This window comes from Pseudoalteromonas sp. NS-SX12 (genome assembly GCF_057367955.1).
On the sequence record NZ_CM170634.1, the window covers coordinates 576713 to 807398 of the forward strand.

Sequence of the window (230686 nt, forward strand, 5' to 3'; positions counted from 1 at the left end):
ATTGAGGTCTGCATACCCTTTGATGGTTAAATCTGCAGGCACACCATTTAGCTCAGTATCTTTGGTGTACGCCACGCCCTTGTCAATCTGCATACTGCCTTGCATGCTGTTGTAGAAAAACCCTTTGGCAAATACATCTCTAAAATCCAGCTTTAGCTTCCGTACTAACGAATCTAGGCTTAACAATGAAAATACGCGTGCTCCGCCATCGCTAATATCGGTAATATAGCCATCGCCTAAACGCCATTTTAAATCGCCAGAAAGCGACTGCGTATTAAACTGATAAGGCGTACCATACCAGTACAAATCAATATCGATTTCGGCGTTAGATTCTTTAATTGAGCTGGTGAGGTCGAATTCGTCGGTTAGCTCTCCGATATCCTTACTTACTAGTTTACCGCTTAAGTTAGTTTTTTGCTTTTGCCAGCTGCCTTCACCGATAAATAAGTGCTTACCTTTATCGACAGTCAACTTACTGATCAGCAAACCGTTGTCAGCCGGATCTAAATCAAGCGCAAGCTTATCTAACTGATAGCTATCCACTTTACAATCAGCACAGTTAAATCGAATCGCCGGTAAATGGGTTAACCATTCATTGTCTTGTGGGCTACCAAAGTCATCAATTGGCTTTAAACCAACACTAGGCTGTGGCTCTGTTTCTTCAGGTTTAAAGTTAAGCCGTAAATAATCCGCTTCAATAAACACAGGTCGCTGAGCAAGAATACGTGGAATACTCACTTCTGCGCGTACTTCTTTACCATTAATTTTCAGCTGGGTAGACTGCGCTAATGCGCTGAGATTAATCTCAAGATCATTAAATTCAATTTCCGATAGTGTCGCATAATCGATATTAGCATTTACCTCTTTTAACTTAGGAAATACTTGATTATCCGAAGTCGACTCAGTTGGTGTAGCAACCAAGTGATCAATAAACGGGATCCATTCCACGATATCGGCTTTTGCAAGGGCTACCGTCACATCGAAACCACTGGCGTTAATACCAAGGTCATTTTCACCGACGATCAAGTGTGCATTACTTACCTTACCTAAGCGATTATCAACAATACTATTAAAATAGAGTTGCTGATTAATATTTGCGGTGATCAAGTTCGAGATTTCATCGCCTCTTACATTTAAGGTAAGTGGCCATACTTGATCACGCTTTTTACTGTATGGCGTTGGTAATGCAGTACTTAAACCAATTAAATCTGACGATGCACTGGCAGTATAATTAAATCCTTGTGGCTTTAGTTGCATATTAAACGCAATATCAAACGGCACAGCACCACTCATGTAACCACTCATAATGCCTTGCGTATGCTTAACAATGTCACTCACTTGCCAGCTGGCATCACCTGTCACTGACAGGTCGTAGTTTTCGCCTTGTTGCTTGCCTTGCAAATTAAACTTAAACGGCATATCAAGCCAACTAGCTGTCGCATTGTTTAGCTGAATATCGCTATTGTTAAAGGTTAAAGTACCGGTAACCTTATCGAAAGGAATACCCGGCTTTGCAATAAAAATCGGGGTATTTTTAAGGTCAACAGAACCGCTAACGCTCACTTCGCCTTTACTTAACGGTACTTGAATGCGTGTTTTACCAAGTACCTTACCCTGCCCTTGCACGGTTTCAAGTACCGTACCAATAGAGTCTTTTAGTGGTGTGGCTGCAAAGAAAGGCTGTAATTCTTGTGCTTTTTGCTGTGTTTCAATATCAACATTTAGCGTGCTTGCGTGTGATAAGTCGTCAATACTAACAACAACGCCGTTACCTAACTGCAATCCAGCAAGTACACCTTGCTGCGACACAATGTCCATGCGTTCATTTGAAAAAATTAAATCAGCTTCAAGGTTAGTAATATCTGGCCACGATTGATTAAAGTTAAATGTTGCGTCGGTCACTTTAGCGTCAACTAAAAAGCGGCCGTTGTGCTCTTGATATGGGAAGTCACTTAACTTACCTTGCCACAACACTTTTGCCACATCTATTTTACCGCCTCGCAGTGAACGATTGAGGTAATCAATTGTGCCCTGCGGCATATAACCGCGTGGAAAATAATGACGCGCTTTAAGTACTTCTGGCCCCTGCATCTCTGCATATAAACTAAGTTCGCTTTGCTCAAATAAATTAAGTGAAAACTCTGCGGCGAAGGTCAGCTCATCATTATCTAACCAAATAGTGTCACTTTCGAGTCTCCAGCCTTGCGCTTGTTTAAGAAAATCAAGGTTAATGGTTAATTGCTTGTATGGAATAGCACGCGTAAACAGCTCGCCTGTCATGATGTAATCTTCATTACCTTGAACTGACAACTTAGCTGCTGACTGATCACCTACCAGCGTAAGCGATAAGTTTTGCACCCCAGGAATGCCGTTATAGTGCTGCCATGACAAATCGCGCACTGAGGTAGTAAAGAAATAATCTTCTGAGTTGTGATATTGCACATAAAGGTCTGAAACTGAGCCTTTTAGCAATAGCTGTTCAACAATTTTAGTTTGCTCAAATGGGAGCAAAGGCGCTACATCACTTAATAATGCCAGTGGAAAGTCACGCCATTGCGTCGTAATACGGCCATTGTTGTAGTCAATTTTACCACCAAAGCTTGGCCATTGATTTTGATTAGCACCAATATCAAGTTCAGACGTTTCAAATCGCCAACCATCGTTGTACGGTCGCACTCTTAACGTACCTGCATTGATTTGTAACGACTCTCTTTCGCTTTCTTGTTGCCAGCTAATCTCGCTTGGTTGCCAATCTAGTTGAATGTTTTCAACTTTAAACTCTTTAAATCGCGCCCATGCTTTAAAGTTAATATCGCTTTTAACTTGGGTAACCTCATCCGAAAGCACATCGCGCAACCAACTGCTCGCATTTAGCTGCTTACTTTCAACAAATAAAGAACCAAAAGATTCAGAGAAATGTTCACCGTATAAATCGAGAATAATCTCTAATCGATTATCAGAAATACCCGGCAAGGTGATGTAACCTACGCCTTGATGCTGATTGTTACGGTTTTGCCAAGTTACACGCTCAATCGCAATAACGCGCTTTTCATTGCGCTTGGTGTTAACTAAAAATTGGCTATTTTCTACAGCAAAGTGACCACTTTGCGCTAAAAATAAGGTTTCGAGTACATCGATTAAGTTAGCACCGTCGGTACTTTCATCACTGCTTGGGAAAGGCTGGGTTAAATCAACTTTGGCGTTAAGCCCTGACAACACAAAATAGTTTGATACTAACCTGCGCTGCAGCACAGATTGCCACACATTAACATGCAAACGCGATTGTTCAACATAGAGTCCAAGAGCTAGTGGCTGGTTTTTGCCGAACGATACCTGATTAAGTACCAATGCGGGGCCTGTGTGCTCCCAACCAGCAGAAATAGAACCAATAGCGATATTAGTGCCAACTTGTTCGGTAATCAGTGCTTCAATTTCAGCTTTGTAATCATTGGCATAGGGCAGGCTATATTTTAGCAACGACACAAGCACAGCGACCAGCACAAGGCTGATCGCGAATATTTGCCAAACTTTACGTAAACACCAAAAACAGGTGTGCCTTACTTTTTGCACTACATCATCACCACATCAAACTGCTCTTGATTATACAAGCTTTCCGTTTGAATACTGACTTGTTTCTTAATAAAAAGTTCAAGTTCAGCTAAGTTGTGATACTCATCATTTATCAGTGCCTCGCTTACAGCTGGCGAAGCGTAAACAACAAATTTAGTCGCATCGTAAGCACGATTAACACGCACAATTTCACGTAAAATTTCATAGCAAACAGTTTCAACTGTTTTAAGTGCGCCTCGCCCTTTACACACTGGGCACTCGCCACACAGAATATGCTCTAAACTCTCTCGCGTACGCTTACGCGTCATTTCTACTAAGCCTAGCGCCGAAAAACCGTTGATATTGGTTTTGGCACGATCTGGCGCCATAGCAACTTCTAAGCAATGAAGCACACGACGTTTATGCTCGGCACTGGCCATATCAATAAAGTCGATAATGATAATGCCGCCTAAATTACGCAAACGTAGCTGACGAGCAATCGCTTGAGTTGCTTCAATATTAGTATTAAAGATGGTTTCTTCAAGGTTGCGATGGCCAACAAACGCACCGGTGTTAACATCCACCGTTGTCATTGCTTCGGTTTGGTCAAATATTAAGTAACCACCCGATTTAAGCTCAACCTTACGTTCAAGAGCTCGTTGAATTTCATGTTCAACGCTAAACAAATCAAAAATTGGGCGTTCACCTGGGTAATATTCCAATGCTTTGGCAAGCTCTGGTACAAACTCTTCGGTAAACGCAGTGAGCTGCTGATACGTGAGCTTTGAATCAACACGAATACGCTCCATATCTTCACCGACATAATCACGCAGTGTGCGAAAAGCAAGAGTTAAGTCTTCGTGAAGAATCGACTCTTTACGCGTTTTTTTGCGTTTTTTTGCTATTTTGTGCCACAGTTTTTTTAAGAATTTAGCATCGTGCTCTAATTCAGCTTCGGTTGCGCCTTCAGCTGCAGTGCGCACAATAAAGCCACCTTCCTGATCATGAAATGGCGCAACGATCTTTTTTAAGCGCTCGCGCTCTTCTTCACTTTCAATACGCTGCGATACACCAACATGGGTGGCATCTGGCATAAATACTAAATAACGCGATGGAATAGTGATATCTGTTGTTAAGCGCGCACCTTTAGTGCCAAGTGGATCTTTGACCACTTGCACCATAATAAACTGTCCCTGCCTCACTAGTTCACGAATATCCTGAACTTTTTTGATTGGCTGATCATCCACACCTTCGGCAATGGAGGTGCTATTTACAATATCGGATGCGTGTAAAAACGCGGCTTTTTCAAGGCCAATATCAACAAACGCAGCTTGCATACCCGGCAACACACGGCTCACTTTGCCAAGGTAAATATTGCCGACAATACCAAGATTGCCTTCACGCTCTAGCTGCACTTCTTGCAGCACGCCGTTTTCAATTAATGCAACGCGACTTTCACTAGGTGTGACGTTAATTAATAACTCTGAGCTCATGCAAATTCCTTTAAAAATTGCGCTAATAATTGCTCGGTTTCATACAGTGGCAATCCCATAACAGCAAAGTAACTGCCATTAAGCTTAGTAACAAATCTACCTGCCCCGCCTTGAATACCGTAGCTTCCTGCTTTATCAAATGGCTCGTTTGTTGCGCAATAATCGTTAATTTCTTGTTGTGACAACTGTTTAAATGTAACGTCAGTAACGACTAACTGCGACATTACCCCTTGCTGATTAGCAAACGCGATGGCGGTCATCACTTGATGGGTTTGACCTGACAATGACGAAAGGGTTGCAATTGCATCCGCCAAATCCGCAGGCTTTCCTAATACCTTGTCGTTTAATACCACGACAGTGTCAGAACCCAGTACAGGGTAATTATGAGCAGCTATTTCAACACCCGCTAACGCTTTTTCTTCAGCAAGGCGACAAACAAACTGTTCAGCTGACTCGCCCGTTTGTTGTGTTTCATCAATATCTGTTGCGAACTGCTCAAACTCAACATTCAGTTGAGCAAGCAATTGTTTGCGTCTGGGAGAAGCAGACGCTAAATAAATTTTAGTCAAAATTAGCGTATCCTAAAGTGACGTCGATATTTTCTTAGCAGTAAAAACAACCATGGCCACGCCAATGCGCCCGTTAATACCGGCCATAAATATTGTGGTAAAAAATAAATATCGAGTAAAAAGTGATTCAGCCAAAACACCAAAAGATAATAAAGCGCTAAAAACAACGCCACTAACATCGCTTGCTGCCAAACACTAAAATTACGAATTTTCTGGTAATTACTCGCCGTAATATAAATCACAATTGAGTAAGTAAGTGATCGCACACCAAGTGGAGATCCAAGCGCTAAGTCAATAATCAGGCCGGCCATCCACGCAAAGCCTATGTTTACCCTATGGGGTAAGGCGATAGACCAATACATAATTACCAACAACACTAAGTCAGGGCGATACATTTCAAATGCAATTGGCAATGGCATTAATGCAAGTACTAAAGAGACAAATACCGAGAGTAAAATAAATCCTAAATGCCTAGTCATTGGCTACCTCGTTACGCCAAAGCAAAATCAGCAAACGAATGCGGTCGAGCTCGGCAATTGGACTGGCATAGACTTCAGAAAAAGGCCTACCCTCGTTACGATTAATACTCGTGACAGTGGCAACCGGATAACCTTCAGGAAACACGCCGCCCAAACCCGAACTTACCAGCACATCGCCAATACGAATATCCATGCTATGCGGCACATGAGATAGTTTAAGCTGATCAATTTTACCAATACCTTCCACCACAGTACGCACATTATTGCGCAATACACGCACAGGCGTAGCATGTTGTGTATCAGTGATTAATAACACTCGACTCGTTGTGCTGCCAACCTGAGTTACTTGACCAACAATGCCTTTGTCATCAATCACTGCAAGGCTTTCTTTTACATCATCAAGTAAACCGCGATTAATTAACACCTGATGGCTGTATGGGTTGGAATGAACTGATAAAACTTGGGCAACCAGCTTACGTTCTTCAAGCTTATTTGAAGAACCGAGCAAAGCTCTTAGCTTTTGGTTTTCGAGCTGTAAGAACTCATATTGCTGCAATTTTTGATTTTGCACCAATTGCGCTTCGCGCAGGGCATCGTTCTCAACCATTAAACGCTGGTGAGAAGAAAGGTTTTTACTGCCTTCGCGGAACATTTCATAAGGGAGGTTTGCAAGGTAAAACAAAGGGCTAACTATGGTGTTTAAGCTAGCCCTTACTTTGGAACCGCCATCCGTGTAGCGATCGCCGATAATCAGCACCACACTCAATACGATGGCAATTACCAAACGTAATTGCAACGAGGTATTTCTACCAAAAATTAAATTCATTGCGCCCTCAAAGAGCAGTAAAACAAGTGTATTTAGCTACTTAATCGTAGCTAAATACATCACCACCATGCATATCAATCATTTCAAGTGCTTTACCACCGCCACGCGCTACGCAGGTTAATGGATCTTCCGCAACAACAACCGGAATGCCCGTCTCTTCCATTAATAAACGGTCAAGATCTTTTAGCAATGCACCACCACCGGTTAATACCATACCGTGTGCTGAAATATCGGAAGCCAGCTCAGGCGGTGATTGCTCTAACGCAACCATTACCGCACTTACAATACCTTGTAACGGTTCTTGCAGTGCTTCTAGAATTTCACTTGAATTTAGCGTGAATGAGCGCGGCACACCTTCAGCAAGATTGCGACCACGTACTTCAATTTCTTTTACTTCTTCGCCATTAAATGCAGAACCAATTTCATGTTTAATGCGCTCAGCAGTTGCTTCACCAATTAAACTACCGAAATTACGACGTACATAGTTAATAATTGCTTCATCGAACTTATCACCACCAATACGAACTGATGATGAGTAAACAATACCATTTAAAGAGATAATAGCGACTTCAGTTGTACCACCACCAATATCAACAACCATTGAACCAGTTGCTTCAGATACCGGTAAACCAGCACCAATCGCAGCGGCCATTGGTTCTTCAATTAGGTAAACTTCGCGCGCACCTGCACCCATTGCTGATTCACGAATCGCACGTTTTTCAACTTGTGTTGCACCACACGGTACACACACTAAAACACGTGGACTTGGACGTAAGAAGTTATTGTTGTGCACTTGTTTAATAAAGTGCTGTAACATTTTTTCGGTTACGTAAAAGTCGGCAATAACGCCGTCTTTCATTGGGCGAATTGCTTTGATATTACCAGGTGTACGGCCAAGCATTTGTTTTGCTTCTTGACCTACTGATGCAACACTTTTAGGGCCACCTGGTTTGTCGTGGCGAATTGCCACAACCGATGGTTCATTTAAAACAATGCCCTGATCTTTCACATAGATAAGTGTATTGGCAGTTCCGAGATCGATTGATAAATCGTTAGAAAAAAGACCACGTAATTTTTTAAACATGGAACTGGGGTATCCTTGTAACGTATGAGGCTCAGTTTTATTTTTAATCGAATAACTAAACGCTCAAATAATAAATATAAAGTGTCTAGCGCTCGCGCACTAGACGAAAACCGATGTAATTAGCACGAAAATCCGTTGCTAAAATTAGGCGTGTCGACGCACGCGCTAAGGTAGGTGCAAAATTCCATGCACCGCCACGAATCGCAACATCAGAACGACCAGCCGTTTTTTGGGTCCACTCCCACACATTACCAACGGTGTCATAAACGCCAAAACGGTTAGCGCTAAACGACCCTACAGGTGCTGGGCTCTGATTTGACCACTCACTACCACACCAACCACAATTAGCTAAGTTATTGCCAATATCATTACCCCAAGGGTAATCGGTTTTAGTGCCGGCACGCGCCGCATATTCCCATTCCACCTCAGTTGGCAGGCGATATTCGTTGCCTGTTTTTTCACTTAACCAATCAGCATACGCTTTAGCATCTGAGTAAGTTAAGCACACAACTGGAAAATTATCTTTTTGCTCATAGCCTGGGTTTTGCCAATTAAGCGACGCTTCCCATACTGGTTCACCATTTAAATAGTAAGCACAGCCTTGGCCACTTTCTGCTTCTGTTTTATAAGCAGTATCGGCAACAAATTCGTTGTATTCGCCTACTGTTACTTCTTTCTCGTTCATCGCGTACGAATCACTCAGAATCTTTTTAACAATAGGTTGCTCGTTTGCTAAACCGTTACCGGTTAAATCACCCATTTCAAACTCGCCTGCTGGGATCACAATCATGCCAGCTGAATTTGCAATCGTGCTGCGAGTTGAAAGGCTTGGTGTAGTCGTTGTTTGGCGAGTGCGCGTTTGATTATAGTTAGACTGAGTAATCGTCTCTTTTCTTAAATTTGCGCGTAGTGTTTGCGAGCGTTTTAAATTAATATTTCGCGTATAGGTTTGATAACCTTGTTTGCGAATTTCAATGTCATAGCTACCTGATGGCAATGACACATCTAAACGAGTTGAGCCGTAGCTTACACCATTAATAAACACTTCATCATCGCGCACGTTAGAGCGCAATGTGAGCTGGAACAATCGCTCCTTTTTTGGCGTATTTACCTCTACCGTATCACGGTTAGTTACCATGCTTGCTGATGAGGGCGCGCTTTTATTATCTTTAAAACGCACTACTGGTTCATCATAGCTTGCACTTATAACTGGCTGATAAACATTAGGAATTGCTGAACCATAATCAGAACAGAAGCTGTTATCTAGATTAAGCAAGTTACATAAACGGCTGGCGTTTACTTCGCCGCGCATGGTTACGCTTAGGTTGGTATTATAATTACCTTGCCCGCTAAATGAGCTGTTAACCACATGACTGCTTAATACTTGAACCTGTGCACCTGACATATTGCGTTTTGGTTCAACCACTCTCTGCTCGGTAATATTGGCAAAAATTTGATCCATAAAGCGTTTTGTGGCTTTTTGTAAACCTTGTGATTGACCACGTTGCTCACACGCCGCCAGCGTTTCTGTGCGCTTACAGTTTACTGTGTGATTCACTTCAACAGTGCCTTCACGGGTAAACTCATTACGTAAACGCTCAACACGTGCGGTATTTTTTTGCTGCTTTAAGCTTTCGAGGGTGTTAACTAAGGTATGTTTTGAAACGCGGATTGCTTCAATATCTTTGCGATGAGATGAAATCGCTACAAGCTGTAGGTCTATATCATCTTTATTTTGCTTTAGATCCGCAATCGCTTTTTGGTAGCGCGTTTGCGCCGCACTAATATCCAATGTTGGGTCTTCAATTAAACGGCGATACAAATCATTCATCGCGTCTAATGATTGGTTGCGTTCTTTCTCTAGCGAAATAGAACGTGAACGAAGTAATTCCAATTGCTCTTGCAATTGTTTTTCTTGTTTTAGATGTTTATCTAAAACACCAGATAACTCTTTGAATTCAGACTGCTTAATATCTATTTCAGCTTGAATGCTTGATACTGTATTAGTGTCTTGTCCATGCGCTTGCCAAGTAAATAGGCTAAGCGAGATCACCAATGACAAAGGTGCTAGTCGCATATAATTATTCCCAAAACGGCCGATTTTTGGTTTTCTTGTTTTCGTTTTTATCGTAAGGGCACTTGCCCTAATGCTTTATGCTATTTTTTTGTCATGCAAAACACAAGCTTTGTCTTACCTTAAATGGCAAATTTTCAATTAAATAGTAAAACTAAAGGTTGTTGTTGTTTGTTAAATAATTCAGCCGAGCAATTGAACCACTTTAAATAAGGCGAAAATAATGAAATTTAGTTATCCAAAGAAAGTTGTTTTGTACGCAAGAAAGAAGCGGCTTTAATCAGAGTCCAAAGGACCTAAAAGTATATTGCACTCCAGCATTTCATGCACTTGAAACAAAAATAGCGTTGCAACGCTCAAAAGATGTTAGTTTTCTCGCCAGTAAATTACGCGGTCATTTCCTCTAAAACGGCCAAACTGTAGCACGGCATTAGGATTATCGTTGACATCGTTATAGTTGCCATCGTTATTCCAATCAAACTGTAACCACTTTTCTGGGCTTACGTAATCAACATTATAAGTACGTTGCTCGGTTGGCGTTGGCGCAGTCAAAAATAACTCTCGACCCGATTTATAGATACCTGCGGCAAAACTATCACTCAAATCATCTTCAAGCGGTTGATTATCTTCAATCACTAAATTAGCAAAGTTATATGCGCTACAAGAATCTGACGTATTAACTACAAAGTTAGTACCATCCCAATATTCAACTTTCATTGGAATTTGTAGCGGTTCATATTCACTGCCATAGTTATTGCTAAGTGTTAACCGACCGTAGCGCATTTCCATCGGCGAAATAATTTCAACACCGCCAATTACATTAGTGTTAATAGCGCGACTATCGGCTGTACCAGCAAGTTGATTAGCATTTTGATTTAAATCGTTGAGTACTTTGCCATCCGAGTCGGTTAAACGCACTAATGGAATCACTTGCGTCATTGGAATTGACGGCGCACTATCACGCTCTAACGTGGCATTGTTTACATTTACCACATACAAACCTTGCTGCCAGTCGACACCGTCATCGGCACTCAAACTGTAACGCGGCGCAAGTTGTGTTGCCGATTTATAATTTGCAGCATCATCATTTTCAATTAAGTTTTCAATGCTCGCTTTGGCAAAATTCAACGTACTAGTTGCATGATAAGTGTAATTGTATAAGCGGTTACCTAATACATCTTGCGCTGTAATGGTGTAACTTAATTCATCAAACGGCTGGCTGTAATAGGTAAAGCTATTGCAAGCACTTGTCAGTGTTTGCTCTGTCATTTCAAATTGCGCAGGAATAAAGCGTCCTACATTGGCTTTACTGCCAGAGATAGCTCCACCATCACTATGGTTCAAGTAATTACTGCTCGAAAGGTTAGCAAGTAGCTCAATAATCCCAACTTCATTAAATTTTGCATCAGTGATCGTCGCGACACCCGAGACAAAACCATTAGCCGGCACAGCATTAGGCGATAATACACCGTCAATACCCCCTTGCGGCGCCTGTAAGTTATGCGTTAACGCAACTGTTCCTGTGATATCAGCACTTCGAAAATTACGCGTTATCGCCCCATTGGCATTGTGAGCCTCGACTTGAATATTGAAATCTTCCGACGCCATTTTAAATACAGAATCTTCCGCATCAAACGCGTTCGGATCGCCGGCTACAATGACGTTAAACCTTTCAGGACGCACCACATAATTATTACTGGTGTCGGTTAAACTCGCTCCATTAGGTGCTGATGCAAGTGCCGACAAACTAATTCTACCGGCATCAAGATAATTTAACGCCAAATTCGCTTTATAGTTATTAGTTGGATCAAAATTAACGGTTACAGGTGTGTTGTTTGTTACTGGCGTATTATTTACAGTAAACGCCATCGATGACGGGTTACTTGGTTGTACAAAATTGTTGGTAAAGTTAACTGTTTGTGGGCCACTAAAAATGTTTTCACACGCGCCTGTATTATCGTTTTTTCTTACCGCCATTAATTCCGCGCTATATGGCACACCAGATATTTGATCGCTAATGGCACTGATTTTAAATCCCGTATCCACAAATTGGGTATAACAATTAGCAAGCGACACTTCGTTTGCACCGACAAAACATCTAAACCCTGAACTTGGATTCGTTACGTTAGTGTTTAACGCGTAATTAATGGTACTTGCTTGCGTATTATTTAAGCTAATATTTGCTCGACCATTTACCGTAAATGGGTTATTTGGCGACCAACTTAACGAGCCACCACCTGAGGTGGAAAGCGATACAGTAGCTGGGTTTGGATAATAACTACTGCAAGTATCGTCAGCACATGCCTCAATTGTCATGGTTTCAGCTTCGCATGTTAACCCTGTATTATCACTTAGCGTAAGGCGATAATGGTCAACACTCGGCGCATTGTCACACGTACGTACCGTATTCATATCACTTAAAATTTCAGACTGTTGTAACGCACGTGAATAAATTCTTACTTCATCAAGCTTACCTTTAAAATAACGATCGCTGCGAATACCGCCACACTGTGTTGAAGTATTCGTGCCTACATCAACGCCAATAAAAAACTTACACGGTGAATCAGCTAATCCGTCGCTGTAGCTACGCGAGGCATCAGCAATTCCATTAATGTACATAATTTGCGAACCAGATCTGTAAACAACGGCAACATGGGTCCATTGGTTAAGCGGTATAGTTCTTGAGCTGGTAAATGAACGAGATTGCCTAGATGCATTTTGCCACCACCAAAACAATCGATTATTTGAATCTAAATGGAATTCAAAATGCTCATCTTTAGATACTAAACTTCGTAGGCCACCGCGATTTTCGGTGGGATAAACCCACGTACTTACGGTTAGTTCTTGATAATTAAAATCACCACTGTCATCAACTGATGCGTAGTTGGTTCCATCAAATTCCGCATATTCACATGTACTTTGGCTGCCTATGGTGTTTGCCGGGCCAGGCGAGCTTATTGAAAATGTGGGACTGCCCGAAGGGGTTAAATCATGGGGATCAGTTAAATTGGCGTCTAAAAAATCACCATCAAGCTGCCACCAACCATTGGCGTCACAATATTGTTCGCGCGCAGCTCCATCCCAGCCTAAGCCTTGATTTTGATTTTGATAGATAGTTTGAATTTGTGTACTACTAATCGCTTTATCAAAAATTAATAGCTCATCAACCTGACCACGCAAACGCTGGTTTACATCAAACCCACCACCTAAATTATCTTGTTCTTGCCCTAACATTAAGCGATTAATATCAAGCGCACGATCACTGTGATTTGATACACACCCCATCTGCTGACCATTAACAAAAAAGCACGAAGTTGCACCATCTCGTCGCCAAACAACATGCCGCCACGTATTATCAGAAAAATCATTAATGTTTATTCGTGACCCTGGGTTTTGTCTAATCCAAGGTTCAAACAGTTGGCTGCTAGGGTGCCACCAAATTAATTCATTTGCATTGTTGTTGTCACGTGCGCCAGAAAAAAGCACCTGACTTCCAGTAAAGCTGCTCTTTAACCACGCTGAAATAGTAAATTCCGTGCCACTTATCAAGTTTGCATTAAGGTCTATGCGCGCATTCGTAACGCTGCTATCAAAGTTAGCCGCATTGCAAATTTTTCCCTCGCTAGGTTGAAGGTTAAACGGCGTACCATGTTGATTATTTATTGATTCAACAACCTGATTATTAACCCCGCTCAACCATGAGAACTCATCAAACCGAAACTCAGCAATCGGTGATGCGTCGGGTTCAACAGCATTTGCATCACAGATCCCCGCAAAGTTATTTACGATGCTTGGGGCAGCATAACGTACTTCAGCACCATCACGAATAATGCCATACGTGCCTGCGGTAAATGCCCCGTTAAATTGCACTCCAAGATCAAGGTCAATGTAACTCGGGGAATAAAGATAGCCTCCAAACGAAATCCCCCGCGCGGTGGCAATACTTCCCTCAACATAAATAATCAAATCATCAGGATTCTCTACCTGAATACTCGATGCTATTTGTAACGACCCTTTCACAACTATTTTTGTAGGTGAGGTTACCACTAAATTCCACCCAAATAGTTGCAACGATCCTGCAAAGTAATAATCACCCGAGAGCCTACCGTCATTTGGAATACGTGTTTTTGGGTTTGTTAAATTTGGTTCTTGGATTGTTTCGGCATTTGTTCCAGATTGGGCGCACTTTGTGCCACATGCATCTGGATTATTATCAGATAAATTTGTCGTCACAATCACATTATTGCTTTGGCCCGAGACCCGGCCTCCTGAATCGATATAGGCAGTACCATTATTAAATGTTGCAATACCCGATGGAAAAACATCCTTACAGGCAGGAAGGTTTGCCCAAGCAAAGTTAGGTAGAAACACCAAAAGATAAACTAAGCTAATTAAGTGTTTTTGCTTCAACATTGATACTTCTCTGCGTTGTCCACTGGCCAGAATCACAACTTACTGTACTGGTTATCCGATACACAGTCACCGTAGAGGTTGGAGAATTTGCATCCGCCACATTATTTACCGAGCTACATGACAGCTCTACAAATTGGCAATTTTCCATATACTTAGTTGCACTAAAATGGTTTGGCGGCACATCAGCATTACATACGCCGTTTGGCGCATTCAGCGGAAACAACTGTGTGAGTTTCCATTCAACACCACTTTGCGCTGACAAAAACGCTTTAGAGCCATAGTACTCTACCGCATTTGATTGCGCGCCCCCTTCAATAACACGGGTAAGCGCTAATCCAAGTGCCAACAATACAATAGCAACAAATAACGATGTAATTAATAAACTGCCTTGCTGTTTAAGCCTTAACGTCATACATTTCTCTAGGGCACGTTTGGAATATGCACTTCATGGTTAAATACCAAGGATTCAGAACTATTAAATCCCATCGCCAGCCTTATATTAACAATAGCATTTCGCGTTAAGCTTGCGTCATTAAACTCAAAAGCTAAGTGCTCTGAAATGTATTTTGCTAATAGCTGGCCCTTCACTCCATCAAGCACATGCAAAAGCGAAGGCGTTGGCTGATTCACTTCAAAATCATAACCTTGATAATAATATAAACTATCACCTTCAACACAAAAGCTAATTGGGCTGTTATTCAATACGAACAATCGCTGCGTTGGTGAAGCAACTGCAAAGCCATTATCAAATGACCAACGCTGTGTTTTATTTGTCTCTTCTTCAACCGGGTCTGCCGATAACAAGCGAACGCGGTTATTACTCAAATCATAAATATCGGCAGGGCTTTGTGGATACAAGGTGACCCGATCATTTTCAAACGCTTTATCTTCATTATTAAACGCCACAACAATTAAATCACCTGCACTTGAGGTATCAAGCGGTGGGTTATTGACATAAATACTGCTGGCTTTAAACGGGGTAAACTCTAAACACTGAAACGCTTGACCTGAAACATTACCAGCTTGAACTCGAATCGAATTAGGTGTTGCTTGGCGTAACTCTTTACTTAACCGCAGTAAGGCAAAACGCGCTTGTGCTACCACTTCATCACGCTCTGTACCCGTTGCATAAATTTGTGCACCAAACTTTATAAACTGCATCGTGCTAATGCTTACAATACCGATAATAACAATCACAATTATCAGCTCTACCAAGCTAAAACCTGTTCGTCTAGCGCGGTTCATTAGTAATTACCTTTGTAGGCAGAAAAACCATATACATCGCCTGTTGGCGCTGTCACAGTTACCGTGATTAGTTTTAAGGTATAAAAATCGCCTGATGTATCGGCCACACCATCAGCATCATCATCGTAAACCACAGTAACCGACAGGCTAAAGCCAGGATATAGATCTTCAACTGGTTGGCCTAAGCTATTTTGTAAATCTGCGGCTTGGTAATTGCCAATAAAGTCATCTACATCGTTAAGTTTGTTACGAATACATTTTCCGTTAATATCTTTTTCTTCGGGGTCATCACAACCCAAATCACTTGGCAAAGTACATAAACTTGATGCTATACCACATTGCGTATAAGGAGGACTGCGTCGTGATTTCTCGTCAAATGAACGCCCCAAAATTTCGTTCATCATCGCCTGGCCTAGTTCATTGGCTTTAACTTGAATTACGGGATCGGCACTTTGCTTTGCCTGTGGTGCTAACAGACCGGTTACTATGGTAAGCACAATCGCCATTAACACTATGCCAAAAATCACTTCAACTAGGGTAAAGCCCTTAAGCCTATTCACATGCATAAATGCCACCTTGAGCAGAAATGCAAATATCCGCCTCGCCAAAATCGATTTTACAATTTGCGGCGCAATTTAAATTTGGTCTACCAAAATCATCAAACTCGACCTCACTAAAACTGGCATTATTTGAATCAAGGGTTTGAATACGTGTTGCTGTGCTAGTAGTTGGAATATTGACAACAAGATAGGCAAAATCGAGCGCTAAATTAGCGCAATTATTGGTCATTGCAGGTGCGATTTGAGCGCTACTAAAGCACACTTTGTGGGATAAGGTATTATTAGTATTTTGCATTGCGCGAAGTTGTATAGTGCGCAATACAGTAAGGGTTCTGTCGCGGAACTCGAAGCTATCAAAACTTTCGTTTGTAAAAAATTTAGGCACCACGGTTACCGCCAAGGTGCCTAAAATTACCAAGGTTATAATTAGCTCGACAAGACTAAAACCTTGTTGTTTCATTTAATATAGTTAACAGCCTGTTGTATCAACAAATGTTTTAGCTGCAACATATGTTGTACCATCAAGCTCAGCTTCAACATATGTCACCGCACAAAACTCAGTAGCACCACCTGGAGCGGCTGGATTTGGTGTACCATTGGCATAAAAGTACGCTACTGGCGTACCATCGGTAACTCCTGTAATGCTTGATGCCGTACCTGTTGAAAAATTAAAATCAGAATCACTATTACCGGCCACATCAACACTAACATCCATTGCTACAACAATACCGTTTGCAGATGCTTCTGGGTAACCATATTCAGTATTAATCGTCTCACCAGTATCTGCTTGAATATTTTGAGCCGTCAGCTTTTGCTCACCTGCAATCACAGATTTACCGTAAACGATTGAGCTTGCACTGTCTGCTGCACCTGCAACACCTTGAATAGTCGAAGCATTAGCATCGCCTTGTAAATCTAAAAATTTAGGTGCAGCTGTTACTGCTAAAATACCTAAAATTACAATAACGATAATTAATTCGACTAATGTAAAACCTGTTTGCTTTTTCATATTACTTACCTCTTTAAAGCCTATAATTAGTTACCAAAAACTCGCACTACGCCAGTTGCTGGAGAGTATTCAATACCACGTAAATTAGTGTCTAACGCGTTACCAGGTAAGGCTGTTAAGTCTAACGCACTAACCAAGTAATATAGGCAAGTATCACTTGCACCATCAACCGAGCCATTATTAACAAAACGCACTAAATACGTATTTTCTTCAACTGTCGCAGCGGCCGCAGATGTTGTACTTGACGGCGCACTTTGCAGTACAGAATTAAATACTGCTTGGCATTTTGCTGTATTTAACGCAGTTACTTCAGTTGAACCTGCAACTTCATTATTTGCAGCGTCTACACCTGATGTTGGGTAGCCAATATCAGGGTCAATACCGACACGCGTTGTATCATAATCAATAAAGTTGATGGTGGTGTTATTGTCAGGACGACCTAACACTTCCCATTGACCACGTACTAGGCCAACTGCAGCGGCTAAACCACCAGCAACGCCTTCAACCGTTGAGCGCTCCGCTTCTTCTTGAATATCAATAAAGCGCGGCAATGCCGTCACGGCCAATAAGCCTAAAATTATCACTACAATAATCATTTCGATTAATGTAAAACCTGTGTTCTTTGCTAGATTTTTCTTCATTTGACGCCTCGACGACTTAATTGTAACCAAAGTTTACATTTATGCTCTAACTATTGCTCACTATGCCATTTAAGAACATGTACTTAAATAGTAAAACTGAATTTTTATAGTATTTACAGCCAATTATTTGACCGTGATCTAATATTTCTACACTGTTAACATCCGATAACGCAATCGACTGTAAGTTTTCGAACAAGCCATCACATTGCGCTTTGGGTGATGTAACTACGTGGGTTACAAATCCATTACGGTTAACACGAGCTTTTAACACCCCTTCGCTACTTAGCGATGACTGTGCGACCAACGACATTTCAACTTCGCTTTGCTTATCTCGCATCCATTGATGCCTAATATGATTGATGCTAGTTACAAACTCATCTTTAGATTTTTTTGCAACAACTTGTTCTACCTCATCATATAAGCCTAGCATTTTTCCTGCCAACACCCAGTAAAGCAGACAAAAAACAATCAGTATGATAATAAAGCGATATAACCCTGTGCTAGATTCCTGCGTATCTGCCACATTTATCGTCCTTTAATTGCCGACATCATATCCCACATTGGCGTAAAGATACCTAAGGCTAAAACAAGCACCATACCGGCCACAATTGAAATTAAAATTGGCTCAATTTTGGCGGTTAAACTCTTTAAATCAAAATCCACTTCACGCTCGTAAAATTCCGCGGCTTCTTGCAATAATTCTTCGACTCGCCCGGTTTCTTCACCTACAGCAACCATTTGCAATACCAATTGAGTAAACAGTTCGCTGTTTTTCGATGCACGCAGTAAACTTTCACCTTTTTCAATACTGCGTCGCATATCAATTACTTTCTCTTCCATAAAGGCATTATCAATCGCTTCTGCGACAAGTGAAAGGCCTGTCGTCATAGGCACGCCTGCGCGCAAAATCATAGCGAATGAACGGCTATAGCGCGCCAGTAATGAGCGCTCGATAATACCGCCCACAATGGGAATTCTAAGCTTTACTCTGTCCCATTTCAGCCTACCTACAGATGTTTTTAGATAACTTCTAACGCCTATAAAAGCACCTAAAATACCAAGTAAAAGCACATGCCAATACGTTACAAAAAAGTTAGATGTGCCAATTAAAATTCGCGTCATTAATGGCAGCTCAGCATTAAACTTGGCAAACATCTCAGCAAAGGTTGGAATAACGAAAATATTTAGAATAAACATCGCAATTGCCAACGCAATAACCACAAACGTTGGATAGCGCATAGCTGCTTTAATGCGTTTACGAGTTTCGTGCTCTTGTTCAAAATACGTCGCAAGTTGCAAAAATGCATCTTCTAACTTACCCGTGCTTTCACCCACTACCACTATCGATACCATTAAACGGTTAAATATCTTTTTGTGACTGGCAAATGCCGCAGATAAATTGCGACCTTGTTCAAGTTGCTTTGCGACATCGAGTAAGGCATCGCGAAAAACGGGGTGTGTAGTGGTTTCAGCAAGCCCAACAATTGCCCGAATAATCGGAATACCCGCTTTCATTAACGAGTACATTTGCCTTGAAAAAACAATCAACTCATCAAGGGTTACTTTAGGCTGGAAAAACGCCATTATCGGCGAGTTTTCACCCTCTTTTTCACCAGTGCTAGGTTTAATAGACAGCGGTATTAACCCACGTCTCAATAGTACATCTGCAGCCGCATTATCATCATGCGCCTCAAGCTCACCGTTAACCGGTTTGCCCTGTTTATCTTTTGCTTGATAGGCAAAAAACGGCATCAGTTTAACCTACTAACTCAGGCAAACTTTCAGCCACTCTAAACACCTCTTCAAGTGAGGTAATGCCTTGGCTTGCATAATCCAATGCCATCACTGATAAAGGTTCAAACTCTGGGTTTGCGCGTGCCGCTTCTGAGAATGCTTGTGTATCAGCTAAACGCAGTGCATCCATCATAGGTTCGTTCATTTCGAGTAATTCGAACACACCAATCCGGCCACGATAGCCAGTTTGGTTACAACTGTTACAGCCTTTGCCTAACTTAAACTGAGCACCGCTAAAGCGAGGATTGATATGATTTACCCAAGCAAGTTCTTGTGCATCAGGCGTGTAATCGCTAGCACATTTATCACATACACGACGCACAAGGCGCTGCGCTAAAATCGCACGCAAAGAGCTTGCTACCAAATAGCTCGGCGCTCCCATATCGATTAAACGCATGGCGCTGGTAATCGCATCATTGGTGTGCAATGTTGATAACACTAAGTGACCGGTTAACGCACCGCGCAAACCGATTTCAACCGTTTCTTGGTCACGCATCTCACCTACCATCAAAATATCAGGGTCTTGACGAAGTGTGGTACGTAATACAGATGCAAAACTTAGCCCAATTTTACTGTTTACCTGAACTTGGTTAATGCGTGGTAATCGATATTCCACAGGATCTTCAACGGTAATGATTTTTTTGCTTGATTGGTTTAACTCACTTAATGCACCGTAAAGTGTTGTGGTTTTACCCGAGCCCGTTGGTCCTGTAACCAAAATCATGCCGTGCGGTCGCTTTAGCGCAGTACGCATTTTATTGAGCACTTTTAAAGGCATACCGGTTTCATCTAACGTTAATAGGCCCGCCGACTGATCGAGCAAACGCATTACCACTGACTCACCATGCTGCACCGGCATGGTTGAAACACGCACATCAATATTGTGACCCTTGATGGTGATATTAAAGCGACCATCTTGCGGTAAACGCTTCTCTGAAATATCAAGGCCCGACATTAACTTAAGGCGCAGCACCAATGCCGCTGAAATAGCCACTTGATCAAGGGTGTTTTCATGCAAAATGCCATCTATGCGCTGACGAATGCGTAAAATGCCTTCATCAGGTTCAATATGAATATCCGACGCACGCATTTGCACCGCATCTTCAAAAATCGACTGCAGTAATTTTACAACCGTGGCATCTGAGGTGTTTTCGTCTAGCGCATTAAGCTCAAACTCTTCGGTCTCTTGATACTCTTCTTGCAGCTGTGATGCAAAGCTTTCTATGTCTTGGGTACGGCGATATAAATTATCGAATGCATTAAGAATTTGCTGCTCTTGTGCAACAACGATTTCAATTTGTTTTGGCGCAATAATAGGTGCCAGCTGATCTAAACTCGATAAATCAGCCGGATCGCTCATAGCAATTTGAATAGACTCACCAAGGTCTGCTAAAGCCAGCGCTCTAAAACGACGAGCGTAAACTTCAGGGATCAGTTTAACCACTTTTGGATCGAGCTTTTCATTGTCTAAGTTTACAAACGCAACATTAAGTTGCTGCGCTAAAAAACGCAGTAACTGAGTTTCTTCAATCACTTGCTGCTCAATCAATGTAGCACCGAGCTTTCGCCCCGTTATTTTTTGTGCTTGAAGCGCATCGTTGAGTTGTTGTTCCGAGATGATATGTTCATGAACCAACAAATCACCTAATCGCATTTTTAACCTAGGACGCATCGAGTCGACCTCTTATAAACTGTAAACGCTCAACAGCATAACGCTGTGATGCAGGCGACAAATTGCCAATTTGCGTCGCTGTTGTGTAATATTGCATCGCATTTTGCCACTGTTGTAAAAATTCAGCGGAACGCGCCATTGCTAACCACCACTTACCTTGCTCAGGCTGCGATAGCGTTAATTTTTTAAAACTGCGCAAAGCCACTTCGTGTTGCTTTAACTGCTGAGCAGCTAAGCCTTTTAATATCCAAAAATCGTTATCACCTTGGCTTTCGTAGCGCTGCGGCAATACACTCAGTACTTCGTTATATTGTTTGTTATCCGCGTAAATGCGCGCCAGTAGAGTGCGCCACTCCATACTGTCGGGTTTTAAACTTAAACCTTGCTCAAGTACATTACTGGCTTTCACAGTTTCTTGACGGCCATAAAACGCTGCGGCCAATAAGCTACGACACTCAATATGTTCATTAAGTACCGCAATACATTGCTCTAACGCGGCAATTGCCTCACTCACCAAACCAAATGTGAAGGCTTTTTTTCCGGCTTGAAAATGTTCACTTGCCTGTTGCGTTGCTGTTATCTTAGTAACTTGCTTCATCGTCGCTTGACGTTCAGATGGCTGCGCTTTTTCACGCTCTACAAGCTGAACGGGTGGTGTTTCCTCTTCAGCAGGCACCACTTTTTGTGACGCTACGCGGGGAGCTTGTGTGGCAGTTGTATCATTACCCATCTCGATAGTTTGCGTTACTTGCTCTGCTTGCGGTAATGATTGAGCTGTTAGCGATTTAGATTGCTCAGCTACTTGCTCATTTCTTTGTTGATTTGCTTGTTCATTTTCCTGTTCAAGCATGCGATTTGGCGTTTCGCTTATAGGCTCACTTACAGCTGGTTTTTCGTTGCTAGCAGTAACCATTGGAATACTTTCAGCAGCATTTGGCGATTTTACAAAAAAATGCTGAACCAGATCTTTTTTATAAACCACATAACCAACGAGCGACAATGCCACCACAGCTAACACTGGAATTGCTAACTTATGCAGCTTTTCGCCGATATCTGAAATTGGAGTTACATTTACGGTTTGTTCTCGCTCTGCGCTCGATGCGGCTTCGGTTTGTCTTTGCTCTAACCCCTTGAGCGTTTTATTCAGTACACTCATAGTTGTTCCTTAACAATTAACCATGTCGCCGTACCTATTACTAACAACAAAGCTAAGTACATTGGCCAAATACGTGAGCGGCTTAAGCGGCAATCTTCTGTGTCTTGTGCGGCACTGTACACATAACCTACTTTGGCTTTTTGTGTACCCTCACCATAGCCTTGAATAAGCACTTTATGACTTAACAAATTAACCAAACGTGGAATACCGCGACTCGCTTTTGCAATAAGCAAACACACTTTATTAGAAAAAAGCTCCTTCGCCTGCTCGGCTCCCGCAACTTCTAAGCGATGTCGAATATAATAAGCCACTTCAGCATTGGTCATAGCGCGTAAGGTATATGAAAAGCTAATACGCTGTCGTAACTGACGCACTTTTTGATTCGCTAAACGGCTATCGAGCTCAGGCTGGCCAAATAACACAACCTGAATCAATTTGCGTGTTTCGGTTTCTAAATTAGTAAATAGCCGCACCGCTTCCAACGCATCCCAACTTAAGCACTGCGCTTCATCAATAATCAAAACAACGCGTTTGCCTTGATGATTTAATGCTAACAGCTGGTCTTGAATTTTCTGGCTAAGCGATTGCTGATCTAAATCGCTGCTAATATCAATTTGTAATTCGTTGGCAATCGCATAACGCAGCTCATCAGGGCTTAAATACGAATTGGCGATATACGCTACTATGGTTGAATCATCAAAGCTGTTGAGCAACTTTCGACATAACAATGTTTTTCCGGTACCTACTTCACCCGTAACTTTAATAAAGCCCTCACCCATATTGAGTGCGGTAATCAGTACATCCATGGCTTCATTGTGAGGAGCTAACGCGCAATAAAACTGCGTATTAGGCGTTAGCGAAAACGGTAACTCGGTCAAACCGAAGTGCGATAAATACATTACTTACCGTACCAAGAATTCAACAATTTAAGGCTACGTTGCTGCTGTTGTTGCCATGTATCCGCCATCACCACGGTTGGGCGAATAAGAATGACAAGCTCTTTTTTATTTTGCACGCGACGCACGCTTTTGAATAGATTTCCTAAAATCGGCATATCGCCTAAAACTGGCGTTTTCGATTCTTGATCTGTGGTTAAAGTTTGCATTAGGCCACCAATAATCACTATTTCGCCACTGCCTGCGCGGATCACGGTATCGGATTCACGAATGTTACTTTGCGCTAGCGGTAAAACGTAGTCTTGGTCGTTTAGTGTCACAACTTTGTTTTGCTCTTCGGTCTCAGTCACCGATGGGTGAACATGTAAAATAACCGAGCCAAACTCATCAATTTGCGGTGTTACATCAAGTGCAATACCTGAGAAAAACGGCGTTAGTTCAATTTCTGGTGACGTGGTTGTTGCATTGCCCGTTACCGTAGTGCTCGACACTTCTGTAACAAAATACTCGTCTTCACCCACTTTAATCACTGCTTTTTGATTATTCGTTGCAGTTACACGTGGGTTAGAGAGCATTTGCACATCGCCCTGTGTCTCAAGCAAGTTAATCACACCGCTGAAATCAGCATTTTTAAAGACTAAGTTAGTCACACCACCTAATTGAGATGAAATAGTATTGCCAACTTGCGCCGCAGCTGTGGTTGAGAAAGTTAAATCAGTCGCACCAATATGACCTAACACTTCTGACCAATTCACCCCTTGCTGATATTCATCGTTTAAGGTTACTTCAATAATTTTAGCTTCAAGCACAACTTGGCGCTGCAAGCTGTCTTCGCTGGCTTTTAAAAACTCTTTTAGCGCTGCAATTTCACTTGGTAATGCGTTGACAGTCACTAAACTTGCTTGTGGACTAACAATAACAAAACGGCCATTGCCCTTACCAATTAAAGATTCCATCGCCAACTTCAGATCTTTCCAAAAGTCAGTTTCACTACTGGTTTGAATGCTTGCACCGTTAATTTGCATATTGGAGCCACCACCAAAGGTGTTATTACCACCCATATTTTGGTTGTTGCTCGAATTATTGCTGCCTGAATTACCATTACCGCCTGAGCCGCCTTGATCAAACTGGCTCACGCCACCAGCAACAACGCTTACCGTAGATAAACCGCTGCGCTTCATCATTAAATAGTTTACCGGTATTGACTCTGTACGCATTTTTGCTGGCAATACTTGCACTACTTTGCCTTCACGAAATACATCAATGCCGTATAAACGCGATACAATTTTTGTCACTTCATCCATAGTGACGTCTTTTAAAGTAAGTGAAATTTCACCTTCCACCTCTGGGTGTAAAGCAACACTATACGGCGTATCGGCTACCAATCCCGCGAAGAATTCATTAATAGACACTTTATTGGCATTTACATCAAAGCGCGTCATTTCAAACTCTTTCGGTAATGAAACACTGGTTCCTACAGAAGCTAGTAACTCTTCTTCAAAACCTTCTGGCGCTTGTTCGGTAGGTAACTGCTCGTTTGCAGTATTTTGTGGTTTCGCATTGAGTTCTTGTTGAATATGCGGCTTTAGTGTTGGTTCTGACGTAAGCTCACAACCAGACACCATTAACGCTGAAACTGCCAGCCAACTTTTTAGAATGTTATTTTTTAATTTCATGCTGATAAAGTCTCAATACCTTGTTAGTTTGACCTTGCTCTAGTGTCACCGAGTCCGGTGTTATTTTTATCACTTTATAGCCTTGAACTTGGTCGCCAATTCTTACCATTTGCCCAGCAACAACCGCAAGGTTGCCTGAATCTTTTACAAACACCGATTGCAGCACCAGTGCGTTATCTGCTTGTGTACTGTTAGCAACCACACTACTCGCTTCGTGTGTTTTTGGTCGTGTTGGATCTTGCAGGCTTTTTGCCGACAGCGAAAAGCCACAACACATGCAGATTAAAATAAGGTTATAACGCAATAAATTTATCATTCGCACTTACAGTAGCAATGGTTAATGTCAATTTACCTGTCGGATACTCGTCCACTTGGTAATCAAATTCTTGAATAAATAACTTTTCTTCAATCTTCTTAATTTGTTTTAAATAACTTAATAGCGCGAAATATTCACCCTCTAGCTCTATCAACATAGTGTGTTGATAAAACGCGACTTCTCGCGGCGCTAGAGGTTCTTCCCCCTGAGGGTCTTGTGCCGTAGCAGAAGTGCTTGAAGTGACATAAATCGCTTCTACTGGATTTATTTTAAAACGCGAAAGTTGAATATTTTTATGCTTACGCAGAATTTTTTGCAATACCAATGCCATATCTTCAGGCGAGATGTAGGTAAGACTAAAATCAGCCAGTTGCTGATTAATTTGCTGCAATTCACTTTCAAGAGATTGCTCTTGTTGCAATAACTCTTGCACATAACTTTTGTTCAGCGCATCTTTCAGCACCACTAATTGTCGCTCGCTGTTTTGCTGTTGATTAGTTAAATTAGTAATTCGCTGCTGATTGTTTGAATATGCAGTTTGCAGCGGCGAAATTACAAACCAAATGGTTAAGTAACCAATCAAAAACAAGCCAACTAAAAATACCGATAACTTTTCACGTTGCTCTAGCGTGCTGAGTTTTTCTGACCACTGCTGCCAAGTATCCTTCATTATTGCACTCCTTGGCCGCTATATTGGGTGGCAATTTGAAACTCAACACCGGTTTCTTGCTTATCAAATTCAAGTAACGAGAAGGTTTTTGCCTCAAAATATTCTGAGCGCTTCAGGCCATTCAACCATTCTGGAATAGCGGAGCCATGTGTCGCCTCGCCAACTAATTGAATATCGTTACCAACAAAATGGAACGATTTGAGCCATATTTCGTTGTGCGTATTACTGGCTAAATCAACCATCACTTGTGCGTAGTCAAATTCAGCTTGCTTTGATTTCGCTTGCATAAATTGTAGTAACTTTTGCATTTCAAGCATGTCGTGTTTTTTCTTATCTATGCGGCGTAATACTGGCGATTTATCTTGTTTTCGTTCTAATTCACGTTGCACTTGGGTTAGCTCAGCTTTAGTGCGGTCTAATTTGCTTTGTAGCGATAACAGCTGTTGTTTCGATGTATGTTCAAAGCGCGCAAATAATGCACTAACAAGCACCAACACAATAATTAGAGCCCCCCAGCACATCACAATATTATTAAGCGTAAAAAACTCACGCTTCGGCTTTAGCTCATCTAAGTATAAGTTAATGCGAGTCTTCATTGTCACCTCGCAAGTCCTGAGATAATGCCGCCGCAATCGCTAGCTGCACTTCAGTGTTTTGCTGTAAACAGAGTGCTAAGCGTGGTTCAAACGCGAGTACTTTTGCTGGAAAAAACTGACTCAACTCTTGCGCTATGCCGTTAATTTCAAAATTTGGAATTGCCAACTGCAAACTTTTGATTGGAGGTTGCTTTAGCTGGCTTTCAAAATAATCGAGTGAGCGCTGTAATTCCAACCCTAGTGCATCAAGTAGCCCGAGTTTCAATTGATTTAATGGTTGCTCAGCCAGTGGAATTAAGCCACGCAGCTTACGCGATAACAATAGCTCGCCATCACGAATAATATGAATGCTTGGCTCGTTGCCGAATTGCTGCGAAACCAACATATGCGCAGCGTTATCTTGCGTCACTAAATCGCAAAACATCATTTCTTGGGTAGTAATGGTTTGTAGGCCAATATCGTTGTCGTTAATTAATTTAAGCATTGGCATTAACAAGGTGCGGCTTGTTACCACCACATTAATTTTATTTTGCCCACCTTGTTTTAACGATGCGTCATAATAATCCGCAATAATATCGGAAGGTTCTAAGCTTACTAATTCTTTAATCGTCCAAGGTAACGATGTCACGATATCTTGTTCTGGTAAGTTGGGCTTTTCAATTTGCACCCATTGATATGCGCTTTCGGGCATAACTAAACACGCTTGTGCACCCGCGGGAAGTTTCGCTAACACTCGATTAAATGCTGGTAGTTTTTCCGTTTCACTTTGAAACGCTTCAACTACCGTATGCTTAATTTCGAAACTATCTGAAACGCGATGCAGAATAACAGATACAACTTTATCGCTCGCAATATAGATGCCAGCTAACAGTGAGCCATCATTATTCTTGTTAAACCACGGAATTCGAGCCAATAAATTCTTCATATTTGTTATTATTTAATATGTTATCTATCAAACGCGCTATTGCTCTTAGTGTAGCAAGCAAACCAACCTAAGCAAGGAGTTTCGTGCTTTGAGCATTGATTTCCAACTAAATATTGATCAAACACCAGTGCAAAAAATTGCGCATCCCATATTAGCTGAAAATAACATCACCCTATTTGTGAAGCGCGATGACCTGACACATCCGTTAATAAGCGGTAATAAATGGCGCAAACTTAAATACAACCTGCACTATGCGCATAAAAACAAAATAACCAACTTGCTGAGTTTTTCAGGCGCTTTTTCAAATCATTTATATGCGTTAGCGGGTGCGTCGCGCTTGTTTGGGTTTAACACAGAAGTAATTGTACGTGGGCCAGAACTTGATGCTAACAATCCCTGTTTAAAATTCGCCAGCGCTTGCGGCGTAAAGCTAACGCCAGTTAATCGCATTACTTACCGAAAGCGTTATGAGCAAGATTATTTATCTGAATTACAAACACAGCGCCCAGACAGCCTAATCATTCCAGAAGGTGGTAGCAACCAACTCGCAATGAAAGGTGTAATAGAACTCGCACAAAGCTTGCCACACACGGATCAAGTTTGGTGTGCTGTGGGTAGTGGCGGCACCTTAGCAGGGTTGATTGAAGGCCTTCCCAACAGCACTCAAATTTATGGTGTTGCGGTATTGAAACAAGCAAATTATTTAAACGATGAAATCCAAAAGCTTAGTCTTAAAGCTAAACAACAAGATAATTGGCATTTATTCACTGAATATCACTATGGCGGCTACGGTAAATTTACAGATGAATTGTGGCAGTTTTGCCAAAGCATGCGTGTGCAGTTGCCACTTGAGCCCATTTACACTGGAAAATTACTATTCACAATTTTCAGCCAAATAAAGCAAGGTATTATTAAACCAAACACCCGTATCATGGCGATTCACACCGGTGGCTTACAAGGATTAACAGGACTGAAATACCGAAAGCTAGTTTAATCCCAGTGCAATATTGCTTTCGCCTTGCTGAAAGTAGCGCCCACTAGCACCGGAAAAATGATGCTCTGCAAGCAAGTTAAGTTGGTATTTATTTGCTACGCCATTTGCGTATAACTGCAACTGATATTGATTGGCAAAATGAGCAACGGCGGTCAGTAAGCTCTCTTGTTGTTCATGAGGCAGCTGAAAGCAATCGCTGTCTAAACTTATCCCTGTTAAATAATTCACGCCTTTTTGCACCGCTAATAATGCACCATGACAATGCTCGAGCAAAATAGCAATATTATGCTTTTTAACAAATTTAAGTTGTGCTGAGATTTTATCAAATTCGTTAACGAATACGCTTTCAGGCAATGAAAAACGGATCACTTGGGTATGCCCCGCTTGGTCTACTAATTTCACTAGCTCATTTATTGCATTAGCACTTTGCCAAGTAGAAAGATCTAAACACAAAGAGACAGGTTCGCTACCAGGGTCTTGTGCAAGTGTTTTAATTAGCTGGTGCATTAAATGTGAATCGAGCGCAATTAACTTATCTGGCTCAATACAGCCCAACAAACACTGTTTGGCATCACACAATCCAATTTTTTGATGGCGAATCGTGATACCAACTTGATGAAATAACAAAGCCTCACCATGCACGCTAAACACCGGCTCAAAAACCAGTAAAAACTGCTTATTTAACAAGTCACTCAGCATATCTGGCAGCGAATATTGTAATAGCGCAAGATTAGTTTGATTTAGCTTTAGGGTGTGGCAAGGGTCATGCTGTTTTGTTTTCGCAATAGCTAATGCAAGCTCTGCAAGTTGATATACATTCAACTGCTGACACGGCTCGCGATATAAACAGGCACCAAATGCAATGTCGTTATGCTGCGCCATAACTTCGCTAAAAAGTGTATTAAATCGGCTTTCATCGCACACATTTGGGCATTTAATAGTAATGCTTATACGCTCGCCTTTAAGTTGCTTGCAAGATACAAAGTCACTGGCGAATGCGTTTTTTAAGCGCTCACCTAACTCCTGTAAATTATTAATAGATGCGCCACTAACCAATACAAACACATCAAATGCATTGCTGTTTAATGCATAAACAGGGGAAGCTTGGCGTTTAAATGAAATTTGCGGGGGCAGTTTTAATAGTACGAAGGATGACGCGCGGTGGATAAATAACAGAAGTAATATAGCGGCAATTGCACCGCACACAATAACAGCGGTAAGACTTTCTAAGAACCAATAAGCAACAAAACACGCCCAAAGCACACAAACAACGTAGAGTATATTAAGAATACGACTAAAGTTGTTCCACATTGCACATCCGCCATACCTGCTCACCATACATAAGTGTTAACGAGGTTAGCGAGATGCGCAAGTGAGTAGCGGCGGTTACTTCAGCCGTTCGCTGAGTAATTTATTAAGCTCTAGAATTTGCGCTTTTAACTCAAGTACTTCACCTTTGGTGGCTGGCTCATCTAATTCGTCAGTATTTTCTTTTACAAAGTTATCGTGCTCTTGGGTCATTACTTCAAGCACCACACCCACCATCATATTTAAGAAAATAAAGGCGGTTAAAAAGATAAACGACAAATAGTAAATCCAACTTAGCGGGTGCACCGCCATGGTTTCGTACATTACATCTGTCCAGTCTTCAAAAGTTGCCACACGAAACAGCGTCAGCATTGAAATCGATACATCGCGCCAAAGGGTTGGGTTAATTTCACTGAACATCATGCTACCAACAGCGGCATAAATGTAGAAAATTACAAACATTAACAGTGCGATGTAACCCATGCGCGGAATCGCTTTAATCAGCGCATTCACCAGCATACGTAACTCAGGCACCATAGAAACCAAACGCAGCACACGGAAAATACGCAGTAAACGTGCAATAAACACCGTTGACCCCGCAACAGGTAACAAGCTACCAATTACAATAATGGTGTCGAAAATATTCCAACCCTTAGAGAAAAACGCTTTAGGCCCTTTTGAAGCAATAAAACGAATTGCTATTTCTACCGCGAAAAATACTGTGATGCCTTTATCTAACAGCAATAAAAGATTTTCCATCCACACAGGCAAGGCATACGTATGCGCACCAACACTCAGTGCCGATACCACAATGACAAAAATAACAAAGGCTTGAAACGCTTTACTGTCGTCGATTCGTTGAAATTGGCTTTGCATGGCCGTGAACATACTGAATTTCTCTTACTGGTTAGCAAAATAAAAAACGCATTATAACCATCCATTAAGCGAAGATCTAACGGATAAATTAGCGCACTGTAACAACATGTTATGCGTTAAAAGCAGAAGTTAAAAAATTATGCTTTATGCAGCTTGTTGCCCTTTATGGGTTTTATTAAAAAGTGATAAAGTGAGTTTTTTTGCTATCAAGAACTCTTATGCGCATTATTCACACTTCTGACTGGCATCTTGGCCAGAGCTTTTTTAATCAATCTCGGCAAAAAGAGCACCATTTATTAATCAAATGGCTAGCTGAGCAAGTTAAAACGCAGCAAGTAGATGCGGTGATTATCGCAGGAGATATTTTTGATACTGGCACGCCACCAAGTTATGCACGCAGCCTTTACAGCGAACTTATTTTGGCGATGCAAGCGGCAAATTGTCAGTTGATTGTTACCGCAGGCAACCACGATTCGGTAGCAACTCTTAACGAGATTAAAAGCTTAGTAAAAGCGCTTAACTGCCACGTGGTATCTCAAGCAAGTGAAGATGTAGCAGAGCAAATCGTCGCTATCACTCAAGCTGAAAAAACACTAGGCTATGTCTGTGCCATTCCGTTTTTACGCAGTAAAGACATTATCACCAGCCGCGCCGACGAAAGCATAAAAGAAAAACAAGACAACCTTGCCAAAGGCATTTACGAGCACTTTGAAAACACCTTTAAGGCCGCGCAAACATTAAAAGCAGCGCAAGATATACCAATTATTATGACGGGCCATTTAACTGCGGTAGGCGCATCTAGCTCAGAGTCAGTGCGCGATATTTATATCGGCCACCTGTCAGGTATAAACGCACATCAACTGCCAAACGCCGATTACATCGCCCTTGGTCATATTCATGGTGCTCAAAAGGTTGGTAAAGAAGGTAATGTGTTTTATAGCGGCTCGCCAATCGCCCTTAGTTTTGATGAATTAAAACACGCAAAATCGGTCAACTTAGTTGAATTTGAAGGGCAAAATGTGTCGCAAATAAGCCAACTTGAAATCCCGCGCTTTCAAGCAATGCAAACCATAAAAGGTAACCTTGCCGAAATTAAAAACGCATTAACCGTATTTGCAGAGCAAACTGAAACAACCTGGCTGAGTATTGAAGTTACCACCGATGACTATATTAGCGACCTGCAAAATACCGTGTTAGATCTCACCAAAGACCTGCCCGTGGAAGTATTACAACTAAAACGTGCGCGTAAACATGTAGCTAAACTTAGCCAACAAAAGCAAGAAAATCTGTCTGAAATAACCCCTTTAGAGGTTTTTGAGAAACGTATCGCGCTTGAAGAGTTTACAACAGATGACGAGCTTGCCCGTAAAGAACGTCTAACCCAGCATTTTATTTCACTACTAAATACGGCAAAAGGAGCACAGTCATGAAAATATTGTCACTGCGTTTTGCCAATTTAAACTCGCTAAAAGGTGAGTGGAAAATCGATTTTAACAAAGCGCCATTTGCCGAAAGCGGCATTTTTGCTATCACCGGGCCAACTGGCGCCGGTAAAACCACTATTTTAGATGCCATTTGCTTAGCGCTTTATAACAGCACACCAAGGCTTGGTGCAATCAGCGCAAGTAATAACGAAATAATGACCCGTGGTACCAGCTACTGTTTAGCTGAAGTTGAATTTGCCGTAAATCAAGGTGTGTATCGTGCTTTTTGGTCTATGCGCCGTGCCCGTAATAAGCCAGATGGTAATTTACAACCAGCAGAAGTAGAGCTTGTTGAAGTGGCGAGCAACAAACCCATTGCCGCGCAAATTAAAAAGAAAGATCAGCTGATCGAGTCACTCACTGGCCTTAACTTTGCCCGCTTCACAAAATCCATGATGTTGTCACAGGGGCAATTCGCCGCATTTTTACAAGCCAAAGAAGCCGACCGCGCCGAATTATTAGAAGAGCTCACCGGCACCGAAATTTACGGCCAAATTTCACAATTAGTACACCAACGCTTTGGTGAAGCGCGCGATGCACTTAATGTACTAAACGCCAAAACAGAGTCGCTCGAACTGTTACCTGAGGAGCGCATAAATGAAATAAACCAGCAAATTAGTGAACTACAAACACAGCAAGCTAATTTAAAAAGCGAGCTTACCAGCCTGCAAGCAAAACGCGATTGGCATAACCAAGTTACACAAAACCAACAGCGTTTAGAAAAACTGCAACAGCAAAAAGCGCAGCTTGAAAATGAACTTGCTGAAAAACAGCCAGAGCTAACGCGCCTTGAAACTGCCCAGCCCGCACAAAAGCTCGCAGTTGATTTAGATAAACTCGCATCACTAAACACTGCCAAGCAAAACCAAATTGCCAGTATTGAAAGCTATCAACAACAAGCAAACACGCGCGCAAATGAGCAAACAAAGATTGTTGAGTTAACTCACTCACTAGCCACTAAACTCGATACAGCCAAGCAAGCGCAAAAAGAGTTATTTGAGCTTATTGATAACCAAGTAACGCCACTCGATAACCAACTTGCGCATAGCAAAAGCAAATTAAGCGAGTTAAATCAGCAGCTAGAAAACTTGTATATACAAGAAAAAGAATTGACTGAAGCGCTGCAACAAAGTGAAAGTAACATTCATAACCTTGAAGCTGAAAAGCAGCAACTTGCCGCTAGTTTTGATCAAACCATTAATTTAGAGCAATTTGAACACAAGCTTGCAGAGTGGCTTGATGAGCATGCCAAACTGCAACTAAACGCACAGTCTTTGCAGCAGCAACAAAGCCAGCTAACCGAGTTAGCCGAGAGCAAAACCACCTTAAACCAAGCAATTGGCGAGCAACAAACAGGTATCGCAAAAGAGCAAACAAACCGTGAACAGCGTCAGCTTCAAGTTACGCAGTTACAAACACAACTAAGTGAGTTGGGTGTGAACAGTGATATTAATGTTTCTGAAAACACAATTGAATCGCTAAAACAGGCGCTAGATAAAGCCAAAACTGCAAAACAACAGCAAACTCAATGGCAACAAATAACAAACGAAATCTTTGCGGATAAAACTCAGATTCAAACATTACAGAGTGCCCAACCTGAACTGGAAACTCAGCTTGCTTCACAAAATGCACTACTGAAAGCTCAGCAACAAAGTTTAGATACCTCACTTCGCTTGCAAGATGCAGAGGCCCAATTAGCACAACTACGACAAGATTTAGAAGAAGATACCCCCTGCCCGCTTTGCGGTAGTGCTCAGCACGACTTAAGTCATTTTGAGGTTGGTAACACGGCAGGTGATGAAAACACACAGATCGCAACGCTTAAACAAGAGATAAGTGACTTACAACAAAACGTAATTGAGCTTTCAGCAACGCTTAGCAGCAACACCCAACAAATTGATGCACTCAATACTGCACTCACGAATAAAACCCAGCAACTAGATTCAATCGCCACAACTTGGGGGATTGAACAGATTGCGATTAGCGATGAAACTGCTTTGCTGACGTTTATTGCAAAAACTGAGCAACACCTTGCAACTGCGTTACAAAACCATGAGCAAGTAAAAACAATAAATACTCAGTTAACTGAGGCGCAACAAGCAGAACGCGAGTTAAGCCATCAAATACAATTACTGGCTGAAAAACTTAATAGCGCGACTGAGCAATTACAAAACCTAACGGCTAAAGAGCAAAAGCTACTAACAACCTTTAATGAGCAGCAAAAAGCTTATGCTTCAGCACTTATAGAACTTGTATATACAATTAATAAGTGTGGCTATTCCTGCCAAGAAGGCGACTTAGCCAACTGGTTTAACGAACAGAAACAACAATTAAATACACTTAAAACACAGCATAAAAAATACCAACAGGTACAACAGCAACTCGCTCTGGCACAACAGGCATGCAACCATTTAACACAACAGCAAATGGATGTTGTAAAGCAACAAAGTGAATTAAAAAATCAGCACGAAACCACACAGCAAAAAATTGCGGAGCAAGCCCACACACGCCACAAGCTGTTTGGCGATAAATCGACCACAACTGAAAAGCAACAATCACAAGCACACTTAGAGGCGCTTCATACTGAAGTAAAAACCGCCGAAACACACGCCCAACAAATTCATGCAGCGCTTACCAAGCTCAACGGTCAGCTAAGCGAAAAACAAGATCAACTAAATGATACCAATGTGCAATTAAGTGAGCTGCAAACCAAACTAACAAAACTTCTGGAGCAAACCCCTTACGCGACCATTGAAGCAGCGCAACAAGCACGTTTACCAGTTGATGAATTTGATAGATTAGCCGAGCTTAAACGCCAATTAGATGCAGCGCTTACACTTAACAGCGAGCAAATAAATACCGTTGAAAATGAGTTAAAAGCTCAACAAGCACATGAGTTTAATGCGCTAAACCTAAATAGCCAGCAACTACAAAGCGCCTTTGACGAACTAAATGAAACGCTTGGCCAAACCAACCAACAACTGGGGTTACTGAGCAACCAAATTAATGAAAATGTAGCGCGACAAGACAAACTTAAAGATTTAAAACACGAGCTCGATTTACTTAACCGCGAGTATCAAGATTGGCATTATTTACACGGTTTAATTGGCTCGCAAAAAGGTGATAAATTTAGAAAATTTGCCCAAGGGCTAACGCTTGATAATTTGATTTACCTTGCCAATCGACAACTTGAAAAGCTGACTGGCCGCTACCTATTAAAACGCAAGGAAGATCAGTCGTTAGAAATGCAAATTATCGACCTTTGGCAGGGCGAGCAAGTACGCGATACCAACACCCTATCTGGTGGTGAAAGCTTTTTAGTGAGCCTTGCTTTGGCACTCGCGCTTTCTGATTTGGTAAGCCATAAAGTGAGTATTGACTCACTGTTTCTAGATGAAGGTTTTGGCACACTCGATAAAGAAACCCTCGATATCGCCCTTGATGCGCTCGACAACCTACATGCCAGCGGTAAAACTATTGGCGTAATAAGTCATATCGATGCGATGAAAGAACGTATTCCAGTGCAAATTAAAGTGCGTAAAAAGTCAGGTTTAGGCATCAGCGAACTCGACCGCACCTATAAGTTTGATACAATAGCCAGCGAAACCAGTTAAGAGATTTATCCATGTCACAAGCTTTTGTTGTAGAACTTGAAGAGCAACCCATTGAATTATGTAACTTATTAAAGCTACTCGACCTTGTTGAGTCTGGCGGCCAAGCAAAAATGCTAATTGCCGACGGCTATGTTGCTCTTAATGGTGAAATTTGCCTACAAAAACGCAAAAAAGTATACGCAGGTGACACGGTAGAATTCGACGGCCAACTGTTCCAAGTTGCCGAACTTTCAGGCGAAAGCACTGAGGGTGACTACCAAGAAAGCGAGTCATTTGAAGACGACGTTCAAGATGACGCAGTTGAATATCAGCCAGTAACTGAACCGTCAAAAGCAGCGACTCCGGCGAATAATCCGTCGCCTGCAAAAGCGAAAAAAACAGATAAAAAACCAGCCACTAAAAGCGCAAAAACTAAAGATAAAAAAACGGGTAGAAAACCAATCTCGTTTGGGTAACCAAATTAGTCTAAATTACGAGCAAGTACCCAATTTCTCTATTTTATGTATTGTTGGGTACCAATAGCGAGAATGTATTTGTTTAGAGCTTAAGTCTCGTATGAGCTTTGCGGCAAATGAGTAGGAATAACCTGCGGGTAAATAAACAGCAACGTCTTTTCTTGGGCGCTTATTTCTCGCTTTTCTTAGTTTTGCGTCATTAACTGGGTTAGCGGTATAAGACTTTCTATTGTATTCATCAACTTCACTAAAAACTAAATCAGATAATTTCATATAATTGAATCCTGATTTTAGTTTATAACGATAACTATTACTTAACCTTGCTTCTCCGTTGATATTAGAGATTTTTACGCCATAGAGCTCTTCCCCTGACAGGTTGTTTTTAATACTTTTAGCATACACAACTCCACAATGATTAGTCTCACTTAACAATACCGCAATCATTTCTATTTCAATACTGTCTCTAACTAAGCGGAACGAAATAACTTCCCGATCTTTATTTTCTAACAAAGAAAGTGCTACCTTTTTAGCATTCTCACTATTCGCAGTCACGCCGTTAACTGCAGCGATATAGTTGCCAGGCTTTACGCCTAACCTGTCTGCTGCACTATTAGGTGTTACCGCCAACACTTTTAAGCCATCACTTGCCATTTCAGGGTCAATAATAAGTCCGACACTATTTACTTGTTGAGCAACTACAAATGAAGAAAAACCTAAGATCATAAAACACAAAAAAAAGTTTCGTAAGTACATAATACTCTCCCTAAATTTTACTATTTATCATTTTGTTTAATAACTGTTGACGTTGTTGCCAATAAACCAACTTTTCCTTTTCAGAAGATGCGACTAGATAAATTTTTTGAAGCTCAATATCTAGCTGATTTAATTCCTGTAAATAGTTAGCATAACGCAACTCATCAACCTTAATATTTTGAACTGTTAAACGTGCTTGCAACTCCTGATTTTCTCGTATCAAAAGTTCTATTTGAGCACTTTGCCTCATAACATTCATTTGTTGAAATACGATTAAGCATGCAAATGAAGCCGCCATCGCGAGCGACAATTTTCTCCAATATGAGGTAGTTTTTGTCTGAGTTGGCTTGGCTAAATTACATTCTATATCCGCCCAAAGATCCGGACATTTTGGTACGTCTTTTAGTAACAATTTTCGAGACTCTTCAATATACTGTTTACTTTTAATATTCACTGCATTCTTTATTGACATGAAACTAGCTCCGCTTGTGTGCTAACCCTTGTTTTAATTACGTCAATAGCACGATGAAATACCACTTTTGAGTAACTGTCACTTTTATTGAGTAACTCACCTACTTCCTTATGCGTATAACCCTCAACAATATGAAGCCAAACTATTAACCTTTGATTCGTATTTAACAGTCCAAAGTAATAACTCAATTCTTCAATTTGACTTAGCCATTGATAATTTGATAATTCGTTTGTCTTATATAATTCACAATCGAACTTCTCTTCGTTAATACGATTCTTTTTCCTCAAATAATCAATTGTTAAGTTGGTAAAAATTTTTTAAGCCAGGCACCAAATAACTCCCTTTCTTGGTACTTGTTTAAATTATTTAATGCACGTATAAATCCCTCTTGCACAATATCTTGTGCACTTGCTTCATTTTGACAAATTGCCAATGCCAATCGATAAGCAGCATCACAATAACTACGATAAATTTTTTCCATCGCAGCTTTATCACCGTTCTTTGCGTTAACAATTAGATAGGCTGGTAAATCAGAGGAAAATCCCTTTATCTTCATAAGTGTCATCTAAGCTTTTTTTTACTAATAACGTTCGGAATAGTAAAATGGTTACAAAAAAGCGAACTCAATAAATTACTTTACGCATTACAAAGTAATACTAAGACTACAAGGAGCTTGGATACCTCCCAAATGAACGAAAATCTGTAAGGTTACTAGCACTGAAATAAAAATGAAGGTCTAGGCTTTTAAATTACATACTGGCTTCGCCTTAACGTCAAACCCGAAAAATAAATTTAAGAGCAATTATCAGCATGAACACTAGTCGCGTTCATTTAAATTTATTTTCTAGGAATGACTTTGATATAGTGATGCCGTAGTCGACAACAGGTATGAGTAAACGAGTGTAACACTGCACACTCAATTCAGAACTAAAGGATTCTCAAGCATCTATGCTATTCACAGTGTAAGGTTCTCTTCTTATTATCTTTATCTTCAACAAACATGCAACTGTTTACACCTGAATCAACTTGAGTAGTCGGCTGTATAACTGGAATATTTATTGATTCCATGTACTCAATAAAGCGATTCATATTTCCAACATTATTTGCGTTAATCACCTTCCCGCGCATTAAATTGAAAAATACCGGTGAAGCTGTTGGAATTGTTCTGCCAGATTTATCTTTTGCAGAAATAAGCTCAAGCTCAGTTCCAAATTTATTTAGAGAAATATCTTTAGTTATAATGAGCTTAAACCTTGCATGCGTCCCGTCAGGAAAAAAAGCGGTAATCCGTGCTTCAGGTTTACTCTTAACACTAGCATGATTTACCTCTATACCTAAATCATGCTCTAAATCCCTCCACGAACTTTCCAGTATATTTAATATGTCGAACACCTTACGTTCAGGTTGAAAAGCATCCGATATTTTTCCCTGAGAAAACATCGGATCCATCATTACAGTCCATGCTGAATCAATAAAAAAGTCATGAGGAATAATAATTTCCTTAGACAGATACTCTTTTAATAATAATTCAACGTCAAACATCTGTGACGCTATTTTATTAAGTCTAATGTTTAATGGGTGGCTATTAGGTAAAAAAGATAAAAATTCTGCATAAATTATATTTGTATTACTACTCAACGAGTTGATTTCATACTTGCCTATCTTAAAACTATTTCTATCAAACAAACATGCAACATATGCTTCTTGCCGTTCGACATATAGCCCTTGATTAACGATGATATGTGGTGTGTCTGAGTCACTACAACCATCAAGAACAATTAGGTGAGATGGGGGTTTATTCTGCTCTTGAAGATAAAGAAAGCAAGCTATTAAAGTTACAAGAGCAAATGCTTTTATGAATAGGTTCATATTAAATCCTTTTAATCGAAACGAAGTCGGCTCAACTCTACAATCAATATTAGTGAATTTCAAATCAACTACATATCACTACTTTAAGATTGGTTATGCGCTTTCGCCCCTCCCCTTAAATCAAACCCAAAATTAATAAATTTAAGAGCAATTGCCAGTATGGATACTGGCAAAAGTATGCCTGAGCTATGGATGGCGATTGCATACTGGTTGCGTTCATTTCGATTTATTCTTTGAGGAGTCAGTTTGATTTCAGGGCGCCAAGGGGTTTCAAAGGGAGGCCGGCGTTAGTCTCCCTTTGGCTGCCGTCGCCAGCGCGACAAACCAAGTTTCAATTAACTCAAATGCTAAGATTGAAGGCCCGACCAAATAATAATGATCAAATCACTTACTCAATGCCATCCCTAGCGGCTTAAAATACGCCAGCAACGCCTCATAGATTCTTTGCCGATGGGTTACACCGGCATTACATCAGGGTTGGTTGTGCCCGCAACCAAAAGTAAATTAACTCAGATTTCACTTTCTTTTCACTACAAGCAAACTGTGTTATTTTTTACTGGGTCATAAGGCATAGAGCATATAGCCCCATTTCGCCAACCTTGAGTAAAACGCATCACACGACGATTGTTTTCTTCACTAATTAATAAAGCTTTATGATTTTCAGGATAACCTTTCAGCCGAGAGTTTTTGTTTTCATATACTTTTGGGTCTTCAGAGTCTTTTATGTCATTAGCAATAATAGTGAAAAGATCTTGAATACCATTTCTTAAATTAGTTTCCATTTCTCCGCTATGCTTTGTAGTCCATGCTGATGCAATTCTTTCTCTTTTTTCTTCAAATGAATAGTTAGCTTTTCTAGCTTTCTTTAATTTCTTATTATACTTCGCTTTTTCTTTATTGTTATTACGATCTGTCTTTGATAAAGCTTGCCATTCAGCTTTAACCTTAGCAACTGTTTCATTTATTTGTTTTTGAGTTTTAGTTATGTCCGGTAAAGTTTTTCCGTAATATGTGAAAGTATTTTTATAGAGTATTTTTGCACTTTTTCCTTTGTATGGGCGCTGTTTTAATTCTGCTGTGATTGAAATAAACGGTGTTCTAAAATCCATTTGCATTAAATAGCTTGTATTAAGTACAAAATATAAATCACCTTTCGCTACTTTATTATTTAGGTTTCTATTAGATTTTAGCGTTTTAATACTTTTAATATTTATATTATCTTTTAATTTAATATTAAGTTCTTCTTCAAATAACTTATTGAAATCAAAATTTTTAAGTTCCTCTCTAAGAGCTATTAACTGCTCTTCAGCCTCAGCTTTATTGACAGCATTTACTGCAGAATCCATTGCGGCCGAGACAAGAGCGCCAGCCAATCCAAAAGCAGCACCTGCAGCTCCAGTATTTTGCACTGGATAAATAGCTTCTAGTTCATCTTGTGAAATTATTGAAAATACGGTTATTTGTTTGTTATCAATAGGCTCTAAAAGAGGCTGTTTTGAAGGGGTAACTTTACAACCTGTTACTATCAAAAGTACCAGAAAAGAAATTATCCAATTTTTATTCATTCTTATTCCCTTGAATTATCAAAATAATTGAGGGCTGAATAGTATTTATATTTCACAAGACACTCAATTAATTAAAGTACAAATCAACATAAAAATGTTAACAATTGTAATATACTCAAAATGAACCAGGATGCCATGGATGGAGCAAGATAAATGCAGGGAGGCACAGCTAAATACAAATACTAAGGCTGCTGTCGAAAGCAACGTCAAACCAAGTTTCAATTAACTCAAATGTTAAGATTGAAAGCCCGACCAAATAATAATGATCAACTCACTTACTCAATGCCATACCCAGCGGCTTAAAATACGCTAACAACGCCTCATAAATTTTTTGCCGATGGGTTAAGTCAGGAAACACCGGCAATACATCAGGGTTTGTTGTGCCCGCAACCAAATAGCTGTTTTCAATATCAGGGCAAGTCTCTACTGCTGCTTCAAAAGCCCGTGCCATCATTTCGGTGGGTAGTGAAAAGTAGTTTCTCGATAAGGCTAAGTCGGCTTTTACACTGCGGGCAACAAAGTCGTTTTTATCTTGGCCGTCGTCGCTTAATAGCATGGCGCTAAAAATATTTATTAGGCGATCATTTAACGGGTGAGCAATTTGTGTTTTGTTTTTCAGCCAGCAGTCGCTGGCGAATAAAATGCGCTTTGGAAAGAGGCCAACATCATTAATATCAAAAGCTTTATCGGTGATGTAATGGTCAAAGGCATGCCAAAATTCATGAGCAAGTGCCCCTGCTCCCGCGTTTTTAGCCAGTGCCAGTTCGCGATAATGGGGCGCATAATGCGCTTGCACGCCCTTTCGCCCGCCACTACCAAAGGCAAGATTTAAGTTGCCACGCAGCCCCATAGCTTGTGGCGGCAATGCCAATATGTAAGCTAAATCAGCCAATGCATCGAATACTAAATTAGCGGCAAGGTCTTTTTCTTCGCGCGTTACCCAGCTACCCACTCGAATATTCCCCATGCCAAAAGTGTGTTTTATATCTAAAAACGACACTTGTTCGCCATGACGATAATCTGGCCCTTTGCGGGTTTTGTATTTAAAGCTGGTTAACTTCAAGTTGGCTCAGTTAGGTTTAGTTGATGCTGGTATTATCCAATAAAAAAGGGTAACTCAGTTACCCTTTTTCACGTTTGATTATACCAGTTGCATTAATTAGCAGGTCATTTATTGCGACAGAAAAATGGCTCAGAAACAAGGCTTAAAATTAGACATGTAGTTGTTCTACTTTAGAATTTTAAAACGCAGTTTATGGGTCATTTAACTCGCTAGAATGATCAAATAATTAATAAAACTGGTATTATTGCGAGCTTATGCAAGTAGCGGCTCTAATACATCAAAGAAGCGCTCTAGCTCTTCGATTGTGTTGTAGTGCATACAACCAATGCGAATCACACCGCCGTTATCTAACACGTTAAGCTGTTGGCATAAGCCTTTGGCGTAGAAGTTACCGTCCCATACACAAATATGCTCTTTACCTAAGTGCTCAGACACTTGGCGTGGCGTTACGCCCGCAATAGTAATTGCAAAGGTAGGTGTACGCTCGGCTAAACGAGACAGATCAGAAATACCGTATAAGGTCACTGATTTATACTTTGCGATACGTTCAAGGAAGTACTTAGAAAGCGCATCTTCATGCTGTTTAGCATTAGCAAAAGCCACTTCTAAACGCGTGCGCAGTGGCTCGCTTTCAGCCAGTTCGCTTAAACTTGCTATGTATTCAACGGCTTGAATAAAGCCTGCCATAGCTTCAAAGCTTTGCGTACCCGTTTCCCAACGACCTGGAATTAAATCAGTCGCTGGTTCTACTTTATATGGCGTAAAACCTTCTAGGTGTTCACGTTTACCGTAAACCATGCCTAAGTGTGGGCCAAAGAATTTATACGCAGAACACGCTAAAAAGTCACAATCAAGTGCTTGTACATCCACCAGCATGTGCGGCGCATAATGCACAGCATCCACATACACTAGCGCACCTACTTGGTGTGCCATATCAACAATCGCTTTAATATCGTTGATAGTACCTGTGGTATTTGATGCGTAAGTTACGGCAACAAGCTTAGTGTTTTCATTGAGTAATGATTTTAACTGCACTAAATCAAGGCTACAGTCTGCGGTATTCACTTCTAATGCGTGAACTTTTACGCCTTTATCGTCTGCCGCTTGCTGCCAGCTAGATACGTTTGAGAAGTGATCTGCATTAGTTACGATAATTTCGTCACCCGCTTGCCAATCGCGGCTAATGGCACGGCTAAAGCTAAAGGTAAGGCTGGTCATATTCGGGCCAAACACAATTTGCTCTTTGCTTGGTGCATTTAACAATGTTGCCGCACTTTCGCGTGCTTTATTTACTAAGTCGACTGTTTGGTGGCTTGAGAAAAATGCGCCACCTAAGTTTGAATTGTAACGACCTAAATAAGCTGACATGGCAGTTAAAACACTTTGCGGTACTTGTGAGCCACCAGGGCCATCTAAAAATACCGGTGATTTACCTGCTACTTCCTGCATTAACGCAGGAAACTGCTTACGGATTTTAGTTAATTGCATTATCAGTTCCTACGCTGTTAATACAAAGCAGTCTAAGTAGCCTACTTTATCGTTATCGATTTTGTTCATTGGTGTTGCGTTGTGCCATACCTGACGGTCGTTCACCATAGCAAACATACCGTCTTTAATTTCCATTTTGAAACATGGCTCTGCATCGCGTGATTCGTAAACTAGTAGCTCACCACCTTCAATATTGCTGTGTGACACCCCAGCAACACAAACATGGTCAAAACCATCTTGGTGAACACCTTCTGGTGCAGGTGGTGTATCTGCATCAATCGCTAACATGCGGAACTGATGAATTTCGATATCAGTGTCGCTAGCAATACCTGACATTTCAATAAACTGCTCTACTAAATGCGTCATACCGTCAGTCGCTAATAGCGATTCTTCTAGGTTTTCGTAAGTACGCTCAATGTTGCCTTGGAATTGGTTAATTGAGTCATCTTGAACAAATGCTTTAGTTGGTTGCAGGCTTAATTTGCCATCAACAAGTTTAATTACAGAGTAACGGCGTAAACGAAATGCACCGTCGGCATATGGGTTTGCCGGTAAGTTATCAAAAGAAGGTTTTAGCTGCTCGATAAATGCTTGCTCAATAAAACGCAATTGCAGCAGATTCTGGTTGTTTACTTTCGTCATAACACGCTCGCAGATGATGAATTATAAATCGCGGAGATCTTAGACGGTTTTAACAGGTTTTTTGTGGTTTATATTTCACGAATGCAGGACTAATTAGATTAAAAAATCCAATTTAAACGTAGAAATTAAATATTACATTCAATTTAAAATTTAACTACCGAAAACACTTATTAAGCGAAACGTTAAATATAGGGTAACAGCGACCATTAATACAAAAATTAGAGTAAGAATTCTAATAAAAATCTTAGCTAATTTATGTTTAACACGTGAGAGCCATGATGCATCGGCGGAAATATGCCCATCATACAAACTAAAGCTGGCGATAAAAAAGTAACCGAGCAAACTCCAGCCAAGTAGCAAAATAAAGCTCACTTGGTAGTTGTTCATTTTTGGATTGTCTAGTAGCAGCGAAACACCTAACAAGGCACCGCCCATAATGGCAAATAACACCATAATGCCTCGCCAAGCATTTAAACGCTTAGCGAGGTTAACAAAATGATGTTGTAGCTTAGTTACACTCATCGCTAAGCGACTTTTTGTCAACTACAGGAGATTTGCTCTCTACACAGTGCTCTTCGTTTTTAATCAAGTTTTCGTGATTATCAACGCGTTGCTGCCACTTCTCTTTAGCCATTAATTGCATATTTAAGGTTTGGTCACGTTCATCCACAATTTCCATACCCATTAGGCTTTCAATCATGTCTTCTAGCGTAACAATACCTTGTACATCACCGTATTCATCTACGATTAGGCTGATATGAATGCGTTTTTCTAACAATGTTTGCAATAAAGTGTGAACATGCAGGGTTTCAGGCACGGTATAAATTGGCTTAACTAGCTTGGCAATTTTGTAGTCTTCACCTAAACGATGATACGCCAGCATAATATCATTTTTGTGCACAAAACCAATGATGTCGTCAGAATCTTGGTCAAACACGAGTACGCGTGAAAATGCCACGCTACCGTGTTGTTTAAGATACTCATCTACCGTTAAGTCTTTGTGTACTTTAAACAGTACTGTGCGCGGAGTTAATAAAGTATCTAACTTTAAATGGCGGAATTTTAAAAGACTGCGAATAAGCTCGCTTTCTTCTTGATGAAGTGCACCTGCTTCGCTGCCCATTTCAGCCATAGCTTCAATTTCAGCACGAATATAGTGGCTTTCGCTTTGCTTGCTGCCGAGCATTTTGGTAATTATATCTGAAAGCCAAATAAACGGCTTTAATAAGCGAACCATTACTACCAGTGACGACGATACAATTGGCGTAAGCTGACGCCAATAGTTTGCACCTAACGTTTTAGGAATAATTTCTGACAGCACTAACACCAGTAGTGTCATTACCGCAGACGCAATACCAATTGCCGCATCACCAAATACCGCGGCAGCTTGTGCACCTACACCTGCAGCACCGGCTGTGTGTGCAACCGTATTTAAAGTTAGGATCGCCGCTAACGGCTGATCTACTTTTTCTTTTAATGAGTTAATGCGCGCAGCAAGTTTTGGTTTTTGCTTTTTTAAACTGGCGACATAGCTTGGGGTAATACTTAGTAATACCGCTTCCATTATTGAACATACAAACGAAATGCCTATAGCTAACAGCATATAGGTAATTAACAAAGCCACAGTAACCTCTCGAATCATGGCGAATAATAATTTCAGTCACTAGTTTACCCAATTAAACCAGTGCTGCGTATAACAACCGCATTTTAATTGTATTAATTTATAAACAGCGATAAACCATAACAATTAAAGCCCGTAACAAAATCGATTAACAATCGTTTTCGTTGTTCACCATAATTGGGCTGCAACTCAACGAGTTCAAGCATACATTCATACTTTTTTTCGCTATGATTTCGTCACGCATTTTCATAAGGACTCACAATGAAAAAATCATTTTTAGCAGCAATGCTCGGCGCTTATTTTATTTCTCCTGTAGCGCATGCTGAAGCAATTGATGCAAGCAAGATTAATTACTTAGGCCCAATTGCGCCGCAAAACGCACTCAAGCCATTTGAAACAAACCGTAAAAACGCCATTTTAACCAACCTAAAGCAAAGCTTAACAGCCGACCAAAAGTCAGTTTCGTTTTTTGGTAATACACTAAAATGGCAAAACTTAAGCAAGGTAAATGCATTAACTGAACCTGGCTTACAAGCACTTAAGTTCACATTAACAACAACGCGCTTTACACCTGCAACACTTAAGTTAGATGGTGTTAAAGAGGCGAGTTTTTATCTTAATGGCGAGTTGCTCTCTAAAAAAGGCGACGCTTATAAACTACCGCTAACAACAGGACAACACCAAGTAATCATTATTACTGAAAGTGTTGAAGATTGGGGCAAAGTAGCTTTAGATTTAACTAGCGAAATTGAAGAGAGCAAAATCAGTGTTTCTAGTGATGCGCCAAATACACTAAGCGCAAAACAATTATTTGATAGCAAAACCGTTAGTAACCTAAGCATTTCACCAAACGGTAAGCACTTAATTTGGCAAACGAGCAGCTATAACGATAAAAACGCCAATAAGGCAATTAGAGAGACTGTTATCAAGTCGGTAAAAGACAACGAGATTGTTTACTCATTACCAGCTAACGCCAGCAATTTTGCTTGGTCAGACGATAATACTCACCTTGTATACACAAGCAGTAAGGTGCTTTATAAACTAAACCTTAAAACGCTAACCACCAGCGCATTAAGTGAAGATCTATCTGGTATCAGCAATGTCGATTTTTATGATAACGACACGCTTATTTTTACTTGGGTTAAACGCCCTGAAAAGTCGACATCGCTGACTAAGTATTATAATGGTTTAGAAGATCGCTGGTCGTATGCACGCAATAAAACCAGTGTTTACTTATACGATGTAAATTCAGGCTTAATGCGTCAAGTTAGCCCAGCCGAATTTAGTGTTAGCTTACAAGATTTTGATAACGAGCGTGGTACGTTGTTATTAAGCCGTTCTATTTCAGATTATGCTGCGCCGCCACATATGCTAACAGAACTGCTGGAATACAACTTAAAAGACAATAGCCAAACCACTGTTGGAAAGTACCGTACTTTTAATAGTGCGCAGTATTCTAGTGATGGTTTATACATTACCGCTGGCCCTGAATTCGGTGAAAAAGCAGGAAAAACGGTTGCTGACTCTCAGCTTAGTAACAATTACGACACGCAACTGTATTCAGTAAGCTACGATGGTAAAAACATCACCGCGTTATCAAAAACATTTGATCCAAGCATTGGCCAATTTAGCGTACTAAAAAATGACGATGTAATTTTAAATGTCGGTGAAGAAGACAAACGCCAGCTATATGTATTTGATGAAAGTAAAAAACGCTTTAATAAAGTAAAAACGAATCTGGACGTAATTGAACGCTTTAGTGTGTCTAACGAGAAGTCACCGACCCTTGTTTTCGCCGGAACTGGCGCACAATTGCCACAACAAGTGCAGTTAAAAGCTAAACTCTCTAATACTAAGTCAAAAACCTTATTTAATAGCAAAAAAGTATTCTACGCTAATACCCAATTACCAAGTTTGGAAGAATTTAATTTCACTAACGATCAAGGCACTGAAATTAAGGGGCGCGTTTACCTACCAAGTAACCTTGATAAACAAAAGCAATACCCTGCGTTAGTTTACTACTATGGCGGTACTTCTCCTGTAAATCGTGCATTTACCGGCCGCTACCCATTTAATTTATGGGCAGAAAATGGCTATGTGGTTTACGTATTACAACCTACAGGTGCAACTGGCTTTGGCCAAGATTTCTCAGCTAAACACGTAAATGCATGGGGTGAATACACAGCCAATGACATTATTAAAGGTACAAATGCATTCTTAAATAAATACAGCTTTGTTGATAAAACTAAAGTAGGTAATTTAGGTGCCTCTTACGGTGGCTTTATGACTATGTTATTGGCAACCAAAACAGATATGTTTAGCGCGTCGATTTCCCATGCGGGTATTTCAAATATTACCTCTTACTGGGGCCAAGGTTGGTGGGGTTATTTATATTCGGGTGAAGCCTCTAAAAACAGCTTTCCTTGGAATAACGCTAAGCTTTATTCAGAGCACAGCCCTGTATTTAACGCTGATAAGGTAAAAACACCGTTATTACTGATCCATGGTGATGCTGATACTAATGTCCCTGTAGGCGAGAGCCACACTATGTACACTGCCTTAAAGCTACTAGGTCAGGATGTTGAATTAGTTGAATATAAAGGCGCAGACCACCAGATTTTTGCGCGCGATAAACGCTTCCATTGGTGGAATACCATGCTTGCATATTTCGACAAACATTTAAAAGAACAACCGCAGTGGTGGAACGACTTATATACACAAAAATAAGATTTAAGTATTACTAAATAATAACGGCCCACAATGGGCCGTTATTATTTCTGTACACATGCATTTTGTGACATAACATTTCTATTTTTCATTCAGTGCAAAATTGGTGATAATATTGCTTCGGGCAGAAAAACACATTAACGAGCATTATGACAATACAAGTACTTCTAGTTGAAGATGACTCCTTGCTAGTAAGGCGCATTCAATCACATTTTAGCAATAGTGATTTTAGTTTTGTGGTAGACGAAACCGGCGCAAATGCAGCTGAAATCATTCGTTCTAACCACGAAATCAAACTAGCGATTGTTGATATTGTACTGCCGCAGGTAGACGGCCTAGTGCTCGCTAAAGAGATAAATCTAGTTTCCGATATCGGTGTGGTTGTACTTTCAAGCCGCGATTCGCAAGAAGATCGCATTTTAGGGTTAGCACAAGGTGTAGATGACTACATTTGTAAGCCAGTTGATTTACTTGAGCTAGAGCTAAGATTAAAAGCGCTTGCTAAGCGTCTTAACTTGTTTCAAACCAATGACGAATACATTGAATATTCAGATATCAAAGTGCACCCAGAACATCGCACGCTTATCATTGCCAGTGGCGATGAAATACGATTAACTGAAGCAGAGCATAAAGTACTGATTTCATTAATAGGTAATGCTGGTAAACCAACTAGCCGTGAAAAGCTATCGGAAGAAATCGGTCAATCTGACTGGAGCCCATCAGACAGAACCGTTGATGTATTAGTTGGTCGCCTACGCAAAAAACTCGGCGATGAAAAAGAACAAAAACGTATTGTTACAGTACGTGGCAAAGGCTATATGATTGCCCTAGGTTAATGATAACAATTTACTTAACTAGCGAATAAACATAAAAAAGGCCGCTTTTGCGGCCTTTTTTAATTGATTAATGTTAGCTTTTTACCAAGTGCCAAGTTTTGAATTTTCGTAAGCTGCTAATCGCGCTTTCGCTGCATCAACAAAGTAATCTTTGTCCCACGCCTCTTTAACTGCTTTTTCTTGCATATCAATGGCTTCTTCAAATTGACCTAATTTTGCATAGGCCGCTGCCATGTATTCATATGCCCATGGGTCATCTTTCTCATCAACCACTTTTTTGGTTAATTCAATCGCGTAATTTAGCTCACCTTGATTATGTGAGTCGCGCGCATAAACACCGGCAAGTTCACGCATTGCAATATAATCACCCTGCTCAGAAGCGGCGGTTAGCCACTCTTTTGCTTGATTAAGCTGCTCTTTGTTTGCGTTCGTTTTTTGTAAAACACATTTTGCAGCCAAGGTTTGTGCTGGTGTATGACCGAGATCCGCTGCAGTACCTAAAATACGCAAATTACAACCCGAGCCTAACAACATAAGTGACGCAAAATCACCGCCTTGCGCTGCTTTTAAACGCCAGTAGCTCGGCATTTCTTCACGCGGTTTGGCAATAATCTTTTTAAGCTTTACATTTTGGCGATTAAGGTAGTTTGAGTAGGTATTATTTCGCGTTTCATTGTTGTAGAAAAACTCAGCTAAAAATGGACCATATTCAGCTTGTTCATCGCCGCTTACCAATACGTGCCAGTTATTCATAGTTTTAACTGCCAGTTCATCGAGCTCTTTCGGTGCTTTATAATCACCGGTTGCCTCAAAGCGAAGCGTATTACCTTGCTTATCTAACCATACTAAGTATGCAAAATTATAAAAATCTTCTTCTAGCTGAGTGTTATTAGAAAAGTTATCGGCATTGCTCGCGAGTAAATTCGCCTCACCTTGTGAACTTGAAACCGTATCGTCTGGTAAATAAGCAACCTTCAACATGTTGTCGTCGCTCATTAACTCTAACATATCAGCTAATTCTGCTTGCGCTTTGCTGTTACCACGCTTTGCTTTAGCAAGTAACTGCTTGTGTTTGCTTGCTAGCTTTTTACGCGTTTCTTCTGGAATATCTGTACGTTTAAACATGCCGCTAAACTGCGCTTGGCTAAACTTTCGTAATGTACCGCCCACTTTTAAGATTTGGTAACGTGAATTTTCAAGTTTTTCACGCACACTCTGTGCAAATTCATCGGTCGGATAGCTTTGTAACAACTGCATATCTCGCACAATACCATTGCGGTCGATATCAAATAGATATCGCGCCATACCTGGAATGCCCTCTTTAAATAAACTACCTGGGTACTTAGCTTCTGGATTTTCAGTGCGTTTAGGTGGCGGGTTATACGCACGGCCAAATGGCAATGCATAACGAATATTCTTGCTACCAGCCTTACCATAAAAACCGATTAATTCATCTGCTTTAGCTTTTGCTGCTTTGGTTTGCGCTGGGGTTAAACGGCGTTCAACTGTTTTTAATGCTTGCCTTGCTGTTAGAAAGCCATTTTCAATGGCTACCGCTAAGTAAGCGTATGCTAAAACGGGGTCTTGCGGTACGCCCTGTCCGCGTAAGTATTGAACACCCAAATTAAATTGGCTTTTACCATGACCGAGGTGAGCTGTTTTTTGAAAAAGTTTAAAGGCTTGCGCGTAGTCTTGATTGAGATAGAGATCCATCGCGCGATCAGCATTTGCGCTTGCTGAAAAGCTTTGACCCACCAATAAAATGCCGGCTATTACACTCGCTAACTTTTTCATTTCAACTCCTGTCAATTGCACCAAACTTCATGTTAACAGCTGGTTAATAGTGGTGCAACTGAGGAAACGCCTAAGCTGCAGTATTTATACACGTGTGAGCGTATTTAATAGTCGCTCGAAGGCACGGTAACTAATCGCCTCTTTAATATGCGTGAGCGCAACCGTTTTTTCAGCGGCTAAATCAGCAATGGTGCGCGCTACTTTTAGCACACGATGATACGACCGCGGCGATAAATCGAGCTTATCAGTAACAAGTGCCATAAACGCTAAGCTTTCATTATCGAGGGTAACGACTTGCTCAAGTTCGCTATTGCTAAGTAATGCATTTAACTTGCCCTGACGTTGGTATTGTCGCTGTTGCGCGGCAACAACCCGATTACGAATAATCTCTGAGCTTTCGCCTTGTTGTGTTGACTGTAATTCGTGGGTTTTTAGTTTAGGAAGTTCTACTTGCAAATCGATTCGATCAAGAAATGGCCCTGAGACACGACTTAAGTATTTAAGAATTTGTTCTGGCGATGCGCGATTATCACGATGACACCCTGTGGGGCTGGGGTTTAACGCACAAATAAGCTGAAAATTAGCTGGGAACTCTGACTGCCTTGCTGCGCGCGATATAGTGACTTTTCGTGTTTCTAATGGTTCACGCAAACTGTCTAATACTTTGCGTTCAAATTCAGTAAGCTCATCTAAAAATAGCACGCCATTATGGGCAAGGCTGATTTCACCTGGCTTGGGATTAGAAGAACCACCAACCAAAGCAACCGCAGAGCAAGTATGATGCGGTGCACGAAACGGCCTTACCTGCCACTCACTGTTGTTGACAGTTTTACCGATAATTGAATATACAGTTGCGGTTTCAAGCGCTTCAGATTCAGTAAGTGGCGGCATAATGGTCGCCATTCGTGCTGCCAACATGGATTTTCCTGTACCAGGCGGACCAAGAAACATTACGTTGTGTTTTCCTGCTGCAGCGATTTCAAGTGCGCGCTTGGCCTGAGCTTGACCTTTTACTTCTGCCATATCAATTGTGTAGCGTGAAGTTAACGCTTCAGCTTGTGGGCTATTTAAAGTAAATTCAATCGCTTGCTGGCCCGTTAAGTCTTGGCAAACCTGATTTAAACTACTGGCATGCTTGGTATTACAGTTTGTTACCAACGCCGCTTCACTGGCGTTGAATGCTGAAATATAAACCGTTTTGCCACTATTAACGTTAGCGATTAACGACGATAGCAGTCCCAACACCGGACGAATTTCCCCACTTAAAGACAGTTCGCCAAAAAATTCAAGTTGTCGCAAATCGAGCTGACCCAATTGATTAGAAGCCAACAAAATACCAACTGCTATGGCTAAATCGAAACGGCCACCTTCCTTCGGTAAATCGGCAGGCGCTAAATTTACAGTAATGCGTTCCTGCGGAAATTTAAATTGGCTGTTGATAATTGCACTGCGCACACGATCTTTAGCTTCTTTAACCGATGCTTCAGGCAAACCGACTATGGTAAATTTAGGTAGGCCACTGGTGATATGTATTTCAATGGTAACAAGCGGGGCATCCATCGCGACTTGTGCGCGAGAATAAACACAGGCAAAAGACATTCCATTGTCCTTAATTTATTTCTTTCTTTTAGTGTAGCGTATATTTAACGCTCAGCTGCTTACTTTTCTTTATTGTATTTAAACACGTGTAGGCTCCAGCCCCACTTTATTGCGCCCATACGTAAGCTTAATGTACCTAGCATTCCCACCAACATGGCAATATTTGTTGATACGCCTAAGTTCAAACTTTGAGTATACAAAATACCACCAAAAATACAGGTAGTTGCATACAGCTCACTTTTTAAAACCATAGGTGTGGTACGCGCAAGTACGTCACGGATCATGCCACCAAAACAGCCGGTGATTGTGCCCATTACAATTGCGGTTAAGTCTGGCATGCCTAAACTTAACGCTTTTTGCACCCCCATCACCACAAAAAATGCCAACCCTAACGCGTCAGCTATTTCAAGCAATACCTGTGGAAAGCCACGTTGACGATTAAGCCATACAATGGTGATGGCACTAGCGATAAAAATCGAAATCAAATATGTGGGATCTTTTAACCAAAAAACCGGCACATCTAAAATCACATCGCGCGTTGTACCACCGCCTATTGCAGTCGCGGATGCTAAAACCACTACACCAAAGCCATCTAGTTTCTTTTTATAAGCGACAAGCGCACCAGAAATCGCAAAAACGGCAACGCCAAATAAATCAATCCAATGGAATAACGAATCCATAATTAACCTGCTTGCTGCGCTAACGTTTCAAGCACATCGATAGCTTTGTTTGCATCGTGCTTGGCAACTAAAATATGGTCGTGATAAAAGCCTGCAATCACATTTGCGCTAATCCCATGCTCTGCTAACGCACTTGAAAATGCTGCCGTTAAGCCTACCGCGTCAAGGCTTGAGTGAATTTGCAGGGTTATTAACGAAAACTCTGAAGCATATTCTAACTGCCATTCAACGGCTTGTTGTTTGGTGAGAATTAACGTCACCCCTTCTGGCTCGTTGATGCGCGCAAATACCTTATTCATATCAAACGCTTCAACATTTGATACAGATACAAATACATAGCTTTGCGGCTGTAACAGCGGTCGCATATTTTTTATCAGTAGTTGTAAGTTCGTTTCGCCAAACATAATTATTTTCCTGTATAAAAAAAGGCTGTAAACACAGCCTTTTTCATTCTAATTTCATCTGGCAGTTATTGCCAAGCCCTTTGGCTTGTAAGTTGTTGTTCAAAGGCATCAATCTTATCGTTTAGTGTTTCTGTTACACCAATAAAATCTAACCCTGATAACAAGCGCTGTTTAATATCGGGACGAATATCAAACTTAATATCATCAAAGTGATCGCTTTTAATAACTTGATTTTGCAAATCAATTTCAACATTTACTTGAGAAGTTTGCTCTGTTACGTGAAATAGATGATCCAGTGTTTCGCTCGGTAATGCGATAGCAAGCATCTGATTATTAGCACAATTATTAAAGAAGATATCGGCAAAGCTCTCAGCTAAGATTACCGTAAAACCATACTGCTTTAATGCCCATGGCGCGTGCTCACGCGATGAACCGCATCCAAAGTTATCGCGTGTGAGTAACACGCTAGCGCCTTGATATCGCGCTTCATTTAAAATGAACTCAGGGTTCGCATCGCCATTATCTAAATAACGCCAATCGTAAAATAGCGCCTTATCAAAGCCATCACGACTTGTTGACGTTAAAAATTGCTTCGGAATAATTTGGTCTGTATCGACATTATTTTTATCAAGTGGTGCCATTAAGCCAATGTGATAATTACTCATTAGATACCTCCTCGAATATCAACAAATCGACCATGAATAGCCGCGGCGGCTGCCATTGCTGGACTGACTAAGTGAGTGCGACCACCTCGGCCTTGGCGACCTTCAAAATTACGGTTAGATGTCGACGCACAGCGTTTACCCGCGCCTAAGCGATCATCATTCATAGCTAAGCACATTGAACATCCAGGCTCTCGCCATTCAAAGCCTGCTTGCTTGAAAATATCAGCAAGGCCTTCGTCTTCTGCTTGTTTTTTAACTAAGCCTGAGCCTGGTACCACTAACGCTTCAACGCCGACCGCAACTTGCTTACCTTTAACGAGCGAGGCTGCAGCGCGCAAATCTTCAATACGACTATTTGTGCAACTGCCAATGAATACCGTGTCGACCGAGAGTTCTGAAATCTTTTGGCCCGGCTTTAAGTCCATATAAGCCAGCGCACGACGAATTGCATCAGCTTTAATCAAGTCACTTTGTGCATCTGGATCTGGGATTAATTGGTCAATGCCAATCACTTGCTCTGGACTTGTACCCCAAGTAACCTGTGGCTGAATATCCGCAGCATTCAATACAACGGTGTGATCAAACACGGCATCATCATCGCTCTTTAGGGTTTGCCAATACGCAACTGCTTGCTGCCAATCATCGCCTTTTGGTGCAAACGGACGCCCTTCTAAGTAGTCGTAAGTTGCTTGATCAGGTGCAATTAAGCCTGCTTTAGCACCCATTTCAATGCTCATATTACAAAGTGTCATGCGCGCTTCCATTGAAAGCGCACTGATTGCTTCACCGCAAAACTCTGCAACATAACCTGTACCACCTGCGGTACCTAATCTACCAATGACCGCTAAAATAATGTCTTTTGCGGTAACACCAAGGTTAATTTGGCCATCAATTTGGATTTTTAAACTCTTGGCTTTTTTCTGCTGTAATGTTTGTGTTGCTAGTACATGCTCTACTTCTGAAGTACCAATACCATGCGCTAACGCACCAAAGGCACCATGGGTCGAAGTATGGCTATCGCCACATACAATGGTTGTACCCGGTAAGGTAATGCCTTGTTCAGGCCCCATTACATGCACAATACCTTGGTTAATTGAATTAAGATCGTAAAGTACAATGCCAAACTCTTCACAGTTTTCTTTTAGAGCAACCAGCTGATTTTTAGACACTTCACTTGCTGCATCCAAAGAGCGGCTCTTAGTTGAAACATTGTGATCCATGGTCGCAAATGTTTTTTCAGGACAACGTACTTTGCGGTTTGCTTCGCGTAAACCAGCAAAAGCCTGTGGTGATGTCACTTCGTGTACTAAGTGTCGATCAATGTAAAGTAAATCACTTTCTTCATTAATGGCAGTAACTTTGTGAGCCTGCCAAATTTTATCGTATAAGGTCTGAGCCACGTCATTCCCCTTGCTATTATCGGTGACGGAGGCCTGTTAAATTCAGGCCTAAAATTTAAAATTAAATACGCGCAATAATTTCTTTTGCAACGTCTAACGTGGTGTAACCCGCGGTAGGGAAAATATCGGGTGTTCCCACTCCGGCAGCTACAGCTTCTGCCACAGCCTTTTCAATCGTGCGTGCGGCTTCATCTTGCTTAAGTGAGTAACGCAGCATTAAGGCCGCACTTAGAATTTGTGCGATTGGGTTAGCAATGCCTTTGCCAGCAATATCCGGTGCAGAGCCACCAGCAGGTTCATACAAGCCGAAACCAGTTTGATTTAAGCTTGCCGATGGCAATAAACCCATCGACCCTGTGATCATTGCGCATTCATCCGATAAAATATCGCCAAATAAGTTATCGCATAACAATACATCAAACTGACTTGGTTCTTTTACAAGCTGCATCGTTGCGTTATCGATATAAATATAATCAAGCGCCACATCTGGATAATCTTTGCTTACTTCGGTTACCACTTCACGCCACAGTACGCTTGATGCCAGCACATTTGCTTTATCAACCGAAGTAACTTTATTTGCACGTAACTTAGCGGCTTCAAACGCAAAGCGTGCAATGCGCTCGATTTCTTTACGTGAATACGTTTGCGTATCGAATGCGTATTCATCAGCACCTTCTCCACTACGGCCTTTATCACCAAAATAAATGCCACCAGTAAGTTCACGTACACATAAAATATCAAAGCCTTTTGAACTAATATCTGCACGCAGTGGCGATGCAGCACTCAATGCAGGTAATAATTGTGCTGGGCGCAAGTTGCAGAACAAGCCAAAATGTTTACGAAGCGGCAATAACGATGCACGCTCAGGCTGCTCTGATGGTGGTAAGCCTTCCCATTTCGGACCGCCAACTGAACCGAACAAAATAGCATCAGCTTGTTCGCACGCAGCTAGCGTAGTATCTGGCAATGCCTTGCCAAATTGATCAATCGCTGCACCACCAATAGCGTGATGATTTAAGCTCAATGAAAAGTTAAACTTTTCACTAACCGCATTTAATACGTCAATTGCGGCGCTCATCACCTCTGGTCCAATGCCGTCACCGGCTAATACTGCGATGTCGTAATTTGACTGGCTGCTCATACTGCTTTCCTTTGTAGTTTTAGATCAGACACTTGCTGCGCCCGATAAATTAAATTGTGAACTCGAACCAAAGCGCGTACCGACGCTTCTACTATATCTGCTGCTAAACCTGCGCCGTGATACTGACGACCGTCAAACTTAGCAATAATATCAACCTGACCAAGCGACCCCTCACCCTGCCCTGTTGCGTCTAAATTATATTCAATTATTTCAACATCCATATTAGTCATACGTTTAATAGCTTTGAATGATGCCTCAACCGGACCGTTACCCGTAGCAGCTTCAGTCACCTCTTTACCGCCTATGGTCATGCCAATACTGCTGCTAGCAATTGACTGAGAATTTGATGTTGAATGAACAAATGACAATTGATAGAAATCGCTTTCATCCGATTGATTATTAAAATAAATCATCGCTTCAAGGTCATAGTCATAAACCGTGCCTTTCTGATCGGCTAACGCTAAGAAGCTTTTGTATAACGCATCCATATCGTAATCTTCAGCTTGATACCCTAATTCGCTTAAACGATGCTGGATAACATGACGACCTGAACGCGAAGTCATATTTAACTGGTTGTTTGGCACACCGACTGTTTCTGGCGCCATAATTTCGTAAGTGTTTTGCGCCTTTAGTACGCCGTCTTGGTGAATGCCCGAACTGTGAGCAAACGCATTTTCACCAACAATGGCTTTATTTGGTTGCACTGGCATATTGCAAATTTGACTGACTTGTCGTGATGCGCGATAAATTTCTTCGCTGACAATATCGGTATGTAATTTAAGGTGATCTTCACGCATTTTTAAGATCATCGACACTTCTTCAAGTGAGCAGTTACCCGCGCGTTCACCTATACCATTAACCGTACACTCGATTTGACGAGCGCCCGCTTGCACTGCGGCAATTGAGTTAGCAACGGCTAAACCTAAGTCATTGTGACAATGCACACTTAAACGTGCTTTATCGATATTAGGCACGTTATTCATTAAATGTGTGATCATTGCGGCATATTCATCAGGCGTTACATAACCAACGGTATCAGGCAAGTTAATAGTTGACGCTCCTGCATTAATCGCAGCTTCAACAATGCGGCATAAATCGCTATGCGGTGTACGCCCTGCATCTTCACAAGAAAACTCTACGTCATCAGTGTAGTTTCGCGCTTGCTTAATCGAACGCACCGCCATTGCTGTTGCGTCATCAAGACTCATGCGTAATTTATGCTCAAGATGTAATGGACTGGTTGCGATAAAGGTATGAATACGACTTTTTTCAGCTGGTCTTAATGCTAAACCGCATGCTTCAATGTCTTTTTCAACGGCACGCGCTAAACCACAAATTGATGGTCCTTTAACTTCACGGGCGATGAGTTCTACTGCTCTAAAATCAGCTGGACTAGAAACCGGAAACCCAACTTCCATAACATCAACGTTTAGTCGGCTAATTGCATGAGCCAGCTGAAGCTTATCGTCCTCTGTAAGGCTTGCTTTTAATGCTTGCTCACCATCGCGTAACGTCGTATCAAATATCCAAATTTTATCGCTCATACCTGCACCTTTGCCCTAATATAAAAAAACCCCGCATTTAGCGGGGTTTTTGCAAACTTTTCAGTCAAATACACTAAGCCCCGCTTCTGCAATTACGCAGTAAGAGGTTGTTTAGAAGTAGGCTAATCGTGTTTTTTGACATTTTTATTTAGTTTCCATCATTAACTAAGGCAATTTAACCATTAGCAAAAGAACAAAACAAGCATAAAAAATCCAAAAAACCGATATCAAAGGCAACTCAGAAAGAATTTAAATACAAAAAACCAACACTTATTGAATTATATTTTCATCTTTAACGGATTTAGAAAAATATTAGTCAATCGTGATGAGTGTTATGCATAAAAAATAAAATTAAAAATGAGCAAATTAAATACGATTATTTTTTAACATCTCGAAAACTTGGTTTACAGGGATCGGTGGCGCTAAATAATATCCTTGCATAAAACTACATGAGAAATTGTTTTGCACGAGCTTCTGCTGCTGGTAGTTCTCAATGCGCGCAAATATGTAATTAATTGAATGGTAGTGATAGGCTTGCGATACCTTATCCATTTGCTGTTTATCTAAATGCTGAAGTTGCGCAACCGGTACTTTTACTTCATCAATCACTAATGGCAACTTTTCAATATTGCTAAGCACATCATCATCGCCATCAATCGCTAAACTAAAACCCAGTTCTTTAAGCCCAGTTAATAATTCAATGACCTTAGTATTTGAGCTATAGAATGCGTCCAAAGGAAACTCAAAAACGATTTGTTCAGGATTAATTCCCGCAATATCTAGGTGCTGGCTCATCACTTTGAGTAAGTCATACTGTTCAAGATCGATAAGCGATAGATTAATCGAAAGACGTACGCTGCTAAACGCGGGCAATACTTCGGCAATGCGCTTAAAGAATACTTCGCTAAAGGTCGCGATCATCTGATGATTTTCGATAGCGTTCATTACTTCGCGAGTACTGAGCTTAATCCCATTTTCTTGAAAACGCACAAGGCACTCAAACCCTGATAATTTTTCGTTTTGGCTGCGAAATTCCGGCTGAAAATCGAGATTAATACAATCGCGTCGTGAGAGAAGTGAAGCCAGTTTGTCTTTATCGATAATTTTTTCAGTCACCGAACGCTGACTAAATACTTGGTTAAAATCACTTAATTTTACCGGTTTATTAATTTGTGCGACGAGTTCACAAGGTAAGAATAATGGCACCGCATCTTCATCATTTAGCAGTAAGACTAAACGACCTTTAAAACCTGTGCCAAGCAACCAACTCGACATATCAACATCAGTAAACGCGCTTACCGCGATAACTAATGTGTCGTCACTGGTGCCCTGTACAACTTCACTTTGTAAACTAGCGAGATTGCCAGTAGTGAAAATTCTGCCAGCCCATAAGTATTCTATACACTTTTGAGTAGTAGCCCGTTGTTCTTCACTACTATCAAATATGTATACAGTTTGTTCTTTTAATTCCATGATAAAAACCATTTAAATGTGTAATTTAAGTCAAGCATAAATAAATTAATTTACCAGTTGCGCGACGTCAGCAAATTGAGCGAATTAATCTCAACCGCAACTTAAAACACTGCTTACTCGTACTCTTATTTAAGCTTAAATTACTGAGTGACAATTATGGTTTATGCAACCATCCCTGAGATAATGCAAAATTTAAACACAAAAAAAGCGCCTAAACAGCGCTTTTTTACTAATTGCTCAAATTATTTTTGAGCAAGGTAATTGATAAGATTCGCCATATCTTCAGCACTTGAAATGCCTGACTTACGGCCAAAGTTAACTTTGTACTTACCATTAACGATAAAGGTAGGTACTGAACCCAATGCGCCTTTGCTCTTAAAGAACTCTTGCTCTTTGCTCATTTTCTTCGCTTTTGTGCGCACGCCGAAGCTCTTGTAATATTTATCGAATGTTGCAGCCTCAACACCTTTAGCTACAAATACATCTTTTACGTCTGCAACTTCATTAAAGCTTTTACGCTCACCGTGAATATGGTTAAAAATACCTGCAATCACTTGGTCTTTTTGCGGCAGCGCTTCGGCTGTTGCTAACGCTTGTGACAACATTTCTTGATTTTCTTTTGAACGACCGCCCATAAAGTTAACGTGCGCTTTTTTAAATGCCACGCCATCTTTTAGTAAAGGTTTAATGTCGTAAATCACGTTTTCCATGTTGTTACATGCTGGGCAGTAGAATGAGAAAAACTCGGTTACTTCTGGCTTTTTAGTTGCGCGATCTGAGATCACTTCGTAGTGCACGCCTTCTTCAAACTGGTTGGCAATTGCCACAACAGGTAGTGCTAAAGCTAAAAGAGCAGCTTTAAAAAATGCTTTCATTATTACTCCGTTATTTTTCTAATAAATAGTCAACGAGCGCTTTTAGCTCATCGTATGATTTAATACTGGTTAATTCGATACGGTAAATATCGTTAACAATAAATGTTGGTACGCCAGTCAACGCGCGCAGATCTGAAAAACGCTTTTGCTGTTCAACCATGTACTGTTCTTGCGCAGCAATTGCCATGCTGCCAGCTAGCTGGTCAAATTTTTCTTCTGTCACAATATCGTTTAATACAAATAAACGACGTACATCACCGATTGTTGCGAAGCTACCGCGATTGCGATGAATAAATGAGAAGATAGCATCGCTCGCTTCACTCGCTTTACCTGCTTGTTTTGCAACTAAGTAACCAACAGAAAGCAACGATTGAGTTTTTGGGTCAATGCCGTTTAAAAAGTTTACATGACTTTTAACAAAAGTATCTGCTGGTAGTTCTTTATTTAATCGCTGGGCGATCATTTCAAAATTGTAGCAATGCGGGCAGTAATATGAGAAAAACTCGGTTATTTGTGGTTTTTCAGATTTTTCAGTTTTAATACGTGAAAAGTGTTTTCCCTCTTCAAACGTAAACTCCTTAGCAAATAGTGCTAACGGAAAAATTAATGCAACAATTAAAAATAACTTCTTAGTCATAGGGTTCTCTTATGGCAAAAGCTTTAACGGTGCTTCGTGCAACGCAGCCAATTGCTCCTTTAAACTTAATATTTGTTGTTCCCAGTATTTGTCTGATGCAAACCACGAAAAGTTCCGTTGAAATGCTAAATCATTCCAACGTTTTGCAAGCCAGCCCATATAATTAATCATACGTAAGGCGCGCAAAGGTTCGATCAGCCTCAGTTCTTGTAAATCCAGTGATGAGAATTCGTCATATGCACACAACAATGTATCCATTTGCATGCGTTGTTCACTTTCATCACCGCTTAACATCATCCATAAGTCTTGAACTGCTGGCCCCTGACGTGCGTCATCTAAATCAACGAAAGTCAGTTCATTGCCTGTCCACAGAATATTGCCAATATGGCAATCACCATGCAAGCGGATCTCGTTAATTGGCGAATATTTCTCTTCAGTTAACGTGATAACCTGTTGCAAAACAGTCATAAACGGTGTTTCTAAACTTGGCGATATTAAATTACTATCTATTAGAGAACGTTTAGCGTCGTGCAAAAACTCTTGGCAACTAATTGTTGGCCTAACTGCAAACTGTTTAGTTTTAGCCACATTATGTAAACGACCGATAAAACGACCTAAAACTTCCAGGTGATCGTAGTTATCTGCTTCAAACGTTCTACCACCTACGCTCGGAAACAGCGCAAAACGGTAACCTTGGTATTCAAATAAACTGGTACTGTCGCGTTTTATTGGCGCGACAACTGGCACTTCACCGTCAACCAGTTCATAACTAAAATCATGCTCTTCTTGTATTTGCAGAGAGCTCCAACGCTCTGGGCGATAAAACTTCACTACATAACGTTTGTTATCTTCAGCCACAAACTGATACACGCGGTTTTCATAGCTGTTGAGCGGTAAAAGCCCTGATATAGGGTAAACGCCAATGCTTTCAACCGCGTCTAAAATACGTTCAGGCGTTAAATCACTAAAATCAAAAGCCGACATTTAACGTCCTTTAAAGAACTTACTTGGCTGTGCAAGTTGCGTCTGCGTTTGATCTGCACGCTGCAATACAAAATTAAATTCAGTAATTGGCGATTTCAAATCATACGGGTCAATTGCAATTGACAACGGCAGGCTATACGACTCACCGGAACGAATATGCACTTGTGTTTTACCAATAATATTAAAATTATTTAGCCCCTCAACTGCGATGGTGTATTCGTGATCTTGCTGTGATTTATTGAGAATTTTTAAGGTGTATGTGTTTTCAACTAAACCTTCATTAGTTACGCGGTAAAGCTGATTTCGGTCGCGAATAATATCAAGATCCATAGGAATACGAGTCATCACATCCGCAACAAAAATACCGCAAATAACAAGCATTACGACCAAGTAGCCAATAATTTTCGGACGAAACGCATGAGTCTTTTTATCAGATGTTAAGTTACGCTCTGTGGTGTATGAAATAAGCCCTTTGTCATAATTCATTTTATCCATCACTTCGTCACACGCGTCGATACATGCACCACAGTTAATGCATTCGTACTGTAATCCATTACGGATATCAATGCCTGTCGGGCAGACATGCACGCACATTTTACAATCAATACAATCGCCTAAACCAAGCTCTTTTGGATCTTGTTTTCTGCCACGTGGACCACGGTTTTCACCGCGCTTTTCGTCATAGCTAACAGTGAAGGTATCTTGGTCGAACATCGCTGATTGAAAACGCGAATAAGGACACATATGTAAACACATGATTTCGCGCATCCAGCCTGCATTGCCATAGGTACAAAACGTAAAAAACAATACGCCACCAACGGCATATGCCGTTGCTTCAAAGGTAAAAAAATCCACCATGAGTTCACGAATAGGCGTGAAATAACCAACAAAGGTTAACGAGGTAAAAAGTGAGAAACCAACCCAACTTAAATGTTTCGCTGATTTTCGCCAAAACTTATCAAAGTCCATTTTACGCTGATCGAGTTTTTTGCGCTGATTCGCGCTGCCTTCGATTTTTTCTTCAAACCAAATAAAGATAAAAGTCCACACAGTTTGTGGGCACATATAGCCACACCAAACTCGACCATAAAAAGTCGTTACTAAAAACAGAGCGAAAGCGCCAATCATAAAAATCCAGGCAAGAATGGTTAAATCTTGCGGCCATAATGTCATGCCAAAGATATTGAATTTTTGATTGAAGATATCGAAAAGAACCGCTTGATGACCATTGAAACTCACCCATGGCAGTAACATAAAACTAAGCATGGCAATAAAACCAAGGTACTTACGCAACTTTTGATGTAAGCCTGTTACAGCGCGAACATAAATGCGGTTTCGCGGATTAAAACGGTCAAACTTTTCCGCGTCAGGCTTATGTACCTTTACTTCGGTTGGGATATTTTTTACTTTAATTTGCTTGTCCATGGCGCCCCTAGGTGTGCAAACTTGTAGATAAGTTGCTTAATTATAACAATTGTCTTTGCTAGTGCGATGCATTTTATTAAACTAAATACACAGCAAATTAGTGCTAAATCAAAAAAAAGAAAAGTTTATGAAAAATTACTTCTTATTTGTATTGGTGATTCTTATCTTAGCAAGTGTTGATCACCCAAGCATCGCTAAGCCGCGACAAGAACTTTATGACAAAATTATGGGTGTACTGAGTGATTCGAGCAAAGTAAAAACAGATCAAGAAGCTGCTCGCTCATTAGAACGTGCCAAAGAAAAACTTCGTTTATCACAAACTGCTGAAGACTATTTAACCAAGCAGCTTGCCACTAATCAAAAGATGTCATCGTTTAACACCCGCTACTGTGTACAAAAAGAGCTTAACTCTTACTTCTACGGGGATGACTTAAGACAAATTTGTAAAATTATTGCGGAAGAATCTAAACGTTAATTATGGATTTTTCACAGCTTAATAAAAAGTTTGCAAAAAACTTTAATGATCAAAAAGCCGTTTTAAAAAAGCTCTTAAAAGGCGGCACAGTTAATTGCAATACGTGTAACAAGCCTCTTAGCGTAGCACTTAACGACAAAGACGGTGAGTTTATTGTAAGTTGCGGATCTGGCTGCACTCGGCTCACTCTTGAAATAGATTAGTTAACTCAAGCTAAGAAAAGCAAACTTTAGTTGTGAGTATTTAGATGATCTCATTCGAGATCATCTAAATCATCCTCTTCAATAAGCCCTGCATCCAGTACACATGCTTCGATAAGCTCTGCATAGCCCTCAGCAAATGGTTCAAGCAAGCTGATAACATCATCACACAATGAAGCGTCGTTATTTAGATCTGCAAAAAAGCATAAATAACCTAACGTCATTGCCAGTGCTTCGCTTAGTTCCCCATTGAGATTATTCGCCGATACAATTGGCTCTATGTAATGCTTAATGCCTTGAGTAAAACCTAGCGCCCATAAATGAAGCTCACTGTCTTTTGATAAATTAGCAGCGCTCGGTTGCATCATGTTAATGCGAGAAGAAAGCGCATAGCCTTTTTCAAAAACATGATCGCTAACATCATTGTGAAAGGCCATTAACGCAAACAGTTTATCGTCGGCTAATTGCTCGCTTTTATTACCAAGCGCTTCACTTACCCAAATATCTTCAATGATCGGAGCTGGCGCCGCTATAAGCGCAAATAAATACCCTTCAAGCTGGGGTAATGGCATCGCATAAGGTGCCATTTCACTGCTTGCTAACCAGCTCGCCAACGCGTGCTTATCTGTTTGTGTAAATTCAATCATGTTTTGTACTTAGAACTTAAACGGGTAGCGCCCGCTATTATCTGGTTTACCCAAAAACTTAACGGCATCATGAACTTGTTTTGGCAAACTTGCATCTGGTTTAACAAAGCCACTAACACTCATCAAGCGCATGCCATATTGCGCTTCTAGCTGCAGCCCAAGTTGGTTCTCTTCACTAATATTTAAACTTAGCGACCCATTATCACACCCAAGCTTACCCTTGATAGTGTCAAACTCAATCCAACCTTGTAGACCTTGCACCGATAAATTGTGCGTTTCAGCATTACCAGCTAAAACATGACACAACTTATCTTTCGCTACTAGTGGTAATTCAGCATTGCTCACTTTTACTTTTAAATTACCTTTAGTTGGCAGCGCCATTGGCAATTTAACATTATCCATAATACTTGATGTCGCAACGCGGATATTAGCACGGCTTAACTGCACCGTTTCAGCTGAAAATGGCAAAGTAACTGACGCTTTACCGTACGGCGTATCAAAACCACGTAAGCTACCAAATTTAATATCAGCACTCACCTTGCCAGTTAACAGACTAGCTGGTTTTAACTGCCACTCTAGGTTATCAATAAGTTGTTGATTAATTTGAGCCTGAGCGATGCGACCTTGCCAAATCGTGCCTGACACACCTACAACTTTAATATTTTTTGGTAAGTAGCTTTGTGCAAAGCCAAGCACAACCGAGGCTGGCGCAAGATATATAACAAACGCAATAAATGCGATAATAAATAACAAGATAAGAGATATCGTTTTTTTCATATTACTTCTCAACCACCAAGCGACTTATGCTTACCATGCCTGGCTCTGCACCTCGATTAATATCAATCGCAGAGATCGTTAAACCACTATCTTCGACCAGTGATTCAAGCCAAATAAGTAGTTTATTAAATTCAACTGATTCGATGGTAAGACGCAGTGTCTCATCTTTTGGCTGCATTTTGCTGATGCTGATTTGCGCGCGACGGCTCGAAACATTAATAATCTGACTTAAGCTGCCACTCACTGCGCGTTTGCCTTGTCCGCTACCATTAATTTTTGCTGCACTTTGTTTTACAAATTGCGCTAATTCTTGCTGTTGCTGCAAGGTTTTTTCCGCTTTTTCAATTTTATTATTTAATGGACGAATAATTAACATCACAATAATAAACAAGGCAAAAATTACCGCAGCGCATTTCAGCAGTAGTTGTTCGTTTGGTTTAAGATTCTGCCAATATGTTTCTAACTGGTTCATGAACCCGCCTTAATTTTTATTTCGCCTACCACCAGATTACCTGAGTTACTAAGTGATCCCTGCTCGACTTGCAACGCTGAACGTTCCAATCGTTGTTTTACAACATTAAAGCTCTGGAAATCTTTTGCACTGGCACGTAAACGTAGCTCACCGCGCTTACTGTCAAAACGTAATGTTTCAGGTGTAAAACCTTCAACATCTTTAAATACAGGCGTTAGGTGGTGTAATAAGAACAAAAAGCCGGTTTCGCCACCAGACGATACTTGTGACAATTTAGACTGAATTTGACGGCGAATTAGATTTGGTCGCACTTTTGAACCCGGAAACGCTTGTTGATACGCTTCAATTGTCTCAGCTTTTGCAACAGCAACTTTCTGCTCCAATTGGTACGCGGTTACCGCTTTCAAAACAAGGCCAAACATTAAAGCTACACCTGCGGCAATAGCAGGCACTTGCCATACAGGCCACACACCTTTACTTTGTTTTTTAACCTGAAATGCACCTTGCAACATATTAAATGGTTGCGTTGCAAGCTGTTTGGTAAAAATCGCTAACGGTAAGTCATAGTGTTCTAATTTTTTTACCGCGTTGTCATATTCAAACTCTAAATCGCTAAGATGTGCGAGCGATTGTGCATCTAGGGTCGCAGTAAATTCGTTTATCCAACTTGTTTCCACCTCGGCAATGCGCCAAGCATCAAGTCTAAACAACCAGTTGTTTTCAAGCGCCGTAACGGTTACACCGGCGTCATCAAATTGTGGTAGTAACAGTGCATCAGGCAGCGCACGCGTTGGCGATAGCTCTGCTATTTTTAAAATATCCAACCAGTTTTCAAACCATGCTCGCTGACATACAGCCACTTGCAATGCATGCTTTTCGCCTAACATGCAAGGTTCACCGATGCTAATCAATACATCATCAAGTTCACACGCCAGTTCTTCTTCTAGCATAAATGGCAATGCTGACTCTAACTTACGGTTATATTTAGTCGGTAAAACTACTGTTTTAAGCTGCACTTTACTGGCAGGAAATAGCGCGATAACTTCCCGTGATTGCCCTTTTTCAGCTAATTCTTCAAGTACCAAGCTATTATCAATTCGGCCACTTGCTATGGTTTCATTCGCATTGCTAATAAGCCAATGGATTGGATCATTAACCGATTGCCCTAAGCGAATAATTAAGGTTTCTTTCACTGTACGCCTCCAAATCTACGCGCCAGTACACTAACTTTTTGATTATCTGTTATATGTATTATGGATTTCATCGCAAAATTCGTTTCAAAGAAGCTTGCCTTTATTTGCGCTTCAAAATAATTACTGTTTATTACAAAGCGTTTATCTTTATCGTCTAACGATTTAGCGCCATTTTGTTTGGCATCATTAATGAATTTATTAAGGTCATCCCAGCCCTCATTTGGACGCTGACTTATTATTGTCTCTGCTTGGCTCTCTGAAATATCCAGCATTGCAGCCAATAACAAACTCTGTTCAGGTTGCAGTGTGTTCACATTCACTTTAAATTCATCGTATTGGGGAATAACGCAAACATAAGGCTTTAATTTTTCCACGATGATCGGGTTAAAGCCACGAATTAATCTCAGCTCAGATACGCTAGCAAATAAGTTATTGGCTGTCATATAGGGAATACTGTAAGACATGTACTCCCCCTCTTCGACACCCTGCCTTTTTGGCATGCTATCTTCATCCAGCCAATCAAATACACTATCTGCAAGTGCTTCTTTCGATTCTTCCATCGGTAAATCAGGAATCAGATCAAGTAACGCCTCTAATGTTTTATGTGCTTCATTAAAGTTTCGAGTGCTAGCATTGTTTGGGTCAACAAACCGCAGTGCATTAAGGTTTAAACACGCCTGTAAATCAATGATTTTACCTGCAACTGTACCGTCTTCTACAGGGTAAGGTGGCGTTTCAACAGCCCACTTTTGTGATAAGTCGATACGATCTTTATCTTGTTTTTTTACTTCAATTAGCAACTGCTTAGCCAGAGCTTCCCCCGCCATCGCATACCAACGTGCCTGCTGCTGTAATACGAGATTACTTGAACGCTGTACTTCTACCATCAAGCGCGCATTCATTTTAACTGCCAAAGATGCTGCCAACGCCACCACAAATAAAACAATAATTAACGCTGCACCCGTTTGCTTTAGCCTCATCAGGTTGCCTCATTCTCTGGTAGCAGTAAAATGCGACTTACGATAATTTCATCGGCTAACGCGATTTCTACTTTGATAGCTTTAGGCAAGCTAGGATTTGTCCAATTTTCTTCCCATTTATCGTTGTCGCCACGAAAACTAATGGTGAAGTCTTTAATGTCTTCCAGTAATACTTGGCTTTTCGATTCAGTGCCATCGAGCGAATCGACATAAATGCGATATTTACGCACTAAGTTATCTTCTTCTACAACATAACTGAATAACTGTAATTCACTGCGCGGCAATAAGTTAACTGGGTTACTCCAACCATCTCGCACGCCTGCAACACCATGATATTGACTATCAAATAAAAAACGATCAGCCATTAAAAACAGCTCTAAACTATCTCCCGATTCATTGCGTGTGTTGCGTAGTGCTAATTGGGTAAAATCTTGCTGCATCATACGGAAAACCGTATTCATAGCGCCTATTTCCGCTACTTTTTCTTTTGAGTTTTGATTGGCATTAATCGCGGTCGATAAAATTTGATGACTTGCCAGCGTTACCATTGCTAATACCGCGAGTGCCACCAGCACCTCAATTAGCGTAAATCCTAAATAGCTATTGCGCTGAGTGACCACTTACTTACCCTCACTTTTGGTAATGTAAGTAATAAGCTCATAAACATCGTGTTTACGTGCTTCATCTGAATATACTAACACTCTTGCTTCAAGTAGGTCGGGGCTTTCTGTTTTGGTAATTTTGTGACGCCAATAAAACTTAATTCCCGCTTGCTCTTCATCACCGGTTTTATTATCCGCTGGCGGCCAACTGGTAGTAAGCGTTAATTCTGCTAATTGATTCTCAGCAACCCAGCTTGCAAGCTGTTGCTCTTCAATATTTGATAGGTGATTAATGTGATCACCAACCGCTTTCATTGCGGCAATGCCTGCAAGTGCACAAATGGCCATTGCAATCATCACTTCTAATAACGTAAAACCGCGCACTCTAAGCATCGTCGTCTAATTCCTGCGACAATTCAACCGGTGCCATTAACTCACCTTTAATGTAATAAGGACGCGCTTTTTCGTTATCAGTTAACGTTAGTACTAGCTGAAAAGGGCTCACTTCACCGGAAGACAGCAACAAAACCTGTGGAATTTTCATTTTCTCAAGTTCCAATAAGCTTTCTTCATCTTCACTGTTAAGAAGCTGGCGCCAGTCAACTTGTTGCAACAAGTTTTCCTCACCCCACGGCAAATCTTCAAGTGCCATTTCAACACTAATAAATTCACTGAACTGATGTGGTTTAAATACTTCAGGTTCTGTAATTGCAACCCACTTTTCGCTATCAAACGCCAGCAGCTCAAACGTATTAGTATTTTTATCAATATGAAAGCCCAGCTCAAGCTGGTTCATAACGGCAAATTCAGAGGCAAGATTAATCATGGTGTGAAGCTTAAGTGCTTCGGTTTCAAGTTGTTCTTCTTGCTGATCATTAAGCGTAAGAACAACAAGGTTCATGGCAAAGCCGATAATTACCAATACCGCTAAAATTTCGAGTAAGCTAAATCCGCTTTGCCACTTTTTCATAATTTAAACTAACGTTAACGATTAACGATTAACGCTCGTCTTCGTCATCCCAATTACCAATATCATCTTCTGTACCAGCAACACCGTCTGGACCCATTGAGAAAATATCAATTTTGCTAAACTCACCTGGGCTTACTAGCTGATATGGGCTTTCCCATGGATCAACGGGTAGCTTTTCAATAAAACCACCTTCAGGAAAGCGTTTTGGTAACGGCTCAATCGTTGTTTCTTCAACTAACGCCTCAAGGCCTTGTTCTGTTGTTGGGTAACGGTTGTTACGTAGCTTGTACATATTCATTGCATCTTCTAATGCGCTGATATCAATACGTGCTTTGTCAATTTTTGCTTCTTCTTGTTGACCCATAATGTTCGGCGCAACTATGGCCATGATCATGCCAATAATTACCAGAACTACCATGATTTCAAGTAATGAAAATCCACTTTGCTTTTTCATTTAACACCTCTATAAAACTTAACGCTTATCCGATCGCGTTATTCATCGCCATAATTGGCTGTAAAATTGCCATTACAATAAACATGACAATGATTGCCATAAGCGCAATCATTAATGGCTCTAGTAGCTTTAATGAAATATTCACTAACGCTTCAAACTCTTTATCTTGGTTATCTGCCGAGCGCTCTAACATTTGTTCAAGCTCTCCTGACTTTTCACCACTGGCTATCATATGCAGCATCATAGGTGGAAACAGTTTAGTTTGATCAAGTGACGCTTTCAGGCTGGCACCTTCACTGACTTTTACTGCTGCCTCAGCGACTGCTGCTTTCATTTTTTCATTTGCTAAAACTTCGCCCGAAATTCGCATGCCTTCTAACAGCGGCACAGAACTCGATGACAAAATACTTAGCGTTCTTGCAAATCGTGCTGTATTAAGACCCCGTGCTACTTTACCGATAAACGGAAATTGCAGTACACGGGCATCGAACCAAAAACGTATTTTCGGTTTTTTTAACGCATTCTTAATGGCAAAGATACTGCCAAAAATGGCGATTAATGAAAACAGCCAATAATTTTGAATAAAATTACTTGCCGCAATTACTGTTTCAGTGGTCCAAGGCAATGCCAGCTTTGAGCTTTGAAACGACTTAACGATGGTCGGTACCACAGTGCCCAGCAAAATAGATACAATTGCGACAGCAAATACCACAAGAATAATGGGATAGACCATAGCTTGCGTTATTTGACTGCGCATATGCTGTCTTTGTTCAGTGTAATCAGCTAAACGCACCAGTACTTGATCAAGGTGCCCCGACTTTTCGCCCGCGGCAACCATAGCGCGATATAAATGGTCAAAAATATGCGGAAACTCAGCTAGGCCTTCAGCCAGACTGTAACCTTCTACCACTTTTGAACGCACAGACATCAACATGCTTTTTAAACGTGGCTTTTCACATTGCTCTGCCACAGCAAGAACTGCGGCTTCAACAGGCAACGCCGATTGCACAAGTGTTGCTAATTGACGCGTGATCAGTGATAACTCATGCGCCGATATTTTTGCTTTAAACAATCCGCCGCTATTTTTAACTTGCTGCTTTTCTTTATCTGCAGCTTGCACCACCTCTATCGGCGTAAGCCCTTTTTCGCGCAGCATTTGGCGAATTTGTTTTGCGGTATCAGCCTCTAAAATACCTTTTTTATTTTTACCGCGACCATCGAGCGCTTTATATTCAAACGCAGCCACGATTAACTTTCCTCACGCGTCACGCGAAGCACTTCTTCAAGTGACGTTTGCCCTGCAAGTACACGGTTACAACCGTCTTGGCGAATACTTGGCGTGGTTTTACGTACGTATTTTTCAACGGCTTGTTCGCCTTTGCCATCGTGAATAAGTTCGCGTACCGCTTCATCAACCACCAGCAACTCATGAATACCAGTACGGCCTTTATAACCGTTGTGGTTACATTCGCTACAGCCGACAGGGCGACAAATTTCTACACCTTTACCGTGTTCTATACCAAGCAATTCACATTCTCTTTCATCGGCTACATGCGACTCTTTACAGTCACATAAAGTACGTACTAAGCGTTGCGATAGTACGCCAAGTAGTGACGAAGAAAGTAAGAATGGTTCAACACCCATATCTTCCATACGGGTGATTGCACCGGCTGCCGTGTTAGTGTGCAGCGTTGACAATACTAAGTGACCGGTTAATGAAGCTTGTACACCAATTTGTGCGGTTTCTAAATCTCGAATTTCACCAACCATCACCACATCAGGGTCTTGACGTAAGATGGCGCGTAAGCCGCGGGCAAAAGTCATATCTACTTTAGGGTTAACCTGCGTTTGACCTATACCAGGGATTTCATATTCAATTGGGTCTTCAACCGTTAGGATATTACGATCTCGGGTATTAATCTCGGTCATACCTGCATACAAGGTGGTACTTTTACCAGAACCTGTTGGGCCGGTAACCAAAATAATGCCGTGCGGTTTGCGAATTAATTCGGCGAATGTTCTGCGGTTATGCTCTGACATACCGAGATCTTCCAAATCCAAACGTGCATTGTTTTTATCAAGTAAACGTAATACAACACGTTCACCAAAGCTTGATGGCATCGTTGAAACACGCACATCAACTGCACGGCCTGCGATACGCAAACTAATACGACCATCCTGTGGTACGCGCTTCTCAGCAATATCAAGTTTTGCCATTACTTTGATACGCGAGACAAGTAATGATGCAAGTTTACGATTTGGCTCTAATACTTCTTTTAAAACACCATCAACACGGAAACGAATTACCAAGTTTTGCTCGAACGTTTCAATGTGGATATCCGATGCACCTTCTTTAATCGCTTCACCTAACATGGCGTTGATTAGTTTGATAATTGGCGCATCATCTTCTGAGGCAAGTAAGTCTTCTGTCTGTGGTAACTCTTCTGCCAGCGAGAACAAATCGACTTCATTGCCGATATCTTCCATAATCTGCTGTGTTTCTGAGCTATCGCGTTGATAAGCCACCTCTAACAGTAACTCAAACTCGTCTTTAGTCACTTGCTTAAGCGAAAAGGCACTTGCAGCAACACGCCTTACTTCAAGTAATGCTTGCTGGTTTAAGTCGCCTGCGTAACTTACTACTAACTCGTTGTTTTGTGTTTGCATCAAGATGCTGTAGCGCTTAGCAAAACTGAATGGTAAACGCTTAACTGGCACTACGGGTGCAACACTAACCTCAGAAACTATCTCAGTCATCTTGCTGATTCTTTTTGTTTTCGCCGTGTAAGAACTCTTGATACGTTGGTGGTAACACAAGCGCATCGTTCCACTCAGGTAGTACTGGTGGTACTTCGTTTGGCATTAAGTTAATGCCATCATCTTTGCGTTTTACCTGCTCGCCACGAATAAAGTTATACTTACCATGACTTAGCTTGTTCATGCTTACACTGTCACGCAGAATAGTCGGGCGAATAAATACCAATAAGTTACGTTTTTGCTTGGTTGACGACGTTGATTTAAATAAGTGACCAAGCACTGGAATATCACCTAGCAATGGCACTTTTTGCACGCTTTCTTGTACGTTTTCGTCAATTAAGCCGCCGAGAATTACCATGCTACCGTCATCGGCCAGTACAGTGTTGCTAATCGAACGCTTGTTAATTGAGATATCAACCGCGGTTGCACCTGATACACTTGATACTTCTTGTTCGATTTTTAATTGAACCGCTGTACCTTCGTTGATTTGTGGTGTTACTTTCAGTTTTACACCCACTTCTTTACGCTCTACCGTTTGGAATGGGTTGGTATTGTTACTGCTTGACGTTGAGCCAGTAAGAATTGGCACTTCTTGACCAACTAGCATCGACGCTTCTTCGTTATCCATAGTGGTTACAGAAGGTGTTGCTAGAATATTTGAGTTAGTATCTGATGATACGGCCTGCACAATCGCAGCCCAATCGTTTTTCGCGATACCCACTGCTAAGCCGCTAATACTGCTAAGTAGACCAGCTAATGGTTCAAGGTTACCCTCAACAGTTTCATCGTACTGTGTACCTGTGCCCGTTTCTGAACCAATTACATTTTTCTTAACGGTTTTATCACGAGCTAACTCTGCCGCCGCGGCAATAGAACCAATTGGCGCACTGCTACCGTTGTTAAACTGTACCATGCCGCCTTGTTCTGAAATCCACTGCAGACCAAAGTTAACGCCATCACCCTCAAGTACTTCAACAATAATTGCTTCAACCAGTACTTGTGCACGGCGCACATCAAGATCTTTGATTACTTTTTCAAGCGAACGCATCACATCAGGATTTGCTGTTATTACAACTGAGTTTGTGTCTTCGTGCGCTTCAATACTAATTTGATCTTTATTAGCTGAACGACCAGATGTTTTACCTTGGTTCTTTTCGTCATTAATTGACTTACTCACACCTTGTAGCACTTTCACTAAGTCTTCTGCTTTGGCGTAACTTAGGTAAAATACTTTGGTGTTACCTTGCGTTTCAAGCTCGTTATCTAGGCGCTTAATTAGGGCAATCGCTCTGTCACGCGCTTCACCTTCGCCACTTACGATGACACTGTTGGTGCGCTCGTCAGCAACCACTTTAGGAATTAAGAACGCTGGAATGTCGTTTTTACCTGTGGTTGGCTTATAAATGGTCTCGACAACTGACACAACGTCGGTGGCTGTCGCGTAGTTAAGCTTCACAATATCAACCGATTGATCACCGGCTTTATCAACTTGTTTAATTACCTGTACAAGGCGATTAACCGTTGCCGCATGACCCGTTAACATCATTACGTTTGATGCGGTGTATTGTGCCACGTGGCTGCCGCCTTTTTGGTCACTAAACTGACGAACAACTGGACCAAGCTCTTGTACGCTGACGTTTTTTACACGCACAACGCGGGTGATCATCACATCGCCCGTCACTTCTTCATCGTCATCCAGTACAGGAACATTCTTTTTACGGCCGTCGGCACTTTTATCAATTTTGATAAAACCGGTTTCCATTTCAATTGCGGTATAGCCATATACTTCTAATACATTTAAAAAGAACTCGTAATACAGCTCTTCGTCCATCGCCTCGTAACTGCGCACATTAATTTTGCCACGCACATTAGGGTTAATGATGATGGTTTTTTTTAAGTCTTTACCAACAACATTAATGAATTCAGTGATTTCTGTATTTTTGAAACTAGGTGAATACTCCACCGCAAGTGCAGAATAGGAAACACCTACAGCAACTAATAATGCTGCATATTTACGTAATCCTTTGTAAACCTTGCTTAGGTTTAACACGCTTTTCATTTAGTTACTCCGAGTCGTATTCTTATTCTAGGCTAAATAGCACGTCGAGAGTTTGCCCTTGACGTTCGATAACTATTGTCGCAGATGATGCATTTCTAAGTTCACCAATCGCTGCCATAGCCTGTTTCATATCGGTTAGCTGATAGCCATTAATTGAAGTCGCGAGATCCCCACTTTTAAGCCCCATTTGTGAAAACAGCTTAGGGTCTTTACCTGGGCTAAGGTTATATCCAACAATTTGTCCATCAACCCGTTTAGGTGAGATGCGAATATAATCAAAAAGTTTCCCAGGTTCTTCAAGTAATTCTCTGCGCTTAGCTTTTAGTTCTTGTTTAAGGTCTGCATTTTTCGTTGCATTTATTGCAGGAGCCGGAGACTCATTTGCTGAACGAAGTTGATTAAATGACTTGCCTTGTTTTTTGGTAGGCTGCTTAACGGTTTTTGAGTAATCAATACCATCGAGCATTAAGGTTTCGAAACGACCGCTTACTTTAATAATTACGCGATCCGCAAAAATGGTTTCGATTTGTGCACGAGTACCTTTAACTAACTCGCCTACTGAATAGGTTTCTTGCATATTTTGGCTTTCAATAATGGCATGACCAGCTTTTTCATCGCCAGCAATCGCCACTACACCCGTTAATTTAATATTTAACGTTGTTTCAGGTGCATCACTGATGATTTCTTCAGTTTTCTGCTCTGCTTGTTGCGTTGCATTACCAAAAATATTTTGCGATACCAGCTCTTTACTGCTGTAGTTGAATGCGCTACCCGAATCACTGTTATTCACAGTAATAAATGCTGCTTGCTGAGTCGGCTTTGGCCATAACATCCACGTTAATTGCGCAGCTAAAAATGCGACATAAATAACCACAACAATAAGTACAATATTGCTTGCTTTTTTATGTGGGAATTTTGCTATAACCTGTTCGATTTGCGCTTGGTTTATCTGCATTATTATAATTTGTTTGCTTATTTTTGAACGACCATCTTAACCTGTCAGCTTTTCTACAACAAGCAGGTAATCTGGAAAGTGGCTGGAATTTACACTGTAAATATGACAATTCTGTGTCAGGGCTTGATTCCCTTTGTCTCTATTTTTGGTAAATAAATGTATCAACTTTGTCTATATTGGCATTTATGGTATATTTCACGTACTTTTCAGTGCAATTATTCACTCACTCCATGAGTAAAAAGCAGAATTCAACACACACTTCAGATCACGACGACAGTCTAAGCGTAAGATTAGACAAGTGGCTTTGGGCTGCACGCTTTTACAAAACACGTGCGATTGCTCGCGAAATGATTCTTGGGGGCAAAGTTCACTACAATGGCCAACGATGCAAACCTAGCAAAACCGTTGAGTTAGGTGCGACAATTAAATTCTCGCAAGGATTTGATGAAAAAATTGTCACCATCGAAAAAATTAGCGATCAAAGACGCGGTGCGCCAATTGCGCAAACGTTGTATCAGGAAACACAAGAGAGCGAGAAAAAGCGTGAAGAAAACGCTTGGGCACGTAAAAACAATGCCTTTTTCTCTCCAAGCCCTGAACAACGCCCTGACAAAAAGCAGCGTCGTGAGCTTATTAAATTTAAACATAGTTAACATTTATCAAGCAGTACGCTTGAAACAAGGTATCTGACCAATGCAGCAAGATTTATTACACAGATATATTTTTGAAAACCATGATGTACGTGGTGAGTTAGTACAACTTGATCAAACATTTTCAGAGATAATCGAAAACCACAATTACCCAACTGAAGTAAAACAGTTGATCGGTGAGCTGTTAGTAGCAACCTGTTTACTTACAGCAACGTTGAAGTTTGAAGGCGAGATTGCCGTTCAACTACAAGGTGATGGACCTGTAAAATATGCCGTAATTAATGGTAACCACCAGCAAACTATGCGTGGTATTGCCCGTATTCAAGGTGAGATTACAGATACTGGCGTGTTAAACCTAATTGGTAAAGGTCATATGGTTATTACCATTACCCCTCTAAAAGGCGAGCGCTACCAAGGTATTGTACCTTTAGTGTCAAACAGCCTTGCAGAATGCTTAGAGCAATACTTCCAGCAGTCTGAACAATTGCGTACACGTATGTGGATTAGCACTGATGCTGAGCAAGAAAAATGTTCAGGCATGTTGCTACAAGTATTACCTGTAAACAAAGAAAAAGCGGAAGAAGATTTTACGCATTTAGAAGCGTTAACAAATACCATTAAAGATGAGGAGTTATTAAATCTTGATGGTCATACAGTGTTAACGCGCCTTTATCATGAAGATAACCCGCGTTTATTTGATCCTCAGCCAGTAAGTTTCCGCTGTGGCTGTAGCCGCGATAAAATTGCAGATGCAATTGTTAATGTTGGTAAAGATGCATTGCTTGAAGATGCGAAAGAACAAGGCGCTATTAAAATTAACTGCCAATATTGTTTAAAAGAATACCAATTTAACAAACGTGATATTGAAAACATTTTTAACTAATACAAAAAATGTTTTTTATTGAAAAAGCAGGCTAAATGCCTGCTTTTTTGTTATCTAAATTAGTTTAGCGTTTAACCAATCCTAAGAACATCAGAATTGCAATTAACTTGCCGCAAATTCCCTGCATAAAAAGTCTATAAAAAGTACAAAAACAAAATGACAGCGATGTCATTACTTTAATGCATATTGGGTATTTTGAAATGACACCGGTATCATGAAAAAAAATACATAAATCCTAGAAAAATCGGGGGTTTCAGCTTTGGTTTTACTCTAGTATTAAGATAGAATTGACGCTCGAATTTTATTCGATTTTATTTTACTACCCGTTCAAAACCCCTAGGAGTGTTTAAACTATGTCAGCTTTAGAAAACTCGATTGATTTGTCGCAATATGGCATTCACGATGTTTCAGAAATTGTTCACAATCCATCTTACGAGTTACTTTTTGCGGAAGAAACTAAAGCGGGCCTTGAAGGTTATGACAAAGGTGTCGAAACTGAATTAGGCGCAGTTAACGTGAAAACTGGTATCTTTACCGGTCGCTCACCAAAAGATAAGTACATCGTACGTGATGAAACCTCAGCTGACACTGTGTGGTGGTCTGATCAAGGTAAAAACGACAATAAACCAATGACTCCTGAAACTTGGTCACACCTTAAAGGTTTAGTGACTAAGCAGTTATCAGGCAAGCGTCTTTTCGTAGTTGACACATTCTGTGGTGCGAACGAAGACACACGCCTTAAAGTGCGTTTTGTTACGGAAGTAGCATGGCAAGCACATTTCGTTAAAAACATGTTCATTCGCCCTTCTGAAGAAGAGCTAAAAGATTACGAGCCTGACTTCATCGTAATGAATGGTGCGAAAACTACTAACGACAAGTGGCAAGAACAGGGTCTTAACTCTGAAAACTTCGTTGCATTTAACCTAACTGAGAAAATCCAATTAATTGGTGGTACTTGGTACGGCGGTGAAATGAAAAAAGGTATGTTCTCAATGATGAACTACTACCTACCACTTAAAGGCATCGCATCAATGCACTGTAGTGCAAACGTTGGTAAAGATGGCGACGTTGCAATTTTCTTTGGTCTTTCTGGTACTGGTAAAACAACACTTTCAACCGATCCTAAGCGCGAGCTTATTGGTGATGACGAGCACGGTTGGGATGACAACGGCGTATTTAACTTTGAAGGTGGTTGTTACGCAAAAACAATTAACCTAAGCAAAGAAAATGAACCTGACATCTACAATGCAATCCGTCGTGATGCATTATTAGAAAACGTATCAGTTGATGAAAACGGCAAAATTGATTTTGACGATAACTCAACAACTGAAAACACGCGTGTTTCTTACCCAATTCACCACATTGATAACATTGTTAAGCCAGTATCGAAAGCAGGTCACGCGAAGAAAGTTATCTTCCTAACTGCTGACGCATTCGGTGTACTACCACCAGTTGCTAAATTAACGCCTGAGCAAACACAGTACTACTTCCTATCGGGTTTCACTGCGAAATTAGCAGGTACTGAGCGTGGTATTACTGAACCTACACCAACTTTCTCAAGCTGTTTTGGTGCTGCGTTCTTATCACTTCACCCAACGCAGTACGCTGAAGTACTACAAAAGCGTATGGAAGCTGCTGGCGCTGAAGCTTACCTAGTAAACACAGGTTGGAACGGCACAGGCAAACGTATTTCAATTAAAGCAACACGTGCAATCATTGACGCTATCTTAGATGGTTCTATCGATAACGCTGATACTGAAATCGTGCCACTATTTAACCTTGAAGTACCTAAGTCACTTGAAGGTGTAGAAGGTGATATTCTTGATCCTCGTAACACTTACGAAGATGCAAGCGTATGGACTGACAAAGCAACAGACCTAGCTAAGCGTTTTGTTGATAACTTTGACAAGTTCACTGACACAGAAAACGGCAAGGCGCTTGTAGCGGCAGGCCCAAAACTTTAATTAAGTCATTCTCCTTAATTAAAAAAGCCAGCATTTAGCTGGCTTTTTGTTTAGCATTATTCTTAAAACTTACACTTTAACTTATAAGGCTCCTTACATCTTTTTAATGGCGTAATTTCAATCATTATAGGAATAAGTTAAAATAAAAAACAAATAAAAAACAAGGAATTAAAATGCAAAGGAACAGTGCTCTTGATATTTTGAAATTAATAATGGCAATTATGGTCGTGGGGCTTCATTCGAGCTTTTTATCTGAAACGTCACAGTTGGGCTATCATCTCACAGTTCAAGGAATCTTTAGAGTTGCAGTTCCAATTTTTCTCCTTATTAATGGATACTATTTCCACAACTCTATTGTTGAAAAAAACATCACAACTTGGCTTAAAAGAGTATTCATATTATATTGTTTTTGGATGTTTTTTTATTCTTTTTTATGGCTTGATTTAACAGACTTTTCTATAAGAAATATAGCCAGAAGTATACTTTACATCACTATGGGTTGGTATCACCTTTGGTATCTACCAGGCATGATATTTGCCGCCCTAATCCTAATTTTCATGAAACGATTTCATGATTTCGCTCTTATTATCTCTATAATAATTAGCTTCTTGGCAGGGGTTTTAATTCAATACTTAGGTAATTATCATTACTTTGAAGGTAACCTAGTTGATAAAATTTTTAATCTAAGCTTTTCTCATCGAAACGCCGTTTTTTTCTGTTATCCTTTCTTTTGTATTGGTTATCTAATACATAAAAATCATTATGACAAACGAATCAATTTAAGGAACGCTTTAGGACTCTCAATCATAGGGCTTTTTCTGTTATTTATTGAATCTTATATAAACTTTCTCTTTGGTGAAAAACACCAAGGTATGGACAACCTTTTCTCTTTAATAATTGCTTGCACCTTTATTTTTATATGCTGTTTAAAGGTAAATTTCAGTAAGAATACAAAAATGATAGCCCTTTTTTCATCGGCTATTTATTTTCTTCATATATTCTTTGTTGAGGGTATAAAGAATACATATGGACTTGAAGGGACATACTTAACCATTGCTGCGATTATTGGCTCTTTATTAGCTTCTTTTATACTTATAAAAATCAACAAAAAAGCCAAGTACTTATTGTAAACAATAATCCAACTCAATACTTTAACTCACTTTCCTTGATTTAAAAGCCAGCTATTAGCTGGCTTTTTGTTTTATATGCGTATCTGTTATGACAGTAAAAACTGAAGAATAAATAGCAGCGTTTGCAGCAATATCAAACAACTGTCTTTAGCTTATCCATCAATTACTCCAACTTACTGGCTGAAACTTTTAAGTCATTAATCGCGACTTCAAGGCGCTTTATTTCACGCATTAAACTACTTCGATTCATTTCGTTATAAAGCCAACTTTTAGCTGCAATATGAAATTGAAAACTGAAAATTGCGAGTACTCCCCAAAATATTTGCGTATCTGCTGTTTGCGTAAAAAATTGATAGACAAGGTAAGCGAGCCCGAGAAAATTTATTAGTACTAATACATTTACTAATATAAACCAAGGTCGCATCGCGCCTTTTAAACCCGCATTTAGCAATGCACCTAGCCCATTATTTTGTTCCGCCAAAATGCGGTCGATTTCAGCTGAATCTGCATCTAGTTGTTTAGCAATTCTTTCATCAATATTCATCTTGCTTATCCTCTACACTCTTTTGTAACGCTTTTCTGGCACGACATAGCCTCGATTTAACAGTACCTAGCGGTACTTCTAATACCTCGGCTATTTGTATCAATTGCATTTCTTCCATATAGAACAAATGTATAACCTGCTTATCTATATCTGGAAGCTGCTCTATCAAGGACCCGAGATCTAAGCTTTCAGGTTTAGTTGACGCGACAATATCAAGCACATCTATATCGTTTGCGATAGTCTCTTTATCTCGCTTTGCTGCGCGCATTATGTCATACACGCTCCAGCGGACTGCTTTGAACAACCAACTTTTAAATGCTCTAGGGTCATTTAATTTGTGAAGATTATTAGCGATTTTTAACCATGCATTTTGCACCGCATCATGAACTATTTGCGGGTCGCTCGATAGTTTATACGCAAAGCGAGTTACAGCTTTTTGGTAGTGACGACAAAGATAGGTGAACGCTTTAGTGTTCCCTGATTGAGCCGCTAAGACCAGTAACTCTTCCTGCGCTTGATGCATTTACACTTCCAAAGTAGATTGTTTGATTATCAAGACGTGAGCGTTCGAGCAAAGGTTCACGCAAATAGAATTAAATTTTCCCTTGAGGTACATAAATGACGATACAGCAATTTTATTGTGCATGTGATCAGATATAACGCTAAATAAACATTTAGCTCGCGATTGACACTCATCCTATGTGGATATATGTAGCGTGATGAGTGATATACTTAGTCAGCAAAATGGTGAATGATTAATTGAATTGGCACTTGGTTATACTAGGCTTTACTAGGTTTTAACATCAATCTTGAAAGTTAAATAAGATTGTAGCTAAAGCTAATCAGGCTCTTTTACACCAAAGACGTCTAGTATGATCTCAAATACATTTTCAATTAGTGACATTTGCTGCTCTGCCGCCTGCATTTCTCTTTTCTCGTTTAGACACTCTTTATACTGGGCTTCTATTACTGCCATAGGCAGTGTTTGGTTTTGAAACGCATTTTCTCGACACTCTCTTATGTCACGCTGCTTCAAACCAGTTGAACAACCAGCACTTATTAGCAGCAAGAAAATACATACACAATTTTTCACGCGTATCCCTTATTTTTTCTTTAAATACTTATTCAACGAATTTTTCAGCAATATTTCATTATCTGATTTTTCTCCAGGGCATGGAAAGCCAGATGATGACGGCATGTCCATACTACCCATTTCCGAACTACTATCAACAAGATAACACTTACCTTTATATTTTATTGTCTTACGTGATGAGGTTACACTTCCAGTAACAACTTCAGTTTGCCTGTTTACTAAGTCTTGATATTTTTTCGACGGCTTAATTTTGACTTTAGGTTGGCTTATCTGGTTATTGAATCGTTGCGATTTAAAATAAGCTTGCTGTTCTTTTTCTATTACACTCTCAAGGCTCTTATAACGATTAAACTTTATCACTTTAGTCTTGGTTTCATTCGACTTTTTCTGGGTTTTAGGTGCGATTTCCAACGGTTTTTCAGTGCTTTTTGGTACTGGTAATTCTGCAACTTTTGGGGTTTTATTTTCCTGCCCAACAACTACTTTTTTTATGACTTTTTCAGGGATGTTTTGTTGTTTAGTTTCAGGCTTTTTCTCGTCTTTAGGTTTCACCATTTCAGCTAGAATTTTGCGCTGCTGCGCGACAGGTATGATATACGTTTTAAGAGACGCTGCCTGTGTTGAACTTGGCTGTTTGAATGTTTGAGTTACCAGTAAGTAGCCTAGAACAAAGTGTACGGTAATAGAGGTCAGCAATGCCATTTTCTTAGAACGCACAGCAACACCTTTTAGAAATTTATAATTATTATGAATATGTTAGGAGTCTTGCAAGGGGTTAAAGTTCAGCGAATAAAACCTAAACAATGTAAGAAATCGTAAGTAAGCAGTAAGCAGTAAGCAGTAAGCAGTAAGCAGTAAGCAGTAAGCAGTAAGCAGTAAGCAGTAAGCAGTAAGCAGTAAGCAGTAAGCAGTAAGCAGTAAGCAGTAAGCAGTAAGCAGTAAGCAGTAAGCAGTAAGCAGTAAGCAGTAAGCAGTAAGCAGTAAGCAGTAAGCAGTAAGCAGTAAGCAGTAAGCAGTAATTATTGTCACAAGCTTACCCAAAGAGCCAGTTAATTCTAAACATTGACGAATAGTAACTGTGGTGCCACCTTTAGAAGGTGTCTTCTTATCATGCGTGTAGCTTAGTAGTGCACTAAATAAATTTACCGTAGATTGGTGGCTTCACTTACAACTTAATTTACTTTATACGAAACGTAAAAAACCCCGACCAAGGCCGGGGTTTTTAGCGTTTACTTAATTAATAAAAATTAAGCAATAACGTCTACTAAAGTCCAAGATTTGTTCTTAGAAATAGGAGCACATTCACGAATAGTAACTGTGTTGCCTACTTTAGCAGTGTTGTTCTCATCGTGTGCGTGTAGCTTAGTAGTACGCTTGATGAATTTACCATAGATTGGGTGCTTCACCTGACGTTCAATAGCAACAACGATAGACTTGTCCATCTTGTCACTAACTACGCGACCTTGTAGAGTACGGATTTTATCGCTCATTATGCACCTGCCTTCTGGTTGATAACCGTTTTAACACGCGCGATATCGCGACGTACTTTACGTAGTAAATGAGACTGAGCTAGCTGACCAGTGCTCGCTTGCATGCGCAGGTTAAACTGCTCACGAAGAAGCTCTAGAAGTTCAGTGTTTAGCTCTTCTACGCTCTTGTCTTTTAATTCGCTAGCTTTCATTACATTACCGTCCGAGTTACGAATGTTGTCTTGAATGGTAGTTTACGAGCTGCAAGGTCAAATGCTTCACGAGCAAGCTCTTCAGAAACACCTTCCATTTCGTAAAGTACTTTACCAGGCTGAATTTCAGCAACCCAGTATTCTACGCTACCTTTACCTTTACCCATACGAACTTCAAGCGGTTTGTTTGTAATTGGCTTATCTGGGAACACACGGATCCAGATTTTACCTTGACGCTTGATGTGACGAGTCATAGCACGACGAGCTGCTTCGATTTGACGAGCAGTCATACGGCCACGGCCAGTCGCTTTAAGGCCGAATGAGCCGAAGCTAACTTTGTTACCGTTTTGCGCTAAACCGCGGTTGCGGCCTTTGTGCATTTTACGGAATTTTGTACGTTTTGGCTGTAACATTGATCGCTACCCCTTACTTAGCTTTACGAGCTTTTTTCGGTGCACGCTTAGCTGGCTTCTCAGCTTCTTGTTTCAGTGGAAGACCACCGATAACTTCGCCTTTGAAGATCCAAACTTTAACACCGATGATGCCGTAAGTAGTTAAAGCTTCTGAAGTTGCGTAATCGATATCAGCACGTAGAGTGTGTAAAGGTACACGACCTTCACGGTACCACTCAGAACGTGCGATTTCAGCGCCGCCTAAACGACCGCTAACTTCAACCTTAATACCTTTAGCGCCTAGACGCATTGCGTTTTGTACCGCGCGCTTCATAGCACGACGGAACATTACACGGCGCTCAAGCTGTGAAGAGATGCTGTCAGCTACAAGCTGTGCGTCTAACTCTGGCTTACGAACTTCAGAAATATTGATCTGAGCCGGAACACCTGCAAGTTTAGTCACTGCTTGACGTAGCTTCTCAACGTCTTCGCCTTTTTTACCGATAACAACACCAGGACGAGCTGTGTGGATTGTTACACGGATTGATTTCGCTGGACGTTCGATAACGATTTTAGACACAGAAGCCGCTTTTAATTCCTTTGTAAGGAAAGTACGAACTTTGTGATCGCCAAATAGCGTCTCAGAGTAGTCTTTTGTATTCGCGTACCAAGTAGATACCCAAGGTTTTGAGATACCTAGGCGAATACCAGTAGGGTGTACTTTTTGTCCCATTAGTTAATCTCCTAGTTATCTGAAACCACAACAGTGATGTGGCTAGTACGCTTAAGGATGCGATCCGCACGACCTTTAGCACGTGGACGAATACGTTTCATTGTAGGACCTTCGTCTACAAAAACTTTCGCCACTTTAAGCTCATCAATGTCAGCACCTTCGTTATGCTCTGCATTCGCAATAGCAGACTCTAGTACTTTCTTAACTAAAACAGCCGCTGATTTCGGGCTGTACGCCAGTATTTCTAGCGCGCGATCAACAGGTAGTCCACGGACTTGATCTGCAACTAAACGTGCTTTTTGCGCTGAACCAGAGGCGAATTTGTGTTTAGCTAATGCTTCCATCATATTCCCCTATTAACGCTTTTTAGCTTTCTTATCAGCAGCATGGCCGCGATAAGTACGTGTAGGTGCAAATTCACCTAGTTTGTGACCGATCATTTCGTCCGAAACAAATACAGGGACGTGCTGACGACCATTATGGACAGCGATGGTCAATCCGATCATATTAGGGATGATCATTGAACGACGGCTCCAAGTCTTTATAGGCTTCTTGTCACCGCTTTCCAACGCCTTCTCTACCTTCTTCAGCAAGTGTAGGTCAATAAAAGGACCCTTCTTGAGAGAACGTGGCATGGCAATTCCTCAACTATTACTTAGTACGACGACGTACGATAAATTTATCAGTACGCTTGTTCTTACGTGTCTTAGCACCTTTGGTAGGCTTACCCCATGGAGACACAGGATGACGACCACCAGAAGTACGACCTTCACCACCACCGTGTGGGTGGTCTACTGGGTTCATGGCAACACCACGAACTGTAGGACGAACACCACGCCAACGGTTAGCACCAGCTTTACCTAGTGAACGAAGCATGTGTTCTGCGTTACCTACTTCACCTAAAGTTGCGCGACAATCCGCTTCAACTTTACGCATCTCGCCTGAACGTAGACGAAGTGTTACGTACTGACCTTCACGAGCAAGGATCTGAACGTATGCACCCGCTGAACGAGCGATTTGAGCACCTTTACCAGGCTTAAGCTCAACGTTGTGAACAGTAGAACCTACAGGCATGTTACGCATTGGCAATGTGTTACCAACCTTGATCGGTGCATCAACACCAGATTGGATTGAATCACCAGCTTTAAGGCCTTTAGGTGCGATGATGTAACGACGCTCACCGTCTGCATATAATACAAGAGCGATGTTTGCGCTACGGTTTGGATCGTATTCTAAACGCTCAACTTTAGCCGGAATACCGTCTTTAGTGCGTTTGAAATCGATTACACGGTAATGATGCTTATGACCACCACCAATGTGACGAACCGTGATACGACCGTTGTTGTTACGACCACCTGATTTAGAGTTTTTCTCTAGTAGCGGAGCGTATGGCTTACCCTTGTGTAGATCAGGGTTAACCACTTTAACGACGTGACGACGACCCGCAGAAGTTGGTTTACACTTTTGAAGTGCCATAATTCTAACTCCTTAAATTACTCGGCGCCGCCGACAAAGTCTAATTCGCTGCCTTCTTTAAGAGTAACGTAAGCTTTTTTCCAATCAGAACGCTGACCGAAACGCATACCAGTGCGCTTTTTCTTACCCTTAACAACAAGCGAACGAACACCCGTTACTTCAACTTCGAAAAGTTTTTCTACAGCTGCTTTAATTTCAGCTTTAGTTGCATCTTTAGCTACTTTGAACACAATAGTGTTGCTAGTTTCAGCATTGATAGTACTTTTCTCAGAGATGTGCGGAGCACGTAGAACTTTTAATAAACGTTCTTCAGAGATCATGCTAATGCCTCCTCAAGTTGCTTAACAGCTGCAGCTGTAATAAGAACCTTATCGAAAGCAATTAAGCTTACTGGGTCAATGCCCGCAACGTCACGTACGTCTACTTTATATAGGTTACGTGCAGATAAGAATAGGTTCTCATCAACTTCTTCAGTTACGATTAGAACATCTTTAAGCTCTAGCTCTTTAAGCTTGCCTACTAGTTCTTTAGTCTTTGGTGCTTCTAAACCAAAGTTTTCAACAACTACTAAACGCTCTTGACGAACTAGTTCAGATAGGATGCTTTGAATCGCACCGCGATACATCTTACGGTTAACTTTTTGGCTGTGATCTTGCGGCTTAGCTGCAAAGCTCACACCACCGCTGCGCCAGATTGGGCTGCGGATTGTACCAGCACGTGCACGGCCAGTACCTTTTTGACGAAATGGTTTCTTACCGCCACCACTTACTTCAGAACGTGTCTTCTGAGCTTTAGTACCTTGACGAGCACCTGCTGCGTAAGCAACAACTACTTGGTGTACTAATGCTTCGTTAAACTCACGACCAAAAGTAGCTTCGGAAACCTCAAGAGCGCCTGATGCGTCTTTTAACGTTAATTCCATCACTAAATCTCCAGGACTTAAGCTTTAACAGCTGGTTTAACGATTACGTCGCCATTTACTGCGCCAGGTACTGCACCTTTAACAAGTAATAGACCACGTTCTGCGTCAACACGAACAACTTCTAGGTTTTGAGTCGTTACACGCTCAGCACCCATGTGACCGGCCATTTTCTTACCTTTAAATACTTTACCAGGTGATTGGTTTTGACCAATTGAACCCGGAGCACGGTGAGATAATGAGTTACCGTGAGTAGCGTCTTGCATGCTGAAGTTCCAGCGCTTAACACCACCTTGGAAGCCTTTACCTTTAGAAGTACCAGTTACGTCAACTTTCTTAACGTCGTTGAATACTTCAACAGTAATTTCGTTACCAACTTCGAAGTCACCTTCGTCGCCAGATAGACGGAATTCCCACAGACCACGACCAGCCTCAACACCAGCTTTAGCGAAGTGACCCGCTTCTGGTTTGTTTACACGGCTAGCTTTCTTCTCGCCTGCAGTCACTTGAAGCGCGTTATAACCGTCAGTAGCTTCAGATTTAACCTGAGTTACACGGTTTGGCGTCGCTTCGATAACGGTTACTGGGATTGAAACGCCATCTTCAGTGAAGATACGAGTCATGCCCACTTTACGACCGATTAGACCTAATGCCATTTTCCTAAAACCTCTCTAATCTTCCGATTAACCCAGGCTGATTTGAACATCAACACCAGCAGCAAGGTCTAAACGCATTAGTGCGTCTACAGTCTTGTCAGTTGGCTCTACGATGTCGATCAGACGTTTGTGGGTGCGGATTTCGTACTGATCACGCGCGTCTTTGTTAACGTGCGGAGAAACAAGTACAGTGAAACGCTCTTTGCGTGTAGGAAGTGGGATTGGACCACGAACCTGAGCACCAGTGCGCTTAGCAGTTTCCACGATTTCCAAAGTTGATTGGTCAATCAAACGATGGTCAAAAGCTTTTAGGCGAATACGAATGCGTTGATTAGACATTCAATTAAACCTCAATAAAAAGAGCATTTTAAAAAGAGCATAAAAAAACCGTCAACTCATCCAAAAAATTGGAAAGCGACAATCTTCTTATATCTTACCTTTGAACTCCAAATCGGAGTTCCTGTTCATGGGCTTGAAATCCAAGCCTCTATCTTTAACTTTCAAAGCTTGTAAGCGAACTCACAATTTTGAAAGTTTGCGTATTATAGTGATATTGATGATAAATGCAACAGTTTTTTTGAGGCAGGGTTTAGGGTTTAGGGTTTAGGGTTTAGGGTTTAGGGTTTAGGGTTTAGGGTTTAGGGTTTAGGGTTTAGGGTTTAGGGTTTAGGGTTTAGGGTTTAGGGTTTAGGGTTTAGGGTTTAGGGTTTAGGGTTTAGGGTTTAGCAGATATTCTGAAGTCTAGAATCTTAAAACTCAAGAATCTTTGTGGGGAAAATAAAATGGGGGGTGGATAAATCCCCCATTTGGTCCAAAGAAAATCGCAATGTTAAATATCAATGCGATGAGCCTAGACTACTGACTGAGCGCCCTATTCTCTAGGCTAAAGTGATAATACGAACAAATTTGGTGACAAACGGCGAATATGTAACAAATAGACATATTTAGGCGCCATATACAAAAAAGCCAATGGTAATACCATTGGCTTTAAAGTACTAAACTATTGTTTAAAATGAGTATTTAAGTCCTAGTGTATATACTCGGCCATCAAGTGAATATAAATCACGTGAAGTAGCAGCTGAATCTTGTACCCAGCCACCAACTGTATCAATTGATGGGTCTTCATCAGTTAAATTACGTACACCAAATGTCAAGTCCAAACCATCCATTGCTGTGTAGATTGCATTGATTGAATGAGTATCCCACGCTTTGAACTTACCACCAGTATCTGAATCAGTTTCATCGATCCATTGATACATGTAGTTAACACGCACATCACCAAACTCATACAAGAAGTTAAAGTTAGCTCTATTTGCAGGATAACCTTGAGTTCCTGGCTGGTCGAATACTACACCTAAGATTTCTTCTTCATAGGTTGCAATGTGCGACCATTGTAAATCAGGTCTAAAGTCACCAAATTCAGTTTTAAATAGATATTGAACTTTCAGATCAAGACCTTCAACAGTGCGAGATGCTAAGTTTGCCACTGGATTGATCAGGCCACAGTTAGGATAGCTTTCAACAACGCAGCGTGTAATTGGACCTGGAACTCCACCATTCGATGCACCACGGTTAATTATAACACCCGCAGGAAGGTTATTAGCCTGTTCAAGTTCAAATACGTCTTTAAACTCAAGTTGAGTTACAACGTTTTCTAGGTCAACACTGTAGTAATCTGCTGTAATCAATAGATCTTCTACAGGTTCTAAGATTATACCTAGATTGTATGAATCTGACGTTTCTGCTTTTAACTCTGGGTTACCAGCATTATAAGTTTCTTGCTGACCTGCAGGACAATCCGCATCGGCAATACCTTGTGCACGACAACGAGTTGTATCAACTAGTCCCTCAAAACTTTGTTGCGGCTTAGCGTACAAATCCGTAAGGTTTGGTGCTTTGAAGCCTTGACCATATGAAGCTCTTAGCTTTAACCAATCCGTTGCTACATAAGAAGCAGAAATTGAAGGTGAAACTTCTGAGCCAAAATCGTCATAATCATCATAACGAACAGCTACATTCAACTCTAGTCCATCAATAATTGGTACATACAACTCACCAAAAACAGCCGAGCGCTGACGTTCACCTGCCGCTGAGTTACCAGCTGAACCTAGTACATTCTGAGCTTCACGGAATGAATCATAAATATCTTCATATTCTTCATCAGCATATTCTATACCTGCTGACCATAAAATATCACCACCACCTAACTCAATCCCGGTGCCACCGTTAAGTGCAAAAAGAATTGAAGTAGTATCGTTTGATAAATCTCGCGTTAATGTTGCTTTACTCGCCGCTACGGCAGCCAAATGGTCTGGATCTTGAGATAATGGATCAAGATAGTTATAACCACCATTAGCAACAAGTGCTTCAATATTTGATTGCAATACGTAGTTATTACCTAGTTCAGTTGCATTATACTTATATTTGCGAACGCTAAAGTCATATTCAATATCACTGTTACCGAAGGTGCCATTGAAACCTAACACTGCATCCATTTCAGTTGCGTTGCTTGAGTCATCACGTGGACCATGCGCTACAAAGCGGTGATAAAGTAAAAACGCTTCACCAACAGGGTTAATCGGTGCATCCCCCGCTACTGCAAAACCACCGATAGCAGGCGCAAAACGACCTGAAGTTTTAACTTTTGAAATTCGGCTTTCAAAGTAAACCTCATGATCATCATTTAAGTCTCTACGGGCATCTAAAAATGTAGAGAAGCGCTCTACATCCATTGTGTTATATGAGATATCACTAAAAATATAACCACAACCCGTCCCTGGAACACCAAACGGATCTAGAACAGGTAGGTAGAAACTTGCATCACAGTCACCTACAGAAAATGCTTCAGTAAACTCAAAGTTAAAACCAGAGTTACCACCACCATTTGCACCGGTAACATCAACACCATCTCTAGGAATTCCGCTGCTCGTGATATTCAAACCTGTATATGAGCGGTCACTATCTGCAATATGATCTTTATTTGAGTACTCAAATGAAAATAATACACTTGATGTATCGTTTGAAGTACCAGTTGTAATCTTAAATGATTCTCTGTCACCACCATCTTGACTCGGAATATCACTATTGTACTCTACGATCGTACCATCAAAATCTTTCTTCATAATGATATTGATAACACCACCGATTGCATCAGCACCATAAACAGCAGAAGCACTATCTGTTAGAATTTGTATGCTCTCAACCGCTGACATTGGAATTGTATTGATATCTACAGCAGATGTACCGGTAAATGCATTACCAGGAACGCGACGACCATTAATTAAAACCGCAGTTCTGTCTGTTCCCAAACCACGAAGGTTAACAAGTGCGGCACCACCAAAACTGCTACCGGACTGCTCTCGATAAGAACCTAATGTATTGAATGACGTATTACGTAATACGTCTGCTACGCTGTCGAAGCCTTGCTCTTTAATAGACTCAGCTGAAATTACAGTAACAGGAGTAGCCGTTTCCAAATCTGAACGCTTGATACGAGAACCGGTAATCTCAATACGCTCAACATCATCTGCAGAATTGGCTTCCGCAGCAATAGTGTTAAAACTTGCGCCCGAAAATAACGCTGATGTCATCGCTATTTTAAGCGCTGACTTTTTAAATGTATTCATTATAATAATCTCCCTGGAATAGTATTGCGTTGACCTAGTCAAACGCAAACCTCAACCTAATTATATTGAAAGATCATTTCCAACCGTATTATTCAAGCGGACTGAATTTAATGTTAAACGGCATTCTAATTAGATAAAACATAAATTTTGACACATAAAGAAACACACGTTCATGTTCTGCGATTTGTTAATTAAATCTCAATGCCAAACAAACACACTTTGTATTTGTTAAACCGCTAACTTAAGTTTGTACATTTAAATAAGTTTATTAATTTACATATAGACAAAACTTTCTATGTCTAATAAATATAGAACCCTCATTATACTTAATATAGCTTTAAGACTTCTTTTTGTTGCCCAACATTGAAGAAGGGAAAGATTATTAATTTAATACTAGCCTCCAATCTCAGTCTGGATATTTACCGTAATTTATTTCACCCCAAAGCCTTGGTCATTAATTTTTATAAAAACTAGCCGATTAGGGCCAATTCAAATATTCTACACACTCATTTAGGCTCTTAAACACAAAAATCGTTATAACCTTTTTCGATTAAAACCAGTAGAGCCATCACTCTATTTTTTTAAAATTATCAAAAGCGCCGAACTTAACTATAAAGCTAATAACCTAATACTTAAATTGATAAATAAAAGGCTCTAAATATGGTTTGAGCGGAAGAAGGTAAGCGATTTGAAACACCCCATTTACACTTATGCTATAAAATCATCAAAAACAAGTTTTTTAGGTAATTCAAGCTAACATTTTGTTACTCCTTGTTACCCAAAAAGACTAACACCGTAGACAAATCAATGACAAAATGCACAGACCTTATAGTTAGAAGGAACTTGCGTAATGAGAAAATTTAGTCTCGTTATTGCAGACGAAAAAGAGAGCAATAAGTCTGCATTAAAAACATTGTTAAAGGAGCACGAAAACTTTGAAGCAATTGCGTTAGCGTTTGACTGGTCTGAAGCAATTAGCATTGTAAATACAATGCAAGCTGACGTTCTTTTTATTAATCACAACTTGCTGCCTGATTTAGACGCATTAGAAACATTAGCTCAAGAATGCCCTGACTATACACAGATCGTTTATCTTGGAGAGTCAGAAGCAGAGGCAATTTACGCATTCGAACATGATTTTGCTGACTATCTTTTATTCCCATGCGATAGGAATAGATTTAATAAGTGCATCAAAAAGCTTTCGTCACGACTCAATAACAACAAACAGCTCCCTTTTGAGAATATTCAAAGTTTGATTAATCAATTAAACACGACTGATCAAACACTAATAGTAAAAGACTCTGGAAGAATTAAGCTGATCGATTGTAACGACATAGTCTGGGTTGGCGGTGCTGGTAACTATGTCGAGCTATATTTAGTGAATGAAGAACGCCCTACACTTCACAGAGAGACACTATCTGCTATGGAAACCAAACTAGCTGATTTAGGGTTTATACGCATTCATCGTAGTGTAATCGTCAGGAAAAAGTGTATCGCTGAGCTCAAACCCACTGACAGCGGCGATTATCAGGTTACTTTACGCAATGGCCATCAACTTAGTCTTTCAAGACGGTATAAGTCATCGATGACAGGTATCATCTAATAACTACGATATAATTCATGTGATAAGTGTTTGTATGATATAAATAGTTTGTTTGTGCTAGTATGAACAAATAAAAGATAACTTGTATAAACACTCGTCTATGAAGCTTATTAAAATTTCACCAATCATAGCCTTAAGTAGCTTGCTCTTTGGATGTCAATCAAATGACTTTAACCCAGAGAGTAAAATTAGCACCATTACTGATGCAGAAACTAAACTTCAGAAAGCTATTGAAGATAAATCGTGTGATGCTAGCTATCAGTGCCGTGTAATCTCCTATGGTGAACGCGCATGTGGTGGCCCGAGTCGCTTTGATATTTACTCAATTAAGACAAGTAAACAAGAAGACATTGAATTTTTGGCAACAGAAATTACATCCTTTGAACAAGCTTATAATCAAAAAAACACAGCATTTTCTACCTGCGAGCATAATCCAGCACCTCAAACGCTTTGCTTAAATAAAAAGTGTGAAGTAATAGAAAGAGAATAATACAGACCCCATATGTTACGAAACCTTAATTTTGTAAATAAACAATCTACCCACGGCCAAACAAAGTCTATCAAATAGAAGTCTATATTTCTAAAAGCTGTTACCTGAAAACAGCTCTTCTACGCTTCACTTACTAAGCTCTATTTATAGTTATACTTGTATACCTTCCACAAAATGCTCATCAAACGATTCTAATGTACTTTAATGCGTAAATACCATTAGCTTCGCGGATAGAGGACTTTTATCGACCTTACTTTATTAGGTGAATTACAACCGAAACGAAGTTTCGTAGTGTAATGAGGTGAGGTCATGGAAGACCGATGTAACCCAGCTTCATGGATGAATTATAGCGCTATAAATTCATAAAACGCTCAAACGCAAAAAGCCCGCTCATTGAGCAGGCTTTGATGTACATGGATGTACGAATGTCGATAAGCTTCATGGATGAAGGGCTTTTATCGACCTTACTTAATTAGAAGCTTTGCGATGTTCAAGTGCTCACAGCGGTGAAGAGGCACATGGGCGTTCGCCCTATCTTTTCTGGAGTTCAAATGCAAAAAAGCCTCAACATTATGTTGAGGCTTTCTTTTAATTAGGAGCTTGGCGATGTTCTACTTTCACATGGGCGAACCCACACTATCATCGACGCTGTTTCGTTTCACTTCTGAGTTCGGCATGGGGTCAGGTGGTTCCAAAACGCTATAGTCACCAAGCAAATCTGGTTGACTTAAGAGCTTGTCTTAAATCTAAATCTGGAAAACTGTCTTTTTATCTCAATTCGTAAAGTTATCTACTTTAGTACTTTGCTCTTTTCGAGCTATTCAACTTCTGCGGGTCTAAACCACTTTGGCGTTGTATGGTTAAGCCTCACGGGTAATTAGTACAGGTTAGCTTAATGGCTCGCACCACTTCCACATCCTGCCTATCAACGTTGTAGTCTTCAACGGCCCTTCAGTTAACTCAAGTTAAAGTGAGAACTCATCTCGAGGCTCGCTTCCCGCTTAGATGCTTTCAGCGGTTATCGATTCCGAACGTAGCTACCGGGCAATGCAATTGGCATCACAACCCGAACACCAGCGGTTCGTCCACTCCGGTCCTCTCGTACTAGGAGCAGCCCCTCTCAATTCTCAAACGCCCACGGCAGATAGGGACCGAACTGTCTCACGACGTTCTAAACCCAGCTCGCGTACCACTTTAAATGGCGAACAGCCATACCCTTGGGACCGACTTCAGCCCCAGGATGTGATGAGCCGACATCGAGGTGCCAAACACCGCCGTCGATATGAACTCTTGGGCGGTATCAGCCTGTTATCCCCGGAGTACCTTTTATCCGTTGAGCGATGGCCCTTCCATTCAGAACCACCGGATCACTATGACCTACTTTCGTACCTGCTCGACGTGTCTGTCTCGCAGTTAAGCTTGCTTCTACCATTACACTAACCGTACGATGTCCGACCGTACTTAGCAAACCTTCGTGCTCCTCCGTTACTCTTTGGGAGGAGACCGCCCCAGTCAAACTACCCACCAGGCACTGTCCACAACCCCGATTCAGGGGCCTATGTTAGAACATCAACACTACAAGGGTGGTATTTCAAGGACGGCTCCACACAATCTAGCGACTGTGCTTCAAAGCCTCCCACCTATCCTACACATGTAGGGTCAATGTTCAGTGCCAAGCTGTAGTAAAGGTTCACGGGGTCTTTCCGTCTAGCCGCGGGTACACAGCATCTTCACTGCGATTTCAATTTCACTGAGTCTCGGGTGGAGACAGCGTGGCCATGGTTACACCATTCGTGCAGGTCGGAACTTACCCGACAAGGAATTTCGCTACCTTAGGACCGTTATAGTTACGGCCGCCGTTTACCGGGGCTTCGATCAAGAGCTTCGCCGAAGCTAACCCCATCAATTAACCTTCCGGCACCGGGCAGGTGTCACACCCTATACGTCTTCTTTCGAATTTGCAGAGTGCTGTGTTTTTAATAAACAGTCCCAGCCACCTAGTCACTGCGACTCCCGTCCGCTTAGAGAGCAAGTCTCATCACAGATAGGAGCGTACCTTCTCCCGAAGTTACGGTACAATTTTGCCTAGTTCCTTCACCCGAGTTCTCTCAAGCGCCTTAGTATTCTCTACCTGACCACCTGTGTCGGTTTGGGGTACGATTCGAAATAATCTGAAGCTTAGAGGCTTTTCCTGGAAGTATGGCATCAACAACTTCCACACCGTAGTGTGTCGTCTCGTATCTCAGCCTTAGAAACCCGGATTTGCCTAAGTTTCCAGCCTACATACTTTCACATGGACAACCAACGCCATGCTTGTTTAGCCTGCTCCGTCCCCCCATCGCAATTATTCCAAGTACGGGAATATTAACCCGTTTCCCATCGACTACGCCTTTCGGCCTCGCCTTAGGGGTCGACTCACCCTACCCTGATTAGCATGGGATAGGAACCCTTGGTCTTCCGGCGAGCGGGTTTTTCACCCGCTTTATCGTTACTCATGTCAGCATTCGCACTTCTGATACCTCCAGCATACCTCCCGGTACACCTTCAACAGCTTACAGAACGCTCCCCTACCCCGCGAATAAATTCGCAGCCGCAGCTTCGGTGGTATGTTTAGCCCCGTTACATCTTCCGCGCAGACCGACTCGACCAGTGAGCTATTACGCTTTCTTTAAAGGATGGCTGCTTCTAAGCCAACCTCCTGGCTGTCTGGGCCTTTCCACATCGTTTCCCACTTAACATACACTTTGGGACCTTAGCTGGCGGTCTGGGTTGTTTCCCTCTCCACGACGGACGTTAGCACCCGCCGTGTGTCTCCCGGATATTACTTATTGGTATTCGGAGTTTGCAAAGGGTTGGTAAGTCGGGATGACCCCCTAGCCTTAACAGTGCTCTACCCCCAATAGTATTCGTCCGAGGCTCTACCTAAATAGATTTCGGGGAGAACCAGCTATCTCCCGGTTTGATTAGCCTTTCACTCCTAGCCACAGGTCATCCGCTAGCTTTTCAACGATAGTCGGTTCGGTCCTCCAGTCAGTGTTACCTGACCTTCAACCTGCCCATGGCTAGATCACCGGGTTTCGGGTCTATACCCAGCAACTAAACGCGCAGTTAACGCTCGCTTTCACTACGGCTCCCCTAAATGGTTAACCTCGCTACTGAATATAAGTCGCTGACCCATTATACAAAAGGTACGCAGTCACAGAACGAATCTGCTCCTACTGCTTGTACGTATACGGTTTCAGGTTCTATTTCACTCCCCTCACAGGGGTTCTTTTCGCCTTTCCCTCACGGTACTGGTTCACTATCGGTCAGTTGGGAGTATTTAGCCTTGGAGGATGGTCCCCCCATATTCAGTCAAAGTTTCACGTGCTCCGACCTACTCGATTTCACTGTAAATAAGTTTTCGTGTACGGGACTATCACCCTGTATCGTCAAACTTTCCAGAATGTTCCACTAACTACATTACAGCTTAAGGGCTAATCCGATTTCGCTCGCCGCTACTTTCGGAATCTCGGTTGATTTCTTTTCCTCGGGGTACTTAGATGTTTCAGTTCTCCCGGTTCGCCTCACTTACCTATGTATTCAGTAAGTGATACCACTAAGTGGTGGGTTTCCCCATTCGGAAATCCTAGTCTCAAGCGCTTTTTACTAGCTTGACTAGGCTTATCGCAAGTTAATACGTCCTTCATCGCCTCCAACTGCCAAGGCATCCACCGTATACGCTTAGTCACTTAACCATACAACCCAAAATGGTTTGTATTGCTAAAGACAGTTTTTAACTCCGCCAGAAGTTAAATATTGAATACTAAAGTAGATACCAACAACAACTTAATGTTGCGGCATATTTTCTTTACTTTATTTTGAGAACTCTAAATTAAATATTGTATTTCCTAAGAAATACTTAATTTAAAGTTTGTCAGCTTTCCAAATTTTTAAAGAGCAAATTAACTAAGCTATTGCTTAGCTAACAATCATCTGTGTGGACACTTCGAACAAAAAGTTCTAAATCGTATAAGGAGGTGATCCAGCCCCAGGTTCCCCTAGGGCTACCTTGTTACGACTTCACCCCAGTCATGAATCACTCCGTGGTAAGCGCCCTCCCTAAGGTTAAGCTACCTACTTCTGGAGCAACCCACTCCCATGGTGTGACGGGCGGTGTGTACAAGGCCCGGGAACGTATTCACCGCGACATTCTGATTCGCGATTACTAGCGATTCCGACTTCATGGAGTCGAGTTGCAGACTCCAATCCGGACTACGACGCACTTTAAGTGATTCGCTTACTCTCGCGAGTTCGCAGCACTCTGTATGCGCCATTGTAGCACGTGTGTAGCCCTACACGTAAGGGCCATGATGACTTGACGTCGTCCCCACCTTCCTCCGGTTTATCACCGGCAGTCTCCTTAGAGTTCCCGACCGAATCGCTGGCAACTAAGGATAGGGGTTGCGCTCGTTGCGGGACTTAACCCAACATCTCACAACACGAGCTGACGACAGCCATGCAGCACCTGTCTCAGAGTTCCCGAAGGCACCAAACTATCTCTAGTAAGTTCTCTGGATGTCAAGTGTAGGTAAGGTTCTTCGCGTTGCATCGAATTAAACCACATGCTCCACCGCTTGTGCGGGCCCCCGTCAATTCATTTGAGTTTTAACCTTGCGGCCGTACTCCCCAGGCGGTCTACTTAATGCGTTAGCTTTGGAAGACAGTTCCGAAAAACCGAACTCCTAGTAGACATCGTTTACGGCGTGGACTACCGGGGTATCTAATCCCGTTTGCTCCCCACGCTTTCGTACATGAGCGTCAGTGTTGACCCAGGTGGCTGCCTTCGCCATCGGTATTCCTTCAGATCTCTACGCATTTCACCGCTACACCTGAAATTCTACCACCCTCTATCACACTCTAGTTTGCCAGTTCGAAATGCAGTTCCCAGGTTGAGCCCGGGGCTTTCACATCTCGCTTAACAAACCGCCTGCGTACGCTTTACGCCCAGTAATTCCGATTAACGCTCGCACCCTCCGTATTACCGCGGCTGCTGGCACGGAGTTAGCCGGTGCTTCTTCTGTTGCTAACGTCACAGCTAGCAGGTATTAACTACTAACCTTTCCTCACAACTGAAAGTGCTTTACAACCCGAAGGCCTTCTTCACACACGCGGCATGGCTGCATCAGGCTTGCGCCCATTGTGCAATATTCCCCACTGCTGCCTCCCGTAGGAGTCTGGACCGTGTCTCAGTTCCAGTGTGGCTGATCATCCTCTCAAACCAGCTAGGGATCGTCGCCTTGGTGAGCCATTACCTCACCAACTAGCTAATCCCACTTGGGCCAATCTAAAGGCGAGAGCCGAAGCCCCCTTTGGTCCGTAGACATTATGCGGTATTAGCCATCGTTTCCAATGGTTGTCCCCCACCTAAAGGCATGTTCCCAAGCATTACTCACCCGTCCGCCGCTCGTCATCTTCTAGCAAGCTAGAAATGTTACCGCTCGACTTGCATGTGTTAGGCCTGCCGCCAGCGTTCAATCTGAGCCATGATCAAACTCTTCAATTAAAAGTGTTTTTGGACTTACGTCCGACTCAATGAATTCTGATTTTGATATCTTACGATATCGAATTGACTGTGCTGAATAAATTTCTTTATTCCGTTGGTCACTCAGTTCAATTAAGTCTAAATTTTGTTACGCTAAAAGCGTATGTTAGAACTTAATCTGTACGAGTGCCCACACAGATGATTGCTTAAATTTTTAAAGAACAGTGCAAACAACCTTGTGCTTGCCGCGACGCTTCGTCGCTGTTAGGGCTGCGTATGTTACGCCTTCCTAATTTTTTGTCAACACTTAATTTTGATTATTTTCTTTTTATTTTGAAAACGTTCAAAACTCAGTTTTACTTGACTCAACCAACTCGTGATTCGCTGCTATGCTGCGTCGTTCCCCGTGTTGGTGGAGGCGCATTATAGAGAGATCCGAATTTGGATCAACCCCTATTTCAAACTTTTTTTAGTTTTTTGGATCGTTCGAGCAAAATACGTACAAAACCGCTCATTTTTGTACGTTTTAGGCCGTTTAATGGGCTTTTTAAACTTAACTTAAATAATTTTACCGCTTATTTGTACTGATATTATTGCCTTGTAGGCAAAGTAAGATAAGATAAGCATGAACATTTGTTAATTTTATGTTTAATTTGTGTAATTCGGAATCTTTAAAATGAGTTCATCGCAACAAAAATCATTAATAATAATTTTTATCGCATCTCTTATCGGCTATGCCGTAGTTCATTTTGCATTATCATCAGTACTTACAAGTTCATCTTTGGCTATTGCTGTAGGCATTTTGATTGGTGGTATTCTTGCAACCTTCTCTGCTCATGGTGTAACTGAAAAGAAAGAAGCAAGTAAATCACTTTATGTTGGTAATTTACCTTATAAGGCAAACGAAGCGGTTGTTAGAAGTTTATTTGAACAACACGGGAAAATATTCTCTGTTCGCCTATTAAAGGATAAGCATACTGGTAAACGTCGCGGCTTTGGATTTGTAGAAGTCGCAGAAAAGGATGCCGATAAAATTATCTCGGCATTAAATGATAAAGAGTTTCAACAGCGCACTTTAAAAGTACGTGAAGCGAAACAAAAGTCAGATGACAATAATTCTTTGGATGATAGTGTTAATCATTAATCACTGAGATTTGTAATTTAGTCTGTTCTAAAGCAGCCGTAGCATAATAATCTACCGGCTGCTTTTTATTATCTTCTACATTACACTCGCCAATGAGACTCGATACACGATTCGCGATCGCCTCACCAGAATCGAGTAGTTGTAAATCATGCCTTATTAACTGTTTAAGTTCATTTGCAATAATTGGAAAATGCGTACACCCCAAAACTAAATGATCAATTTCACTGTTTATTGCTAATTTATCGAGTTCTTGAGCTAACGCTTGCATATCTAATGTATTAAACCAGAACTTGTATTCAGCTAACCTTACTAGTTCGCTAGAACCATATAAGTCAACTTCACAGCTTCTTGCAAAATCATCAATTAATGTTGCGGTGTATTCATTTGCAACTGTGGCCGGCGTTGCTAATACGCCAATTCTTTTGCTTAGGGATTTCTCTGCAGCTGGTTTAATTGCTGGAACAACGCCTACTATTGGAAAATCAAATTGTGCGCGAAGTTGCACTAATGTTTGTGTGCTCGCGGTATTACAGGCAACAACTAGAATATCGACAGGCTCAATTTCTTTAATAAATTGAGTTAACAGACTAGTGATACGCTGCGTTAAAAATTGAGAAGAGCGTTTTCCGTACGGCAGGTATTTGTTGTCCATAAGATAACTGAATTTTGCACTCGGTAAACTCGCTTGAATATGTTCAAGTACCGATGTGCCACCAATGCCAGAATCAAATACAACAATGTGCTTAGCCAAACTACCCGACCTAATACGTTATTAACCCGAGTAGTTTGCCATAGATTTTTTAATTCACAAGCGATGGCCTAGCTTTCTTTTTGTTGCTTTTGATTTAGCTGTTCAAAAAAGCTAGTACTGTAATCCAACAGACTCTCTTTATTAGCCTGCTGTTGATTCAACCAAGTTAATAATTGCGTCAATTGATTCTCAATATTGAGTGGCTTCGCTTTGTCATAGCTTTCTTTTAGACCTTCATTTATTGGTTCAAATTGCTTAGCAATTTCTCGACCTGGTTGCCTCGTTTGGTACTCTCGCACACTTGCTCTAACTTCTGTTTGCTGCAAGTTCATCGACATAGCCACCAATTGTGGAGAGTCCAAGTTTAGATTTTTTGCTTGCTCAAACGCTTCATCAAGCGAGCCATTAAAGAACTCGTTACTAACTTCTTGCAAATCTGACATAAGCTCATTAATTGCTGCTACTTCATCTTCATTCAAATCACCTTCGACTGAAAATGAGTAAGCTTGTGAACTTGACTGAGAAGACGAATAACTCAACGACTCGCCTTCTTCGCTCTTGTTATATGATAACTGCTCTGATGAACTGAACTGGCTATTATAAGTAAGCTTAATAATATCACCTTCAGCTGTTTTAATTTCAAAGCTTGCACCATTATCTAACTGATAAAAGTTTTGACCATTAAAAGCGGCATCAGAAGGACCCTTTTTGTCTGGGTTGAATATCGATTGCTCAAACTCATCCAAACCGTCAAAAATCAACTCTCGACTTTTCTCAATACCTTGCTCAATTTCGTCGGTATACAACTCACTGTCTTTTAATTCCTCAACAGCCTCTCCAATTCCTTGTTCGACGCCTTTGCGTGCTTGCTCAAACATGTTGGTAAGCTTGTCATTATCAGCTCCGTCTGCTTTCGCACCTAAAATAGCGCCTTTAACAAAAGATAATACATTCTTTGCAATTTCTTCAAAGTCGAATAACTCTTCAGGCTTGGTAGGCTCAACTTTACTTTCAAATGGCATTGATCCCATCATTTTCTGATACGAGATCTGGCTTGCAATTGTTACTCGTTGAGACATGGTAAAAACATCTTTAGACGATGCGTTTTGTGCTATTTCGTTTGGTTTATTTTGAGAAAAACCATACTTGTTTTCGGGTTGATACCCCAATCCACCCACTTTCATAATCATTGCCTCCATTTCAGAATGCCTACTTATCGACCAAATAGTGAACAACTTAAGTGTTAATTATTAATTTAAGCACTATTCGTTCTCTTTATATAAAGGTAATGCCCACTTACTTAAGTATGTTATTCGATGTTGCTAAGGCGGAGTTTTCTGATATAGCCCTTCTAAATCGATAAATAACAACGTGATTAGCAATCAAAAAAGCCCGCGTAAATGATTAGCTATTTAAGTGAGTCAGTATAAGTATGTCACATTTTTTCTATGCTATAACTGGACAAAGAAAAACCACAACCTACAATAGCGCGACTCGCACACTAGAGGTTAAAAAGCATATGCCTGTAATTCAAATTGATACTTCACAATACGACGAACAACTTGCTGAAAAAGAACAACGTATCAGCCAACAATTCGCGCAGTTTAACGCGCCAAAATTAGAAGTATTTGCGTCTGAAGCAAAAAATTACAGACAACGTGCTGAGTTTCGCGTGTGGCATGAAGGTGAAGATTTATTTCACATTATGTTTGACCCAGAAACAAAAGAAAAAATCAGAGTTGATCAGTTTGATCCTGCAGCACCATTAATTTGTGAATTAATGCCACGTTTGTTAGATCTGCTAAAGCCGAATGAAATTTTACGTCGTAAACTCTTCCAAATTGATTATTTGTCGACATTGAGCGGGCAAATTCTTGTTAGCTTGATTTATCACAAGCAACTTGATGACGAATGGGTAAACGAGGCTAATAAACTAAAGGCGTTACTAAAAGAAGAGTTTGATATCGATTTTATTGGCCGAGCGCGCAAGCAAAAAATTGTGCTTGGTGAAGAATATGTCATCGAAAAGCTGAATGTAGATAATCGTGAACTTGTTTATCAGCAAGTTGAAAACAGCTTTACTCAGCCAAACGGCAAGCTAAACGAGCAAATGCTCGAGTGGGCAATCGATGTCTCAAAACCACTTAAGAACGACTTGCTGGAACTTTATTGTGGTAACGGTAACTTTTCAATTGCATTAGCGCCAAGCTTTAATCGCGTACTTGCCACCGAGATTTCCAAGTCTTCGGTTAAGTCCGCGCAATTTAATATTGCCGAAAACAAAATCAACAACCTCGATATAATCCGTATGTCGAGTGAAGAGTTCACCATGGCAATGAATGGTGAAAAAGAGTTTTCCCGCTTAAATGGAATCGACCTTAAAAGTTACAACTGTCAAAGTATATTAGTTGATCCGCCACGTGCAGGTTTAGATAAAGACACCACTGATTTAGTGCAAGGGTATGACAACATTATCTATATTTCATGTAACCCAGATACGCTGGAAAGAGATTTGCAGCAACTAACTGAAACTCATACCATCGCGCGTTTTGCCATTTTTGATCAGTTCCCGTATACCCATCATATTGAGTCCGGCGTATTTCTTACGCGCAAGTAAAACATTCATCACAAAAAAAGCAGCTATTTAGCTGCTTTTTTTTCTTTGGTATAGCTTGATGCCCCTTTAGCAATATAACGCAATTGCCAAATAATACGCTCGGTGAGTTGCTCACGCTGTGGCTTAGTGAGATCAAGCGCTTCAGCGCCTGCGTTAAATACTAACGTAACCATTGCTTCTGCTTGTATATACGCATGATTAGCATCACAACCAGTCTCATTTTCTAAATAATGCGCGAGTTCTAGAATAAAGTGCTTAATTTCACGTGCAACTGCCGCCCTGAAAGCTTTTGATGTACCCGAACGCTCTCGCAATAATAAACGGAACTGGTTACTCGACTCATCAATAAACTCCATAAACGTCAACACAGATATATTAATAATACTGCCACCGCTTTCAATTCGACGGCGAGCCTGACGCATCAATTGACGCAACATCAAGCCTGCTTCATCAACTAAGGTTAACCCAAGCTCATTCATATCTTTAAAGTGGCGATAAAAAGATGTAGGTGCAATTCCTGCTTCACGTGCGACCTCACGTAAACTTAGATTAGAAAAGCTATGCTCAGCACTTAGCTGGTTAAAAGCCGCTGCAATTAAAGCCTGTCTTGTCTTTTCTTTTTGTTGTGCGCGAATACCCGACATACGTCCCCCATCTAATTTGCACGCAGTTTACCACAGAAAAAATATTTATGAATTTTGTCGAATTCACTTGATAAAAAGGCCATATAAAACTATTTTAGCGTACAAGTGTACGCTGAGATTTTTAAGAATGAAAAAACCACCTATTATTTGGCTTAATACCCTCTTTTTTACCATCACTTTTTTGGCTGCTGTTACCATCGTGCCTTGGTACGGTTTAGCGTATGGCTACAGTAGCGCAAACTGGATCGCATTTATTGCGTGTATGTTTTATTGCGGTTTATCAATTACTGCCGGTTATCACCGTTTATGGGCGCACAAAACTTATGAAACCCATCCTGTGATTGAGTTTATTTTTGCCATCGGCGGGGCGTTCTCTATTCAAAATAGCGCCTTACATTGGAGTTCAGATCACCGCTTACATCATGGTAAAGTTGATGACGCTGAACACGATCCTTACGCAGCGACTCGTGGGTTTTGGTACAGCCACATTGGTTGGATGCTGCGCGAATATCAAGCACATAGATACAACGACTATGCAAACTGCCGAGATTTACAAAAAAATCGTATTGTAATGTGGCAACATAAACATTATTTGGCGCTTACCCTGATTACCAACTTTGGTATCCCACTAGTGCTTGGTTTGGTGTTTGGCAATGTATGGGGAATGTTACTTCTTGCGGGTTTATTACGTTTAGTACTGAGCCAACACTTCACCTTTTTCATTAATTCACTGGCACATATTTGGGGTTCTCGCCCGTATACGGAATCAAACACCGCCCGCGACAATGGCTTTTTAGCGTTATTCACGTACGGAGAAGGGTATCACAACTTCCATCATATTTTTGCATCTGATTACCGCAATGGTATCCGATGGTGGCATTACGATCCGACAAAATGGCTGATAAAATCACTGTCATTTTTGGGATTAGCCTCAAAGTTACGCAAAACACCGCAAGAGCGAATTGAACGTGCAAAAGCGGCAACTTTAATGGAAAAAACCAAGCGCACCTTGCTTGAAAAGCAAGACAGTCATGTGCAATTAGATAAACTGCAGCACGAATATGAGTTGTTATTAAGTAAAATACAGCACTATTATAAAGTAAGAAAACGCTTACTAGAGATGCGCAAAAACAAAGTGATACAGCAATGTGAGCAATCACAATTGAAAAAGCAGTATAATGACATTAAAGCGTCTTTAATAAACCAACAACAAAACTGGCTGGCGTTAAACAAAGCCTTAATTAAAGGGCTCGCAATAAACTAGTTAAAGGAACACTCTGTGACAAAAAAACAAGCGACTAAAAAACAGTATGATTATGATGCCATTATAATTGGTACTGGCCCTGGTGGTGAGGGTACGGCTATGAACCTTGCGAAAAGTGGCAAGCGCGTAGCGGTTGTTGAAAAACAACCTAAAGTAGGTGGTGGTTGTGCTCACTGGGGTACAATTCCATCAAAAGCACTGCGCCACTCGGTTAGTCGCTTGATTGAGTTTAATTCAAACCCGCTGTTTAATTCACAAGCTCACAGAGAGCGCATGACCTACCCAGATATTTTAGATCATGCGAGTAACGTAATTTCAAAGCAGGTCAATTTACGCACCAGCTTTTATGATCGTAACCGTATTACACTAATTCATGGCGAGGCGAGCTTTGTTGATAAAAATACGATTTCAATTTTAAAAGACGACGGTTCGAGCGAGTCATTATCAGCGCAAACAATTGTCATTGCGACGGGCTCTCGCCCTTATCGCCCTGCTGAAATCGACTTTAATCATAAACGCGTTTACGACAGCGATACCATTTTGGGCCTCAAGCACGACCCTCGTCACATTATTATTTACGGTGCAGGTGTGATTGGCTGTGAGTACGCTTCTATTTTTCGCGGCCTAGGCGCAAAAGTAGATCTCATAAACACCCGTGATCGCCTACTCGCTTTCCTTGATGCAGAAACATCTGATTCATTAAGTTACCACTTTTGGAATAGCGGTATTTTAATTCGCCATAACGAAGAGTTTAAAAAAGTAGAAACCCGCGATGATTGCGTCATTATGCATATGCAATCAGGTAAAAAAATGCAAGCTGACTGCCTACTGTTTGCCAACGGCCGAACAGGTAACACCGACAAGCTTAACTTATCAGCGATTGGTTTAAGCTCAGATAGCCGAGGCAATTTGAAAGTAAATGAAAACTATCAAACTGAAGTGGAAAATGTATACGCAGTTGGCGATGTAATTGGTTACCCAAGCCTTGCAAGTGCGGCATTTGATCAAGGTCGAATCGCAGCAGATGCCATCACCACTGGCGAATGTAATAAGAAACTAATTCGTGATATTCCAAGCGGTATTTATACTATTCCAGAAATTAGTTCCGTTGGCCGCTCTGAGCAAGAGTTAACGGCAGCAAAAGTACCTTATGAGGTTGGTCGCGCACAGTTTAAGCACTTAGCTCGTGCACAAATTGCCGGTACAGAAGTTGGTAGTCTAAAAATCCTATTCCATATCGAAACAAAAGAGATTTTAGGTATTCACGTGTTTGGTGAGCGTGCCGCTGAGATCATTCACATTGGGCAAGCAGTAATGGAACAAAAAAATGGTGGCAACACCATAGAATACTTTGTTAATACAACATTTAACTACCCAACCATGGCAGAAGCTTATCGAGTAGCTGCCCTTAACGGATTGAATCGGTTAATTAAATAAAGCAAAAAGGCACTTTATGTCAGGTTTATTACAAACATTCACATAAAGTGCCGCTTTTTTAAACTAATGCTTGAGATCGTGTAAAATTATTGTAAACTTAAAAGCCTAAAAAAATAATAATAGGCTGTTAAGTATGAAAACCCCCACTCTATTACTTGCCTCAGCACTATCTTTGTTTTCTGTAAGCAGTTTTGCGGACTATTCAACTGCAAAGTATTATGAAAAACAGGGAGATGTTGAAAAATATGTGAGCGAACTAACCAAGATTGCAAAACTTGGTCATGTTAATGCGCAATACGATCTCGCAACTGCCTATTTAAATGGTCAAGGCGTCGAAAAAGATATTACCAAAGCCTACGCTTGGTACTTATTAGCTAAAGATTTTGGCCACCCACAAGCGCAAGACAAATATCGCGAATTGCGTAAGCAAGTACCTTCGCGCCGTGAAGCAAAAGAAGCATATATCGACTTAAAAGATAGCTTTGGTAAAAAGCTTCATGATTTACGCTATGCGCCTATTTCAAAGCATACCAATTTCTTTCCTGAGCGCGCTAAATTATTAGAACGTGTAGAACCTGAAATCGATGGCAACACTCGTTCAGCGTCTAAAGCTTGGGTAACAATTGGCTATAATGTCAACGAAAGTGGGGTCGTTGAAGATAGCCGAATTCTAGCATCATTTCCAAAAGGTGTTATCGACGAAGCTGCTTTAGAAGCAGTGAAAAAATGGAAATTCGAGCCAGATGTAAGCCCAACAGGTGAACCGCGTCGCGTATTTGATCTGGTTGCTTCATTTACGCTTGGCTCTGAAAATAGCAAAGTTAAACGTGAATTTGAGCGCGCACTTACTGAATACAAAACCAAGCTTGTCGAGCTTGCAGATAAAGGTAACAGTGTTGCACAAAATCGCTATGCATTAATGTTAGAACACGGTGTACTTGAAAAAGCATCAGAAAACGAGCATATCGATTGGTATTACAAAGCCGCTATTAATGGCAATCATGATGCACAAATGCGCTTAATGCACTGTTTTGAAAATGGTGAAGGTTGCCAACCTGATGAAGAAAAAGCATTTAACTGGTTACAACGTGCTTCAGAGTCAGGCAATGAACGCGCGCAATATCAACTAGCACGTATCATGCTAAATTACGGCAGCATTCATTATGATGTTGAAACCGCTGCTGAAATGCTAAAAACCGCAGCGCATAGCCAGTATTTACCGGCAATGATCGAATATTCTCGCTTACTTGCGTTTTCTGACGTTGCTGAGTTACGTGACGCACAAAGTGCAATTAAATATGCAGAGTTAGCGCGTGCGGTTGATAATAATCACCCAGTGCTATTATCAGTACTTGGTAGCGCGCACTCTGAACTAGGCCGTGTACAAGAAGGTCAAGTGTTACTGCAACAAGCACTGAATGAAGCGAATAATCGTAGCTGGCCAGCGCAAAACTACATTAAGTTAATTGAACTTAGTGAAGCATCAATGATGGCTGATACTACATCTGATTCTTACTAAGCTTATCGGCGAGCCGAGTTGGCTCTGGTAAACGATATTTAGTAACACATTGAAGAGCAAGCTGTAAAGCTTGCTCTTTTGTTATTAAGTGACCAGGCGAAACAAAAAGCGGCTTCACCTTATCCCGTGAACGCACGACATAACCACTCTTTTTATCATTAATCACCAAATCTGAAATCGACCCTTTAGTTAACTCCGGCTCATCAAATTTACCAACCAAACAGCTTTTCGCAATGCCTAGTGTCGGTACATTTAAAATAACGCCTATATGACTCGCTACTCCGAGCCCTAACGGATGCGCAATACCCTGACCATCAAACATTAAAACATCAGGTAAGGTTTTGAGTTGCGCAAGCGCACTTAGTATTGCACCACCTTCTCGAAAGCTTAATACACCAGGAATATATGGAATTACGGTCGGCGCTTCATATACAGTCAGCTCAACCATTTCTAGACTAGGAAAGCTGAGCACCACAATGGCAGCTCGTGTTGTTTTACCCTTGTTAGGAAATGCAACATCAATACCCGCAATGTATCGCACAAGGTTTTGCATTGGTGTTAATTTAACTTTAGCAGCTAATTCTTGTTGAATTAACTTCGCATTGGCAACGCTGCCAGGCCAAGTAATAGAATCTGTAATCGCCATAAAGAAAAAGCCTTGCTAGTGCAAGGCTCTGTACATTATTTGTTGTGGTACTGTTTACTTAGTTCACCTACCGAGTTGATAAACACTCCAGCGTTTTCAGGGTCAACTTCTGGTGTAATACCATGGCCTAAGTTAAATACATGACCAGTTCCGTCACCATAGCCCTCTAGAATGCGCTGTACTTCTTGACGAATACGCTCAGGCGTACCATGAAGCATTGCAGGATCCATATTACCCTGTAGCGCTACTTTATCACCGATACGACGACGCGCGTCAGCAATATCAACAGTCCAATCAAGGCCTACTGCATCACAACCTGTTGCTGCGATCGCTTCTAGGTTTAAACCGCCATTCTTAGTGAATAGAGTAACAGGTACTTTACGACCATCGTTTTCACGAATTAACCCATCTACAATTTTCTGCATGTAAGTTAATGAGAACTCTTTGTAATCGCGCGGCGATAATACACCACCCCATGAATCAAAAATCATCAGCGATTGCGCACCGGCTTTAACTTGTGCGTTAAGGTAACTAATAACTGAATCAGCAAGCTTATCGAGTAGCATGTGCAAAATCTCAGGCTCTGAGAAAGCCATTTTTTTAATTTTGCCAAATGTTTTACTGCTACCACCTTCAATCATATAAGTCGCAAGTGTCCAAGGCGAACCTGAGAAACCAATTAACGGTACTTCACCTTTTAATTCACGGCGAATTGTACGCACGGCATTCATCACATAGCCCAGTTCATCTTCTGGATCTGGAATAGGTAGATTAGCAACATCGGCCATTGACTGAATTGGACGTTCAAATTTAGGACCTTCACCTGTTTCAAAGTATAAGCCTAAACCCATCGCATCAGGGATCGTCAGAATATCACTGAAAAGAATCGCTGCATCCAGTGGATAACGACGTAGTGGCTGAAGCGTTACTTCACACGCTAATTCAGCATTTTTACATAAGCTCATAAAGTCGCCAGCTTGCGCGCGTGTTGCACGGTATTCTGGTAAATAACGTCCAGCCTGACGCATCATCCATACTGGAGTTTGATCTACAGGTTGTTTAAGTAGCGCACGTAAATAGCGATCGTTCTTTAATTCACTCATGGTAGTGTAAAACCTAAAAAATAAAACTGCGCGAATTGTATCATTTAGAACGCTAACTAACTATGCGAAAGATCAAGCGCTAACGCTTTAAATGCGTAATTATTCATCTTTTTACCCTTATTTTGCTATTAATCGCCTATTTTTGAAATTTAACGTTGTTAAAATGAAAATAGTTTGTTATAAAATAGATACAAAAATAAGAACTTGAATTAATCAAGTCAGAAAAAGTTTTATAACCACCCTATTGGGTGGTTTTTTCTTTTTATGCACATTGAAAATAAAGAACTTTTTCTAAGCACAAAATAGCATATTAAAAATCCTCATAACTATCAGCAACTTAATCTAATCTTAATTAAATATGTTAAAAATCAGTTGACCTTTCATCAAGATTTCATTGTTATAGCTATTAGATTGAAGTAAAGGGACAAATATATGCTTACGAGATTAGAAAAAGCCAAAGAAGAATGGGGTGGAGCTCACTCGGCAATCGATAACTGGTTGCAAGAGCGTCAAGATTTACTCGTAATTTACTGTAAGCTTGCTGGTTTACCTCCCTATGAACGAAGCGACCAAGCGCTACCGCAAAAGTCTGAAATACTTGAGTTTTGTCAGATTCTGATGGACTACCTATCTGCGGGTCATTTTGAGATTTACGATAACTTAGTGAAGGCATGCGCTGAAAAAGGCCCTGAAAGCCTTAAACTTGCACAATCGCTTTATCCGCAAATTTCAGCTTCAACAGATATAGCACTTAGCTTTAACGATGATTACGCCAACGCAAAAGAAAAAAGCTTAATGCCTAAGTTTGACGAAGACCTTTCAACATTAGGTCAAGTTCTTGAGCAACGCTTCGAACTTGAAGATGAGCTTATTGAGAATCTATACACTCATCACAGTGAATAAGTGGCGTTAATTAACGCCATTTTAATTTCTGCAGATTAGCCCGAACAAACAAGTGTTGAAGCTATTATCAATAAGCTTCTCAGCATCCAAAATATTTGCCTGCTCGTGACTTAAGTAAAGCACTGTATTAATAAGGCTTTGTTGAATATGCATTGCAATAAAGTCAGTTGGCAAAGCCACAAAGTTACCTTGCTGTTTTTGCAATTCAATATACTCAGTCAAAAAATAAAAGACACTATTCAAAACACCTTGTTTAAAGTCCATTTCAAGCCATGGACTAGCATAATAAATAGTAAAAAATGAAAACTTTTCTGGATTATCAAGCCCCCATTTTATTACGCTTCGCCACACACTTAATGCCTGCTCATTACTATTGATTGCGTTACTTAACTGTAAACTTGCCACCAACTCCTGCTTCAGACTTAAATACAGAGCTTCTACTAACACCTTCTTATTTTCAAAGTGATGAAATAACGTTCCCGTCGCTACACCAGCATGCTTTGCAATGCTCGCGGTCGATGTTTCAGAGATACCTTGTGCAACAAATAATGTTAATGCCGCGTCCAGTAAGTTTTGTTTTTTTGAGTTACCCATTTAACGTACAAACAACTTTGTTAATAATGACTTTGCCAATCCCTTAAATTTTAAAATAAGCTTAACGCGCGGTAACCATAATGATGTTTTTAATACTGTACGCTTATGGCAAAACGTTTCAAACCCTTCACGACCATGGTAATTACCAACGCCCGACTCCCCTATTCCACCAAATGGTGCATCATCAGCCCCCACATGCATTAAGGTATCATTAATACATACGCCGCCACTGTGTGTTTGCTGCAAAATCTGATTAATTGCCAACTTGTCCTTGGACATAATATAAAGTGCCAATGGACGCGCTTTGCTATTGATATAGTTTATCGCTTCGCTAAGTTCACTGTAGACAATTACGGGCAGCACAGGTCCAAATATTTCATTCTGACAGGCCAGCATTTGCTCATTCACATCAACTAGTAATTGTGGTGGCATAATGCGATTTTGCACGTCAATTTCATAGCCTTTAGGCGATAACACCCGAGCGCCTTTACTTTTTGCGTCATCTAACAATGCTTGCAGTCGTTCAAACTGCGCTAAATTGATAACGGCACCGTACTCATCATTGAACTTATCAACATCATATAAAGCAGCGAATCTTTCTAAATAAGTCTGACAAAATGCTAAATGCTGAGATTGTTCAACAAGCACGTAATCAGGCGCAACACAAATTTGACCCGCATTAACCGATTTACCAAGAATAATCGCATCAGCCGCCTTTTCTAAATCAGAATCAGGCGTAATCACTACCGGAGATTTTCCGCCAAGCTCCAAGGTATTCGGTATTAATCGTTCGGCACACGACTTTGCCACTAAGCGCCCGACAGACGTCGAGCCAGTAAAAAACACATGATCAAAAGGAAGCTGAGTAAATTTAGCGGCGACATCAGGCCCACCCTCAATAATCGTCACGCTATCGCTTAGCGATGAAAAAATCTTACGTAATACCTGATTAGTAAATGGCGTATATTCGCTCAATTTAACCATTACTTTATTACCAGCCGCCAACGCCGTTGCAATTGGCCCAATACTTAAAAATACAGGGAAATTCCAAGGCACAATTACACCCACCACACCTTTAGATTGTTTGTGAACATAAATGGATGATGGCGCGAGCAGCAAACCGGCACTGCGCCTTTCTGGTTTTAACCATGTTTTTAAGTGCTTTAAGGTATAATTAAGATGCTGAACACTCGGTAATATATCCGCCATCAAACTATCAAAATCAGGGCGCTTTCCATAGTCTCGGTTTAATGCAACTAGCAAACTTTGTTGGTTTTCAATCAGCGCATTTTTCAAGCTATTAAGTAGGGTTTTACGCTCAATTAAACTTGGCTGTTTATTAGTAAGGTATTGTTGTTTTAGTGTTGAAAATGATGCTTCAAGATCAATTGCATTAACATCTTGTTGTGCTGATGCGTCGACAGACTCAAGGTTAACTGGGTGTGAGGTGGATGAATTCATAAAACGTCTAAACCTAATAAAAAACCGACTGATTAGTCAGTTTAATTTAGAGCAATAATTCAGCAAAGGCAAATAAAAAAGCCACCCGACTTGGGTGGCTTTTTAAAACTGGTAATTAAAATTACTCAGAAGCAGCTTCTTTTTCAGCTTCAGGCTGAACTACTTTTAAAAGCTCAACTTCAAAAATTAGCGTTGAGTTTGCAGGGATCTTACCAAGATCACGCTCGCCGTACGCAAGTTCAGAAGGGATAAAGAACTTGTACTTTGAACCTTCTGCCATAAGTTGAACACCTTCAGTCCAACCTTTAATAACGCGATTTAGTGGGAAAGTAATTGGCTCACCGTGAGAGTAAGAGCTATCAAACTCAGTACCGTCAATTAATGTACCTTTATAGTGAACTTCAACAGTATCTGTTGCTAACGGCTTCTTACCTTCACCTTCAGAAAGAACTTGATACTGAAGACCTGAATCAGTTGTTACAACGCCGTCTTTTTTGCCGTTTTCAGCTAAGAAAGCAACGCCTTGTGCTTTAACTTCTTCAGCTTTTGCTTGCGCCGCAGCTTGCTGCTTTTCAGCAACTTCAGTATTTAGTTTCGTTAGAAGCTCTTTAATTTCGTCTTCTGTTAGCTGTGATTTACCCGCTAGAGACTCTTCTAAACCAGCAACGATAAGTGCTTTATCTAGTTCAAAACCAACTTCAGTTTTACCTTCTAGATCTTTCTTAACAAACTCACCGATTGAAGCGCCAAGGCCATATGCTTGTTTTTGTACTTCGGTCTCTAATTTTACTTCAGCTTTCGGTGCTTCTTTATTACATGCAGCAAGTGCAAGCACTGATGCAGCAACAAATGAAAGTTTAAATACTTTTTTCATCTTTTTCTCCGGCAAATAAAATGCCTTTTATCTACAATTATCTAAGTTAAAATTAAATGAGTTACATGATAGGCTGACAAACATCGATGTAAAACACAAATAATGACGACAAAGACGTTAACCTGAGACAACGCCGATAATTATTATCTGTAACTACCTTGTTCTCAAAACTCGTCCTAGTCTAACCTCTCACAGTCTAAGAGTTAAGGAAAATTAGATTAAAAATGAAGCCATTTAGTATAACTTTATTAATTTTTATCCTATTTACCTTAACGGCGTGCGATAACAACGATGTGGTACCAAACAATGCGCAAGAACATGCTGTACAAGGCAGTTACGCAGCGGCTCTTAATTCCAATGGCAGCCTTGCAGTTGTCTCCTCTATCAATCATGGCATTTCAGTATGGAATTTGAATGACAATGCATTGCTTTACCAATGGAGCCACCAACAAAGCGAAGACAACCTCGTTCTCGCTATAGACATTAGTGACGATAATAAGTTCGCTGTTACAGCAGACCGCACTAATTTTGCTGTCTGGAGCTTAGAAAATGGTGAGAATATCGGCTTTTGGAAAATTCAAGAATCGAGCATTCGCGATATAGCCGTTAGCAATAACGGTCGTTACGTGCTTTATGGACGAGGTGACGGAAAAGTAATTCATATCGATCTAACTACTGGTCGCAGAATCGAATTTTTGGGTCACACCGAAAAAATTAACGCCGTCGATTTATCACCCAATGGCTATTACGCGCTAACTGGTGCAAATGACTACACCGCATATTTGTGGGATACCCGCAGCGCACAGGTAGTTCACCGTTTTAATCATCCAAGTCGCGTAACCCAAGTAAGTTTAGACCGAGAAGGCCGCAGAGCCTTTACCGCCGACAGTAAAAAACAAGCAAGTGTATGGAACTTACAAACAGGCGAACAAATTAGTAACCTGCAATTCAGAGCGCGACAAAAAGTATTTAGCGCTGTGCGCTTTAGCCCTGATGCTAGTCAACTACTCACAGGTTCGCCGGCTCGCACCATTGCATTATGGGATGCAAACTCAGGAAAAGAGCTACAAACATGGCAAGTAGCACCGCGCAAAGACTCGCGCCCAAAATCAGCAGTAGTATATGACATCGCTTTTAGCGATAATGGGCAGATTATCAGTGAAAGTTCTAACGGTTTATCTGAAACATGGCAAATGAACAAATAACCAGTCTTGAAGCGCGTATTACCGAACTTGAAACAAAGGTAGCGTACCAAGATGAAACTATCGACATTTTAAATGACGAGCTAAAGCAGCATCAAATGGCGATGGCAAAAATGACCCGTCAAATTGAGTTGGTAGGTGAAAAGCTAAAAGAAATTAAACCGTCTTCGGTAGTCGGTGAAGAGCATGAAACCCCGCCACCGCATTACTAAATTGACGTTAAGCCTGATCACTCAGGCTTAAATACACCAATTACTTGTTCAAACTGGCGTGTAGACGCTTGAACTTGGCCTTCAGCCTGCGTCATCGTATGACCACATTCAACACACTCTACTTTTTCAACATCCATTTCTTTGTATAGCATCATGGTATCTTGCTTTTTACACTCTGGGCAGGTTGCGCCTGCGATAAAACGTTTTTTCTGTTTCATGGTTTTCAAATTAATCACAATGTTGATAAAGCGATTTTAACAAACAACACTGATTACTTGATATACTAGCGCAAGAAAAGTTTTCAAAAATGCTTACTAAATGATTCAAATCTCTAATCTAGAATTACTGCGTGGTGGCAAGCCACTATTAAAAAATACCAATGCAACCTTATTTGCGGGCCACAAAGTAGGTCTTGTTGGCAATAATGGCTGTGGTAAATCAAGCCTGTTTGCACTTATTCGCAATGAGCTATCACCAGATATGGGCGAATGTAGTATTCCTAAAGAGTGGCGTATTGCATCAGTAAAACAAGAAACGCCCGGATTAGATATTTCAGCACTAGAGTATGTGCTGCAAGGTTACGAAGAGTATTACGCACTGCGAGAGCAGCTTCATGTAGCCGAACGTACCAACGACGGGGCAAAACAAGCTGAACTTCACCTCGCTTTAGAAGAACTGCAGGCTTATCACATTGAAGCCAAAGCAGGTGAGTTATTGCATGGTCTAGGCTTTTCGCAGCAGCAAATTTCTCTGCCGGTAAAATCATTTTCGGGTGGTTGGCGCATGCGCTTAAACCTTGCCCAAGCGTTATTACAAGAAGCAGATTTACTACTGCTGGATGAGCCAACCAACCACTTAGATTTAGATGCGGTTTACTGGCTAGAAAAGTTTTTGAAAACCTACCCAGGTACATTAGTGCTAATATCACACGACCGTGAATTCTTAGATGCTATTGTCAGCGAAATCTGGCACGTTTATCAGCAGCAAATTCACACTTACAAAGGTAACTACAGCCAGTTTGAGCGCATTAAGGCTGAAAAACTAGCTCAGCAGCAAAGTAACTTTGAAAAGCAACAAGAGCAAATAGCGCACTTAGAAAACTTTATTCGCCGCTTTAAGGCCAAAGCCAGCAAAGCCAAACAAGCGCAAAGTCGTGTTAAAGCACTCGAGCGAATGGAAAAACTGGCGCCAGCACATATCGACTCGCCATTTAACTTTAGTTTTAAAGAGCCACCCAGCTTACCAAACCCACTTATTTCTTTAGAAAAAGTGAAAGCGGGTTATGGCGATGTCACCATTTTACAAGACATCAAACTAAACCTTGTTCCAGGTAGCCGCATTGCGCTACTCGGTAAAAACGGCGCGGGTAAATCAACGTTAATCAAATTATTAGCAGGCGAGTTAAACGCGCAATCAGGCGAATTTGTGCACCACCAAGGCTTGCGTATTGGTTACTTTGCGCAGCATCAACTCGAATCGCTCGACCCAAGTGCATCGGCCATTTTGCATTTGCAACGTCTGGATAACAAAGCGACAGAGCAAGAACTAAGAGACTTTCTTGGTTGCTTTGCGTTTCATGGCGACAAAGCGCTTGAGCCTGTAGCGCCATTCTCTGGTGGCGAAAAAGCGCGTTTAGTACTGGCATTATTGGTGTATCAAAAACCTAACATCTTGCTACTCGATGAACCAACCAACCACTTAGATCTTGAAATGCGTCATGCTCTCGTAATGGCACTGCAAGGATTTGAAGGGGCAATGGTTACGGTATCGCACGATCGTCATTTATTAAAAAACACTTCAGATCAGTTTTATTTAGTGGATAGCGGTCAAGTAACTCAACTTGGTTACGAGATTGAAGATTACTACGCATGGCTTGCCAACAAAGACGTTGCTAAAACACCTGAAAGTGATACAGCGCCAGTTGAAAGCAAACCTAACAAGGTGCAAAACCGCAAAGAACAAAAACGCCTTGAAGCTGAATTTAGAAAACAAATGCAGCCATTAAAGCGTGAAATTGAAAAACTTGAAAAGCAGTTAGAAACAGTTAGTGATGCGCTGCAAAACGTTGAAAGCGCGCTAGCGGACGCCAGCATCTATCAAGATGAAAATAAGGCAGAACTTAATAAACAGCTAGCGGAACAGGCCAAACTTGCGCCACAGCTCATTGAGATTGAAGAAAGCCTGCTTGAAAAGCTCGAAACACTTGAACAAGAGGAAGCTGACTTTGCAGCCCAATTTGCAGAGTAGCAACCTCTGGCAGTTTGCTTTGCAGTATTATAGTAAAAGCGTGCGTAGCCGCGTGCTTTTACAGCTGCAAGATAAATACGCTGCCAATATCAATTTGTGCTTACTACTTAAATACCTCTCGCAACAAAACATAATCGTAAGCACCTCAACCATTGCCGTATTACATGCACACGTTACGGAATTTAGCCAAAACTACACGCAGCCGCTTCGCCAAATACGAGCCAACTTCAAACAGTCGTTGCAAACAATGGAAAATTACTCAGTATTGCGAACCCATATGCTCAATGCCGAGTTAGAGCTTGAAAAGCAAGAGCAGCAATTGCTAGTAGACGCCTTTAATCGCGCAACAACAAGCGATTCATTTCCTTCCTGCCCGCTTAAATACTACCTAGAAAACATTTTAGCAGTGCCAAAAACTGACCTAGATCAAACATTAACTCAACTTGCGTAACACGCGTAAATACGCGGGATAAATATTGATCTAAGTCATGATCATTATGCTCACCTTATTCTATTCTCTTTCGTGTTGACGTTAGAGGAGAAACACAATGAGCAATTTATTTAGAGACTTTTTCCAGGACCCTGTGCTCTTTTTATCATTTGGCATTTTAGGTGTTGTTATTGTTCTTTGCCTTTTCTACGTAGGCTTCTTTATCAATAAGATTAAGAACGATCAGCCTAGCGAGTCATAACCAGTTTTATAAAATTTGATAATGTGGGCTTTGGCCGGCATTTGAAAAACCCTGTTAGAATTAAGCACGACGCACTAAAGCATCAAACTAGGCAACTAGTTTGGTGCTTTATTTTTTCTAATACCAATTTGGATAATTAAGAGCTCTAGTGTGAGGCAATAAAACCGCACTGGTAGCAAGGCAATCACTTCGCTGTAAAGCTGCGCTACATGAAAAACTTTAATGCGGTTAGCAACAGATTTAATGCCTCAAAATGAATAATTATAATTGCGAATTGGTATGATACACTGAGCAAATATTTTTCTTTTGTACACAGCCATGGATCAAAACTTTAAGCCAGCTTGGTGGATGACCAATCGGCACGCACAAACCATTTTACCGCGCTTTTTTCGCCCAAACCTTACCGTTGATTACAATATTGAAGAAATCACTACGCCCGATCACGACTTTCTGCAACTGCTCTGGAGTTCTCAGCATATTGCTGCCGACGACAAACCGTTAGCAATTGTGCTGCATGGCTTAGAAGGAAATATTGATAGCTTCTACGCTAAAGGCATGATGAAAGCCTTAACTTTAGCCGGTTTTGATGTTGTGTTATTACACTTTAGAAACTGTGGACAAAAAGCTAATTTGCAGGCACGCGCCTATCACAGCGGCGAAACCAGCGATTTGCATTTTTTAGTTAATATATTAAAGCAACGCTTTCCAAGTAAGCCATTAATGGCTGTTGGCTTTTCACTCGGTGGCAATGTACTAACCAAGTACCTAGGTGAGTATGAAGACGAATGTCAGCTAGATGCCGCAGCCGTTGTTTCAGCCCCGTTTGCCTTAGCATCATCATGTAAAGTGATTCAAAAAAGTTGCTTTAAGCTTTATCAAAAATATTTATTGGATAGGCTAAAAAAGTCCACAGCAAGAAAGCTTGATAACATTAAAGAATCAATTAATTTAACGGCAAAGCAACTAGAAAACATTTACGATTTATGGGAATTCGACAATAAAGTAACAGCCCCATTACATGGTTTTATAGATGCGGCCGATTACTACCTAAAATCAAGCGGCAAACAGTATTTAAAACGCATCACAACTCCCACTTTAGTGATTCATGCAAAAGATGACCCTATGTTGTCACAAGAAGCTATTCCGCAAAAAGAAGACGTAAGCAACGCAGTTAAACTAATGGTTTCCAAGCAAGGTGGACATGTTGGCTTTATAAGCGGTAAAAACCCATTTAAACCAATTTTTTGGCTAGAGCAGCAAGTTCCCCATTTTTTCCAGCAACAACTTTTAGGCAAATTAAAATGATCGTTCCGATTGAACAAATTGACCCAGATACTCTGACTAATTTAATTAAAGAGTTTGTTCTGCGAGAAGGCACTGACTACGGTGAAGAAGAGGCAGCACTCAACTTAAAAGTTGAGCAAGTGAGAGCACAGCTCAAAAGTGGCACAGCGGTATTAGTGTTTTCTGAATTACACGAAACGATTAATATTATGCCAGCCAGTGACTTTGAATCACACCCAGATTATGAATAGAAAAGGCAGCGCCTTTTCTATTTTTTAACTTTTCACTTTCTTACTCACAACTTTCGATTACCAACAGCTCTCAACATTTCTATCGCGATTCTATTGCTTTACTCATTAAAGCAAGCACAATAAAGAAAACAACGACACAGAATCCACTATGAAATATCTAATAAAAACAAGCTTAATCGCAAGTGCCATAATGGCAACCTTCACAGCAGGTGCAACCCAATACACAGCATCAGAAAAAGCAGTAAAACTCGCACAAGAGAACTTATTAATCGACACCCATATCGATGTACCTTACCGCATTTACCACAAATGGGATGATGTCTCAAAAGCCACGGAAGGTGGTGATTTTGACTATCCTAGAGGTGTAAAAGGCGGTTTAAATGTGCCTTTTATGTCGATTTACATTCCAGCAAACCTCGAATTTGAAGGCAAAGGGAAAAGTTATCAACTAGCCAATCAATTAATTGATGGCATGGAAGCATTAGCACAACGTGCACCGGATAAATTTGCTATTGCAACCAGTACTGCCGACGTTGAAGCACAGTTTAAGCAAGGATTAATGTCACTTGCTATGGGCATGGAAAACGGCTCGCCAATGGAAGGGGAAATGGCAAACCTAAAGCATTTCTTTGACCGTGGTGTGCGTTACATTACCCTTGCGCACTCACAAAGCAACCATATTTCTGACTCGTCCTATGATATTCGTCGTAAGTGGAAGGGGTTAAGCCCGTTTGGCAAAGATCTAGTAAAAGAAATGAATAAAATCGGCATGCTGATTGATGTTTCGCATATTTCAGACGATGCGTTTTATCAAGTTATGGAATTATCGGAAGTGCCAGTGATTGCATCGCACTCATCACTGCGTAAATATACGCCGGGTTTTGAGCGCAATATGGATGACAAAATGCTGCTTGCTCTCAAAGAAAACGGCGGTGTTATTCAGATTAACTTTGGTTCAAGCTTTGTAACCTCTGCAGCGGGTGCTTGGGGCGATAAAATGAAAGCAGCACGCAAACAAGCCAAAGAGACTTTCGGCGAAAATAGTTCACAAGTAAAAGATTTCAGAAAAGCATACAGTGCTAAAAACCCATACCCGTTTGCAAGTTTAGAGCAAGTGCTGAATCATATTGACCATGTAGTAAAACTAATTGGCATTGATTACGTCGGTATTGGTTCTGACTACGACGGCGTTGGCGACTCACTGCCGATCGGTTTGAAAGACGTAGCAAGCTACCCTAACCTAGTGCAAGGTTTATTAGATCGCGGCTACTCTGATAAAGATATTATTAAGTTATTAGGCGGTAACACAATGCGTGTTTGGCGCGAAGCCGAAAGCTACGCTAAAAAGCACTAACGCTTATAAATGTTAGGCGGCATTGTGTCGCCTGACTTTCTCAGCAAGTGTTAAAACAGGAAGTGAACATTTTGAATAGCAACTTTGAAGCACTCTCATTAACACTGCAACAAGCTATTTTAGCGACGCTTTTACAATACCCGAATTGCAAACTCAACGCGCTTTTTAACCAATTAAAGCAACAAAAGCTACTACACACCCTAGATTCAAACCCAGAGCAAAACCTGTTTAAGCAAAACTTTCTGGTAATGAATGCCCTATTCAACCTTCAACATGATGCAAAAGAGTTAGGGTATAGTTTAATTATTGAGTCAATCAATATAAGGCTTGTTAAGTATCAAGAAAACCAAGTTACAAGTCATAACCCTACGCTGTCAGAGTATTATTTAAACTTTAACAATATCGCTATCTCAAACGATGAAATAAACCAGTTACTGGATAACTTTTGGCAGTACTACGCTGAACATAGCACAATAACATCAGATGATTTAACTACAGCATTTAACACGCTTGGCTTAGCTCGTGACGCTAATTTGAAACAGGTAAAGCGTGCTTGGTATAAAATCGCACTCGCATCACATCCAGATAAACAAAATAACCAGCATACTAGTGACTACATTAGAGCAAACCATGCCTATCAGTTACTGGTAAAACATTTCACGCAAAGTAAGTAACTCTGATGCAGCTAATACCCATTGAGCCTGAAAAGCTTCCTTTAGCTCTTTTACTCGAAGCCGATCCAAACATTGAAAAAGTACAGGCATATTTAGCAAATGGCATCTGCTTTGCCGCAGTTATCGATAATACTGTAACTGCTGCTTGTATCTTTCAACGACGCTCACACACCTCTATTGAACTAATGAATATTGCGGTGCAGCCAACTCATCAAGCACAGGGGATCGGTTCTAAGTTGCTGGCATATGCGATTGCCGAGATAAAATACAAAGGCGTTGAAATTATTGAATTAGGCACTGGAACTTTTGGCCATCAACTTAGCTTTTATCAAAAATTAGGGTTTCGTGTTGAAAGTGTGATTAAAAACCACTTTTTAGACAACTATCCTGAGCCAATTTTCGAAAATGGAATTCAGCATAAAGATATGCTCAGACTAACGCTTTATTTGAAAGGTATTTCATAGAAAATTAATAGTTTGCGACTTAATGAATTCAACTTAACGCGATACTAAGCGCCAATGATATTTGCCGCAAAGCTAAAAGCGTTAAATATAAAGGGGTTATTTCTAGAGAAGAAAACTATCTAAATAAACTGAAAAGTTGAATTATTAAGAAATGGTTGCGGGAGCCGGATTTGAACCGACGACCTTCGGGTTATGAGCCCGACGAGCTACCAGGCTGCTCCATCCCGCGTCAGAATGGTTCACGAACGTGAACAAGCCTTAGAAGTTTTAATTCATTCTAAAAGAATTGGCTACCAAAGAGTTGGTTGCGGGAGCCGGATTTGAACCGACGACCTTCGGGTTATGAGCCCGACGAGCTACCAGGCTGCTCCATCCCGCGCCTGTATTCTTAAGCTTTGCTGCTTAAGTGAGGCGCTATAATAAGGATTTATGACAGTTATGCAAGTTTTTTCTTTTAAAAACTGTTTAACCGCTCAAATTAGCATCAACGCTTATGCGGTTTGATCATTTCTTGCCAAGGGTAACTTTGATCGCCCGTAATAATAAAGTCAGGGTTTTCAGTCGTTTCGCGCTGGTTATAGGTAATAGGATTGAATTCCGCATCAAAAAGCTTACCACCTGCCATTTCCACAATTATTTGTGATGCGCCAGTGTCCCACTCTCCAGTTGGCCCTATTCGCATAAAAGCATCAGCACGTCCTTCAGCGATTGCACACGCTTTTAATGAGCACGAACCTAATGGCAAAGTATCAAACTCTGAGTCAATGTACTGACTTACCGTTGCAATATTTTGTCGCCTACTCACAGCTAACTTTAATTGAGATTGCTTTTGAACTTGCAGCTGAACATCTTCGCCATTTTCACGTTTAAATGAACCAACACCTTGCATCGCCCAATATGTAACCCCTTCGGTTGGCCAAAAAATAACGCCAAACACCGGTTTATTGTTTTCAACAAGCGCAATATTTACTGCAAAGTCACCACTTTTAAGCACAAACTCACCTGTGCCATCTAGCGGATCGAGCAGCCAGTATCGCTGCCACGATTCACGGTCAGAAAGCGCAGGAATTGGCGTTTCTTCGGACATAATCGGGATATCTGGTGCTAGCGCTTTTAAACCCGCTAATAGCACCTCATTTGCCGCTAAATCTGCTTTTGTTACAGGCGTGTTATCTGACTTTTCACATAGTTGAATGTCATCTTGATGGTATACATCTAAAATAGCGTCGCCTGCTTGTCGCGCTATTTCAATACAAGGCTCAATAAATTCTTTCATTCGGTACTACTGTAAATTAAATTAAGATAAATACTGTTTTGCTAATAATAGTGCAGCAACGCTGCGCGCTTCGGTAAAGTCGGTTTGCTGTAATAGTGTTTGCCAATCGCTTAACGGCCACTTAACAACTTCAAGTGGTTCAGGTTCATCCCCCTCTAACTTCTCGGGGTATAAATCTTGCGCCAACAATATGTGCATTTTGGCGTTAAAATAACTCGGAGCTAACGATACTAACTTTAGCTCAGCAAGTTGCTTTGCACCAAATCCAGCCTCTTCTTTTAGCTCACGATTACCAGCTTGCACCGCTGTTTCACCAGGATCAATTAGACCTTTTGGGAACCCGAGTTGATAGTCATGGGTACCTGCACAGTACTCTCGCACTAATATTAGATTATTTTCACTATCCACAGGCACTACAAGCACCGCACCTCGGCCTCCGCCTTTTACCCTTTCATATTGCCTTTTAACGCCGTTTGAAAAAGTTAAGTCCATCGCTTCTACCGTAAACAATTTACTGTGCGACACCTCGGTAACATTTGTAATTTGGGGGAGTGTTAATCCTTTATTCTCGGCCATCTTGAAACTCTGTTAAACTACAGTCTAAATTTATAATAAAACTTTTAAACTAAAAAACCTATGTTAAATTGGCAGGAAATCGATACCGTTTTATTTGATATGGACGGCACATTATTAGACCTTCATTTCGATAACCATTATTGGCTTGAACTAATCCCACAAAAACTTGCAGAAAAACACGGTATCACTAAACAACAAGCGTTTGCACAGCTGTCAGAAAAATACCAACAAGTGGAAGGACAAATACAGTGGTATTGCTTAGATTATTGGCAGCAGGAACTCGATTTGCCAATTGTCGAGCTAAAGCAAGAAATTAAGCACTTAATTAGCATTCGAGAAGACGTGCCTGACTTTTTAAAAGCGCTTAAAGAAGCCGGAAAAAAACTTATTTTACTGACCAATGCGCATCCAGATAGCCTGTCACTCAAAATTGAACAAACAGCTTTTGATGTGCATTTAGATGCGCTTATTTCAACCCATGAGTTTGGCGTAAGTAAAGAATCTCAGCGCTTGTGGCAACAAGTGGAGCAACAGCTTGGCTTTGATAAAACCAGAACTTTGTTTGTAGATGACAGCTTGCCTGTGCTTGATGCGGCAAAACAGTTTGGTATTAAACACCTTCTTGCAGTTGCAAACCCAGATTCCACCAAAGCAATCCGCACTATTGATAACTACTTATCAATTGAAGACTACCGCACTTTACTGCCGATAACTTAACTCATAAAAAAGGCCGCATTAGTGGCCTTTTTGTACTCTTTAATTTGTTTTATAACTTACGCTGGGTAGCGAGCCTCTAAGCCTTTGTATACCAGCTCAGCAAAGTTCTCTTGATTAATGTCGAGTGATTTAACTACTTCAACTAAGTGTTCGTTATCTTCTTGACCGTTCCACACTTTAATGTAGCTGCCATCTTTATAGCCATGATCTTGGCGGAAAAAGTTAAGTGTGTTTTTACCAACATAACCACGATATAAATCGTCGATATCCATACCAATTTGCGCCATACAACCGGCAAATGCAGCCGCATCAAATGTCTTGTTTGCTACGGCACTTGCAGCAAGTAGTTCTAGTGTTTGCTTAAAATCATCAGCTTGAGTCGGCTTTTCTAGTTCAGCAGTTAATTGCTCTGCTAACTCTTGGTAACTTGTTTCGCCATCGATTCGAAGCGATAAACCAAAGTGGAAAATATCTACCAGCTCAAGAATTACTTGTTCAGTGTCAGGTGTTTGTTTCTTCCACCACTTCCAACCGTAGTGGTCTAGCATTTCAGCACACTCAACCCAAATCGCACGATACCACTCAAATCCCTGATTAAACCACTCGGCATGGACTTTAGTATTCATCGCGTTTTGCATTTCTAGCATAGTGCAAATTTTGTTTACATTGGCAGACATAATCTTTCTCTAAAATTAAATTGGGCTTAGTGTATCAAAAAGCGATTACTGTCTCAGCTCAAAATCACACTGTGATTTCTTCACATAACGCGCATCAAAGGTTTCACCCGTATTAAATTCAAGGCGCATTGATGACAAATCAAAACGAGAGTGTGGGTAGCGGTCAATCCACTGCATAGTGGCTTGGCAAATTTCCTCTAACTTATAGATACGAAAGGTATCAACCACAACAACCGCCTGCTCAGGCTCAAGGTAACTGCGCACAATATTTTCACTCCACGCAGTTTGTGAGTAGTTTTGCGTTAAAAAATAAGTCAGATCAGAATTATCTAATCCCGAACCTAAAGCGCTCACTTTGTTGCTGGCTTTTTGAGCGAATTGTGTAAGTGACTGACCACTATTAACAATTTCTTCGCGTTCACCTGGTCCGCAACGACGTGTTGTGAATTTTACGGTGCCATCAGAGCTGTAACATTTACGCTGAACTTTCTCAGCTTGGGCAAAAAAAGGTAATAAAAGAATGCTTATCGCTAGTAAAATCTTCATTGTTATTCTCAACTAGTACGAACTATAGGATTTTGCCAAATTTTTTAGGAACAAATCAAGTGTTAGCATGTTGTTTACATCAGTTTCACAAAGATAAAACCAATAAAGCAGATTAACTATTTGTTCTCAAAACGATTGTAATCAAAGATTCCGTATTCAATTTGTAAATTCTGTTTGGCTGTTTTATGCAGAATGTCGCTATAACGCCAAAACTCGGGATGTGTACGCCTAATTGCGAACTGCGTTTTTAGCTGAATGTAGTCTTTCTCTGTTTTCACCTTGCTAAATTGCGTTACAAACTCATTCACCTGATGCTGCTCAAGATAAAACAGCACCGCAGGGTAATCACCAATAAAACCATTTACCAAACTTGCTGTGTCTTCGCGTGGTGCACGCTGCGCACCTTCGTTAAGTAGGCTTGAAATATTAAAGTGTGCATTATGATGCAGCAGACTAAAGGCTTTATGCTGGCCTTGTTGCTTAACTAAAATAAACGAGATTTGTGCAAGTTGCTGCACTGCTGCATTTGGCAGCGAATTAAGCTCCCCAAGTGCTTGGCTAATTTCTTCATTTGCCAGCTCATGTCGCGTGTTTAACACTGCTGACAAATGCTGCTTAATATTGCTGTAAAGTTCCGCTTTTGGCGCATTAGTTTGATATTTAATGCCTGTTTCTTGGTTAAACTGGGCATTAGACTCTAAATGCTCAACTAAATTTTTGGGCGCTTTTCGATACCAATGATTGCGTAACTTTTTGCGCTCTTCTAACGGCAAAAACGCTAAGAAGTTTTGCTCTCCTTCCATACGTAAAAAGTCCATATATAGGCGTGTTACCAATTGATGCCCAACATTACCGTACACATCAAACCCTGCCACCAGCAGATAATGAATGCGTTCAAATAAGCTGTAATCAAGTACCCACATAGTTTTTGGTGCTTGCCCAACCAACCCTTTAACTACAGTGGCACTATCAAAATGGCGGAAAATAGTCAGTGCGGCATTATCATTATGCCCTTCACCTTGCCAAAGCAGCGACATATCAAGCCCTTTGCCACCAGCAAACGACTCATTCATTTTCGCTGTTTTGCGCGCTAAAAACTTAGCTTGTAATCTGGCATATTTAACCCAACTGCTAATTGGCAGCGCATTACTTTGCTCCTCTGCCGGCATTGCCAATAAATCATCTACTTGATGAAAAAACTCATCCATATTGGCATTGGCAACACGTTTGGGTTCAACAAATGCCACCCAAAAGTGGTCATTAATTACATTTAGTGCCACTTGGCCACGACAAACCGGGCCTTTAATAAAGCCCATAATAATGGTTTGTGAATGGTCGAGTAAAAACTGGTACTTCACTTTGGTCGGGATCTGAGCAAAGCTTTTAAATGGGTTTGAGGCAACATCTACTGCATAGCTAGGCAATTCCGACACGGTATAATCGGTTGCAATAAACAGATGATGCAATCGCGCTAACTCTTTGTTATTCAGTGCTAATGGAATATGGTTTTTCGCCAATATGCTGGCTTGATTGCGCTGTAAGCGATAATACACGCGCGCCACATTTGGCTCATCAAATGGCCTGCGTGTTGCAATTACATCAATTGGTTCGCCCGGTGGTGTTTTCGAACGCACCAGCTTAAAAAAATGCTGCTCTTTAGCGTTACTGAAATAAATATTTGTTAAAAACCAGTGCTCATAAATATAGCGCGCCATAAGTTGATGCTTAGCAGGTGCTTGGTTTAAAAATGCTTCCCACTTTTCAACCTGCTGTGCAGTAAACTGGTCCACTGGCGCTAAATTGGTCATTTTTGCGCCCTGCATTAACCAATGCTGCAGCACGTTAAATTCGCTATCATCAATAGCAGGAAAACCATAAGGCATACCCAGTGAAGGTTGATGCTCAGCGACTTGCTGATAGCTTTCAATACTGGCACAGGTCGCCGTTCTATCTAGCGAAAAATCATATTCATCACCAAGCTGCGCCACTTGTGGCAATGGGTTTGATTTTTTAACAAGTAATGTATTGTAGAGCAAACTAGCTGCCAGGTTGTTCGCTGGTGACTCGGGGTATTCGTTTAAAACCGGTGAAAAACCAAGTTCTCGCCATTCAGACGTTGAATCTGCATCAATAAATAGTCGGTGAGGCTTTGCTGCGACTAATCGCGTACCATCGTAAACGAGTTCTTTGCTAATACCGCGGTCAATACCGGCTGCCGATGTTAACTTTAACTGGCAAGGCGCATCATAACAGCCGTGACACACCACACAACGGCTTTCTAATACGGGTTTTACCGCACTCTGATAAAATTGCCCATCACTGCTGTGATGCGCAACTATTCGTTGTTTTACTTCAGGTTTGCCATATTTGTTATGCCAGTTATTGACCGCCAAAGCTGTACAGCCAGAAACCACAATTATGAAAAATAAAACAACGAACTTTTTCATTTACTCAACGTCCTCGTCATCAAGTCCTAAATCAAACTCAGGAGCAAACTCCAACCATGGTGAAATAAACTGTTGTTCGTTTTCGCTGCAAACCATCACCGCTAATTGCGGGCCTTTTTTAAGGTGCAATTGCACTGATTCAATATTTGTCACTGCACGCTGCCAATCGGCTGTTACGTCGTTAAACGCGTAATCTGTTAGAAATACCGTATGTGTTTCTTCATCGGTAATTTTTTGGCACATTTCAGCCATTACCATTTCGGTAAGTGCCACTGAAACAAAAAACGCAGGTTCTGCGTCTTGCGTAATAGGCATCTCAGGCGCCAAAAAAAACACTGGAATATCTATATTTTCGGTCGCTAGCGTATCATCTGCCATATTGTTCTCGTATTAAATTTGGGTAATTGCCGATATGATAGCAAAATAGTTGAATTTTTTGGCGCTTTTAGCCATTGTGTTGACAATTTAGAGACATTTCTCAAGGAAATTTAATGACCAGTGTAATTGATAACTTCTTCTCAACTATTGGTATTTTATTACTTATACTCGCGTTATTAGCGGTGTTTGTTATTGTGATATTTAATACACTCGTTAAGTATCGCAATTACGTGATTAACGCTTTTGCACAAATTGATGTACAGCTACACCGACGTCATGACTTAATCCCAAATTTAGTCAACACCTGCCAAGCTTACTTAAAACATGAAAGCAGTACGCTTGAGCAAGTCACCAAAGCGCGAAATGCCGCGTTAAGTTGTTTAGAGCAGGCAAAACAAGCCCCAAACAATGGTGCACTGATTAAACAATTAGCTAACGCTGAAAACACCTTAACGCAGGCACTGTCAGGTTTACAGATTACGATTGAGGATTACCCTGAATTAAAAGCCAACGAAACGGTAAAAGATTTACATGAAGAGCTGGTTTCAACAGAAAATAAAATAGCCTTTGCGCGCCAGGCTTATAACGATGAAGTTATGCAATATAACACCTACAAACAAAGCTTTCCAAACAACTTAGTCGCAGCTAAATTTGGCCACAAAAATGATGCCAGCGTGTTAGAGCTAGAAAAAACCAGTATACGACAAGCCCCCTCTGTACAACTTTAATTAATGAAAAACTTTTTTCAGCAACAAGCTGCAAACCGACGTGCCAGCGCTATGCTGGTTTGCTTGTTTTGCATTGCCGTTGGCCTAATTGTGTTGCTTGCACAATGGTTTTTTGGTCTTATTTTCGATGCCCGAATAGCCAGTAATCTAAACCTTATTTTGTACCAAGGTTGGGATGTATTTCGTGCACAAAATCCATATCAATGGCATATTCCATCAGCACTCGTTACTGCAATACTTATTTTTACTACGGGCATTTATAAATACCGCCAACTGCGTACGGGTGGCAGCAAAATTGCTGAGCAATTAGGTGCAACACGTATACAGCCCAACACCTTTCATCCGTTAGAAAAGCAATTGCTCAATGTGGTTGAAGAAATGGCAATAGCAGCACGTACCACAGTACCTCGCGTTTACCTACAATTGCATCATAACCAAGTAAACGCATTTGCGGCGGGTCATAACAGCCATAATGCAGTGATTACGGTAACCCGAGGTGCACTTGAAAAACTAACCCGTGACGAACTACAAGCGGTTGTCGCCCATGAATTTAGTCATATTGTTAATGGTGATATAAAACTGAATAACCGATTAGTTGCAGCTACCTTTGCTATTAGTTTTATCGGTTTAGCAGGTGAGTGGATACTCGAGCGTGCCGCCGCTGCAGGGCGTGGTAACTCTAAAGGCTCTGGTGGCTTGGAGTTGGTAATTGCACTTATGCTCATTTGTTACGGCTATGTTGGCACATTAATGGCCGATTTTATTAAAGCTGCGATTTGCCGTCGCCGTGAATATCTGGCTGATGCCAGCGCCTGTCAGTTAAATCGTAATCCAGCAGCGCTCGCAGATGCGCTGAAAGTAGCCGCAGGACTTCGAAAGCCACATCGCAATGCTCACTTTCATCAATACAGCCATTTATTTTTTAATCAAATAAGAACCCCTTGGATAAGTTCATTTTCGACTCATCCGCCAATAGTTAAACGAATTGCTAAGCTAGACCCAAGTTGGCAACCGCCAAGTACTGGTTTTCGTGAAAGGCCTAGTGTTGCCAACTACCAAGCAATGCAATTAAGCGCAACACGCGAGTTTTTAACTGAAAACAGCACGCCTATAATCAATCAAACCATCACTGCCGATACCAGTCATTTATCAGACAAACTATCGCATTTAGTACACGACCCTTACGCGTGTTTTACACTTATTCCTCTTTTATTAATTAGTGACGAGTTTGAGTTACGAAGTTTACAACTAAATTGCTTATTAGCATCACACTACGTTGATGCATATACCCTTGATTGCGCCGAAAGCGAACTTGCTAAACTATCTGAAAACGAACGCTTTCAACTTATCGAGTTAGCATCGCCAAGTATTACCAGCCTAGGGGAAAAACAAAAACACGACTTCACTGAGTTGTGCTGGCAAATTGTTAAGCAAAAAAATCCAGCGCCTAAAACAAATACCAAGCAACGCAATCAGCATTTAATTACTTGGTTGTATTTAGAAATTATCTTAATGCAAGTCACTAAAGCGAAACGTACCCTTGCCGTTACCACTCGTAATAGCAAAAAACTAATTCTCGTATGGCGGTACTTTGTGAGTTTAATTGCAGCGATTGGTCACGAATCTGAACATGAGCAACAGCAAGCGTTTAAAGCAACGTGTCAGCAGTTTAATATGAAAGGGTTGGAGGTAATTGAGTTTAATCTGTTTAATATTGAGCACGCACATCAGTTTTTTGCTGTACTCACTCGTTTACCACTAAAAAATCGCAATGCGTTTTTGCAAGCTATCGAGTTTACAGCCAAGTGGGATAATCAATTAACCGAGGCGGAGCAAACCATGCTTTACAGCTTTGCGCTGTTACTTGATTTACCCAGCCCGGTAGAACGTTAAATTACCAAGGCAACACTTCGCCATTCGAGTGCCAAAAAGTACCTGTGTTATTTAAATTTAGTTCATCAATGCGCGTAGTTAAACGACTAGCAGCAAGCTCAGGTGTGATATCGCCAGCAAAGCCTACCATTGCGGTTTGTACAAAACCTGGATGTAAAATTGCTAGGCTAATATCACGCGATGCAAGTTCAATCGCCATACTTTTACTCGCGGCATTGAGCGCGGCTTTTGACATGCGATAACCAATATATGCGCCTGAGCCATTATCTTCAATTGACCCCATACGGCTTGTGATCATTGCCACTTTGCTGCCAGCACGCAAGTTTGATTGCAGTGCATGCGTCACGCGGACTGGCGCAACCGCATTAATATTAATTTGCTGCTCTAGGTTCGAAAAATCCATATTGCTTAGGCTTTCATTATGAAACACCCCCGCATTATTTATTAGAATATCAATTGCTTGATCACCAAGTTGCGTTTTAAGTTTGGCAATATCATCTGCATTTGCAACATCGATTCCCTCAATCACGTTTGCGCCACTTGCATTAAGTTTTTCACTTGCAGTGCGTACTACAGCAGTCACATTAAAACCTTGTGCAATATATTGCTCAACAAACGCAAGCCCAATACCACGGTTTGCGCCCGTAATAACCACGTGTTGTGTCATAATTTTTTCCCAATAAAAAAGATACCAATAAACATTGGTATCTTTTAGGTAAAATACAAGCCCTTGATAAATAGGTTGCTACATTTCAATCACAGATAAAAATCCGCCTTGAGGGTCGTTGATCACACTAAAACGACCAACATTGGGCACGTCGGTTGCAGGTACGCATACGGTACCACCCAGCTCCTCTACTTTTGCTAAGGTTTCATCACAATTGGTTACTTGGAAGTAAGTCATCCAGTGTGCTGGCATATCGCCCCACTCTTCATTCATTTCCAGCATGCCCGCAATTTCTTCATCACCTAACATAAAAATGGTGTATGGCATACCATCCATATCTTCAACTTTATATTGCCAGCCGAATACAGATGAATAAAACTGTCGGCTTGCCTCTGCGTCTTTTGATGCAAGCTCGTTCCAACACACACTGCGCGCTTCATTTTTGATTTGTGAACCACAATGCTGATTACCTTGCCATATCGCAAACATTGCTCCGTTCGGCTCAAAGAACATCGCCATGCGCCCTGCATCCATAACATCATGAGGGCCAGCAATGACACGTGCACCTGCTTGCTTGGCTTTCTCAACCGTTTCATCAACATTATCTACCGCAATATAGTTTAGCCAATGACTCGGGACTTTCTGCTCTAAACGCTCTGCTTCCATTTGGTACATGGCACCAATATCTTTGCCATTAAGTTGCAGCATGGTGTAATACAAATCATCACCTATCGGCTGATCATCATGTTGCCAGTCAAATAGTTGAGTATAAAATGCTTTCGCTGACGCCCAATCGCGAGAGCATAATTCCGTCCAGCAAAATGTGCCTGCTTGGTGCTTTGTGTAACTTGCCATGTCTTTTTCCTTATTGTTTGTGAGCACTGTATTAAAGTTAACCAAGATATTCTAAAAAGCAATAAAAAAGCGAGGCTATTACTAACCTCGCTTTTACTCTAACCATTTAATTTTTTAGTTAAATTTTGAACCACTTTATTGCATTATCGAGCTCATCAGCTTGATGTGAAACCTGATTTGAGGCTTCAGAGTTAGCCAATGAGCTATTTGCTAGTTCATCTGCATAGTCGCTGATTTGTACAATATTTTGGTTTATCTCTTGTGCCACAGTAGATTGCTGCTCAACCGCCACCGCAATGGTTGACGTCATCTCTGAGATTTCCTGAATATCGGCAATAATTTCAGCAAACGCTTTACCCGCTTTATCTGTTTGCTCAGCCGTTTCTAAACCTTGCGATTTACACAGTTCAATACTGTCGACAATGTTCGCAGTGCTTGATTGCAAGTCGGTAATAATCTGCGTAATTTCTTGCGTTGATTCTTGTGTTTTCACCGCAAGTGAGCGAACTTCATCCGCAACAACCGCGAAACCTCGACCTTGCTCGCCCGCACGCGCGGCTTCAATCGCTGCATTTAACGCAAGCAAGTTAGTTTGCTCTGCGATGCCACGAATAACTTCCATCACAGCGTTAATTGCGTTGCTCTTTTCACGCAGTAAATTAACCTGCTCAGCAGATTCAACCAACTGATTACTCAATAAGGTCATTTGATCAACAGTTGTTTCTATTTGCTTCTGTCCAATCGTCGCATTTTGTGAAACTGTATCCACACGGTTTGAGGTTGTTTCAGCATTAATGGCAATATCATGCGCTACCGCGCCCATTTCAGTTACCGCACTTGCAACTGTTTCAACTTCCGATTTTTGCTGAACCAGTTGTTGGCCACTCGATTCCACTACCTGCGCTACACGTGTCGATTCTGTATTTACAATTTCAACCGAATGATGAATGGTTTGTAGAACGGATAAAAACTTCGCCATTAATTCATTCACACTATCGGCCAGCATCGCCAGTTCATCGTTACCGTGTTTGCGAACCTTAATCGACAAGTCACCCGAATGCGCAATGCGGTCAATATCATTGATAACACTATCAATTGACGTTGTAACAGAGCGTGTGATGGTAAATAAAAAGCCAACTAGTGCGAATGCCAAAATTAAACTCAATGCAATTTGCTGAACTTTAGCATCTGCATAGATATCTTCTTGAATAGCTTCTAACTCAACCCCTAGCGCTTCAAGTGATATTTTTAGTTTATCTTCGGTTTCTGCAACTTGGCTCTTTAAACCTGTTGTTTGATTAAAACCAATTGCAAGATAACGCTCAGACGCTTTCAAAAAGGCATTTTGATACTGCTTTAATAAGCTGATTAAGTTTCTATCATGGCTGATAAGTAGCAGCTTTTCTAACTCAGCAACAGTACCGTTGATACGCGCAATGTATTTTTTGTCGCCTCGCATAATGAAATCTTTTTCACTACGGCGAAGTTGCAGCACTAACACACTGATGTCTAGGCGATTAGTCGCTTTTGCTTGTTCTTCTAATTTATGAACGGCACCGCGTAGTTCTTTACGCAACCCCGCATTTTGATTGTAACCATACTCAATGTACAGTTCATCTAAATTGACAAAATCACGCGCTAATGTTGATAGCATTTCTTTTGTATCAGCAAGCGCACGTGGAGTTACATCAAACTCAGATAGTTTTTGTTGTAGTTTAGTTAAGGCCGAATCAGCCTCACCAACTCGATTTACTAATTCTTGACGGAAACCTGACGCTGGCTTCTCCAAGAACTTAACTTCAATACGCAATGTATCTGCGACAGCGCGCTCAGCAGCAATTAAATCTTCTGTAGCATCCACTAATACTTGCTTCTTCCCTGCAATATAAACATTTAATAACGTGAGAGCAGCCATTGAAACTACCGCGATCCCTGAAAGGATTTGCAACTTAGTTTTAATTTTTATGGCTTGAAACATTTTTACCTCTAAACTTCAGTGACGGTGGGGAAATTGTATAAGGCTTGATTAAACAATTTATTGTTCTAACGCATATATGTTGTCGACTAAAAACAGCATAGCTTTAGAATATTTGTAACATTTATTTAATCGAGGCCATTTAATACCTAAATTAGACACAACACAACCCGTTTTTAAAAAACTTATTTCTGAATCAAACACCTATGTTGCAAATGCAACAAACATTAATAACTTTAACTAATGCTAAAATGTTATTTTGCGAACTTCATCACAATGAGCGTCGTTAACCTCATCTCAACACACTTTTGTTATGCTAAATGAATGTTATGCTAGAGCCTGTTGATCTTTGCTGTGCTATCTACAAGTGTACTTTTCCACAGCATTACGAAAGATCACCTCATAACTTAATTTACAGCTCCCCCTGGGCTACCAAATAGAAATATGGAATTACACGATGAAATATAAATTTGCTTTGGCTGCACTCATTAGCAGCTTAATACCTGCCTCAGCACTTGCAGCGAGCAGCGCAAAAAACCTCGGCCCAGCGGTAGTCAAACCAGCACCACAAGTTAGCATTGCTAGCCATGACGCTTTTTTCGATAAATTGCGCGCTCATTGCGGTAAGGCATACCAAGGGAAAGTAACGGTTGATAACCAAGATAATGGTTCTTTCAGCGGTAAAAAATTAATAATGCATGTGCGTAAATGCAGTGACACTGAACTGCAAATTCCATTTCATGTTGGTGACGATGCGTCACGCACATGGATTATTACCAAAACTGGTTCTGGTTTAAGTTTAAAGCACGACCACCGCATGAGTAACGGTGAATACGATGTATCAACCATGTATGGCGGCCATACGGTTGATGCAGGCTGGCAACACGCACAATCTTTTCCTGCCGATCAATACTCAAAAGAGTTATTTGTAAAACAAGGAATTCCACAATCAAATGGAAATACATGGCAAATTTTCATTTACCCAGAGACATATACCTATCGCTTAGTACGTGAAGGGCGCGAGTTTAGAGTAGACTTTGATTTAACTAACCCAATTACACCACCTGCTGCACCATGGGGCTATCAAGATTAACAGCGATATCCATTATGCTAGTTACGCAATGGGAAATAACGCGAGATGATGAAAAGCTAACAAAGTAGAATTTCCGTATGTAGTTAATCTACATCGATAATTTTAATGCTGTTAGCATATTCTTTATTTCACTTGCATAATTAGCTACAGGTTAACTCAGCAACTAATGGGCCTGGATTTGCTCTAGGCTCTGTTGGGAATTTTTCAAACGCTTGAATTCCCGACACAAACTTAAGGTTAAATTTTTCGCTTTTACACAGCGCTGCGCTGTGGCGCAACATAAATACAGATTGTTTAGCAAACTCTTGATAACTGCCTTCTCGAATAGACAGCTTGTATTTGTTATCAGCCAACTGTGTTTGGCGATAATGCACTTTATGGTCAAAATCATACAGCGCTTGTACTTTTCCTTGGTCTTTTGCATGTAATGCCAATGATGCAAACAATACAGCTAATCCAACTAAAACCCTTGTCATACCGTTTCCTTTAATCGTATTCCTGAACTCAAAAACACATTACGTTTTAATTTACGTACTACGCATTATGCTGGTTCGCAATGAATCCCAAATTAATTGACACACAAAAGGCAATATCAAAAAGCATAAGATAAGCGCGCTGAAACACGTTTTATTAAAATGTATCAGTAAGTTAGATTGTTTTTAACTATGAGTTCAAGTTATCAACTTACGAATTCACTATACCAACTTCCAAATTATCAAACCACTCAAGAAACTCTTGTACTGCCTCACCTTTAAAGATCCGCCCATGCTGTGGCGCCATCATGTCTATATCAAGTTCACGTACGCGTGCAATCCAGTTCTTTTTCGCGCTATTAGACGGCATCCAGCGCTGGTGAAAGTAACGCATTTTATCGGCGTGTTCGGCAAAGTCTTCAACAAACATGGGGGCATCTGGCTCTTCAAGCGCAGCACCAATATCACCACTCATCAGAATTTTGGCTTCAGCATCATAAACATGAAAGTTACCCGAGGAATGTAAAAAATGGGCTGGAATAAAACGAAACGTCACACCATCTAAGCGCAACTCTTGTCCTTCATCGGGGATCGACTTATATTCAATATTATCCATACCAAAGTGGCGGATAAACCCTTCCCACAGCCAAGGCGCGTATAGCTTGGCATTTGGAATAGTTTTATCCCACAAACCCAGTGAAGAAATGATATCTGGGTCTTGGTGTGATGCAAATAAGGTAGTCACTTTCTCGAGTTCAGTATGACTTAATATGCCAGCCAACATCGCAGAAAATAATTCTATACCACCTGGATCTAACAACATGGTTTGCTGGTTAGTCACAATCATATATTGGTTGGTATCAATTATTTTTTCTGATTTTCCCTGATCGCGGCCAAACACAATCCATTTGTGATGTTTACCTTGGTATAAATCGGTCGATTTCATTTAAATACCCTTTCTAACTCATCGAGTGTGCTGAGGTTAGTCTCTATCGCGCCTTTAATACGCATTGCAGCGGAGCTGATATAGTCTGAAACAGATTCCAAACTGGCACAAAACTCACCTGCCTGTGACGCTTCTACACGCGACGTCACTGCGATGTATTCGGCTGCGCGCATTTGTTGTTCTATTTCTTCAAATTGCCACTGTAAGTTTTGCAGTTCATGTTTAAGCGCTGTCATGGCATCTTTCACTTGCCCTGCCGCCTTGTGGTGTAATGCGCGACTTTGCGGATGATCAAACAATGAAAGGCTATTCGCGAGGTGCTGCTCAAATTGACTAGCGCGCAAATGATGTAACGCGAGCCGAAATAACTGGCTAGCGTGTAAATTAATATGTTCTGTTGTTTGAATGGTGCGCCCGGAAAATTCGTTGATAAAATTGGTGATCGATTTGAAGCCTAAAGCAGCCTCCCCCGCCCTAATTGCGACAACTCTGGCGTTTTTGGAGGTAAGCGATAAGCTTTTTGCTTCAGTCAAAATCACTTCTAGCTGTGCCACAATGGTCGCCACGGTAACAAAGCACTTTATTTCCGGATGTTTTTTGATGCTATCCATAGAGATATTTAACGCTCAAGTAAGTACTTTCAAATATAGGAAATAAAAAAGAATTTTGCCGAGAAAAATGTAAATTTAGATTTATTACAGGCATAAAAAAGGCTCACAGGGATGTGAGCCGAAAGTGCATCATCAACAACTAATGCTTCAGGGAAATATCTAAACAAGAAATCTCTTTCTTGTATTTCAATAGACATAGCCGTTTTGAGGAAGTTCAAAAAAAGTTTAAATTAATTTTATAAAATGATCTGTGTTACTCAGTTACAAAGCTAAATATTAATACTGAAAAGATGATAATCACGCCGTAAACATACTGATATGGTTTCAGTTTTTCTCGCAAAAACACGCTTCCTACAATCATCGCAGCCACAATGCCAATCGCACGCTTTACCGCCTCAACAATACTGGCATCTAAATATCTGAGTGCACTAAACTGCAGTAGTACCGCAGCTGCAAAACCACATAAGCCAATCGCCCAATAGATTTTACGCCCCTTTGGCAACAGCGCTCTTTTTCGCCTAGTAACAAGCGAACAAAAAAGCACTAGGACCATAATTACGTTAACCCACAACGCATGAAAACTCACCGATGCATGTGATAATACAAATTGATCGAGGCAAATACAGCCCGCCCAAGAAAATGCCGCGAGTAACATAAATCCAGCGCCCGGCTCTGTAATAGCAAAACCCTCACCAAGCAGCCGATACGTGGCATAGGCGCAAATACCAATAATCGTATACGCCTGCCAGTTAAGAATATTTGAAAAAACGACTGCATTAAGTAGCGCTGCAATCAAAGGCGTCAGCGCGAGCATGGGCAACAAAATAGAAAAACGTCCACGCCCAAGCGCCGAAATAAAGGATACCGCACCAAGCGCTGCCAACAAGCCACTTAGACTGGCAAACACATAATAAACCATTACTTGAGGCAACTGGGAGGAACCAGTGGCCAGCCAAAAAACCAAGTAAACAGGTAACGTGAACAAGCTAAAAACAAAACTAACGAGTAAAGGACTATTATTTTCAACCAGACGTTTTCGACAAAAATCAAATAGCACCCACGCCAAACTTGCCAACAACAAAAACAACCAAGACAAAGTAATCTCCTTGTAGATGGATCTTTTTTAGCAACAATACGTATAAGCATATTATGTTGTTCAAAATAAGCTACTTATGAATCTACCAGTATTTCCATTACCAATATTTTTGTTGCCCGACGGTGTAACTCGACTACGTATTTTTGAGCCTCGCTATCTCAAAATGGTGTCGATTGCCTGCCAACAAAATGGTTTTGTGTTGTGTTTGTACGATCATCAAGCTGAGCTAAACGTGCCGAAACTCGGCGCCTGGGTTGATATTATTAACTTCTACCAGGAAGGCGAATTGCTGCATATTGATATCAAGGCGAAAAGCCTTGTGACCATCAAAAATGTAACTATGGATCAAGACAGTTTGCGTTTCGCTGATTGCAGCGAAGTGCCTCACTGGCCGCAGCAAAGCGAACAACAACACCACTCAGTGCTCGCCGCTAAGCTACATCATGTGTTTGAAGAGTTTCCTGAGCAGGCGTCTTTGTATCCTGAACCAAAGTTTGACGACATTAACTGGGTTTGTGCGCGATTTTTAGAAATTTTGCCGCTGTCTTTCGAGAAAAAACAACTCTTTACTAACGCAGATAGTTTTACTCAAGCCGATGATTTTTTAAAAACTATTATTTTAGGTCAAGAAAACTGATCGCTTTTGTGCTCACTGCGTATTGTCTACTATGATTTTATTGTCAGAGCGCTATGATGATATCAACAACAACCAATAATCACCGATCTTCGATGAAGCAAAACGCAAATTTAGATGGGCAAGAAATTGACAGCAAAACGCTATCTAGCTGGCTAAATGACATAGCCGAGAAGCGTGACAAACAAGCATTTGCGCGCCTATTTAAATGGTTTTCACCCAAAATTTTAGGCTTTGGCAGAAAGCAATTTAACAACCCTGCCATGGCGTCAGAGTTGCTGCAAGAAACAATGACCAACGTGTGGCGTAAAGCTCACCTGTACAACCAAGAGAAAGGTGCTGCGACAACGTGGGTCTACACAGTAATGCGTAATATTAGTTTTGATATGTTGCGCAAAGTGCAAGCTAATCACGAAGACACACTCAGCGATGATATTTGGCCATTAGCAGAAGCGCAAAATTCAGATGAGCACGTGTTTGCCGACCACTTAATGGATAAGCAAATTTCACAGTATTTGAATCGCCTTCCTGATAACCAGAGACAAATTATTCAAGGCGTATATTTTCAAGATTTATCGCAAGAGCAATTAGCAAAGAATCTAAGCATTCCGTTAGGAACCGTTAAATCGCGACTGCGTTTAGCCCTTACAAAATTGAGACAGCACATAGGAGCAGACAATGATTAAGCACCATCCACAACTTTCACTGCTCAAAACCTATTGTGCCGGTGAATTACCAGCCTCAATTTCTGTTGTTATAGCCGCACATATTGAATTGTGCCCGCATTGCCAACAGCAAGTAGAAGCACTGACTGCTGAGGCAGCAAAAGGCGCGTTTACATACACTAGTAACGACACTGACAACAGTGATTATCTGTCAGATATCGATTTAGATGCGTTAATCAACGATATTACGCTTGATGACAGTATTGATGATGTCGTTGCAGCGCAACCGATTGAGCTATCACTGAAAGAAAATAGCTATTACTTGCCTCAAGTGTTGAAAAATTTAGAGCTAAGCAGCTGGGCTAACTTAGGTAAACTATCGCGTTCGCGCATTGGGTTAGAAGACGCCAATTTGCACACTAGCTTGTTGCACATCGACCGTGGCGGCTCAGTGCCTGAACATACTCACAATGGCTTTGAGATTACACTATTATTAGATGGTAGCTTTAAAGACGATATGGGTGAGTATCATAAAGGCGACTTTATTTGGTTAGACGGAAAACATACACATAATCCAATTACAGAACACGGTTGCCTGTGCTTAACTGTTTCAAGTGATTCGCTGCACTTTACACAAGGCTTAAGCAAGTTACTTAACCCAATCGGTAAATTTATTTACTAGGAGGGAGCATGGTTACAGATAAGGATAAAATTATACTTGGTATAAGCGCCTGCTTAACAGGTGACCAAGTACGCTTTGACAAAAGCCATAAAAAATCTGATTTTTGCGTTAACCAGCTAGGAAAGTTCGTCGAGTATCAAAAATTTTGCCCTGAGGTTGCGGTTGGGTTGCCTGTGCCGCGCCCAACTATTAGGCAAATTAAGCGCGACGATATGATCCATGTTTCACGTCCCGATGGCAGCATGGACGTTACATTAAAAATGAACGAATACGCTGAAAAATCAGCGAGTAAAATGTCGCATTTAAGTGGTTTTGTGTTTATGAAAGGCAGCCCAAGCTGCGGTATGGAACGTGTAAAAGTGTACTATGAGCACGGCAAAGGTTGTGAACACGATGGCGTTGGTTTATTTGCTAAGCAAGTAATGGAACTTAACCCAAATCTGCCCTGTGAAGAAAATGGCCGTCTTAACGACCCGCACCTACGCGAAAATTTTGTACTGCGGGTTTTTACCTACAAAAAATGGCAAAACCTTGTCGCATCGGGGCTTACGATACACAAGCTGACGACGTTCCATGGTCAACAAAAGTATTTAGTTATGAGCCATAATGTAGCGGCGTATAAAGCCCTTGGCAGATTGCTTGGTGAAGAAAACGATTTACCAGTGGAACAATTAGCTGATAAATATATTACGATGTTAATGCAGGCCCTTAAAAAGCCCGCATCCCGAAAAAATCACACGAATACCTTGCAACACCTTCAAGGTTATTTTAAAAAGCATCTAACTAAGCAGAATAAACAAGAACTTAGCGAAAACATTATCGCTTATCACGATGGTTTAGTGCCGTTAATGGTGCCACTCACTTTGATCAACCATCATTTGCAAACTTACCCAAATGATTATTTGGCAAATCAAGCTTATTTAGACCCTTATCCAAAGGATTTAAGGCTCAGATACGGATTATAAATGAGTACTCTTTACTGGATTAGACGGGATTTTCGTTTAGACGATAATCCCGCTTTATTTTATGCGTTACAACAAAATTGCCAGCATGCGGTTTTTATTACAGCCTATGAAACTTGGCAAACTCACAATCATTCAGGCATTCAAATTGATTTTATAGAGCGTCATTTAAATTGGTTTAGCGACCAGCTTACCAAGCTCGGAATTAAAGTGAGCTTTATTGAGTGCGATACGTTTGAGCAACAAATTGCCCAATTATCAGAGTTTTGCCAAGAAAATGACATTACTTCGGTGGTAGCTAATAGCGAACCGGAATTACGCGAAAAAATACGTGACAACAAAGCTGCGCAGCGACTAGAGCTAACGCTATACGATGCTGACACCATTTTGCCTTATGGCGCAGTGCTTAATAAACAAAATGAAATGTTCAAAGTTTTTACGCCATACAAAAAAGCATGGGTAAAAACACTGCAGCAGCATGGCTTTAACCAAAATTATCTTGCAGCAATTAAACAAAGTGAAGAAAGCCTTCATCAAGCCAGTAACATTACATTTAATTATGCCAAGCAAGATTCAAGTAAATGGCCTTTGGCACACGAGTTTATGCAACACGTGTTACCTCGCTTTTTAAATGATAAAGTTATCGACTACGCGCGCGATCGGGATTTCCCAGCAATTAAAGGTACAAGTGGTATTTCACCTTACTTAACCATTGGCGCAATTAGCCCTAAAAGGGTTTTATACGATCTATTATCCTATTACCCGCACATACTTGAAGATGTAAAAGCGCCTATTTTTACTTGGCTAAACGAGCTAATTTGGCGTGAGTTTTATCGCAACTTGCTGCTGTCATTTCCAAATCTAAACAAATTGCACGACTTTCAAGGCAAATTTAAAGGCTTCGACTGGCCAAATGATAACGCTAAATTTACCGCTTGGTGTGAGGCAAAAACTGGATTTCCGATCGTTGATGCCGCTATGCGCCAGTTAAAGCAAACAGGTTGGATGCATAACCGCCTGCGTATGATTGTAGCAAGCTTTTTAACCAAACATTTATTGGTTGATTGGCGCTTAGGGGAAGCTTTTTTTATGCAGCACCTTATTGATGGCGACCTAGCCGCCAATAGCGGTGGCTGGCAATGGGCAGCAGGCACCGGCTGCGATGCACAACCCTATTTCAGAATTTTTAACCCAATAACGCAAAGTGAAAAGTTTGATCCTGACGGCAGCTTTATTCGTAAGTATTTACCAGAACTAGAGAATGTACCGCTTAAGTATATTCATCAACCACAAACCTATTTAAATTCGGTTGGCAATCACAGCTACTGGCCACAACTGGTAGATTTAAAAGAAGCCCGTTTGCAGGCACTTGATTATTATCAGAAAGAGTTAAATAACGATGAGTAACACACAACATATTGATGACTTTTTAACTATGTACAACAAGTTGGATCGCGCCAACTTGTCGCTACTGGCTAATATTTATCATCAAGATGTTGTGTTTATTGACCCATTGCACCGCATTGATGGCCTATCTGCACTTACCAAGTATTTTTCTAATCTGTACGAAAACTTAGACGCTGGGCGTTTTGAAATGAAAAAGGTACTGCAACAAGATAATGCCGTTAGCCTCTACTGGACCATGTACTTCTCGCATAGCAAAATTAAAGCAGGCAAAGAAGTGTCATTTGACGGCAACAGTTACCTTGAGTATCAAGATGGCAAAGTCATTTTTCACCGCGATTATTTCAACGCTGCCGATATGCTTTATCAACATATTCCTGTACTTGGCGGGTTAATAAATTTAGTTAAAAAGCGTGCCACCGCATGAATACGGTACTAATTACAGGTGCCTCATCTGGCATTGGTGAATCACTCGCTAAATACTACGCGACTCAAGGTTTTACTGTATACGCGTGCGGACGCAACCAAGAGAAACTCGATAAGCTCACAAGCGAATTTAACAGCATCATACCGCTGGTTTTTGATCTAAATGACAAGCAAGCCATATTTAGCGCATTAGATAAGAACATCAAACTCGATCAAATCATATTAAACGCGGGTACCTGTGAATACATAGATAACGCAAAACAATTCGATGGTGATTTGTTTGCCCGCGTGATCAACACCAACCTTATTTCTGTTGGTTATTGTTTAGAGGCGTGGTTACCCCAGTTAAATACGGGCGGGCAACTTGGTTTAATGAGTTCAAGTGCTGTTTATGTGCCACTTACTCGCTCACAAGCCTACGGTGCGTCAAAGGCTGGCGTAAGCTATTTAGCGAAAACTCTAAGCATTGATTTAGCACACCACAATATTGGGGTCAGTACAATTCACCCAGGGTTTGTCGCAACCCCTCTAACCGATAAAAATGATTTCCCGATGCCTAGCCGTATTACCAGTGAACAAGCAGCGCAGGCAATCTATCGAGGTATGAAAAACAAACACTACGATATTCATTTTCCCAAACGCTTTACCTTAATACTTAAAACACTCGCACTGTTACCGTTTTTTATCTGGCGCAAACTTGCTATTAGGATGACAAAATAATGAAAAGAATAGCCATTATTGGCAGTGGTATCTCAGGCTTAACCTGCGCTTATTTACTATCAAATAAGTACGATATCACCCTATTTGAAAAAAACGACTACATTGGCGGACACACTGCCACAGTTGATATTGAACATAATGGCGAAAAGCACGCGATTGATACCGGCTTTATTGTTTGTAATAACAAAACATACCCTAATTTTTTAAAGCTATTATCGCAGATTGGGGTTGCTTACAAAGATACTGAAATGAGCTTTAGCGTGCACAATGTGCAAAGCCAAATGGAATACAATGGCCACGGCCTCAATTCATTATTTGCACAGCGTTCAAATATTTTTAAACCTCGTTTTTGGTTGCTAATCAAAGATATTCTGCGCTTTAATAAACTCTGTAAGCAGCTACATCAAACCGATATAGATCCAGCGCTCACGCTCGGCGACTTTTTAGACCAACACGCCTTTAACTATTTCTTTTGCCAGCATTATATTTTGCCGATGGGTGCAGCTATTTGGTCCACCAGCTTACAAGAAATGCGAGACTTCGAGCTGAAATTCTTTGTTCGCTTTTTTTATAACCACGGCTTATTAAATATCAGCGATAGACCGCAATGGCATGTTATTAAAGGCGGCTCGCGAGAATACATTAAGCCATTAACGCGCCGCTTCGCCGATAAAATTCACCTCAACTGCGATATCAAGCAAGTTACGCGCGGCAATACCGGTATTTCTTTAGAATTTGCAGATGGTACAACTCAAATATTCGATGACGTTGTATTTGCCTGTCACTCCGATCAAGCATTAAAACTACTAGGCGATGCGAGCGAGCAAGAACAATCAGTACTCGGTAATATTCCTTACAGCAAGAATGAAGTGGTGCTGCACACCGACATAAACATGCTACCAAAACGCAAGCTTGCGTGGGCAAGCTGGAATTACCGTTTAGACAGTAATAACCCACGCCCTGCTGCAGTAACCTATAATATGAATATATTACAGGGACTTAAAACGGACACTACTTACTGTGTTACGCTCAATCAAACTGAACAAATTGATAAAAGCAAAATTTTACGCAGCTTTGTTTATCATCACCCAGTGTTTAATAAACAAAGTATGGCGGCACAGCAACAACGAGACACAATCTGCGGCACCAATCACACACACTTTTGCGGTGCGTACTGGTATAACGGCTTTCATGAAGATGGCGTTCGCAGTGCACTCGACGTATGTAAACGCTTTGATTGCGAACTATAACTATGAATAGCGGCATATACTGCGGACAAGTAAGGCATAGACGCTTTTCCCCTAAGCAACATGCCTTTAGCTATAGCATGTATATGCTGGCACTTGATTTAGACGAACTAGACTTAGTCGCCACAACTAGCCATTTGTTTAGCCTTAAAAAATTCGCGCCAATTAGCTTTTTTCAAGACGATTATATTAAAGGTGAACCGGGCAACTTAAAGCAACGTATTGCCAGTAAAGTTACACAGTTAGGTGGTAACTGGGATGGCACAAAAGTAACCTTTATGGGGCAATGCCGAAATTTCGGTATCTATTTTAGCCCTGCAAATTTTTTCTTTTGTTACGACCAAGATAATGTTTGTACAACCATGCTAGTTGAAGTTTCGAATACGCCTTGGTTAGAGCGTCACTACTATGTGGTGGATATTTCTAAACAACAACGCATGGATAAAACATTTCATGTGTCGCCGTTTATGGATTTAGATATGCAATATGTATGGCGTGTAAAAGCGCCACAAGAAAAAGTACTTATTCATATCGAAAACCATAAATCAGAGAAAGTGTTTGACGCCACAGTAGCATTATCACGCTGCGAATTTTCGCGCAGAAATATGCTTAAGACATGGCTAAGTACACCAGCAATGACACTAAAAGTCGTCGCTGGCATTTACTGGCAAGCACTTAAGCTTTTTGCCAAACGCATCCCATTTATTGCGCACCCAAACGCGAGAGGATAATTATGGAGCAGCAAAGTACCAGCTCAACCAATCTAACGCAGGAAAACGAGTTATCGTGGTTTACATCACGCTGTCGCTCACTTGTTTTAAACGCACTAAATCAAATTGAAAATGCCGGCGTAGAAATTGAAGAAAACGGTCAGATTACGTTTCTAGGTAACCAAGACAGTGAATTGCGCGGCAAGTTAATAGTGCTTGATCCAAGCCTTTACATCGATTTTATTAAAGGTGGTAGCATTGCAGCAGCAGAAGGCTACCTCAACAAGAAGTGGACATCACCTAACTTAACCGAGTTAATTCGTGTTTTTGCCCGCAGTAGCAGTACGCTTGATCAGGTAGAAGCTAAAAAATCGCTGTTAACTAAAATTAAAAACTTTTTGTTTCACTGGGGCAATGCCAATACACAATCTGGCTCAAAGAAAAACATTCTCGCCCATTATGATTTAGGTAACGAGCTCTACACCCGCTTTTTAGATAGCACTATGATGTACTCAAGCGCCATCTATTCAAATGAAGCAACTGACTTACATTCAGCACAACTTAATAAATTAAAAACCATTTGTGACAAGCTTAAACTTTCTGAAAGTGACCATTTGATTGAAATCGGTACTGGCTGGGGCGGTTTAGCTATTTTTGCCGCTAAGAATTATGGCTGCAAGGTTACTACAACCACAATTTCTGACGCGCAATACGAGTACGCCGTCGAAAAAGTAAAAGCCGAAGGGTTAGAAGATAAAATCACATTACTGAAAAAAGATTACCGCTTACTGGAAGGTAAATACGACAAGCTGGTTTCAATCGAAATGATTGAAGCAGTTGGTCATAAGTTTATGGCGGAGTTTTTTGCTAAATGTAACAGCCTGCTGAAAGATTCAGGCCTAATGCTCATCCAAGCAATTACCATTTTAGATGCCCGTTACAAACACTACCGCAATAATGTTGATTTTATTCAACGTTATATTTTTCCGGGCGGCTGTTTACCGTCTAACGCGGTAATGAATCAGCACATTGCCGAACAAACTAATATGATGATCGATAACGTGGAAGACATTGGCTTACATTATGCGCGAACACTTTACGATTGGCGCATGAAATTTGATAACGCCTGGTCAGAGTTAACTCAATTTGGTTTTGATGAGCAATTTAAGCGTCTATGGCACTTCTACTTATGTTATTGCGAAGGCGCATTCATTGAGCGCGTGATCAGTACCCATCAGCTCGTTATGCGTAAGCCTCATTATCGCGATAATCATGACCAGCAAATTTTGGCTTACTAACCTTGTTTTATTTCAGCTAGCATGGTTTTGCTGTGCGCTACTCACAGCAAATGCCAGCTGGCTGACTCCATTAATCGTTGCCCTTCACTTTGCTTTATCGCCAACAAAACGAAGCGATGCAAAGCTATTACCCTTTGCCCTTTTTGGTTGTGTAATTGATTACATACTCTTTCAACTGAATGTGATTAGTTTTACCGCCGAGCAATTCCCACTTTGGCTGCTATGCCTATGGGTTATGTTTGTACTTTCAATTAATCATTCATTAAGCTGGTTAGGAAAGTGTAAGCTTTGGTTAGTTGCCATTATTGGCGCATTTGGCGGTGCGCTGAGTTACCTTGGTGCGCTTAATTTTTCTGCCATCATCACATCTTTAAACCAACTATCACTCTTTACTGTGTACGCAATTATTTGGGCACTGCTGCTACCCGCATTGATCGTTTTTAAACAAAGGCTCGTAGAATCTAAACACAACTAACTGGATGTTAGCCATGTTTAAAACATTACTTATTGCGACCTTTTTATTCGCCCCAAATCTTTTTGCGATACAAACAAGCCAACTCACTAAATACGGTGAAGGTGAAATGAAAGTGCTATTTTGGCATTTATACAAAGCCGAGCTATTTGGCAGCAAAACGCGTTACTCCTTTGACGACGCTAAACTCGCGCTTAAAATCACCTATTACCGCGATATAGACAAAGAGGACTTAATAGAAGCAACTGCAGACCAATGGCAACACATTGGCGTGACCCATCAAAACATACCCAAGTGGCTAGATGAACTCGCTACCATTTGGCCAAACATTAAAAAGAACGACATGCTGATTGTGACGCGTAATGAAGACAACAGCGCAAGCTTTTTCAATCACCAAGGGCTTTTAGGCACTGTAAACGATCCTGACTTTGGCGATGCATTCTTAAATATTTGGTTATCGGAAAAAACCACTCGCCCAAAATTGCGAGCAAAACTTGTTGGAGATAAAAAATGAAACGATTGCTAATTGTGGCACTAACCATATTAATTTCAGCATGTTCAAGCCCAGATATTAATGATTACATAAGTACTTCTCCCAACCTTAAATTAGAGCAATTCTTTAACGGTAAACTAACGGCTCACGGTGTAGTGCTTGATCGCTCAGGCGCATTAACACGACGCTTTAGCGTTGATTTAGTGGGTACGTGGCAAGACGATAAAGGCAAACTCGAAGAATGGTTTGTTTATGACGACGGGGAAAAACAAACACGTACTTGGTATTTAGAAAACTTAGGTGACGGCAATTACAAAGGCACCGCCAATGATGTAGTAGGTACTGCGATGGGCACGGCTAGAGGCTCTGCGCTTTATTGGCGTTATCAATTAGTCATAAGCTACCAAGGCGAACCGCTCGAAGTCACGCTAGACGATTGGATGTTTTTGATTAATGAAAAACGCCTTATCAACCGAACCGAAATTATAAAGTTTGGTATCAAAGTAGGTGAAGTCATTCTTACTATCGAGAAAGAGTAGTAAGTAGGTGTTAGATGCCGCAGCTCAAGCTAAAGCATCTACAAAACTCAAGCATCAAAACAAGTTTAAGCAGCCTGCTCGCTGTGTTTCTGACTTAAATCGACCACTTTCAAGCTGGTTTGAATATCAGACCAATGCAACAACTCAATACGGCCTGACTCATCCTCCACCAGCACAGTGCAGTTTTCTATCCAATCACCGTCATTACAATACAAAATGCCATCGATTTTTTTAATGTCTGGTTGATGAATATGACCGCAAATAATGCCATCGACACCTTGCTTTTTCGCTTCGTGCACAGCGGCTTTTTCAAACGCAGCGATTGCTTGGCGTGCTTTATGAATTCGGTTTTTAATCCAAGACGCAAGCGACCAATAGTGACTGCCGAATAAGCGCCGCACACGATTGTGCCAACGATTCAAAAACAGTAAAAAATCGTATGCGCTATCGCCAATAATACTGATCAGTTTGCTATAACGCGTTGCAGAGTCAAAGTCATCGCCATGCACAAGCAAAAAACGCTTACCGGTTTTGGCTGTGTGAATAAAGCTGCGATGCACTTCAACATTCATAAATGCTTCGCCAACATAAGCGCGAAAGGTTTCATCATGGTTGCCGGGAATATAAATAACACGTGTGCCAGAGTTGGCTTTGTTGCGAATACACTCTAACACTTGATAATGGCTTGGTTGCCAGTAAAATTGTCGTTTCATCGACCATAAATCAATGATATCGCCAACTAAGTAAAGCACATCGCATTCTGTATTGGTGAGAAAATCCAGTAAGAATTCAGCCTTACAGTCTTTGTAACCCAAATGCACATCTGAGATCCAAATACAGGAATAATATTGCTTTGCCATATTCGCGCTTCCTTATGTGTAATAAGTCTTACGCTAAAAACATCCGATGACAAATTAGCGGCACTTATAAGAAAGCTTTATGACAACAAATCAATTTGCCAGAACTTTTCGTTTTCTTCTAAAAGGCATATTTTGAAACAACAGCATCATTCCTGACATACAAAACAATACAGCAACAGCGGCAAAACTAATTAATAATGGATTATTAAAATCTTCACGCTCGTCATAATCCATTATGTGCAGCATCCAAAAGAAATCAAAAATACGCCAAATAGTGCTACGTACAGTAATTACCTGACCCGAATCAGCTTGTATATACAATGTAGTGTTAACATTATCCGCAAAGTCTATACGCCAAATATTGCTTTTATAACCGACCTCTCTCGGCCCCTCTTTTAAAAGTGATGCGGTCGCGTCTATGGTTTGGCTATCAGCCAAGTAATGGGCCTTTGCCTGTCTGATAATTTGCTGTTTATTAGGTGCCTCGAGTTTCTCTCCCGTTTCGCCATGCAAGTAAACTCGCTTTTTATGGCCGACTAATTCAATTACAGGAGTCTCTAAGAAGTGTATGAAATTGACATTTTTCAATCCAATATTGTATTGCTTAAAGTTATCAAAATTACTTGTATATACATCTTGCGAGAAAGGATTTTCTAACTGTCGTTTGGCAAGGTGTTTACCGTGTACATATTCCAGTGGAATCGCACTCATAACTAAGCCACCCAATAACCATGCGAATACTTGTAACGCGAGTAAATAACCTAACCATTTGTGGCACTTACGCGCCCATTTAAACCACGATTTTTTCATTATTGTTCTCGTTATTGGGTTTTTCCGCTCGTAATATCGTCTTCGCGAAACTAGAGATAAAAGCCAATCTAATGTAAAGTTAGCGATTAAGCAATTACAGAGAAAACATCAATGTCAGATATTCAGTTTCTTAATGTCGACCTAGAAATCGAGTCAAAACAAGATATTGCCCAATTAGTTTCAGACTTAGGTAAATCGGCTATGGTTCTTCACTACGACAAAGATGAAACTCGTCAGTTGGCGCGTATAGAGGCAAACATTGACGTAACTTCTCCTGACAGTGCAATTAATCACTTATGTGAATTGATCGAATCCTGTTCTCGCAACGCTTTAAAGCAATGGCTTAGCTGTACAAGACGCACATTCGATATTGGCTTTCAAAGTGGTAAAAACCCAAAGTGTTTTAACCAGGCGCTTCACGCCGATACTCTGCTTAGAATTTCAGCCATAGGCGCGGGCATTGAAATCACACTTTATCCGGTTGAGTAACTCGTTCACAAACACCACCCGCGAGATTGATCACAGTGAATTACAACCTACTCACTGTGATTAAAACCACTAAAAGTAATCACTTTCACTTACCTTTATTGAATATTATCCAATCGAAATACCGCAACGTGCCGCAACTAATTTCAAGCACAACAATCAATTAACGCATCGGCTCTCAATAAAAATTATAAATAACACGTCATACATTCCTTTTTGGAATAACAAAGCACTTTCTATTATTTTTTTCTTTGCCATGACATCGTTATATTTCACCATCAGAGAAGCTTAAAAAGGTGTGTTGTTACTAGATGTATAACAAGCACCGTTAAGAAACGTATAAACCATTTGGTGGTCGAGGAAAAAATTCCATGTTGTTAAGTCAACTTTCTGCGCAAGCGAGTCCGCTTACGCCAGAGCAAGTACAGAAGTTACAAGCGCTTACTGCTGAACTGAACCCAATTCAACAAGCTTGGGTGAGTGGTTACTTAGCAGCAAATGCCAATACAGCAGCATTATCAGGTCAGGTTGCGGGCGCAGCACCACAAGCAGGCGAAGCTGCGGCATTAACCATTCTTTATGGTTCACAAACAGGTAATGCCAAAGGCGTCGCTAACCAGCTAAAAGCAGCAGCTGAAGCGAAAGGCTTAGCGGTAAAGCTGGTGAACATGGCTGACTACAAACCAGCTCAACTTAAGAAAGAAAAGTTTATTGCTGTTGCTGTTTCTACTTATGGTGAGGGTGAGCCGCCAGAAGACGCTGAAAATCTACATGCGTTCTTAGCTTCGAAAAAAGCACCTAAACTTGATGGCATTAAAGTAGCGGTTATCGGCCTAGGTGATTCAAGCTATGAATTCTTCTGCCAAACGGCGATCGATTTTGAAGAGCGCTTTAAAGCACTCGGCGCAGAAACGGTTGTTGCCCGCGCTGATTTAGACGTTGATTATGAAGACCAAGCAACAGCTTGGATCGGTGGTGCGGTTGAAGCATTCGAACCTGAGCTAAAAGCACAATCACAAGGTTCAGCACAGGTTATTCCTATGGCTGGTTTCGGTGCAGCACCAGCGCAAAGCCAATACACTAAGCAAAACCCATTTGCGGCAGAGCTAAGTGTGGTACAAAAGATCACAGGTCGCGACTCTACGAAAGATGTTCGTCACATTGAGATTTCATTAGAAGGCTCTGACATCACGTATCTTCCAGGTGATTCTTTAGGTGTTTATTTCTTAAATGACGAAGCACTTGTTGATGAAACGCTGGCACTATTAAACATTGATGGCGCGACTGAAATCACATTAGGTGAAGAAACCCTATCAATTCGCACAGCACTTATTGAAAAACTAGAGCTAACCCAGTCTTACCCTGGTTTCGTTGAAAAGTACGCACAAGCGACTAACAGCGCCGAGCTATTAAAGCTAGTTGAAGATAAAGCAGCAATGCGCGAGTACATCGAAGCGCGTCAAATCTTCGATATTATCAAGCAAAACCCTAGCGATATCAGTGCACAAGACCTAGCAAACTGCCTACGTAAGTTACAGGCACGTTTATATTCAATTGCTTCAAGCCAAGCTGAAGTGGAAGAAGAAGTGCACTTAACAGTTGGTTTAGTTGAATTTGATGCCTTTGGCGAAAAACACTTTGGTGGTTGTTCTGGCTATCTAGCAAATCGTGCCGAAGAAGGCGTACAAGTTAAAGTATTTAGCGAGCATAACGACAACTTCCGTTTACCAAACGACGATAACACACCAGTTATCATGGTCGGCCCAGGTACGGGTATCGCACCTTTCCGAGCATTCTTGCAAGAGCGTGATGCACGTGAAGCGGAAGGTGATAACTGGTTATTCTTCGGTAACCCGCACTTCACCCAAGATTTCTTATACCAAGTAGAGATCCAAGGTTATGTGAAGTCTGGCCTACTAAACAAAGTAGACCTAGCATTTAGCCGCGACCAAGCAGAAAAAGTATACGTGCAAGACCGCCTTCGCGAGAAAGGCGAGGAAGTGTTTGCATGGTTAGAAAAAGGTGCGCATTTCTATATTTGTGGTGACGCAAACCGCATGGCGAAAGACGTTCACCAAGCACTTATCGACATTATTAAAGCCCATGGTGGCAAAGATGACGAGCAAGCTGAAAGCTATTTAAAAGAGCTTCGCAGCAACAACCGTTATCAAAAAGACGTGTACTAACAGTTTGTTAGTACACCACACTGACCGTCACAGTAGAATTTTAGGATAAGCCATGAGCACAGATTACAAACCTAACAGCAAGCTAGACCCAAATGCCAAGTTTGCTGATAACGAAAGACTAAAAACACAAAGTAACTTTTTACGCGGTACCATTGAAGCGGATTTAAAAGACCAACTTACAGGTGGTTTTACAGCGGATAACTTCCAGCTAATTCGTTTCCACGGTATGTACCAGCAAGACGACCGTGATATTCGTCCAGAGCGTACTAAGCAAAAGCTAGAGCCAATGCACAACGTGATGCTTCGCGCACGTATGCCAGGCGGTATTATCACGCCTAAGCAGTGGTTAGCGATTGATGAGTTTGCTGGCGATAAAACCATTTACGGCAGTATTCGTTTAACAACGCGCCAAACATTCCAATTCCACGGTGTGTTAAAGCCAGGCATTAAAGAAATGCACCAAATGCTTAACAGCGTTGGTATTGACTCAATTGCAACTGCTGGTGACGTTAACCGTAACGTACTATGTACCACTAACCCTGTTGAGTCTGAATTACATCAAGAAGCTTACGAGTGGGCTGCGAAGATTTCTGAGCACTTACTACCACACACGAAAGCGTATGCTGAGATTTGGTTAAACGGTGAAAAGACTGAAACAACAGAAGAGCCAATTTTAGGTTCAACTTACTTACCACGTAAGTTCAAAACAACTGTTACGATTCCACCAAACAATGAAGTAGACGTACACGCGAACGATTTAAACTTTGTTGCCATTGCTGATAACGGCAAACTAGTTGGTTTTAACGTACTTGTTGGTGGTGGTCTGGCAATGACCCACGGTGATGTAAACACTTACCCGCGTAAAGCGGATGATTTAGGTTTCATTCCACTTGAGCACACGCTAAAAATTGCCGAGCACGTTGTGTCTGTGCAGCGTGACTGGGGTAACCGTGTTAACCGTAAGAACGCGAAAACTAAGTACACATTAGATACTTTCGGTACAGATGCGTTTAAAGCTGAAGTTGAAAACCGCGCTGGCGTTAAATTTGAAGAAAGCCGCCCGTATGAGTTCACTCACCGTGGTGACCGTATTGGTTGGGTAGAAGGCATTGATGGTAAGCACCACCTAACGCTATTTATCCAAAGTGGTCGTATTCTTGATTACCCAGGCCAACCACTGAAAACCGGTTGTCGTAAGATTGCAGAAATTCACCAAGGTGACTTCCGCATGACCGCAAACCAAAACTTAATTGTTGCCGGTGTTCCTGCCGACCAAAAAGACATCATTGAGCAGATCGCCCGTGAGCACGGTTTAATTGATGACTCACACTCAGAGCAACGCTTTAACTCAATGGCATGTGTGGCTTTACCTACGTGTCCACTTGCGATGGCTGAAGCAGAGCGTTACCTGCCAGAGCTTATCGAGAAAACAGAAGCAATTTTAGCGAAGCACGAAATTCCAAACGACGACATCATTATGCGTGTCGTAGGTTGCCCGAATGGATGTGGTCGCGCCATGTTAGCTGAAATTGGTTTTGTTGGTAAAGGCCCAGGTAAATACAACGTTTACCTAGGTGGTAACCGTGAAGGTACGCGTGTACCTAAGCTTTACCTTGAAAACGTAGGTGAAGACGTTTACCTACCAGCATTAGATGAATTAATTGGCCAATGGGCCAAGGAGCGCAACGAAGGTGAATGTTTTGGTGACTTCGCTATCCGTAAGGAAATCGTTGCCGAAGTGAAAGTCTCTAAAACAGACTTCCACGCTTAATATTTTAAGGGCGGTTAGCCGCCCTCATTTGGAATTTATGCATGAGTGAATTTAAGCAAATATTAACGCTAGATAAAGACGTTCAGAATGCCATGCTTGCCGATGCAAATGGCATGCTAGCAGAGCTTTCGGCTGAAGAACGTGTTTTATGGGCGTTAGAAAATTTACCAAGCACACACTTTTTATCGTCTAGCTTTGGCATTCAAGCGGCTGTGATGTTACACCTAGTAACATCGCATAAAGCAGATATTCCAGTGGTTTTAACAGATACGGGTTATCTTTTTCCAGAAACTTATCAGTTTATTGATGAGCTTACTGAGCGATTGAAACTCAATCTGAAAGTGTATAAATCAGAGCTAAGCCCTGCATGGCAAGAAGCTAAGTTTGGTAAATTATGGGAACAAGGCGAACAAGGTATTAAGCAATACAATACCTTAAATAAAGTTGAACCAATGACACGTGCATTAAAAGAACTCGATGCAGGTACTTGGTTTAGCGGTTTGCGTCGCCAACAATCATCGACTCGAGCAGATAAGCAAGTGCTTGAGATCAGCCGCGGTACCGTGAAGGTTTATCCAATTATTGATTGGCATAGCCGTGATGTGTATCAATACTTAACCAAGCACGATTTACCTTACCATCCGTTATGGGAACAAGGCTATGTGTCGATGGGTGATGTGCATACCACACGTAAGCTAGAGCCAGGTATGACCGAAGAAGAAACGCGTTTCTTTGGTTTAAATCGTGAATGTGGCCTTCACACAGACGGCGGCGGTATTTAAGGTCGTTTTGCTAAAAAACGATGTGATACCTTAGGTAAATTATTTTTTGCCAACCATGTTAGGGTGAGCTTATCTAGCTCACCACTAACATACATTTGCGTAATTGCAGTATCAAATGCATCGCGTACTTTCTCATCTCTAAAAATAATCTGCGAACCGGCATTTGTGATAACATCTAACGGTGTAAACTTATTTGTTAGCCCCAGCGGTTTAATAAAATGATAGAACTTCAGCCAATCAGCCACTAATACATCAATCTTATTTGCCACCAGCATCTTATTCACAGCGAGCTGATCGCCACTTTCAAAATAACGTGTATTTATGTCATTGATTAAAATTTGGAAGTCATGACCAAAGTTTAAACTTGCACCTGAAAAACTTGCTAACCTTGCACCTTTTAAATCAAGCACATGTTCAGCCTTAGCCCATCGATTGTCTTTACTTAAAATTGCACGATTGTAAAAGAACAAGCGATACTGAGACGGGTAACCGTCCCCAGTAAATGCACCTGTCCAATTTACTGCAATATCAACCCTTTGCTTTTCGTAGTAGCGTTTTATGGCATCGTTTGAAACATTGATATAAGTCGGGCTGAACCCTGCTCTATTAAGCCCTGCTGACAAAAGCTGTTCGTATAAGCCAACATGGCGTTGATAGGAGCTTGCTTTGAAGTACGGAGTAAAGTTGCCAGCAGCGACTTTAATATCGCGGGCATACACATGAGCGTTAAAGCACAACAATAATAAACAAAAAAGCCTAATCACAAGTGCCACTAATAATGAGTGATAAATCATAGTATGGCTGATTATTTAATAATCTGCTGAGCTAACCTGTTAACCACTCTTTTTTCTTTGTTCCGCGGTAACCCAAATAAAAGTAAGGTACATTTTGGTTGGCAAAGATAAGATTAATCCAAGGGCATAACACCCTCCGCCAATCATCATGCCGGAGATACCCATACTTTGCTCAATATGCGCGACATTTATCAAATAATAACCTAGTCCTATTAAGCATAATCCAAGCACAATAACTACTTTAAGCAGCGTAATTAACGATTTTTCACTCATTTGCATATACCTCTGGCTAAGGTATATGCCAGCGCTAGATAAAATACCAGCGCTAAAACGCTGTTACTAGATGTAGATCAACTATCGTCGCTCAACCACCGCTGCGGTCATTCTTGAAATGCAAGTAAGCTCACCAGCTTGGTTGGTAATTTTAACTTCCCACACAGAGGTACGTTTACCTAAGTGAACAGCTTTTGCTGTGGCATACACCATACCTTTGCGCGCCGCTTTAATATGATTCGCATTAATTTCTTGGCCTACGCAGTAATACTTATCGGTATCTACAACAAAGTTTGCCGCGTAGCTTGCTACTGTTTCAGCTAGCACAACATTCGCGCCTCCGTGCAGCATACCAATAGGGTTGTGGTGATCGGGTGTAACTGGCATGCTAGCAACAAGATAATCGTCGCCAACTTCACATATTTCAATCCCTAACGTTTTCATTAAGCTGCCTTTGCCATGCAAACCTTCATCTAGCTTATCGCATAACGCTTTATCTATTTCTTTATACCAAATCATTTATTGTTCCCTCGTATACAAAGCTAGGTACTTTTACAATCTCTAACAATTTCAAACAGGTCTGAACTTATCAATAGGTAGTTATTTCATTATCCTACTGTCAAAAAGGAATTAACATGAAAAAACTACTGCCTTTAGCCCTTTTATTTGCCTGCAATAGTGGCTTAGCCAGCGACACGATTCAACATCAAATCGATTTTGGTGTGTCTGACCTTTATGACTTTGATGATAATTTTGTTGGGATTGCTTATACCTACGCCTTTGAAGATCTGGCATCGACAAGTGGTCCTCACAATATTAAAACCTATCTAAATAGAATCAATACCCTCTCGACGCGAGCACTCGTACTGGATGATTTTTATGATATTGACGTCGAATACACACATTATTTCGACAATGCGTTGGTTGTTCGCTCTAACGTAGAGTATGCAAAAGATAACGATTTTAATAACGAATATTTAATGCTTAACGGCGAACTCGGTAACAATATCACCACTAATTTGCAGCTAGGTGTTGGCGTAACTTACTTATATCGTAACGAATCCGATGTTTTTGGTGTGCAAGATTCAAGTAATAACTGGCGATTAACCCCATATGTGCGCTATACCAAAATCGAACAAGGGCAAGGCTGGGATTTTGTATTTAAACAAATATCGGGGAAAGAAGATTATTATCAAGGACGAGCAGATTATTATATCAATGAGAATTGGTTTATTGGTATTCAAGCGCTGGCGCAAACCAATGAACTCGATAATAACAATTTTGAAGTGCAAACTCAGTATTGGTTTAATGAACACTTTTCATTTAACTTTGGTTTAGGTGCGGGGTTTGGAGATGATAGTTCAGGCTTAGATTCGGTGACCTTGCTGATGACTTCACGCTTTTAATTTAGAGTGCGCTTAACTTTATCAACGCGCACTCTAAAAGAGTTAATTTAGTAAAACTAATTGTTAGAGAAGCGATCATATTGCTTAGGTAACTCGTGCTGCTTTTCCTCGGCGCTAATATAAACAGTGCTTTCAACTACTTTCCAAGAGCCCGTTGCGGTGTCGATTTCCCAATCGGTATGCGTTTCTAATTCGGTAATCGGTGTGTAAGTAACATCCATCGTCGCATTACAGCCTGCTAAGGTTAGTGCAGATAAACCAAGTGCTATTGAGATTAATTTTTTCATGTTTCCCCCTTGTTGTTGCGATAAAGCATAAAACAATTTGTCACTATCACTTTCACTAATTGATAAACGGCTAATCTAAATGTTGAGCGGCTGTGAATATAAACAAGGCGATCTCAGGTCTATGTATTTACGTAGTATAAAGTTTAACAAGGCGCCGATATGAACTACCTAATTTGCTTTAGCTTATTCTTACTAAGCTTTACCAATTCTGCACAAGAGCGTAAACCACAAACCAATCACTTAGATTCAATCGTGCTTGGTTCGGGCTGCTTTTGGGGCGCAGAGAAACGCTATGAAGCACTTGATGGCGTAATTGATGCAGTGAGTGGCTATGCGGATGGCAGCGGCTTTAAAGCAACCTACCGTAATATCATTAAAAAAAGTAACAAGTACAACCCTAATAACTATGCCGAAGTCGTTAAAGTCACTTTTAATCGTAATGAAATTAGTCTAGAGCAAATTTTACAGCATTTTTATGAGCACCATGATCCGACACAGGTGAACCGTCAAGGTAACGATGTCGGCACACAATATCGCTCAACTATTTTATATAATTCAGAGCAACAAAAAACGCTCGCAATGGCGGTTACTAAACAATTCCAATCTCTACTTAGTCAGGCTGGTTTCGGCAAAATAGCCACCAGCATTAAGCCACTTGATACCTTTTATGCGGCTGAAGAATATCACCAAGATTACCTAGCCAAAAACCCTAATGGCTACTGCCCTGATTTGCGAACTGGTGTGACATTTAACCAACAAACTATCGCTAAACTTAATAACAGTGCGCTGTTAGAAGGTAAACAAATTTTGGTCATTGACGCCCCATTCTGCCCTTACTGTGAAAAATTTAAAGCTGAGACAGCAAAAGGGTATGCTGGCTCAATTCCGCTTACGTTTAGAACGGCCGATCAACTTCACGATCTCACAATTAAAACGCCAACCTGGGCAACCCCCACCATTATTCTGTTAGAGCAAGGCAAAGAAGTTTTTGCACGCCAAGGTTATGTGTCTCGTGATGAGTTTTACAAGATAGTGGGAGCATTTAAACTGGGTAAAGGTGAAGCGTTTAATGTCGCATTCAATAAGGGGACAGATAATCGCTATTGCAAACAGTATGAGATATTTAAAAACACGCCGGATGGCGTATTTATCGATAAGCTAAGTGGCGCTAAGTTATTTGATACGCGTGACCGCTTTAACTCTAATAGTGGCTGGCTTTCATTCACCAAACCGGTAAAAGGTGCCGTGTATGAAAAACCAGACCATAGCTTTGGCATGGTACGTACTGAAATTCGTGCGGTTGAGTCAGACATTCATTTAGGCCATGTATTTGATGATGGCCCAAATGGTCAGCTGCGTTACTGCATCAATGCAACCGTATTAGAATTTGTACCGCGCAGTTAACTAATACCGACTACATTATCGCCGCAGCTATATGAAATTATTTGGCTAAGCTCTTGATAACTTAAGCCACTTTGCTGTTGCAATTCATTAAAGAAAGCTTGAATTGCAACCAACGACTTTTTAGTTTGTAAACCGCCATCAATAATCTTATGGCTGCGCAAATAGCTCTCACAATCTCGCGATAACAAAAAGGTATCTTTGCCTAATACACGAAGCGCATAAGGCCCAGTGTTACCACCTAAGCGTGCGCCATGCTTTTTAAGATACTGCCAAAGCCCAATAATGTCGTCACTTGGCCAATCTGCGATAAACTTACTAAAACTACCATGCTGACTTGCAACATCATGGATCATATAGGCATTGGCTTGCACCGTTTGTACTTTTTTATAGTTACGCACTATGCGTTCATCGCTAGCGGCTTTTTCTTGTTGTTCCGGCGACATCATTAGTAGTGCCTCAACATCAAAACGCCAAAATACCTCTTCAAAGCCAGGCCACTTTTTCTCAATAACCGACCAATAAAATCCACTTTGAAAAATCTTTTTGGTAAATTCAGATAACCAAGCTGAATCAGGCAACTCTGCTATGCGCTTATTACTCAGTGGTTTTGACAGCAACGCCTTTAATTGACGCTCACCGCCCTTTCGCTCGACTGCGCGAAGATAGATATCGTTAAACTTTTCCATAAATTACTGGCTTTAGAAAATTTAAACTAGCTTAACCCCAGTGCAAATTTAGATGCAAGACCAGTGCTAAAGAAAAGAGCACAGCTTGCACCAAAAAGTGGCATTTCCTATCGCTTTTCGTTTCTCAGGTTCAATCAAAAAATAATTCACCAATAAATTCAATTTATTACAAATAAAAAAAGATTGGCATATTAGATGAATATGCGTGACTGGATTATTTAACAGAAGACCTTACATGCACATTAAAATTGATGATTTATCCAGCCCCGATGTGATTGCTCTGTTACAAGAACATTTAGATGATATGTACGCGACATCACCCGCTGAGAGTGTTCATGCACTTGACCTTAACGAACTTAAAAAAAGCAATATTACTTTTTTCAGCGCATGGCGTGATGATACCTTGCTTGGCTGTATTGCAATAAAACAGCTTTGCCCAAACCACGCTGAAATAAAGTCAATGCGCACCGCAAAGCACGCCCGTGGAAGCGGCGTCGCGTCACGCTTACTGCAACACACAATAGAGCTAGCCATTGATAAAGCCTATTTGTCACTAAGCCTAGAAACCGGCACGCAAGAATACTTTTATGCTGCACGCAATTTGTATCTAAAGTTTGGATTTAATATCTGTGGTCCTTTCGCTGATTATCAAGAAGATCCTCACAGCACTTTTATGACACTGCCGCTAAACACTGTTGCCTAGTTGTAAAAGCTCAGTTTGAGAAATTTTGCTATTGGTATGCACGTTACTAATTAGCACAATACTAATATCAGGTAAGGCGGGTAAGTGCGTATTTTTCAGCTCTGTTAACTCGCCGATACTTAAGCGCGCCATAGCACCAATTGCCATGCCTTGTTTTATCAACCCTTGCATCGCAACAACACTGCCACTCATGGCAATCAACTTAAATTGAGTTCCCTGCTTGTGCAGGCCTTCAATTGCTGCGTGATGAAAACGACAATCTTGCTGAAATGTTACCAGTGGCAAAGGCGTTTGCTCTAGTATTTTACAATCACCATTACTTACCCATACACCACTATCTTTAGCAATAATAATACCCTCTTCACTATCAAATGAGCGTGTTACTATGCCTAAATCGAGTTCACCATTGTCGAGCTGCTGTCGAATAATATTGCTTGGTAAACAACGTATTTGTAGATCTAAACTTGACCACAACTGATGCATTTTTTTTACTACGCTAGGTAAAATAGCATCGGCGTAATCATCAGGGCAACCTAACCGAATGCGTAACTTATTGCGGTCCGTTTTAACGGCATTTAATGTGCTGTCGTAATGTGCAATAAGCTGTTTTGCATAACCAACAAGTTGATGCCCATCTTTTGACAAAATGAGATTGCGACCATTTTTTTCAAACAGCACCTTACCTAAATCCTGCTCGAGTTTTTTCATCTGCATACTAACTGCCGATTGAGTGCGATTAACCTGTTTAGCAGCGCGCGTTATGCTTCCAGTGTCGACAAATGCAAGTAAACTTTTAAGCGCATCAATTTCCATAACACATCAATTTAACTGATAGATAGTATAAGAATTATGCGCTATTCGATGCATAAATAACACGATAAATTATTGGCAAATAAACTAACTACCTAATTGAGAGTAACACTAGATGGATTTATATATCGCCAATAAAAACTATTCGAGCTGGTCACTAAGAGCTTGGCTTGTAATAAAAAAATTCAATATAAGCTTCACTGAACACAACTTAAGATTAGAGACACCAAGTTTTAGCGATACCCTTGCCACCATCGCTCCCATCGCTAAAGTGCCTGTGTTAGTTGATGGCAGTACAACGATATGGGATTCGCTCGCGATTTGCGAATACATCAATGAAGTTTATTTATGTAATAAAGGTTGGCCAAGTGATCCGCAGCAACGTGCAAAAGCTCGCGCATTAGCGGCAGAAATGCATGCTGGTTTTAACTCATTACGCAATCAGTTACCTATGAATATACGCGCTAAGCGCAAAGTGGAACTGACAGCACAAAGCCAAAATGACATTGCGCGCATTGAGCAGATTTTTAGTGAACAACACACACTGTTTCAACATCAAGGCGGTTGGCTATTTGGTGATTGGGGAATTGTTGATGCCATGTTTGCACCTATTGCGTTGCGTTTTAAAACCTATGGCATTTCATTAAATGCTCCTGCAACGGCTTATATGCACAAAGTATTGAGCTGTTCTGCACTTGCCGAGTGGATAGATCTGGCTTTGCAGGAAACTGAGATTGTTCAAATGGATGAAGCGGGCGAAGAAGTCTAACTTAGCTTAATAAAAAAGGGGCTTTCGCCCCTTTAATATGTGTATTACTGCTTTAGTAAATCAATGAAGAACGCATACTCTAACGCAGTATCGTTTATGCGTTTAAAGCGGCCTGATGCGCCACCGTGACCTGCTTCCATATCCGTTTTGAACAGTAGTAGGTTATCGTTCGTCTTATATTCACGCAGCTTAGCAACCCACTTCATAGGTTCAAAGTACTGTACTTGCGAGTCATGTAAGCCAGTTGTTACTAACAGGTTTGGATACGCTTGACGCTTAACCTGATCGTAAGGTGAGTAACTTAACATGTAGTCATAGTACGCTTTTTCATTCGGGTTCCCCCACTCATCATACTCGTTTGTAGTCAATGGAATTGATTCATCAAGCATAGTGGTAACCACATCGACAAATGGTACGTGAGAAGCAACACCGCGATACAATTCTGGCGCTTGGTTAATCACAGCCCCCATTAATAAACCACCGGCACTGCCGCCAACCGCAAATACTTTATCTTTTGCACCATAACCTTGTTCTACAAGCGCTTTAGTTACGTCTACAAAATCGTTGAAGGTATTTTTCTTGGTGAGTTTTTTACCATCTTCATACCAAGGGCGACCTAGCATTTGAGAGCCTCGAATATGGGCAATGGCGTAAACAAAACCACGGTCAAGCAGGCTTAAACGTGACGTTGAGAAAGTCGGGTCGAAGGTTGCACCATATGAGCCATAACCATATTGATAAAGCGGGTTAGTACCATCTTTTTTAAACTTATCTTTATGATAAACAAGCGATACAGGCACTTTTTTACCATCGCGTGCTGTTACCATAATGCGTTCAGATACATAGTTATCAGAGTTAAAGTCACCTAATACTTTCTGTTCTTTTAGTACAGTTTTTTTACCGTCTTCTAGCGTATATTCAATTACACTAGAAGGCGTTGTCATACTGGTGTAGTACAAACGAACAGATGCATTATCAAGTTCATTATTACCGTACATACCTGCAGCAAACGCAGTATCTTTAAAGTCCAGGTTAAACTCTTTGCCTGAATCAAGCTTACGCACAGTTACATTCGTTAAACCATTCTCACGCTCTTGATAAACTAAGTGATTATCAAATAACGTAATGTCTTCAAGTTTTACGTTATCACGCGCAGGGATAACTTCTTGCCAATGCGCCTTATCACCTACTTTACTTGCGTCAACTTTCATTAAACGGAAGTTAACCGCATCTAGGTTAGTAGTAATGTAAAAATCGTTATTTAACTTAGCAATACTGTATTCGTGCTTGTCTTCACGCGGAATAAAACGTGTAGGTTTCGCCTTGGCGTCGTTCGCATCAATAATTGATACACCGCGTGCTTCAGTACTTGAATGGTGAATGTAAACTAAACTGCTGTCTTTACTCTTACTAATATAAGTGTAGTACGCTTTGTTTTTCTCTTCATAGACTAGCTCATCACTGCTTTGGTCCGTTCCCAGCACATGGCGGTAAACCTGATAACCAAGCAAGGTTTGCGGGTCTTTCTTGATGTAGTACAAAAAGGTATTGTCGTTACCCCAAACAATATTGCCTGACGTACCTTCAATTTTATCTTTTAAGTATTCGCCTGTAGTTAGGTCTTTAATGCGAATAGTGTAAATACGACGGCTTAATGTATCTTCGCCGTACGCAAGTAAATTATCGTTTTCACTCACAGTTAGTGTGCTAACACTAAAATAATCGTGTGCTTTTGCCAATTCGTTAACATCTAACAGTACTTGCTTATCAGTACCTGCTAAATCTTTTGCGCGCGTATATACGCTGTATTCGTTATCACCGCTTACTTCACTACCGTAAAAGTAATCGCCCTGTTTGACTGGTACAGATTGATCATCTTTAACAATGCGACCTTTGATCTCGTCAAATAATTGCGCTTGTAGTGCTTCAGTATGTTTTAATTTTTGTTCGGTATAACTATTTTCAGCTTCTAAATGCGCTAGAATTTCAGGATCTTTGCGTTCATCGTCACGCATCCAATAATAATTATCAATGCGTGTGTTACCGTGGTGCGTCATTTCAAATGGCACTTTTTTGGCGATAGGCGCCGCAATATCAGTTTTGTTGTTGTTTTGAGTGTTATTGCAAGCGCTAAGCACTAATAGTGAGAGTGCACTTAGTGCGATTGGTTTTAATGCTTTCATAAATATTCCCTTTGTATTTAACCTTCCCATGCTAACTCAGTAAATTAATTACGACTATAGTTTTGCGTAACGAATTGTAACAACCGTATATAACGATAATTTACGTGTATTTAGCCTAAATTATTAATCCATTCGCTCATTACGACATGCGTTTTAATTTTTACGATATCAGGCTCTGCGTCTAAGTATTCTCTTATCTCATGAAGTCGTTGCATCGAATCTGTTTGCACGTATACCAATAAATCCATATCGCCAGTAATACCATGGCACGTTAAAACTTCCGGGATCACCTGAAACACCTTAACAATGTTTGAACAACGCGTGCACTGATGCTGAATTTCAAAGTAAGCAGATACACCTACTTTTTGCGATTCACTTAGCAAGACTTGATAGCCGCGAATTTGCCCCTGACGCTCTAGTTTTTTAATCCGCTCTGTAACAGCTGAACGCGAGAGGTTTACCGCATCAGCTATCGCCGATACGCTTTGCCTCGCGTTTATTTTTAACTGACCAATAATCGCCTGGTCAAATTTATCCATTTGCATACTTAATCACCTAAACCTTCAAAGTGTTTTTATTTTGCAGTAATACCGTCATTTTACCTGCATATCACACACTCTGCCTAGCAACTCAAACAGTTTGAGATAGTAAATATTTCTATACTAGCGCTATTAAAAACCATAAACAAAGTAACATGAAATCAGTTAATACAGGCATTGGACGCTGGCAAGGCGCCGGCATGATGGCAACAACCTTACTCGGTACCGGAGTATTTATACTACCGCAGCTAACCGTCGAAATGTCGGGAAGTAATGCACTCTACGCTTGGCTTCTACTGACAGTGGGATTAATCCCTATTACTTATGTATTTGGAAAGCTATCGTCACTTTTTCCACATTCAGGCGGCCCTGCTCACTTTGTTGAAAAAGCCTTTGGCAAAACTGCAGGTAGAGTCATTGGCTTAATGTTTTTGTTAGTCGTGCCAATTGGTGCACCCGCAGCCATTATTATGACCTTTCAGTTTGTGCAAGGAATGATAAATATTAACGGTGTACAATTGTTACTCGCCGAACTCACTGCGCTTTTATGCCTGTTTTACATAAACCGAAAAGGCATTCATGTTTCAGCAAAACTACAGTTTCTGCTTACCCTGTTAATCACCTTTATTGTCATGCTGTTATTTACTTTCAGCAATGAACAAGTCGTAATGCAATCGGACACAACGCTGAGTTTGGATAGCGATAAAATACTAAGTGCCGCAGGTCTCGCTTTTTGGAGTTTTCTTGGTGTTGAAGCTATGTCACACCTTGCCAATGAGTTTAAAAAGCCGAAGCAAGATGTTATTCCAGCGATGATTATAGGCAGTGTTATTGTTGGCGTGATTTATTTATTATCTACGGTATTAGTTTTGGCCCACCCTAATGATCAAAAGCTGGCGATTATCGGCGTATTTAACCACTATTTCAGTGGCGGTAACTATATCATTGGCATACTTGGTACAGCAGGTGGCCTTGCTACCATCAACGTTTATACAACAAGTCTGGCTAAACTCGCCGCAAGCTTCGCTGAACAAAAAGTATTGCCCAAATCATTAGCATACACAAACCAATATAATGTACCGCAAAGAGCGTTGATTTGTGTGCTGAGTATCATGGCAACAGTACTCGTTATAACTTATTTCAGCGGCCAAGATCTGGAAGATTTAATAAACTGGGTAAATGGTGTCTTTGTTATTATCTATATTGCAACTATGTGCTCTGCATGGGTATTACTCGCAGCAAAACACCGTATTACGATTTCGTTAGGGTTTATTGCCTGCATGGCTCTTGCATTTGGCATTGGCGCGCACATGGCTTATGCACTGTTATTAGCTACGATGTTAATACCTGCGGTAAAATGGCAAAAACGCCGCGGCAGTGTGCAACTCGCTAATAACAGCTAATGCTATAGCATAGCGAGATTACTGTTTTTAGTGGTGCCATCCTTTTTCCAAAAGACTAACGCTGGCACCTGAACTTCCCACACTTCATTAGCATTCCACACATACGGTGGTTGGTAGCGCTGTGTAAACACCACCTCCTCTAGCCCCGAATTATCACGAGTAGATTCAAAATAAATATTAGTGCTGCGTACCACCAAAACTTCAGTTTGGCTAAGTGACTGTATATGGTTACGTGTAATTTGTTTTACGTAAGGCTCTTCTGGATTTTTAGGAAATAGAGAAGAAACGATACCTTTTTCAATTTGCTCAGTTTCATGCGAGATAAAATAAACGCCACTACCAAGCGGGAATCGTCCAACCATACGTAAGAATAGCGCACAAAAATTTGCGTTATACTCTCCTTGCTTCATGCCATCTTTTAGAATGTCATATGCGCGATACATATTGCGATAATCATATTCCTCTTTGGTAGAAAGCATAAATGAAGCGTACACCATAGGAATACGCATCAAGTCACGCAACTCAGGTTCTTGATTATCGAAATCAAGCAACTGAGTCATAAAATCTAACTTGGCATTTTCAATTTCAAAGAACTCATCACGTTCTTCTTTTTTATCAAAACGTCTTTGCGGTAAACCTACACCCTGACGCAAGTAGAGATATGAGTTTCGTTTAATTCCAGTTAATAACTTATTACGCTGTTCTACATCTAACAGCCTGAAGCGGTTACCTTGATAAATTGCTTCAGCATGAGGTGCATACGAGCCAATATGGCGAAGCAAAGTTGCTTTAACGATGGGTTTAAGCACTTCTTCACGATAAGCCATTTTCTGCTCTTTGGTGAACGGCTTGTAATCATGACGCTGCATTAAGCTGACTTTATCGTATCCGATAATGTCACTCAGCGCTTGTTTTAAATAAGGTGAAGTAAATTGGTTAAATAGGCGTGCTTCTTCAAACAGCGCAACGGTTAATGCCGTGATATAAATTGGTTTGTTTTTTTCGTTTCGCGTACAGCGAACCGTCTCATTGGGTAGTGGCGTTGAAAGTACCATGGTCCCCAAAAACTGACTGAATATTTTAGGCCCATCGAGCAAATCGAGAATATTATCGATTAGCTTTTCCAGTGAAATATAACGCTCACCACGAGCCTTCAAACGCTCGGCTGCTATTTGTTTGATGCGCAGCTCTGCTTCATCGATCTTTTGATGTAGTTTTTCTAAATAACGCTGAGCAGATCGTTGCCCTTTAATAAGCGGATACTTACCTTTTTCTTTGCGGTAGTTTTCTACAATATCGATATGTTCTTGGTAAGCGACGATCTTTTTATTTAATTGCGTAAGTTCGGCTTCGTATTCGTAGTGTTTTTCAAAAAACAGAGACGCCTCTTCCAACATCTTACGATAATCGTATTGGAATTCTGATATTTTCTTCGAGATAGCGCTAGCCATATTTGGGATAGCGGATAACCGATCTGTTTGATACTGAATAAAGCGCTTCATATTCTTATTATTTATGTTTACACACGATGTTAAGCTAATTTATTTTTGCTTTTTATTTAGAAAGACACACATCTTATCGACACAAAAAAGCATTAGTGTAACTAAGTTAATAAAATTAATCAGTTTAACGTGTGACTAAACAACTTCACATATATGTTAATACTACTATATTACGTGAAAATGCAGTAATTAAAACGTCATTTTTACCATAAGCTAGAACAGCAAAATACGTATAGAAATAAGTTTACCTGCAGACTGAGCTTAGATTATGAAGTACGCAACAATTCCTATAACGTAAAGAAGCCGAGATAGCTTAGGGTTCAGGATTCAGGATTCAGGATTCAGGATTCAGGATTCAGGATTCAGGATTCAGGATTCAGGATTCAGGATTCAGGATTCAGGATTCAGGATTCAGGATTCAGGATTCAGGATTCAGCAATATTCTGAAGCCTGTTTGCTTAATTCTAAAGTCCTTTAGTTCCCCAAACGCAAAAAGCCCGCTCATTGAGCGGGCTTTTTACTTAATTAGGAGCTTGGCGATGTTCTACTTTCACATGGGCGAACCCACACTATCATCGACGCTGTTTCGTTTCACTTCTGAGTTCGGCATGGGGTCAGGTGGTTCCAAAACGCTATAGTCACCAAGCAAATCTGGTTGACTTAAGAGCTTGTCTTAAATCTAAATCTGGAAAACTGTCTTTTTATCTCAATTCGTAAAGTTATCTACTTTAGTACTTTGCTCTTTTCGAGCTATTCAACTTCTGCGGGTCTAAACCACTTTGGCGTTGTATGGTTAAGCCTCACGGGTAATTAGTACAGGTTAGCTTAATGGCTCGCACCACTTCCACATCCTGCCTATCAACGTTGTAGTCTTCAACGGCCCTTCAGTTAACTCAAGTTAAAGTGAGAACTCATCTCGAGGCTCGCTTCCCGCTTAGATGCTTTCAGCGGTTATCGATTCCGAACGTAGCTACCGGGCAATGCAATTGGCATCACAACCCGAACACCAGCGGTTCGTCCACTCCGGTCCTCTCGTACTAGGAGCAGCCCCTCTCAATTCTCAAACGCCCACGGCAGATAGGGACCGAACTGTCTCACGACGTTCTAAACCCAGCTCGCGTACCACTTTAAATGGCGAACAGCCATACCCTTGGGACCGACTTCAGCCCCAGGATGTGATGAGCCGACATCGAGGTGCCAAACACCGCCGTCGATATGAACTCTTGGGCGGTATCAGCCTGTTATCCCCGGAGTACCTTTTATCCGTTGAGCGATGGCCCTTCCATTCAGAACCACCGGATCACTATGACCTACTTTCGTACCTGCTCGACGTGTCTGTCTCGCAGTTAAGCTTGCTTCTACCATTACACTAACCGTACGATGTCCGACCGTACTTAGCAAACCTTCGTGCTCCTCCGTTACTCTTTGGGAGGAGACCGCCCCAGTCAAACTACCCACCAGGCACTGTCCACAACCCCGATTCAGGGGCCTATGTTAGAACATCAACACTACAAGGGTGGTATTTCAAGGACGGCTCCACACAATCTAGCGACTGTGCTTCAAAGCCTCCCACCTATCCTACACATGTAGGGTCAATGTTCAGTGCCAAGCTGTAGTAAAGGTTCACGGGGTCTTTCCGTCTAGCCGCGGGTACACAGCATCTTCACTGCGATTTCAATTTCACTGAGTCTCGGGTGGAGACAGCGTGGCCATGGTTACACCATTCGTGCAGGTCGGAACTTACCCGACAAGGAATTTCGCTACCTTAGGACCGTTATAGTTACGGCCGCCGTTTACCGGGGCTTCGATCAAGAGCTTCGCCGAAGCTAACCCCATCAATTAACCTTCCGGCACCGGGCAGGTGTCACACCCTATACGTCTTCTTTCGAATTTGCAGAGTGCTGTGTTTTTAATAAACAGTCCCAGCCACCTAGTCACTGCGACTCCCGTCCGCTTAGAGAGCAAGTCTCATCACAGATAGGAGCGTACCTTCTCCCGAAGTTACGGTACAATTTTGCCTAGTTCCTTCACCCGAGTTCTCTCAAGCGCCTTAGTATTCTCTACCTGACCACCTGTGTCGGTTTGGGGTACGATTCGAAATAATCTGAAGCTTAGAGGCTTTTCCTGGAAGTATGGCATCAACAACTTCCACACCGTAGTGTGTCGTCTCGTATCTCAGCCTTAGAAACCCGGATTTGCCTAAGTTTCCAGCCTACATACTTTCACATGGACAACCAACGCCATGCTTGTTTAGCCTGCTCCGTCCCCCCATCGCAATTATTCCAAGTACGGGAATATTAACCCGTTTCCCATCGACTACGCCTTTCGGCCTCGCCTTAGGGGTCGACTCACCCTACCCTGATTAGCATGGGATAGGAACCCTTGGTCTTCCGGCGAGCGGGTTTTTCACCCGCTTTATCGTTACTCATGTCAGCATTCGCACTTCTGATACCTCCAGCATACCTCCCGGTACACCTTCAACAGCTTACAGAACGCTCCCCTACCCCGCGAATAAATTCGCAGCCGCAGCTTCGGTGGTATGTTTAGCCCCGTTACATCTTCCGCGCAGACCGACTCGACCAGTGAGCTATTACGCTTTCTTTAAAGGATGGCTGCTTCTAAGCCAACCTCCTGGCTGTCTGGGCCTTTCCACATCGTTTCCCACTTAACATACACTTTGGGACCTTAGCTGGCGGTCTGGGTTGTTTCCCTCTCCACGACGGACGTTAGCACCCGCCGTGTGTCTCCCGGATATTACTTATTGGTATTCGGAGTTTGCAAAGGGTTGGTAAGTCGGGATGACCCCCTAGCCTTAACAGTGCTCTACCCCCAATAGTATTCGTCCGAGGCTCTACCTAAATAGATTTCGGGGAGAACCAGCTATCTCCCGGTTTGATTAGCCTTTCACTCCTAGCCACAGGTCATCCGCTAGCTTTTCAACGATAGTCGGTTCGGTCCTCCAGTCAGTGTTACCTGACCTTCAACCTGCCCATGGCTAGATCACCGGGTTTCGGGTCTATACCCAGCAACTAAACGCGCAGTTAACGCTCGCTTTCACTACGGCTCCCCTAAATGGTTAACCTCGCTACTGAATATAAGTCGCTGACCCATTATACAAAAGGTACGCAGTCACAGAACGAATCTGCTCCTACTGCTTGTACGTATACGGTTTCAGGTTCTATTTCACTCCCCTCACAGGGGTTCTTTTCGCCTTTCCCTCACGGTACTGGTTCACTATCGGTCAGTTGGGAGTATTTAGCCTTGGAGGATGGTCCCCCCATATTCAGTCAAAGTTTCACGTGCTCCGACCTACTCGATTTCACTGTAAATAAGTTTTCGTGTACGGGACTATCACCCTGTATCGTCAAACTTTCCAGAATGTTCCACTAACTACATTACAGCTTAAGGGCTAATCCGATTTCGCTCGCCGCTACTTTCGGAATCTCGGTTGATTTCTTTTCCTCGGGGTACTTAGATGTTTCAGTTCTCCCGGTTCGCCTCACTTACCTATGTATTCAGTAAGTGATACCACTAAGTGGTGGGTTTCCCCATTCGGAAATCCTAGTCTCAAGCGCTTTTTACTAGCTTGACTAGGCTTATCGCAAGTTAATACGTCCTTCATCGCCTCCAACTGCCAAGGCATCCACCGTATACGCTTAGTCACTTAACCATACAACCCAAAATGGTTTGTATTGCTAAAGACAGTTTTTAACTCCGCCAGAAGTTAAATATTGAATACTAAAGTAGATACCAACAACAACTTAATGTTGCGGCATATTTTCTTTACTTTATTTTGAGAACTCTAAATTAAATATTGTATTTCCTAAGAAATACTTAATTTAAAGTTTGTCAGCTTTCCAAATTTTTAAAGAGCAAATTAACTAAGCTATTGCTTAGCTAACAATCATCTGTGTGGACACTTCGAACAAAAAGTTCTAAATCGTATAAGGAGGTGATCCAGCCCCAGGTTCCCCTAGGGCTACCTTGTTACGACTTCACCCCAGTCATGAATCACTCCGTGGTAAGCGCCCTCCCTAAGGTTAAGCTACCTACTTCTGGAGCAACCCACTCCCATGGTGTGACGGGCGGTGTGTACAAGGCCCGGGAACGTATTCACCGCGACATTCTGATTCGCGATTACTAGCGATTCCGACTTCATGGAGTCGAGTTGCAGACTCCAATCCGGACTACGACGCACTTTAAGTGATTCGCTTACTCTCGCGAGTTCGCAGCACTCTGTATGCGCCATTGTAGCACGTGTGTAGCCCTACACGTAAGGGCCATGATGACTTGACGTCGTCCCCACCTTCCTCCGGTTTATCACCGGCAGTCTCCTTAGAGTTCCCGACCGAATCGCTGGCAACTAAGGATAGGGGTTGCGCTCGTTGCGGGACTTAACCCAACATCTCACAACACGAGCTGACGACAGCCATGCAGCACCTGTCTCAGAGTTCCCGAAGGCACCAAACTATCTCTAGTAAGTTCTCTGGATGTCAAGTGTAGGTAAGGTTCTTCGCGTTGCATCGAATTAAACCACATGCTCCACCGCTTGTGCGGGCCCCCGTCAATTCATTTGAGTTTTAACCTTGCGGCCGTACTCCCCAGGCGGTCTACTTAATGCGTTAGCTTTGGAAGACAGTTCCGAAAAACCGAACTCCTAGTAGACATCGTTTACGGCGTGGACTACCGGGGTATCTAATCCCGTTTGCTCCCCACGCTTTCGTACATGAGCGTCAGTGTTGACCCAGGTGGCTGCCTTCGCCATCGGTATTCCTTCAGATCTCTACGCATTTCACCGCTACACCTGAAATTCTACCACCCTCTATCACACTCTAGTTTGCCAGTTCGAAATGCAGTTCCCAGGTTGAGCCCGGGGCTTTCACATCTCGCTTAACAAACCGCCTGCGTACGCTTTACGCCCAGTAATTCCGATTAACGCTCGCACCCTCCGTATTACCGCGGCTGCTGGCACGGAGTTAGCCGGTGCTTCTTCTGTTGCTAACGTCACAGCTAGCAGGTATTAACTACTAACCTTTCCTCACAACTGAAAGTGCTTTACAACCCGAAGGCCTTCTTCACACACGCGGCATGGCTGCATCAGGCTTGCGCCCATTGTGCAATATTCCCCACTGCTGCCTCCCGTAGGAGTCTGGACCGTGTCTCAGTTCCAGTGTGGCTGATCATCCTCTCAAACCAGCTAGGGATCGTCGCCTTGGTGAGCCATTACCTCACCAACTAGCTAATCCCACTTGGGCCAATCTAAAGGCGAGAGCCGAAGCCCCCTTTGGTCCGTAGACATTATGCGGTATTAGCCATCGTTTCCAATGGTTGTCCCCCACCTAAAGGCATGTTCCCAAGCATTACTCACCCGTCCGCCGCTCGTCATCTTCTAGCAAGCTAGAAATGTTACCGCTCGACTTGCATGTGTTAGGCCTGCCGCCAGCGTTCAATCTGAGCCATGATCAAACTCTTCAATTAAAAGTGTTTTTGGACTTACGTCCGACTCAATGAATTCTGATTTTGATATCTTACGATATCGAATTGACTGTGCTGAATAAATTTCTTTATTCCGTTGGTCACTCAGTTCAATTAAGTCTAAATTTTGTTACGCTAAAAGCGTATGTTAGAACTTAATCTGTACGAGTGCCCACACAGATGATTGCTTAAATTTTTAAAGAACAGTGCAAACAACCTTGTGCTTGCCGCGACGCTTCGTCGCTGTTAGGGCTGCGTATGTTACGCCTTCCTAATTTTTTGTCAACACTTAATTTTGATTATTTTCTTTTTATTTTGAAAACGTTCAAAACTCAGTTTTACTTGACTCAACCAACTCGTGATTCGCTGCTATGCTGCGTCGTTCCCCGTGTTGGTGGAGGCGCATTATAGAGAGATCCGAATTTGGATCAACCCCTATTTCAAACTTTTTTTAGTTTTTTGGATCGTTTGGGTGAAATACATACAAAACTGCTCGTTTTTGTACGTTTTCTTCTAAAAAATGCTTTTTAAAGCGAGTTTACTTGTGAATTTTGGGCCTCAGTATTAAATGATTGCTGCGTCACCTCACCCCAATATTCATCATTAATCTTTGTTTCAGTGTAGTTTGCATTGAAGCTTGTGATTGCGTTTCGCCAAAATTGCGTTGCCTTACTTGCACCCGCAATCTGTTTAATCTGCCATGCACCACCATAATGCTGCCAAATCCAACTCACGAATTTACGTCCTAACCCTTGCTCTCTTAAACTTGGAACTATGTAAAACTCACACACCTCAAACTGTTTATTAGAAACTTGTTTGATTGCTGCAAAGCCAATTGGCTTACCTTCTAAATAACAGAGCAAACCAAAAACATTATCAACCAGCTCTGTGTCGAGATCGAACAGCCCCATGTGGTTAGGTAATTTACCTGTGATCTTTGAAAACTCGGCTTCATACCCTTGCAACAAGTTTAAATACACACGCATGTTGGTTTGTTCTACTACAACTACTTCCACTGCTATAACTCATTTGACCAATAATTTTTCAATCATCACACAAAACCGCTGTTAAAAAAATATAAATAGGGCTTTACCTCAATCTAACTTGAGCTTTTATAGTCATCCTGCTTTCTCAATTTAAGGAATGATTTTATGCACACATTTACACGCTACCTTTGTACTTTAAACAAATATTCAATCTTGGTATCAACTTCAGCATTAAAATAAGGAACCACAATGTTTTTGGAACACGTTAATTTAGTTGTTACTGATCTAAATAAGTCACTGACTTTTTATCAAGCTGCTTTTCCACACTGGCAAATTCGCTCAAAAGGAAGTGGTGAGTGGTACGGCAAGCCGCGGCAATGGCTGCACTTTGGCGACGATTTTAATTATATTGCATTAAGTGACCATGGTGAGGGAGAGATAAGAAAACTCTCTGGTCATCAAACAGGACTCGCGCACTTTGCCTATGTTGTAAGTAATTTAGATGCACTCATAATGCGTATGTGTGACGCAGGCTTTTTTGTCGATAAAAGCAGTGAGCACCCTTTTCGTAAAAATGCCTATTTTATTGACCCTGACGGATTTGAAGTGGAGTTTATCGAGTATTTAAGTGATCTGCCTTCTGAGCGAAATAGCGACTAGCATACACTTGCTCTTCTAATATGCTACTCGCTAGCTACCGTTAACTGGACTAAGGTCTCAATTAATTTATTAATATCGATGGGTTTTGCAAGATGAGCGTTAAACCCTTCACTTAAATACCTTGTTACATCACTTTCAAGTACGTTCGCTGTTAACGCTACTATTGGAATGGTGTTATTTAGTTGCCGAATATATTTGCAAGCTTGCTCACCATCCATCTCTGGCATTTGAATATCCATAAAAATGATGGCTGGGTTTTCTTGTTGAAACAAGTCGATTGCTTGTTTTCCATTTTCAGCGATTAATAGTGTTGCTTTCGCTGGCGCCATAATTGCCTTAAACACAGTTTGATTTACTTTATTATCTTCAGCCAACAAAATGGTTGTGCCATTGAGTGATGGCATCGTTAACTGTGCATCACCTCGTGGTTTTAATACTTCACGACTTTCGTGTATCAATGGAATTGTGAGCTTAAATTGAGAACCTTTATTTAGCTCACTCGTCACTTCAATTTTACCTTTCATTAAGTGAACGAGTTGTGCAACGATTGCAAGCCCTAAACCTGTGCCCCCAAATCGACGTGTTGTCGACGTATCTGCTTGTTCAAACCGTTCGAACAAGCGTGTTACTTGGGTATCACTCATACCAATACCTGAATCTGCTACTTCGACTTTAATACCTCGCTTATACTTTACAACCCTGACGTCAATTTGACCTGAGTCTGTAAACTTAATTGCGTTACTAACTAGGTTGAGTAAGATCTGCTTAATACGCGTCGGGTCACCTTTCCACACACCTGTTACTGAAGACGTTGAATGCAGCTTCACTACTAATTGTTTTTCATCTGCAATACTCTTTTGCTCAGTTACCGTGTCTTTAACCAGCTTTTCTAAATCAAACTCGGTAGATTCAATTTCGAGTTTTCCGGCTTCTAACTTAGATATATCAAGAATATCATTAATTATAGTTAGCAGTGTTTTACCCGAAGATAGCGCACTGTCAGTGAGCTCTTGTTCTTTTGCCGCTTGTTTGGATTTTCTTAGCAATTGCAATGTGGATAAAACAACATTTAACGGGGTACGAATTTCATGACTCATATTTGCAATAAATTCGTTCTTTACTTGGTCGGCTTTTTTGAGTTGTTCAATTACTGTGGCTAATTGTGCTGTTTTGTCTTTTACCTTACGCTTTAGCTGATCGTTAAAACCCGCAATAATTAAAGTAAACATCACACCTATTGCTGCAATAATAAAACCCACAATAAGTGTAAGCCAACTTAACCAATCCTTTTTAGTATTTTCAAAACTATCAGTACTCTCAAAATGAACCAGCCAATCACGGCCAAACCATGCTAACTGATAAGATTTAGCGAAGTGTAGACTATGGCTCGTATTGTGTTTCTGTTCTAAACCTGCAACATACGGCGAACTAGGCGATTGCTTATCTGAAATTGAAAAATGATAATAATCTGAAGAGGCATCCTCAAGCATTAGCTTTTCAAGCGACTTATCAACTTCAATCACCACTTCGGCGATACCTAGTAGCTTGTCGTCACTATTTCTAAATACTGGAAAGTAAATTACATTGCCTGTTAATTTATCTGATTGTTGCTGTAAGCGAACCGGCGGTGTTGCTTTAATTGCCCGTGCATTTATCGCTTCAAATACGGTATCACCTGCAATTGGGTGACTCGCTAAATCGAGACCAATAGCCAAACTATTAGTCGAGTATGGCGCTGTTAGACCGATCGGAAAAATTTGTGAAAACTGCCTGCTTTCATCGATGATTCTAAGTTTTGACCCTTCCAGCCCTCGTTCAGACTGCTTTTCATACCAAGCTTGCGACTCTTCACGCTCTAAACAATCTAACCAAGCAATTGCACGGTAGGGAATACCGCCATTATTAAGAGACGATGCAATTAACTGAAATTCATCAATATTAGGATCAATACCATTACGAAACAAGGTTGCCAAAGCAAACAGATTAGTTTCAATTTGTCGTTTGAGTATTTGTAATTCGTAAACTTTCTTTTCAGTAATATCTGCGAAAGTTAGGTTTAAATTTTTACGATACACTTCTTTTGAATAAGAAAATGTAAAGCACACTGATATCAGCAATAAGGTACCAGTAACCAATACAACTTTAACGTTACTCACCGGGCTAAAAAGCTTAGATGGAAGTAACATGCCAAATAATGGGAAGAAGAACAGCACACCAACACTGTCACCAACCCACCAAGTGAACCAAACAAAATCGACGATGCTAAATGGAATAATGCCCTGTAAGTATAAAGAGCTAGTGCCAATTGTTGCAGATACCATACAAGCAAACGGGCTGACTAAAACTAGCGCTTTTAACAAAGGTTTTGCTGCATTTAAGCTAAGTGGAAAATCACACAACTTTTTTAGGAGCAAACAGCTAATGGCAGCCTGCAACAAAGCGCCCGCAGCACGAACACTGTTCCATATTAAATCGGAAGCAGAAACGGAAAAAATATCGTTTCCAGAACTATAAATATTGGCCAGTAAAGCGCCTACAAAAAGTGGTATATATGCCTTACTGCCATAGCGCAGTGCGACAATTGCGGCGTACCCTGCAGCTGGCCATACTGCGCTCGCAAAACCAGGCTCTATACGAAAGAAAGTACCGAATACACCAAAAGAATAATAACCAAGCACGATGAGTACAAAAACAACTACATCGTTGCGAAGTAATCTTGTAAGAGTAAGCGGCATTCAGTAAGCCTTATTTTGTATAATGAACTGTTTAAACATAGCACAAAAGTTAGTTCATAATACGATTAATCAAATGCTTAAATGTGTCACATGCTTGCTAAGGCATCTATATAAAATTATAGCGGGTAACAGATCGCATTAGGCTCTTGAAGCACTAGAGCAATACATAACTCTTGGGATAGCGAAGCGTTAATTTTGCAACAAACGCGATATAGGTTAATAAGTAACGCCGAATATTAATGAATAGCGAATGACGAAGTTCCATTCATTCAACAGCTCTACAAAGAACATGCTTAAAAGCTAAGTACGCTGTTTCTGCATGACTGTTCAAGGCAAGTTATCACCAAGCGGTCGGTAATATAAAATGATGTGAAACGAGAACGTTAAATTAAATAAAGTATAGGTATTTTTGACATAAAAAAACCCGAGCCTAAACTCGGGTTTTTCAATGCTTATGCATTAACTATCAAGAATTAGTCTTCGATAGTTGCTACAACACCAGCACCTACTGTACGGCCACCTTCACGGATCGCGAAACGTAGACCTTCGTCCATCGCGATTGGAACGATTAGCTCAACAGTCATCTTGATGTTGTCGCCTGGCATTACCATTTCTACGCCATCTGGTAATTGGATATCACCAGTTACGTCAGTTGTACGGAAGTAGAACTGTGGACGGTAGCCTTTGAAGAATGGCGTGTGACGACCACCTTCATCTTTAGATAGTACGTATACTTCTGAAGTGAACTTAGTGTGCGGCTTGATTGAACCAGGCTTACATAGAACCTGACCACGCTCAACTTCGTCACGCTTAGTACCACGTAGAAGTGCACCAATGTTCTCACCAGCACGACCTTCGTCTAGAAGCTTACGGAACATTTCAACACCCGTACAAGTAGTAGTTGTAGTTTCTTTAATACCTACGATTTCTACTTCGTCGTTCACGTTGATGATACCAGCTTCAACACGGCCTGTTACTACTGTACCACGACCCTGGATTGAGAATACGTCTTCGATAGGCATGATGAATGGCTTATCGATGTCACGCTCTGGCTCTGGGATGTAAGTGTCTAGTGCTTCTGCAAGCTCAACAATCTTGTCTTCCCACTCTTTCTCGCCTTCTAGTGCTTTAAGAGCTGAACCTTGGATTAGTGGTAGGTCGTCACCTGGGAAATCGTACTCTGAAAGAAGTTCACGAACTTCCATCTCTACTAGCTCTAGTAGTTCTTCGTCGTCAACCATGTCACATTTGTTCATGAATACGATGATGTAAGGTACACCAACCTGACGTGAAAGAAGGATGTGCTCACGTGTCTGTGGCATTGGGCCATCAGTCGCAGCTACTACTAGGATTGCGCCGTCCATCTGTGCAGCACCTGTGATCATGTTTTTAACATAATCCGCGTGTCCTGGACAGTCTACGTGTGCGTAGTGACGAGTTGGTGTATCGTACTCAACGTGTGAAGTTGAGATTGTGATACCACGCTCACGCTCTTCTGGAGCGTTATCGATTGCTGCGAAGTCTTTCGCTTCACCACCGTATACTTTTGCAAGTACGTTAGTGATTGCTGCTGTTAGAGTTGTTTTACCGTGGTCAACGTGGCCGATTGTACCTACGTTTACGTGCGGTTTCGAACGTTCAAACTTTTCTTTTGCCATTTTCTTAAATTCCTATAAAGAAATTAAAGTCCGATCCCACATGAATCGGACCGAACTAAAATTACTTAACAGCGCGAGCTGCAATAATTGCGTCTGCAACATTTGAAGATGCTTCTGCGTACTTGAGGAATTCCATCGAGTACGAAGCACGCCCTTGTGTTGCAGAACGAAGGTCTGTTGCATAACCGAACATCTCAGCAAGCGGCACTTGTGCGTTTACTTGCTTAAGACCACCTGGCGCTTCGTCCATGCCTTCGATCATACCGCGACGACGGTTTAAGTCGCCTACTACATCACCCATGTTTTCTTCAGGGGTGATAACTTCAACCTTCATAACCGGTTCTAATAAGGCTGGGTTCGCTTCAAGCGCACCTTTCTTGAATGCCATAGAACCTGCGATCTTAAACGCCATTTCATTCGAGTCTACATCATGGAATGAACCATCATATAGTGTCGCTTTAACGCCTAATACAGGGAAGCCAGCTAATACACCATTTTGCATTTGCTCAGCAACACCTTTTTCTACCGCAGGAATGTACTCTTTTGGAACAGCGCCACCAACGATTTCGTTAACGAATTCGAAGTTTTCAGCATCTTCTTCCGTAAAGTCCATTGGCTCAAGTTTCAGCCAAACGTGACCATATTGTCCGCGACCACCAGACTGACGTACAAACTTACCTTCAACTTCAACAGTTGAGCGGATAGCTTCACGATACGCAACCTGAGGTTTACCAACGTTACATTCAACGCTGAATTCACGTTTCATACGATCAACGATAATATCTAAGTGAAGTTCGCCCATTCCTGAAATGATGGTCTGGCCTGATTCTTCATCTGTTTCGACACGGAAAGATGGATCTTCAGCCGCTAGTTTACCTAACGCGATACCCATTTTTTCTTGGTCAGCTTTGGTACGCGGTTCAACCGCAACTGAAATTACTGGCTCAGGGAATTCCATACGCTCAAGTGTAATGTGCGAATCAAGTGAACACAGAGTGTCACCTGTTGTTACATCTTTCAGACCAATTGCTGCCGCGATGTCGCCAGCGCGAACTTCTTTAATCTCTTGACGGTCATTTGAGTGCATTTGCACAATACGACCAAAACGCTCACGTTTAGCTTTAACTGGGTTGTAAACTGTATCACCAGTGGCTACAACACCTGAGTAAACGCGGAAGAAAGTTAGCGTTCCAACAAATGGGTCGGTTGCAATTTTAAATGCAAGCGCCGCAAATGGTGCATTGTCATCAGCAGGACGTTCTTCTTCTGTCTCGCCGTCGTCTAAAACACCTTGGATTTGCTTAACTTCAGTTGGTGACGGCATGAATTCAATCACAGCATCAAGTACCGCTTGTACACCTTTGTTCTTAAATGCAGAACCACAGGCCATTGGAACGATTTCGTTCGCAAGCGTACGTTGACGAATTGCTGCTTTGATTTCTTCTTCCGTTAATTCACCATCTTCTAGGTACTTTTCCATTAACTCTTCGTTTGCTTCAGCAGCAGACTCAACTAAATGAGCACGCCATTCCTCAGCAAGGTCTTGAAGGTCAGCAGGAATCTCTTCGTAAGTGAAGCTCATACCTTGATCTTCTTCAGACCAGTTAATCGCTTTCATCTTGATAAGATCAACGACTCCTTTGAAGTCGTCTTCAGCACCGATAGCAAGTTGGATTGGTACAGGTACAGCGCCTAAACGGCTCTTAACCTGCTCAACTACCATCAAGAAGTCAGCACCTACGCGGTCCATCTTATTAACAAAGATCATGCGTGGTACTTCATATTTATTTGCTTGTCGCCACACCGTTTCCGTTTGTGGCTGGACACCAGATGAAGCACAAAGTACTACAACTGCACCATCGAGTACGCGTAAAGAACGCTCTACTTCGATAGTGAAGTCTACGTGTCCTGGGGTATCAATAATATTGATACGGTGGTCTTCGAACTGAGCGTCCATACCTTTCCAGAAACACGTGGTTGCAGCAGAAGTGATCGTGATACCACGCTCTTGCTCCTGCTCCATCCAGTCCATAGTTGCGGCACCGTCGTGAACTTCACCGATCTTATGACTAAGACCGGTGTAGAAAAGAACACGTTCTGTAGTGGTGGTTTTACCCGCATCTACGTGGGCACAAATACCGATATTGCGATAACGCTCAATTGGAGTTGTACGTGCCATAATATCCTCTTAAAACTTAAGAGCTTACTACCAACGGTAGTGAGCGAATGCCTTGTTCGCTTCAGCCATACGGTGAACGTCTTCACGTTTCTTAACCGCAGTGCCTTTGTTTTCAGCAGCATCAATCATTTCTTGTGCAAGACGTAAGCCCATTGATTTTTCACCACGCTTACGAGCTGCTTCAACTAACCAACGCATACCTAATGCGTTACGACGAACTGGGCGTACTTCTACTGGTACTTGGTATGTTGAACCACCAACACGGCGAGATTTAACCTCTACCTGTGGGCGAACATTTTCAAGTGCCGATTCGAAGATTTCTAGGTGCGACTTGCCTGATTTCTCAGCAGCCACGTCTAGCGCACCATATACGATTTTTTCAGCAGTTGACTTCTTACCGTCTAACATTACTACGTTAACGAATTTAGCAAGAAGCTCTGATCCGAACTTCGGATCTGGAAGAATTTTACGTTGACCTATTACGCGTCTTCTAGGCATTTTAATCTCTCCGATTTCTTCAGGTCCGCTTTACTTCAGCGAATCCCCAAAACAATATTAATTACAAATTTAAGTGCTTGGCCTTACTAACGGAGAACCATTAGCCTTTAGGGCGCTTAGCACCGTACTTAGAACGACCTTGACGACGGTCGTTAACGCCTGCACAGTCAAGTGCACCGCGAACAGTGTGGAAACGTACACCTGGTAAGTCTTTAACACGACCACCACGGATAAGAATTACACTGTGCTCTTGAAGGTTGTGACCTTCACCACCGATGTATGAAGTTACTTCAAAACCGTTCGTTAAACGAACACGCGCTACTTTACGTAGAGCCGAGTTTGGTTTCTTAGGTGTTGTTGTATATACACGAGTACATACGCCACGCTTTTGAGGACAAGCCTTAAGCGCAGCTGAGTTATTTGATTTAACCTTGCTGCGACGTGGCTTACGCACTAGCTGGTTGATAGTTGCCATTAAATAGCTCCTAATAAATTAAACTAAACTACTGAAAAAAATCCGCCCTTTTACTTCACTGAGCAAAAGGGTGGCGGAATTTTAATGAGCAAAGTTTAACCTGTCAACATAAACTGCACATATAGCCCGAAATTTAGGCTATATGTGCGAGTTGCGATTAAGGTTATTCTTGCTCGCCTTCGATGCCAGCATTAAGTGCATCGGTTAGTGCTTGTGATGCTTCATCTACACTAACTGTTTGCTCTTCAACACTTTCACCTTGTTTGCGACGATTGATACGGTCTTGGTGGTAGGCAAAACCAGTACCCGCCGGAATCAAGCGACCTACAATTACGTTTTCTTTAAGACCACGTAATTCATCGCTCTTACCATTTACTGCTGCATCAGTAAGAACACGAGTTGTCTCCTGGAATGATGCTGCAGAAATGAATGATTCTGTCGCAAGTGATGCTTTAGTAATACCCATTAGCTGAATTTCATATTTAGCTGGAATCTTACCTTGCTCTTCAAGATCACGGTTTGCGATATTTACGCGCGCCACTTCAACTTGTTCACCTGCTAGGAATTCTGTATCACCACCGTCTAGAATGATGCACTTACGGATCATCTGACGAATGATAGTTTCGATGTGCTTATCGTTAATTTTTACACCTTGTAAACGGTATACTTCTTGTACTTCGTTTACGATGTAGTTAGCAACATCAGTTACACCACGTAGGCGAAGGATATCGTGTGGTGACTCTGGACCGTCGGCGATAACTTCACCTTTCGATACTGATTCACCTTCGAACACGTTAAGCTGACGCCATTTAGGAATCATCTCTTCGTATGCATCACCTTGCTCTGGTGTAATAACTAAGCGTTTCTTACCTTTAGTTTCTTTACCGAAACTAACTGTACCTGTGATTTCTGCAAGAATTGCTGGATCTTTCGGCTTACGCGCTTCAAATAAGTCAGCAACTCGAGGTAGACCACCGGTGATATCGCGTGTCTTCGAACCTTCTTGCGGGATACGTGCTAATACTGCACCAGCCGCAACCGTTGAACCATCTGTCACTTCAATTGTAGTGAATGAAGGAATACGGATTTCTTGAAGACCGCGCTCATCATTTTCGATGATTAACTTAGGCTCTTTCGCGTTAACTTTCGCTAGGTCTTTAACAACCATACGCGTAAGACCAGTAAGCTCGTCTGTTTGCGATTCTACGTTTGAGTCATCAATGTCGCTGAACTGAACTTTTGATTCGTGTTCAACAATGATTGGGTGACTATGCGGATCCCATGTCGCAACGATATCGTTACCAGCTACTTCAGCACCATCTTGTACTGAAAGAACCGCACCGTAAGGTACTTTATAACGCTCTTTCTCACGACCGTGCTCGTCGATAACTGTGATTTCAGTTGAACGAGATGTGATTACAATCTTACCATCTGAGTTAAGAACGTATTTCGCGTTGTGTAGCTTTAAGCTACCGTTGTTCTTAACTTGTACGCTGTTCTCTGCAGACGCTCGAGATGCCGCACCACCGATGTGGAAGGTACGCATCGTAAGCTGTGTACCCGGCTCACCGATTGATTGAGCTGCGATAACACCTACTGATTCACCTGGGTTAATTAGGTGACCACGTGCAAGGTCACGACCGTAACAGTTAGCACATACACCAAAGTCGTTATCACATGTGATAACTGAACGTACGCGTACTTCGTCCACTGAGTTCTCTTCTAAAAGGTCACACAGTTTTTCGTCAAGCATTACGTTACGCTCAACAAGTACTTCTTCAGTACCTGGCTTTAATACGTCTTCAGCAACTACACGACCTAATACACGCTCGCGTAGCGGCTCAACAACGTCACCACCTTCAATTAGCGGCTTCATTGTTAGACCGTCTTCAGTACCACAGTCTGACTCGTTGATTACTAAGTCTTGTGCAACGTCTACTAGACGACGTGTTAGGTAACCCGAGTTCGCTGTCTTAAGTGCGGTATCGGCAAGACCTTTACGCGCACCGTGCGTCGAGATGAAGTACTGTAGTACGTTTAGACCTTCACGGAAGTTCGCCGTGATTGGTGTTTCGATGATTGAACCATCTGGACGTGCCATTAAACCACGCATACCCGCTAACTGACGGATCTGAGCGGCGCTACCACGTGCACCTGAGTCGGCCATCATAAATACTGAGTTGAATGAGTCTTGCTCTTCCTCAACACCTTCCGCGTTGATTACAGTATCTTTTGATAAGTTTGCCATCATTTCACGTGATAAGTTTTCATTTACACGTGACCAGATATCGATAACTTTGTTGTACTTTTCACCCGCAGTTACAAGACCAGACTGGAACTGTTGGTTAATTTCGTTAACTTCTGCTTCAGCAGCGTCGATGATCTCAGCTTTAACTGGTGGGATTTCCATATCGTTAATACCGATAGAAACACCCGACTTCATTGCGTAGTGGAAACCTGTGTACATTACTTGGTCAGCAAACACTACAGTGTCTTTTAGACCTAGACGACGGTAACACTCGTTAAGAAGACCTGAAATCTGCTTCTTACCCATTGCCTTGTTAACAAGTTCAAATGGTAAGCCTTTAGGCATGATAAGTGAGAAAATCGCACGACCTACTGTTGTTTCAACTAGGTGTGTAATTTCGCTCTTGTCGCCTTCTTCGCTGATAACCGTTTCAGTTAAACGAACTTTAACGCGTGCGTGTAAGTCAGCAACACCTGTACGGTACGCTTTCTCAGCTTCTTTCGCGTCTTTAAATACTAAACCTTCACCGTTCGCATTGATGCGATCGCGCGTCATGTAGTAAAGACCTAATACAACGTCCTGTGAAGGTACGATGATTGGCTCACCATTCGCTGGTGAAAGAATGTTGTTGGTTGACATCATTAGTGCACGTGCTTCTAGCTGTGCTTCTAATGTTAACGGTACGTGTACCGCCATTTGGTCACCATCGAAGTCAGCGTTATATGCCGCACACACTAATGGGTGTAGGTGAATCGCTTTACCTTCGATTAATACTGGTTCAAACGCTTGGATACCAAGACGGTGAAGTGTTGGTGCACGGTTAAGTAAAACCGGGTGCTCACGAATTACTTCATCAAGGATATCCCAAACTTCCGGTACTTCACGCTCTACCATCTTCTTCGCAGCTTTGATAGTAGTCGCCATACCGCGGCGCTCTAATTTACCGTAGATAAATGGCTTGAATAGCTCTAGTGCCATTTTCTTAGGAAGACCACATTGGTGTAGTTTCAGTGTAGGACCTACAGTGATTACAGAACGGCCTGAGTAGTCAACACGCTTACCAAGAAGGTTTTGACGGAAACGACCTTGCTTACCTTTGATCATGTCTGCAAGCGACTTAAGTGGACGCTTGTTAGAACCAGTGATCGCACGACCGCGACGACCGTTATCAAGTAGTGCATCTACCGCTTCTTGTAACATACGCTTTTCGTTGCGTACGATAATGTCTGGTGCAGCTAAGTCTAAAAGACGCTTCAGACGGTTGTTACGGTTGATAACACGACGGTATAAATCGTTCAGATCAGATGTTGCAAAGCGACCGCCATCTAGTGGTACTAGTGGACGTAGATCTGGTGGAAGAACTGGTAATACAGTCATGATCATCCACTCAGGGTTGTTACCTGATTGGTGGAATGATTCCATCAGCTTAAGACGCTTAGTGATCTTCTTACGCTTAGTTTCAGAGTTAATTGTTGGTAACTCTTCGCGCATTTCTGCAATTAGCTGACCAAGGTCAAGGTCACGAAGTAGATCAAGTACAGCTTCTGCACCCATCTTAGCTTCGAACTCGTCACCGTGCTCTTCTAATGCATCTAGGTATTCTTCTTCACCTAATAGCTGACCACGCTCAAGCGTTGTCATACCTGGCTCTGTTACTACGAATGATTCGAAGTAAAGTACGCGCTCAATATCACGTAATGTCATGTCTAACATTAGGCCGATACGAGACGGTAATGATTTAAGGAACCAAATGTGCGCTACAGGGCTAGCTAGCTCGATATGACCCATACGGTCACGACGAACCTTAGTTAATGTAACTTCTACGCCACACTTTTCACAAATAACACCACGGTGCTTTAAGCGCTTATATTTACCACATAAACACTCATAGTCTTTTACTGGGCCGAAAATACGAGCACAGAATAAGCCGTCGCGCTCAGGCTTGAAAGTACGGTAGTTGATTGTCTCAGGTTTCTTTACTTCACCGAATGACCATGAACGTACCATATCTGGCGAAGCTAGACCGATGCGGATCGCATCAAACTCTTCGGTCTTGTTTTGTTGCTTCAGAAACTTAAGTAAGTCTTTCACCTTAGCTCTCCTAAAGGAGGTTAATCTTGGGGGCGGTCCATTTTAGCCACCCCAGCTATTCGTTCGCGAAAGGCGCTTGACTCTGTGTCTACAGAGAAGCGCCGAATCGGCTTATTCTTCTTCCAGCTCGATGTTGATACCTAGTGAGCGGATCTCTTTCAACAATACGTTGAACGATTCTGGCATACCAGGTTCCATCTTGTGGTTTCCGTCTACGATGTTCTTATACATCTTAGTACGGCCGTTAACGTCATCCGACTTAACAGTAAGCATTTCTTGTAGCGTGTAAGCAGCACCGTATGCTTCTAGTGCCCATACTTCCATCTCACCGAAACGCTGACCACCGAACTGAGCTTTACCACCAAGTGGCTGCTGAGTTACTAGGCTGTAAGAACCAGTCGAACGAGCGTGCATCTTGTCATCTACTAAGTGGTTTAGTTTCAGCATGTACATGTAACCTACAGTTACTTTACGCTCAAACTCATCACCTGTACGACCGTCATAAAGTGTTACCTGACCACTTGAAGGATATCCACCTAGCTCAAGTAGCTCTTTGATTTCACTTTCTTTTGCACCGTCAAACGCTGGAGTTGCGATTGGTAAACCGCCTTTTAGGTTTTCAGCTAAGCGACGGATTTCATCATCAGAGAAGCTTGCAATATCTACCTTCTGACGACAATCACCTAATGCGTAAGCTTTAGCGATGAATTCACGTAATTCGTGAAGTTCACGCTGTTCTTTCATCATGTCTTCTAGGCGTTCACCGATACCACGTGCAGCAAGACCCATGTGAGTTTCTAAGATCTGACCGATGTTCATACGTGATGGTACACCTAGCGGGTTTAGAACGATATCTACGGTACGACCACGGTCATCGTAAGGCATATCTTCTACTGGTACGATTGTCGAGATAACACCCTTGTTACCGTGACGACCAGCCATCTTATCACCCGGTTGAATACGACGTTTAACAGCTAAGTAAACTTTAACAATCTTAAGAACACCTGGTGCTAAATCGTCACCTTGAGTGATCTTACGACGCTTAGTTTCAAAGCGCTTATCGTAATCCGCTTTTAATTCGTCATACTGTTCAGCAAGTTGCTCTAACTCGCCTTGTTGTGCTTCATCAGCTAGGCTTTGTGTTAGTAGCTTGTCTGCAGCAAGACCTGCAAGTGATGCTTCATCCATACCAGCAGCGATAAGTAGCTTGCGAGCACGGCTTAAGACACCTTCTTCAAGGATCTTAAATTCTTCGTTGAAGTCTTTCTTCGCTTCACGAACTTGCATCTCTTCGATTTCAAGTGCGCGCTTGTCTTTTTCAACACCATCGCGAGTAAATACTTGAACGTCGATTACCGTACCAGATACTGAGTTTGGTACACGTAATGAGCTGTCTTTAACGTCAGACGCTTTTTCACCGAAGATAGCACGTAGTAGCTTTTCTTCTGGAGTTAGCTGCGTTTCACCCTTAGGTGTTACTTTACCAACTAAGATGTCACCGCCTTTAACTTCAGCACCGATGTATACAACACCCGATTCATCAAGTTTGCCAAGTGCAGATTCACCTACGTTAGGAATATCAGCTGTAATTTCTTCTGGACCTAACTTGGTATCACGCGCGATACACTGAAGTTCTTGAATATGAATCGTGGTTAGACGATCTTCTTGAACTACACGCTCTGATAGTAAGATTGAATCCTCGAAGTTATAACCATTCCATGGCATGAATGCCACGCGAAGGTTTTGACCTAGTGCTAAGTCACCTAAGTCTGTCGAAGGACCATCAGCAAGTACGTCACCACGAACAACCGGCTCACCAACCATACACGTTGGTTTTTGGTTGATACAGGTGTTCTGGTTAGAACGTGTGTACTTAGTTAGGTTATAAATGTCGATACCCGCTTCACCTGGAACGCGCTCATCTTCATTTACGTTTACAACGATACGGCTCGCATCAGCGTAATCAACTACACCGCCACGCTTAGCAACGATTGTTACACCTGAATCTTTCGCAAGTGTACGCTCGATACCTGTACCTACTAACGGCTTGTCTGCACGTAATGTTGGTACTGCTTGACGTTGCATGTTCGATCCCATTAGTGCACGGTTCGCATCATCGTGTTCTAGGAATGGGATAAGTGCTGCTGCAACTGAGATAACCTGTTGTGGCGATACATCCATATATTGGATGCTGTCGCTAGGCATAAAGGTTGATTCACCTTTGTGACGACATGGAATTTGCTCATCAACAAAACGGTTTTCTTCAGTTAAGTTTGCGTTTGCCTGTGCAATTACAAACTGGCCTTCTTCGATTGCAGATAGGTAATCAACTTCGTCAGTTACAACGCCGTCAATTACTTTACGGTATGGAGTTTCTAGGAAACCATAGTCGTTAGTACGTGCGTATGTTGAAAGCGAGTTGATTAGACCGATGTTCGGACCTTCAGGCGTTTCGATTGGACATACACGACCGTAGTGAGTTACGTGAACGTCACGTACTTCGAAGCCTGCGCGCTCACGCGTTAGACCACCTGGACCTAATGCTGAGATACGACGCTTGTGCGTTACTTCTGAAAGCGGGTTGTTTTGGTCCATAAACTGAGATAACTGCGATGAACCGAAGAATTCTTTAACCGCTGCAGAAATAGGCTTAGCATTGATTAGGTCTTGTGGCATTACTGCATCAAGATCACCTAAGCTTAAACGCTCACGTACTGCACGCTCAACACGTACTAAACCAACACGGAATTGGTTTTCTGCCATTTCACCCACAGAACGAATACGACGGTTACCTAAGTGGTCGATATCATCTACGTCACCTTTACCGTTACGAATGTCGATTAGAACCTTCATAACTGCAACGATATCTTCTTTACTTAGTGTACCTGCACCGTAACCTTCTTCGTGGCCAACACGGCTGTTGAATTTCATACGACCAACTTGTGATAGGTCGTAACGTTCTTCAGAGAAGAATAAGTTATCGAATAGTGCTTCTGCTGCATCACGCGTTGGTGGCTCACCAGGACGCATCATGCGGTAGATTTCAACAAGCGCTTCTAAACGATCATTTGTTGGGTCAACACGTACAGTTTCTGACATGTATGCACCGCTATCAACTTCGTTGATATACAGTGTTTCAATCTTGTTAAAGCCCGCTTTAACAAGTTCAGCCATTAACTCAAGTGACAGCTCAGCATTTGCTTCAGCTACAATTTCACCCGTGTCTTCGTTGATGTAGTTTTTCGCTACAACACGATCAATGATGTACTCGTGCGGAACTTCTAGCTGAGTAACGTTGTTCTTTTCTAGTTGTTTGATGTGACGTGCCGTAATACGACGGCCTGATTCAACAATCACATCACCAGAAGGATCTTTAATATCAAAGATCGCAGTCTCACCACGTAAACGTGATGGAACAAGTTCCATTAATACTTTACCGTCTGCTACTTCGAAAGTTGTAGTTTCGAAGAACATATCTAGAATTTCTTCAGTTGAATATTCTAGTGCGCGTAAAATGATAGACGCTGGTAGTTTACGACGACGGTCGATACGTACGAATAGGTTATCTTTTGGATCGAATTCGAAATCTAACCAAGAACCACGGTAAGGAATAACACGTGCATTATATAAAACTTTACCCGATGAGTGCGTTTTACCACGGTCATTATCGAAGAATACACCTGGTGAACGATGTAGCTGAGAAACGATTACACGCTCAGTACCATTGATCACAAAAGTACCTGTATCGGTCATGAGCGGAATTTCGCCCATGTATACTTCTTGCTCTTTAATGTCTTTAACTGTGCCTGGTGCTTCCTTGTCCATTAGCACTAAGCGTAGCTTAACGCGTAATGGTGCAGAATAAGTCACACCGCGGATTTGACACTCTTTAACATCAAATACTGGCTCACCAATACGATAACTTACGTATTGTAGCTCAGAATTTCCCGAGTAACTTTTGATCGGGAAAACAGAACGGAATGCTGCTTCAAGGCCGTGATTGCCTTCTGCGTCCGGACTTAAGAATTTTTTAAAGGATTCTAACTGCGTAGACAGTAGAAACGGCACATCCAACACTTGTGGACGTTTACCAAAATCCTTACGGATACGTTTCTTTTCAGAATAAGAGTAAGCCATGGGGTTCCTCAGCTTGCTGACTTTTGACCCAACTGCTCATAATAATGAACAGACTAACTTGGCACTGTGGCCAATACTGCAACACCAATTTTTTAATTAGCTAAAAACATTAAAAATCAGTTGGTTGCAAAACTAATAATTAAACAACTTAGCTAATTATTGTGCGATTGCAAAGCCGGAGCTCTACAGCGCAAAAAGGCCGGTGAATAAAAATTCACCAGCCCTTGCCTGATTTTTGGTCAGGCAGCTAATCTAGCATAAGCTAGATTACTTGATCTCAACTTCAGCACCAGCTTCTTCAAGATCTTTCTTAAGTGCTTCAGCTTCTTCCTTAGATACACCTTCTTTGATTGGTGCAGGAGCAGACTCAACAAGCGCCTTAGCTTCTTTAAGGCCAAGACCAGTTGCGCCACGTACAGCTTTGATTGCAGCAACTTTGTTACCGCCAGCAGCAGCTAAGATTACGTCGAACTCAGTCTTTTCTTCAGCAGCTTCAGCAGGACCAGCAGCAACAACAGCAGCAGCTGCAGTTACGCCGAACTTCTCTTCCATAGCTTCAACTAGTTCAACAACTTCCATTACTGACATTTCAGCAATAGCGTCAAGGATTTGGTCTTTAGATACAGACATTTCAAATTTCCTAATAATTACGAACCATTAAGGGTTCAAAAAATACTTTACACCGAAAAAGAACAAAAAACAGCTTAAAATTAAGCAGCTTGCTCAGCTTTCTGTACACGTACTGCTTCAATTGTTTTACACAATTTACCAGCAGACGCTTCTTTCATAGCGCTCATTAAGCGTGCAACTGCTTCGTCGTATGTTGGTAATGTAGCAAGCATATCTGCGTCTACAACGTTACCTTCAAAAGCGGCCGTTTTAACTTCAAAGTTTTCATTCTTCTTCGCGAAATCTTTAAAGATACGCGCTGCAGCACCTGGGTGCTCAGAAGAGAAAGCGATTAAGCTAGGACCAACTAGCGACTCATTTAGACACTCATAATCAGTACCTTCAACAGCACGTTTAGCTAAAGTGTTACGAACAACCTTCATCCAAACGCCTGCTTCACGAGCTTCTTTACGAAGGGCAGTGATAGCATCTACAGTTACACCACGAGAATCTGCAACAACTGCAGAAAGAGCACCTTTGGCAGCTTCGTTAACTTCAGCAACAATTGCTTTTTTGTCTTGAAGATTTAACGCCATGGGTGTTACTCCTGGTTCTATGGGGACAAGCCCCTGTTTACTCATCTTTTAATCAAAATTAAGATTAAAAGTGCTTTTTACGGCGAGAGCCAGAAGATTAGGAAAAATCTTGCTGGGGATTCACACCGTCTACGTAGGAGATTAAGCATACCTAATGGTTTGCACCTACGGTCTTGGACGAAAGCCTAATTTATCGCTTTTGCTTGAAACAAGCGCGAAATTATAGACTCCAACCCGAATTTGGTTTTATTGTTGAATTAAAGAAAACTTCATAACTCAACAAAATGGCGCAAAATTATAGTCTAATTTTTGCGCCATGTAAACGCTATTCTCTAAATTATACTACTTGAGTATTTAGAGTAGCTTGGTCTACAGCAACACCAGCACCCATCGTAGTAGAGATGCTTACTTTCTTAAGGAAAGTACCTTTCGCTTGAGAAGGCTTAGCCTTCTTAAGAGCGATGATTAACGCTTCAAGGTTTTCTTGAAGTTGGTTTGCATCAAAATCTACTTTACCGATAGTAGTGTGGATAATACCGTTCTTGTCGTTGCGGTAACGAACCTGACCAGCTTTAGCGTTTTTAACTGCTTCTGCAACGTTAGGCGTTACAGTACCAGTTTTAGGGTTAGGCATAAGACCACGTGGACCTAGGATTTGACCTAGTTGGCCAACAACGCGCATTGCATCTGGAGAAGCAACAACAACGTCAAAGTTCATTTCGCCTTTCTTAACCTGCTCAGCAAGGTCGTCCATACCTACTAAATCAGCACCAGCTTCTTTAGCAGCATCTGCGTTTGCACCTTGAGTGAATACAGCAACGCGTACTTCACGACCAGTACCGTGTGGTAGTACAGTTGCACCACGTACGTTTTGGTCTGATTTACGAGCGTCGATGCCAAGGTTTACAGCAACGTCAACACTTTCAGTGAATTTAGCAGTAGCTAGTTCTTTAAGAAGAGCAACAGCTTCGTTGATTTCGTACTCTTTAGTTACGTCAACTTTTTCGCGGATTACGCGCATACGCTTAGTTAATTTAGCCATTCTCAATTACCCTTCTACATTCAAGCCCATTGCACGTGCAGAACCTGCAATCGTGCGTACAGCTGCGTCCATATCAGCAGCAGTAAGGTCAGGACGTTTAGTCTCAACGATCTCTTCTAGTTGTGCACGTGTTACAGTACCAACTTTCTCAGTGTTAGGACGGCCAGAACCAGACTTGATACCTGCAGCCTTCTTAAGAAGGTAAGATGCAGGTGGAGTTTTCATATCAAAAGTGAATGAACGGTCGTTGTAAACAGAAATGATTACAGGAACCGGAGCACCTTTCTCGATAGACTCTGTACGTGCGTTGAACGCTTTACAGAATTCCATGATGTTAACACCATGTTGACCTAGTGCAGGACCTACTGGAGGACTAGGGTTAGCCATACCAGCAGCAACTTGTAGCTTGATTAGAGCTTCAACTTTCTTTGCCATTTTAATAACCTCATTTAATGGGTCTTAGCCTTGTGCGTGCGAGGACACGTACTCAAGCGGCTTCCCAAAATTAAAAAATTCTTAGCTTTTGCTATCATCAGATAACAAAAGGCCGCTGATTATAGATTAACCAGCGGCCTTTTTCAATATGATCAGTTAAGAATTATTTGTCAGCTTCAACCTGACCAAATTCTAATTCTACTGGTGTAGAACGACCAAAAATAAGTACAGACACTTTTACGCGGCTGCGGTCGTAATCAACTTCTTCAACAACACCGTTAAAGTCAGCAAATGGACCATCAATAACACGTACCACTTCACCTGGCTCAAACAATGTAGCCGGCTTAGGTGCATCTGCATTTTCTTGCAGACGGTTAAGAATACGATCAGCTTCTTTTTTGCTGATAGGCGCAGGACGGTCTGATGTACCGCCAATGAAACCCATTACACGTGGCGTGCTATTTACTAAGTGCCAGCTCGCATCGTTCATATCCATTTCTACCAGTACATAGCCTGGAAAGAACTTGCGCTCTGAACGACGTTTTTGGCCTGATTTCATTTCTACAACTTCTTCAGTCGGTACTAATACCTCTCCGAAGCTGTCTTCTAGGCCTTGGATTTTAATATGCTCAATAATTGTTTGAGCTACGCGTTTCTCAAAACCAGAAAATGCTTGTACTACGTACCAGCGTAGTTTCTTTTCTTTGTTCTCATCCGCCATGGGATCAGATCTCCAATCCAGTTAAAAAGCCAACAATTCTAAATAATGCACCGTCTAGACCCCAAAGGATAAGCGCCATTACTACTGTTGCAATCATTACGATAAACGTTGTTTGAACCGTCTCTTGGCGTGTTGGCCACACCACTTTACGTACTTCTAGCTTCGCTTCTTTGGCAAACGCAATAAACTCACGTCCTTTACCCGTTAACGAGGCAACGCCCAAACCTGCGGCAATCGCTACTACTACACCAACTGCACGTAATAATACAGATTGATCTTCAAACATGTAATTGCCTACAACTGCACCTGCTAGCAGTGCAATTGCTACAATCCATTTTAATGCATCCATTGAGCTTGATGGAGCTTCTACATTTGCGCTCATAATTAATTTACCTTAATACCAGACACAACAACCCCGGTGCTTAGACGAGGTTAATCCTTAAAATCCAAACTTTATAATCTACTTAGTAACAAGAAAATAAACTATCAGGTTTAGACTTCGAATTAAAGTGGCAGGGGCGACAGGACTCGAACCCGTAACCGTCGGTTTTGGAGACCGCTGTTCTACCAATTGGAACTACGCCCCTGCAAAGTGGATGCCCATTATACTGACCAATTCTTTTAAAACAAGGGTAAAAGATGCCCACTAAGCAATTATCTTAACTTTGCGATTTTCAAGATCGGCAATTTTTTATTTGTGGCAATAAAAAACCCAGCAAATGCTGGGTTTTTTCAGAACTTAGAAAAGTTTAATTACTTATTCTTTTCTTTTTGTTCAGCAATTACTGTCTCAGCAACGTTTGCTGGACATGCAGAGTAGTGTGAGAACTCCATAGAGAACTGACCACGACCTGAAGTAATTGTACGAAGGTGACCGATGTAACCGAACATTTCTGAAAGCGGTACTTCACCCTTGATGCGAACGCCCATTGCGCCAGCTTCTTGGTCTTTGATCATACCACGACGACGGTTAAGGTCACCAATTACGTCACCTACGTTGTCTTCTGGTGTGAACACGTCAACTTTCATGATTGGCTCAAGAAGCTGAGGACCCGCTTTTGGAATAGACTGACGGAATGCGCCTTTCGCAGCGATTTCGAACGCGATTGCTGATGAGTCAACTGCGTGGAAAGCACCGTCGAATAGTTCAACTTCAACGTCTAGCACTGGGAAGCCTGCAAGAACACCTTCTTCCATCATAGATGCGAAGCCTTTCTCAACTGCTGGCCAGAATTCCTTAGGAACGTTACCACCAACTACTGATGAAGAGAAAGTGAAGCCTGAGTTTTGCTCGCCTGGCTTGATACGGTAATCGATCTTACCGAACTGACCAGAACCACCTGACTGCTTCTTGTGTGTGTAGCTGTCTTCGATTTCTTGCGTGATAGTTTCACGGTAAGCAACCTGAGGCTGACCAACAACTAGGTCTACACCGTAAGTACGCTTAAGGATATCAACCTTGATGTCTAGGTGTAATTCACCCATACCTTTAAGGATTGTTTCACCTGAATCTTCGTCAGTTTCAACCTGGAATGACGGATCTTCTGCAACCATCTTACCGATAGCGATACCCATCTTCTCGTTACCACCTTTATCTTTAGGTGCAACAGCGATTGAGATTACCGGATCAGGGAAGATCATCGCTTCAAGAGTACATTCGTGCTTAGGATCACATAGCGTGTGACCTGTTTGAACGTTCTTCATACCTACAACAGCAATGATGTCACCCGCTTGCGCTTCAGTGATTTCGTTACGGTCGTCAGCTTGCATCTCAACCATACGGCCGATACGCTCTGTTTTACCAGTTGCTGAGTTAAGAACTGTATCACCTTTCTTCATACGACCTGAGTAGATACGGATGAACGTAAGTGCACCGAAACGGTCGTCCATAATTTTGAACGCTAACGCTTTTAGTGGCTCGTCTGCAGAAACAGTTGCAACTTCACCAGTTGGCTCACCAGTTTCTTTATCAGTTAACGGCTGAGGATCAACTTCAGTTGGTGATGGTAGGTAATCTACAACAGCATCTAGTACTAACTGCATACCTTTGTTCTTGAACGCAGAACCACAGTAAGTTGGGAAGAATGCTAGATCACGAGTACCTTTACGGATACACGCTTTGATTTGCTCTAGTGAAGGGATTTCACCTTCCATGTACGCTTCCATTAGGTCGTCGTCTTGCTCAACAGCAGACTCGATTAGCATCTCATGGTATTCTTCAACTTTGTCTACCATGTCAGCTGGAACGTCTTGTACTTCATAGTTTTCAGGAAGACCAGTCTCATCCCAAACGTATGCTTTTTTCTCTAGAACGTCTACAACACCACAGAATTCGTCTTCGATACCAATTGGTAGTGTCATAACTAGTGGGTTTGCACCAAGTACTTTCTCAACTTGACCTACAACGCGGTAGAAGTCAGCACCCATACGGTCTAGTTTGTTTACGAAGATACAACGAGCAACTTCTGATTCGTTAGCGTAACGCCAGTTAGTTTCTGACTGAGGCTCAACACCACCAGAACCACAGAATACACCGATACCACCGTCAAGAACTTTAAGTGAACGATATACTTCAACTGTGAAGTCAACGTGTCCAGGAGTATCGATTACGTTTAAACGGTGACCTTTCCACTCACACGTTACAGCTGCTGACTGGATTGTAATACCACGCTCAGCTTCCTGTTCCATGAAGTCAGTTGTTGATTCACCATCGTGAACCTCACCAGTTTTGTGGATTTTACCAGTTAACTTAAGGATACGTTCTGTTGTAGTCGTTTTACCCGCATCTACGTGGGCAAAAATACCGATATTTCTGTACTTAGATAAATCAGCCATTTCTTTACTCTAATTAATTAAAATTTTTCGCGCGGAGTATAACACTAGTTGATGACAACATCATCTAATAGTGGCTTATTTACAGCAATAAAATGTACATTTTTTAGCTTATTTAAGCTTTGAATTTCACATTTAGCTGTTTACAGCTTGAACAATCAACGTTCAAAAAAAGCACAACACCACTGCGAATGTTAAAAATGAAAAAAACCCGCGTAACAATTTACGCGGGTTTTTCAATGCTTATGCATTAACTATCAAGAATTAGTCTTCGATAGTTGCTACAACACCAGCACCTACTGTACGGCCACCTTCACGGATCGCGAAACGTAGACCTTCGTCCATCGCGATTGGAACGATTAGCTCAACAGTCATCTTGATGTTGTCGCCTGGCATTACCATTTCTACGCCATCTGGTAATTGGATATCACCAGTTACGTCAGTTGTACGGAAGTAGAACTGTGGACGGTAGCCTTTGAAGAATGGTGTGTGACGACCACCTTCATCTTTAGATAGTACGTATACTTCTGAAGTGAACTTAGTGTGCGGCTTGATTGAACCAGGCTTACATAGAACCTGACCACGCTCAACTTCGTCACGCTTAGTACCACGTAGAAGTGCACCAATGTTCTCACCAGCACGACCTTCGTCTAGAAGCTTACGGAACATTTCAACACCCGTACAAGTAGTAGTCGTAGTTTCTTTGATACCTACGATTTCTACTTCGTCGTTCACGTTGATGATACCAGCTTCAACACGGCCTGTTACTACTGTACCACGACCCTGGATTGAGAATACGTCTTCGATAGGCATGATGAATGGCTTATCGATGTCACGCTCTGGCTCTGGGATGTAAGTGTCTAGTGCTTCTGCAAGCTCAACAATCTTGTCTTCCCACTCTTTCTCGCCTTCTAGTGCTTTAAGAGCTGAACCTTGGATTAGTGGTAGGTCGTCACCTGGGAAATCGTACTCAGAAAGAAGTTCACGAACTTCCATTTCTACTAGCTCTAGTAGTTCTTCGTCGTCAACCATGTCACATTTGTTCATGAATACGATGATGTAAGGTACACCAACCTGACGTGAAAGAAGGATGTGCTCACGTGTCTGTGGCATTGGGCCATCAGTCGCAGCTACTACTAGGATTGCGCCGTCCATCTGTGCAGCACCTGTGATCATGTTTTTAACATAATCCGCGTGTCCTGGACAGTCTACGTGTGCGTAGTGACGAGTTGGTGTATCGTACTCAACGTGTGAAGTTGAGATTGTGATACCACGCTCACGCTCTTCTGGAGCGTTATCGATTGCTGCGAAGTCTTTCGCTTCACCACCGTATACTTTTGCAAGTACGTTAGTGATTGCTGCTGTTAGAGTTGTTTTACCGTGGTCAACGTGGCCGATTGTACCTACGTTTACGTGCGGTTTCGAACGTTCAAACTTTTCTTTTGCCATGACGGAACCTATAAAGTTATATAACTAAAATTACATGTAAAAGTGTCTACAACAAGCGCAGACGTATTCAAATAATTGAATAAGTTTATGACAAATTAAAGGAAGTGGAAAATATTTAAGAAAGGTTGAACTCGATACTGGTGCTGATAGGCAGATTTGAACTGCCGACCTCACCCTTACCAAGGGTGCGCTCTACCGACTGAGCTATATCAGCACACCAGAAACTGGAGCGGGCAGCGGGAATCGAACCCGCATCATCAGCTTGGAAGGCTGAGGTAATAGCCATTATACGATGCCCGCTTTCGGAACCTGTTCTTAACTACCTCTAACCGTCAAGAGTAAGTGGTGGAGGGGGACGGATTCGAACCATCGAAGGCAATGCCGTCAGATTTACAGTCTGATCCCTTTGGCCGCTCGGGAACCCCTCCACAAATTCTTTTAAAGCTAGACTTTCATATAGTGAAAGTAAAATGGTGCCGACTATCCGAGTCGAACGGATGACCTACTGATTACAAGTCAGTTGCTCTACCAGCTGAGCTAAGTCGGCACGTATACTGCTTAAGTACGGGGCGAGATTCTAAGGCAAGGTTTTACGATATGCAACCATTTATTTTAAAAAAAGTTAAAGATACCGTTTAAACGTTGAAGATTTAGTCAAATCGCTGCAGTTTTATGCGGTTATCCTGCTATTTCGCATATGCAACCAACCCGCGCAACACCAAATCTTCAATGAATTCGCTATTTTCAAGATGATCTGACAGTAGCTTGCCATAACCACCCGTACACAATACGCGAATATTATCACCAAATAAGTGCCTTGCTTGCGCAACCAAACCTAAACTGGCTGCTAAACAACCATAACTTAATGCTTCTGGCGTATTAATACCGACGGCGTTTTCAAACGACACCTGTTCGCTGGCAAATACTTTTTCCGCGCGCGATGTGATTGACTCCATCATCAAATCTATTCCCGGAATAATCCAGCCGCCTTGATGTGTTTTACCTTCAACTAATACGTCAACTGTCGTTGCTGTGCCAGCATCTACAATAATTGCTGATTGGCCCGCATAGAGATGGGCCGCCGCAAGCACCACAAGCCAGCGATCAATGCCGAGATTGTGGAACTGTTTATAAGCACAACTAATTCCATTGTGCTCGGCTGACACTTTTGCAGTAATCACTTCAACCCCACGCTCATTCGCATCGCTAATTAGATTATCAAGTTGCTGATTACTGCGAACACTGGCGATAAGCACTTGGTTAATGTCCTGCCAATTAACTTCGTGTTGGCTAATAAACGTAATTTCATCATTTTTGTATAGCGCTAATTTAAGTGCGGTATTACCTACATCAACTAGTAGCTTCATCGTTATATAACCTTGCGCACAGAAATTTCACCGCCATAGTAGGTTTTTTCATTGCCGTCTTGACGTAGAATTAAACCACCTTGTTGGTCAATGCCAACACATATTCCTTGCCAAGTTTTTTGACCCGTGTTTAATGTGACAAGTTGTTCTGCAAATGCATTAACATTATTCCACTCTTGATACATATCACTTAACCCTGATACTTGATACTGGGCTAACCGTTGCTCTAAACAATAAGTAAGCTGAGCAATTAGCACATTTTTATCTACTTGCATGCCAAGTCGTTTCAGGTCAATCCAAGCTTGGTCAATATGCTCACTGGCGTTTTCTGGCATCGCGATATTCAATCCAATACCAATAACTAAATGACATGGCCCTTCTGGTTGACCATCTAACTCAACTAATACCCCTGCTAACTTTTGGTTATTCACTAAAATATCATTTGGCCACTTTAAACTAACTTGCAAACCATAAAGCGTATGCAAGCAATCAAATACAGCTAAACCAACCGCAACACTGACACCCATTGCTGCTTGTAAACCATCATCCAGTAGCCAGTAGTAGCTATAATATAGGTTAGCACCAAATGGTGATTGCCAAACACGGCCACGTCTGCCGCGCCCTGCATTTTGCATTTCAGCTACAACCACAGTTCCTGATGTAACCACTTGCTTACTTGCAAGACGTTGCATTAATTCGGTATTCGTAGAGTCGATACTTGCAAATGTTTCGAAGTTACCAATCTGCCCTGATAATTTTTGATATTCGTTTTCAACCACTGCTTTCGCAATTAAACCGATATCTTGTTTTAGACAATACCCTTTGTTATTCACTTTATAGATATCAAGGCCGAGCTCACATAGTGACTTAATATGTTTTGCTACCGCTGCACGACTTATGCCCAGTTGCTCACCAAGATGTTGACCAGAGATAAACTCGCCACCTTGCAGCGCTTGCAATACCGCAAGTTTAGTGCCTTTTATTTGCGACATGTTGCAACCTCAACTTTGGTTTCACCAGTTTTAGCAACAAGGCGAACTTCATGTTCAAGTACAACACCGAATTGTGAGAACACCTTGTTTTGAATGTGCGCTACCATCGCCAACAGATCATCACTCGTTGCGCTGCCAGTGTTAATCAACACTAAAGCCTGCTTATTACTCACCTGCACACCACCCATCTTAAACCCTTTTAGCCCTGCTTTTTCTATTAACCAACCGGCGGCTAATTTTGTCGTATTTGCGCAAACAGGGTAAGTAGGCATATTTTCATATTGCGTATGTAAGCTTTCGATTAATGTATTTGGCACGATTGGGTTTTTGAAAAAGCTACCACTGTTTGCCTCAACCGCAGGATCAGGTAGTTTGCTTGAACGAATTGCAATAACTGCTCGCATTACTTGTAGCGCACTTGGCGTATTCAGTTCTTGCAACGGTCCATAAGTTAATTGAGGTTGCCACGCTTTTGTCAGCGTAAATTCAACCGATGTAATCACAAACTTGCCTAGCAAGGCATGCTTAAAAATTGAATCACGATACGCAAATTGGCATTCTGCAGCGGTTAATGTTTGATATTCACCCAGCTCAATGTTGTAGCCTGATACACTTGTGATTAAGTCTTTTACTTCTACACCATACGCACCAATATTTTGTACTGGTGCAGCACCAACTGTGCCTGGAATAAGCGCCAAATTTTCAAAACCATAAACACCCTGCTCAGTGCAGTCGGTGACTAACTGATGCCAATTTTCACCAGCGGCAACGTTTAAGATATACGCGTCGGTGCCTTCTGAAATCTCTATTCCTTTATTTGCGATTTGAATTATCACCCCTTGGTAATCATCAACAAATACCGTATTGCTCCCCTCACCGAGTACAATAAATGGCGCTTGCCAGTCTATTGTTTGTAGCTCAGTTGGGTCTTCAATGCGTATTAAGCGCTTTGCATATGCCGGTAACGCGAAAGTATGGAGTTGAGATAATGAAATCAAAAGTAATTCTCAAGGTAATAACAATGAAAGTATGCACATATTAACGCATTCTTTTACTCGACGTATAGAAATGCGTATTATTGACGCCAATTGTATACAACCCGTTTTAGGAAAAGCACATGAAGCTAACCACTATTGCTAGCTTAGTAGCAATGACATTATCTGGCACCTCTCACGCCGCATATGACGAGCATACATTTGGTAATTTAAACGATGTTCTTTCTACGCACATTCATTTAGACCTTGAAATCGACTTTGATAATAAACAACTACAAGGCTTTGCTGAGCATACGTTAGATTGGCAACAAAAGAATGCAAACCAGTTAGTGTTAGATACGCGCGATTTAGAAATTGATAAAGTGCTATACAAAGACAACGCAGGAAAATGGCGTCAAGCAAGTTGGCAGCTTGCCAAAGATGACGGTGTTAGAGGCTCAAAGCTGACTATCAACTTTGCTAATCAAGCCGAGAAAGTGCGCGTTTACTACAACAGCTTGCCACAAGCATCTGGCCTACAGTGGTTGACTCCTGAGCAAACCGCAACTAAAACGCAACCATTTATGTATAGCCAATCGCAAGCGATTCACGCACGTAGCTGGATCCCGGTACAAGATACTCCGGCTATGCGTGTAACATATACTGCCCGCATTCAAACACCAAAAGATGTTCGTGCGGTAATGAGTGCTGATAACACCGACGCATTTATTAAAGACGGTGATTACCAGTTCACCATGCCACAAGCTATTCCTCCTTACTTAATTGCGATTGGCGCAGGTAATTTAGAATATAAAGAAATGTCGCACCAAACCGCGATTTTTGCAGAGCCAACAATTCTTGATGCATCGGTTGCTGAGTTCAATGATACGCAAACCATGATTGAAAAAACCAATGCGATTTACGGTGAATATGCATGGGGTCGATACGACTTATTAATGCTGCCGCCTAGCTTCCCATTTGGTGGTATGGAAAATCCGCGCCTTTCATTTATTACCCCAACTGTTGTTGCTGGTGATAAGAGCCTTGTAAATCTGATCGCGCATGAACTTGCTCACTCATGGTCGGGCAACCTTGTTACAAACGCTACTTGGGAAGATCTATGGCTAAATGAAGGTTTCACTTCATACGTAGAAAACCGCATTATGGAAGAAGTGTTTGGTCGTGACCGCGCAGTAATGGAACAGGCACTCGATACCGCAGCGCTAAAAGGCCAAATGCCGAACTTAGACCAAGGTGATACGCGATTAAACCTAAAGTTAAATGGCCGCGATCCGGATGATGCGTTCAGCAAAGTACCTTACATTAAAGGTATGCTATTTTTGATTTACCTAGAAGAAAAATTTGGCCGCGATCGTTTTGACGAGTTTGTGCGCTCATACTTTAACGAATATTCTTTTAAATCGCTTACCACAGCTGAATTTGAGAAGTATCTCGCTGAAAATCTACTAAACAAATACCCTGGTATTGTATCGGTTGAAAAAGCAAAAGAATGGATCCACCAACCAGGTTTACCTGCTGATGCACCAAATCCAACATCAAATGCCTTTATCAACGTAGATACTGCTGCAAAAGTATGGCTAGAGAGTGGTGATGTACAAGCATTGCCGACAAACAACTGGACCGTGCATGAATGGCTTCACTTTATCAATAATCTACCGCGCGATTTATCAATTGATAAAATGACCCAATTAGATAAAGCCTATGACTTAACACATTCAACTAACGACGAATTAAGCTTTGCTTGGTACATGCTTGCTGTTGGTAATGGTTACCAGCCAATCTATGGCCCACTGGAAGAGCACCTTGTTGGTATTGGTCGTCGTAAGTTAATTGTCCCGCTATATAAAGCGCTTATTGCCAATGGCAAAAAAGAGTGGGCACTTGCGGTTTACCAAAAAGCAAAGCCTGGTTATCACCCGCTTGCTCAGGGTACTGTAGAAAACTTATTTAAATAAGTTTTTTGGTTTTAAAAGGCAGCGCTTAGCTGCCTTTTTTATTTGCTAAAAATGCTGCTTTTTCTTGCTCACTGGCTTGTGACCACCAAAACTCAAGCATACTTAGCGCACTAGGTTGTTGACTAACTGGTGCGTTAGGTGATTTTTCAGCAACAACTTGAATTTTAGATGGTGCGCTTGCAGTTGCAACAGGCAAATGTGTCTTATTTTTCTGTTCCGTAGAGAGTACTACTTGCGCTTTTACAGGTTCTAAACGCAATGCCTGGCTGTTAGCTCCTAGCTCTTTAAAGGTTGCAAACGGGCTTTTAATATACTGCTTTGCACCATCAATATCATCAGCACGTGGCATTGAAAGCTGATAAGTTGCCTCGCTATTTTCAATATTGATCACAAGCCAAAATGGCTCTGACTCAATAACTTCGTGCTCATCATAATCAATTTCGTAAAGGTCTTTGTACTTCACTTTGATTTTATGCTGGCCTTGTGACACTGTCATTTCATCAACACTTGAAAAGAGTGAATGCTCTACTTTATTCTCATTCACCTGAAGCGGGATTAACTCTTCTGAAAATTTTACCGTTGCGGCATAGGCTAAACTCGGTAATAACAAACTGAGTGCTAATAGATTCTTCATACTCGTTTCAATAAACCCTTGCAGATATATTCCATCAATCTAAACTGGCATAATTCGAACAGAATTACTACTAGGATGTTGGTATGAGTCAAGAAACCCTTTTCACCAAAATTATTAATCGCGAAATTCCAGCCGATATTGTCTATGAAGATGAGCTAAGTCTTGCATTTAAGGACATAAACCCACAAGCACCTTTCCATGTACTTATTATTCCGAAAAAACCAATCGCTACAATTAACGACATTGCATTAGACGATCGAGAGCTTGTAGGCCACCTGTATTACGTTGCTAAACAGCTAGCAACAGAGCATGGCTTTAGTGATGAAGGCTACCGTGTGGTTATGAACTGTAACGAAAATGCAGGGCAAACAGTTTTTCATATTCACCTGCATATGCTAGCAGGCAAAATGCTAGGTTGGCCACCGTATACAGATAATGCAAAGACCTAGATAAAAGTATTAATTAGTTTAAAAAAACAATACAAAAGTCTAAATATTATGTTAAGCTTCTGCTATTAATTTAAGTAGAAGCTTTATTTTTTGAGTTAAACAATGAATAACACAGCGTTTATCATTTTGAACACTAATCCTACTAATAATTCAGGATTGGAAGTTTTAAAACCATTACTAACCACCCAAGGTCTAAACGTTCTACACGGGTTTGATGGTAAAGATGTACCAAGCAACACGCGCTTATTATTTATCGAATCTAACGGTGATAATGTTTGGCAACGTTTACAAACACATATTTCTGAACTGAACACTGACTGTGACATTATTTTGTTTAACATCAGCGATAATACTGAACTCGCTAATCGCGCTCTTTTATCAGGTATTCGTGGTGTATTCTATGAAACAGATAATGCTGATGTATTAATGAAAGGCATTCGCTTACTGCTTGATAATCAATTATGGTTCCGTCGTGATGTGATGTGTAGCGCATTGAACCGTTTGTTACAGTTCAATAAAGAAGCCATTAATCAGATCACAGACGCTGAATTAGAGCCAGTAAAATTAACAAAGCGCGAGCGCGCAATCATTAGCCTAATGAGTAAAGGTGCAAAGAATAAAGAAATAGCCGACGAGCTTAATATCAGCCCGCACACGGTAAAAACACACTTATACAGTGCGTTTAGAAAAACCAACTGTCGTAACCGCATCGAGCTACTTTCATGGGCGCAATATAATATGCCTAATGAGTTGCGATAATACTCATTGAAGATTACATAAAAACGCCAAGCAAATGCTTGGCGTTTTTTTATGTTTTTCACTAAAACATGTAGTGGTAGTAAACACCTAGGTGTTTAGCATCTACTGTGTAATCTTGTATAACGTTAAAGTTACCTACTTTTTCAAGCGTGTATTCTTGCGATACAAAGCGGAACTCGAATTCACTGTTTGTATTTGCTAATGCATACTTACCCGATAACACCACACCCGTTGCAGACTCGAAGGTCGCATCTTCAGTAAAGTCACTATCAAACTCAACATTTGAATGTAACGTTAGGCCCAAACCAAGCGACACAGATTCATTTAAACGGTAGTAAGGAATTGCTTCAAATACAACACGTGAGAATGTCATATCGCCGTTAGAAGCGCTCGCTGAATCAGCATGATAGCCAAGGTTTACCTGCACATCGACTTGCTGCCAAACATTAGCTGATAATGAAGCACCAACTGTGTACAAACCACCTGCTTTAACACGTTCTGTCGAATCATCTTCATAGTAAAGCTTACCTACTTCATCACCACCATAGGTAAGACCTGCGTACAAGCCAAACTTAATTGGGCTTGGTGATGGCTGCTCAGCTTCTTCCGCTGCATAAGTAAACTGAGATAATCCGGCTAAGGTAAGGAATAGAATAGTTTTTTTCATCATAATCCATTGAAACATTGAGAAGAGGCGCGGATTATACGGATGCGGAATTAATTTCTCAACCTCTAAACAACTAAATTGGAGCAGCAAGCTATGCTTGCCTGATTGGGTAAATGAGCTAACAACAGTATATAGCGGCAAAGCAGCCAGATGCCATGTAAAGCAATAGAAAGTTGAATTGTTAAATTTTAGACGTAAAAAAGCCGAGCATTTGCTCGGCTTTTTAATTCTTTAAATCTTACTCTGCAGACTGCGCGTCTTCTTGAACTTCTTCAGTCGCTGGGCGATCTAGTAGTTCAATGTAAGCCATTGGCGCATTGTCACCTGCACGGAAGCCACACTTAAGAATACGAGTGTAACCACCTGGACGATCCGCGAAACGAGGACCAATCTCAGTGAACAATTTACCAACTACTTCTTTATCACGCGTGCGAGCAAACGCTAAACGACGGTTTGCAACGCTATCAGTCTTAGCCAGTGTGATTAAAGGTTCAATTACACGACGTAACTCTTTCGCTTTTGGCACAGTAGTTTTGATGATTTCGTGCTTCACCAAAGAACTTGCCATGTTGCTGAACATCGCTTTACGATGACTGCTGTTACGGTTTAATTGACGACCACTCTTACGATGGCGCATGACCCTATCCTTCTAACTAAACTTATCGTTGATTATTCAGCTAAGCTTGCTGGCGGCCAGTTTTCTAGGCGCATACCTAGAGATAGACCACGTGATGCAAGCACGTCTTTAATTTCTGTAAGTGACTTCTTACCAAGGTTTGGTGTTTTAAGAAGCTCAACTTCAGTACGCTGAACAAGATCACCGATATATTGAATTTGCTCGGCTTTCAGACAGTTAGCAGAACGTACAGTAAGCTCTAAATCATCAACTGGACGAAGTAGAATCGGATCAAACTCCGGCTTCTCTTCCTTCTCTTCTGGCTCAGCCACATCGCGTAAATCTACGAATGCGTCTAATTGCTCAGCTAGAATAGTAGATGCACGACGGATTGCCTCTTCAGGATCAATCGTACCATTTGTTTCCATATCGATAATAAGCTTATCTAAGTCTGTACGTTGCTCAACACGTGCTGATTCAACCGAGTACGCAATACGCTCAACCGGGCTAAATGATGCATCTAGCAACAAACGACCGATTGGGCGCTCATCGTCTTCAGAGGAAATACGGCTCGACGCTGGAACGTAGCCACGGCCACGTTGAACGCGAATACGCATGCTGATTTCACTGCTATCAGTCGTCAGGTGACAAATCACGTGATCTGGGTTAGCAATTTCAACACTATCATCGTGTTGAATATCAGCAGCGGTTACAGGGCCAACGCCTGATTTAGTCAGCGTTAGAAATACTTCATCTTTCTCGTGTAAAGAAACTGCTAAACCTTTAAGGTTTAGTAGAATTTCGATGATGTCTTCTTGAACACCTTCCTTCGCACTGTATTCGTGTAGTACGCCGTCGATTTCAACTTCAGTCACTGCACAACCTGGCATTGATGAAAGTAAAATACGACGAAGTGCATTACCTAAAGTGTGACCAAAGCCACGCTCTAGCGGCTCTAAAATTACTTTAGAACGCGATGTACTTACAGCGTCGATATCGACTAATTTTGGCTTTAGGAATTCGGTAACAGAACCCTGCATGTGTATCCTCTCTTATCTTTTAACTTTACTTCGAGTAAAGTTCGACGATTAGCTGTTCATTAATTTCTGCAGACAGATCAGAACGCTCAGGTAAACGCTTAAATGTACCTTCTAGCTTCTTAGTGTCTACTTCAACCCAAGTTGGCTTCTCGCGTTGCTCAGCTAGTTCTACAGCTGCAGTAATACGAGCTTGCTTCTTAGCCTTCTCACGGATTTCAACTACATCTTCAGCTGAAACTGTGAATGAAGGAATGTTTACAACTTGACCATTAACAACGATTGCTTTGTGGCTTACTAACTGACGAGCTTCAGCACGTGTGCTAGCGAAACCCATGCGGTAAACTACGTTGTCTAAACGTTGTTCTAGAAGCTGAAGTAGGTTTTCACCTGTGTTGCCTTTAAGACGAGCAGCTTCTTTATAGTAGTTACGGAATTGCTTTTCTAGTACACCGTAGATACGACGAACTTTTTGCTTTTCACGTAATTGTAAACCGTAGTCAGATAGGCGACCTTTACGAGCGCCGTGTTGACCTGGTGCTGTTTCAAGCTTACATTTAGAGTCGATTGCTCTAACGCCGCTCTTAAGGAACAGGTCAGTACCTTCACGACGACTTAGCTTGAGCTTAGGGCCCAAATATCTTGCCATGTTATTTCTCCTAACCTATTGTTATACGCGACGTTTCTTCGGTGGACGACAACCATTGTGTGGAATTGGCGTCACGTCAGTAATGTTTGTAATACGGTAACCTAGTGCATTTAATGCACGAACTGAAGATTCACGACCTGGACCTGGGCCCTTGATGAATACTTCTAGGTTCTTTAAACCATATTCCTGAGCAGCAGTACCTGCACGCTCAGCAGCAACCTGTGCAGCGAATGGCGTAGATTTACGTGAACCACGGAAACCAGAACCACCTGCAGTTGCCCAAGATAACGCATTACCTTGACGGTCTGTAATAGTAACAATAGTGTTGTTGAAAGAAGCATGAACATGAGCCATACCATCAGCAACTTGCTTTTTAACCTTCTTACGACGGATTGGTGCTTTAGCCATAACTTACCCCACCTTATTTCTTGATAGGCTTGCGAGGACCCTTACGAGTACGCGCGTTAGTCTTAGTACGCTGACCACGTAGTGGAAGCGAACGACGGTGACGTAGGCCACGGAAACAACCAAGGTCCATAAGACGCTTGATATTTAGAGTAACTTCACGACGAAGATCACCTTCAACAGTGTACTTACCAACTTCTTCACGTAATTGGTCAAGAACTTCATCACTTAGTTCACCGATTTTTGTGGTCTCGGCGATACCAGTCGCTGCTAAGATAGCCTTAGAGCGAGTCTTACCTACACCATAGATGCTTGTTAAAGCGATAACAGCATGCTTATGGTCAGGAACGTTAATGCCTGCGATACGGGCCACTAACATATCTCCTATAAATGAATCTGATTATCATCCTGTTGGAAAGCCCGTATAGGATACCCAACCGATATCAGATTTCTACCAATGAAACAGGCCGAGCTTACGCTCAGCCTGCATGACTTAATTAGCCTTGCCTTTGCTTATGCTTAGGGTCGCTGCAAATTACACGTACAACACCTGCACGCTTAATAACTTTACAGCTACGGCAAATTTTCTTAACGGAAGCACGTACTTTCATAACTTAACTCCGTAGTCAAAGCCTTATCGGCCATAGCCTTTAAGGTTTGCTTTTTTCAGCACAGACTCATACTGATGAGACATCAGATGCGTTTGTACTTGTGCCATAAAGTCCATGATAACAACAACGATAATCAAAATTGATGTACCGCCGAAATAGAATGGCGTTTGCCATGCCATTGTCATGAACTCGGGCACTAGACAAATAAAGGTAATGTACAATGCGCCAGCTAAAGTTAGGCGTGTCATTACTTTATCAATGTATTTAGATGTCTGCTCACCTGGGCGAATGCCTGGGATAAATGCCCCTGATTTTTTCAGGTTGTCTGCTGTTTCACGCGGGTTAAATACCAACGCAGTGTAAAAGAAGCAGAAAAAGATGATTGCAGCTGCTAAAACCATCGCATATAGCGGCTGTCCAGGAGACAATGCTAAAGAGATAGTTTGTAATGTATCAGCAACCGGGCCTTCACCTTGACCGAACCAGCTCGCAATTGTACCAGGGAACAGAATAATACTACTAGCAAAGATTGGTGGAATAACCCCTGCCATATTAACTTTCAATGGTAAATGTGAACTTTGCGCTGCAAATACCTGACGGCCTTGCTGACGTTTAGCGTAGTTAACAACGATGCGACGTTGTCCACGCTCAAAGAACACTACCAAATAAGTTACAGCAAAAACAATTACCGCAATCAATAGTAGTACTAACGGTTGTAAATCACCTTGGCGCGCCATTTCGGCAGTCGAACCAATAGCAGACGGCAAGTTAGCTACAATACCCACAAAAATTAGAACTGAGATACCGTTACCGATACCACGCTCTGTTATTTGCTCACCCAACCACATTAGGAACATTGTACCAGTTACCAAGCTCACTACAGCAGTGAAATAGAACGCTAGACCTGGGTTAACCACTAGGCCTGACATCATATTTGGTAAACTAGTTGCAATACCAATAGATTGGAATGTAGCTAGCACGAGCGTTGCATAACGAGTGTGTTGGCTGATCTTCTTACGACCTTGCTCACCTTCTTTCTTCAATTCCATGTAAGTTGGATGCATATGTGTCATCAACTGCATGATAATTGAAGCGGTAATGTAAGGCATAATACCTAACGCCAACACCGATGCACGCTCAAGTGCACCACCACTGAACATGTTGAACATCTCAACAATGGTGCCCTTTTGTTGCTCGAAGAACTGGGCCAATACTGCGGCGTCAATACCAGGGATCGGCACGAACGAACCTAAACGGTAAATAATGATAGCACCCAATACAAATAGTAATCGGCGCTTCAGCTCCGCTAAGCCGCTTTGTGCACTTTGCATATCTAGACCTGGTTTAGCCATAGTACTTCCTTATTATTCTTCTATCTTGCCTCCGGCAGCTTCAATCGCTTCACGAGCACCTTTAGTCACTTTAAGACCTTTAACGGTAACCGCGCGAGAAACTTCGCCAGATTTAACTACTTTAACGAACTGAATGTTCTTTTTAACAATACCAGCTGCTTGTAGTGTGCTTAGTTCTACCACATCGCCTTCAACTTTAGCGATTTCGAACAGATTTACTTCTGCAGATACTAGTGATTTGCGTGAAGTGAAACCGAACTTAGGTAGACGACGTTGCATAGGCATTTGACCGCCTTCAAAACCAACGCGTACTTTACCGCCTGAGCGAGATTTTTGACCTTTGTGACCACGACCACCAGTCTTACCAAGACCAGAACCGATACCACGACCAACACGCTTACCAGGCTTCTTTGCACCTACTGCTGGAGAAAGTGTATTCAATTGCATCGAATTAACCCTCAACCTTAACCATGTAAGACACTTGGTTGATCATACCACGTACACAAGGAGTATCTTCTAACTCCACTGTGTGGTTGATACGACGTAAACCAAGACCACGTAAAGTTGCTTTATGCTTCGGTAAACGACCGATAGAGCTCTTTACTTGAGTTACTTTTACTGTATTTGCCATCGTGTCTTACCCCAGGATGTTATCAACGCTTAAACCACGTTTAGCAGCAACTGACTCAGGCGACTTCATGTTGTCTAGAGCTTTAATTGTTGCGCGTACAACGTTGATTGGGTTAGTAGAACCATATGCTTTAGAAAGTACGTTATGTACACCTACAACTTCTAGTACTGCACGCATCGCACCACCGGCGATGATACCTGTACCTTCAGCAGCTGGCTGCATATATACTTTAGAACCAGCGTGACGACCCTTGATTGGGTGCTGTAACGTGTTTCCGTTTAATTCTACGTTTACCATGTTACGACGTGCTTTTTCCATTGCTTTTTGAATAGCAGCAGGAACTTCACGTGCTTTACCGTAACCAAAACCTACTTTACCTGCGCCGTCACCAACAACTGTTAGTGCAGTGAAGCTAAAGATACGACCACCTTTAACTACTTTTGACACGCGGTTTACTGCAACTAGCTTTTCAGCTAATTCAGGTTGCTTTACTTCTACGTTAGCCATTCTCTGCTCCTAGAATTGTAAACCGGCTTCACGCGCTGCATCAGCAAGCGCCTTAACACGGCCGTGATATTTAAAACCACTGCGATCAAAAGATAATTTAGCGATACCTTTCTCAACTGCACGTTCAGCAACTGCTTTACCAACTGCTTGCGCAGCAGCAACATTGCTAGTGCCTTCGATTGAACCACTAATCGCTTTTTCTACAGTAGAAGCAGCAGCTACCACAACACCCTCAGGATTTACAACTTGCGCGTAAATATGACGTGGAGTGCGGTGGATAACTAGGCGAGTTGCGCCTTGTTCAATAAAGTTTCTACGAGTGCGTTTTGCACGACGTAGACGAGCTGTTTTCTTATCCATCGTTCTACCTTACTTCTTCTTGGCTTCTTTACGACGCACGTGTTCATCAGCATAACGTACACCTTTACCTTTATACGGCTCTGGCTCACGGTATGCGCGAATGTTAGCAGCAACTTGGCCAACTAACTGCTTATCTGCGCCTTTAACCACAATTTCAGTTTGGCTAGGTGTTTCAACAGTGATACCTTCTGGAACTTCAAAGTTCACAGGGTGTGAGAAACCAAGAGTTAGGTCTAATACTTTACCCTTAGCCGCTGCACGGTAACCAACACCAACTAGCTGAAGTTTTTTCTCGTAACCTTCGCCTGCACCAACAACCATGTTGTTGATTAGTGCACGAGCAGTACCTGCTTGTGCCCAGCCGTCAGCAAAACCTTCGCGAGGAAGAGTTTTGATTACGTTTTCTTCAAGCGTTACTTCAACAGCATCGTTGATAGTGCGAGTTAACTCACCGCTCTTACCTTTAACTTTGATGTCCTGACCAGCTAGTGTAACTTCTACACCGGCAGGAACATTGATAGGTGCCTTTGCTACGCGAGACATAGTTCCCCTCCGATTAAGCTACAAAGCCGATGATTTCACCACCGATACCAGCACCACGTGCAGCACGGTCAGTCATCAAGCCTTTAGAAGTTGAAACGATAGCAATACCTAAACCGCCCATTACCTTTGGTAACTCGTCACGTTTCTTATAGATACGTAGACCAGGACGGCTAACGCGCTGTAGAGACTCGATTACAGCTTTGCCTTCGAAATATTTTAATTCTACAGAAAGCTCAGGTTTAACATCACCAGCTACTGCGTAGTCTGTGATATAACCTTCTTCTTTAAGTAGTTTTGCAACGGCGATTTTTAGCTTTGAAGAAGGCATAGATACTGAAACCTTCTTAGCCTGTTGGCCGTTACGAACACGTGTAAACATATCCGCGATTGGATCTTGCAAGCTCATTGTCTTACTCCCGTGATTCTATTACCAAGAAGCCTTTTTAAGGCCAGGAACTTCACCGCGCATAGCAGCTTCGCGTAATTTGATACGGCTTAAGCCGAACTTACGAAGGTAACCATGTGGGCGGCCCGTGATGTTACAACGATTACGTTGACGTGCAGGGCTTGAATCACGCGGAAGGCTTTGAAGCTTTAATACCGCGTCCCAACGATCATCTTCAGACGCATTTACGTCAGAGATGATTGCTTTTAGTGCTGCGCGCTTTTCAGCGTACTGAGCAACTAGTTTAGTGCGCTTTGCTTCGCGCGCTTTCATTGAATTCTTTGCCATAACCCTACCCTTATTTCTTGAATGGGAAGTTAAACGCTGTTAACAACGCACGGCCTTCCTCATCACTTTTCGCAGAAGTAGTGATTGTGATATCCATACCGCGAACGCGGTCTACTTTATCATAATCGATTTCTGGGAAGATGATTTGCTCACGTACGCCCATAGAATAGTTACCGCGACCGTCGAAAGACTTTGCGCTAACACCGCGGAAGTCACGAATACGTGGCATCGCAATAGAGACTAAACGCTCTAGGAAATCCCACATACGCTCACCGCGTAGGGTTACTTTACAACCGATCGGATAGCCTTCACGAATCTTAAAGCCAGCAACTGATTTGCGTGCTTTAGTGATAAGTGGCTTCTGACCAGAGATAGCTTCTAGGTCGCTTACTGCGTTCTCTAGAATCTTTTTGTCCGCTAGGGCTTCGCCCACACCCATATTAAGGGTGATTTTCTCAATTCGAGGGACTTGCATGACAGAGCTGTAGTTGAACTCTTTAACTAGTTCAGCTACTACTTTGTCTTTATATACTTCATGCAGTTTCGCCATCGTATACTCCGACTATTAGATAGTTTTACCGGTAGATTTGAAGATACGTACTTTCTTACCATCTTCAATCTTGAAACCTACACGATCCGCTTTACCAGTTTCCTGGTTAAAGATCGCTACGTTTGATACGTCTACTGACGCTTCTTTCTCAACAATACCGCCTGGCTGGTTCAACTGAGGAACTGGCTTCTGGTGCTTCTTGATTAAGTTAACGCCTTCAACAAATACTCGACTAGATTCAGTTACAACTGAAAGCACTTTGCCGCGCTTACCTTTGTCTTTACCTGCAAGTACGATTACTTCGTCATCACGACGGATTTTTGCTGCCATGATCGACTCCTTATAGTACTTCTGGGGCTAGTGAAACGATCTTCATGAACTTATCGTTACGAAGTTCACGAGTCACAGGGCCAAAGATACGAGTACCAATTGGCTGTAAGCTATCATTTAAGATTACTGCCGCATTGCTATCGAAACGGATTAAAGAGCCGTCTGGACGACGAACGCCTTTTTTAGTACGCACAACTACTGCGTTTTTAACATCACCTTTCTTCACTTTACCGCGAGGAATAGCTTCTTTAACAGAAACTTTGATGATATCGCCAATCGCTGCGTAGCGACGGTGCGAACCGCCAAGGACTTTAATACACTGCACTTTGCGAGCGCCGCTGTTATCAGCAACGTCCAGCTGAGTTTGCATTTGGATCATTTTATATGCTCCGGTGTAGTTAAAAATTGCCGTAAATTCATACGAAATCACGACCTAAACGTTTATTTGTTCACCATTAAGCGTGTCATCGACAGCTCAAGGGCGGGCAATTGTACCAGCAAACACTGATAAGTGGTAGGTTATTTTTTAATTAATTTAGTCGTTAAACTAATGATAAAAAAAGCCTTGCAATAACAAGGAGTTCAAAAAACGTACAGTGCTATTTATATTTACTGAGAAAGATTAATGGGGGTATGTGAAGGCGATTTCAAGCACTAGCGGGAATGCATAATAAACATTTTACAAACCCACTAATCAAAGTATGCGAGAGACAATCTGTCTTTATTAATATTTTCAGTGAACCGAATGATTAAACAAAGGACGGCTACTCCTTGTTAAATAAATCTTTTAGCTTATCTTTGATCTTATCTTTCGCTTTGTCTTTTGCCGCTTCGCCAATATCAGGCTTTACTTGCACATCATGCAATGGGCCTTTTAAACGAATTGGAATTTTAAAGCCGGTACTTTTATCTTGCGTGCCTTGTCCTTCAATTGAATCAACTATGCCGGTTACCAGACGATAGTTAATTTTTGTCGCCGGTAGATCAATATCACCATTGCCAGTAACGCGAATCAATGGGCTTTTTAAGGTCAATTCGTTCTGTTTGCTCACGCCTTCGCTAAACTGAAAGTTACCCACAAGTTCTGAGAAATCCGTTTTTTCAGCGTTATCAAAGCCTTTTTCTAGCCCTTTTGCATCAAGACCACCGCCTTTAATAAGTTGCTCTGCGCTGCGCACCATAGCGGCAATATTAGCGCCTTTAACGGCACCATCATTAAAACCAAAACCAACGCTGCCATGCAGTGATTCAATAAACTGCTTCTGTGATTGCCCTTGGCTATTAAGCGCAATGGTTAACAACCCTTTGCCCATTAATTTATCGAAACCAACCGCATCGGTTAATAAAGGTTCTGCTTGAATGCCATCAAATGAAAACGATGTATTGAGTTTATATGGTGCGCGCTTGGCCATTAAGACTACTTGCCCCGTACCGTCGCCTTCGTACGCTTTAAACTTGTCTAAACCGAGTTGTGCCGTACCATTATTAAGCTTGAGCGATAACTTAGTTTCACCCAGTTTGATTTCTTTAAACTGAAAGCCCGTTGCTGCGATTTTGATATCAGCATTTACACTATTAAGCGCCGATAAATCGATTTCACTGTCATCCCACACTATTGGTTGTGGCTTACTTGGTGTATCGGTGCTTTGTTCTGTCGACTCTTCTGGCACATCAATTGATTCAGGTAAGTAAGGGTTCACATTTAACATACCTAAATCAACATTGGCAGTAATCCTTGGCACCTTGGTTAACGCAACCTTTGCCGAACCTTTAATTACTAGGTCATCTAAGCTGGCATCGAGTTTAGATAGATTAAACTCTTGTTCGGCAAAACGCATTTCTGATGCAATTGAAAATTTATTAAATGCATTTTCTTTCGCTGCAAGCGCTTGATTTTGCCACTTAGCAAGCGCTTTAACCGAGTCGCCCGTCACATCTAACTTACCACTAAAATCAGTCATCTGTTTTGCAACTAGCCCATCAAAAGTAAGTGCAACCAAGCGAGAATCTAATGCGGTTTTTAACGTAAAATCTTGGCCTAACAATAGTTTTTCTGGAGTATTAAGTGTTACGTCTAATTCGAATTTCTCAGCCATGTAAGTAACCGCACCTTCTACTTTCAGGTCCTTTTTAAGCGAAGGTAATTGAATTGCTAAATCTAAGTCTGTTACTTTTTGCGATGTATTATTTTGATGATCGATAAATGTGAAGCTACCGCCATAAATCGCGACTTCGCCTAATTGAATATCAACGCCTTCGGGTAAACTTTTTGCTTTACCTTGCTGTTCAGGTGCCTTGTTTTGTTCTGTCGCACCCGACGCATTAACTAGCTGCCAGTTAACTTCGCCATTAGGCATTTTCTCAAGCAGTATTTCTGGATTTTTAATGACAAACTTTTCAAGTTTAATATCACCAGATAAAACCGACAGGTAAGGAATGTGAATCGCAAGCTGCTCCATAGCTGCCATATTCGGCTTTGAACCCTGCTCAAAGTTAGCAAATGTCACATCATTTAGTTCTAGTTTTAGCGCAGGGAATACCGATAGGCTTTTGTCGCCTTTAATCTCAAGCGTGCGCCCTGTTGTTTGCTCAACCGATTGCGTAACTTGTTTAAAAATAAAATCGACCGGAATAATAAATGGCAAAGCCACAATTAACGCGATTAAACCAAGTAGTAGAAATCCAATAACTTTTGCGAGAGTTTTCATTGTGTGTCCCTTAAATCACATCTAACGCTACTATAGCTAACGCGCGTTAAAGTTAAAACCTAACTCTCTAAAAATCGCAAGGTTTCTTGAACCAATGTATTAAGTCCTTGAACCATTCTTGGCTGCCATGGCAAGGCAAAGGTAATGCGAAAATAATTATCAAATTCTGCATTTGTTAAAAACATTTTGCCGGGCGCAATCGCCACATTGTGTTTTATTAATCGTTTAAAGAGCGTTTCTGAACTTTTGCTATAAGGTAGCTTTAACCATAAACAAGGCCCCCCAGATATTGTTGGTATATCTATGTAACCCACTAGTGGCCGCAAAATAAACAAGGTTTCAGTGTACTGCTGCCACATTGCTTTTCTTAACCGCGTGAGTAATTTTCGATATTCTAATGACCTAATCATCTCGTTTAGCATCATTTGGCTTGCCATATCAGGCTTTTCTACCGTGATATGCTTTGTAAAAAGACATAATTCAATACATTGATGGCAAACCATATAACCAAGCGAGAAACTAAAGCTTATCGTATCAGAGAAATCGCCAATGCTAATTGCTGGTGTTTTATCTTGCGGTGTTAAAAAATGCATGATCGATTTAGGCCGCATTCCTGAAAAGTAAAGCTCCCCACGATCATATTCAATTAACACAACATCACGTGCTTGCGCCCATGCGACCAATGCCTTTTTGTCTTGGTCATGCAACAAGCGCCCGGTTGGGTCATTAAAATTTGGATTAAACACATATGCACTGAAAGGCTCGACTTGATACACCTGATCGAGCAAAGCTATTTCATCGGCGTAATTAGCTTGCATTGGAATAGCGACAGTGTCGATTTGCAATTGCGCCATATTAGCGTTTATGAAAAATGAGCATGGTGCTTCAATAGCAACCCGCTTTTGCAATAACCCTAAAGAGATCATAGCCAGGCTCAGCGCATCGCTGCGCCCGTGCGTGATTAGGATATTTTTACTGGCATACGAAAAATCATTGCAACTTAGATGTTGCGCAAGCGTACTTCGCAAATCAGGTAAACCCGCTTCAAAATTATCTTGCTTTAAACGATAAGGTCGTTGGGTTAATACTTTACGATGCAACTTGTTAAGCAATGTTTCATTATCTAGCACGGTCGAAGGGCCAGTACAGGACAGCGGCAAAATAGATTCATCATTAAACGAATACTGTACCGATTGCGCCAGTGGTAAAGCATGTAAGTCACGCTTATAAATTACATCACTGCCATAGCTATGCGCTTTAAATTTATTCTCGCCAGTTACAAAATAGCCCGATTTAGGTTTTGCATGTATAAGTGTCACTTTTTCAAGCTCTGACAGAACCTTAGTAGCCGTGCTAATAGAAACGTCGTGACGCTTGCTCAATGCCCTAACCGAAGGCAATTTATCGCCGGGTAGCAATTCGCCATTACTAATGAGCTGTTGATAGTAAGAAAATAACTGACGGTATTTGAACTCAGCCATCTGTACCCTAAAAATATTCTGCAACTGTATCTGTATTGCATTTTTGATCGGCATTAAAGTTTTTACCAGTACAGATAAGGAGAAAATATGAATACACTTATTGAAACACCGCGTTTATTAATGCGCGAATTTACGCTTGAAGATGCTGAGCACGTATTCAAATTTAGCAGTAATGAAGATGTTACCCGTTATACCGGAGACGCTGGCTGGGTAAACACCATAAACGATGCCGAAAATATTATTCGCAATATTTGGTTAAAAGAATATAACGAGGTTGGCTATGCGCGCTTTGCCTTGGTCCTTAAAGAGAACAACCAAGTTATTGGGTTTTGTGGCTTAAAATATGAACCCGAGTTAAATGCACCTGATATCGGCTACCGCATGCTGCCAGAATATTGGGGCAAAGGCTTGGGCATGGAAGCAAGTCGCGCCGCACTTGAATATGCATTTCACCAGCTTGGCCTTTCTTATATTGTTGGCGAAGTAGATGTTGCTAATACTGCTTCACATAAAATACTCACTAATCTTGGTCTTGTAGAGCAGAAACGTTATGAAAAGTGGGGACATCATCTTATTCATCTAAGTATTGATAACTTCCCTGAAATCACAACCGACAAGTTCACCTTAGTTCAACAAACACAGGCAGAAGCCGAAGCCGTTTTCCGTCTTTTTTCTAACTCTAAGGTGTGTGAGTTTTACGATTTACCAATTATGAGCGACCTAGCGGAAGCCAAAACGCTTATTGAGCAAGATGAGCTAATACGCAGGCAAGGTAACGGACATCGCTGGTTAATACAGTGCAACACGCGCCAGCAAATTGTTGGCAGCTGCGGTTACAAATATGATTTTTGCACACGTACAGCGAAAATTAGCATCGAGATCCACCCTGATTTCTGGCAACAAGGTTTCGCATCGAATGCTATTGCTACTATGACAAAATGGATGTTTACTCATATCGCCTCATTAAACCGAATTGAAGCAGAAGTACTACCAGAAAACACAGCGTCAACTAAACTGTTCACTAAGATTGGTTTTCATTTGGATGGTGTGATGCGTGAAAAAGGTGTTTGGAAAAATAAAACCCATGACCTTCAAGTTTTTAGTTTACTCAGGCGTGAAATTTAAGAAGTCAATATTGCATCAAAGATAGATCTCAGTATGATCCACAGCCCGCTTAGTGTAACGCTTTGTCGGACATTGTTAATATTATATTGGGGTCTCTTACTTATTATGAAAAAATTGCTTACGTCGCCGTCAAAAATGCCACTTTCTGAAGTGGAAGCAAACATCTACCAAAATATTTTAAAACTCATTCCAGATGTTAGCCTTAACTTAATGGCCGTAAAAGTAAGTAACCACCCCGAAGATTTTGCTGGCTGGTGTTATGAGTTAATTGATGTCGTAAGCAAGCGCATTAATTTTGATCTACTTGAAGCAAACCAGCTGCCAATTTTAAAGAAAATCCAGCAACAGCTCGAAGCTGGTATTAGCATTAGCCAAATTAAAACGCTACGTATTGCACCTTGGCCTGTTGTATTTGATTCAATTCAACAAAACAAAGAGCGCATTGTGCTAGATGAGCAACTTGCACTGCTTAAGCATATTGAAAGCATTCGTGAAACCTCGCTGGTTGATATGATTGAAGAAGACAAGCTGGCATTTGCTGGTAAACATACCGCAAAACACGATCCAAGCATTTACCAGTTTGATGTTGAATGGCTAGCATCAACTAAAACCGCTAAAGCACTGCATAATGTAATTGCCACCAGCTGTACTGACTTAAATGAAGCGCTTAATCATATTCCACTTGAAGGCGCTATCACGTTAGAAAACTACATGGACTTTGTGCGTGGTTATATTGCTGCGTTTGCAGCCGTTGATAATGAAAAAGCCACACTTGCACCAGCTACACGTTTACTTGCAATGCGTCGACCTGACTTTTTCACCCCAGTAACAGCAGCAAGCCTTGATATTTTATGCCAAGCGTTTGGCCTTGTAAGATTAAACAACCAAGATTTTGACCGTTATTGGCACGACATTGTTATGGCAATTCATAAACAACCTTGGTTTATAGCCGCAACACCAGAAGCTGAAGTAGAACAAGCGCTTTGGCAGTACAAGGCATTAGTACCGTGTTGGTTTGCTTATTACAGTGACGATGCCAAAGAAAACTCGAATTACTACAAAGCACTTCATAAACCGAAACGCGCAAGCTCAGAGAAATCGGGTGGCCGTAAACGTGGCAAAGAATCAGCAGAAGCATTGGTTGACCGTGCTCTGGCAGCAGAAGATATGCCACAACATATTAAAAATATGCGCGACTCAATTGTGAAAGAAGTTGCAGCAGGTCGTGGTGTTGATGAAACTATCGCATTAATGCGTACCATATTTGGCTAAACCTCTTTCAATAAGGTGCGCAGTTTTTGTGCACCTCTATGTTTCTAACGCACCGAGATAGTGCAGCATTTCAATTCCTACACCTTGCCAAATTCATAATTCCTTACTAGTACTTTGATATCGTTAATTTTTTTAATTTGGGCACAAACCTTGTTAATGGATAGTTAACTCAGCGCTACAATTTTAGGAATTATTATGAAAAAACAATTACTCACAACTCTCACAGCTACGAGTATCGCCTTTTTCTCAGCAGCAAGTTATGCAGAAGTAACCGCTAATGCTGCAGCTTCATCAAACTACTTATGGCGTGGTGTAACGCAAACCAGCGACAACGCTCAAGTATCTGGTGGTATCGATTACAGCCATGAATCAGGGTTTTATGCGGGCACATGGGCATCAAATGTGGACTTTGGTGGTGATAAGCCAGGTTATGAACTCGATTTATACGCAGGCTTTGCTGGCGAAATGGGTGAGATTGGTTACGACGTGGGCTATGTATATTACGCATACCCAGATGCGGTCGACTCAATCGACTTTGGTGAGCTTTATGGTGCCCTAAGCTGGAACTGGCTAGAAGGTAAAGTAAGTTACCTTAGTAATGCGCAATCTGGTGCTACTTCAGAAGAAGATATGATTTACCTCGAGCTAAACGCAACTTTTGAAGTCTTAAATGAAACCGAACTGACATTCCACATTGGTAATTCAATGGGTGATACCGTTGCAGAGTGGTATGGCGAAGACGACAGCTATATTGACTATGGTGTTAGCATTGCCAAAGGCGGTTTTACCTTTGGTGTTGCACAAACAGATTTAGATGCAGATGACGATTTAAAAGTCTACGTTGGCTTTGCCATGGACTTTGAACTTTAGGCTCTATGAAGCTTTAAACTAAAATTACTCCAACTTGCTACAACTAAGGGTGCTTGACGGCACCTTTATTTAATTTTGTAAAAATATGCTGACTACTAGGGTCTGTTGATCTTTGCTGTTCTATTTTTGTTCTCTTTGAGCGTGTTTTTATCGCGGCGCTCGATGTGTGGCCTAGCAATCTAAGCGAATATCGAGCAACAATGAGAAAAGTGCGCTCAAAAGAACCGTTCGGCAGCGCTTGATTGGGGTTTCTACTGTGTTATCGGCTGACTCACATAGAATAACTATGCCACGCAGCCTCTGCCTTGTATAAAACCCAATCAAACTGCTGCAAAAACGAACTTGAAAGGTCGACAGACCCTAATAATCAGCACACAATATCCAAGGCTAAGTGTTATGGCACACTGTGACCGGTTGATGCTTGCCAAACGCGATACCATTGCTCACGACTCAAACGCACTTTACTCGCCGCAACTGCCGATTGAATACGAGCTAACTTTCCAGTACCTAAGATTACACTCGGTTGACATGGTAACGTTAACAACCACGCGTAAGCTGCTTGGTCGACACTATCTAACCCCGTTTCTTCGGCAACACTTTGTAATGCAGATCTAACTCGCTGTGCTTGTTCTGTTTCAGCGAATAATCCGCCACCAGCAAGAGGCGACCAGAGCATAGGTGATATTTGATGCTGTTGGCATAAGTTAAGCGTACCATCATCGAGTGCCCCCATATGTAACGGCGACATTTCAATTTGATTGGTTACTAACTTAAAGTCTAAACGCGACTGCAATAACTCAAACTGTGAAACCGTAAAATTAGATACACCAAAGTTAAGCACTTTACCTTGCGCTTTTAGCTCACAAAAGGCGTCTGCAACTTCATCCGCATGCATTAAATAATCTGGACGGTGAATCAATAACATATCAAGGCGATCGGTTTTGAAATTACGCAGTGATTGTTCTGTCGAGGCAATAATGTTTGCTTTGCTTGAGTCATAGTGTGCGGTTTTGCCAGCAAAGCCATTTTCAGGCCACGCAGGTTTAATACCACACTTAGTAATAATCTTAAGCTGATCTCTTAAATGAGGCGTTAATGCCTCACCAAAGAGTTTCTCACACTGGTATTGACCATAGATATCCGCATGGTCAACCGTATCTATGCCAAGCGCAAGCAATTGCTCAATGAATTTCGCTAAAGAAGACCCGCGCTGTTGCCACTCATCTAAACGCCAAAAGCCAGCCACAAACGACGGTAATTTAAATTCTTGCATATGATTCCCCCTGATTTAGATAAGCTTATTGTAAAGTGTGGCCAAACTTAGCGCATTGCTTCACATACGTTTTCAGGAAAAAATAATGTTTTTGCATGAAATAAAAACCGCTTTCTAAGCGATTGTGCAATTTGCTAACGTTTCGCCATTAAGAGATACACTCAACTTGTCTTGTATATTAAGCTTACCTACCCCTTCAGGCGTGCCCGTTAAAACAATGTCGCCCGGCTGTAATGAGAAAAACCTGACAATTTCAGATAGCAGCTGCTCAATTTTGAATATCATCAAGTTTATGTCACCAGATTGGCGAAGCTCATTATTAATCGAAAGTGAAAATTCACTATGTGTTAAATCACCCTCTGCTAGCGGTACAAAGCGCGACACTAAACAGCTATTATCGTAAGCTTTTGCACGCTCCCACGGATGCCCTTTCGCTTTAAGTTTTGCTTGCTCATCGCGTAACGTAAGATCAAGCCCTACACCTAAACCAGCAATACAAGACTTATAATCTGCAAGATTGCCCTTATTGAGCGGCTTACCAATTAACAACATTAGCTCCGCTTCATAATGGTGCTCACCTAAGCTATGGTCTAACTCCACTTTTCCTTCTGCATTTACAATACTGCTTGCTGGTTTTAAAAAGAGTAACGGCTCTGTAGGTACTTCATTACCGAGTTCTACTGCATGAGCAACATAATTGCGCCCCACACACACTGCTTTGCCAATAGGAAGCCCGATAGCCTCACCGTTATTCCATAAATACGTCATTTAAAATTACCTTTTTATAGTGCTTGCGCCCGTTCCTTAAGTTCAGCCAAATAGCTTGCTTGTCGCTTTTTATGCCAAGTGAGCATATTAGCGGCAAGACTCACCGCCTTTTCTTGCAACTCAATGGCTTTTGCCAATTTATTACTTTTCGCATAAGCCTTGGCTAAGTGGTGATAAGCGTATGCATCTTGCGGATAAAGCGCTAATGCTTGGTTAAATACCTTTATCGCTTGCTCTGGCGACGTTTCCAACAAGTGAAATCCCAGTGCATTAATTGACGATTTTGGTGATACTTCAAAACCAAACTTTTCAGTTGATAGGCGCTTATAATGCGCAACAATCGCATCCACACCTTGCCTAGCTATTTTTGATTCAGGTGCCAAGCCATTATGAATCTCATCAAAGATCTGCTCTATGCCATACGCAGTAGATAACACTGGCAACGACATAAAATAATGTTCTTTATAATTTTGATATTGCCATTGTAATGATGCAGACGCGTTTGCACTAATTTCTTCTTTTAATTGTGAATATCTATGCTGTTGATGATCTTCTTTTATGGTTTCTCCATGGGTAAACAGTAAATAACGTGGTTTATCATTTAGCTTGGCTATTTTCTTACCATAGTCATTTAAAATATTGACACGCTCTGGTGTGAGCTCAGGGCTAATTACAATATGTGCATTAAACAAGTTCGGTTTATTCACTAAGCTTGAAAGCACCACCGAACCATTCACCCTAAAGCCACTAAAAATGCGAAAGCCGTTAGTACGGTATTGTTTATCAATTTCTGGCACCAATTGCGCTTCAAAAAAATCGAGTAAAGGCGTCGTTTTGCCTGTTGCATCAAATAGTCGTGCTACTGGGTTGCCATATGCAGGGGTAACAATAATGGTTTCTAACCAAGGCCACTCACCATTATGATTCATCCAATCATGCATACCCGCTAAGTAACTTTTGGCATTAGGGTGAAAGTCAAACATCAGCACATAGCGTTTATTTTGCTGTTGCGAATAGCTTTTTGGCAACTGAACATTAAATTCCAGTGGTTGCTCAAACCGTTGGTCGGAAATTGTCAGTACTACCTGTTCTGCTTTAACTAACGTACTTAGCGATGCCAAACCAAGCATCAGATAACATATTAAAAAGCGCATAATTTCCCTTTATGTTCAAAATAGAAGTTAATCCAAACTACGGGATAATATTATTCAAGTAAACAAAAAAGCCTTATCAGCAAAACTGATAAGGCTTGGTAAGTACATATGAATTATAAGTATTAAAGCTGTTTAATATTATCCCCGCTGTCGCGGTCGATTAGCTTCACAAATGGGTCAACACCGGCGAACTTAGGTAACTCTTTTACTTTCAGTTCGATAATGTTTTCACCCGATTTGATATTGTGTTTTTGTAAGTAAAGTACCGTGTTATCCGCTGATAAATCTTCAGGGTCTGCGCTGAATAAACCAATATCGACTTTATCGCTAAACTCTACTTCGGTTTCTTTACCTTTGCTGTCAGCACGGTTTAGTTTGGCATCTATGGTGAGTGTAACTGTGTATAAGCCATTTTCATCTTGCTGTTCAGCAACTGCAACTTCCGTAGTCTTTAAATCGTATAAGCTGATGTGCTCAAACAAGTTACTTACGAATTGCCTTTCACTGTCATTTGCATCTTGAGAAATGTATGACATTAAATCAAGCGTTGTTGGGTAAGGCGTACTTTGATACTTAAATTCCGCTAAGAAATCTGCCAAAGCTTTGTTTAAACGCTCTTCACCTAGGCGGTCTTTTAGCGACATCATTACCACAGAGCCTTTACGATAGTGAATGTACTGCTGGTTTTCACTGCGCATAAACGGCATTTCTTCAAGTGCTTCGGTAGTACGGCCACGTAAGTAACGGTCTAGCTCGTATTTTAAGAATTTACGGATTTTCTCTGCGCCATATTTCTTCTCCATTACCATTAACGCACTGTATTGCGATAATGCTTCAGAGATAATTGCGCTGCCTTGTACATTTGCCGCGCCAACTTGGTGCCCCCACCATTGGTGAGCCACTTCGTGTGCTGTGACATAGTAAACAGGGTCAATGTTTTCAGGGTCGCGTAAATCAGTAATAAAACCAATCTCTTCTGAATACGGCACAGTATTAGCAAAGCTCTGTGCAAATGAGCGGTAACCTGGGAACTCAATAATACGCATTTGTTTATGCTGATAAGGGCCAAACGCTTCAGTGAAGTAATCAATCGAGTCTTTCACCGATTCAATCATACGATCCACATTCATACCATGCGTTTTATGATAGTAGACCTCGATATCAATCCCGTTATAGTTTTCCTTTTTCGCTTCTAAGCGCGCAGACATAATTGAGTAGAAGTTCACCATTGGCGCATCCATTTGGTAATGGAAAATACGGCGGCCGTTCTCTACTCGTTCTTCGGTTAAATAACCCGGCGCAATTGCGAACTGATCTTCCGACGTTGAAATAGTCGCCTCGAAATCGATAAAGCCAGTACCTTTACCAAAGAAGCTTTCATTGTAGTAACGGTCGTCTTCTAGCTTATTGGCACGCTCTAATGGCTCTAAACCATGTTTGCGACGCTTATGGCGGTCAACAATTTGGTAACCTTCGTAGTAGCCGAAGTGAGGTAATAAATCACCGTTGTTAATAAAGGTACCATTATTCAGTAGCGTAAAGTCCTCATTACCCGCTCTAAAGCCTTTATGTTCACGCACTACGCTTAACTTACCGATGCGCGTTTCACCTGGCTGAAGTGGCTTATCAAAAGTAAACCATGCAAGGCTGTAGGTTTTATCTAATTCACCTAACGTGCCACCGGCTAATTCTACTGAGTACTGTTCGGTATAACGCGGCTTATGCACCATAAACTTCTCAATCGCCGTATCGCCCACATTGGTAAATTCAATATTGGCGGTTGCTTCGATTTTACGTTCAGATGGGAAAATATCCGCGTTGATATCTACCTTAGTAATTACCGGAATATTATCTTCTTTGTGCTGAACATACGCTTTTTCATAACTAGCTTGTTCAAGCTCAAAATCATCCTGCTCTTGATACACATGCAATACGCGGGTGTTCTGATAAATGTAACTACCACTAGCAATAAAGATAATTAAACCAGCTGCAACGGTCGCTTTACCATAAGCACCTAAATAATAAGGTACTAGCTTGATACGTGCTTTAAGTGGTTGCTCAGGGCCGCGATGCCAAAGTGCATAGCTCAATGCACCTAAAACTAAACTTGCACCTAACCAATACAACATAAACCAGTTATGCGCCGTTAAGAAATGACCATATTGGTTAATGTCTGAATAAGGCACGCTTGGCGCATCGGCAAATTGCCACATTGGATGACTAAAGCCAAAGTTAGAAAGTACTAATGTTCCAATGATGTACACCATAAACAAAAGCATACCGACATATTTGTTCGGACTAATTACTTGAAGGAAGAATGCCATCACCACTGTCATCATCAATGGCACCAGGTTGATATAACCTAAACGGAATGCATACTGTGATAATTCAAAGTTGGTGTAGCCTTTAAGTGCTTGGTTAGCGACTGTAACAAACGTACCAAAGCTATATAGCAATACAAAAACAAGTGCTATTGCAATGAATTTAGATAACCAAAAGGTAATGTTGTTTACAGGCATACTATCAATGATATCGCCCATACCTGAGTTGCGCTCACGCCAAACAACTTCTGCACTGTAGTAAGCTAATATCACCAGCATTAATAAACCGGTAGAGCCAGCGACTAGTTGCACCATAGTTTGAGTAAGTGGCCAATTAGGCGTGCCAAACATGCCCTGCGGGTCGAATAGAGGCGCCATTAACATAAAGCAGGTAATTAGACCTAAAATCAAAAATGGCGCGCTGAAAATCACTTGTTTCACTTCAAAAAGCGTACGTGTTTTGAGGTGAGCAAGGGTATTAATACGCGGGCTATTTTTAATGTTAATACGGTTTGCAAGTGCTGATGTGAAACTATCATTTACAGCTGATTTTTCAGCTTTTTTTGCTTTTACTTTAGTCAGAGTTAAACCACGTTTAAAGCCGCCAAACAAC

The 230686-nt window shown here is 41.5% G+C and carries 217 protein-coding genes, 7 tRNA genes and 6 rRNA genes (2 of these 230 cut by a window edge); 62 read left to right on the forward strand and 168 right to left on the reverse strand.

The genetic code is table 11. The annotated features are described in order from the left end of the window. The 24 genes from AC2IOM_RS02740 to AC2IOM_RS02855 all read right to left on the reverse strand — a co-directional run. Positions 1-3570, reverse strand: partial view of a YhdP family protein gene (locus AC2IOM_RS02740; RefSeq protein ID WP_486359057.1) — the 5' portion only. It extends 357 nt beyond the left edge of the window; only the first 3570 of its 3927 coding nucleotides appear in the window; it begins with the start codon at positions 3568-3570; its stop codon lies beyond the left edge, outside the window. Beyond that, on the reverse strand, positions 3570-5042 hold the full coding sequence (gene rng / locus AC2IOM_RS02745; RefSeq protein ID WP_010561187.1) for a ribonuclease G: 1473 nt from the start codon (positions 5040-5042) through the stop codon (positions 3570-3572). Before rng ends, AC2IOM_RS02740 begins: the two co-directional genes overlap by 1 nt. Then, on the reverse strand, positions 5039-5614 hold the full coding sequence (locus AC2IOM_RS02750; protein WP_325050740.1) for a Maf family protein: 576 nt from the start codon (positions 5612-5614) through the stop codon (positions 5039-5041). Before AC2IOM_RS02750 ends, rng begins: the two co-directional genes overlap by 4 nt. Further along, positions 5614-6090, reverse strand: a complete 477-nt coding sequence (mreD, locus tag AC2IOM_RS02755) for a rod shape-determining protein MreD (protein ID WP_010561189.1) — start codon at positions 6088-6090, stop codon at positions 5614-5616. The genes AC2IOM_RS02750 and mreD overlap by 1 nt, the downstream gene beginning before the upstream one ends. Beyond that, the gene (gene mreC / locus AC2IOM_RS02760; protein ID WP_054978937.1) at positions 6083-6916 is read right to left on the reverse strand and encodes a rod shape-determining protein MreC; all 834 of its coding nucleotides are present in this window, start codon (positions 6914-6916) and stop codon (positions 6083-6085) included. Before mreC ends, mreD begins: the two co-directional genes overlap by 8 nt. Before the next feature lie 40 nt (positions 6917-6956). Next, positions 6957-8000, reverse strand: a complete 1044-nt coding sequence (locus AC2IOM_RS02765; protein WP_010561191.1) for a rod shape-determining protein — start codon at positions 7998-8000, stop codon at positions 6957-6959. Positions 8001-8085: 85 nt separating this feature from the next. Continuing rightward, positions 8086-10077, reverse strand: a complete 1992-nt coding sequence (locus AC2IOM_RS02770; protein ID WP_105171080.1) for an SUMF1/EgtB/PvdO family nonheme iron enzyme — start codon at positions 10075-10077, stop codon at positions 8086-8088. Between the two features lie 363 nt (positions 10078-10440). Then, the gene (locus AC2IOM_RS02775; protein WP_486359058.1) at positions 10441-14487 is read right to left on the reverse strand and encodes a DUF6701 domain-containing protein; all 4047 of its coding nucleotides are present in this window, start codon (positions 14485-14487) and stop codon (positions 10441-10443) included. Continuing rightward, the gene (locus tag AC2IOM_RS02780; protein ID WP_486359059.1) at positions 14462-14899 is read right to left on the reverse strand and encodes an agglutinin biogenesis protein MshP; all 438 of its coding nucleotides are present in this window, start codon (positions 14897-14899) and stop codon (positions 14462-14464) included. The genes AC2IOM_RS02775 and AC2IOM_RS02780 overlap by 26 nt, the downstream gene beginning before the upstream one ends. 8 nt (positions 14900-14907) lie before the next feature. Beyond that, positions 14908-15732 (reverse strand): prepilin-type N-terminal cleavage/methylation domain-containing protein, encoded by an 825-nt coding sequence (locus AC2IOM_RS02785; protein ID WP_486359060.1) that lies wholly within the window; start codon positions 15730-15732, stop codon positions 14908-14910. Beyond that, a complete protein-coding gene (locus AC2IOM_RS02790; RefSeq protein ID WP_486359061.1) occupies positions 15732-16298 on the reverse strand; it encodes a type IV pilus modification PilV family protein in 567 nt (188 codons plus the stop codon). Before AC2IOM_RS02790 ends, AC2IOM_RS02785 begins: the two co-directional genes overlap by 1 nt. Further along, positions 16285-16752 carry a type II secretion system protein gene (locus AC2IOM_RS02795; RefSeq protein WP_486359062.1) on the reverse strand — a complete coding sequence of 156 codons (468 nt, stop codon included), beginning with the start codon at positions 16750-16752 and terminating at the stop codon, positions 16285-16287. Before AC2IOM_RS02795 ends, AC2IOM_RS02790 begins: the two co-directional genes overlap by 14 nt. A gap of 9 nt (positions 16753-16761) precedes the next feature. Then, positions 16762-17301 (reverse strand): prepilin-type N-terminal cleavage/methylation domain-containing protein, encoded by a 540-nt coding sequence (locus tag AC2IOM_RS02800; protein ID WP_486359063.1) that lies wholly within the window; start codon positions 17299-17301, stop codon positions 16762-16764. Positions 17302-17327: 26 nt separating this feature from the next. Next, a complete protein-coding gene (locus tag AC2IOM_RS02805; RefSeq protein WP_105171088.1) occupies positions 17328-17942 on the reverse strand; it encodes a type II secretion system protein in 615 nt (204 codons plus the stop codon). Between the two features lie 46 nt (positions 17943-17988). Continuing rightward, a complete protein-coding gene (locus AC2IOM_RS02810; protein WP_486359064.1) occupies positions 17989-18465 on the reverse strand; it encodes a hypothetical protein in 477 nt (158 codons plus the stop codon). 2 nt (positions 18466-18467) lie between these two features. After that, entirely contained in the window at positions 18468-19694 is a 1227-nt protein-coding gene (locus AC2IOM_RS02815; RefSeq protein WP_486359065.1) for a type II secretion system F family protein, read from the reverse strand. Positions 19695-19698: 4 nt separating this feature from the next. Further along, on the reverse strand, positions 19699-21408 hold the full coding sequence (locus AC2IOM_RS02820; RefSeq protein ID WP_105171091.1) for a GspE/PulE family protein: 1710 nt from the start codon (positions 21406-21408) through the stop codon (positions 19699-19701). Continuing rightward, a complete protein-coding gene (locus AC2IOM_RS02825; protein WP_486359066.1) occupies positions 21398-22564 on the reverse strand; it encodes a tetratricopeptide repeat protein in 1167 nt (388 codons plus the stop codon). The genes AC2IOM_RS02820 and AC2IOM_RS02825 overlap by 11 nt, the downstream gene beginning before the upstream one ends. Then, positions 22561-23463 (reverse strand): ExeA family protein, encoded by a 903-nt coding sequence (locus AC2IOM_RS02830; protein ID WP_054978950.1) that lies wholly within the window; start codon positions 23461-23463, stop codon positions 22561-22563. Before AC2IOM_RS02830 ends, AC2IOM_RS02825 begins: the two co-directional genes overlap by 4 nt. Continuing rightward, positions 23463-25136: a pilus (MSHA type) biogenesis protein MshL gene (gene mshL / locus AC2IOM_RS02835; protein ID WP_486359067.1), complete on the reverse strand. Its 1674-nt coding sequence runs from the start codon at positions 25134-25136 to the stop codon at positions 23463-23465. The genes AC2IOM_RS02830 and mshL overlap by 1 nt, the downstream gene beginning before the upstream one ends. Next, complete coding sequence (locus tag AC2IOM_RS02840) at positions 25120-25452, reverse strand: hypothetical protein (protein ID WP_054978952.1); 333 nt, start codon at positions 25450-25452, stop codon at positions 25120-25122. The genes mshL and AC2IOM_RS02840 overlap by 17 nt, the downstream gene beginning before the upstream one ends. Beyond that, a complete protein-coding gene (locus tag AC2IOM_RS02845; protein ID WP_486359068.1) occupies positions 25430-26122 on the reverse strand; it encodes a hypothetical protein in 693 nt (230 codons plus the stop codon). The genes AC2IOM_RS02840 and AC2IOM_RS02845 overlap by 23 nt, the downstream gene beginning before the upstream one ends. Beyond that, entirely contained in the window at positions 26122-26718 is a 597-nt protein-coding gene (locus AC2IOM_RS02850) for a PilN domain-containing protein (RefSeq protein ID WP_486359069.1), read from the reverse strand. Before AC2IOM_RS02850 ends, AC2IOM_RS02845 begins: the two co-directional genes overlap by 1 nt. Next, on the reverse strand, positions 26702-27643 hold the full coding sequence (locus AC2IOM_RS02855; protein ID WP_486359070.1) for a hypothetical protein: 942 nt from the start codon (positions 27641-27643) through the stop codon (positions 26702-26704). Before AC2IOM_RS02855 ends, AC2IOM_RS02850 begins: the two co-directional genes overlap by 17 nt. An 88-nt stretch (positions 27644-27731) precedes the next feature. Between AC2IOM_RS02855 and AC2IOM_RS02860 the strand changes: the two genes are divergently transcribed. Next, positions 27732-28637 (forward strand): 1-aminocyclopropane-1-carboxylate deaminase/D-cysteine desulfhydrase, encoded by a 906-nt coding sequence (locus AC2IOM_RS02860; RefSeq protein ID WP_486359071.1) that lies wholly within the window; start codon positions 27732-27734, stop codon positions 28635-28637. Here AC2IOM_RS02860 and AC2IOM_RS02865 read toward each other — a convergent pair. Both AC2IOM_RS02865 and AC2IOM_RS02870 read right to left on the reverse strand, forming a co-directional pair. Then, positions 28629-29948 carry an EAL domain-containing protein gene (locus tag AC2IOM_RS02865; RefSeq protein WP_486359072.1) on the reverse strand — a complete coding sequence of 440 codons (1320 nt, stop codon included), beginning with the start codon at positions 29946-29948 and terminating at the stop codon, positions 28629-28631. The two genes, AC2IOM_RS02860 and AC2IOM_RS02865, sit on opposite strands and share 9 nt — an antisense overlap. A 75-nt stretch (positions 29949-30023) precedes the next feature. Further along, entirely contained in the window at positions 30024-30833 is an 810-nt protein-coding gene (locus tag AC2IOM_RS02870; protein WP_395388502.1) for an ion transporter, read from the reverse strand. A 206-nt stretch (positions 30834-31039) separates the two neighbouring features. Here AC2IOM_RS02870 and sbcD point away from each other — a divergent pair, with 206 nt between their 5' ends. Genes sbcD through AC2IOM_RS02885 form a run of 3 tightly spaced genes read left to right on the forward strand, consistent with a single transcriptional unit; the run spans position 31040 to position 36374 of the window. Further along, positions 31040-32251 (forward strand): exonuclease subunit SbcD, encoded by a 1212-nt coding sequence (sbcD, locus tag AC2IOM_RS02875; protein ID WP_486359073.1) that lies wholly within the window; start codon positions 31040-31042, stop codon positions 32249-32251. Then, complete coding sequence (locus tag AC2IOM_RS02880; protein ID WP_486359074.1) at positions 32248-35919, forward strand: AAA family ATPase; 3672 nt, start codon at positions 32248-32250, stop codon at positions 35917-35919. Before sbcD ends, AC2IOM_RS02880 begins: the two co-directional genes overlap by 4 nt. A gap of 11 nt (positions 35920-35930) precedes the next feature. Further along, positions 35931-36374 (forward strand): RNA-binding S4 domain-containing protein, encoded by a 444-nt coding sequence (locus AC2IOM_RS02885; RefSeq protein ID WP_486359075.1) that lies wholly within the window; start codon positions 35931-35933, stop codon positions 36372-36374. Between the two features lie 15 nt (positions 36375-36389). Here the strand turns inward: AC2IOM_RS02885 and AC2IOM_RS02890 are convergent, their stop codons facing one another. The 10 genes from AC2IOM_RS02890 to AC2IOM_RS02935 form a co-directional block, all read right to left on the reverse strand. Continuing rightward, complete coding sequence (locus tag AC2IOM_RS02890) at positions 36390-37127, reverse strand: hypothetical protein (RefSeq protein WP_486359076.1); 738 nt, start codon at positions 37125-37127, stop codon at positions 36390-36392. 10 nt (positions 37128-37137) lie between these two features. Further along, positions 37138-37599, reverse strand: coding sequence for a hypothetical protein (locus AC2IOM_RS02895; RefSeq protein WP_486359077.1), 462 nt, complete (start codon positions 37597-37599; stop codon positions 37138-37140). 298 nt (positions 37600-37897) lie between these two features. Beyond that, positions 37898-38164, reverse strand: a complete 267-nt coding sequence (locus tag AC2IOM_RS02900) for an RNA polymerase sigma factor (RefSeq protein ID WP_486359078.1) — start codon at positions 38162-38164, stop codon at positions 37898-37900. A gap of 386 nt (positions 38165-38550) precedes the next feature. Further along, on the reverse strand, positions 38551-39468 hold the full coding sequence (locus AC2IOM_RS02905; RefSeq protein WP_486359079.1) for a hypothetical protein: 918 nt from the start codon (positions 39466-39468) through the stop codon (positions 38551-38553). 530 nt (positions 39469-39998) lie between these two features. Then, positions 39999-41033, reverse strand: coding sequence for a hypothetical protein (locus AC2IOM_RS02910; RefSeq protein ID WP_486359080.1), 1035 nt, complete (start codon positions 41031-41033; stop codon positions 39999-40001). Between the two features lie 271 nt (positions 41034-41304). Beyond that, on the reverse strand, positions 41305-42096 hold the full coding sequence (locus AC2IOM_RS02915; protein WP_486359081.1) for a CLCA_X family protein: 792 nt from the start codon (positions 42094-42096) through the stop codon (positions 41305-41307). A gap of 252 nt (positions 42097-42348) precedes the next feature. Beyond that, entirely contained in the window at positions 42349-43584 is a 1236-nt protein-coding gene (locus tag AC2IOM_RS02920) for a cysteine desulfurase-like protein (RefSeq protein WP_486359082.1), read from the reverse strand. 9 nt (positions 43585-43593) lie between these two features. Beyond that, entirely contained in the window at positions 43594-44226 is a 633-nt protein-coding gene (locus tag AC2IOM_RS02925) for a 2OG-Fe dioxygenase family protein (protein WP_486359083.1), read from the reverse strand. Positions 44227-44376: 150 nt separating this feature from the next. Beyond that, positions 44377-44748 carry a hypothetical protein gene (locus tag AC2IOM_RS02930; protein WP_486359084.1) on the reverse strand — a complete coding sequence of 124 codons (372 nt, stop codon included), beginning with the start codon at positions 44746-44748 and terminating at the stop codon, positions 44377-44379. Continuing rightward, on the reverse strand, positions 44735-45850 hold the full coding sequence (locus AC2IOM_RS02935) for a CNNM domain-containing protein (RefSeq protein ID WP_486359085.1): 1116 nt from the start codon (positions 45848-45850) through the stop codon (positions 44735-44737). The genes AC2IOM_RS02930 and AC2IOM_RS02935 overlap by 14 nt, the downstream gene beginning before the upstream one ends. Positions 45851-46108: 258 nt before the next feature. Between AC2IOM_RS02935 and AC2IOM_RS02940 the strand changes: the two genes are divergently transcribed. Then, positions 46109-48574 carry an alpha/beta hydrolase family protein gene (locus AC2IOM_RS02940; protein ID WP_486359086.1) on the forward strand — a complete coding sequence of 822 codons (2466 nt, stop codon included), beginning with the start codon at positions 46109-46111 and terminating at the stop codon, positions 48572-48574. 149 nt (positions 48575-48723) lie between these two features. Continuing rightward, the gene (locus tag AC2IOM_RS02945) at positions 48724-49410 is read left to right on the forward strand and encodes a response regulator transcription factor (protein ID WP_010561224.1); all 687 of its coding nucleotides are present in this window, start codon (positions 48724-48726) and stop codon (positions 49408-49410) included. 81 nt (positions 49411-49491) lie between these two features. On the opposite strand, the gene AC2IOM_RS02950 is transcribed toward AC2IOM_RS02945, so the two are convergent. The 13 genes from AC2IOM_RS02950 to ccoG all read right to left on the reverse strand — a co-directional run bounded on the left by AC2IOM_RS02950 (position 49492) and on the right by ccoG (position 64031). Continuing rightward, entirely contained in the window at positions 49492-51204 is a 1713-nt protein-coding gene (locus AC2IOM_RS02950; protein ID WP_010561225.1) for a TonB family protein, read from the reverse strand. Positions 51205-51288: 84 nt separating this feature from the next. Then, the gene (locus AC2IOM_RS02955; RefSeq protein WP_486359087.1) at positions 51289-52803 is read right to left on the reverse strand and encodes a YifB family Mg chelatase-like AAA ATPase; all 1515 of its coding nucleotides are present in this window, start codon (positions 52801-52803) and stop codon (positions 51289-51291) included. A gap of 59 nt (positions 52804-52862) precedes the next feature. Further along, the gene (locus AC2IOM_RS02960) at positions 52863-53483 is read right to left on the reverse strand and encodes a trimeric intracellular cation channel family protein (protein WP_010561227.1); all 621 of its coding nucleotides are present in this window, start codon (positions 53481-53483) and stop codon (positions 52863-52865) included. 2 nt (positions 53484-53485) lie between these two features. Then, entirely contained in the window at positions 53486-53887 is a 402-nt protein-coding gene (locus AC2IOM_RS02965) for an ACT domain-containing protein (protein WP_100912492.1), read from the reverse strand. Between the two features lie 65 nt (positions 53888-53952). Beyond that, positions 53953-54552 carry a 3-isopropylmalate dehydratase small subunit gene (leuD, locus tag AC2IOM_RS02970; RefSeq protein WP_486359088.1) on the reverse strand — a complete coding sequence of 200 codons (600 nt, stop codon included), beginning with the start codon at positions 54550-54552 and terminating at the stop codon, positions 53953-53955. Continuing rightward, positions 54552-55952 (reverse strand): 3-isopropylmalate dehydratase large subunit, encoded by a 1401-nt coding sequence (gene leuC / locus AC2IOM_RS02975; RefSeq protein ID WP_486359089.1) that lies wholly within the window; start codon positions 55950-55952, stop codon positions 54552-54554. Before leuC ends, leuD begins: the two co-directional genes overlap by 1 nt. A gap of 61 nt (positions 55953-56013) precedes the next feature. Next, the gene (gene leuB, locus AC2IOM_RS02980; RefSeq protein WP_486359090.1) at positions 56014-57093 is read right to left on the reverse strand and encodes a 3-isopropylmalate dehydrogenase; all 1080 of its coding nucleotides are present in this window, start codon (positions 57091-57093) and stop codon (positions 56014-56016) included. Then, positions 57090-58637: a 2-isopropylmalate synthase gene (gene leuA, locus AC2IOM_RS02985; protein WP_486359091.1), complete on the reverse strand. Its 1548-nt coding sequence runs from the start codon at positions 58635-58637 to the stop codon at positions 57090-57092. The genes leuB and leuA overlap by 4 nt, the downstream gene beginning before the upstream one ends. 366 nt (positions 58638-59003) lie before the next feature. Further along, positions 59004-60110: an EAL domain-containing protein gene (locus AC2IOM_RS02990; RefSeq protein ID WP_158683337.1), complete on the reverse strand. Its 1107-nt coding sequence runs from the start codon at positions 60108-60110 to the stop codon at positions 59004-59006. Between the two features lie 242 nt (positions 60111-60352). After that, positions 60353-60985 (reverse strand): thiol:disulfide interchange protein DsbA/DsbL, encoded by a 633-nt coding sequence (locus AC2IOM_RS02995; RefSeq protein ID WP_054978977.1) that lies wholly within the window; start codon positions 60983-60985, stop codon positions 60353-60355. Between the two features lie 10 nt (positions 60986-60995). Beyond that, positions 60996-61622 carry a thiol:disulfide interchange protein DsbA/DsbL gene (locus tag AC2IOM_RS03000; protein ID WP_486359092.1) on the reverse strand — a complete coding sequence of 209 codons (627 nt, stop codon included), beginning with the start codon at positions 61620-61622 and terminating at the stop codon, positions 60996-60998. A gap of 9 nt (positions 61623-61631) precedes the next feature. After that, positions 61632-62606 (reverse strand): serine/threonine protein kinase, encoded by a 975-nt coding sequence (locus AC2IOM_RS03005; RefSeq protein ID WP_486359093.1) that lies wholly within the window; start codon positions 62604-62606, stop codon positions 61632-61634. After that, positions 62607-64031: a cytochrome c oxidase accessory protein CcoG gene (gene ccoG, locus AC2IOM_RS03010; protein WP_100912486.1), complete on the reverse strand. Its 1425-nt coding sequence runs from the start codon at positions 64029-64031 to the stop codon at positions 62607-62609. Positions 64032-64158: 127 nt separating this feature from the next. Here ccoG and AC2IOM_RS03015 point away from each other — a divergent pair, with 127 nt between their 5' ends. Then, a complete protein-coding gene (locus tag AC2IOM_RS03015; RefSeq protein WP_157813442.1) occupies positions 64159-64506 on the forward strand; it encodes a hypothetical protein in 348 nt (115 codons plus the stop codon). Positions 64507-64759: 253 nt separating this feature from the next. Here the strand turns inward: AC2IOM_RS03015 and AC2IOM_RS03020 are convergent, their stop codons facing one another. From AC2IOM_RS03020 to gspC, 13 genes are read right to left on the reverse strand one after another with little or no spacing between them, the layout of a single operon-like run. Next, a complete protein-coding gene (locus AC2IOM_RS03020) occupies positions 64760-65353 on the reverse strand; it encodes a UPF0149 family protein (protein WP_486359094.1) in 594 nt (197 codons plus the stop codon). A 9-nt stretch (positions 65354-65362) separates the two neighbouring features. Further along, the gene (locus AC2IOM_RS03025; protein ID WP_486359095.1) at positions 65363-66130 is read right to left on the reverse strand and encodes a type II secretion system protein N; all 768 of its coding nucleotides are present in this window, start codon (positions 66128-66130) and stop codon (positions 65363-65365) included. 1 nt (position 66131) lies between these two features. Then, positions 66132-66602, reverse strand: a complete 471-nt coding sequence (gene gspM, locus AC2IOM_RS03030; RefSeq protein ID WP_486359096.1) for a type II secretion system protein GspM — start codon at positions 66600-66602, stop codon at positions 66132-66134. Continuing rightward, positions 66599-67795, reverse strand: coding sequence for a type II secretion system protein GspL (gspL, locus tag AC2IOM_RS03035; RefSeq protein WP_486359097.1), 1197 nt, complete (start codon positions 67793-67795; stop codon positions 66599-66601). The genes gspM and gspL overlap by 4 nt, the downstream gene beginning before the upstream one ends. Beyond that, on the reverse strand, positions 67792-68775 hold the full coding sequence (gene gspK, locus AC2IOM_RS03040) for a type II secretion system minor pseudopilin GspK (RefSeq protein ID WP_010561244.1): 984 nt from the start codon (positions 68773-68775) through the stop codon (positions 67792-67794). Before gspK ends, gspL begins: the two co-directional genes overlap by 4 nt. Beyond that, positions 68775-69395, reverse strand: coding sequence for a type II secretion system minor pseudopilin GspJ (gene gspJ, locus AC2IOM_RS03045; RefSeq protein WP_486359098.1), 621 nt, complete (start codon positions 69393-69395; stop codon positions 68775-68777). The genes gspK and gspJ overlap by 1 nt, the downstream gene beginning before the upstream one ends. Beyond that, positions 69396-69770 (reverse strand): type II secretion system minor pseudopilin GspI, encoded by a 375-nt coding sequence (gene gspI / locus AC2IOM_RS03050; protein ID WP_486359099.1) that lies wholly within the window; start codon positions 69768-69770, stop codon positions 69396-69398. Further along, the gene (locus AC2IOM_RS03055; protein ID WP_010561247.1) at positions 69763-70347 is read right to left on the reverse strand and encodes a prepilin-type N-terminal cleavage/methylation domain-containing protein; all 585 of its coding nucleotides are present in this window, start codon (positions 70345-70347) and stop codon (positions 69763-69765) included. The genes gspI and AC2IOM_RS03055 overlap by 8 nt, the downstream gene beginning before the upstream one ends. A gap of 28 nt (positions 70348-70375) precedes the next feature. Beyond that, positions 70376-70801: a type II secretion system major pseudopilin GspG gene (gspG, locus tag AC2IOM_RS03060; RefSeq protein WP_010561248.1), complete on the reverse strand. Its 426-nt coding sequence runs from the start codon at positions 70799-70801 to the stop codon at positions 70376-70378. A 25-nt stretch (positions 70802-70826) separates the two neighbouring features. Further along, positions 70827-72047: a type II secretion system inner membrane protein GspF gene (gene gspF / locus AC2IOM_RS03065; protein WP_486359100.1), complete on the reverse strand. Its 1221-nt coding sequence runs from the start codon at positions 72045-72047 to the stop codon at positions 70827-70829. Positions 72048-72049: 2 nt separating this feature from the next. Beyond that, a complete protein-coding gene (gene gspE, locus AC2IOM_RS03070) occupies positions 72050-73558 on the reverse strand; it encodes a type II secretion system ATPase GspE (protein WP_486359101.1) in 1509 nt (502 codons plus the stop codon). After that, the gene (gspD, locus tag AC2IOM_RS03075; RefSeq protein ID WP_100912475.1) at positions 73551-75617 is read right to left on the reverse strand and encodes a type II secretion system secretin GspD; all 2067 of its coding nucleotides are present in this window, start codon (positions 75615-75617) and stop codon (positions 73551-73553) included. The genes gspE and gspD overlap by 8 nt, the downstream gene beginning before the upstream one ends. 22 nt (positions 75618-75639) lie before the next feature. Next, on the reverse strand, positions 75640-76572 hold the full coding sequence (gene gspC, locus AC2IOM_RS03080) for a type II secretion system protein GspC (protein WP_010561252.1): 933 nt from the start codon (positions 76570-76572) through the stop codon (positions 75640-75642). 230 nt (positions 76573-76802) lie between these two features. On the opposite strand from gspC, the gene hslR reads away from it, so the two are divergent. From hslR to AC2IOM_RS03100, 4 genes are all read left to right on the forward strand, one after another. After that, the gene (gene hslR / locus AC2IOM_RS03085) at positions 76803-77225 is read left to right on the forward strand and encodes a ribosome-associated heat shock protein Hsp15 (RefSeq protein WP_010561253.1); all 423 of its coding nucleotides are present in this window, start codon (positions 76803-76805) and stop codon (positions 77223-77225) included. A gap of 40 nt (positions 77226-77265) precedes the next feature. After that, positions 77266-78105, forward strand: a complete 840-nt coding sequence (hslO, locus tag AC2IOM_RS03090) for an Hsp33 family molecular chaperone HslO (protein ID WP_100912473.1) — start codon at positions 77266-77268, stop codon at positions 78103-78105. A 353-nt stretch (positions 78106-78458) separates the two neighbouring features. After that, positions 78459-80069: a phosphoenolpyruvate carboxykinase (ATP) gene (pckA, locus tag AC2IOM_RS03095; protein WP_486359102.1), complete on the forward strand. Its 1611-nt coding sequence runs from the start codon at positions 78459-78461 to the stop codon at positions 80067-80069. 173 nt (positions 80070-80242) lie between these two features. Continuing rightward, a complete protein-coding gene (locus AC2IOM_RS03100) occupies positions 80243-81199 on the forward strand; it encodes an acyltransferase family protein (protein ID WP_486359103.1) in 957 nt (318 codons plus the stop codon). Between the two features lie 163 nt (positions 81200-81362). Here AC2IOM_RS03100 and AC2IOM_RS03105 read toward each other — a convergent pair whose 3' ends face one another. From AC2IOM_RS03105 to AC2IOM_RS03180, 16 genes are all read right to left on the reverse strand, one after another. Then, on the reverse strand, positions 81363-81743 hold the full coding sequence (locus AC2IOM_RS03105; RefSeq protein ID WP_486359104.1) for a DUF6768 family protein: 381 nt from the start codon (positions 81741-81743) through the stop codon (positions 81363-81365). Next, complete coding sequence (locus tag AC2IOM_RS03110) at positions 81733-82266, reverse strand: RNA polymerase sigma factor (RefSeq protein WP_486359105.1); 534 nt, start codon at positions 82264-82266, stop codon at positions 81733-81735. The genes AC2IOM_RS03105 and AC2IOM_RS03110 overlap by 11 nt, the downstream gene beginning before the upstream one ends. 315 nt (positions 82267-82581) lie before the next feature. Beyond that, positions 82582-82836, reverse strand: a complete 255-nt coding sequence (locus AC2IOM_RS03115; RefSeq protein ID WP_486359106.1) for a hypothetical protein — start codon at positions 82834-82836, stop codon at positions 82582-82584. 9 nt (positions 82837-82845) lie between these two features. Then, the gene (locus AC2IOM_RS03120; protein WP_486359107.1) at positions 82846-83553 is read right to left on the reverse strand and encodes a hypothetical protein; all 708 of its coding nucleotides are present in this window, start codon (positions 83551-83553) and stop codon (positions 82846-82848) included. A 530-nt stretch (positions 83554-84083) separates the two neighbouring features. Then, the gene (gene rpsQ, locus AC2IOM_RS03125; protein ID WP_010561264.1) at positions 84084-84326 is read right to left on the reverse strand and encodes a 30S ribosomal protein S17; all 243 of its coding nucleotides are present in this window, start codon (positions 84324-84326) and stop codon (positions 84084-84086) included. Further along, positions 84326-84517, reverse strand: coding sequence for a 50S ribosomal protein L29 (rpmC, locus tag AC2IOM_RS03130; protein ID WP_010561265.1), 192 nt, complete (start codon positions 84515-84517; stop codon positions 84326-84328). The genes rpsQ and rpmC overlap by 1 nt, the downstream gene beginning before the upstream one ends. Beyond that, the gene (rplP, locus tag AC2IOM_RS03135) at positions 84517-84930 is read right to left on the reverse strand and encodes a 50S ribosomal protein L16 (RefSeq protein ID WP_010561266.1); all 414 of its coding nucleotides are present in this window, start codon (positions 84928-84930) and stop codon (positions 84517-84519) included. The genes rpmC and rplP overlap by 1 nt, the downstream gene beginning before the upstream one ends. 13 nt (positions 84931-84943) lie before the next feature. Next, positions 84944-85642 (reverse strand): 30S ribosomal protein S3, encoded by a 699-nt coding sequence (rpsC, locus tag AC2IOM_RS03140; RefSeq protein ID WP_010561267.1) that lies wholly within the window; start codon positions 85640-85642, stop codon positions 84944-84946. A gap of 11 nt (positions 85643-85653) precedes the next feature. Then, positions 85654-85986, reverse strand: coding sequence for a 50S ribosomal protein L22 (rplV, locus tag AC2IOM_RS03145; RefSeq protein ID WP_010561268.1), 333 nt, complete (start codon positions 85984-85986; stop codon positions 85654-85656). Between the two features lie 12 nt (positions 85987-85998). After that, a complete protein-coding gene (gene rpsS, locus AC2IOM_RS03150; protein ID WP_010561269.1) occupies positions 85999-86277 on the reverse strand; it encodes a 30S ribosomal protein S19 in 279 nt (92 codons plus the stop codon). A 16-nt stretch (positions 86278-86293) separates the two neighbouring features. Continuing rightward, positions 86294-87118: a 50S ribosomal protein L2 gene (rplB, locus tag AC2IOM_RS03155; RefSeq protein ID WP_010561270.1), complete on the reverse strand. Its 825-nt coding sequence runs from the start codon at positions 87116-87118 to the stop codon at positions 86294-86296. 17 nt (positions 87119-87135) lie between these two features. Further along, positions 87136-87438, reverse strand: coding sequence for a 50S ribosomal protein L23 (gene rplW, locus AC2IOM_RS03160; protein WP_054979005.1), 303 nt, complete (start codon positions 87436-87438; stop codon positions 87136-87138). Then, complete coding sequence (rplD, locus tag AC2IOM_RS03165) at positions 87435-88040, reverse strand: 50S ribosomal protein L4 (protein ID WP_486359108.1); 606 nt, start codon at positions 88038-88040, stop codon at positions 87435-87437. The genes rplW and rplD overlap by 4 nt, the downstream gene beginning before the upstream one ends. Before the next feature lie 17 nt (positions 88041-88057). Continuing rightward, positions 88058-88693 (reverse strand): 50S ribosomal protein L3, encoded by a 636-nt coding sequence (gene rplC, locus AC2IOM_RS03170; protein ID WP_010561273.1) that lies wholly within the window; start codon positions 88691-88693, stop codon positions 88058-88060. Between the two features lie 27 nt (positions 88694-88720). Continuing rightward, positions 88721-89032 (reverse strand): 30S ribosomal protein S10, encoded by a 312-nt coding sequence (gene rpsJ, locus AC2IOM_RS03175; RefSeq protein ID WP_010561274.1) that lies wholly within the window; start codon positions 89030-89032, stop codon positions 88721-88723. Positions 89033-89700: 668 nt separating this feature from the next. Then, entirely contained in the window at positions 89701-92319 is a 2619-nt protein-coding gene (locus tag AC2IOM_RS03180; RefSeq protein ID WP_486359109.1) for a TonB-dependent receptor plug domain-containing protein, read from the reverse strand. 850 nt (positions 92320-93169) lie between these two features. Here AC2IOM_RS03180 and AC2IOM_RS03185 point away from each other — a divergent pair. Together AC2IOM_RS03185 and AC2IOM_RS03190 are read left to right on the forward strand one after the other, a co-directional pair. Next, positions 93170-93922: a LytR/AlgR family response regulator transcription factor gene (locus AC2IOM_RS03185; protein ID WP_105171137.1), complete on the forward strand. Its 753-nt coding sequence runs from the start codon at positions 93170-93172 to the stop codon at positions 93920-93922. A gap of 100 nt (positions 93923-94022) precedes the next feature. After that, positions 94023-94412, forward strand: a complete 390-nt coding sequence (locus tag AC2IOM_RS03190) for a hypothetical protein (RefSeq protein WP_486359110.1) — start codon at positions 94023-94025, stop codon at positions 94410-94412. Positions 94413-95010: 598 nt separating this feature from the next. Here AC2IOM_RS03190 and rrf (AC2IOM_RS03195) read toward each other — a convergent pair. From rrf (AC2IOM_RS03195) to AC2IOM_RS03205, 3 genes are all read right to left on the reverse strand, one after another. Beyond that, a 5S ribosomal RNA gene (rrf, locus tag AC2IOM_RS03195) occupies positions 95011-95125 on the reverse strand. Between the two features lie 143 nt (positions 95126-95268). Beyond that, a 23S ribosomal RNA gene (locus tag AC2IOM_RS03200) occupies positions 95269-98149 on the reverse strand. Positions 98150-98424: 275 nt separating this feature from the next. Further along, a 16S ribosomal RNA gene (locus AC2IOM_RS03205) occupies positions 98425-99957 on the reverse strand. The 16S, 23S and 5S rRNA genes sit together here, the layout of an rRNA operon. A 655-nt stretch (positions 99958-100612) precedes the next feature. Here AC2IOM_RS03205 and AC2IOM_RS03210 point away from each other — a divergent pair. After that, positions 100613-101080, forward strand: a complete 468-nt coding sequence (locus AC2IOM_RS03210; RefSeq protein ID WP_100912459.1) for an RNA recognition motif domain-containing protein — start codon at positions 100613-100615, stop codon at positions 101078-101080. Here AC2IOM_RS03210 and murI read toward each other — a convergent pair. Both murI and AC2IOM_RS03220 read right to left on the reverse strand, forming a co-directional pair. Continuing rightward, a complete protein-coding gene (gene murI, locus AC2IOM_RS03215) occupies positions 101070-101831 on the reverse strand; it encodes a glutamate racemase (RefSeq protein WP_100912458.1) in 762 nt (253 codons plus the stop codon). The genes AC2IOM_RS03210 and murI overlap by 11 nt on opposite strands. A gap of 68 nt (positions 101832-101899) precedes the next feature. Continuing rightward, positions 101900-103030 carry a DUF5610 domain-containing protein gene (locus AC2IOM_RS03220; RefSeq protein ID WP_486359111.1) on the reverse strand — a complete coding sequence of 377 codons (1131 nt, stop codon included), beginning with the start codon at positions 103028-103030 and terminating at the stop codon, positions 101900-101902. A 320-nt stretch (positions 103031-103350) separates the two neighbouring features. Here AC2IOM_RS03220 and trmA point away from each other — a divergent pair, with 320 nt between their 5' ends. Further along, positions 103351-104448, forward strand: coding sequence for a tRNA (uridine(54)-C5)-methyltransferase TrmA (trmA, locus tag AC2IOM_RS03225; protein ID WP_486359112.1), 1098 nt, complete (start codon positions 103351-103353; stop codon positions 104446-104448). A gap of 23 nt (positions 104449-104471) precedes the next feature. Here trmA and fabR read toward each other — a convergent pair whose 3' ends face one another. Further along, entirely contained in the window at positions 104472-105092 is a 621-nt protein-coding gene (gene fabR, locus AC2IOM_RS03230; RefSeq protein WP_100912456.1) for an HTH-type transcriptional repressor FabR, read from the reverse strand. A 127-nt stretch (positions 105093-105219) separates the two neighbouring features. Between fabR and AC2IOM_RS03235 the strand changes: the two genes are divergently transcribed. The 3 genes from AC2IOM_RS03235 (at position 105220) to AC2IOM_RS03245 (ending at position 109312) form a co-directional block, all read left to right on the forward strand. Then, positions 105220-106356 carry an acyl-CoA desaturase gene (locus AC2IOM_RS03235; protein WP_486359113.1) on the forward strand — a complete coding sequence of 379 codons (1137 nt, stop codon included), beginning with the start codon at positions 105220-105222 and terminating at the stop codon, positions 106354-106356. Positions 106357-106371: 15 nt separating this feature from the next. Next, on the forward strand, positions 106372-107793 hold the full coding sequence (gene sthA / locus AC2IOM_RS03240) for a Si-specific NAD(P)(+) transhydrogenase (protein ID WP_100912454.1): 1422 nt from the start codon (positions 106372-106374) through the stop codon (positions 107791-107793). A 133-nt stretch (positions 107794-107926) separates the two neighbouring features. Beyond that, the gene (locus AC2IOM_RS03245; RefSeq protein ID WP_138634861.1) at positions 107927-109312 is read left to right on the forward strand and encodes a TonB family protein; all 1386 of its coding nucleotides are present in this window, start codon (positions 107927-107929) and stop codon (positions 109310-109312) included. Here AC2IOM_RS03245 and nfi read toward each other — a convergent pair. Then, positions 109293-109958 (reverse strand): deoxyribonuclease V, encoded by a 666-nt coding sequence (gene nfi / locus AC2IOM_RS03250; RefSeq protein ID WP_486359114.1) that lies wholly within the window; start codon positions 109956-109958, stop codon positions 109293-109295. The two genes, AC2IOM_RS03245 and nfi, sit on opposite strands and share 20 nt — an antisense overlap. A gap of 35 nt (positions 109959-109993) precedes the next feature. Beyond that, the gene (gene hemE, locus AC2IOM_RS03255) at positions 109994-111061 is read right to left on the reverse strand and encodes a uroporphyrinogen decarboxylase (protein ID WP_010562174.1); all 1068 of its coding nucleotides are present in this window, start codon (positions 111059-111061) and stop codon (positions 109994-109996) included. Between the two features lie 432 nt (positions 111062-111493). Here hemE and AC2IOM_RS03260 point away from each other — a divergent pair, with 432 nt between their 5' ends. Further along, complete coding sequence (locus AC2IOM_RS03260) at positions 111494-111964, forward strand: Rsd/AlgQ family anti-sigma factor (RefSeq protein ID WP_010562175.1); 471 nt, start codon at positions 111494-111496, stop codon at positions 111962-111964. A 21-nt stretch (positions 111965-111985) separates the two neighbouring features. Here the strand turns inward: AC2IOM_RS03260 and AC2IOM_RS03265 are convergent, their stop codons facing one another. The 3 genes from AC2IOM_RS03265 to fkpA all read right to left on the reverse strand — a co-directional run bounded on the left by AC2IOM_RS03265 (position 111986) and on the right by fkpA (position 114893). Next, positions 111986-112558, reverse strand: a complete 573-nt coding sequence (locus AC2IOM_RS03265; protein ID WP_486359115.1) for a TetR/AcrR family transcriptional regulator — start codon at positions 112556-112558, stop codon at positions 111986-111988. Then, positions 112559-114019, reverse strand: coding sequence for a coniferyl aldehyde dehydrogenase (locus AC2IOM_RS03270; RefSeq protein WP_486359116.1), 1461 nt, complete (start codon positions 114017-114019; stop codon positions 112559-112561). It lies immediately after the preceding gene. A gap of 121 nt (positions 114020-114140) precedes the next feature. After that, positions 114141-114893, reverse strand: a complete 753-nt coding sequence (fkpA, locus tag AC2IOM_RS03275) for an FKBP-type peptidyl-prolyl cis-trans isomerase (protein ID WP_486359117.1) — start codon at positions 114891-114893, stop codon at positions 114141-114143. 224 nt (positions 114894-115117) lie between these two features. Between fkpA and AC2IOM_RS03280 the strand changes: the two genes are divergently transcribed. Then, complete coding sequence (locus AC2IOM_RS03280; RefSeq protein ID WP_486359118.1) at positions 115118-116098, forward strand: WD40 repeat domain-containing protein; 981 nt, start codon at positions 115118-115120, stop codon at positions 116096-116098. Then, a complete protein-coding gene (locus tag AC2IOM_RS03285; protein WP_486359547.1) occupies positions 116095-116307 on the forward strand; it encodes a SlyX family protein in 213 nt (70 codons plus the stop codon). Before AC2IOM_RS03280 ends, AC2IOM_RS03285 begins: the two co-directional genes overlap by 4 nt. Before the next feature lie 17 nt (positions 116308-116324). Here AC2IOM_RS03285 and AC2IOM_RS03290 read toward each other — a convergent pair whose 3' ends face one another. Continuing rightward, a complete protein-coding gene (locus AC2IOM_RS03290; protein WP_010562181.1) occupies positions 116325-116525 on the reverse strand; it encodes a YheV family putative zinc ribbon protein in 201 nt (66 codons plus the stop codon). Between the two features lie 100 nt (positions 116526-116625). Between AC2IOM_RS03290 and AC2IOM_RS03295 the strand changes: the two genes are divergently transcribed. The 8 genes from AC2IOM_RS03295 to AC2IOM_RS03330 all read left to right on the forward strand — a co-directional run bounded on the left by AC2IOM_RS03295 (position 116626) and on the right by AC2IOM_RS03330 (position 123273). Then, on the forward strand, positions 116626-118554 hold the full coding sequence (locus tag AC2IOM_RS03295; RefSeq protein ID WP_486359119.1) for an ATP-binding cassette domain-containing protein: 1929 nt from the start codon (positions 116626-116628) through the stop codon (positions 118552-118554). Then, on the forward strand, positions 118544-119005 hold the full coding sequence (locus tag AC2IOM_RS03300) for a TIGR02444 family protein (protein WP_486359120.1): 462 nt from the start codon (positions 118544-118546) through the stop codon (positions 119003-119005). Before AC2IOM_RS03295 ends, AC2IOM_RS03300 begins: the two co-directional genes overlap by 11 nt. Positions 119006-119102: 97 nt before the next feature. Further along, positions 119103-119246, forward strand: coding sequence for a DUF3149 domain-containing protein (locus AC2IOM_RS03305; protein WP_010562184.1), 144 nt, complete (start codon positions 119103-119105; stop codon positions 119244-119246). A gap of 318 nt (positions 119247-119564) precedes the next feature. Continuing rightward, a complete protein-coding gene (locus tag AC2IOM_RS03310) occupies positions 119565-120551 on the forward strand; it encodes a hydrolase (RefSeq protein WP_486359121.1) in 987 nt (328 codons plus the stop codon). After that, positions 120548-120781, forward strand: a complete 234-nt coding sequence (locus tag AC2IOM_RS03315) for a YheU family protein (protein WP_100912445.1) — start codon at positions 120548-120550, stop codon at positions 120779-120781. The genes AC2IOM_RS03310 and AC2IOM_RS03315 overlap by 4 nt, the downstream gene beginning before the upstream one ends. 148 nt (positions 120782-120929) lie before the next feature. Further along, on the forward strand, positions 120930-122135 hold the full coding sequence (locus tag AC2IOM_RS03320) for a dipeptidase (protein WP_010562187.1): 1206 nt from the start codon (positions 120930-120932) through the stop codon (positions 122133-122135). 71 nt (positions 122136-122206) lie between these two features. After that, positions 122207-122809: a DNA-J related domain-containing protein gene (locus AC2IOM_RS03325; protein WP_486359122.1), complete on the forward strand. Its 603-nt coding sequence runs from the start codon at positions 122207-122209 to the stop codon at positions 122807-122809. A 5-nt stretch (positions 122810-122814) separates the two neighbouring features. Continuing rightward, a complete protein-coding gene (locus AC2IOM_RS03330; RefSeq protein ID WP_486359123.1) occupies positions 122815-123273 on the forward strand; it encodes a GNAT family N-acetyltransferase in 459 nt (152 codons plus the stop codon). 152 nt (positions 123274-123425) lie between these two features. On the opposite strand, the gene AC2IOM_RS03335 is transcribed toward AC2IOM_RS03330, so the two are convergent. From AC2IOM_RS03335 to nudE, 4 genes are all read right to left on the reverse strand, one after another. Continuing rightward, a tRNA-Met gene (locus AC2IOM_RS03335) sits at positions 123426-123502 on the reverse strand. 73 nt (positions 123503-123575) lie between these two features. Beyond that, a tRNA-Met gene (locus tag AC2IOM_RS03340) sits at positions 123576-123652 on the reverse strand. Between the two features lie 105 nt (positions 123653-123757). Next, the gene (gene cysQ, locus AC2IOM_RS03345; RefSeq protein WP_054980471.1) at positions 123758-124549 is read right to left on the reverse strand and encodes a 3'(2'),5'-bisphosphate nucleotidase CysQ; all 792 of its coding nucleotides are present in this window, start codon (positions 124547-124549) and stop codon (positions 123758-123760) included. Positions 124550-124570: 21 nt separating this feature from the next. Further along, positions 124571-125125: an ADP compounds hydrolase NudE gene (gene nudE, locus AC2IOM_RS03350; protein WP_100912442.1), complete on the reverse strand. Its 555-nt coding sequence runs from the start codon at positions 125123-125125 to the stop codon at positions 124571-124573. A 60-nt stretch (positions 125126-125185) separates the two neighbouring features. Here nudE and yrfG point away from each other — a divergent pair, with 60 nt between their 5' ends. After that, positions 125186-125842 carry a GMP/IMP nucleotidase gene (gene yrfG / locus AC2IOM_RS03355; RefSeq protein WP_486359124.1) on the forward strand — a complete coding sequence of 219 codons (657 nt, stop codon included), beginning with the start codon at positions 125186-125188 and terminating at the stop codon, positions 125840-125842. A gap of 56 nt (positions 125843-125898) precedes the next feature. Here yrfG and AC2IOM_RS03360 read toward each other — a convergent pair whose 3' ends face one another. From AC2IOM_RS03360 to AC2IOM_RS03375, 4 genes are all read right to left on the reverse strand, one after another. Further along, on the reverse strand, positions 125899-126519 hold the full coding sequence (locus tag AC2IOM_RS03360; RefSeq protein WP_100912440.1) for a dUTP diphosphatase: 621 nt from the start codon (positions 126517-126519) through the stop codon (positions 125899-125901). A 45-nt stretch (positions 126520-126564) separates the two neighbouring features. Further along, complete coding sequence (locus AC2IOM_RS03365) at positions 126565-127065, reverse strand: hypothetical protein (protein ID WP_486359125.1); 501 nt, start codon at positions 127063-127065, stop codon at positions 126565-126567. 116 nt (positions 127066-127181) lie between these two features. After that, entirely contained in the window at positions 127182-129512 is a 2331-nt protein-coding gene (locus tag AC2IOM_RS03370; RefSeq protein WP_486359126.1) for a fatty acid cis/trans isomerase, read from the reverse strand. Beyond that, the gene (locus AC2IOM_RS03375; protein WP_010562196.1) at positions 129513-129890 is read right to left on the reverse strand and encodes a C-type lectin-like domain-containing protein; all 378 of its coding nucleotides are present in this window, start codon (positions 129888-129890) and stop codon (positions 129513-129515) included. 113 nt (positions 129891-130003) lie between these two features. Here AC2IOM_RS03375 and AC2IOM_RS03380 point away from each other — a divergent pair, with 113 nt between their 5' ends. Further along, positions 130004-130618, forward strand: coding sequence for a LemA family protein (locus AC2IOM_RS03380; RefSeq protein ID WP_010562197.1), 615 nt, complete (start codon positions 130004-130006; stop codon positions 130616-130618). A 3-nt stretch (positions 130619-130621) separates the two neighbouring features. Continuing rightward, positions 130622-132511 (forward strand): M48 family metallopeptidase, encoded by a 1890-nt coding sequence (locus AC2IOM_RS03385; RefSeq protein ID WP_486359127.1) that lies wholly within the window; start codon positions 130622-130624, stop codon positions 132509-132511. 1 nt (position 132512) lies between these two features. Here AC2IOM_RS03385 and AC2IOM_RS03390 read toward each other — a convergent pair whose 3' ends face one another. From AC2IOM_RS03390 to AC2IOM_RS03400, 3 genes are all read right to left on the reverse strand, one after another. Next, positions 132513-133178: an SDR family oxidoreductase gene (locus AC2IOM_RS03390; protein ID WP_486359128.1), complete on the reverse strand. Its 666-nt coding sequence runs from the start codon at positions 133176-133178 to the stop codon at positions 132513-132515. A gap of 78 nt (positions 133179-133256) precedes the next feature. Then, complete coding sequence (locus AC2IOM_RS03395; RefSeq protein ID WP_105170353.1) at positions 133257-134033, reverse strand: VOC family protein; 777 nt, start codon at positions 134031-134033, stop codon at positions 133257-133259. Between the two features lie 118 nt (positions 134034-134151). Then, on the reverse strand, positions 134152-135948 hold the full coding sequence (locus AC2IOM_RS03400; RefSeq protein ID WP_486359129.1) for a methyl-accepting chemotaxis protein: 1797 nt from the start codon (positions 135946-135948) through the stop codon (positions 134152-134154). A 517-nt stretch (positions 135949-136465) separates the two neighbouring features. Between AC2IOM_RS03400 and AC2IOM_RS03405 the strand changes: the two genes are divergently transcribed. After that, positions 136466-137101: a hypothetical protein gene (locus AC2IOM_RS03405; protein WP_486359130.1), complete on the forward strand. Its 636-nt coding sequence runs from the start codon at positions 136466-136468 to the stop codon at positions 137099-137101. Between the two features lie 140 nt (positions 137102-137241). On the opposite strand, the gene AC2IOM_RS03410 is transcribed toward AC2IOM_RS03405, so the two are convergent. From AC2IOM_RS03410 to AC2IOM_RS03425, 4 genes are all read right to left on the reverse strand, one after another. Continuing rightward, positions 137242-137577 carry a hypothetical protein gene (locus AC2IOM_RS03410; RefSeq protein WP_486359131.1) on the reverse strand — a complete coding sequence of 112 codons (336 nt, stop codon included), beginning with the start codon at positions 137575-137577 and terminating at the stop codon, positions 137242-137244. Between the two features lie 208 nt (positions 137578-137785). Beyond that, positions 137786-138520: an oxygen-binding di-iron domain-containing protein gene (locus AC2IOM_RS03415; RefSeq protein WP_486359132.1), complete on the reverse strand. Its 735-nt coding sequence runs from the start codon at positions 138518-138520 to the stop codon at positions 137786-137788. Next, on the reverse strand, positions 138517-139131 hold the full coding sequence (locus tag AC2IOM_RS03420; RefSeq protein ID WP_232732213.1) for a chemotaxis protein: 615 nt from the start codon (positions 139129-139131) through the stop codon (positions 138517-138519). Before AC2IOM_RS03420 ends, AC2IOM_RS03415 begins: the two co-directional genes overlap by 4 nt. A gap of 253 nt (positions 139132-139384) precedes the next feature. Continuing rightward, positions 139385-140227 (reverse strand): EamA family transporter, encoded by an 843-nt coding sequence (locus AC2IOM_RS03425; protein WP_486359133.1) that lies wholly within the window; start codon positions 140225-140227, stop codon positions 139385-139387. Between the two features lie 76 nt (positions 140228-140303). On the opposite strand from AC2IOM_RS03425, the gene AC2IOM_RS03430 reads away from it, so the two are divergent. From AC2IOM_RS03430 to AC2IOM_RS03490, 13 genes are all read left to right on the forward strand, one after another. Beyond that, on the forward strand, positions 140304-140864 hold the full coding sequence (locus tag AC2IOM_RS03430) for an LON peptidase substrate-binding domain-containing protein (RefSeq protein ID WP_105170350.1): 561 nt from the start codon (positions 140304-140306) through the stop codon (positions 140862-140864). A 92-nt stretch (positions 140865-140956) separates the two neighbouring features. Next, entirely contained in the window at positions 140957-141547 is a 591-nt protein-coding gene (locus AC2IOM_RS03435; RefSeq protein WP_336435894.1) for a sigma-70 family RNA polymerase sigma factor, read from the forward strand. Then, positions 141540-142208 (forward strand): ChrR family anti-sigma-E factor, encoded by a 669-nt coding sequence (locus tag AC2IOM_RS03440; protein WP_486359134.1) that lies wholly within the window; start codon positions 141540-141542, stop codon positions 142206-142208. The genes AC2IOM_RS03435 and AC2IOM_RS03440 overlap by 8 nt, the downstream gene beginning before the upstream one ends. Positions 142209-142216: 8 nt before the next feature. Next, entirely contained in the window at positions 142217-143173 is a 957-nt protein-coding gene (locus AC2IOM_RS03445) for a YbgA family protein (RefSeq protein WP_486359135.1), read from the forward strand. After that, positions 143174-144577 (forward strand): deoxyribodipyrimidine photo-lyase, encoded by a 1404-nt coding sequence (phrB, locus tag AC2IOM_RS03450; protein ID WP_486359136.1) that lies wholly within the window; start codon positions 143174-143176, stop codon positions 144575-144577. Further along, positions 144570-145001: a nuclear transport factor 2 family protein gene (locus AC2IOM_RS03455; protein ID WP_010562214.1), complete on the forward strand. Its 432-nt coding sequence runs from the start codon at positions 144570-144572 to the stop codon at positions 144999-145001. The genes phrB and AC2IOM_RS03455 overlap by 8 nt, the downstream gene beginning before the upstream one ends. Further along, positions 144998-145720 (forward strand): SDR family NAD(P)-dependent oxidoreductase, encoded by a 723-nt coding sequence (locus AC2IOM_RS03460; RefSeq protein ID WP_486359137.1) that lies wholly within the window; start codon positions 144998-145000, stop codon positions 145718-145720. Before AC2IOM_RS03455 ends, AC2IOM_RS03460 begins: the two co-directional genes overlap by 4 nt. Next, positions 145720-146970 carry an NAD(P)/FAD-dependent oxidoreductase gene (locus tag AC2IOM_RS03465; protein ID WP_486359138.1) on the forward strand — a complete coding sequence of 417 codons (1251 nt, stop codon included), beginning with the start codon at positions 145720-145722 and terminating at the stop codon, positions 146968-146970. Before AC2IOM_RS03460 ends, AC2IOM_RS03465 begins: the two co-directional genes overlap by 1 nt. Before the next feature lie 2 nt (positions 146971-146972). Continuing rightward, positions 146973-147698, forward strand: coding sequence for a DUF1365 domain-containing protein (locus AC2IOM_RS03470; RefSeq protein ID WP_486359139.1), 726 nt, complete (start codon positions 146973-146975; stop codon positions 147696-147698). Positions 147699-147700: 2 nt separating this feature from the next. Then, positions 147701-148975: a class I SAM-dependent methyltransferase gene (locus AC2IOM_RS03475; protein ID WP_486359140.1), complete on the forward strand. Its 1275-nt coding sequence runs from the start codon at positions 147701-147703 to the stop codon at positions 148973-148975. After that, the gene (locus AC2IOM_RS03480) at positions 148950-149450 is read left to right on the forward strand and encodes a DUF2878 domain-containing protein (RefSeq protein WP_486359141.1); all 501 of its coding nucleotides are present in this window, start codon (positions 148950-148952) and stop codon (positions 149448-149450) included. The genes AC2IOM_RS03475 and AC2IOM_RS03480 overlap by 26 nt, the downstream gene beginning before the upstream one ends. Before the next feature lie 13 nt (positions 149451-149463). Beyond that, complete coding sequence (locus tag AC2IOM_RS03485) at positions 149464-149961, forward strand: chalcone isomerase family protein (RefSeq protein WP_171043771.1); 498 nt, start codon at positions 149464-149466, stop codon at positions 149959-149961. Further along, on the forward strand, positions 149958-150479 hold the full coding sequence (locus tag AC2IOM_RS03490; RefSeq protein WP_486359142.1) for a DUF3833 domain-containing protein: 522 nt from the start codon (positions 149958-149960) through the stop codon (positions 150477-150479). The genes AC2IOM_RS03485 and AC2IOM_RS03490 overlap by 4 nt, the downstream gene beginning before the upstream one ends. Before the next feature lie 65 nt (positions 150480-150544). Here the strand turns inward: AC2IOM_RS03490 and AC2IOM_RS03495 are convergent, their stop codons facing one another. After that, positions 150545-151339: a UDP-2,3-diacylglucosamine diphosphatase gene (locus tag AC2IOM_RS03495; RefSeq protein ID WP_105170339.1), complete on the reverse strand. Its 795-nt coding sequence runs from the start codon at positions 151337-151339 to the stop codon at positions 150545-150547. A gap of 90 nt (positions 151340-151429) precedes the next feature. Then, positions 151430-152149 carry a hypothetical protein gene (locus AC2IOM_RS03500; protein ID WP_486359143.1) on the reverse strand — a complete coding sequence of 240 codons (720 nt, stop codon included), beginning with the start codon at positions 152147-152149 and terminating at the stop codon, positions 151430-151432. A gap of 111 nt (positions 152150-152260) precedes the next feature. Here AC2IOM_RS03500 and AC2IOM_RS03505 point away from each other — a divergent pair, with 111 nt between their 5' ends. The 4 genes from AC2IOM_RS03505 to AC2IOM_RS03520 all read left to right on the forward strand — a co-directional run bounded on the left by AC2IOM_RS03505 (position 152261) and on the right by AC2IOM_RS03520 (position 157374). Beyond that, positions 152261-152638 (forward strand): hypothetical protein, encoded by a 378-nt coding sequence (locus AC2IOM_RS03505; protein WP_138634544.1) that lies wholly within the window; start codon positions 152261-152263, stop codon positions 152636-152638. Between the two features lie 368 nt (positions 152639-153006). Further along, positions 153007-154821 carry an assimilatory sulfite reductase (NADPH) flavoprotein subunit gene (locus AC2IOM_RS03510; RefSeq protein ID WP_486359144.1) on the forward strand — a complete coding sequence of 605 codons (1815 nt, stop codon included), beginning with the start codon at positions 153007-153009 and terminating at the stop codon, positions 154819-154821. 52 nt (positions 154822-154873) lie between these two features. After that, positions 154874-156592 carry an assimilatory sulfite reductase (NADPH) hemoprotein subunit gene (gene cysI / locus AC2IOM_RS03515; RefSeq protein ID WP_486359145.1) on the forward strand — a complete coding sequence of 573 codons (1719 nt, stop codon included), beginning with the start codon at positions 154874-154876 and terminating at the stop codon, positions 156590-156592. A 41-nt stretch (positions 156593-156633) separates the two neighbouring features. Beyond that, positions 156634-157374: a phosphoadenylyl-sulfate reductase gene (locus tag AC2IOM_RS03520; RefSeq protein WP_010562228.1), complete on the forward strand. Its 741-nt coding sequence runs from the start codon at positions 156634-156636 to the stop codon at positions 157372-157374. On the opposite strand, the gene AC2IOM_RS03525 is transcribed toward AC2IOM_RS03520, so the two are convergent. The 3 genes from AC2IOM_RS03525 to AC2IOM_RS03535 all read right to left on the reverse strand — a co-directional run bounded on the left by AC2IOM_RS03525 (position 157371) and on the right by AC2IOM_RS03535 (position 158960). After that, entirely contained in the window at positions 157371-158168 is a 798-nt protein-coding gene (locus AC2IOM_RS03525; RefSeq protein ID WP_105170335.1) for a substrate-binding periplasmic protein, read from the reverse strand. The two genes, AC2IOM_RS03520 and AC2IOM_RS03525, sit on opposite strands and share 4 nt — an antisense overlap. Before the next feature lie 39 nt (positions 158169-158207). Then, positions 158208-158441, reverse strand: coding sequence for a hypothetical protein (locus AC2IOM_RS03530; protein WP_010562230.1), 234 nt, complete (start codon positions 158439-158441; stop codon positions 158208-158210). 81 nt (positions 158442-158522) lie between these two features. Continuing rightward, positions 158523-158960 (reverse strand): PaaI family thioesterase, encoded by a 438-nt coding sequence (locus AC2IOM_RS03535; protein WP_010562231.1) that lies wholly within the window; start codon positions 158958-158960, stop codon positions 158523-158525. 116 nt (positions 158961-159076) lie between these two features. Between AC2IOM_RS03535 and AC2IOM_RS03540 the strand changes: the two genes are divergently transcribed. Continuing rightward, a complete protein-coding gene (locus tag AC2IOM_RS03540; protein ID WP_486359146.1) occupies positions 159077-159847 on the forward strand; it encodes a hypothetical protein in 771 nt (256 codons plus the stop codon). 56 nt (positions 159848-159903) lie between these two features. Here AC2IOM_RS03540 and AC2IOM_RS03545 read toward each other — a convergent pair whose 3' ends face one another. Then, positions 159904-160134, reverse strand: coding sequence for a hypothetical protein (locus AC2IOM_RS03545; protein ID WP_054980505.1), 231 nt, complete (start codon positions 160132-160134; stop codon positions 159904-159906). Between the two features lie 159 nt (positions 160135-160293). Here AC2IOM_RS03545 and msrA point away from each other — a divergent pair, with 159 nt between their 5' ends. After that, complete coding sequence (gene msrA / locus AC2IOM_RS03550; RefSeq protein WP_486359147.1) at positions 160294-161538, forward strand: peptide-methionine (S)-S-oxide reductase MsrA; 1245 nt, start codon at positions 160294-160296, stop codon at positions 161536-161538. Here the strand turns inward: msrA and AC2IOM_RS03555 are convergent. After that, positions 161535-162224 carry a DNA-3-methyladenine glycosylase I gene (locus AC2IOM_RS03555; protein WP_486359148.1) on the reverse strand — a complete coding sequence of 230 codons (690 nt, stop codon included), beginning with the start codon at positions 162222-162224 and terminating at the stop codon, positions 161535-161537. The two genes, msrA and AC2IOM_RS03555, sit on opposite strands and share 4 nt — an antisense overlap. A 235-nt stretch (positions 162225-162459) precedes the next feature. On the opposite strand from AC2IOM_RS03555, the gene AC2IOM_RS03560 reads away from it, so the two are divergent. Beyond that, positions 162460-162927, forward strand: a complete 468-nt coding sequence (locus AC2IOM_RS03560; protein WP_486359149.1) for a GNAT family N-acetyltransferase — start codon at positions 162460-162462, stop codon at positions 162925-162927. Here AC2IOM_RS03560 and AC2IOM_RS03565 read toward each other — a convergent pair. Continuing rightward, on the reverse strand, positions 162910-163740 hold the full coding sequence (locus AC2IOM_RS03565) for a LysR family transcriptional regulator (RefSeq protein WP_486359150.1): 831 nt from the start codon (positions 163738-163740) through the stop codon (positions 162910-162912). The genes AC2IOM_RS03560 and AC2IOM_RS03565 overlap by 18 nt on opposite strands. Before the next feature lie 112 nt (positions 163741-163852). Between AC2IOM_RS03565 and AC2IOM_RS03570 the strand changes: the two genes are divergently transcribed. After that, on the forward strand, positions 163853-164506 hold the full coding sequence (locus tag AC2IOM_RS03570; protein WP_486359151.1) for a glutathione S-transferase family protein: 654 nt from the start codon (positions 163853-163855) through the stop codon (positions 164504-164506). 44 nt (positions 164507-164550) lie between these two features. Here AC2IOM_RS03570 and AC2IOM_RS03575 read toward each other — a convergent pair whose 3' ends face one another. Continuing rightward, positions 164551-166689: a S9 family peptidase gene (locus AC2IOM_RS03575; RefSeq protein ID WP_486359152.1), complete on the reverse strand. Its 2139-nt coding sequence runs from the start codon at positions 166687-166689 to the stop codon at positions 164551-164553. A gap of 110 nt (positions 166690-166799) precedes the next feature. Then, complete coding sequence (locus AC2IOM_RS03580; protein ID WP_010562240.1) at positions 166800-167228, reverse strand: Lrp/AsnC family transcriptional regulator; 429 nt, start codon at positions 167226-167228, stop codon at positions 166800-166802. Positions 167229-167383: 155 nt separating this feature from the next. On the opposite strand from AC2IOM_RS03580, the gene yjeH reads away from it, so the two are divergent. Continuing rightward, the gene (gene yjeH, locus AC2IOM_RS03585) at positions 167384-168631 is read left to right on the forward strand and encodes an L-methionine/branched-chain amino acid transporter (RefSeq protein WP_486359153.1); all 1248 of its coding nucleotides are present in this window, start codon (positions 167384-167386) and stop codon (positions 168629-168631) included. Between the two features lie 2 nt (positions 168632-168633). Here the strand turns inward: yjeH and AC2IOM_RS03590 are convergent, their stop codons facing one another. From AC2IOM_RS03590 to AC2IOM_RS03610, 5 genes are all read right to left on the reverse strand, one after another. Continuing rightward, complete coding sequence (locus AC2IOM_RS03590; RefSeq protein ID WP_486359154.1) at positions 168634-170133, reverse strand: hypothetical protein; 1500 nt, start codon at positions 170131-170133, stop codon at positions 168634-168636. A 531-nt stretch (positions 170134-170664) separates the two neighbouring features. Then, positions 170665-170779 (reverse strand): 5S ribosomal RNA (gene rrf / locus AC2IOM_RS03595). A 143-nt stretch (positions 170780-170922) separates the two neighbouring features. Next, a 23S ribosomal RNA gene (locus AC2IOM_RS03600) occupies positions 170923-173803 on the reverse strand. 275 nt (positions 173804-174078) lie between these two features. After that, positions 174079-175611, reverse strand: a 16S ribosomal RNA gene (locus tag AC2IOM_RS03605). A 524-nt stretch (positions 175612-176135) separates the two neighbouring features. Next, positions 176136-176624 (reverse strand): GNAT family N-acetyltransferase, encoded by a 489-nt coding sequence (locus AC2IOM_RS03610; protein ID WP_486359155.1) that lies wholly within the window; start codon positions 176622-176624, stop codon positions 176136-176138. Between the two features lie 219 nt (positions 176625-176843). Between AC2IOM_RS03610 and AC2IOM_RS03615 the strand changes: the two genes are divergently transcribed. Then, entirely contained in the window at positions 176844-177254 is a 411-nt protein-coding gene (locus AC2IOM_RS03615; protein WP_486359156.1) for a VOC family protein, read from the forward strand. Between the two features lie 23 nt (positions 177255-177277). On the opposite strand, the gene AC2IOM_RS03620 is transcribed toward AC2IOM_RS03615, so the two are convergent. The 23 genes from AC2IOM_RS03620 to murB form a co-directional block, all read right to left on the reverse strand. Then, positions 177278-179989, reverse strand: a complete 2712-nt coding sequence (locus AC2IOM_RS03620; RefSeq protein WP_486359157.1) for an ATP-binding protein — start codon at positions 179987-179989, stop codon at positions 177278-177280. A 473-nt stretch (positions 179990-180462) separates the two neighbouring features. Then, complete coding sequence (gene tuf / locus AC2IOM_RS03625; RefSeq protein ID WP_010562291.1) at positions 180463-181647, reverse strand: elongation factor Tu; 1185 nt, start codon at positions 181645-181647, stop codon at positions 180463-180465. 61 nt (positions 181648-181708) lie between these two features. Further along, positions 181709-183826: an elongation factor G gene (fusA, locus tag AC2IOM_RS03630; RefSeq protein WP_105171159.1), complete on the reverse strand. Its 2118-nt coding sequence runs from the start codon at positions 183824-183826 to the stop codon at positions 181709-181711. 27 nt (positions 183827-183853) lie between these two features. Next, on the reverse strand, positions 183854-184324 hold the full coding sequence (rpsG, locus tag AC2IOM_RS03635; RefSeq protein WP_010562301.1) for a 30S ribosomal protein S7: 471 nt from the start codon (positions 184322-184324) through the stop codon (positions 183854-183856). A gap of 100 nt (positions 184325-184424) precedes the next feature. Then, the gene (gene rpsL, locus AC2IOM_RS03640; RefSeq protein WP_010562300.1) at positions 184425-184799 is read right to left on the reverse strand and encodes a 30S ribosomal protein S12; all 375 of its coding nucleotides are present in this window, start codon (positions 184797-184799) and stop codon (positions 184425-184427) included. Between the two features lie 163 nt (positions 184800-184962). Next, a complete protein-coding gene (rpoC, locus tag AC2IOM_RS03645; RefSeq protein WP_486359158.1) occupies positions 184963-189138 on the reverse strand; it encodes a DNA-directed RNA polymerase subunit beta' in 4176 nt (1391 codons plus the stop codon). Positions 189139-189249: 111 nt separating this feature from the next. Then, positions 189250-193275, reverse strand: coding sequence for a DNA-directed RNA polymerase subunit beta (gene rpoB / locus AC2IOM_RS03650; RefSeq protein ID WP_105171161.1), 4026 nt, complete (start codon positions 193273-193275; stop codon positions 189250-189252). 267 nt (positions 193276-193542) lie between these two features. Next, positions 193543-193905, reverse strand: coding sequence for a 50S ribosomal protein L7/L12 (gene rplL, locus AC2IOM_RS03655; protein ID WP_010562297.1), 363 nt, complete (start codon positions 193903-193905; stop codon positions 193543-193545). A gap of 80 nt (positions 193906-193985) precedes the next feature. Further along, complete coding sequence (gene rplJ / locus AC2IOM_RS03660; protein ID WP_010562296.1) at positions 193986-194480, reverse strand: 50S ribosomal protein L10; 495 nt, start codon at positions 194478-194480, stop codon at positions 193986-193988. A gap of 337 nt (positions 194481-194817) precedes the next feature. Then, positions 194818-195522, reverse strand: a complete 705-nt coding sequence (gene rplA / locus AC2IOM_RS03665) for a 50S ribosomal protein L1 (protein WP_010562295.1) — start codon at positions 195520-195522, stop codon at positions 194818-194820. Between the two features lie 6 nt (positions 195523-195528). Beyond that, positions 195529-195957: a 50S ribosomal protein L11 gene (gene rplK, locus AC2IOM_RS03670; protein WP_010387320.1), complete on the reverse strand. Its 429-nt coding sequence runs from the start codon at positions 195955-195957 to the stop codon at positions 195529-195531. Positions 195958-196120: 163 nt separating this feature from the next. After that, complete coding sequence (nusG, locus tag AC2IOM_RS03675; protein WP_010562294.1) at positions 196121-196678, reverse strand: transcription termination/antitermination protein NusG; 558 nt, start codon at positions 196676-196678, stop codon at positions 196121-196123. Between the two features lie 4 nt (positions 196679-196682). After that, positions 196683-197060, reverse strand: a complete 378-nt coding sequence (secE, locus tag AC2IOM_RS03680) for a preprotein translocase subunit SecE (protein ID WP_010562293.1) — start codon at positions 197058-197060, stop codon at positions 196683-196685. 128 nt (positions 197061-197188) lie between these two features. After that, positions 197189-197265: transfer RNA gene (locus AC2IOM_RS03685), tRNA-Trp, on the reverse strand. Between the two features lie 166 nt (positions 197266-197431). Beyond that, on the reverse strand, positions 197432-199513 hold the full coding sequence (gene fusA / locus AC2IOM_RS03690) for an elongation factor G (RefSeq protein WP_100912400.1): 2082 nt from the start codon (positions 199511-199513) through the stop codon (positions 197432-197434). Positions 199514-199774: 261 nt separating this feature from the next. Further along, positions 199775-200959, reverse strand: coding sequence for an elongation factor Tu (gene tuf, locus AC2IOM_RS03695; protein ID WP_010562291.1), 1185 nt, complete (start codon positions 200957-200959; stop codon positions 199775-199777). Between the two features lie 138 nt (positions 200960-201097). Beyond that, positions 201098-201173: transfer RNA gene (locus AC2IOM_RS03700), tRNA-Thr, on the reverse strand. Positions 201174-201184: 11 nt separating this feature from the next. Then, positions 201185-201259: transfer RNA gene (locus tag AC2IOM_RS03705), tRNA-Gly, on the reverse strand. Between the two features lie 43 nt (positions 201260-201302). Next, positions 201303-201387: transfer RNA gene (locus AC2IOM_RS03710), tRNA-Tyr, on the reverse strand. Positions 201388-201430: 43 nt separating this feature from the next. Then, positions 201431-201506: transfer RNA gene (locus tag AC2IOM_RS03715), tRNA-Thr, on the reverse strand. Positions 201507-201645: 139 nt separating this feature from the next. Then, entirely contained in the window at positions 201646-202326 is a 681-nt protein-coding gene (locus tag AC2IOM_RS03720) for a type III pantothenate kinase (RefSeq protein WP_486359159.1), read from the reverse strand. Between the two features lie 2 nt (positions 202327-202328). After that, the gene (gene birA, locus AC2IOM_RS03725; protein WP_486359160.1) at positions 202329-203318 is read right to left on the reverse strand and encodes a bifunctional biotin--[acetyl-CoA-carboxylase] ligase/biotin operon repressor BirA; all 990 of its coding nucleotides are present in this window, start codon (positions 203316-203318) and stop codon (positions 202329-202331) included. Next, positions 203306-204316 carry a UDP-N-acetylmuramate dehydrogenase gene (gene murB / locus AC2IOM_RS03730; protein WP_486359161.1) on the reverse strand — a complete coding sequence of 337 codons (1011 nt, stop codon included), beginning with the start codon at positions 204314-204316 and terminating at the stop codon, positions 203306-203308. The genes birA and murB overlap by 13 nt, the downstream gene beginning before the upstream one ends. A gap of 152 nt (positions 204317-204468) precedes the next feature. Here murB and AC2IOM_RS03735 point away from each other — a divergent pair, with 152 nt between their 5' ends. Further along, positions 204469-206268: a M1 family metallopeptidase gene (locus tag AC2IOM_RS03735; protein ID WP_486359548.1), complete on the forward strand. Its 1800-nt coding sequence runs from the start codon at positions 204469-204471 to the stop codon at positions 206266-206268. A gap of 25 nt (positions 206269-206293) precedes the next feature. Here the strand turns inward: AC2IOM_RS03735 and AC2IOM_RS03740 are convergent, their stop codons facing one another. After that, positions 206294-206902 (reverse strand): DUF2057 family protein, encoded by a 609-nt coding sequence (locus AC2IOM_RS03740; protein WP_486359162.1) that lies wholly within the window; start codon positions 206900-206902, stop codon positions 206294-206296. Positions 206903-206985: 83 nt separating this feature from the next. On the opposite strand from AC2IOM_RS03740, the gene AC2IOM_RS03745 reads away from it, so the two are divergent. Together AC2IOM_RS03745 and AC2IOM_RS03750 are read left to right on the forward strand one after the other, a co-directional pair. Beyond that, the gene (locus AC2IOM_RS03745; RefSeq protein WP_010562285.1) at positions 206986-207351 is read left to right on the forward strand and encodes a histidine triad nucleotide-binding protein; all 366 of its coding nucleotides are present in this window, start codon (positions 206986-206988) and stop codon (positions 207349-207351) included. A 102-nt stretch (positions 207352-207453) separates the two neighbouring features. Then, positions 207454-208110, forward strand: coding sequence for a helix-turn-helix transcriptional regulator (locus AC2IOM_RS03750; RefSeq protein WP_010562284.1), 657 nt, complete (start codon positions 207454-207456; stop codon positions 208108-208110). Between the two features lie 61 nt (positions 208111-208171). On the opposite strand, the gene AC2IOM_RS03755 is transcribed toward AC2IOM_RS03750, so the two are convergent. The 20 genes from AC2IOM_RS03755 to AC2IOM_RS03850 all read right to left on the reverse strand — a co-directional run bounded on the left by AC2IOM_RS03755 (position 208172) and on the right by AC2IOM_RS03850 (position 221290). After that, positions 208172-208777: a hypothetical protein gene (locus AC2IOM_RS03755; RefSeq protein ID WP_010562283.1), complete on the reverse strand. Its 606-nt coding sequence runs from the start codon at positions 208775-208777 to the stop codon at positions 208172-208174. A gap of 238 nt (positions 208778-209015) precedes the next feature. After that, positions 209016-209414 (reverse strand): 50S ribosomal protein L17, encoded by a 399-nt coding sequence (gene rplQ / locus AC2IOM_RS03760; RefSeq protein ID WP_010562282.1) that lies wholly within the window; start codon positions 209412-209414, stop codon positions 209016-209018. A gap of 32 nt (positions 209415-209446) precedes the next feature. After that, the gene (locus AC2IOM_RS03765) at positions 209447-210433 is read right to left on the reverse strand and encodes a DNA-directed RNA polymerase subunit alpha (protein ID WP_010562281.1); all 987 of its coding nucleotides are present in this window, start codon (positions 210431-210433) and stop codon (positions 209447-209449) included. 25 nt (positions 210434-210458) lie between these two features. Then, positions 210459-211079, reverse strand: coding sequence for a 30S ribosomal protein S4 (rpsD, locus tag AC2IOM_RS03770; RefSeq protein ID WP_010562280.1), 621 nt, complete (start codon positions 211077-211079; stop codon positions 210459-210461). 21 nt (positions 211080-211100) lie between these two features. Next, the gene (gene rpsK / locus AC2IOM_RS03775) at positions 211101-211487 is read right to left on the reverse strand and encodes a 30S ribosomal protein S11 (RefSeq protein WP_010562279.1); all 387 of its coding nucleotides are present in this window, start codon (positions 211485-211487) and stop codon (positions 211101-211103) included. A 13-nt stretch (positions 211488-211500) separates the two neighbouring features. After that, a complete protein-coding gene (rpsM, locus tag AC2IOM_RS03780; RefSeq protein ID WP_010562278.1) occupies positions 211501-211857 on the reverse strand; it encodes a 30S ribosomal protein S13 in 357 nt (118 codons plus the stop codon). Positions 211858-211981: 124 nt separating this feature from the next. After that, entirely contained in the window at positions 211982-212095 is a 114-nt protein-coding gene (gene rpmJ, locus AC2IOM_RS03785; protein ID WP_010562277.1) for a 50S ribosomal protein L36, read from the reverse strand. Between the two features lie 23 nt (positions 212096-212118). After that, positions 212119-213447 carry a preprotein translocase subunit SecY gene (gene secY, locus AC2IOM_RS03790; protein WP_010562276.1) on the reverse strand — a complete coding sequence of 443 codons (1329 nt, stop codon included), beginning with the start codon at positions 213445-213447 and terminating at the stop codon, positions 212119-212121. A gap of 12 nt (positions 213448-213459) precedes the next feature. Then, positions 213460-213894 carry a 50S ribosomal protein L15 gene (gene rplO / locus AC2IOM_RS03795; protein WP_010562275.1) on the reverse strand — a complete coding sequence of 145 codons (435 nt, stop codon included), beginning with the start codon at positions 213892-213894 and terminating at the stop codon, positions 213460-213462. Positions 213895-213898: 4 nt separating this feature from the next. Continuing rightward, entirely contained in the window at positions 213899-214078 is a 180-nt protein-coding gene (gene rpmD, locus AC2IOM_RS03800) for a 50S ribosomal protein L30 (protein WP_010562274.1), read from the reverse strand. Positions 214079-214084: 6 nt separating this feature from the next. After that, positions 214085-214585, reverse strand: coding sequence for a 30S ribosomal protein S5 (gene rpsE / locus AC2IOM_RS03805; protein WP_010562273.1), 501 nt, complete (start codon positions 214583-214585; stop codon positions 214085-214087). Positions 214586-214594: 9 nt separating this feature from the next. Further along, positions 214595-214945: a 50S ribosomal protein L18 gene (rplR, locus tag AC2IOM_RS03810; protein WP_010562272.1), complete on the reverse strand. Its 351-nt coding sequence runs from the start codon at positions 214943-214945 to the stop codon at positions 214595-214597. Between the two features lie 9 nt (positions 214946-214954). Then, positions 214955-215488 (reverse strand): 50S ribosomal protein L6, encoded by a 534-nt coding sequence (gene rplF / locus AC2IOM_RS03815; RefSeq protein ID WP_010562271.1) that lies wholly within the window; start codon positions 215486-215488, stop codon positions 214955-214957. A 13-nt stretch (positions 215489-215501) separates the two neighbouring features. Continuing rightward, the gene (rpsH, locus tag AC2IOM_RS03820) at positions 215502-215894 is read right to left on the reverse strand and encodes a 30S ribosomal protein S8 (RefSeq protein WP_100912392.1); all 393 of its coding nucleotides are present in this window, start codon (positions 215892-215894) and stop codon (positions 215502-215504) included. A gap of 21 nt (positions 215895-215915) precedes the next feature. Further along, positions 215916-216221 carry a 30S ribosomal protein S14 gene (gene rpsN / locus AC2IOM_RS03825; RefSeq protein WP_010562269.1) on the reverse strand — a complete coding sequence of 102 codons (306 nt, stop codon included), beginning with the start codon at positions 216219-216221 and terminating at the stop codon, positions 215916-215918. Positions 216222-216231: 10 nt separating this feature from the next. Further along, complete coding sequence (rplE, locus tag AC2IOM_RS03830) at positions 216232-216771, reverse strand: 50S ribosomal protein L5 (protein ID WP_010562268.1); 540 nt, start codon at positions 216769-216771, stop codon at positions 216232-216234. Between the two features lie 15 nt (positions 216772-216786). Next, complete coding sequence (gene rplX / locus AC2IOM_RS03835; protein WP_010562267.1) at positions 216787-217101, reverse strand: 50S ribosomal protein L24; 315 nt, start codon at positions 217099-217101, stop codon at positions 216787-216789. 10 nt (positions 217102-217111) lie between these two features. Further along, a complete protein-coding gene (rplN, locus tag AC2IOM_RS03840; protein ID WP_010562266.1) occupies positions 217112-217480 on the reverse strand; it encodes a 50S ribosomal protein L14 in 369 nt (122 codons plus the stop codon). Between the two features lie 385 nt (positions 217481-217865). Then, complete coding sequence (locus AC2IOM_RS03845; protein ID WP_486359163.1) at positions 217866-219809, reverse strand: AsmA family protein; 1944 nt, start codon at positions 219807-219809, stop codon at positions 217866-217868. Positions 219810-219868: 59 nt separating this feature from the next. Then, positions 219869-221290, reverse strand: coding sequence for an aminotransferase-like domain-containing protein (locus tag AC2IOM_RS03850; RefSeq protein ID WP_486359164.1), 1422 nt, complete (start codon positions 221288-221290; stop codon positions 219869-219871). Between the two features lie 87 nt (positions 221291-221377). On the opposite strand from AC2IOM_RS03850, the gene AC2IOM_RS03855 reads away from it, so the two are divergent. The 3 genes from AC2IOM_RS03855 to AC2IOM_RS03865 all read left to right on the forward strand — a co-directional run bounded on the left by AC2IOM_RS03855 (position 221378) and on the right by AC2IOM_RS03865 (position 224557). Next, on the forward strand, positions 221378-222415 hold the full coding sequence (locus AC2IOM_RS03855; RefSeq protein ID WP_486359165.1) for a GNAT family N-acetyltransferase: 1038 nt from the start codon (positions 221378-221380) through the stop codon (positions 222413-222415). 105 nt (positions 222416-222520) lie between these two features. Continuing rightward, complete coding sequence (locus AC2IOM_RS03860; RefSeq protein WP_486359166.1) at positions 222521-223687, forward strand: hypothetical protein; 1167 nt, start codon at positions 222521-222523, stop codon at positions 223685-223687. 195 nt (positions 223688-223882) lie between these two features. Then, the gene (locus AC2IOM_RS03865; RefSeq protein WP_486359167.1) at positions 223883-224557 is read left to right on the forward strand and encodes a TorF family putative porin; all 675 of its coding nucleotides are present in this window, start codon (positions 223883-223885) and stop codon (positions 224555-224557) included. Positions 224558-224951: 394 nt separating this feature from the next. Here AC2IOM_RS03865 and AC2IOM_RS03870 read toward each other — a convergent pair whose 3' ends face one another. The 4 genes from AC2IOM_RS03870 to AC2IOM_RS03885 all read right to left on the reverse strand — a co-directional run. After that, positions 224952-225830, reverse strand: a complete 879-nt coding sequence (locus tag AC2IOM_RS03870) for an aldo/keto reductase (protein WP_486359168.1) — start codon at positions 225828-225830, stop codon at positions 224952-224954. Between the two features lie 114 nt (positions 225831-225944). Continuing rightward, positions 225945-226598 carry a fumarylacetoacetate hydrolase family protein gene (locus AC2IOM_RS03875; RefSeq protein ID WP_486359169.1) on the reverse strand — a complete coding sequence of 218 codons (654 nt, stop codon included), beginning with the start codon at positions 226596-226598 and terminating at the stop codon, positions 225945-225947. Between the two features lie 14 nt (positions 226599-226612). Beyond that, entirely contained in the window at positions 226613-227752 is a 1140-nt protein-coding gene (locus AC2IOM_RS03880) for an alpha/beta hydrolase-fold protein (protein ID WP_486359170.1), read from the reverse strand. A 122-nt stretch (positions 227753-227874) separates the two neighbouring features. Beyond that, positions 227875-230686: the 3' portion of an ABC transporter permease/M1 family aminopeptidase gene (locus tag AC2IOM_RS03885; RefSeq protein WP_486359171.1), read on the reverse strand. 773 nt of this gene lie beyond the right edge of the window; only the last 2812 of its 3585 coding nucleotides appear in the window; its start codon lies beyond the right edge, outside the window; it ends in the stop codon at positions 227875-227877.

Coding starts and splice junctions, on each gene's coding strand:
- AC2IOM_RS03295 (WP_486359119.1), top strand. CDS start 116,626: ATGATTCAAATCTCTAATCTAGAATTACTGCGTGGTGGCAAGCCACTA.
- rpsE (WP_010562273.1), bottom strand. CDS start 214,585: ATGGCTAACGTAGAAGTAAAGCAACCTGAATTAGCTGAAAAGCTAGTT.
- AC2IOM_RS03210 (WP_100912459.1), top strand. CDS start 100,613: ATGAGTTCATCGCAACAAAAATCATTAATAATAATTTTTATCGCATCT.
- AC2IOM_RS02795 (WP_486359062.1), bottom strand. CDS start 16,752: ATGAAACAACAAGGTTTTAGTCTTGTCGAGCTAATTATAACCTTGGTA.
- AC2IOM_RS03540 (WP_486359146.1), top strand. CDS start 159,077: ATGAAAAAACTACTGCCTTTAGCCCTTTTATTTGCCTGCAATAGTGGC.
- gspI (WP_486359099.1), bottom strand. CDS start 69,770: ATGCTTAGAGTGCGCGGTTTTACGTTATTAGAAGTGATGATTGCAATG.
- AC2IOM_RS03500 (WP_486359143.1), bottom strand. CDS start 152,149: ATGAAAAAATCGTGGTTTAAATGGGCGCGTAAGTGCCACAAATGGTTA.
- AC2IOM_RS03100 (WP_486359103.1), top strand. CDS start 80,243: ATGCAAAGGAACAGTGCTCTTGATATTTTGAAATTAATAATGGCAATT.
- AC2IOM_RS03005 (WP_486359093.1), bottom strand. CDS start 62,606: ATGTCGGCTTTTGATTTTAGTGATTTAACGCCTGAACGTATTTTAGAC.
- rpsG (WP_010562301.1), bottom strand. CDS start 184,324: ATGCCTAGAAGACGCGTAATAGGTCAACGTAAAATTCTTCCAGATCCG.
- AC2IOM_RS02900 (WP_486359078.1), bottom strand. CDS start 38,164: ATGACACTTATGAAGATAAAGGGATTTTCCTCTGATTTACCAGCCTAT.
- AC2IOM_RS03465 (WP_486359138.1), top strand. CDS start 145,720: ATGAAAAGAATAGCCATTATTGGCAGTGGTATCTCAGGCTTAACCTGC.
- mreC (WP_054978937.1), bottom strand. CDS start 6,916: ATGAATTTAATTTTTGGTAGAAATACCTCGTTGCAATTACGTTTGGTA.
- gspD (WP_100912475.1), bottom strand. CDS start 75,617: ATGAAAAGCGTGTTAAACCTAAGCAAGGTTTACAAAGGATTACGTAAA.
- leuD (WP_486359088.1), bottom strand. CDS start 54,552: ATGAGTAATTATCACATTGGCTTAATGGCACCACTTGATAAAAATAAT.
- AC2IOM_RS03105 (WP_486359104.1), bottom strand. CDS start 81,743: ATGAATATTGATGAAAGAATTGCTAAACAACTAGATGCAGATTCAGCT.
- rplF (WP_010562271.1), bottom strand. CDS start 215,488: ATGTCTCGCGTAGCAAAGGCACCTATCAATGTTCCTGCCGGTGTAGAA.
- rplD (WP_486359108.1), bottom strand. CDS start 88,040: ATGGAATTAACGTTAAAAGACGCATCAGGCGCTCTTGAGGTTTCCGAA.
- rplB (WP_010561270.1), bottom strand. CDS start 87,118: ATGGCACTTCAAAAGTGTAAACCAACTTCTGCGGGTCGTCGTCACGTC.
- rpsL (WP_010562300.1), bottom strand. CDS start 184,799: ATGGCAACTATCAACCAGCTAGTGCGTAAGCCACGTCGCAGCAAGGTT.
- AC2IOM_RS03445 (WP_486359135.1), top strand. CDS start 142,217: ATGGTTACAGATAAGGATAAAATTATACTTGGTATAAGCGCCTGCTTA.
- AC2IOM_RS02850 (WP_486359069.1), bottom strand. CDS start 26,718: ATGAAGACTCGCATTAACTTATACTTAGATGAGCTAAAGCCGAAGCGT.
- AC2IOM_RS02775 (WP_486359058.1), bottom strand. CDS start 14,487: ATGTTGAAGCAAAAACACTTAATTAGCTTAGTTTATCTTTTGGTGTTT.
- AC2IOM_RS03385 (WP_486359127.1), top strand. CDS start 130,622: ATGAAAAACTTTTTTCAGCAACAAGCTGCAAACCGACGTGCCAGCGCT.
- rpsD (WP_010562280.1), bottom strand. CDS start 211,079: ATGGCAAGATATTTGGGCCCTAAGCTCAAGCTAAGTCGTCGTGAAGGT.
- rpsK (WP_010562279.1), bottom strand. CDS start 211,487: ATGGCTAAAGCACCAATCCGTCGTAAGAAGGTTAAAAAGCAAGTTGCT.
- AC2IOM_RS03745 (WP_010562285.1), top strand. CDS start 206,986: ATGAGTCAAGAAACCCTTTTCACCAAAATTATTAATCGCGAAATTCCA.
- AC2IOM_RS03235 (WP_486359113.1), top strand. CDS start 105,220: ATGAAAAAACCACCTATTATTTGGCTTAATACCCTCTTTTTTACCATC.
- rplP (WP_010561266.1), bottom strand. CDS start 84,930: ATGTTACAGCCAAAACGTACAAAATTCCGTAAAATGCACAAAGGCCGC.
- nfi (WP_486359114.1), bottom strand. CDS start 109,958: ATGGCGATTACAGATTCTATTACTTGGCCTGGCAGCGTTGCCAATGCG.
- AC2IOM_RS03015 (WP_157813442.1), top strand. CDS start 64,159: ATGAAAAATTACTTCTTATTTGTATTGGTGATTCTTATCTTAGCAAGT.
- AC2IOM_RS02905 (WP_486359079.1), bottom strand. CDS start 39,468: ATGAACCTATTCATAAAAGCATTTGCTCTTGTAACTTTAATAGCTTGC.
- AC2IOM_RS03260 (WP_010562175.1), top strand. CDS start 111,494: ATGCTTACGAGATTAGAAAAAGCCAAAGAAGAATGGGGTGGAGCTCAC.
- AC2IOM_RS03435 (WP_336435894.1), top strand. CDS start 140,957: ATGAAGCAAAACGCAAATTTAGATGGGCAAGAAATTGACAGCAAAACG.
- ccoG (WP_100912486.1), bottom strand. CDS start 64,031: ATGGACAAGCAAATTAAAGTAAAAAATATCCCAACCGAAGTAAAGGTA.
- AC2IOM_RS03485 (WP_171043771.1), top strand. CDS start 149,464: ATGTTTAAAACATTACTTATTGCGACCTTTTTATTCGCCCCAAATCTT.
- AC2IOM_RS03855 (WP_486359165.1), top strand. CDS start 221,378: ATGAATACACTTATTGAAACACCGCGTTTATTAATGCGCGAATTTACG.
- rplQ (WP_010562282.1), bottom strand. CDS start 209,414: ATGCGCCATCGTAAGAGTGGTCGTCAATTAAACCGTAACAGCAGTCAT.
- AC2IOM_RS03880 (WP_486359170.1), bottom strand. CDS start 227,752: ATGCGCTTTTTAATATGTTATCTGATGCTTGGTTTGGCATCGCTAAGT.
- secY (WP_010562276.1), bottom strand. CDS start 213,447: ATGGCTAAACCAGGTCTAGATATGCAAAGTGCACAAAGCGGCTTAGCG.
- hemE (WP_010562174.1), bottom strand. CDS start 111,061: ATGAGTGAATTAAAGAACGATCGCTATTTACGTGCGCTACTTAAACAA.
- rplW (WP_054979005.1), bottom strand. CDS start 87,438: ATGATCTCTGAAGAACGTTTATTAAAAGTTCTACGTGCTCCGCACATC.
- AC2IOM_RS03765 (WP_010562281.1), bottom strand. CDS start 210,433: ATGCAGGGTTCTGTTACCGAATTCCTAAAGCCAAAATTAGTCGATATC.
- rng (WP_010561187.1), bottom strand. CDS start 5,042: ATGAGCTCAGAGTTATTAATTAACGTCACACCTAGTGAAAGTCGCGTT.
- AC2IOM_RS03185 (WP_105171137.1), top strand. CDS start 93,170: ATGAGAAAATTTAGTCTCGTTATTGCAGACGAAAAAGAGAGCAATAAG.
- rplA (WP_010562295.1), bottom strand. CDS start 195,522: ATGGCTAAATTAACTAAGCGTATGCGCGTAATCCGCGAAAAAGTTGAC.
- rpmD (WP_010562274.1), bottom strand. CDS start 214,078: ATGGCAAATACAGTAAAAGTAACTCAAGTAAAGAGCTCTATCGGTCGT.
- gspK (WP_010561244.1), bottom strand. CDS start 68,775: ATGAGGCTAAAGCAAACGGGTGCAGCGTTAATTATTGTTTTATTTGTG.
- cysQ (WP_054980471.1), bottom strand. CDS start 124,549: ATGAAAGAATTTATTGAGCCTTGTATTGAAATAGCGCGACAAGCAGGC.
- rpmJ (WP_010562277.1), bottom strand. CDS start 212,095: ATGAAAGTACGTGCTTCCGTTAAGAAAATTTGCCGTAGCTGTAAAGTT.
- fabR (WP_100912456.1), bottom strand. CDS start 105,092: ATGTCGGGTATTCGCGCACAACAAAAAGAAAAGACAAGACAGGCTTTA.
- AC2IOM_RS02830 (WP_054978950.1), bottom strand. CDS start 23,463: ATGTATTTATCGCACTTCGGTTTGACCGAGTTACCGTTTTCGCTAACG.
- AC2IOM_RS02990 (WP_158683337.1), bottom strand. CDS start 60,110: ATGGAATTAAAAGAACAAACTGTATACATATTTGATAGTAGTGAAGAA.
- AC2IOM_RS03620 (WP_486359157.1), bottom strand. CDS start 179,989: ATGCCGCTTACTCTTACAAGATTACTTCGCAACGATGTAGTTGTTTTT.
- AC2IOM_RS02890 (WP_486359076.1), bottom strand. CDS start 37,127: ATGTACTTACGAAACTTTTTTTTGTGTTTTATGATCTTAGGTTTTTCT.
- AC2IOM_RS03055 (WP_010561247.1), bottom strand. CDS start 70,347: ATGAAAAAGTGGCAAAGCGGATTTAGCTTACTCGAAATTTTAGCGGTA.
- AC2IOM_RS02940 (WP_486359086.1), top strand. CDS start 46,109: ATGAAAAAATCATTTTTAGCAGCAATGCTCGGCGCTTATTTTATTTCT.
- rplV (WP_010561268.1), bottom strand. CDS start 85,986: ATGGAAGCATTAGCTAAACACAAATTCGCCTCTGGTTCAGCGCAAAAA.
- AC2IOM_RS03750 (WP_010562284.1), top strand. CDS start 207,454: ATGAATAACACAGCGTTTATCATTTTGAACACTAATCCTACTAATAAT.
- AC2IOM_RS03000 (WP_486359092.1), bottom strand. CDS start 61,622: ATGACTAAGAAGTTATTTTTAATTGTTGCATTAATTTTTCCGTTAGCA.
- AC2IOM_RS03245 (WP_138634861.1), top strand. CDS start 107,927: ATGAAAACCCCCACTCTATTACTTGCCTCAGCACTATCTTTGTTTTCT.
- AC2IOM_RS03380 (WP_010562197.1), top strand. CDS start 130,004: ATGACCAGTGTAATTGATAACTTCTTCTCAACTATTGGTATTTTATTA.
- AC2IOM_RS03510 (WP_486359144.1), top strand. CDS start 153,007: ATGTTGTTAAGTCAACTTTCTGCGCAAGCGAGTCCGCTTACGCCAGAG.
- AC2IOM_RS03410 (WP_486359131.1), bottom strand. CDS start 137,577: ATGACAAGGGTTTTAGTTGGATTAGCTGTATTGTTTGCATCATTGGCA.
- AC2IOM_RS02790 (WP_486359061.1), bottom strand. CDS start 16,298: ATGCATGTGAATAGGCTTAAGGGCTTTACCCTAGTTGAAGTGATTTTT.
- AC2IOM_RS03290 (WP_010562181.1), bottom strand. CDS start 116,525: ATGAAACAGAAAAAACGTTTTATCGCAGGCGCAACCTGCCCAGAGTGT.
- AC2IOM_RS02950 (WP_010561225.1), bottom strand. CDS start 51,204: ATGAAAAAGTTAGCGAGTGTAATAGCCGGCATTTTATTGGTGGGTCAA.
- tuf (WP_010562291.1), bottom strand. CDS start 181,647: ATGGCAAAAGAAAAGTTTGAACGTTCGAAACCGCACGTAAACGTAGGT.
- AC2IOM_RS03555 (WP_486359148.1), bottom strand. CDS start 162,224: ATGGAAAAGTTTAACGATATCTATCTTCGCGCAGTCGAGCGAAAGGGC.
- AC2IOM_RS03460 (WP_486359137.1), top strand. CDS start 144,998: ATGAATACGGTACTAATTACAGGTGCCTCATCTGGCATTGGTGAATCA.
- AC2IOM_RS02880 (WP_486359074.1), top strand. CDS start 32,248: ATGAAAATATTGTCACTGCGTTTTGCCAATTTAAACTCGCTAAAAGGT.
- AC2IOM_RS02870 (WP_395388502.1), bottom strand. CDS start 30,833: ATGTTCACGGCCATGCAAAGCCAATTTCAACGAATCGACGACAGTAAA.
- AC2IOM_RS02765 (WP_010561191.1), bottom strand. CDS start 8,000: ATGTTTAAAAAATTACGTGGTCTTTTTTCTAACGATTTATCAATCGAT.
- hslR (WP_010561253.1), top strand. CDS start 76,803: ATGAGTAAAAAGCAGAATTCAACACACACTTCAGATCACGACGACAGT.
- gspC (WP_010561252.1), bottom strand. CDS start 76,572: ATGCAGATAAACCAAGCGCAAATCGAACAGGTTATAGCAAAATTCCCA.
- AC2IOM_RS02955 (WP_486359087.1), bottom strand. CDS start 52,803: ATGTCTTTTGCCTGTGTTTATTCTCGCGCACAAGTCGCGATGGATGCC.
- yjeH (WP_486359153.1), top strand. CDS start 167,384: ATGAAATCAGTTAATACAGGCATTGGACGCTGGCAAGGCGCCGGCATG.
- AC2IOM_RS02995 (WP_054978977.1), bottom strand. CDS start 60,985: ATGAAAGCATTTTTTAAAGCTGCTCTTTTAGCTTTAGCACTACCTGTT.
- AC2IOM_RS03850 (WP_486359164.1), bottom strand. CDS start 221,290: ATGGCTGAGTTCAAATACCGTCAGTTATTTTCTTACTATCAACAGCTC.
- AC2IOM_RS02840 (WP_054978952.1), bottom strand. CDS start 25,452: ATGATAAATTTATTGCGTTATAACCTTATTTTAATCTGCATGTGTTGT.
- AC2IOM_RS03315 (WP_100912445.1), top strand. CDS start 120,548: ATGATCGTTCCGATTGAACAAATTGACCCAGATACTCTGACTAATTTA.
- phrB (WP_486359136.1), top strand. CDS start 143,174: ATGAGTACTCTTTACTGGATTAGACGGGATTTTCGTTTAGACGATAAT.
- AC2IOM_RS03525 (WP_105170335.1), bottom strand. CDS start 158,168: ATGATTTATCACTCATTATTAGTGGCACTTGTGATTAGGCTTTTTTGT.
- AC2IOM_RS03860 (WP_486359166.1), top strand. CDS start 222,521: ATGAAAAAATTGCTTACGTCGCCGTCAAAAATGCCACTTTCTGAAGTG.
- AC2IOM_RS02855 (WP_486359070.1), bottom strand. CDS start 27,643: ATGAAGAATTTATTGGCTCGAATTCCGTGGTTTAACAAGAATAATGAT.
- gspG (WP_010561248.1), bottom strand. CDS start 70,801: ATGAAAAAGCAAAGTGGATTTTCATTACTTGAAATCATGGTAGTTCTG.
- AC2IOM_RS03535 (WP_010562231.1), bottom strand. CDS start 158,960: ATGATTTGGTATAAAGAAATAGATAAAGCGTTATGCGATAAGCTAGAT.
- AC2IOM_RS02825 (WP_486359066.1), bottom strand. CDS start 22,564: ATGAGTGTACTGAATAAAACGCTCAAGGGGTTAGAGCAAAGACAAACC.
- rplO (WP_010562275.1), bottom strand. CDS start 213,894: ATGCAATTGAATACACTTTCTCCAGCAGTAGGTGCAAAGAAGCCTGGT.
- AC2IOM_RS03470 (WP_486359139.1), top strand. CDS start 146,973: ATGAATAGCGGCATATACTGCGGACAAGTAAGGCATAGACGCTTTTCC.
- AC2IOM_RS02785 (WP_486359060.1), bottom strand. CDS start 15,732: ATGAACCGCGCTAGACGAACAGGTTTTAGCTTGGTAGAGCTGATAATT.
- rplN (WP_010562266.1), bottom strand. CDS start 217,480: ATGATCCAAATGCAAACTCAGCTGGACGTTGCTGATAACAGCGGCGCT.
- AC2IOM_RS03845 (WP_486359163.1), bottom strand. CDS start 219,809: ATGAAAACTCTCGCAAAAGTTATTGGATTTCTACTACTTGGTTTAATC.
- birA (WP_486359160.1), bottom strand. CDS start 203,318: ATGTCGCAAATAAAAGGCACTAAACTTGCGGTATTGCAAGCGCTGCAA.
- AC2IOM_RS03415 (WP_486359132.1), bottom strand. CDS start 138,520: ATGAAATCGACCGATTTATACCAAGGTAAACATCACAAATGGATTGTG.
- AC2IOM_RS03755 (WP_010562283.1), bottom strand. CDS start 208,777: ATGAAAAAAACTATTCTATTCCTTACCTTAGCCGGATTATCTCAGTTT.
- AC2IOM_RS03310 (WP_486359121.1), top strand. CDS start 119,565: ATGGATCAAAACTTTAAGCCAGCTTGGTGGATGACCAATCGGCACGCA.
- AC2IOM_RS03545 (WP_054980505.1), bottom strand. CDS start 160,134: ATGAAAAAATTAATCTCAATAGCACTTGGTTTATCTGCACTAACCTTA.
- rpoB (WP_105171161.1), bottom strand. CDS start 193,275: ATGGCTTACTCTTATTCTGAAAAGAAACGTATCCGTAAGGATTTTGGT.
- cysI (WP_486359145.1), top strand. CDS start 154,874: ATGAGCACAGATTACAAACCTAACAGCAAGCTAGACCCAAATGCCAAG.
- AC2IOM_RS03740 (WP_486359162.1), bottom strand. CDS start 206,902: ATGAAGAATCTATTAGCACTCAGTTTGTTATTACCGAGTTTAGCCTAT.
- AC2IOM_RS03490 (WP_486359142.1), top strand. CDS start 149,958: ATGAAACGATTGCTAATTGTGGCACTAACCATATTAATTTCAGCATGT.
- rpsN (WP_010562269.1), bottom strand. CDS start 216,221: ATGGCAAAGAATTCAATGAAAGCGCGCGAAGCAAAGCGCACTAAACTA.
- rplE (WP_010562268.1), bottom strand. CDS start 216,771: ATGGCGAAACTGCATGAAGTATATAAAGACAAAGTAGTAGCTGAACTA.
- AC2IOM_RS03735 (WP_486359548.1), top strand. CDS start 204,469: ATGACATTATCTGGCACCTCTCACGCCGCATATGACGAGCATACATTT.
- AC2IOM_RS03305 (WP_010562184.1), top strand. CDS start 119,103: ATGAGCAATTTATTTAGAGACTTTTTCCAGGACCCTGTGCTCTTTTTA.
- rplX (WP_010562267.1), bottom strand. CDS start 217,101: ATGGCAGCAAAAATCCGTCGTGATGACGAAGTAATCGTACTTGCAGGT.
- AC2IOM_RS03400 (WP_486359129.1), bottom strand. CDS start 135,948: ATGGCTGCTCTCACGTTATTAAATGTTTATATTGCAGGGAAGAAGCAA.
- gspM (WP_486359096.1), bottom strand. CDS start 66,602: ATGAACCAGTTAGAAACATATTGGCAGAATCTTAAACCAAACGAACAA.
- yrfG (WP_486359124.1), top strand. CDS start 125,186: ATGTTAAATTGGCAGGAAATCGATACCGTTTTATTTGATATGGACGGC.
- AC2IOM_RS02845 (WP_486359068.1), bottom strand. CDS start 26,122: ATGAAGGATACTTGGCAGCAGTGGTCAGAAAAACTCAGCACGCTAGAG.
- fusA (WP_100912400.1), bottom strand. CDS start 199,513: ATGGCTGATTTATCTAAGTACAGAAATATCGGTATTTTTGCCCACGTA.
- mshL (WP_486359067.1), bottom strand. CDS start 25,136: ATGAAATTAAAAAATAACATTCTAAAAAGTTGGCTGGCAGTTTCAGCG.
- rplK (WP_010387320.1), bottom strand. CDS start 195,957: ATGGCAAAGAAAGTTGAAGCTCTAATCAAGCTACAAGTTGCTGCTGGT.
- AC2IOM_RS03875 (WP_486359169.1), bottom strand. CDS start 226,598: ATGACGTATTTATGGAATAACGGTGAGGCTATCGGGCTTCCTATTGGC.
- AC2IOM_RS02945 (WP_010561224.1), top strand. CDS start 48,724: ATGACAATACAAGTACTTCTAGTTGAAGATGACTCCTTGCTAGTAAGG.
- AC2IOM_RS03110 (WP_486359105.1), bottom strand. CDS start 82,266: ATGCATCAAGCGCAGGAAGAGTTACTGGTCTTAGCGGCTCAATCAGGG.
- AC2IOM_RS03505 (WP_138634544.1), top strand. CDS start 152,261: ATGTCAGATATTCAGTTTCTTAATGTCGACCTAGAAATCGAGTCAAAA.
- AC2IOM_RS02770 (WP_105171080.1), bottom strand. CDS start 10,077: ATGCGACTAGCACCTTTGTCATTGGTGATCTCGCTTAGCCTATTTACT.
- AC2IOM_RS03560 (WP_486359149.1), top strand. CDS start 162,460: ATGCACATTAAAATTGATGATTTATCCAGCCCCGATGTGATTGCTCTG.
- AC2IOM_RS03420 (WP_232732213.1), bottom strand. CDS start 139,131: ATGGATAGCATCAAAAAACATCCGGAAATAAAGTGCTTTGTTACCGTG.
- AC2IOM_RS03440 (WP_486359134.1), top strand. CDS start 141,540: ATGATTAAGCACCATCCACAACTTTCACTGCTCAAAACCTATTGTGCC.
- AC2IOM_RS03395 (WP_105170353.1), bottom strand. CDS start 134,033: ATGGCAAGTTACACAAAGCACCAAGCAGGCACATTTTGCTGGACGGAA.
- AC2IOM_RS03390 (WP_486359128.1), bottom strand. CDS start 133,178: ATGACACAACACGTGGTTATTACGGGCGCAAACCGTGGTATTGGGCTT.
- secE (WP_010562293.1), bottom strand. CDS start 197,060: ATGAGCGCAAATGTAGAAGCTCCATCAAGCTCAATGGATGCATTAAAA.
- rplJ (WP_010562296.1), bottom strand. CDS start 194,480: ATGGCGTTAAATCTTCAAGACAAAAAAGCAATTGTTGCTGAAGTTAAC.
- sbcD (WP_486359073.1), top strand. CDS start 31,040: ATGCGCATTATTCACACTTCTGACTGGCATCTTGGCCAGAGCTTTTTT.
- pckA (WP_486359102.1), top strand. CDS start 78,459: ATGTCAGCTTTAGAAAACTCGATTGATTTGTCGCAATATGGCATTCAC.
- AC2IOM_RS03430 (WP_105170350.1), top strand. CDS start 140,304: ATGAATCTACCAGTATTTCCATTACCAATATTTTTGTTGCCCGACGGT.
- AC2IOM_RS03475 (WP_486359140.1), top strand. CDS start 147,701: ATGGAGCAGCAAAGTACCAGCTCAACCAATCTAACGCAGGAAAACGAG.
- AC2IOM_RS03375 (WP_010562196.1), bottom strand. CDS start 129,890: ATGGCAGATGATACGCTAGCGACCGAAAATATAGATATTCCAGTGTTT.
- AC2IOM_RS02815 (WP_486359065.1), bottom strand. CDS start 19,694: ATGCCGTTTTTTGCCTATCAAGCAAAAGATAAACAGGGCAAACCGGTT.
- AC2IOM_RS03270 (WP_486359116.1), bottom strand. CDS start 114,019: ATGAATTCATCCACCTCACACCCAGTTAACCTTGAGTCTGTCGACGCA.
- AC2IOM_RS03405 (WP_486359130.1), top strand. CDS start 136,466: ATGAAATATAAATTTGCTTTGGCTGCACTCATTAGCAGCTTAATACCT.
- mreD (WP_010561189.1), bottom strand. CDS start 6,090: ATGACTAGGCATTTAGGATTTATTTTACTCTCGGTATTTGTCTCTTTA.
- AC2IOM_RS03870 (WP_486359168.1), bottom strand. CDS start 225,830: ATGCAAGAATTTAAATTACCGTCGTTTGTGGCTGGCTTTTGGCGTTTA.
- AC2IOM_RS02920 (WP_486359082.1), bottom strand. CDS start 43,584: ATGCAATTAACTAAAATCCGTAAGCAGTTTCCTGCGTTAATGCAGGAA.
- AC2IOM_RS03320 (WP_010562187.1), top strand. CDS start 120,930: ATGAAATATCTAATAAAAACAAGCTTAATCGCAAGTGCCATAATGGCA.
- AC2IOM_RS03615 (WP_486359156.1), top strand. CDS start 176,844: ATGTTTTTGGAACACGTTAATTTAGTTGTTACTGATCTAAATAAGTCA.
- AC2IOM_RS03565 (WP_486359150.1), bottom strand. CDS start 163,740: ATGGAAATTGATGCGCTTAAAAGTTTACTTGCATTTGTCGACACTGGA.
- nusG (WP_010562294.1), bottom strand. CDS start 196,678: ATGGCGGATGAGAACAAAGAAAAGAAACTACGCTGGTACGTAGTACAA.
- AC2IOM_RS02930 (WP_486359084.1), bottom strand. CDS start 44,748: ATGAGTGTAACTAAGCTACAACATCATTTTGTTAACCTCGCTAAGCGT.
- msrA (WP_486359147.1), top strand. CDS start 160,294: ATGAACTACCTAATTTGCTTTAGCTTATTCTTACTAAGCTTTACCAAT.
- nudE (WP_100912442.1), bottom strand. CDS start 125,125: ATGGCCGAGAATAAAGGATTAACACTCCCCCAAATTACAAATGTTACC.
- AC2IOM_RS02960 (WP_010561227.1), bottom strand. CDS start 53,483: ATGGATTCGTTATTCCATTGGATTGATTTATTTGGCGTTGCCGTTTTT.
- AC2IOM_RS02865 (WP_486359072.1), bottom strand. CDS start 29,948: ATGTGGAACAACTTTAGTCGTATTCTTAATATACTCTACGTTGTTTGT.
- rpsQ (WP_010561264.1), bottom strand. CDS start 84,326: ATGAGCGATAAAATCCGTACTCTACAAGGTCGCGTAGTTAGTGACAAG.
- AC2IOM_RS03720 (WP_486359159.1), bottom strand. CDS start 202,326: ATGAAGCTACTAGTTGATGTAGGTAATACCGCACTTAAATTAGCGCTA.
- AC2IOM_RS03190 (WP_486359110.1), top strand. CDS start 94,023: ATGAAGCTTATTAAAATTTCACCAATCATAGCCTTAAGTAGCTTGCTC.
- AC2IOM_RS02925 (WP_486359083.1), bottom strand. CDS start 44,226: ATGACGAAAGTAAACAACCAGAATCTGCTGCAATTGCGTTTTATTGAG.
- AC2IOM_RS03575 (WP_486359152.1), bottom strand. CDS start 166,689: ATGAAAGCATTAAAACCAATCGCACTAAGTGCACTCTCACTATTAGTG.
- rpsH (WP_100912392.1), bottom strand. CDS start 215,894: ATGAGCTTGCAAGATCCAATCGCGGATATGTTTACACGTGTTCGTAAC.
- AC2IOM_RS03280 (WP_486359118.1), top strand. CDS start 115,118: ATGAAGCCATTTAGTATAACTTTATTAATTTTTATCCTATTTACCTTA.
- AC2IOM_RS03265 (WP_486359115.1), bottom strand. CDS start 112,558: ATGGGTAACTCAAAAAAACAAAACTTACTGGACGCGGCATTAACATTA.
- AC2IOM_RS02805 (WP_105171088.1), bottom strand. CDS start 17,942: ATGAAGAAAAATCTAGCAAAGAACACAGGTTTTACATTAATCGAAATG.
- AC2IOM_RS03020 (WP_486359094.1), bottom strand. CDS start 65,353: ATGATTGAATTTACACAAACAGATAAGCACGCGTTGGCGAGCTGGTTA.
- fkpA (WP_486359117.1), bottom strand. CDS start 114,893: ATGAAAAAAGTATTTAAACTTTCATTTGTTGCTGCATCAGTGCTTGCA.
- AC2IOM_RS02965 (WP_100912492.1), bottom strand. CDS start 53,887: ATGTTTGGCGAAACGAACTTACAACTACTGATAAAAAATATGCGACCG.
- AC2IOM_RS02885 (WP_486359075.1), top strand. CDS start 35,931: ATGTCACAAGCTTTTGTTGTAGAACTTGAAGAGCAACCCATTGAATTA.
- AC2IOM_RS03580 (WP_010562240.1), bottom strand. CDS start 167,228: ATGGATAAATTTGACCAGGCGATTATTGGTCAGTTAAAAATAAACGCG.
- rplR (WP_010562272.1), bottom strand. CDS start 214,945: ATGGATAAGAAAACAGCTCGTCTACGTCGTGCAAAACGCACTCGTAGA.
- rpsS (WP_010561269.1), bottom strand. CDS start 86,277: ATGCCACGTTCTCTCAAGAAGGGTCCTTTTATTGACCTACACTTGCTG.
- AC2IOM_RS03480 (WP_486359141.1), top strand. CDS start 148,950: ATGACCAGCAAATTTTGGCTTACTAACCTTGTTTTATTTCAGCTAGCA.
- AC2IOM_RS03590 (WP_486359154.1), bottom strand. CDS start 170,133: ATGAAGCGCTTTATTCAGTATCAAACAGATCGGTTATCCGCTATCCCA.
- AC2IOM_RS03370 (WP_486359126.1), bottom strand. CDS start 129,512: ATGAAAAAGTTCGTTGTTTTATTTTTCATAATTGTGGTTTCTGGCTGT.
- rpmC (WP_010561265.1), bottom strand. CDS start 84,517: ATGAAAGCTAGCGAATTAAAAGACAAGAGCGTAGAAGAGCTAAACACT.
- rplC (WP_010561273.1), bottom strand. CDS start 88,693: ATGGCATTAGGTCTAATCGGTCGTAAAGTGGGCATGACTCGTATCTTC.
- AC2IOM_RS02800 (WP_486359063.1), bottom strand. CDS start 17,301: ATGAAAAAGCAAACAGGTTTTACATTAGTCGAATTAATTATCGTTATT.
- rplL (WP_010562297.1), bottom strand. CDS start 193,905: ATGTCTGTATCTAAAGACCAAATCCTTGACGCTATTGCTGAAATGTCA.
- hslO (WP_100912473.1), top strand. CDS start 77,266: ATGCAGCAAGATTTATTACACAGATATATTTTTGAAAACCATGATGTA.
- gspE (WP_486359101.1), bottom strand. CDS start 73,558: ATGACTGAGATAGTTTCTGAGGTTAGTGTTGCACCCGTAGTGCCAGTT.
- tuf (WP_010562291.1), bottom strand. CDS start 200,959: ATGGCAAAAGAAAAGTTTGAACGTTCGAAACCGCACGTAAACGTAGGT.
- AC2IOM_RS03330 (WP_486359123.1), top strand. CDS start 122,815: ATGCAGCTAATACCCATTGAGCCTGAAAAGCTTCCTTTAGCTCTTTTA.
- AC2IOM_RS03495 (WP_105170339.1), bottom strand. CDS start 151,339: ATGGCAAAGCAATATTATTCCTGTATTTGGATCTCAGATGTGCATTTG.
- AC2IOM_RS03865 (WP_486359167.1), top strand. CDS start 223,883: ATGAAAAAACAATTACTCACAACTCTCACAGCTACGAGTATCGCCTTT.
- AC2IOM_RS03455 (WP_010562214.1), top strand. CDS start 144,570: ATGAGTAACACACAACATATTGATGACTTTTTAACTATGTACAACAAG.
- AC2IOM_RS03220 (WP_486359111.1), bottom strand. CDS start 103,030: ATGGAGGCAATGATTATGAAAGTGGGTGGATTGGGGTATCAACCCGAA.
- AC2IOM_RS03360 (WP_100912440.1), bottom strand. CDS start 126,519: ATGTCTGCCAATGTAAACAAAATTTGCACTATGCTAGAAATGCAAAAC.
- leuB (WP_486359090.1), bottom strand. CDS start 57,093: ATGAGCAGCCAGTCAAATTACGACATCGCAGTATTAGCCGGTGACGGC.
- AC2IOM_RS03570 (WP_486359151.1), top strand. CDS start 163,853: ATGGATTTATATATCGCCAATAAAAACTATTCGAGCTGGTCACTAAGA.
- leuA (WP_486359091.1), bottom strand. CDS start 58,637: ATGAGCGATAAAATTTGGATATTTGATACGACGTTACGCGATGGTGAG.
- AC2IOM_RS03365 (WP_486359125.1), bottom strand. CDS start 127,065: ATGAAGATTTTACTAGCGATAAGCATTCTTTTATTACCTTTTTTTGCC.
- AC2IOM_RS03025 (WP_486359095.1), bottom strand. CDS start 66,130: ATGAAAAAAACGATATCTCTTATCTTGTTATTTATTATCGCATTTATT.
- rpsC (WP_010561267.1), bottom strand. CDS start 85,642: ATGGGACAAAAAGTACACCCTACTGGTATTCGCCTAGGTATCTCAAAA.
- AC2IOM_RS02895 (WP_486359077.1), bottom strand. CDS start 37,599: ATGTCAATAAAGAATGCAGTGAATATTAAAAGTAAACAGTATATTGAA.
- trmA (WP_486359112.1), top strand. CDS start 103,351: ATGCCTGTAATTCAAATTGATACTTCACAATACGACGAACAACTTGCT.
- rpsJ (WP_010561274.1), bottom strand. CDS start 89,032: ATGTCTAATCAACGCATTCGTATTCGCCTAAAAGCTTTTGACCATCGT.
- AC2IOM_RS03520 (WP_010562228.1), top strand. CDS start 156,634: ATGAGTGAATTTAAGCAAATATTAACGCTAGATAAAGACGTTCAGAAT.
- AC2IOM_RS03530 (WP_010562230.1), bottom strand. CDS start 158,441: ATGAGTGAAAAATCGTTAATTACGCTGCTTAAAGTAGTTATTGTGCTT.
- AC2IOM_RS02910 (WP_486359080.1), bottom strand. CDS start 41,033: ATGAATAAAAATTGGATAATTTCTTTTCTGGTACTTTTGATAGTAACA.
- AC2IOM_RS03180 (WP_486359109.1), bottom strand. CDS start 92,319: ATGAATACATTTAAAAAGTCAGCGCTTAAAATAGCGATGACATCAGCG.
- fusA (WP_105171159.1), bottom strand. CDS start 183,826: ATGGCACGTACAACTCCAATTGAGCGTTATCGCAATATCGGTATTTGT.
- AC2IOM_RS02820 (WP_105171091.1), bottom strand. CDS start 21,408: ATGCGTCCTAGGTTAAAAATGCGATTAGGTGATTTGTTGGTTCATGAA.
- AC2IOM_RS02780 (WP_486359059.1), bottom strand. CDS start 14,899: ATGACGTTAAGGCTTAAACAGCAAGGCAGTTTATTAATTACATCGTTA.